Below are 224,484 nucleotides of genomic sequence, written 5' to 3' on the forward strand. Positions count from 1 at the left end.
TCGAGCATGGCTCGACTCTACAGGGGGCGGCGCATGCGCACCGATGCCAGCGCGACGCCGCTGGGGTGCGCATAGTCTTCCTGCCGTTCAGCGATGAAGCCCTGGCGCTGGTAGAACGGCACCGCATTGAGCGAGGCGGACAGCACCACATCGCGGGCAGGGTCGGCCATCGCCAGCAACCGCTGCATCAGGGCCTGGCCAATCCCCTGGCCACCACGATCCGGATCAACGAACAAGGCGTCGACTTCATTACCCTCGCTGTCGAACACGCCAAACCCCAGCAGTGCGCCCTGCGCATCCTCGGCCACCACGCAACCGCCCTGCCCCAGCAGCCGCGCGTACTGCGACGGTGGTGGCGAGGCCGACCACGGTGCGATCACCTCGGGCGGATAATGGCTGCTGCAGGTTTCGCGCACGCAACGGGTTCGCAGTGCCCACAGCAACGCAACATCGTCGATGGTGCCCGTCCTGAACTGCATGGCGTGTCCTTGTAGAGTCGAGCCATGCTCGACTGCATTGGGATCAATAAAAGCAGTCGAGCATGGCTCGACTCTACAACGGCAGTTACCGCGATTTGCTGGCGCGCAGCGCCTGGATGCGTGCCGGCGGCTGGAACGAATCGCTGCGTGCATCGGCCCAGAACGCGTGGAAGACCGCGTGGTCGGGCACCTTGTGCAGCAGCTCGCCCGGTTCCAGGTAGCGGTACAGCGTGGCCAGCGAACGGATCTCCACCGGCGACACGCGGCGCAGGATGTGCTCCGGTCCCAGTTCGGCGGGATCGTTCAGCCCGGCCGCGCACAACAGTTCCTTCAAGGCATGCAGGGTGTGTTCGTGGTAGCTGTAGACGCGCGTGGCCTTGTCCGGTGCATCCAGGTGCTTCCAGCGCGCCGGGTCCTGGGTGGCGATGCCGGTGGGGCATTTGTCGGTGTGGCAGCTGAGCGACTGGATGCAGCCCAGCGCGAACATGAAGCCACGCCCGGCGTTGCACCAGTCCGCGCCCAGCGCGATGGTGCGGGCGATATCAAACGCACTGGTGATCTTGCCCGCCGCACCGATGCGGATGCGGTCGCGCAGGTCCAGCCCGACCAGGGTGTTGTGCACCAGCAGCAGGGCCTCATGCATGGGCACGCCCACGTGATCGACGAACTCGGCCGGTGCCGCGCCGGTACCACCCTCGGCACCATCCACCACGATGAAATCGGGCAGCAGGCCGGTCTCGTGCATGGCCTTGGCAATGCCAAACCATTCCCACGGATGACCGATGGCCAGCTTGAAGCCCACCGGCTTGCCGCCTGAGAGTTCGCGCAGGCGTGCAACGAACTGCAGCAGCTCCACCGGCGTGGAGAACGCCGAATGACGCGACGGCGATATGCAGTCCACGCCCATCGGTACGCCACGGGTGGCGGAGATTTCGGCGGTGACCTTCGGCGCCGGCAGCACGCCGCCGTGACCGGGCTTGGCGCCCTGGGACAGCTTGATCTCGATCATCTTCACCTGATCGTGGGTGGCGTTGGCAACGAACCGCTCTTCGCTGAAGCCGCCCTTCTCATCGCGGCAACCGAAGTAGCCCGAGCCGATCTCCCACACCAGGTCGCCCCCCATCTCACGGTGGTAGGGCGAAATCGAGCCTTCGCCGGTGTCGTGATAGAAGCCGCCGCGGCGGGCACCGTCGTTCAACGCGCGGATCGCATTGGCCGACAGCGAACCGAAACTCATCGCCGAAATATTGAACACACTGGCCGAATAGGGCTTCGCACACGTCGGCCCGATCAGCACACGGAAGTCATGCTTGCCGATGGCGGTCGGCGCCAACGAGTGGTTGATCCACTCGTAGTCCACGGCATAGGTACTGCGCAGGGTCCCGAACGGTACGGTGTCCATCTCGTTCTTGGCGCGCTGGTAGATCAACGCGCGCTGCTGGCGCGAGAACGGCACGTCCTCCAGGTCGCTCTGCACGAAGTACTGGCGGATCTCCGGGCCAATCGATTCCAGGCCGTAACGGAAATGGGCCATCACCGGGTAGTTGCGGCGCAGGGTGCTGCGCTTCTGCAGCAGATCCCAGCAGCCCAGCGCCACCATCGCCGCGGACAGGCCCACGCCCCAGTACCAGGCAGGCCAGAGCGCGGCCAGCCACAGGCTGACCGGCAGCATCAGGATGGCGAGCACGAAGACAATGTAACGGTGCATGGCGTTCCTCGGTTGCAACTGCCCCGAGTCTACCGCGTGGCAGGTGTACGCCCGCTAGAGGCGATCATCCACCACGCTGCGCGGCCATGCCGACTTCACGTCGTACACCAGCCCACCCGGTGCCAGCAGTGCGCGGATCTGATCTTCGTCCAGCGCGGTGAAGGCAGCGTGCGCCACCGCCAGCACCACGGCGTCGTAGGCGCCCGCCTGCGGTTGCTGCAGCCACTGCACGCCGGTATCGGCCAGCGCTGCGGGCCCCACCCACGGATCGCTTACATCGACCTGCGCGCCGCTTTCGCGTAACCGCTGCGCCAGCTCCAGCGCGCGGCTGTTGCGCAGATCGGGGCACTCTTCCTTGAAGGTCACGCCCAGCACCAGGATGCGCGACTGCGCCGGGCTGCGCCCGCGCTCGTCCAGCATCGCCAGCACCCGCGCCGCCACATGCTCGCCCACGCGATTGTTGACCTGGCGCGCGGTGTGGATCAGATCGGGGTGGTAGCCCACGCTCTCGGATTTGTGCAGCAGGTAGTACGGGTCCACGCCAATGCAATGGCCACCGACCAGACCCGGCCGGAACGGCAGGAAGTTCCACTTGCTGCCTGCGGCATCCAGCACGTCCTGGGTGTCGATGCCCAGCCGGTCAAAGATCAGGGCCAGCTCGTTCACCAGGGCAATGTTGACGTCGCGCTGGATGTTCTCCACGACCTTGGCCGCTTCGGCCACGCGCATCGAGGGCGCCGGGAACGTGCCGGCACGGATGATCTGCCGGTACAGGCCATCGATCACCGCAGCGACCTCGGGCGTAGAGCCGGAGGTGATCTTGCGGATGTCCGACAGGCGCCGCGCGCGATCACCCGGACTGACCCGCTCCGGGCTGTAGCCGCAGTAGAAATCCTGGTTGAAGCGCAGGCCCGAGCCCTGCTCCAGCAACGGCACGCACACTTCCTCGGTGGTACCCGGATAGACCGTGGATTCGTAGACCACCACATCCCCCGGCCGCAGGTGGCCGGCAATCAACCGGCTGGCCGAACGCAGCGGCTCCAGGTCCGGCTGCTCGTAGGCGTCGATCGGGGTGGGCACCGTGACGATGTAGACATTGCACGCATCAAGGTCAGCCGGGGCGCTGCTATAGCGCAACTGCGTGGCAGAGGCCAGTTCGTCCGGCTCCATTTCCAGGGTGTGGTCCTGGCCACCACGAAGCTCGGCGATCCGCGCCTGGTCGATGTCAAAGCCCAGCGTTGCCAGCTGCTGGCCGAAGGCCACGGCCAGCGGCAGACCGACATAACCCAGGCCGATCACGGCCGGCGCCGGCGCCAGCGCTGCACTGATCGCCACGCTCATGCGCGCAGCCCCAGGGGCATCGAAAAGGGGCAAGGGCTCATCCGGGCATCCGCAGGCGGTCAATCATGCCTGCAAGAGTAACGGCCCGGGGCGTCGCAGGTCACGCCCGCGCGCACTAGCCCAGGCTGACTGCTGCCGGTTCCAGCTCGCCATGCCCGCCCATCCACGAACGCAGCAGCAGCGCGAAGCCGGTACCCGGCCGATGCGGGTCGTTGTCGAAGCCCTGCCAGGGCGCTGCCACGATACTGGCCAGTGCCCCCGGTTCGATCATCCGGTTGGCCATGGTCCAGCGCGGAAACCATCGCGCCCGCAACGGGCCTGCGGCCAGTTCGGTCAGACAGCTGTGCCGACGCGCATTGACGATGCGGGCGTGCACCGAAGCCAGGCCATCGCGCGGGCCCTCGGCGTACTGCAGGAACCGGGTGCCGTCGTACATCAGCACGCCGGTGACCCCGGCCATGCGATTGAAAGCGGTGGCATCGGCCAGCAACGCGTCCAGCGCAGGCACGTCCAGCCCTTCCGTGGCCGTACTGACGTAGGCAAACGCGTGCAACGACATGGCCCCATCCCCCTGGTGGATGAATGGGACTATGACACGAACCTGACGCGCTGCCTACGCGGGCTACTCCGGCGGTGCTTCAACCACGTAGCCGCGCTGCTGCAATGCCTGCAGATAGCCTTCTCCCAGCAGCAGACTGACCGGCACGGTGGCGAAGGTGGCCGCGTGCTGCTGCAGCGCGCGGTCCACCCCCTGCAACCAGCGCTGGCGCACCTGCTCGGGCAGATCGCTCCAGCCGCGACGGCGCACGAAGGCCGACTCCTGCAGCACTTCGCGGCAGGTCTGCGCCATGGTCGAGCCGGACAGACGCCGCAGCGCAGCCACATCGCCCAGCGCCCACGCGTTGGCCCGTTCGCGCAGCACCGGTGCCTGGAACTCGACGGTATCCAGCGTGCGCTCGAAGCACGCGCGGTCGTCGACCTCGGTCACCTGCAGTTCCTTCAGCGTGGCGCGCGCATCATCGATCTTCAGCGTGACCTTCAGCACCTCGGGCTGCAGGCCACGCGCCTTGTAGAGCCGCTGCAGCGCCTTGTCCACCTGCTTGCCATCGCGCAGCCCGTTGCGTTTCAGGAAGGCCTGGTACAGGCGCCCGGACGCCACCAGCGGACGCTCCTTCTCGACGCTGCGATCAGTGCCGAGGTACATCTGCTTGAGCTGCAGCCAGCGTGCGTAGGTCGGCGCCGACAGCACCTGCTGCAGCGTGCGCCCCTGGGGGTCGCGTGCGGTCCTGCGGGCCAGCGGCAGCAGGGTCAGGCCCTTCAGCAGACCCACCTGCGGATCGACCTTGAAGCCCGGCTCGCCCAGCACGTGGTCAACCCCGGCGATCGTGCGCTCGACCTCGTCGGGACGCCACTCCACGCCCGCCGGCAACGGCGAAACGATGCCGAGGATCCACACCACATGCCCCTGCGGCGCGGTCACTTTCCACAAACCCGGGCCCGGCTGTTCGCCGGTCACCTGCACGGTCGCCATGTCCACCACGCCATCGGGTGGTGTCGGCCCCTGCTGTGCCGCCAGCGGCCCCGCCGCCAGCAGCATCGACAGCCCGCAGACGATCCTTCGTATGCACTGCATCGCCATGTCGCCCTTCCCGTGTGCGTTGGCGGACTGTAGCGGGCAGCGGCGCTGCGCGCGTAAAACCTGCGTTAGCCGGTGCCGGAGCGGCCGATTCCGCTACAATCTGCGCGCGCTGCAGGCCCGGATGGCGAAACTGGTAGACGCATCGGACTTAAAATCTGTTTTGTCAAGTCCTTTCTGCTAGAACTACCGAGCCAGAAGGTCAATAGTGACAACGGTTTGCGGGCATCCGAGTTGTAGCTTTGCAGCTAGGCTTGACGACCAGGGGCCAGCTAGGCGCCAGTAGATGGAGGTAGGTGTTTTCAGTGCGTTGAGCACTACGCCCGAGTGGTGAAATCGGTAGACACAAGGGACTTGAACAATTTGAGCCTTCGGGGGGAAACGCCCGAAGTGAAGCCCGTCAAAGTCGGCGAACGCCCTGGATGCTGTTGCATCCGAGCCAACGCCGAGCCAAGCCCAAGCTACAGCTTGGGAAGGTGTAGAGAGCAGACGGCGGGCACCTACGGCCGCAAGGCTATGGTGAAGGCGTGCTCCAGACCACGAACGCCCTGCGTTGAGCAGGGCGGCGGCGAAAGTCGAAGTGGTAAGAAAATCCCTCGCCGAAAGGCGTGCCGGTTCGATTCCGGCCTCGGGCACCAATCCAGAGCCGCCCCTGTTCACGCAGGGGCGGCTTTTCCGTTCTTGGGCTGTGTGCGCTTGAATCCCCGATCCCCCGCCATGAACGCCTCCAGCATGTGCGGAATCAGCGTCACGGCATCGACCGCCTCGCCATACGCCTGCGCGTGCAGCGCGGCGTAGCGGTCGAGGTCGGCTTTCAGGCTGGCCGGGCAAGCGAAGGTCAGCTTGACGCTCTCGGTCTTGGGCAGCGGCCCGAGCCGCAGCTTCTTGGTCGTGCTCATTGCGAAGCTCCCCGGTTGAAGAACAGCGGCTGGTACGGCCGCAGCACAAGATCCCGGTTGACGATGATCCGCACCGGCAGGCCGGGCCGGCTGGTCAGCGTGGGCTGGATGTTCATGTTGCGCCGGGTGATCTCCTGGCCGACCTGATTGATGCTGTCCTGTGCGCTGTCGCGCCCGGCGATGACGATGCGGTTGCCGTCCTGGCGGTTCTCCGGCGCGGCCAGCTCGGCGCCTACGCCCAGCAGCGTCGTCAGCACAGCGCCCGCGACGATGCGATCCCAATGCCAGTCCACGTCGTCTTCCAGGCCGGCGTAGCCGGCCGGGTCGGTGCCCACGAGGTTGTCGAGCGTCAGCGATGACGTGTCGGGCAGGATGACCCGATTCCATACCACCTGCACGCGGCTCTGCCCGTAGCTGACCTGGCTGTTGTAACGCCCGAGGATGCGCGATCCCTGCGGGATCAGCAGGAACTTGCCCGTGGCCGTGTCAAAGACCGGCTCCGTCACCGTGGCGATCACGTCGCCGGGCAAGTCCGACTTGATACCTGTCACAAGCGCGCCGGCGATCACCGTGCCCGCCATCACCTGATAAGGCGATGCCGGCAGCGCCAGGTTGCCGGAATTGCGGGTTTCCGTAGAGCCGCCTTTCAGGAATGCCTCTTTCTGGTCTTGCCGGTTCTGCACGGCGGTCGGGTCGGCTGGCTGCGCAGCCACCGAGGCCGGCCCAGGAGCGAGTGGGTCGAAGGCCGCGAGCGCGCTGGCAGCACCAGGCGCCCCCGGCGCCACCGTGGCGGCGGCCTGGCCCTGGCCGCCCGAGCGGAAGAACACCGACGAGGCCGCCGCCGCATCAGCCTCCTTGCGCAAGGCATCCTCGGGATCGTGACCCGGCGGCGTATAGGCCGGCGTCACCGGCTGCTGCGAGTTCACGATGGCCGGGCCAAGATCGCCCGGTAGTGGCGGCCCCAGCTCGGGTGCGGCGGGCGGCAAGGCCGGCAGCTTCGAGTAATCGGTTGGCAGCGCGTCCAGCCCTTCGGACTTCGACACGCGATCGACGTTGTAAAGCTCGGCCTGCTCGCTGGCTCCGCGCCGCTGTGGCTGCAATGACCAGATCGTGGCCCCGAGCACGGCGACCGACAGGCCGCCGGCGAGGATGGCCAGCGTGCGCCGATTCAGGCGCGTGACCGGGCGCGGCTGGGCGCGCAGCGCCACCGCCTCGGGCGCTACCTTGCCCGCCTGCGGCGTGGCGAGGTCGGGGGTGTCGTCCTGGCTCATGGTCAGTTCCTCCGCGCAACGCCGTCCGTGCGCTCGATTCGCACCACGTCGCCCTTGTCGCCGCCGAGGCGCAGTTCGGCCGCGCCGAACAGCCGATCCACGATGTAGTACGGCGAGCGGAAGCGGTAGTTCACCAGTTGCCCATCGCCCTGCGCGCCGATGACGAACAGGGGCGGCAGCTCGCCTTGCGCGATGCCCGCCGGAAACTGGATATAGACCTTCTCGCCGTCATCGAAGGCGCGCAGCGGCTTCCACGGCGGATTGCTGCCGCTGATTGCGTAGCGGAAGCGCAGGTTCTCCAGCGCCAGCCCGGTATCGACCGGCGCGGCGGCGCTGGCCGCCTGCGCCTGGCGCTGCAAGGCCAGCATCCGGTCGCGCGGGTACTCCCAGGACGCCGACGCCATCCACGTCTTTTCCGTCGAGGTCAGCTCCAGCAGATAGGTGCGGCGGCTGGTCGTGATGACGAGATTGGTCTTGAGTCCCGAGCGAATCGGCTTGACCAGCACGTTCACGCGCAGGTCGGCGCCGCTGCCGCTGGACGTGTCGCCCACGATCCAGCGCACGGTATCGCCGGCGGCCACCGTCACCAGTTCCTCGCCCGGCTGGAGCGAAATCACGGTCACGCGGCCCACGGCCGCATAGACCTGATAGAGCGCGCCATCCGTGAAGGGCCACACCTGAATCGCGTTGACGTAGCCCTCGCGCGTGGGCGCGACGCGGGCCTCGGCATTGGCGCGCGAGACGCGCACCTTCTCGTCTGTCGGTTCCGGCGCGGGCTTGGCGTCTTCGGCTTCGGGCACCGGCTTCAACTGCGCCGGCATCGGCAGCACCTCGGGCACGGCCACCACCTCCACCGGCGCGGGCAGTTCGGGCAGCGGCTGCGCCTGCACCGGCTCATCGAGCGAGATGACTGGAGGCGGCTTGCCTTGCGTGGCGCAGCCCGTGAACAAGACAGTCGAAGCCAGCAGGATCACCGGCAAGGCGGATATACGGGAAAGTGCATTCATGGTTTGGCTCCTTCGGAAGAATCCAGCTCGCGGCTCCACGACAAGCCGTTGACGTAGATGCCCAGGGGGTTCTTGCGCAGGCGTTCCTCGGTGCGCGGCGGCTGGAGCACGATGGACACCACGGCCGTCCACCGCTCCAGGCCGGCCGCGGCGCCGTTGACGTAGCGGCGTTCCGTCCAGCGCACGTTGAAAGACGTGTCGCTTGCGCGCACGACGCTGGTGATCTGCACCGTCACCGATTCCTTGCCGATGCGCGCGAACGGGTCGTTGACCCGCGCGTAGTCGTTGAGCACGGCCGCGCCCTTGTCGGTCGTGTAGTCGTAGGCATCGAGCCAGTTCTGCCGCACGACGATCGGGTCGATGGACAGTGAGCGCACCAGCGTCACGAAGCGCGCGATGTGGTGCGCCGTCTGCGCATCGTTGGGCCGGTACGGCGTGGCGGCTTCGCCGACGGCACGTACCTGGCCCGCGTTGTCCACCTCCACCACGTAGGGCGTCACGATGGATTGCGCCGAGCGCCACACCAGGCCGCCGGCCATCAGCAGCGCGAGCGTGAGGCAGCCGAAGGCCATCAGGCGCCAGTTCTTCGCCTGCACGCGCGGCGAGCCGATGCGCTCGTCCCACACCTGGCCGGCAGCTTGGTACGGCGTGGCAGGCTGCGGCGTGTCGGCGTAGCGCACCTGTGGTCGCTTGAATCGCATGGTCAGTTCTCCTTGTGAATCGCTTTAGTCGTCGGAGCCGCGCAGGCTTGGGCCTTGGCCCGAGCCGCCGCCATCGCCGCCGCGCAGCGTGTGCGCGGTGGTGGTCGCGGCATGTGTGAGTTGCTGGCGGCGGTGCAGCCGCTTGGCCCAAGCGGGTTGCGCATTGGCTGCGCCGGAAGTGGCCTCGCCTGCGGCGGCCTGGCCGGATGTCCCGGCTCCACCGGCCGCCGCGCCATCGTCAGCAGCAGAGCCGTTCCAGCCGGAGCGGAAGGGAGCTGCCATGCGTTGCCCAGCAGCGGAAGCGCGAGCTGCGATGCCGCGCCCGGCAGACTGCGCGCCGGTCTTGGCGACGTTGCCCAAGCCGGCCATCGCGCCCTTCGCGCCACCGCCGGCGGCGGCGGAACCGGCCTGGAACGCCGACCGTGCGCTGCTGGCCGTCGAGGCGGCGGCACGCGCGCCGCTGCCGGCGAGCTTGGCGGCGGCCGGCGCCATGCGTGCCCCGGCCATGACAGCGCCACCTACGCCCGTCGCGGCAGCGCCAACGGCCACCGCTGTCCCGGCTGCGCCGATGGCGGCGCCAGCCATCGCACCGGCGCCGAGCTGCGGCGCACCGGACACAAGGCCCGTGGCGATGCCAGGGCCGAAGATCCCCAGCGCCAGCAAGGTGAGCGAGGCCAGCATGATGACCAGCGCGTGGTCGATGGAAGGCTCGTTGGGATGAACTTGGAACTCGGCGAACAGGCCGGAACCGATGCCGACAATCACAGCCAAGACCAAGACCTTGATGCCGGCCGACACCACGTTGCCCAGCACCTTTTCGGCGAGGAAGCTGGTCTTGTTCCACAAGGCGAACGGCACCAGCACGAAGCCGGCGAGCGTGGTCAGCTTGAACTCGATCAGCGTGATGAAAAGCTGGATCGCCAGCACGAAGAAGCACAAGACCACGACCAGCCAAGCGAGGAACATCACTGTGATGGCGTCGAGGTTCACGAACACCTCGGGGAAACCGGCCATCTCGCCGACTTGCTCCAGAATCGGCGCTCCGGCGTCGATGCCGGTTTTCGCCAGCCGGCCCGGCTGCAAGAAGTTCTCCATCGTGATCGCCGAGCCGGTGGCCGTCAGGCCCAGGCCGGCGAAGGAGCGGAACACGATGCCGGCCAGCCAGTTGAAGTTGCCGATGATGTAAGCGAACGCCCCGACGTAGAGCACTTTGCGCAGCAGCTTGGCGATCACGTCCTCGCCTTGGCCGGTGGCGTGGCTCATCGCCCAATACAGCCCGGCGATGGTCATGTCGATGACGATCAGCGTCGCGGTCAGGAACGCCACTTCGCCCTGCAACAGCCCGAAACCCGAGTCGATATAAGTGGAGAAGATGTTGAGGAAGCGGTCGATGATGGTCACGTCATTCATGGCGCGTCCTCTTGATCGGATGAAGCCGGCGATTCGCCATCGGCCGGTTCATCGAAGCTCGGTGGGATCGGCGGCAGGTCGGCCAGCGTTTGGTATTCGTCCGGCCCGGCCTCGCCGGAGAAGAAGCGTCGTCGGAAGGCTTCGGCGGCTGCGCGGCAGGCGTCCTCGCCCGTGGCCTGCCGGTCGGCTGCGCATTGCGCGCGCAATGCCTTGAGCCGCACGGGATCGTCGGCCAGGGCATCGGCAAGGTGGTCTGCGGGCTGCTCGCTGCAAGCGACCAGCAACGCGGCACACAGGACGAGGACGCATCGCATGGCGGCCTCCCGTCAGTTACCGTAGAAGTCCACGCGCTGCGGCGTGTACGGCGTGCCTTCGCCCAGGAAGCGCCGCCGCACTTCGCGGGCGCGCTCCGTCGCTGCCGCCTGCCGCGCCAGTTCCAGCGAGGCGGCCCGGTCTTGAGTGATCTGGAGCCGCTGCGACTGGATCGACTGCTTGGCCTGCAAGGCGAGCAACTGGTTCATGGCCTGCATGGCCTGCAACGCACCTTCGGCCGACTGGCTTCTGCCCACGAGGTCGGCCAGCACGCTTTCGTCTTCGCCCAGGTTCTGCGACACCTGCGCCTGCATCTGCATGGTGGTCTGCAAGCCGTGGAGCGTGTTCCTCCAACGCTCCTGCGCGTCGCGGTACATCTGGTCGCCGCTGACGGTGGCGGCGTACTGCTCGGGATACAGGCGCGCGAACTCTCGATCGAAGTTCGTCACGTCGTAGGCCAAGCCTCGGGCCTGGGCGATCAGCCGCTCGGTCGTCGCCAGGTTGGCGCGCAACTGGTTCACCACGCTGGACGGCAGGCTGGCAAGGTTGCGCGCCTGGTTCATCAGCATCTGCGCTTCGTTCTGGAGCTGCTGGATCTGGTTGTTGATCTGCTCCAGCGTGCGGATCGCGGTCAGCGTGTTCTGCACGAGGTTCGTGGGATCGACCACGACCCATTGCGCATGGGCGGTGGCGGTGCAAAGCATGGCCGCGACGGCGGCGGCGATAAGGCGCTTCTTCATGACTGGCTCTCCAGTGGGTGGTCGGTGGTACGGAGGGAACCCGGCGCAATGCCGGGGAACGAGGGCAGCAGGTCGGCCGCCCAATCGAGGCCGCGATGGCGCAGCCAGGCGCCCGCGAAGCCGGGCACGCCGGCGTCCAGCAGCACGCGGTCTATGTCGCGCTGGTCTTGCGGCGTGGAAGCACCGGCGAAGGCCAGCGTCGCCGTCCCCAGGTCGAGGTCGAACAGGCGGTTGCCGAGGCGGGATTGGTAGTAGTAGTCGCGCTTGGGCTGCGCGGTGGCGACGATCTCGATCTGCCGGCTGTTGAGGCCGAAGCCCTCGTAGATCGTGCGAATCTGCGGCTCGGTCGCCTGCGGGTTGGGCAGGAAGACGCGGATGGCGCAGCTCTCGATGATCGCGGACGCGATGCTGGAGTTCTGGATATCCGCAAGGCTCTGCGTGGCGAAGATGACGCTGACGTTCTTCTTGCGCAGCGTCTTGAGCCACTGGCGGATGCGCGCGGCGAACATCGGGTCGTCCAGGAACAGCCAGGACTCATCGAGAATCAGCAGGGTCGGTGCGCCGTCGAACCGCTCATCGAAGCGCGCGAACAGGTAGCCCAGCACCGACCGCACGGCGGCCGGGCTGCCCATCAGTTCCTCCATCTCGAAACACTGCACGTCGGCCGTGCCCAGCCGGTCGTGGTCGGCGTCCAGCAGCTTGCCGTGGGCACCACCGAGCACGTAGGGCGCGAGCGCCTGGCGCAGCGCGTTCGATTGCAGCAGCACGGAAAGCCCGGTCATCGTGCGCTGCTCCACCGGCGCACCGGCAAGGCTGCCGATTGCCGACCAGATGGCCGCCTTCTCGTCGGGGCCAACCGTCACGCCTTCGTGCAGCAGGCGGCCCTCGATCCATTCGGCCGCCCAAGTGCGGTAGCCGTCGCGGTCGATGCGCGCGAGCGGCTGGAACGCGATGCCGCCATCGACGCCCAGGTCGTAGTGCTCGCCGCCAAGCCCAAGAATGGTGGCGCGCATCGAGCGCCCCATGTCGAACGCGAAGATGCGCGAGCGCGGATAGCGGCGGAACTGCATCGCCAGCACGGCCAGAAATGCGGACTTGCCCATGCCAGTCGGGCCGACCACCGCCATGTGCCCCACGTCGCCGATGTGCGTGACGAAGCGGAACGGCGTCGCGCCATCGGTGCGGGTGACGATGGCCGGCGGCCCGTCGAGGTGCGCGTTCTTCTCTGGCCCGGCCCACACCGCCGACACCGGCATCATGTGCGCCAGGTTCAGCGTCGAGACGATGGGCTGGCGCACGTTCGCGTAGGCGTTGCCGGGGATCGAGGACAGCCACGCATCCACGGCGTTGAGCGTTTCGGGGATGGTGACGAAGCCGCGTCCCTGGATGACGCGCTCCACCATGCGCAGCTTCTCGTCGGCCACGGCCGGGTCGGCATCGAGCACCGTCACCGTAGCGGTGAGGTAGCCGAAGGCGACTTGATCGCTGCCCAGCTCCTGCAAGGCGGCATCGGCGTCGGCCGCCTTGTTGCTCGCGTCGGTATCGACCAGCGGGCTTTCCTGCTGGAAGATGGTTTCGCGCAGCAGCGCCACCACGTTCTTGCGCTTGGCAAACCACTGCCGGCGCAGGCGGGCGAGTTCCTTTTCCGCCTCGGCTTTGTCCAGGCAGAGAAAGCGCGTACTCCAGCGGTAGGCAAAACCGAGGCGGTTGAGGTCGTCCAGAATCCCCGGCCAGGTCGAGGTCGGGAAGCCCCGCACCGACACCACGCGCAGGTGCTGGTCGCCCAGCATGGGCGCCAGGCCGCCGACGAGCGCGGAGTCGGTCAGCAGCGCGTCGATGTGGAACGGCACTTCGGGCACGCCGACGCGGTAGCGCCGCGTCGAGATGGTGGCGTGCAGGTAGATCAGCGTCTGGCTGTCATCGAGCCAGGCGATTTCCGGCATCACGCCATCGAGCAGGTCAAAGACGCGATCCGTCTCCGCGATGAAGGCTTGCAGCCGCTCGCGCCAGTCCACGCCATTCGTCGGCGTGTTCTCGTAGAGCATCTTGGCTGCACGGGCGCGGGATTCCTCCGGCGGCAGGTACGCGAGCGTCAGGTGATAGGCGCTCTCGAAGTGGTTGCCCGAGTCCTCGAAGGTGGCGCGGCGCTCCTCGTCCACCAGCCACGACAGCGGCTCGGGAAACTCCGAGTGCGGATAGTCGGCGGCTGCGCAGCGTTCGGCTTCGATGAACAGCGCCCAACCCGATCCCATGCGACGCAGCGCGTTGTTCAATCGCGCCGACGTGGCGATCAGCTCGCCTTGCGTCGCACTGTCGAGGTCAGGCCCGCGAAACCGGGCCGTGCGCTGAAAACTGCCGTCCTTGTTCAAGACGACGCCCGGCGCGACCAGCCCGGCCCACGGCAACCAGTCGGCGAGCAAGGCCGGGCGCTGGCGGTATTCGGCGAGGTTCAGCATCGCGGCGTCCTCCCCTCACACGTCCAGCAGCGGACGATGCTTGATGTGTCGCGCGAAGACCTGCATGAACTGCGGATCGACGCGCGCACCCCATACCGCCAGCGAATGGCCGAAGATCCAGAGCACCACACCGGGAATCCACAGTTGCAGGCCCAGCCCGACGGCGGCGGCCAGCGTGCCGTTCGCAATGGCGACCGTTCGCGGTGCCCCGCCCAGCAGGATCGGCTCCGTGAGCGACCGATGCAGCGGCACCTCGAAGCCGGCCGCGAAGGTGTCCGGGGCACTCATACGACGGCCCCGCCGGAGAAGCTGAAGAACGACAGGAAGAAGCTCGAAGCCGCGAAGGCGATGGACAGACCGAACACGATCTGGATCAGCTTGCGGAATCCGCCCGACGTGTCGCCGAAGGCGAGCGCGAGGCCCGTGGCGATGATGATGATGACGGCCACGATGCGCGCCACCGGCCCCTGGATGGATTCGAGGATGGATTGCAGCGGCCCCTCCCACGGCATCGAGGAACCGGCGGCCTGCGCGGTGCCGGCCAGGAACAGCAGCAGCGCGGCCAGCAGCAGCCCTTGCTCCGCAGGGCGGGCCAGGCTGCGCAGCCGTGCCAAGCCGGACGGGCGCGGAAGCGGATTTGAGGAAACACGGAAAGCAGGAACGTGCATCTGCGTCATGGCAGTTCTCCAGGGTGGTTGAGGGACGGGGAAGGAAGGTCGGACGGCGGTGGCGGCTCGGGAAACGGCACATCCATCGCGTCCGCCAGTTGATAGCCCACGCCGTCGAAGCCGATTACGCGGGCGATGTTCTCGATGCGGCGCTTGCGACCGCGCCCGGCGATGTGGATCACCACGTTGACCGCCTCTGCGATCAGCGCACGCGGCGGGTTCACCGCCACTTCGAGAATCAGTTGCTCCAAGCGCAGGAGCGCGCCCAGCGCGGAGCCGGCGTGGATCGTGGCGATGCCGCCGGGGTGGCCCGTGCCCCACACCTTGATGAGATCCAGCGCCTCGGCGCCGCGCACCTCGCCGACGACGACGCGATCCGGGCGCAGGCGCATGGACGAGCGCACCAGCTCGGTCATGGACACCACGCCTGCGCGCGTGCGCAGCGGAACGTGGTCGCGGGCCGCGCATTGCAGCTCCACCGTGTCTTCGAGCACCAGCACGCGGTCGCCGGTGGCGGCGATCTCGGCCAGCAGCGCATTGGCGAGCGTCGTCTTGCCGCTGCTGGTGGCGCCGGCGATCAAGACGTTCTGCCGCTCGCGCACCGCGCGAACGAGAAAGCCCGCCTGGGCGCTGGTCATCATCCCGTCGATGACGTACCGCTCCAGCGGGATCACGCCGATGGCCCGCTTGCGCAACGCGAAGGCCGGCCCCGGTGCGGCCGGCGGCAAGATGCCCTCGAAGCGTTCGCCCGTTTCGGGCAATTCAGCCGACAGCAGCGGTTGGCCGCAATGCACCTCCGCGCCGACATGGGCGGCCACGAGGCGGATGATTCGCTCGCCGTCCGCTTCGGACAGCTCCACGCCCATCGGCGCGCGCCCGCTGGAAAGCCGATCCACCCAAAGGGTGCGATCGGGATTCAGCATCACCTCCACCACGTCGGGGTCTTCGAGCGCCGCGGCGATCAGCGGCCCCATCGCCGTGCGCAGCATCTGGATGCGGCGGTCGAGCGAGGTGACGGTCATGGACTGCGGAACGGCGCTCATGACGTACGCTCCTGCGCTTGCGCGGCTGCCGCCGCGTCCTCCATCCGCATCGGGTCGGGATGCAGCTCCTCCACCACGTCGCGCACCAGGCTTCGACCGCGCAGCAGGTGGCGACCCAACTGTTCAACGAACTGCTCGAAGCGCGCTTTGCCCTGGGCGCGGGCGGCCTCTTGGTGCGCCTCGGGGACTGGTGTGCTGACCGTGAGGTAGTAGCGAATGAACAGCGCCAGCGTCTCGATCTGGATGTTCTGATCGCGCTCCTTGCGCTCGGCTTGCCGCGACAGACGATCCAGCCGCTTGCCGATGGCCGCCTCGCGCTGGTCGGCGGCATCGGGTGAGAGCCACGATGCGAGCGCCGCCGCAACGATGGATGACTTGGACACGCCTTTCTTGGCGGCCAGCTCATCAAGGCGTTTGGCGTGCTCCGGCTGGATGAACAGGTTGAGGCGGTAGTGGCTCATAGCTCGATTCCGTCGTTGGGGTTCAGCGACGCCAGCCGCGCCGTGCGCTGCATGGCCGGGTCAAGCTGGCGAGGAAGGGGGAGCAGCAGGTCGTCGTCGTCATCGAGCAGCGCGAGGTCGGCCGCAGGCGCGGCCAGCTCGGGGGCGTAGGTGACGGTTTCGGAAAGCTCGGGCTGACGGCGTGGGCCACCGTCATCGGCAGAGGCAGCGAAGCCCTCGGCGGTATCGGACGCAGGCGCGACGGGCACAGCGGGAATCGCCAGGCCGCTCCAGTCGTCCAAGCGCGACGGCGGCACGTCCGCGTACTGCCCGTCCGCCAGCGCAGGCGGCGGCAGCACCCGCCGCTTGAAATTGGCGTCCGCGTAATAGCGCAGCTTCTTCGCCTTGATCGGCGCCACGCTCGACACCATCACCACCGCCTCGTCGGGCGGAAGCTGCATGACTTCGCCGGGCGTCAGCAGCGGGCGGGCTGTCTCCTGGCGCGACACCATGAGGTGGCCCAGCCACGGAGCCAGCCGGTGGCCTGCGTAATTGCGCTGGGCGCGCAGCTCGGTCGCGGTGCCCAACGTCTCGGAAATGCGCTTGGCGGTGCGCTCGTCGTTGGTGGCGAACGTCACGCGCACGTGGCAGTTGTCCAGAATCGAATGGTTCTGGCCGTAGGCTTTGTCGATCTGGTTGAGCGACTGCGCGATGAGGAAGCTGCGGATGCCGTAGCCGGCCATGAAGGCCAGTGCCGTCTCGAAGAAGTCCAGGCGCCCCAGCGCCGGAAACTCATCGAGCATCAGCAGCAGCTTGTGGCGGCGCTCGATGCCGTCGGAGCCGTCGAGCGATTCGGTGAGGCGCCGACCGATCTGGTTCAGGATGAGCCGGATCAGCGGCTTGGTGCGGCTAATGTCCGAAGGCGGCACCACCAGATACAGCGATACCGGATGCTCGGCCGCGATCAGGTCGGCGATGCGCCAGTCGCAGCGCGAGGTGACTTCGGCCACCGTCGGGTCGCGGTACAGGCCGAGGAACGACATGGCCGTGGACAGCACGCCCGAACGTTCGTTGTCGCTCTTGTTGAGGACTTCGCGTGCGGCGGATGCCACCACGGGATGCGGGCCATCGCCGAGGTGCGGCGTGGTCATCATCCGGTGCAGGGTCAGCTCGAACGGGCTGGCCGGGTCGGAAAGGAAGTTCGCAACGCCCCGCAGCGTCTTGTCCTTGCCGGCGTAGAGCACATGCAGGATCGCGCCGACCAACAGCGCGTGGCTGGTTTTCTCCCAATGGTTCCTGCGCTCCAACGCGCCTTCGGGATCGACCAAAATGTCCGCGATGTTCTGAACGTCGCGCACTTCATGCGCGCCGCGCCGAACTTCCAGCAGCGGGTTGTAGGCGGCCGACTTCGCATCGGTGGGGTTGAACAGCAGGCAATGCGAGAAGCGCGAGCGCCAGCCGGCGGTGATCTGCCAGTTCTCGCCCTTGATGTCGTGGATGACGGCCGATGCCGACCAGCTCAACAAGGTGGGCACCACCAGGCCCACACCCTTGCCCGAGCGCGTGGGCGCGAAGGTCAGGACGTGTTCCGGGCCTTCATGCCGCAGGTACTGGCGATCGTGCAGGCCCAGGAACACGCCGGCAGGCTGTGTGAGGCCGGCCTTGCGAATGTCCTGCGCGTTCGCCCAGCGCGCAGAGCCGTAGGTCGTGACCAAGCGCGCTTGGCGCGAGCGCCAGACCGACATGGCGATGGCAACGCCCACGGCGACCATGCCGCTGGCGCCGGCAATGGCGCCGCCGGTGTCGAAGACTTCCGGGGCATAGGCGCCGAAGAAGAACCACCACTCAAACAGCTTCCACGGGTGGTAGATCGACGTGCCAAGAAAGTCGAACCAGGGCGAGCCAAGGCGTACTTGATAGCCAAGGGCCGCTGCTGTCCATTGTGTGGCGCCCCACACTCCGGCGATCACGATGCCGAATACCACGGCAATCTGACCGAACAGCACGTTCGTCCCTTGCATGACCTGGCCTCCGATTTCTCCTGCGCTGATTCCTTTTGGAAGAAGCGGCACAAGGGCGTGCCGCAGGCGTCAGGGTCGGTGCCGGGTCAGTGCTGGTCAAAGACCGTTTTCAGCAGAAAGGTCGAGCAAAAAGACAGAATGAGTGCGACGGCGAGCCAAAGAAAAACGCCGCAAGCGAAGGCGCATTGCGGCGTGTCGGGCAGAAAAATGAAGGCGATGCGGCGATTCGCCAACGATCAGAACTTGGGCGGTTCCTTCGGCGGCGTGTACGGCGTTTCGCCGTCGCCATAGAAGCGCTTGCGCGTGGCCTCGGCCACCCGGTTGCACAGCACGTCGCCGAGCTTGGGGCGGTCGGTCTTGCATTGCTGGCGCAACTCTTTGAGCCGTTCGGGGTTGGCAGCCAGTTCTTCCACTGTCGGGATGTTCGCCTCCGGGGTGTTGGCCTTCTGCGGTGTTTCGGACTGGCCGCAGGCAGTCAATGCGGCCACCAGCAAGAACGGGATGATCTTCTTCATGGAGCAGGTTCCTCTGATGGGTCAGGGTGATGGCATGGTACGGGCCTATGGGATTCTGGCGACTCGATGGTCTCAGCTCGCTCAATGAACCGCATCAGCACATCGGATGGCTCTCCTTCGGGGCGCAGGAGGTATGTTGTCAGCGGAGGCACTCGCGATGCCAGCGGTCGGGCAACGACGCCTGGCTCACGGCTAGTGGAGATATGTGCGGCTCCTGTTAATCCAAGCGCAATGCCGCCTGATACCAAAACCATCATCAGGTCGTACGTCGCAACCCTTTCTGCGATCAACGGTTCCATATCTACTCGGCGAAGTACCCGCTCAACATGTCTGGCATGGCCTTCGCAAACTTGCGGGTCGCACAAAACCAGTGGATAGCGCAGCAACTCTTCCAAAGGAATGCGCTTATGGGCGAGCAAGGGATGCCGCGCCGGAACCGCCACCATGAGCGCATCGCTCCAAACTGGTAGTGTGACGATTCCGTCGCCCACCTCGTCTGAAAGGGCAAAACCAACGTCATAAAGATCGTCATTGAGCCCTTTTATCTGTTGAGACAGCGACACCTCGAAGAATCGGATTTCGACCTCCGGTTCTTCCTGCCGACAAAGCGCCAGTAGAGCCGGCAAGCGTGAGGGGGTGATCCCGTCAGACAAGGCGATGCGCAACTGGCTATGAAAGCCGTTGGCAGCCGCTTTCACGCTGTCGCGGGCTTGCTGTAAGGCCATGAAAACTCGTGGCACATGTTCCAAAAACCGTTTGCCGGCGTGAGTCAGGCGGGTGCTGCGCGTAGTCCTCAAAAACAGCACAACTCCAAGTTCCTCCTCGAGTTCCTTGATATTCCGCGAAAGCGGAGATTGCTCGATGTGCAACTTCTCAGCCGCACGGACGAAGCTCAGTTCTTCGGCAACTGCCAGAAAACAGCGTAAATGGCGAAACTCCATGTTCATGTCTCATGCTGATGCTGATGCTGGTGCTGGATTCAGTTCCCTACGGCTGCCAACATTCAGAAATGAGCATTGCCGTTAAGGCGCGCTCACAGGCCTTTCCGATTAGTCAAGGTTCCCGGGCCAGTGCCGAATGCCGCAAGAAACGTAGTCACGGCCACCCGAACCCAGCGGTCCAATTGCTCAGTCGATGGGTGCGCACCCGGATGCGTCAAACACTCCAACTGCCCTTCGCCGCGTAACAGGCTGACGAATAAGACGGCCGCACCCTCTATACCTACAGCTTGGACGTTAATCTCACCCGCACGCGCAGCTACTTCGATCCGATCAGCAAGCATCTTGGCGATGACTTTGGGGCCAGCCAGATAGAACTTGCGCGCTAGGTCGGGAAAGCGCAACGCATCGGCCACAACCACTCGGAAGAGCGCCAAGCCCGTGGGCGAGAGAACGATCTTCAGATAGGAAAGCCCTAGATCGGTCAGCGTCTTGGAAATGTCCCCCGGTACCGTCTCTATGGCCCGGACTGTCTCGGTCATGACCGTACATTCCTGTTCGATCACGGCCGCGAACATCGCCTCCTTCGTCGGAAAGCAGGCGTACAACGTAGCCTTAGAAACCTTTGCCTCGCGCTGGATCATGTCTGTCGTGGCGGCACTGAAGCCATGTGCCAGGAAGACGGTAGCCGCTGCCTGGAGAACAGGTAGCGACTTGTCGATGCGATCGGCTGAACAGGGCTGGCTCATAGGTGACTCATATGTGCTATTCGTCAAGTGTACCGATTAGTTTTTTCAAGGTCAATGAAAAGTAGAAAAAGTTGTATGATTGGGCTGTTTCCCCACTAAGAATTGACTCTGTAGCGCAAAATTATTATTGTACCGATCGGTTCAATGTGTCCGAAATGACCGACCTGAGGACCTGCGTCAGACTTGACCCGCCTGCTTCGCATAGCGATATCCGACTGCGACCCACTGGCGCGTCGAGCGTCGGAGATCAGGCGAGCCGCGTTGCCGCGGCTGCGCGTGAGGATGGGCGTGGCCCCGCAGGCCAATGTGGTTGCGTTGCCTGAGCCAAACCGTCGTTCGATTGCACTGCCATGCCAGATCGCCTTCAAAAGGAACCTAGTTACATGTCCTCTCCATCTGCTATCAAGCACACCGTCCCCCGACTGCACATCACTCTTACGGGTGCCCGGCACGTCATCGCCGCCGCGCGCGAGCGTGCTCTGTACCAAAGCCTGAACATCAGCGTGGCCGTTGTTGACCGCGCGGGTGAGCTCGTCGCCTTCGAGCGCGACGATGACGCCGCGCCGGTGACCCCGCAAGTCGCCCTGGCTAAGGCTCGCAGCGCTGCACTGCTGCGTGCTCCGTCCAAGGTTTTCGAGGATTTCGTCAACGACGGACTGCCGAGCTTCCTGGCAACTCCCGGGATCACGCCTTTGCAGGGTGGTGTACCGCTGGTCGTCGGGGACGAGGTAATCGGTGCTATCGGCGTGAGTGGCGGCAGCGGTGAGCAGGATGCTGGCATCGCCGCCGCCGCCGCTGCTGCATTCGGCTCCATTGCAAGCTGAGGAGATCAGAGCATGAGCAATTCCCTGGAAGGCAAAACCTTGGTGGTGATTGGCGGCAGTTCAGGCATCGGCCTGTGTATTGCCCAACTTGCTGCCGATATCGGTGCGCAACTGGTCATCGTCGGTCGCAATGCCGAACGGCTGGAATCGGCACGCTCCGAACTGGCTACTCGCGGGGCTGCCGTGCAGACCCACCAAGCCGACGCCCACGATCATACGGCGCTGGAAGCGCTGTTCGATAGCCTGCCGCCGTTCGATCATCTTGTCTCGATGGTGGGCGACGTCAACGCCGGTGGCTTCCTTGTCAACGACATCGCCTCGATCCGCCGTGTGATCGAATCCAAATTCCTAGCCAACGTGCGCATCGGCCAACTCGCCGCCGGAAAAATTCGCGAGGGCGGTAGTCTGGTGTTTACCTCCGGCACTGGCGGTCGGGCGCAGGACGCCAGCGGCAGCTACGTGGGCAATCTGGGAGTCAATGCGTTGGTCGAAGGGATGGCGGTCGAATTGGCGCCGAAGGCGCGGGTCAATGCAGTGTCGCCAACATGGACAGCGACGCCATTCTGGCGCGATGTTCCACCGGCGCAGCTCGATGCAACGCGCGCGCATTTCCAACAAGTTATCCCACTCAAGCGGACAGCCAGCATCGGCGATTTGGCGTCAGCCTACATTTTTCTGATGCAGAACCGCTTCATCACAGGTCAACATGTTGCCGTCGATGGCGGCATCATGCTGGGCAGTTGAGCGCGGCGGCTTGGTGCTGACGGCACCAGAATGCCGTCGTCAGTCGGGGTTGCGAGTCGGTGCTTTGTCGTTGCTCTCTTCTTCACTGCGGGAAGGCGCTCTACCGACAAACCAGAGCGCAAGCGCGACAATGGCGGGGAGCAATATTCCGAGTGCCAAAGGCCGGGCGCTTGAGGAAATCGCTGAAGCCACAATCGCTGAGCACACGAAGGCAACGCCGAACTGCATCGCTCCGACCAGAGCGGACCCTACGCCTGACTTCCCACGCGCCGCCTCCATGGCGATTGAGGTGCCGTTGGCGCTCAGCAAGCCTACCATGGCGATCGAGAACCAGAGCGGGATGATCAGCATCCAGAGTTGGTGCGTGCCCGAGACCAGTAGCAGCACGAAGCTGATGGCAACGAACAGCGGCAGGACGGTGCTGACCACCGTCTTAACCTCCAGCTTCAGGAGTAGCCGATTGTTGACGAATGAAGCGACGACCAGGCCGAGCGCGACAAAGCCGAACGCAAGGCCGTATTCGATCTTACTGAGGCCAAACACGCCTTGGAACACGCTCGATGAGGCCGTGATAAAAGAGAACATTGCGGCCTGGACGAACGAGCTGACCAGCGCGGGAACGACAAACTGCCTTGAGGTCAGAAGTTTCCAGTAGTCGCCGAAGACGCCCAGTAATGGGGTCTTCAGCCGTTTCGAAACTGGCAACGTCTCAGGCAGCAGCGTGAGCGCCAGCACGAGCGCGAGCACACCAATCGCCAGCATGGTGACGAACACCGACTTCCAGCCAAATTGCGTGACAAGAATGCCGCCGAGCAGCGGTGATACGACCGGCCCGAGCGTCATCAGCATCACCAGCAGGGTCATGGTCCGCGCCGCCGCAGTGCCCTTATAGAGGTCCGATACGACCGCGCGGCCGACCACCATACCGCCGCAGGCGCCGAGCGCCTGGATGAAACGAAGACCGATGAACATCGAGGTTGAATGGGTCAGTAGCAACAGCACTGTCGCAACGCAGAACAACCCCGCACCAAGCAACAGCGGCCCCTTGCGGCCATACCGGTCGATCAAGGGGCCAAACACCAATTGGCCCACGCAGAGCCCGAGGAAGAAGACCGATAGCGATAGCTCCAGCGCTCCGTCCGGGGCATTCAAATAGCTCTGGATATCGCCGAAGGCCGATAGGTACATGTCGGTGGCGAGTGGCGGAAAGATCGAAAGCACAGAGAGCACAATGACGATCGTCAGTGCGTTCGATCCAGATTGCGACGCAGCTGTGTTCATTCGCTCTTTCCCGTAAGTCTCCAACACATTCCGAAGGCGCGGATTCGATGCGTACCAATTCACGAGCCCCGCTGGAATGGCGGGGCTGCGCCACTACTTCGTCGTGAACGAATAGACGCCGAACAGATCACTTCCCGGCCAGTCGCGCAGGCGCACCATTTCCGCAGGTTCGCCCTTCTCCCAATTCGCCGCGTCGTAGATGTCGCCCGTGCCCTTGTAGCGGGCGATCGCCGGATAGGGATACACCGGCCGGGTCATGTCGGGCAGCGTGGATTGGGACGTTGCCGACTGGGTGGAAGCCTGCTTCGAAGCATCGGCGCCGCCGAAGTTGGGCGCGCCGAAACTGCTCGCGGTCTTGGCGGTGCGGGTCATGACAGCATCCGGCGCCACGCCGCCCTCCACCCATGCCATCATTGCCGTCAACAGGTCCAAGTTGCTCGGCCCCTGCCCGTTGCCGCAGTGGGCCACGCCAGGCAGCAGGTACAGGCGCTCGAATCCATCGACGGCCTGCTGTCCCATATGGGCGATCATTGCCTTGTGCAGCGAAACGGTGTTGGCCGGCGAGATGTGCGGGTCGGCCAGACCGTGCCAGAGGATCAGCTTGCCGCCGGCCCGTCGGAAAGCCGACAGGTCGGCATTGGTGGCGTCGTAAAAGGGGTGAAGCTGCCGCAGGGCATGCAGCGTCGATTCGGTGAACTGGAATGAGGCCAGCGTCGCGTTCGGGTTTGTCTTCTCGAATGCCAGGTAGCGGATCGCCGCCAGGGCCGCCGACGTGCTCATCAACTGCCCGTCGGCCTTGTCCGCCACGTAGATCCCGGCCCAGTCGAGTTCTGACCCGTATTGCGGTTGACCGGCGGTCAAGTGCGCGCCGGTTTTCGAATCTCGTGGGCCATCGTAGAATTTGTGGACAACCGCAGCCTCCGCCGGTGTCAGGCAGGTCGAGGTGTCCGTAGCGTTTGCGGCGCAGGTGATCGTCGCCGGGTCAAAGTTGCAGGCGGCCGGGTTGGAGAGCAGGCCGTCCTTCACCCCATCGAGGGTGTCGCAAGCAGCAATGACGGCCTTGTGCAGGATGGCGAGCCGATCGTTGAGCAGGATGATCTTGCCGTTGGCATCGGTGTTCGCGGCCGCCTGCCAGCCATGATAAAGCGTGTTTTGCACTTGGAAAAGCATGGCCGGCGCACCGGCGATCACGCCATCGAAATCGTCAGGAAAGCGCATCGCTTCCATCAGCGCCTCGCGCCCACCGTCCGAGCAGCCGTTGAAGTAAGCGTATTTCTGTGGCTGTCCGTAGAAGCTCCTGATCAGCTTCTTGACGGCCTCGGCCGTCAGGTGATGGGCACGATAGGCGAAGTCGATCCGCTTCTGCGGGTCGGTGCCCCAACTGCCGTCATTGCCCATGCCGCCGCCATGGCCCATGTCGGTGGCGGCCATGACGAAGCCACCGTCGTTATAGACCTTGCAGCCGTCCGCCGCGCCCACGGTCAGGCTGATCTGGCCGCACAAGCCACCGCAGCCGAGCTGCATGTAGCGCTGGGTCCATGTCTCGGTCGGTAGCAACACCTGGAAATTGATCGCCGGGGCAAGCGTCGCCTTGACCGAGCAGACCTTGATGCCGTCGCTAGTGGTCTCCGCGGCCTCGGTGATCTTGCTGCCCTTGCCGCCGATCGCCGTGAGGTCGACATTGGCCAAGGTCGTACAACTCACTGCCGGTTTCACCACAGCCAGATTGGCTGGTCCTTTGGAAGCGGCCCAAGCGCCGCCGGGTATGACGGCAAGCGCCATCAACAGGTTGCCAAACGAAATGCGGAACCACGATTTCATGTCACGCCTCCTTTGCCGGGGTCTTGGTTGCGAGGGTATCATCCAGATAGACAGTGCGCGTCGCAGGCAGGCCGGCCAGCAGGGCCAGCGCGCCGATCGATGCCAGAAGCCAGCATGGCGCCACCCAACCGCCGGTGGCCGTATGCAGCGTGCCCATGGCAAGCGGAGCGATCGCTGCGATCAAATAACCACCGCTCTGGACAAAGCTGCTGAGCGAGGTGACGCCAGCCTCGGTCTTGCAGCGCATGGTGACAAGCGTCAGGCCGACATTCATCAGCATGGCCGATAGCCCGGTGATCAGAATCCACGGCCACGCAGAGCCGGTCGCATAAGCAAGCCCAAGCGGGCCGACGATGGCGCATAGCGCAGCGAACACAACTACCAAATAGGGATATTTCATCCGATCGAGGATGTTTGGCACCACGAAGCTGTGAAACAACCCGATCGCATTGAAGATCGACAGCATGGTCGCTGCCGTCTCGGCCGAAACCCCGCGCGTGTCGATGACAAGCGTTGGCAGCCAGGCAATCAGCGCATAAAGCATCATCGGGCCTGTACTGAACACTAGCAAAACTGCCCACGCGGTCGAGTTCCCCATCAGGTTGACGGAAGCTGTTTGCTTGGTCGGCGCTGTGTCAATACTGGCATTGCGGAGCATGAGCCAAGGTAGCGCCGCCGCCACACCTAGCAGGCCCCAGCTTCCGATGAATGTTCGCCACCCCACAGCTTCGGTCGCCTGCACCGCGATCAATGAGGGCACCGAGGCGCTGACGACGATCAGCACTTGGAAGATCCCGCTGACCAGTCCAATCCGATCGGGGAAATAGTGCTTCACCGCCGCCGGCACAAGCACGTTCGCCATGCCCATGCCCCCGAAGCAGAATATCGACAGCAATATGAAACTGGTTGCCGATTGGCTCAGGCCGGCGCGGGCGAACTCGCCCAGCGCGACCAAGGCCGCCGCCACGATCATTGATTTCTCCAGGCCCAGCCGGCGCGTCAGCCGCGGGGTAACAATCCCAAACACCGCGAAGCAAAGCAGCGGCAAGGTGCCGAGCAGGCTCTGTGCCGTCGCGCCGACGACGAAGCTCTCGCCGATCACCTTCAAAATCGGCGGTACAGAGGTGACTGCTGCCCGCAGGTTAAGTGAGATCAGGATGATCCCGAGCAGCGCGACGACTCCGCCTGAGCGGTGATGCGCCTGACGCTGCGGCAAGTCCAGCGGATGTTCGCCTGCGATCGCTGCTAGCTTGCTCGCGGCGGACCGGCGCGGTGAACTGGCTTGGGCCGCGCTATCGGTCGACATGGCGGGCCACCCAAGCGCCGAACGCGGCCATGAAGTTGATCAGGAAGGTCTTCGTCTCCGGCTTGGCGATATTGCCGTCGGTACCGAAGAGATCAGCGATCCCGCCGACGTAAGCCTCCGGCTGCTGCATCGCCGGCACGTTCAGGAACACCAGCGACTGGCGCAGGATGTGGTTGGCGCCGAAGCCGCCGATCCCTCCAGGCGACCCGGAGACGATCGCCGCCGGCTTGCCGTTCCAGACGCTCTTGCCCATCGGGCGCGAGCCGACGTCAAGCGCGTTCTTTAGGGAGGCCGGGATCGAGCGGTTGTATTCGGGGGTGACGAACAGGATCGCGTCGGCGGCCCGGATGCTCTCACGGAACTGCCGCCAGCCGTCAGGAAGCTCGTCGCCGTCTCGGTCCGGGTTGTACAGCGGCAGGTCGATATCGACGAAATCGAAAGCCAGATTGTCAGGTGCGAGCCCGACCAACGTCTTGGCTAACTTGAGGTTGAAGGACTCCTTACGCAAACTGCCGACCAGCACGGCCACATTGAATTTCACAGTCATCATCGTCTCCGGTAGCGTGATGTCGGTCGCTTCGACGGCCGACGCCGAAACAATCACGGCTCAGGCTTTAAGTGGTGTGACCTTGGGCGAATCGGTGTCAGGTCGCCGCCGCTGGACACCCTCCCAGCGCGGCATGTCGGGCATGTCGATGCCGAAGCAATCCAGCGCCCGGCCCAGCGAATGATCGACAATGTCGGCCACGTTCTCCGGGTGGGTGTAGAAGGCCGGCACCGGCGGATGGATGATCCCGCCCATTTCCGTCACCGTCAGCATGTTGCGGATATGTCCCGCGTGCAGCGGCGCTTCGCGGACCATCAGCACCAGCCGGCGCCGCTCCTTCAGCGCCACGTCGGCGGCCCGAGTCAGCAGCGTGGTGGTCACGCCGCTGGCCACCTCGGCCAGCGTTCGCACCGAGCACGGGGCCACCAGCATCCCCATGGTCTTGAACGAACCGCTGGCGATCGAAGCGCCGACATCGCCGATCGGGTGCACGACATCGGCCAAGGCGTGCAGTTGCTGCCGGCTGAGATCGGTCTCGTAGTCGCGGGTCATTTCCCCCGCCTTGGAGACCACCAGGTGACTCTCAATGCCGAGTTCCCGCAGCACCTGCAACGCGCGGATGCCATAGACGATCCCGGTGGCGCCCGTGATGCCGACAATCAACCGCCTTCCGTCATGGGGGCTCATGCGCCAGTCCAGTCGGGCAGAAAGCGCTTCACATCAACTTCCTGGAACGGAGCGCGGATGAATTTTTCACGCAACGCCCACGGCACGGTGCAATCGAAGATGACCTTGGTGGAGATGCCGTGATCGAAATTCGTCCAGAGAAATGCTGGGTCCGCGGAGGGGTCGAGCGGATGGCACCGGACACCGGGAATCGGAACCACCGAGCGTTCCGCCTGGAATCGGGTCGTCATCGCCCAAAGCACATCGTCGGTGTCAAAGATATCAACATCGTCGTCCACGAGGATGATGTGTTTCATCTCCGGAAACGCGCCGAACGCAACGATGGCGGCTTGCCGTTCGCGGCCCTGGTCATTGTGATCGCGCTTGTGGACCTGCAGGATGCCGAGGTACTTCCCGCCACCGGCCGGATGCGAGTACACGTTCTTGACGAACCCGGGCAGTGCATCTTCGAGGGCCTGCACCAGTGATCCCTCGGTCGGAATGCCTGCAAGGCTGACATGCTCTTCGCCGGGGCCGACCAGGGTCTGCAGGATCGGGTTTGTGCGGGTCGTGACCGCCTTGACCTTCAGGATCGGCAGCGAGGGGTTCGCCGTGCCGTCGTAGCCGGGGAACTCGGGCATCGCGAACCCGGTCTTGGTGTGCTGGTCCTCGGCCACGCGTCGTTTGGGCAGCAACTCGCCTTCGATGACGATTTCGGCCGTCGCCATCGCATACTCTTCCACCGTCTTGGCCTTCACCAGTTCCACGGGCGAGCCGGTCAGGCCGCCGGCGAACTCCAGTTCGTCGAAGCCGTATGGCGTGGAGGGCGGCTCGAAGGAGATCGCCATGTACTCCACCGGCGAGATGCCCATCGAGACCGTGATCGGCATCGGCTTGTCCAATGCCTCGTATTTCTCGTACATCATTCCGATGTGCCGACCGGTCTGTATGAACACCGAGATCTCGTCGCGGTCCTGCACGCACAGCCGGTGAATCGTGACATCGTGCTGCCCAGTCTCCGGATCGGTGCCGCGCAACACGGCCATGCAGAAGTACGGACCGGCATCCTCGGGCGTGTTGGTCGGCGCTGGCAGTAGCTTGCGGATGTCGAAGTCCGGATCGCTCGCTAGATAGACCTTTTCCTGACACGGCGCCGAATCGGCGATCACGGGATCCTTCGCGTGATGCATCGCGTTGAGCATGTGACGGCCTAGATGCTTCTCGTCGGCGCCCATGAAAGCTGCCAGCCGCTTGCGGGAAGCAAGCACGCCGACGATGACCGGAATGTCGTATCCCTTGACCTTCTCGAACAGCATGGCCGGCCCCACCTGCGTCGGCCGCTGCACGGTGCCGCCGGCGCCGACCTTGCGATACACGCCGGCAAGTTCTGCCTTCGGGTCCACCTCCACGCTCGTCGAGACGAACTGCCCGTCCATCTTCTTGAGCAATTCGATGCCTTCGCGCAGATCCTTCACCGCCGCTTTCGGCGCGGCTGCGACCTCCTGGTTCTTGGATGTTGCAACGGCCATCATTCACCTACCTTTGTTCTTGGAGCCAGCGGCAACGTCGAACGCCGCGAAATGGAACGATTCAGTGGCATGCAGTCGTTCTCAGGTCTTCTCGACATGGGACTTGAGGCGGTACAGCACTTCGCCCCAGTGGGTGTTGCAGAACGGGAGGTGGCCGTCGCCCTCGCGCCATTCGCCATGTGTCAGATCAACCTGGGTGCGGCCGTCATCCAGATCGGAAAGCGTGAAGGTCAGGGTCTTGCCAACCGAGCTGCCCGGCCCTTCCACCTCGGTCTGGACGACCGAGACGTCCGGTTCCAGCCTGTCGGTCCGCCAACTGAAACGCTGGCCCGGCTTCGGCGTCAGCGTCATCACCTGGCCCGGCACAATCGCACCTTCGACGGCACCCACATGCCAGCCCCGCATGGCTTCCAAATCGGTCAGGGCTTGGTAGACCGCGCCCCTCGGAGCAGAAATCTTGACGGCATGCTTCAACGTAACCATGTGTCGCTCCTTCACTTTTGTGGAAAAGGTTGTGCTCCCACAACGGGCTGATAGCACCGCATCTCAGCATGGAAAATCTTAGGATACCCGCAAAATCAAATGTGACCTATTATTGATTTTTGACCATCCAATAATAAATTGCTTATCGGAGCCTCTTGATGATGGACATCGCTACGCTGCACTACTTCCTCGTCGCAGCCCGGCATCTGCACTTCGGCCAGGCCGCCGAGGAACTTGGGATTGCGCAACCTGCGCTGAGTCAGCGCATCAAGGGCTTGGAAGCCCGTCTGACTGTCAAGCTCTTTGACCGCTCTAAACGGGCAATCAGTCTCACCGAAGCCGGGAGTGTTTTTGTTGTCGAGGCGGAGCGCCTGATCAACCAAGCTCATTTGGCAATGCGGATCACCAAAGGGGCCGATGAAGGCACAGCCGGTGAGCTTCACATTGGGTACGGCGGCTCAGTAATCTTTGAACCCAAGCTCTGCACTCTGTTGCATGCGTTTCAAGAGGCCTACCCCGATGTTTCTGTGCTGATGCACGAATGCAAGGTCGAGGAACAGCTTGAGGGGCTGAAGGCTGGGCGTCTCGACGTCTCCTTTCTGTGGGGACCGCTTGGGCCCGGCTTTCCGGAATTGCGGGGAGAAGTCTTCTCCTGCGCGTCGATGTCGGTCGCACTGGCAAGAGACCATCCGCTGGCGGCAAAATCCTCCATTCGCCTAGATGAGCTACGTGATGAAGCCTTCATCGCACTAATGGACCCGCCTGGTCGAGGAATTGCCCACGTAGTGGACGAGATATTCGCCGCATCGGACCTGTCGCCAAGAATCGTGCTGCGCGTTAATAGCATGATTAGCGTCCTCGGACTGGCGGGCGCTGGAATCGGGTTGGGGATTGTTCCGTCGCTGCCCATTGAGATCATCTCCCCCGCTTTCGTGCAACGCCCGCTGGCGGATGTAGCCGATTGCAATGAAATTCTGGTTGTGACAAGCCGGCTTCACACTTCCAAGGTCACCCAAAATTTCATCGAGATGGCGAAATCTAATCGTATCTCGGACTCCAAGTTTTCGTCGATCTCAACTGCGTAGCTAGCTGATTGAAAAATTTCGCTGCCGACCGATCTCCCAGGACACCCCGCCACCCCGCATCGTCGCCGCAAGCTGCTGGCCCATCCGCTGCTCGATCACGGGCTTCCACGGCACCAGGCTGAACCCCATGCCGTCATCGAGCATCGCGTAGCGCCCGCTGGCGAGCATGACAGTGCGCCGGTAGATGCCGGCCACGCGCTGCCCGTCGCCTACATGACGATGCTCCAGCCCGGTTTCTGCGGCGATGTCCTTTGCGACCTGAGTCAGCTCCCGATTGCGCAGGGTCGCCAGCAGATTGCGCGCCAGGATCACACGTGGGCCGCGCTTCTCGGCCAGCCCTTGTTCGGCGAGGAATTCGGCGCGCTGTTGCAGCGCCTGTCGGGCTTCACCGCCGAAGCCCAGCTCGCCCAGGCCCTTGCCGCCGCCGATCAACTGCTGATCCAGCCAGGTCGCGCCGATGACGCGGGCCTGCCGTTCGATGGGCAGGTGCGATTTCAACTCCACCGCCACACCGCCCAGGCGCTGCGCGTCGTACCGGCGACCGCGCTCTGCCAGGTCGTCCGGCACCTTCCATAGCCCCTCGGCCACGCGCTCCACGATGCCGGCCCGGCGCAGGGCTTCGAGCCGGCGGACGTGGGCCGCGACGACTTCCTGCGGATCGCGGCCGGGCACGGCCTGACCTTGCGCGATGGCGAGGTGGTGGTCGGTGCGGTACAGGCCGTCGTTCGCCAGCGCGGCGATGTTGCGGTCGGCCGCGCGCACGTCGGCCGATCCCTTCACTTCCACCACGGCGCCGGTCGGATAGTTCGCCAGCTCGTCGCGGGCGTTGAGCGCCACGTAGTGGGCCTTGCCGTCCACGCCGTCGATGACCAGATATCCCCGGTCGTGCAGCTCGTCGGCCAGCCCCTTCGCGGCCACGCGGCCGACGATGGTGCAGCCGTCGTCGCCCGGCTCGAACACCGCCAGCTCGCGCGGCTCGCCGCGCATGGCCCGCTGCATGGTGCGGATGATGTCGCCGCGCTCGCCCAGGGCGCGCAAGGTCTTCTCCGCATCGGCATGAATGGCCCAGGTGCCGGGCTGCATCTCGTCGGCCAGGCCCAGGCGCTGCAAGCGTTGCAGGCGGCCGATCAGCAGCAGGCGTTGGCGTTGCAGCTTCGGTTCGTTGAAGCGTTCGATCTGCACCCGGCCGTCGTCGCCGGCCTCGCGTTGCAGCGTGCGATCCAGGCTCGTCCACCGCTCCTGTTCCACCTCGCGCTGCAAGGTCTGCTGGATCTCCAGCTCGGTGCGCGGCCCCAGCCATTCGGTCGCCAGCTCGGCGGCGCGATGGCGGAAGCCGTGCGCGATGTAGTCGCCGGCGATGATGAGGTCTTTGCCGGTGTCGTCGCGCCCGCGCACGATCAAATGCGTGTGGGGGTTGTCGGTGTTCCAGTGATCCACCGCCACCCAATCCAGGCGCGTGCCCAAGTCAGCTTCCATGCGGTTCATCAGATGCCGCGTGTAGGTGCGCAGGTCGTCCAGCTCGGCCCCGTCCTGGGGTGAGACGATGAAGCGGAAATGGTGCCGGTCGTCGGCACAGCGTTCCTTGAAGGCTTCGAGGTCGGCGTCGTCGGTCTGCGGCCCGTAGGCCCGGCCCGGCTCGCCATCGCGGCCGGCGCCGTCGCGTTCGATGTAGCGCAAATGCTTGGCGAGCGATTGCGGGCTGGCCTGGCGCCGATTGACCAGCAGCGTCTTGATGGTCACGCGCCGCGACATGGGCGTCAGCTTCTCGCCCGCGAAGCGTGCCGCCGTATGCCCGCGCCCCAGGCGCGAGCCGGGCCGCTGACCAGCGCGTGCGCTGCCGCCGCCGGCTGCGGTACGGCGCACCGAAGACTTGCCACCGCTGGCCTTGCCCGCCTGCTTGAGCACCTTGGAGACGAAGCCGTGGCCCCGGTTCTTCGGGGCGCTGGGGCGGATGCGGAAATCGTCGTCGCGGCGGTCGCTCATGGCCGCGCTTCCTGCAAACTCTGGCGTGTCCGGTCGTGCGAAGCACGCGGACATGCCTGCATTGGCGCGGGCCTCGCGCCCCACGCGGCACGGCGGCGAAGCCGCTCCGTGCCGCGCCACACCCACGTGCAGACAGGCTTTCGACGCGGCCCCGTGCCGCGTCCTTTTGTCTTGCCTTCCGCCTTTGCCCCTCGCTGACGCTCCGGGCAGCGGCGGCCCGGCGGCGCTGCTGCGCGAGCAGCCAGCGCGCCGGCGAACGCGGCGACGGCCGCAGGCCGGGCGCGTTCGAGGCAAGACGCCTGCACGTGGGAGGGCGGCGCCGAAGGCAGCGCGAAGTGCGGTGCCCAATGCGTAGGATTGGCACCCGCACTGCACGCGCGACGACACGGCGACGGCCAGCAGAACGACCCGCCCGATGGCACGACAAGATGCACGGCAACGTGCAGCGAGTCGGCGGCCATCATGGGCGGGACTCCAGCCAGACCGGATGCGCGATGCCGATCACGGCGGATGTGCTGACCGGCCCGAAATACCGGCTGTCGAACGACGCCGGGTTGGTCACACTGAGCAGGAACAGTTCGCCGGGTTCGAGGCGACGGCATTGCTGCCAGGATGGCAGCGGCCGGCCCCAGCGGTCGGCGGGCCGCACGGCGGCCGAAGGCACGCCGTCGATGCGGACGATGCGGCCGGCGATGCACACCTCCTGCGGCGCGACGGCGCCTACGCGCTTGAGCAGCGGCACGCGCGCCGGCAGGTAGCCGCGCTGCGCAGCCAGCGCGGCGGCGTCTGGCGGCAGCGTGGTCAGGACGATGCTGCCCACGGACAAGGGACGTGGCAGCGAGCCGGTGCCGTGGCCCAGCGGATCGACGCGATACCAGCCGACCGCCACGCTGTCGGACGGGTTGTAGATCAGGCGCGGCAGCGGCTGCACGAAGGACGCCCAGGCCAGCGCAGCGAGGCCGCAGGCGGACAGGCCCGCCAGCACGAGGCGAGCGCGCAGGCGCGAGCGAGGACGCGGCGGAATGCCCGCTGCACCGGCAACGGCGGATGGAAGCGTCATGGCAGCGCCCTCCCGGTCAGCCAGGCGGCGTGCCGCTCGGCGGTGTATTCGGGCAGCGGCAAGCGTGCGGCGAGTCGGTTGGCGAGCGTGGGCCAGTACGCGGGCGAGGCGCCGACGGGCGCGATGCCCAGCGCCTCGATGGCGTCGATGCGCTCCAGCACGGCGCGCACCTGGTTCTCCCCTTCGGCGTGGAGTAGCAGGCGCGCGCCCGGCTGCACGCCGGGGATGCGCTGCGCTGCATCGAGCGGCGTGCAAGCCTGCATCACCATGAGCTGCCAGCGCACGGTGCCGTAGTCGTTGGCCTGCCAGCGGATGCGGCACAACATGGCGCCCGGCAGGAACACCGCGCAGCGCCGCCAGCGGTCGAGCTGGAGCGTGCGCGCGGGTTCACCGAAGCGCAGGTAGAGCTTGAAGCGCGGTTCGATGTAGGCCAGCGCCACGCGCGTCAGCGGCGCGCTGGCAGGCTGGCCGGAAGGTGCTGCGAGCGCAGCCGTGGCCGCGCCAGCGGCAGGCGAAGCGGATGCGGTCATGGGGCGTTCTCCCTGCGGTGTTCTGGAAACTCGCGCTCCAGCAGGCCGCGCAGCAGGTCGGCCACGGTCACGCCCTGCGTGAAGGCCGATACCTTGATGCGCGCCCGCATCGCGGGCGTGATGTCGAGGGTCAGGCGGGCGGTGTAGAGGTCGCCCTTGTTGAGCGCATCGGCGTCGCCCTGGCGAATCCACGCCTCGGCGTGCGGATTCGCAGGCGGACGCGCGCCGATGCCGACGCGCTTTGCCGTGCGTTTGCTGTTCGGTGGCGGCTTCGCTGTCATGTCGGCCACCGCAGCAGTTCGTCCACCAGCGCGGTGATTTCGCGGGCGGCGGCGCTGTCCGGCGCCGTCTCGCGTGCAAGCCGGCCAGCGGCCACGCTGTCGGCGAACACGATGCGCTGATGCACTTCCGCGCGCAGCGCAGGAAGCGGTTGGTCGGCCAGCGCCTGGCGCGCTTCGCGCCCGATCACGGTGGTACTGACGCGCCGGTTGATGACGAAGGCCGCGCGCAGCGCAGGCCGAAACACCTGCGCCTCGCGGATCAGCGCCACCATCTCGGCGCTGGCCCACAGGTCGTAGGGGCTGGGCTGCACGGGGATCAGCACGCGCTCGGCCGCCAGCAGCGCGGAGCGCGCCAAGGCGGCGATCCTGGGCGGGCCGTCGATGATGACGTGATCGGCCCGCCTGGCGAGTTCTGGCGCCTCTTGGTGCAGCGTTTCGCGTGCGAGGCCCACGGCGCTGAACAGCCGTGGCAAGCCTTGCTGGCTTCTGCGCTGTGTCCAGTCCAGCGATGAACCCTGCGGGTCGGCGTCCAGCAGGACGACGTGCTGGCCGCGCATCGCCAGCTCGCCGGCAATGTGCGTGGCGAGCGTGGTCTTGCCCACGCCGCCTTTCTGGTTGAGCAGTGCGACGATCATGGTGCGGCCCTCCGTGTTGGAAAGCCGGGCTTTTGCTGCTGCGCTTGTGGACGCGTGGTGGTTATCCACCGCAGCGGCGTTTCCCTACTAAAAGTTAGAGAAATTAAGTTAGGGAAGTTAGAGGGCGCGCAAACCCAATGCTGGCGCGGGTTTGCGGTCGATCGGCACGCCTGATAGCACGATAGTCCCACGCCTGATAGCACGATACCCCGCACGCCTGATAGCACGACATCATTCACAGGCTGTCCCGGAGTTATCCCCGTGCCGTATGCGGCACGGGCCGGAACGTCAGCAGTTCCATGCCGTTGTCCGGCATGCGCTCGATGCCCAGGACGTAGCCGGGCAGCGACTGCCGCGCGACCAGCGCGCGCAGGTCGCAGGCGAAGTCGTAGGGCTTGGCGGTGCTGCCGGATTTCCGGTGCAGGTAGCGGAAGTCGAATTGCCAGCCGTATGCCTGTTTGCCGCCATGCTTGCGCACCAGGCGGTACAGCCACCGCTCGATGCCGCCAGTGAGCCGGAAGTACGCCGGGTCGATGGTCAGCACCAGGGCGGCGTCGAGCACGCCCGCATAGAACCAGTCCGGCAGGATCAGCTCGATGCCCAGCGGGGTGCCGCGGGCATCGGCCAGTTCCTTCCATTCGTTGATCCACGAGAAACGGTGCAAGCGCCGCCCGGTCGTCTCGCGGATGGACGTGGCCACCGTGGTCGATTGCAGCCGGTCGAGCGCGGCCTTGAGGCGCTGGTAGTCGCGCAGCGACTTGCCGCGCCCGATGAAGCGCAGGATCTCGTAGGGCGTCGCGCGCATCAGCCGCGACGGGCGCAAGCCCGCATCCTTCGCCTCCACGATCTGCGAGGCCGCCCATATCAGCACGTCCGCATCCCAAATCGTGGCGATACCGTGCTCCTGCGTGCCTTCCACGCGAATCGTCACGTTGCCCGCCCGGAAGTCGATGGGCTTGACCCGCTTGGACTTGCCGAGCGAGAAGAACGGATAGGCCATCAAGTCCTGGCTGTCGCGCGGCGCCATGTCGCCGGGCAAGGCGCGGAATAGGTCGAGCTGTTCGCGCTCCTGCAACGGCCGCTGCCGGGACGGCAGCGCGGTGCTGGACATAGCGATGGCCTGCCGCGCGCCGCCGATCAGCGCGCACGGCTGTCGGCCGAGTGATGCTCGGCGTATTCGGGATCGGAAGTCGTCTCGAAGCTGCGGTCGGCAGCCCAGGCATCGAGGTCGGCCACGGCGTACATGACGCGGCGACCGAACTTGCGAAAGCGCGGGCCGCCGCCGATCACGCGCTGCTTTTCCAGCGTGCGCGGCGACAGGCGCAGGTACTCGGCGGCTTCGTCGTTGGTGAGATAGCGTTGGGGCTGCGCGGCAGCGGTCGAGACAGTGGCGGCAGGCCGCAAGGGAGCGGGACGCATGGTGTGAACCTCCATCGGTTGAAAGCGCCCGGCCACACAGCGCGACCGGATGGAGGCAGTCTCAGAAAACGCGGCCCTTCTACTCAGGGTCGTTTTGCGTCCACATCAAAACGACCCTTCTCAAGCGGCGGAAGCTGTGCTAGGTGGCGATAGCCGCCGCGCATCAGCGCATCGCCGCGCCGCACCAGGCGGCGCACCTTCGAGCGCAGGCCGCCGTCGCTGTACCAGTCGGCCACGGCGTCGGCACCGAACAGTCCTTCGCCCACATCGCGCAAGGACGCGCCCGCCAGGGTCGCGTCGAGCGCCTGCAAGGTGTGCAGTTCCAGCAGCGCGGAAGGTGTTGGCCTGGGCGTGGTGGCAGCGAAGGTCGCGCCGCGTGCATGGCCGCGCACAGGCGCGGCGGTGCCGCTCCGTTGGGCATAGGCCACGGCCATGCCGTCTTCCAGGCCGGGCGCCAGCGCAAAGCGCAGGCAATGGCCTGGGCTGCGCGCGATCAGCGCCAGCTTCTTGCCGTCGTGGAACAGTTGCTTGTGGCCGGGGATGCGCCAGAACGCGAAGGCGGTGGCATCCTGCGGCGGATCAGCGTCGGGGTAGAGCTGCACCACGGCAGCATGACCAGGCAGCCAAGCTGGATGCGCGTCACGCGCATCCAGTGCCGGGTCTTCCAGCAGGCGCAAACCCCAGCGATGCGCTTCATCAGGCCGGCGATGATGGCGCAGCCAGTCGAGCCGATAGTCGGGATGCCTGCGCAGGTACTCCCAAGCGAGCGCGAGCGCATCCAGCCAAAAGACATACAGGTATGCGGCAGTGGGATACCAATGCGCGAGGTGGTGAGGATTGACCATGACGCCTCCTCCTGCGAACAGGAATCGCCGCCACGGAAGAACTACGCGCTACATCGCCCTCGTCGGAACGTCATGGGTTAAAAAGGCGGATGGGGCTGTCAAGACCGATTGGCTCCGATGCTTTGCGGTATTCGTCTCAATGCTGCGGCGGCAGCGCCCCGACCGGGGACACTGCACAAGCCAGCCTGCCGCAATCCGCGCCAAGCATCCTGTCTATTTGGGTCAGACTGGTGGGGCTACGCCGCAAGAATCTCGATTGAGACTTACCCGGTATGACACCAGACTGAAAAAGTCACAGTAGGCCGTATTCAGTCCGGGATCGCTCCGTCGCGCTCGGCCAGCCGGGTGTACTCCGACAGCGTGCGCGTGGGGCGGAAATAGAGGTCGCGCATCACGGGCTGCCGGCGCGGCCCGACGATGCCGGCCAGCTCGGACAGCTTGACGGTTCCTTGCGCCGGCATTCCGATTCCCAGGTCGATGAGGCCCCAGGCGGTGTCGCCATCGGCGGGATCGAGTGCGGCCAGCAGCCAGGTCACATGCGCGTCCGGCGTGAACAGCCGCACCACGGGCACCGGGTCGATGGCCCGGCCAGCGGCGCGGGCCTCGCCGTTGGCGAGCAGTTGCGCGCGCTCCGGGGCGGTGGCGAGTGGCTGGGGCATGGTCGGCAATCCCACAAATCCAATGATGCACGGATGCGGTTTCACGTTGAAGCGCAGAACCGCCAAACCGGATTTACGCCTTCGTGCGCAAGCACGGATGCGCCTGCGTGGCTTTGCTGGAATCCGCCGATGCGGATTTCCGTAAAGGCACAAAAACGTAGAACACCAAATGAACACTATAGATTGTAGCCCTATAGGGCGCAATGGGCTGTCATCTTGGTTTTTCGAGGGAAACCATAGGTGGCGGCTGGGAACTCATTGGCGAAGGCGTTGAAGACAGTTAGAAAGGCGCGTGGCTTGAGCCAGGAAGCCTTCTCTGACGTGTCCAGTCGCACCTATATGAGCACCCTCGAACGCGACCTTAAAAGCCCGACCCTGCATAAGCTGGCCGACTTGTGCGAGGTGATGGAGATCCACCCGCTCACGCTGCTGACGCTGGCCTACGCGGGCGACAGCCCGCAGAAGGCCGACGAGCTGCTGGCGCAGGTGCGCCAGGAGCTGGAGGCGGTGTTGAAGGAACGCGACGCGGCGAAGCCGCGCGCGTGACGTGGTGATGTGCTGCGAACAGCAGCACAGCGCCCCGCCGCGATGGGCGGGGCGCTGCGGCGGTCACGCCGCCTGGGGCTTGCTGCGCGACCAGATCAGGTCGTGCGTGCCATCCTCGCCTTCGATCAGGCGGGCATAGACCGGAGCCGGGAACGAAGGATCGTCGAGGGTCACGGATTTGTATTCCCGCCCGGCCTCGCTGGTCTTGTTCCACGCCGCGCCGATGTCGTGGCCGGCGGCCTGGAGGCGGAAGTCGGGGGCGTTCTCGCTGCTGCCCTTGTCGTTGGGAACCAGCTTGACCTTGACGTTGAGCGTCAGGGTGCGAAGCGTGCCGGCGAAGCCGTCTTTGTCTGCGGTGAAGGTGCCGATGTTGGCCATGATGTTTTCTCCTTTCGGTTGAACAAGGTTCGCGCCCATCGCGTCCTTGTTGTGATCCGACCGGCGGGGGACGGGCTGGCTGCACCGCTTGCGGTCGAAACGCAGTGGAGAGCCGGGAGGCGAAAAGAATTTGCTGCGCGAGGAAGCCGCGTAGCGGCGGGGAAATTGTTTTCGCCGGACGGTTGCAGCCATGAAGCCCGAGGCGCAGCCGTGCCACCGCCAGGATTCACAACGAGACAAGGACGCCTTGGGCCGAACCGCTCCGAAAGGAGATGGGGCCGACTCGGCATCCCCGCCCGAAGGCTTCTCCGGCTCGCCCGCTGACGCGGGCCAGGTCAACCATCCGACGACAAGTGAGAACGTCCCCGCCGCACCTTGCGGCGCCGGTCTTGAGGCGTGGCGTGGAAGCTCCATAGCGATGCCGGGCGGGTTGTCCGTGAACTGTCCTTCGTGACGTGATGGGCAGGAACCGCCAGCGTTGAGGACGGCACGCACCTGCACAACCTGCCGCAGCGAGCGCCAGCGTGTTCGCCAGCGCCCCGTCCATTGCGGCGGGGCGCTGGCCGGGCCGATCCGGCGCAGCCGGTTCGGCTGCATCGAGGGGCGCCAAGCATCGCGCGGCGGGGATAGCCCGCGGGGCTTTCCCCTGGAGGCAAGCGCAGCGCGCAGCGCCGCAGGCGCGAAGGCGTGAGGGATTGAAGCCGAATGGCCGTGACAGCGAAGTCGGCACGGGGCGCAGCCCGAAAGCCCGGCGGCGCTGTGCGCCGACACGCCCAGGCCGTTCCAGATTTCCAAACAGGAAACGCGGACATGCCTCTGATGAAATGGGCGCGGCCTACGCTGCGGGCTATGCACTCGGCAAGCCGAAAACTGCTGGTGATTCCTGCGCACTGCGGGCGCTTCGGCTTGCAGTCCCATGCGGGCCTGCTATTGCCGGGCGGGAAGCCCGGTCACGTCAACGCCGCCGCCTGAACTGCCGTGATGGCGGCGGCGTTCTGATTCGGCTGTTGGCCTTGAACACCGGGCGCGGCCACTGCCGCGCCCGGATTTTGCGTCCACCGCGCCCAGGACGGAACGGCCTGGGCGCGGTGCTGATCGCGGTTATTCCTTCGTCTCGATGAGCCACCACAGGGCACGCGGCAAGACGCGGCCCGTGATGGGATGAATGTCGGTGAGGTCGGCGCGAGCCGACCAGCCCGAGGGCGGGCGGTAGCCGCGCACGTCGCCTTCGCCGTGCCAGCGGCGGGCGCGTACCGTGCCGGGGGCGTAGATCGCCGCCATGCGCGGGCGGCTGGTGGTGGTGCGGGTCATGGGGGCTTCTCCTTGCAGCGAAGCGCCCCGGTCGAGGCCGGGGCGCTTGCCTTCGGCGCGGGTCAAGCGGCCAGCGCCTCGGCGGGTTCATCCGCCATTGCTTCGGCATCCTCCGGGGCGTCCTGCTCCGGGTTTGCCTCCTGCGCGGCATCCTGCGGGCCTGCGGCCGTGAAGATGGCGGGCATCCAGCCCGTACCATCGGCCAGCCGCTCGGCTTCGCTGGCAATGTCGGCCTTCTTGAGTTTCGCCAGCCGGGTGACGGATTCCGGTGCAAACGCGCCCACGGCATCCAGAATCACAGCCTTGGAAACGTGCTTGAAGTAGCCTTCTGCGGTCGGCTTCCACCATGCGGCCATGTCGAGGCCCACGGCTTGCGCCAGTTCCTCGCCGGGCCGGTGCGCCGTGGCGCGAGGCGTCACCACGTCCACCGTGGAAGCCACGCACACGGCCAGCAGCCGCACCAGCTCGTCTTGCGGCTTCGCCAGCAGCGCGGCGAACAGTTCGGCGCCGTCCTCCGGCAAGGCTTCACCGGCTACCTGTTGCAGTTCGCGCAGCGCCACGGCGGCAGGCGATTCCGGCCAGTCCGGGGCCATGCCTTCCAGTCGGTCTTGCGCCGTGAGGCGCACGCCCAGCGGCAGGTCGTGGCCGTAGTGGCTTTCCTGCAAGACGGTCTGCACCATGCCATGCACCAGCGCGGCCAGCGCAACATGCGGATGCCGGGCGACTTCGATTTGCAGCGCCGCCGTGCGGTGGGCGCTCAACCGCTGCGCCAGCCGGTCGGACAGGCTCGCGGCTTTGGGTGCGTCGTCGTCCTCGTGCTCGTCGTTGGCGGCTTCGCCTTCGGTGTTGCCGAAACCGCGCCGCAGCTTTTCCAGCGTGCGCAGCGCCTTGGCCTCGGCTTCGCGCAGCAGGCCGCGATGAATGACGGCCTCGCCGTTGCGGTCAATGGTGACGATCGCACCGGCCACCTCGCGCACCTCGGGGGCATAGCCTTGTAAGGCGTCCTCCGCGTCTTGCAGTTCCCCGACTACCTGATCGCGCCGCTGTTCCAGCTTCTCGGCCTTGGCTTCGTCCTCGGCGTCGCAGGCGTCTTCCAGTTCGGCGTCGATCTTTTCGAGGCGGGTTTCCAGCGAGGCGATGCGGCGGGCCTCGCGGGTGGTCGGCTCGCGGCGATGGCGCGGGGCGTTCTGGAACGCCTGCCGTTCCTCGTAGGCCAGATGCGGCACGGCCTCCACCCATGCCCAGCCCTCGGCACGCACGTCCTCGGCCAGCGTTGCCAGCTTGTCGCGCACCAGCGTTTCCAGCACTGCGGTATCGGTGAGGTAGGTTCCGGCATCGCCTTCTGCGAACAGGTCGCGGCGGATGCCGCCGCCTGCCTGCCGGTAGGTGTCCAGCCCGACGAAGCGCACCAGCGCGTGCGTGGCGTCGATTTCGCGCTCGGTCAGGCGCTCGCGCAGCTTGGACGGGCTGCGCTGCCATTCCGGCGCACCATAGAACGCGGCCTCCTGCGCGGCGTGGTCGTCGGTGATGGTCAAGGCCATCAACTGTTCCAGCGTCACGCCACCGGCCCGGTAGTCGGCCATCAGGCGCGGCGAGACATTCGCCAGCTTCAAGCGGCGCTGCACCACCAGCGGGGACACGCCGAAGTCGGCGGCAATGTCTTCGACGGGCCGGCCTTCCTTGACCAGTGCGGCGAAGGCTGCGAACTGGTCGGCGGGGTGCATGTTCTCGCGCTGCACGTTCTCCGCAAGGCTGACGGTGCGGGCGGACGCATCGGCCACCAGCAGGCACGGCACTTCGTAGTCGGCGGGGATGCGCTTCTTCTTCGCCAGCAGCTTCAAGGCGGTCAGGCGGCGGTCGCCTGCCACCACCTCGTAAGCCTCGCCATCGGCGGAAAGGATGACGATCAGGTTTTGCAGCAGGCCGATGCGGGCAATGCTCGCGGCCAGTTCGGGGATGGACTGGCGCGGGGTCGTCCGCACGTTGCGCTTGGAACGGCGCGGGAGCAACTGCGAGAGGGGAACCAAGATCAGGTTCTTGGTCGGGTCGGCCACTTCCAGCGGTGCGGCGGCTTCGATGGCGACGGCTTCGGTTTTGAGTACGGCGTTCATGGTGATAACTCCTATCGGTTCAGGGATGCAGCAGCGAGAGAAGCGGCAAGGGCTGCTGCCTGCCCCTGCCGCGTGGGGATTCAGGCTTTCAACTGGCGCAGGCCATCGGCCAGCAGCCACAGGGCGCGATTCAGGCGCACGCTTTGGTCGATGCCCTGCACGGGCCGGGTGGTTTGGCGGCGGCCATTCGCGGCGCGGGCGGACAGGCCGCCTTTGGTCAAGTTCTCCTGCGTGCGGTTGAACACGCTCCACAGGTCGCGGCGGTCGTCGTCATGGCGGCGCGGCATCAGGATTTGCGATTCCGTGATGGGCGCGGGCTTGTCCTCGTCGTACTTCAACGCCAGCGCAGCGCGGGCGAACACTTCCGATTCCCCGGCGTCCAGCGTGATTGCGCGCATGGCATCGCGCGATTCCTGCGCCCGGTCGAAGCCGTGCAGGACTTCGTAAGCGCCTTCGATCACATGCGCCGCCACGTCGCCCTTGTGAGGCACGCGCACGTCGGCCACGGTGTCGCCGCAGACAAGGCCATTGCTGCACACGAAGCGGAACATCCCGGCCAGCATCTGATAGCTGCTGGTGCCGTCATGGGAGTTCAGCAGGATGATTTCGTTGGCCTCGCGGCCGTTGATCTGGCTAGCGTGGCGCAGCCGGATCATGTGCTTGGTGTAGTCGCGGCGGTCGTCGTGACGCACGCGGGTTTGCGTCACCATGAAAGGCTCGAAGCCTTCCCCGCGCAGTTCTTGCAGCACGGTGGCGGTGGGGATGTAGCTATACCGCTCGGAGCGGCTTTCGTGCGGGGCTTCCGCGTAGATGGACGGGGCCACGGCCCGGATTTGGTCATCGGACAAGGGACGTTCCGAACGCAGCACCGGGGAACGGGAAGCGAAGCGGGATGCGAGTTGCATGGTCTTTCTCCTGACAAAGAAGGGTTTGCTGTTCACACCGCACACCGGATTCCTAGATTCGGAGCCCAGCCTTTCGGCTGTTTGGTGCGGTCGGCACGAGGAACCCGGTTGGCCCTGTTGCCACCGTCTTTCCTGAGTTCATCGCCCGCGACGGTCAGGAGCGCGCGAACGGGTGCCGTCAAGGAGGCAAGCGCAGGGTTGGTGCGGCCCGCAGCGAAGCGAGGACACGGCCCTGCGCGCCTTGACGGCACACGGGCGCGGGCTACAGTCGCGGTGAAGGTGATGAAGTCAGGGGAGACGGCTGGACAAGGCAACGGCCATCCCACACGCCGACCGCACGGCAAGCGAAGCGCGCAGGCCCGAAGCTGGAAGCCGGGCCGGAGACGTCAGCCGAGCGGAGCGAGGGAACGATGGAAGCCCAAAGGGGCGAGACGCTGCAGGCGGCTCGATGCGCAACGCGCACGACAGCGCGACCGGCCATGTTTCTTGGCCGGGGACGCACAGCATTCAATGCTCGATGCACAAGCTCATGCGCCAGTCATCGGGAAATAGGTTCGACAGCGACTGCTGTGGTCTGGCCGATCCGGCGCAGCCGGTTCGGCGGTCTTTGAGGGGCGCCAAGCACCGCGCGGCGGGGATAGCCCGCAGGGCTTTCCCCTGGAGGCAAGCGAAGCGCGCAGCGCCCCGCAAGGGGCGTGTAGGCATCACGCCGAGTCGTCAGGGCGCAGGCTGGATTCCGATACCGGCATCCACGGCGATGACGAGTCCAGCAGGTAGCGCGCACCGCGCGCGTACAGACCCGACAGCCCGGTGGGCTGGTAGAACCCGGTGACGCGGCGGCGGAACTGTGCGCCGTACTCGTTGGTGTAGATCACCGCGTCGCCGATCTTGAAGCGCAAGGGCTGGCCGTTCTCCGGCGAGAACGGTTTGAGCGCATCGTGCTGCGCGGTGATTTCGATGATGTAGTCGTGATGGCTGCTCATGGCATTGATCTCCTTCGATGGTCGAGAAAGCACAAGGAGCGCCTTGCGGCGCTCCCAAGGCCAGGTCAGACAGCGATCCGACCGGCCAGCCGCGCATCGCGCGCATAGACGCTCAACCGCTTCTCGGCGCGGAAAGACAGGTCGCGCTCGATCGGCAAGCCCAGCCGCCCGCGCACCGTCGTCAGTTCGCCCAGGCTGACCCAGCCGATTTCCGGCGCCCCCAGGCCCAGGTCGCAAAGACCAAAGGCGTGGTCGTGGTCATCGGGATCAATCTCGGTCAGCAGCCAGGTTGCGCCGGCGTCCGGCGTGAACAGCTTGACCACGGGGGCCGGATCGAAGTCCGGGTTCTCCAAGGATTCGCGGCCGTTGGCCAGCAGCACGATGCGCTGCTCGTCAGTGATGAGTGCGTTGTTCATGGTGAACTCCTGAAAGGATGCCGGGCGGAATTGCCCGACCCTTCCGGGGCACGGCGCAGCGCAAGCAGTCAGGGGTCAACGACGGCCGCCAGGACGCAAGCGCCATCGGCGCGCAGCCCTTGACGGCGAGAACGCCGTGGCACGATGAAGGGAACAGCAAGACCGCCTCCCTCACACCTCCACGCACCCCGGTTTTCAGCAAGTGCGCAGCACTCGCAGGCCCGCCGGAGTTGCGCCGCCGGGCGCAGCAAAAAGGGGGCCGAAGCCCCCCCAAGGTCAAAGCAGGCCGCATTCGGCGAATGACGTGGTACGGCTCCCGGCGACGATGATGTGATCCAACGTGCGAACGTCCACCAGCGCGAGCGCCTGCCGAAGCTGCGAGGTCATCGCCTTGTCGGCCGCGCTCGGCTCGGGGTTCCCGCTCGGATGGTTGTGCGAAACGATGACCGCCGCCGCATTGAGCCGCAGCGCCTGCTTCACCACCTCGCGCGGATGCACCTCGGCGGCGTCGATCGTGCCGTGAAACATCTCCACGTAGTCGATCAGCCGATGGCGCGTGTCGAGGAACAACACCGCGAAGACTTCGTGCTCGAAGCCGGCCAGCTTGGCGCGCAGGTAGTCCTTCACCGCCACAGGCGAAGTGAACGCCTCGCCGCGCTGCATCTTCTGTTCGATGACCTGGCGCGCGGCTTCCAGAATCTGGTCGGCGTCCGCCGGCCGATAGCGCCCACGGCCATCGCGCACCATCAGCGGAGTATCGAGAGAGAGGGAAAGTTGCGACATGATCGTGCTCCGGTTGCTCGGGCGGAATTGCCCGGAACCGGCGCCAGCACGGCGCAGCGCAAGCAGTCAGGGGTCAACGACGGCCGCCAGGACGCAAGCGCGCATGGCGCGCGCCGCCCTTGACGGCGAGAACGCCGTGATACGGTGAAGGGAACAGCAAGACCGCCCACACCCGCCCACTGCACGCATGTCGGCTTTTGGGGCAAGCGGAGCGCGCAGGCCCGAGAGGGCCGGAGGCGTCAGGGGTCAAAGCCGAATGGCCGCGATTCGGCACGAAGCGCGGGGCGCAGCCCGCGAACCCGACGGCGGCACGCCGGGACGCCCAGCTATTGCGGCAGCTTCCTGGGCTGCTTCGCCACACGCGACTCCAGCAGGCGCCGCGTGGTTTCCAGCTCCTTCTGCAACAGCTCGGCATCCGGCAGCACGGTGCGGTAGTTCGCCGCCATCACTTTCGTCGGCAAGCCTTCCAAGGCATACCGTGCCAGCGCGTGGCCCTTGTCGGCGCAGAGGATCAACCCCACGGGCGGGTTTTCATCGGGATAGGCCCAATGCTCCTTGGCGTAGTTGCAATACATGTGCATCTGGCCCACGTCCGCATGGGTCAGGCTGCCCAGCTTCAAGTCGATGATGACCAGGCAGCGCAGCCGCCGGTGGAAGAACAGCAGATCCACCCGATACCACGTCTGGTCGATGCGCAAGCGCCGCTGCCGACCGACGAAGGTGAACCCTTCGCCCAGCTCCAGCAGAAAATCCTCCAGCCGCTGGATCAGGGCTACTTCCAGATCGGATTCCGAATACTCGTCCTTGAGATTCAGGAACTCCAGCACATACGGGTCTTTGATCGCATCATCCGGCCTGACGGCATCCTCCGGCTTCGGCGCCGCGCCCTTGACCAGCATCGCAGCCTTGTCCTTCGACAAGGCGGTGCGCTCGTAGAACTGGCTGCCGATCTGCCGGTCAAGCTGGCGCACGCTCCAGCCGCCGCGCAGCGCCTCGGCCTCGTAGAACCGGCGGGCGTGCTCGTCCTTGACCGACAGCAGCCGCACGTAGGCCGACCACGGCAGCGTGAACACCTGCGCCAGCTCGCCCAAGGCCAATTTCCGAGACACTGTCTCGGATTTCTCGGCGGGCAGCCCGTCCCCCGATTTCCGAGACAGCGCCTCGGAAATCACCGGCCGGGGATAGGCGGCGAAGAACCGCCGCATGTTCTCCAGGTTGTCCGGGCTGAACCCGCGCCCGAAGCGCGCGGTCAGGTCGGCGGACAGCCGGGCAATCAACTGTTCGCCGTACCCTGCGCGCCGCTTGCCCTTTTGCTCGGCCTCCACGATGCGGCGGCCAATCTCCCAATAGCTGGCCGTCATCAGCGCATTGACGCTGCGCGCCGCCGCCTGGCGGGCGGCATCGAGCAGTTCCACGATGCCGCCGTGGATGCCGGCGTAGCCGGCAGGCACGGCAGCGCCTTTTACTGCTTTCGGCGTCCGGGCGCTCATGCCGTGGCCTCCTGGGGCTGGCGTTGCCGCGCCTTCGTGATGGTCTGGCGCCGGGTCGCCACCAGCTCGGCCGCCTGGCGCACAGGATCGTCCTCGGTGTGGACATAGCGCATGAACATCGCCACGGTCTTGTGCGCTGTCAGCGCCATGCCGACCTTGAGCGGCACGCCCGAATTGGCAATGTCCGTCGCCGAGCGATGGCGGATGCCGTGGGTGCCCACCTTCGGCACACCGGCACGGTCAAGGATGCGCCGCCACGCCTGATAGTAGGAGTGGGGGCTTAGCGGCTTCTTGTGATCGAGGATTGCGGGGCAAACATAGGGCGAATCGCCATAGTGGGGGGCACTCTCCAACAGGCGGCGAGCCTCCGCGCTCAGGGGCTTGGACATATCGCCGGTCTTGCTGTCCGGCCAGACCACCCGGCCGTTGGGGAGGTCGAGCCAATCCCATTGCAACAGCAGGATTTCCGACATGCGCGCCGCGAACTCGAATTGCAGCCGGACGGCCAGCAGGTGGATGGGATGTTCCAAGCCCTCGGCCTCGGCCTTCTCCAGATAGGCGAACAGCTTGGTCATCTGGTCGTCGGTAATGAGCCGGGTCGAACCCTTTTCCGGGTACTTGGGCACATGGCGGCAGGGATTGGAGCCATCGGGCCGGTAGCCCCACAGTTCGGCCAGGTTGAACATCTTGCGGACGAGCGACAGCACGCGGTTCGCCTGGGTGGGCGACTTCTCCATGCGCTTCATCAGCGCGGTGATGTCGTGGCGCGTGACCTCGTGAACCTTCTTGCTGCCGAAGCCGGGGATGACGAAGCTGTCGATCTGGTACTGGTAGCCGGCCTGCGTGCTGGGCTTGTTGTGCGGCTTGGAGTGGTCGTCCATGAACCGGCCGCACAGCTCCTTGACCGTCGGCGCCTTGCGGGCCTCGGCCTTGTCGAGTCCGGGGTCGCCGCCGCGCCGGACTTCGGCCAGCCAGTCTTGGGCCAGCGACCGGGCCTGTTCGACCGTCAGCTCGCCGAACTGGCCGAGGGCGGGCTTGCGCCGCACGCCGGAGTTCGTGCGGTACTGAACCATAAAGACCTTGCGCCCGGTTGGTGTAACCTTGCACAAGAAGCCCGGAACGAGCGTATCCCGGAGTTCCACGTCGCAAGTTTGTGCCTGCGCCGTGTCAACGACGGACTTGGTGAGTTTGATTTTCGCCATGAGGTGCTCCTGATAGGCCCCGATTCCAGGGGCCGGCTAGGAGCCAGGCGGAAGGGAACCGGAGCGGTTTGCATCGCGCACCGGGATATGATCGAAGGCATTGGCCTGGGGGAAAACCTGCTACAGCAAGCCTCATCCAAGCCCATCGTTAGCCCGGTGCGGATGCCATGCTCTGGCTTAAAATCCGCCGGGGGCAACCCCATGCCGGTTCGATTCCGGCTCCGGGCACCATTGCAGGACGTGGAAGCGCCGCGCGCGCCACGCATTGCCTCAGTTCAGCCAATGCTGCGCCTTGGCCATTTCAACCGTCTGCACCGTCACGCCGATCACGCACGGCCCTGACTCCGTGGCCATTCTGAATCTGACCAGGGCACCTGCGATCGTGGTGCCGAGGACCGGATTGGCCCGCGGGTCCAGCGGAACGTGAAGCACGAGCAGACCGGGATACTGCGACAGCAGCGTTCGCGTCGAGATACAGCCGCCGCGCAGGTCGAACGACACCGCCTCCAGCGTTCCCGCCGGGTCCAGCTGCACGTCGACATTCGTGCCCCTCAGTCCGGCACCGATGGCCAGCTCGGATGCACCGGCACCCGGCAGATGCTCCTGATGCCGTGCAACGGCGCGGGTGACACTGTCCGCCCCTGCCACGGTGGCAAATGACAACGCTTCAACCGTTTTCCACAGCGCGCCCTGGTCCTCGCGGGAGGCCGGTTGCGAGGCGTTCGGAAGAGAAGGATCCCTGCCCGCTGCATGCCCCTGCACGGGCATCAGGTGAAGGAACACCCCCGCCGACAACAGGGTGAGCATGCGCATCTTCATGGTTCAGACCTCCGTGTCGTCAAGGAACGGTGCACCCAGCGCATCTTCCCACCCTTTTCCCTGCAAGGTGCGATGGTGTGCGCCCGTCAGCAACTGCCAGGGACTATGATTCCGGCTCCGCCCCGATTGAAGAAATGATGCCCATGCACAGGATGTGCCTGCTGCTGTTGCTGGCCCTTGCACCTGCGGCCCACGCCGCCACCCCGGTGTACAGCGAACTGGGCGACTGGCAACTGACCTGCGACAACCGCAACGACTGCATCGCCGTGGCACGCGCAGAGGGCTACGCCGGCCACCTGCAGATCCGCCGCGCCGCCGGGGTGGGCAGCGCGCCGACGCTTGAGCTGTTCGCGCCCGGCGATTCCGCACCTCATTGGCAGGTGGACGGCGAGACACCCGCCTTCACCCACGCCGGCCAGGTTGCAGCCGCCGGGCCGCAGCACTGGACCGGCATGGCCGCCGTGCGTGAGCGCCTGCAGAGCCTGCTGGGCGGCCGCGTGCTGATCTACGGCAACGAGGCCACCGATGCGCTGTCCCTGTCCGGCGTGGATGAACTGCTGCAGGCCTTCGACCAGGCGCAGGGGCGCAGCGGAACGGCCGATGCGCTACTGCCCGGCACAGCGCGGGCGCAGGCCTTTGCCCGCGGCCCCCTGCCCGTACTGCCGACGCCCACGCCCAGCCTACGGGTGCTGGATCCCGACCTGCGCGCGCAATGGATTGCCCAGCTGCGCAGCGCGCGCGCCGACGCCCTGGCCGAGCTGCACTGCGAACTGGACGATGACAGTCTGGTCCGTGCGCAGGACGGCGGCTGGGCGATCGATGCCACCCATGACCTGCTGTTCATCGGCTGCCAGGCCGGCATGTACAACGCCAACGCGGTGGCCTTCGTGGTGAGCAACGGCCAGTGGCCGCAGGCACGGCAGCTGGTCATGGAGGTTACGGACGCGCCGGCGGTCAGCGAGGACGAACGCAGCTTCGTGCTGTCCCGACTGGGCTGGCCGCGCTTCGATGCCCGCCATGGCCGCCTGGCCGAAACCACCTTGTTCCGTGGCGCCGCCGATTGCGGCCATGCGGCCAGCTGGCGCTGGGATGGACAGGCCTTCCAGATCGAGACCCTGCAACTGCAGCGCAGCTGCGTGGGCGGCGAGGCCGGCGACTGGCCGGTCATCTGGCGCAGCGCGGGCGGCCCGGCCAATGTTGCCCGCGAGTACGGCCCGCTGCGCGCCGAGTAGGCCGGCGGTTCAGATCGCCTGCGAATAGCGCGGCTGCTGCTGCGCGCGCAGGTAGGGATCGAAGCACATTGCCAGCAGCCGCAGCAGCGGCCTGCCCGGCTCGCTGGCGCGCACAACGCCGTCGCGGTATTCGGCCAGACCATCCGCCTGCAGACGCTGCACGGCCTGCAGGTCGTCGGCGAAATAGCGATCGAAATCCACGCCGTGGCGCTGGCCGAGCGCGGCGCCGTCCACTTCCCCCTGGCACATCAGCTGCTGGATCAGTTCCGCGCGCAGCTGGTCATCGGCGGTCAGCGCTACGCCGCGCCAGACCGGCAGCTGGCCCTGGTCCACGGCCGCCTCCCAGGCGGGCAGATCGCGCGGGTTCTGGCTGTAAGTGGCGCCCACGTGACTGATCGCACTCACCCCCAGGCCCAGCAGATCGGTATCGGCATGGGTGGTGTAGCCCATGAAATTACGATGCAGCTGTCCGGCGCGCTGGGCGCGCGACAGGTCTTCTTCGGGCAGGGCGAAATGGTCCATGCCGATGTACTGGTAGCCCGCAGCGGACAGCCGCTCGACGGCCAGGCCCAGCAGGGCCAGCTTGTCTTCCGGCGACGGCAGGCGGGTTTGGTCGATCTGCCGCTGCGCGCGGAACAGGTGCGGCAGATGGGCATAGCCATACACGGCCAGCCGATCAGGGCGCAGCGCCAGCACCAGTTCCAGCGTGCGCCCGAAGCCTTCCAGCGTCTGCCCGGGCAGGCCATAGATCAGGTCCACGTTCACCGACCGCATGCCGCTGTCACGGCAGGCACGCAGGATGTCCAGGGTCTGCCGCACGCCCTGCACGCGGTTGATCGACTGCTGCACCTGCGGGTCGAAATCCTGCACGCCCAGACTGGCCCGGTTGAAGCCCAGCCGCGCCAGCAGCGCAACGTCGCCCACGTCGATGAAGCGTGGATCGAGTTCGATGGAGAAATCACGCTGCGCCGAACCGCTGAAGTCGAAGCGGCGGCGCAGCCCTTCCACCAGCGTGGTCATCGCCTCGGCATCGAGGAAGTTCGGCGTGCCGCCGCCCAGGTGCAGCTGGATGACCTCGCGACCATCGGCAAACTGCGGCGCCAGCAGATCGGCTTCGGCCAGCACACGCGCCACGTAACTGTGGCCGCGGCTGCGGTCACGGGTGATCACGCGGTTGCAGCCGCAGTAGAAGCACGGGCTGCTGCAGTACGGCACGTGCACGTACAGCGACAGCGCGCGCGCCAGCGGATTGCTGTCGGCGATGGCCTGGCGCAGTGCAGAGGCATCAAAGCCGTCGTGGAAATGCGGCGCGGTCGGGTACGAGGTATAGCGCGGCCCGGGCCGGTCATGCCGGCGCAGCAGTTCAGGGTCGAAGGTCCAGGCCAGGCCACCGGCGGCGGGAGAGAACGTATCCATGGCGCCAGCATCGCGCCGCGCCGGACCGCCCGCCTTGACCCAGATCAATCGCGGGCGGGAACACCCAGCACGGGCAGGCCGACCTGGGGCCAGCGCAGCATCTGATAGCGGCGCCAGAAGGTGTCGGCAATGCGGGCGGCCACATCGTCGGCCAGCGCCTGCATGGGAGGGTTGTTGCACTCGGCCGTGGTCTGCCGGAACAGCACCAGCCAGCGGTCAAACAGGTCCTTGTCCAGGGCGATGGCCATGTGCTTGGACATGGGGGAGCCCTTGAAGCGGCGGGTGCCGCGCAGCATGGCCGACCAGAAATCGACCAGTTGCTGCAGATGCTCGGGCCAGTCGTGCACGTGACCACCGAACACCGGCCCCAGCCGCGCTTCCTGCCGCACCCGCGCGTAGAAATCGTGGACCAGCCGGGTCACCTCCGCCTCGCTGCACAGATCCAGCGACGCGACGGGAATTTCAGGTGGGGAAGTTGCGTTCATGCAGGGGCACCAGCAGCGTGACAGCAGTGTGGCGCGCATCGGCACCGCCACCGTTGATCCAGATCAATGTCGGCGCGAGGCACCGCGCATAGGCTGACGCGCTTGCAGGAACCATGCCCCGCGCATGCCGCGCCCGCCAGGGCGAAGTATACGCGCCGCCCACCACTCCGAGCCCGCACCCACATGAACACACCGCATTCCAGCCGCCGCCAGCGGTTGATCCAGCACTGGGGCGCGATCCTGTGGCCCAGCTTCGTCGCCGCCGGCCTGGCCAGCGTGATCTTCTTCGCCTTCGTTGATCCGCTACGCCTGCAGGCCATCAGCTTCCCCGGCACCGCCATCAGCCGCGAGCTCGGCTACAGCGTCGGTTTCTTCATGTTCTGGTCGGTCACCGCCCTGTCCAGCGCCGTGACCGGCTACCTGCTGCGCCCGATGAGCGAGGACGACGACGAGCTGCCGCTGGGATGAGCATGCCTGGCTTCCCTCCCCGCTGGCGCTGGCGCGGCCCGTTGCGCGCAGGCCTGCTGGCGCTGTTCTACGCACTGCCATGGCTGCAGTGGAACGGCCGGCAGGCGCTGCTGCTGGACCTGGCGGCGCGCCGCTTCGATCTGTTCGGCTGGACCCTGTGGCCCGATGACGTGGGCGTACTGCTGGGGCTGCTGGCCGTGGCGGCCGTTGCCCTGGCGCTGCTCACCCACCTGGCCGGGCGCATCTGGTGTGGCTACGCCTGCCCGCAGACGCTGTGGACAGCGGCCTTCGACGGGCTGGCCCGCATGCTGGCGCGTGTCCTGCCCGCCTCGGCCGTCCGTCCCGCCACGCAGGCCGCGTGGCTGCTGCTGTCACTGTGGACCGGGCTGACCTTCGTCGGTCTGTTCAGCCCGATCCGCGCGCTGCTGGCCGCGGCACCGCACGCAGGCTGGAGCGGCTGGGAGACCTTCTGGGTGCTGTTCTATGCCGCCGCCACCTGGGGCAATGCAGGCTCCCTGCGCGAGCAGGTCTGCCGCTCGCTCTGCCCCTTTGCACGGCTGCAGCCACTGCTGACCGATCCCCATACCCCGCGCATGCTGTACGACGCGCCGCGCGGTGAACCCCGCGGCCCGCGCCCGCCCGGCCTGGGGGGCGTGAGGGACCGCGGTCGCGGCCTGCTGGACCCCACCACGGCACAGGACTACGTGTTCCGCGCCGCGCACCCGCTGCTGGCCGGACCGCTGCCACGCTTCCCGGCCGATCGCCTGGGCGATTGCGTGGACTGCGCCGCGTGTGTGCGCGCCTGCCCCATGCACCTGGATATCCGCCACGGCCCCCAAGCCGACTGCCTGGCCTGCGGCGCCTGCGTGGACGCCTGCGCTGAGCAGCAGCGGCAGGCCGGTTTCGGCACGCCCCTGGTGCGCTACTGCAGCCCACAGGCCATGGCCGACCAGCCACGACGCTGGTGGCGACCGCGCACCCTCGGGCTGCTGGCGATGCTGGTGGTACTGCTGGGGTGCGGTGCCTGGCGACTGCTGTGAATCAGCGCGTACGATCCGCGTCCGGCGGGACCAGCTGTGCCCGGCGGACGATGCCGAGCTGCTCGATGATCAGCGCCATTTCGTTGGTGACTTCGGTGCGGGTATTACCCTGCGGAACCAGCCGGTTCAGCACCTGCTGGTAGGTATCCCAGAACGCGGGGCCGCAGCCGTGTCTGTGGTAGCTGGCTTCCAGTTCGCGGCGTACCCGTTCAGCCAAGCCATGCATGCCGTATTCCATACGACCTCCGTTGGACTTGTTCTGCATCAGTGACGGACGACCACTCACAACCCTGCTGCTGCCACTCCCGGCCTTCACAACCGGTTGATGCCAATTAGTCACAATTTTCACGACAGGTCAATTACAGGCTGCACGTTTTTCGATTGAAATTATTAATCGTTCATGCTTGCGCCCTGCGATCGGGTTTGGGCCAGTGGCGACATATGCGCGCGGCACCCAGGCGTCCCGCCCATCGAACACCCGCCCCCGATTGAAATTTCCTATTTTGTTAAGCGTACTTAGCATTTTCTGCGTACCTGGGCATATCCGACATCCGGTGTCGTTAATCAGACCGTTTCGCCCTCAGGGCACCGATTTGCCGGGAACAGATTCGGATAGCGCTGCTGCAGGATGTACCGCCGCAGGGGCGGAATCGGGTAGTCCCGTGGCCATTGGGACACCGCAGAACGGCTGACACCAAAGAATCTGGCCAGTTCCGCGTCGGTGCGGAACCCCAGGCGTAGCCGTACCTGTCGCTTGTTCCAGAAGTCGGGCATGTGCTGCTCCATTTCATCAATCGGCCCGATGGTGCGCCAAGGATTCTTCTGCAACCACGCGTTAAGCTGGCTTGCATAGATGAACACTCTCGGACAACGACTCGCCGCCGCCATGAAGGATGCCGGGCACCCCCGCCCGGCCGATCTGGCCCGCGCCGCAGATACCACCACGGCCACGATCAGCAACTGGCTCAACGACCACGTCAAACCCGGCCATGTGAAAGCCGAGCAGCTGTTCCGCATCGCCGATGCGGTGAAGCTGGACCCCCGCGAGCTGCTGCTGGGCCCGGAAGGGCGCGGCGTGGGCGAGCACGGCTCGGCGTACATGTACATGCCCAGCGAGGCCTATCTGGATGTCTGGCAGACGGCCTGCGAAATCGTGGCGCGCCTGCTGGAGCAGCGCGGCCTGACCGTTGACTACCGCCGCCGCGCCGCACTGGAACTGATGGCGCACGACCTGCTGATGGAAGGCCTGCACCGCACGAAGGTGGCGCGGGTGGTGATGACCTCGCTGCCCTGACGTCATCGGCGCTGGTAGCATGCGCCGATCATGCAGACATTGAACAACTATTTCCTGGTGTTCCTGGGTGGCGGCGCCGGCGCCTGCCTGCGCCATGCCTGCAACCTTCTGGGCGCGCGTGTGGCGGGCAGCAGCGGATGGCCCTGGTCCACCTTCCTGGTGAACCTGAGCGGCGCGCTGCTGATGGGCGTGGTGGTGGAAGCCTTCGCCCTGCGCCAGGGGGCCTCGCCGCAGCTCAGGCTGCTGCTGGCCACCGGCGTGCTGGGCGGCTACACGACGTTTTCGACCTATGCGCTGGAAATCGGCCTGCTGCTGCAGCGCGGGCAGCACGGTCTGGCCGCCCTGTACGCCGGCGGCTCGATAGCGCTGGGCGTGGCCGGGCTGTTTGCCGGCATGAAGCTGTGCCGCATGGTGCTGGGCTGAGGCCTAGGCCGCCCGCGCCTGCCCGCGCCACTGCCGTGGCGACTGCCCGGTGTGCGCCTTGAAGGCGCGTGACAGCGCGGCCTCGCTGCCGTAGCCGACTTCGTCGGCAATGATCTTCAATGGCCGCCCCTGGCGCAGGGCCTGCTGGGCCAGGCCCACCCGCCAGCCCTGCAGGTAGTGCCCGGGCGTGGTGCCCATCGCCTGGCGGAAACTGGCGGCGAACACGCTGCGCGACATGCCGGCCACGTCGGCCAGGGTTTCCAGCGTCCAGGCCTGGGCGGGCGCCTCATGCATCGCCACCAGGGCCAGCCGCAGCCGCGGGTGGCCCAGCCCGGCGAACAGGCCGCCGCGCATGTCGCCACTCTCCATCAACTGGCGCAGCACCTGGATCATCACCACTTCGAACAAGCGGTTGACCATCGCCGCGCGACCGCACCGCTGCTCGAAGGCTTCCTCGAACAGCAGTTCCAGCGCGGTGCCGCCGCCGTGCAGCTCGGCCAGGGGCATGCACAGGACATCCGGCAATGCGGCGCTGATGGGGTTCAAGCGGCCGCCCTCGAACGACAGGTTGGCGCAGGCCATGTCCGCGCCGTGCTGGGGATCGGTGTGGAAGCGGTGCGGCATCGGCCGCGGGTACAGCAGCAGGCTGGGCTCGTCGATCTGCAGCGTCTGCTGGCCGTGGCTGACCTGCAGCGGTCCACGCCGGACCAGATGCAACTGACCGACCTCGTCCTCGCCCTGCAGGCTGTTGATGCCACACAGCGCACCGGCGTGGAAGACCGACGCGGTGACCGCAAAACGGTCGAGCAGGATGGCAAGGCGGTCGACCATGGACAGACTCCGGATCAAGCAGGACAACAATCTATACGACAAATCGTATCGGAATCGGCCGGCGCGCGCAGGGCACTGGCTCCTGCTTCGGCGCGGGGCTATACAGGCTCCACCTCATCACGCAGGGAAGCGCCCATGTCGATCCGGACTCTGCTGGCCAGCCTGCCGTTGCTGCTGGCTGCCACCACGGCAGCGGCCGCCGATCCGGCCCCGATCACGCACCTGCAATGGCTCAGTGGCTGCTGGCAGCTGCAGGGCGCGCCCAGTGGGTCCGGCGAGCAGTGGTCGAGTCTGGCCGGCGGCACCCTGCTGGGCAGCAGCCGCACCCTGCGCGACGGGCAGACGGTGGGATTCGAATTCATGCAGCTGCGCCAGCACGCCGATGGGCGCCTGGTGTTCACCGCCCTGCCCAACGGCCGTGACCCTACCGACTTCAGCGCGACCCGGGTGGACGCGGACAACGCGGTGTTCGAGAACAAGGCGAACGATTTCCCACAGCGCATCCACTACCGGCGGGTGGATGACCAGCACCTGCTGGCCCGCATCGATATCGCCCGCGACGATCCGCGCCAGGCCATCGACTTCCCGATGCAGCGTGTGGCCTGCGCCGACGGCGCAACCGGGTCCGCTGCGCGCAGTCTGCACGGCGTGCTGCAGGGAGCGCCGTGGCGACTGGACATGCCCGCCGCCTGGAATGGCGAACTGGTGATGCTCGCCCACGGCTACGAGCCCAAGGGAGCGCCGCGGCAGGTGCCGATGGCAGCCAATGACGCCACCGCCGCCCTGACCGCTGCTGGCTTTGCCGTCGCCCAGAGCGCCTATTCCACGCAGGGGTGGGCCGTCGCCGATGCAATCACCGACACTGAGCGCCTGCGTCAGCACGTGCTGGCGCAGCTGCCGGGGCTGCGGCGTAGCTGGCTGCTGGGCTTTTCCATGGGCGGTGCGGTGACGCTGGCCACCCTGGAACGCGCCCCGCAGGGCTACGACGGCGGCGTCGCGCTGTGTGGTGCCAACCTGCCGGGCGAACGGCTGGCGACTGATTTGCTGACCACTCTGGTCGCTTTCGACTACTTCTTCGGCAAGGGAAACAACCTGCCGCGCGGCGGATTGCTCGCCGCCGAAACCGCCGCCCTGCCGCAGGCGGCGTTGTACCAGGGCATCGCCACGGCCCTGCAGACCGACGCCGACGCGGCTGCGCTGCTGGCGACGCGCCTGCAGGTGGCGCCGGACGCGCTGGCGGGCACGATCAGCCTGCACGCGCTGGTGCTGCACGAACTGATCGAACGCGCTGGCGGCATGCCCGTGGGCAATGCCGGCGTGACCTACAGCGGTTTCGGCAATGATGCCGCGTTCAATGCCGGGGTAGCGCGGGTGCATGCGGCGCCTGCCGCGCAGCGCTATGTGCGCGGACCGCTGGCCCTGACCGGTACGCCGCAACGGCCGGTGGCACTGCAGTTCAACAATGACGATCCCACCGTCGTGCCGCGCATGCAGGCGGTGTATCCACAGTTGGCGGCACGCGCCGGGGCCGCTGCACAGCTGCAGTTGCTGCCCACCGTGGGCGAAGGCCATTGCGGCTTCACCAACGCGCAGGTACTGCAGGCCCTGCAGTCGGTGCGCGGGAACGCGACGCCTGCACCTCTGCAGCGCGCGCGTGCAGCGCTACGATAGAGAGGATTTCCCTTTCTGTTGCTGCGATGGCCTTTTTCGAACGACTGAGCGATAGCCGCTATCTGCCGACTGCGCATACCAGCGGCGCCTGGAACATCAACGAACAGCACATTGCGCCGGCCATCGGCCTGCTGGCGCACCATCTTGAGCGTGATGCTGCGGCACGCGGGCACGGCTTCCTGATCGGGCGTCTGTCCTACGACATCCTGGGCACCATTCCGATCGAGGCGATGGACGCAACAGTCGACGTCCTGCGCGGCGGCCGCACCATCGAACTGGTGGAGGGCACGCTGCTGCACAACGGCCGCCCCGCGCTGCGTGCACGCGCGTGGTTGCTGCGTCTGAACCAGACCGGCGTGATCGCCGGAACCCCCATTGCGCCCCTGCCCGCCGCAGAGGCCATGCCCGCCTGGGATCCCGCCAGCGTGTGGCCGGGCGGGTTCATCCAGAACGTGCAGGTGCGCCGCCTCGATCATGGGCCGGGCCGCGCGCAGTACTGGGCGCGGGCGTTGCAGCCCTTGCTGGCCGACGAGCCGGTCAGTGCACTGGCGCGCGCGGCGACCCTGTTTGATCTGTCCAACGGCATGGCCGTGCGTGCCGACCCGAAGCAGATCGCCTTCCCCAACCTGGACCTGACCGCGCATCTGTTCGCCATGCCGCAGGGCGAGTGGCTGGGCTTTGACACCTCGGTGTCGTTCGGCGCCCAGGGCCTGGGCCTGACCAGCACCGTACTGCACGATGCCAGCGGCCCGATCGGCAGCATCGGCCAGGTACTGACCGTACGCCCGTGATGTCGCGCGCGATCAACCGCCCAGCGTGCCCATGGTGAAGATGTAGCCCGAACGCATCAGGAAATCGCGCATGCGCAGTTCAGCGGTGCGCGGTGATGCCAGATCGGCAGGCGCGTACAGCGCGTAGACGGTGCCATGGCCCTCGTGGCGTTCGCGGCGAACCCCGCAGTGGCGGGTTCCAGCGGCGGTGACCCAGCCATCCTTCAACTGCTCGGGCCCGATCGACTGCCCGTTCTTCAGTCTGAAAGTGAGCCAGCGCACATCGGCAATCGGCTGCTTCATGCGCCGTCCCTCGTGCCGCGCCCTTCCCTGTTCGTGTGCTTGCCTGCCATCGCCGCTCCCGAAAACCTGGACCCCGACCATAGCGCCTTGCCATGTCGTGGCGGTTTGAGACGGGCGTGACGCTACGATGGCTCAGTACGCCGCTGCGGCCGGCTGGTTGTACTTGTCGTGGACTTCCTTCTCGCGGTCACGTCGCGCCGCCGAACAACGGTCGCGTGCGGACGACATCTGGCTGTCGGCGGCGCTGCGCTCGGCGCTGAGCGACTGCTGCAGGCTGGAAATCTGCGCGCGGATGCCGGCATCGGCGGTGGCACCGGCCAGGCTGCCGCTGGCGGCGGCCAACTGTCGGTTCAGATCGGCGACCTGGCGGCTGGTCGCCTGCGCGCGCGCGTCCAGCGGCCCATAGATGCGTGACTGCTCGCTCTGCAGACAGTTGCGTTCGGCAATGCCGGCATCACTGAGCTCAGTGGTGCGATAGACCGCCGAGCGATTGGCCGCTTCGCCCGCGGTTTCGGTGGCCGCGCGGTTCGAGCGCAGCTTCACCGCCTCGGCACCCTTGCCGCACGGGTCCTGGGAATAGACGGTTTCGCCGGACGCGCCCTTGCACTTGTACACCTGCGCCGACGCCCACGGCGCGGCTGCCAGCAATGCGACGCCCAGAACGAACTTCAACTTCGTGTGCACGGCAGACCTCCTGTCCAGGGACCGCAGGGTCCAGTGCCATTACGCTACGCCCAGGGCGGGCGCTCCGCAAATGTGAACATCCCGCCCGATCATACCGTTGCGGCACGTGCCACGACGTTGCGCTGGAACAAGCCATCGGCCAGCGCCTGGATCTGCGGGCGCAGCGCCAACCACTGCAGCCACTGCGGTGGGATACCCGCCATGCCGTGGAAGGCACCGGCCAGTTGTCCGGCCACGGCGGCCGTGGTGTCTGCGTCATCGCCCAGATTGGCCGCCTCCAGCACCACGGCGTGGAAAGCGTCGTGGCGCTGGAAGCACCACAAGGCCGCTTCCAGACCATCCACCACGTAACCGCTGCCGCGAATCTGCTCACGACTGCGCTGGCAGTAGCCACCGGCGGCGATATCGCGCAAGCGCTCACTGTCTACGGCCACATCGCGCAGGTCGAGCACCTGCGCCTTGCTGGCGCCCGCCAGTGCGCGCTGCAGCGCGGTAGCCAGCAGCCGGCAGGCATCCAGACATTCGCGCGCGGCGTGGGTGGTCCGCGAGCTCTGTTCGGCCATCTCATGCAGCTCCGGCAGGCCCGCATAGCGCAGCACCACCGGCGCCAGGCGCATGATCGAGCCGTTGCCAGCGCTGCGCGGATCATCGCTGCCGGCCAGCGGCTGCCCGCTCAGCAGGAACTGGTCAAGCGCCGAACGCGTGGCCATGCCGATATCGAAGCATTCACCGGTGGCGCTCCAATAGCCATGCCGATACCAGTTCGCGTAGCGGTTCATCTGGTCGCGCGCATCGAAGTCATCACAGCGCAACAGGCTTTCGGCCAGGCACATGGCCATCGAGGTGTCGTCGGTCCATTGCCCGCGCTGCAGGTTGAACGGGCCGCCACCGACCATGTCGGTGAGCGGCGTGAAGCTGCCGCGCGGCTTGAATTCCACCGTGGTGCCTACGGCATCGCCGCAGGCAAGGCCCAGCAGCGCGCCGCGGAAGTTGTCGATCGGGTTCATCGGTTGAGTTTACGCCGGGGGTGGCGCGGCGAACTGTGCGCTGGAGCGAGGACTAGCGCCTGCGCCGCCCCTTTCGACGTGCCCGGGTGCCGGCGGACGCCGGCGGGCGACCATAACGCCATGCCACGTGCAGCAACGCCGCCGCCGTCATGAAGCACATCAGCGCGACACTGTGGTCATACGCCAGCTGCCCGAAATACTGGCGGACGGCAAAGCCCATGCCGCAGATCTTGTAGCAGCGGCCAGTGCTGTCATTGATGCCGTGCACCAGCACCATCACCCCCATCAGCGCGACAAGCGCACACAGCGTGAGACTGGTGAAGACAACGAAGGGCCGCCGCGTTGCACTGGACTTGGACACACTTCCCTCCTTGGACGCACTGACGGCTGCTCCTGCGGGGTAAGCGTAGATCAAAAAAAAGCCCTGACGGGAGTCAGGGCTTTTGATCTGGAGGCCTCAAGCGGAATCGAACCGCTGTAAACGGATTTGCAATCCGGTGCATAGCCACTCTGCCATGAGGCCAACGTACCGCTACCAGGGGGTGGCCCTGATATGACAAAACCCCGTGATGGGGCTCTGTCGGAACATGGAGCGGGAAACGAGACTCGAACTCGCGACCTCAACCTTGGCAAGGTTGCGCTCTACCAACTGAGCTATTCCCGCGTAAGCCGTGATGATACCGGAAGACCGGGAACCACACCAGCGATTTGACGCTTGATTTCACTTTTCTGACTGCGCGAAAAGCCTTGCGGCCCAACGCGCCCCGCCCTGCCAGGGTGGGAGAAAAACAAGGCCCCTTGTGGGGGCCTCGTCGAATCTGGAGCGGGAAACGAGACTCGAACTCGCGACCTCAACCTTGGCAAGGTTGCGCTCTACCAACTGAGCTATTCCCGCAGATTCCGTTCGACCTACGTCGAAGGAGCGCTATTGTGTCCAAATTCCTTCACGCCGTCAACAGTCTTCACGCGCACATATTCACTCGCCCCGTCCTGCTCACCTCACTGCTGGCCAGCCTGCTCTGGCTGGTCCTGCTGGCCCTGCTGATCTCGGCCGGCTACACGCCCGACTACTGGCAGCTGCGACACCTGGAAGACGGTGCCACCCTGCCCTATCCCGCCGCGTCGGTTGCCTGGTTCGCGCTGTCCGGCGCGGGCGTACTGGCGCTGCTTGTCGTGATCGCCCGCCCCTGGGTGTTTCGTGGCCTGTGGTGGCGGTTGCTGATCGCCCTGTTGCCGGTACTGGCCTGGTCACTGCTGTGGGCAGCCGGCGCCATGCATCAACCGCCCGTGCAGGGCGCGCACCTGCTGTGGTTGCTGCTGCTGGATCTGGCGTTGCTGCTGGCACTGCTGGGCATCTGCGTGGTCGCGCTGTGCAAGGCCGTGGGCAGACGCCGGGCGCAAACGAAAAACGCCCCCGTCAGGGAGCGTTCTTCTTGAATCTGGAGCGGGAAACGAGACTCGAACTCGCGACCTCAACCTTGGCAAGGTTGCGCTCTACCAACTGAGCTATTCCCGCAGATTCCGTTCGACCTGCGTCGAAGGAGCGCCATTCTGCCGAGATTGGCCGGGACCGTCAACCTCTTTTTTGCCAAGCCTGGGTCTGGACGCGTACAGGCGGGCTCGCCAGTGCGAAAGGCGGCCAACGCTCATGACGTGAACTGGGTCGCACGCCTGCCATCACCGGCGATGTTACGGTACGGCCCCGGCGGGCGAGGCGCGGTGATGCCCTCCCCTGTCATCACTGACCCCTGCCAAGGAGGCCACGGTCATGCGACCCGATTTCGAGATGTACCAGATGCTGCCCGACGGCGGCGCCGCATTGCAGGCGCTGGAGGAAGCCGCTGAAGCCCACTATTTCCGCGGCCGTCTCGACGAGGCGCGTACGGCGTTCCTGGCGGTATGGGAACAGTTCCCTGAGAACTGGCAGCAATGGCAGATGCCCGGGCTGTTCGTCACCGATCGCCTGCGCGCCATCGCGTTCAAGCAGGGCGACTACCCACTGGCGCTGGCGTGGAGCGAGCAGGTGCTCAAAGTCGGCTCGCCACGTTCGCACAAGGTGCTCAGCGATGTTGGCGAGGCCCATTACGAGATGGGCGATCTGGAACAGGCGTTCGAGTGGTTCGCGCGCGCGGAAGCACGGGGCGGGAACCGGACGTTCAAGGAGATGGAACGCCGCTATGTGACGTTCTACAAGGAAGAAAAGGCACGGCGCAGCGAGCCATGACGTTGAGCGGCCGCAGGATCCCGATGATGCCCCTCATCAGACACGCCTCCCCTGCGAAGAATGGCGCCCATCGCTCGAGCGCCATTCCCGACGGTGCCAACGGTCAGGCAACCACGATCCGCAGCGGGCAGGTCACGTACTTGGGCCGCGCATAGGCAATCATCGCTTCCCCAAGCAGGTCAGCAGCGGCGTTATGGCTCCAGCCTGGCCTCGATGGCCGAGGGCGTGCAGGGCAAGGGGCCCGACGATCGCAGATTTCGGACAATGTGCATGGCCGATGCCACTCCGGAGTCCGATAGTCCCATGGTCTCCTCCCTGCCCTGCCCCGGTCATGACCCTACCCGCTGATCAGATCCTTTTTCTTCTGGCATCGGACTGCTTCAGGACAGCCCTGCTTCCCACATTCCCACAGAGGGATCTGGACGAGGCCGGCGCCATCGCGCAAGCACTGATTGAGGACATGCTGGGCGGTGGTGACAACTATTACCTGCATGCCAGCTTCAGCGAGAACAGGGCAAGGCGAACCCGCGACCTGCTCTTCAAGCGACTTGAAGGACGGAGGGTGAGCGGACGCCTGCGCAACCGAATCGCCCTGCTGATCCGGGCCATGCCGCAGGCGAGCAGGGACATGACCAACGCCTGCGACGTGATTTCCTCGATCTGTGGCTACCTGTTCTGGCTGGAATCCAGCGCGCTGCATACCCCGTTGGCACCCGATCTTGTTGCAGTCATCGCGGATGTTGAGCCGCTGGGGCTTGAACGAGCACTGCCATGCGTGGACTGGGGTGAGAAATGGCTGGGTTCAACGTCGGCACGCGACCGCTACATCATGTCGTTGATGGACGGGATCGATGACGCACAGGTGCATGTGTTCGAGCACCTGCAGGCATTCAGCGCCCGATTCGACTTTCTGTCGCTCTGGATGGCCGAGCTCGGCGAAGCGCGCTTCGCACAGATCAGGCGTTTCATAGAAACCGAGGCACATCTACGACCGGATGCGCGCGACCCCGACACAGCCGCACGGATCAGAATGATCCTGGCGGCGATCTAGCGCGCCGACTGCAGACGGTCAGCCATAATAAAAAACGCCCCCTTCCGGGAGCGTTTTTCTTGAATCTGGAGCGGGAAACGAGACTCGAACTCGCGACCTCAACCTTGGCAAGGTTGCGCTCTACCAACTGAGCTATTCCCGCTTGGGAGGCGAAATTCTACCTGTTCTGGGAATGGCGTCAAGGGATTTTTTCAGGTGGATTTCGAGGGGATTCGGCATCGCGTATCCACGCATGGCGTGGATGGAGGCACGCTTGGGGTCAGAGCCCTTTCCTGCGGGAAGGGATCTGACCCCGGGGCTCAGTTGCCCAGCTTCTTCTGCCGGGAACGCTCGCGTGCGGCGCGTTCGTCTTCGCGCAGGCTGGGCCATGCGGCATGCAGGTACTGCAGGCCGGACCACAGGGTCAGCACGGCGGCAATGGCCAAGGTCCAGTCACCAATATGGAACACCGGCGGCCCCATCCAGATGTCTTCCACCGGCACGTTCGGCGCCACCGAATACAGCAGGCACAGCAGCGCGACCATCTGCGCGGTGGTCTTGACCTTGCCGATCATCGCCACCCGCACCTTGGCACGCTGCCCCAGTTCGGCCATCCACTCGCGCAGTGCCGACACCGCGATCTCGCGACCGACGATCACCGCTGCCCAGAACGCCATCCACGGCGTGGGGTGGCCCTGCACGATCAGGAACAGCGCCACGGCCACCATCAGCTTGTCTGCCACCGGATCGAGGAAGGCGCCGAAAGCCGATTCCAACTGGTAGCGGCGGGCAATCCAGCCGTCCAGCCAGTCGGTGATCGCGGCCAGCCCGAAGATCGCCGCCGACGCGAAGTTGGTCCAGGTGTAGGGCAGGTAGAACACCAGCACCAGCACCGGGATCATCACGATCCGCAACAACGTCAGCCAGGTGGGCAGGGTCAACTTCATGCGGCTTGCTTCTCTCTCTATTCGGCCGCGTCCGGCGTGGCCAACCCGTGCAGGTTAGCGTAGATGCGCGCTGCGAGGGCGTCATTGATGCCTTCAACCTTGGCAATTTCCGCTTCACCGGCCGCTTTCAGCCCTACCAGCCCACCGAAATGCTTGAGCAGGCTGGCACGGCGGCGCGGGCCGATGCCGGGGATGTCTTCCAGCTTGCTGGTCATGCGCGCCTTCTGCCGCCGCCCGCGGTGGCCGGTGATGGCGAACCGGTGGGCTTCGTCGCGCACCTGCTGGATGAACTGCAGGGCCGGATTGGCCGCGCCAGGGCGCAGTTCGCGGCCGTCGGGCATCACCAGCGCCTCATGGCCGGCGCGACGCTCCACGCCCTTGGCCACGCCCACCAGCAGCACGCCTTCCACCCCCAGATCGGCCAGCGCGGCCTGCGCCTGCGCCAACTGGCCGGCGCCACCGTCGATCAACAGCACATCCGGCAACACCCCCTGCTCTTCCACCGCGAGGCGGAAACGGCGGTCGATGGCCTGGCGCATGGCGGCATAGTCATCGCCCGGCTCGATGCCGCTGATGTTGTAGCGGCGGTACTGCGCACGCACCGGGCCGGCGGCATCGAACACCACGCACGAGGCCACGGTGGCCTCGCCCATGGTGTGGCTGATGTCGAAGCATTCCACCCGCTTCACCGGCTCTGCCAGGCCCAGCATCTCGCGCAGGGCATCGCTGCGGGCGTGCTGTGCAGTGCGGCTGTTGAGCTCGGTGGCCAGGGTCAGCTGCGCATTGCGGCTGGCCAGTTCCACATAACCGGCACGCTCGCCGCGCACGTTCCATCTCAATTGCACCTTGCGCTCGGCCGAGGCGGACAAGGCCGCCACCAGCAGATCGGCATCGGGAATCTCGCGGTCGAGCAGGATCTCCCGCGGCGGCTCGAACTCGATGTAGTACTGCGACACGAAGGCGGCCAGCACTTCTTCGGGGCTCTCTTCACCATTGGTGCGCGGGAAGAACGGGCGCGTGCCCAGGTTGCGACCGTCACGGAACGCCAGCAGCAGCACGCAGGCCTGCGAGCCCTGCATGGCCACGGCCAGCACGTCCAGATCGGCAGCACGCCCGTCCACGTACTGGCGGGTCTGCATGCTGCGCAGCGAGGCGATGAGATCACGCAGGCGCGCGGCCTGCTCGAACTCCAGCGCCTCGCTGGCCTGCTGCATCTGTTCGCCCAGTTCGCGCGTCAGCTCATCGCTCTTGCCTTCCAGGAACAACGCAGCACGGCGCACCGATTCGGCATATTCGCTGGCCGGCACCAGGTCCACGCACGGCGCGCTGCAACGACCGATCTGGTACTGCAGGCACGGGCGCGAACGGTTGCGGAACACGCTGTCTTCGCAGCTGCGCAGCTTGAACAGCTTGTGCATCAGGTTCAGCGTTTCGCGCACGGCGGTGACGCCGGGATACGGACCGAAGTAGCGACCGGGAATGGCGCGCGGGCCGCGGTGCAGCGCGATGCGCGGCCAGTCCTCGCGGGTCAGCAGTACGTGCGGATAGGTCTTGTCGTCGCGCAGAGAGACGTTGTAGCGCGGCGACAGCGATTTGATCAGCTGGTTTTCCAGCAGCAGCGCTTCGGCTTCCGAGCGGGTGACCGTCACGTCCATGCGCGCGATCTGCGACAGCATAGACATGATGCGCGCGTTCTTCGGGCTGCCGTTGAAGTAGCTGCCCACGCGGTTGCGCAGCGCGCGCGCCTTGCCGACGTACAGCAGCGTGTCGTCGGCGGCATACATGCGATAGACGCCGGGCGCAGTACTCAACTGGCCCGCGAAGGCCTTGCCGTCGAAGGCCGGGGCAGAAGCAGAACTCATTCGCTGATCGGCACTTCGCTCAGCACGCCACTGTCGGGGTCGAAGCGCAGCACGGCATGGCCATCGGTTTCGGCAATCCACACCGCACCGGCACCCACCGCCAGCCCGGCCGGGCCCTGCAGGCGCCGCGGCAGCGGCTGGGTCACCAGTTCACCTCCGCCCAGGCGCAGGGTGCGCAGGCGACCGTTGCCGGTGTCGGCAATCCACAGCAGCGGCGCATCGGGACTGAGTGCGATGGCCTGCGGGAACTGCAGGCTGGCCTGCGCGCGCGGGCCGTCGTCGTCGCCGAAGCGCCAGGCGCCCTGCCCGATCAGGGTCTGTACCAGATCGCCGCGCAACTGCAGCGCACGGATCGAGGACCCCAGCGCGTCAGCCACGTACAGCACCTGCTGGACCACCGCCACGGCGGTGGGCTGGGCAAACGCGGCCAGGTGACCGCTGCCATCGCGCTCGTCGAGCGCCCCACTGCCGGCGCGCCACTGCAGGCTGCGCAGGCCCAGGTGGAAGCTCCACAGGCGGTTGTCACCGGCCATGGCGATATGCAGCTGGTTGTCGGCAATGGCCAGACTGACCGGATGGTCCAGCGAGACCTGGCGCGCCTGCGCCACCGGCCCCTCGACCGGGGCACCGGGGCGGCCGTTGCCGCATACCGTGTCGACCTGGCCGGTCATCAGGTTGATGCGGCGCACGGCGTGGTTGCCGGTGTCGGCCACGTACAGCGACTCGCGCTCCAGTGCCAGGCCCTGCGGACGGTGGAACGCAGCCTCGGCCAGGTTGCCGTCCATGAAATCGGCGGTGCCCAGCCCGAACTGGCGCAGCACGCGCCCGCCGTGGCTGCATTCCAGGATGCGGTGGTGGCCACTGTCGGCGATGTACAGCCGTTCCTGGCTGACCGCCAGGCCCAGCGGGAAGCGCAGCGGGTGGCGTGGCTCGGGCTGCAGTTCACTGCCGCCACGCGGGGGCGCCGCCGGGGCGCCTTCGCACAGGGCATTGAGCGCCCGCTCCAGTTCACCCGCAGCGCCCAGGCCCACCAGCCGTTGCTGTTCGCGCCCTTGCGCGTCCAGCAGCACCAGGGTCGGCCAGGCCGTCACGCCAAAGCGCCGCCAACCGTCCCAGTCGGCGTCCAGCAGGGCCGGCATCACCAGCCCCTGCCGACGCAGCAGCTTCAGTGCGGCAGGCGCTTCACGCTCGAAATCGAAACGCGGCACCTGCAACACCAGCGGTTGCAGCTTGCCGGGGTTGCGCGACAGCCACTGGCCGAACTCGGCCAGACGCTGCGCACTCCACGCCGATGCGGCATTGACAAACAGCAGCGCGACCGGCCGCCCGCGCAGTTCGGTCAGGGTGCAGGGCGCGGCGTTGAGCCACGTGGCGAATTCCGGCAGGTCCGGGACGGGCTGGACGTTCATGGCTCGATTATGCCGGAGTCAGCGTCATGCAACAGTCGTGCCACCACAGATTTCGCGGCGTCATCCACCAGGGTCCAGACCTGCTCGAAATGGTCCTGGCCACCGGTGTAAGGGTCGGCAATGGCAGACCCGTGCAGCCCGGCCCACGGCAGGTACAGCGCGAGCCGGTTGTCAGCGCCGGTACCGGCCAGGCGACGGGCGTCGCGCAGATTGGCCTGGTCCGCGCACAGGACCCAGTCGAAGTGGTCGAAGTCGGCAGCCTGCAACTGCCGCGCGCGCAGGCCGCTGATGTCCACGCCATGCCCGGCGGCACAGGCGATGGCGCGCCGGTCTGGCGGTTCGCCCACATGCCAGTCGCCGGTGCCTGCCGAGTCCACCTGCAACCGCCCGGCCAGGGGCGAGGCCTGCAGGCGCGCACGCAGGGCGCCTTCGGCCATCGGTGAGCGGCAGATGTTGCCCAGGCAGACCAGCAGCAGCTTCATCGGCCGCCCATGGCCTGCAGGCGCGCTTCGGCGCGCTCCAGGTCTTCGGGCGTGTCGATGCCCGGCGGGAAGGCTTCGGGCGAGATCGCCACGCTGATCGCGTGGCCCGCCTCCAGCACCCGCAGCTGCTCCAGCGCTTCCACCTGTTCAAGCTGGCCCGGCGGCATCGCGGCGAACTGCTGCAGGAAACCGGCGCGGTAGCCGTAGATGCCGATATGGCGCAGCCAGCGATGACCTTCCGGCAGCACATCGCGGCTGCGCGCGAAGCCGTCGCGGTGCCAGGCGATCGGCGCGCGGCTGAAATACAGCGCCTCGTTGCGCACGTTGCGCACCAGCTTGACCACGTTCGGATCGAACAGGGTGTGGGCGTCTTCCACGGCCGTGGCCAGGGTCGACATCGGCGCGGTGCCGTCCACCAGCGCGCGGGCGACGGCCTGGATGCCGGAGGCGGGGGCGAACGGTTCATCGCCCTGCAGGTTGACCACCACGGTTTCATCGGACCAACCGGCAATGCGCGCGCACTCGGCCAGACGGTCGGTGCCCGAGGCGTGGCTGACGGAGGTCATCGCCACCTTCACCTCGGCCAGGCCATCGAGCGCATCGGCGATGCGCGCGTCATCGGTCGCCACCCAGACCTCGCGGGCACCGGCCTGCAACGCGCGATGCGCCACATGCAGCACCAGCGGCTCTCCCCCCAGCAGCCGCAGCGGCTTGCCGGGCAGCCGCGAGGCGGCGTAGCGGGCGGGAATGGCAACGACGAAATCATTCATGCGGGCGGTACTCGGCAGGCGCGATACAGCAGGAATGCGGCCGGCGGCAGGCAGATGCAAGCGCCGCGCGGCCACTCAGTTCGGGCGCAGCTTGTCCAGGCGGTCGGTCAGGGCTACCCAGAACGCGGCAGGCAGATCGGCGCGCAGCGGCACCGCAAAGTGCCAGTCATTGCCGAAGGCGCGGCACTTCACCGCGTCCTTTTCGGTCATCAGCACCGGCAGCTGGCTGCCAAAGGACAGATCCTGCGGCTGGTACACCTGATGGTCGGCAAACGCGTGCGGCACCACCCCGATGCCACGCGCGCGCAGCATGTCGAAGAAGCGCTGCGGATGGGCGATACCGGCCACCGCGTGCACGCGCTGCCCGGCAAACGAGGACAGCGGTCGGCTGCGACCGCCCGGCAGCGGTTGTGCGCTGTCGATCTGCAGGGCCATCGGCCACTGCCCGAAACCACAGGCCTGCGCGGCTGCCGCGGGGTCGGACTGGCCCAGGTTGACCACGCGGAAATCGCAGTGCTCGGCCCGACTGACCGGTTCGCGCAGCGGCCCGGCGGGGATCATCCGGCCGTTGCCGTAGCGGCGTTGCGCATCCACCACTTCGATCTCGATGTCACGCGCCAGGCGGTAGTGCTGCAGGCCATCGTCACAGACGATCACGTTGCAGCCGGCATCGACCAGCGCCTTGCCGGCCGCCACCCGATCGCTGTCCACGCGCACCGGAACGCCGGTCTTCCAGGCAATCAGCACCGGCTCGTCACCGCCCAGTGCGGTGGCCGTATCGGCCTCCACCCAGCGTGCGGTGCCGGCGTCATCGCGGCCGTAACCACGGCTGGCGACGCCGGGCTTCCAGCCGGCCTCGCGCAGACGGTTCACCAGTTCGATGGTCAGCGGGGTCTTGCCGGTGCCACCTGCGGTGATGTTGCCGACCACGATGACCGGGACCGGCAACGCATGGCGCTTGCGCCAACCGCGGCGGTACAGCTGCCGGCGCAGGCCGGCAATGCCGGCGTACACCGGTGCCAGCAGGCGCATCGCCCACGGCACCGGGCTGCCGTCATACCAGTAGGCGGGGGTCTGGGTGCCCTTCGCAGCCATCAGTCCTGCCTGTCGCGGAACTGCATGCTGTGCAGGTGCTGGTACAACCCGCCCATGGCCAGCAGTTCCTGGTGGGTGCCGCGTTCGACGATACGGCCGTGGTCCATCACCAGCACCTGGTCGGCGTGTTCGATGGTGGACAGGCGGTGCGCGATCACCAGCGTGGTGCGTTCGGGCATCAGGCGTTGCAGCGCATCCTGCACCAGGCGCTCGGATTCGTTGTCCAGCGCCGCAGTGGCCTCGTCCAGGATCAGGATGGGGGCATCGCGCAGGATCGCGCGGGCGATGGCCAGGCGCTGGCGCTGGCCACCGGACAACAGCGCGCCATTCTCGCCCACCGGCGTCTGCAGCTGCTGCGGCATGCGCGCGATGAACTCCCAGGCATTGGCCGCTTCGGCCGCCGCGCGGATCTGTTCGTCGGTCGCGTCCATGCCATAGGCGATGTTGGCCGCGATGGTGTCATCGAACAGCATGACCTTCTGCCCGACCATGGCGACCTGGCGGCGCAGATCGGCCAGCGGGTACTCGTCCAGCGGTACGCCGTCCAGTGCGATGACGCCGCCGCTGGGCTCGTAGAAGCGCGGCACCAGCCGGATCAGGCTGGTCTTGCCGCTGCCGGAACGACCGACGATGGCGGTGACGGTACCGGGCCTGGCCACGAAACTGATGTCGTCCAGGGCGATGCCACTGTCCTCGCGGTAGCGCAGCATGACGTGGTCGAAGGACAGTTCGCCGCGCACGCGCTGCACGCGGGTGGTGCCGGTATCACGCTCGACCGGCATGTCGATGATGCCGAACAGGCGTTCGGCGGCGGCCACGCCGCGCGAGATCGACGTCTGCACGCTGGTCAAGCGCCGCAGCGACGGAATGATGGCCATCATCGAGGTCATCAGGCCCATGAACTGGCCCGCGTTGAGCTTGCCGGCCAGCGCTTCGCGGGTGGACACCCAGACGATCACCGCCAGCGCCAGCGCCGCCAGGAACTGCACCACGCTGGAGGCGGCCGCACGGGTGACTTCCACCTTCATGTTCAGCGCCAGCATGCGGTTGGCCAGCCGCGAATAGCGGGTCATCTCGTGCTGCTGGGTGCCGTGCACCTTCACTTCCTGCTGCGCGGCCAGCGATTGTTCGGCGGTCTGGGCCATGGTACCCATGCCGTCCTGGATGCCGCGGCTGATGCGCCGGTAGCGCTTGCCGACATAGGACACGATGGCGCCGATCAGGGGCACCACCAGCAGCATGGCCAGGGTCACCTTCACGCTCATCTGCAGCATCACCACCAGCATGGCGATGATGGTGAGGGTGTCGGCCACCACGGTCTTCAGCGCATCGGCACTGGCCTGGGTGACCTGCTCGGTGTCGAAGTTCAGGCGGCTGACCATCACCGGCGTGGCTTCGTTGTCGAAGTGCGAGGACGGCAGGTGCAGGTACTTGTGCAGCACCTGCTCACGCAGGTCGCGCACCACGCTGCGGCCGGTCTTGGCCAGCGTGTAGTCGCTGACCCAGGTGGCCAGGCTGCGCATCAGGAACAGACCGAGGATGGTCAGCGGCAGGATGACCGCCATGCGCGGTTCGGGATTGACGAAGCCGCGGTTGACCAGCGGCTCCATCAGCTTGGTGAAGTGGTAGCCGGCCAAGGCCTCGACCACCATGGCGATGACCGCCGCCACCATGAACACCCAGTAGGCACGGGTATAGCCCAGCAGGCGTTTGTAGATCGGCCACACCGGCGCGTGTTTGGAACTCATGGACGCACCTCTGGCGCTGTGGCAATGGCAATACGACGGAAACCGAGCTGGCCCAGCGCATCCTGCGCGGTGACCACGGCCTGGTAGGGAGTGCGGGCATCGGCGCGCAGCAGCACGGTCTGGCTGCGGTCGCTGCCGGCTACGGCGGCGAGGGTCTGCTTGACCGATTCGACGTCGCTGCGCAGCACTTCCTGGTCGTTGATGAAGTAACGGCCTTCGGCGTTGATCAGCACGCTGAGCGAACGCGGTGGCTCCGGATTCTGCTGGTCGCTGGCGGTCGGCAGCTGCACCTGCAGCGTGGAGCGCGCATCGAAGGTGGTGGTGACCACGAAGAAGATGATCAGCACCAGGATGACGTCGATCAGCGGCACCAGGTCGATGTGCGGCTCATCCTGGGATCGGTCGTTGCCGATGCGCATCGATCAGGCCTTGGCCGGGGCGGGCGCAGCGGCGCGCGCGACCGGCGCCGGGTTCATCACCCCGGGACGGCCGTCCAGGGTATCCAGCAGCGCGCTGGCCTCCTGCTCCATGTCCACCACGTAGCCATGGATGCGGCCCTTGAAGTAGCGATGGAACATCAGCGCCGGAATCGCCACGATCATGCCGGTGGCGGTGCACACCAGCGCCTTGCCGATGCCGCCGGCCAGCTGGTTCACATCCCCCACGCCATGGTCGAGGATGCCCAGGAACATCTGGATCATGCCGATGACGGTCCCCAGCAGGCCCAGCAGCGGGCCCGCCGAAGCGATGGTGCCCAGCGCATTGAGAAAGCGCTCCATGCGATGCACCAGGTGGCGGCCGGTATCTTCGATGCGCTCGCGGATCTGGTCGCGCGGGCGGTTGCGCGCTTCCAGCGCAGCGGCCAGCAGCGCACCCAGCGGCGAGTTGGCGCGCAGGGTCTGCAGGTGGGCCGGGTCCAGCTTGCCGCGGGCAGCCCAGTTGCGGACCTCCTGACCCAGGCCCGGCGGCAGCACCTCGTTACGCCGCAGGGACCAGAAACGCTCCAGGACGATCGCCAAAGCCAGTACGCCCAACAGCAGCAGCGGCACCATCGGCCAGCCACCGGCCTTGACCAGTTCCCACACGTTTCAACCCTCCGGCCCAACGGCCGCTTGTTCGATCGACGATAGGATAGCAGCCGACCGCGCCTGCCCAGCGGCATCCCACCACCGGGCCGCATGGACCCGCTGCTCGCGCACCCGCAGCCCTTGTGCGCCAAGCCATACGCGGATCGCCCCGGATTCGGCGGTGAGCAGTACTTCGGCGCCGACCGCGCGCCAGCGCTGCACCACGTCACGTTTTGGATGGCCGAAGCGGTTCTGGTGGCCGGCCGACACCACCGCCAACCGGGGCTGTACCGCTGACACCCAGGCCGGGCTGGAGCTGCCGCCACTGCCGTGGTGGGGCACCAGCACCACTTCGGCCCGCAGCCGGTCGGCGCCCTCCCGCAGCAGTTCCTGCTCGGCAGCGCGTCCAATGTCCCCGGGCAGCAGCACGGCACCGTGGGCACCGGCGATGCGCAGCACGCAACTGGCCTCGTTGCCGGCTGCAGTCGTGTTCGGCGCGGGGTGCAGCACCTGGAAATCAACGCCGTCCCACTGCCAGCGCAGGCCTTGCCGGCAGACGGCCGAGGCGCCGGGCGGCGCCTGCCCGGGCGGCGCCAGCACCTGCAACCCCGGCAACTGCCGACGCAGTGCCGGCAGCCCACCGGCATGGTCCAGGTGATCGTGGCTGAGCAGCAGGTGCTGGGGCGGCGCCTGCCCCAGTGCGCGCACGGCCGGCAGCAGCACCCGCTCCGATGCCGCGGCGCCGCCGGGCGGCCCCGCGTCGTACCACAGCGCATGGGTGGCCGTTCGCACCAGCACCGCAGCGCCCTGCCCCACATCGTGCACCAGCAGTTCGACCTCGCCGTGGCGCGGGGCCGGTGCCGCAGGCCAGAGCAGGGGCAGGCACAGCAGTCCGCCTGCCAGCAGACCGCCGCTGCCGCGTGGCAGCAACCACCAGAACACCCCCAGCACGGCCACCGGCAGCGCCCAGCGCGGCGCCTCGGCCAGCCACCACATGGCCTGCGGGTGCGCTGCCACAGGCTGCAGCGCCTGCCAGCTGCGCTCGAACAGCCAGGCGGCGGCACGCCACGGCCACTGCCCGGCACCATCGTGCAGGGCGTGCAGCGCCGTACCGGCCAGCGCCACCGGCACCACCACCAGGCTCCACCAGGGAATGACCGGCAGGTTCAGCAGCGGCCCCCAGCGCGCGGTGCCGCCGAACAGCGCCACCGCCAGCGGCAGCAGCGCAACGCTGGCCACGCCCTGCCCCGCCAGCGCAGCGTGCACGTGCTGCCACGGGCCGTGCGGACGCTGCTGCGGCAGACACCAGACCAGCCACAGCACGCCGCCAAAGCTGAGCCAGAAGCCCGCCGACAGCACCGACAGCGGCGCCGGCAGCAGCATCAGCAGCGCGGCCAGTGCCAGGCATTGGGGCACCGGGACTGGCCGGCGCAGGGCCCGCGCCAACGCCACCACCGCGATCATCAGGGCGGTGCGTACCGTAGGCAGCTCGGCGCCGGCCAGCAGGGTGTAGCCCGCCGCCGCCAGCGCCGCCGCAAGGGCGGCGGCCTGCGCGCGCGGCCAGGCGATCGCCAGCGGCGGCCACAGCCGCCACAGCACGCTGCACAACAGGGCCCCGCAACCGGCGACCAGGCCGACGTGGAAGCCGGATATGGCGATCAGATGGGTCAGCCCCAGGGCGCGCAGCTGCTCCCAGTCGACATCGCTGAGCCCACGCGTGTCGCCCAGCGCCAGCGCCTGCACGAAGCGCGCCGAGGGATGCCCGACCTGGGTGGCGATGGCATCGCTGCAGGCCTCGCGCCAGGCCTGCAGGCCATGCGCTGCACGCAGCTGCCGTGCAGGGGCCTGCGCGCGCACGTTGGCGTTGCCTGCCAGACCCTGCAGCAGTGCGTGGCGTTCGCCGTCGAAGCCGCCAGGATTGATGCGCGAACGCGGCGCACGCAGCCGCAACGGCAACCGCCAGTGTGCACCCGCGCGCACGCGGTGCCGCTGCGCCGGGACCGCGGATGGCGTGGCGTGCAGATCATGCCAGCGCACCAGCAGGCGGCGCCCGCGCAGTGCGGGCAGACCGTCGGCCTGCTCCACCTGCAGCACGAAGCGTGTGTGGTCGGGGCCATGGCTCGGCAGATCGACCACCCGCCCGCGCACCTGCAGGTTCTGCGCGGCGGCGTCGGCAGGCCATTGCTGCTGCAGCGCCCAGTGGCCGTGGCAGGCCGTCCACGCCAAGCCGAACACGGCGGCTGCCACGACCCGGCCGCGCCAGCGCAGCAGCCACCCCGGCAACGCCAGCGCCGCCAGCACCATGCCCAGCCACCGTGGTGGCAGCACCGGCGCGGCAATGCAGGCCAGCGCCCCCAGCACCAGCGCGGCCGCGCAGGCGGGGCCCAGACAGGGGGACGGGGGCACGGTCGCGGCCATGTCCCCAGCATGCAGACCCGCGACGCGCACCTGCCATCAGGCGACGCCGTGACGGGCGGTCAGCGTTCGCTTCGGCGCGCGGCGCCACGATGGAAGTTGACGCGGAAACGTGCACCACCGCCGGGCGCCTCGCCCACACTCACACTGCCGCCGTGGTGCTGCACGATCTCCTTCACCAGGTGCAGGCCCAGACCACTGCCACTGCCGGCCGCGCGCAGCCGGTGGAAGGGCTCGAAGATGGCCTCGCGATCGCCCACCGGCACACCGGCGCCCTGATCGCTGACATCCAGCAGTCCCTGCGGGTCCACCCGCACGCAGATGGTGCCGCGCCCGCCGCCGTGCACGATGGCGTTGTGCACCAGATTGGCAATCACCCGCCCCAACGCCAGGCCGTCGCCCTGGATCCACACCGGGGCATCGGGCGCATCCACTTCGAAGCCATAGCCGGCGCCGACCACCAGCGGCGCCAGCTCGGCCGCCGCTTCGCGCACCAGCTGGGCCAGGTCCAGGCGCTGCAGTGCGGTGGTATTGCGGTCCAGGCGCTGCAGGTCGAGCAGGTGCTCGGCCACGTTGCCCAGCCGTGCCACGTCGGTCAGCAGCTGCGACTTCAGTTCGCCCTGCGGCAGCTGCGACAGGCGCGCCTGCACCACCGCGATCGGCACCCGCAGCTCGTGCGCGGCATCGGCCAGGAACTTGTCGCGTGCCGCATAACCCTGCTGCACCTTGTCGATCGCATCGTTGAAGGCTTCCACCAGCGGCGCGACTTCGGTGGAGACCAGCTGCGCATCCAGGCGCGCACCGGGTTGGCCGACATCCAGTTCCTTGGCCTGCTGCGCAGAGCGGCGCACGCCGCGCATGGCGCGGTGGATGACCGTGGGCATTACCAGCAGAGTGACCACGATCAGCGGCAGGAAGAACCACAGGCCGATCAGGCGCAGCACCATCAGCGCGCCATCGACCAGTCCGCCTTTCGGCGCGCCGCCCACCATCACCGTGATACGCCGGCCTTCGTCGTAACGGATCATCACCCGCGCCACATCCAGATAGGGCGGCACCAGCGACCCCAGCTCGGTCGCGCCCAGCGTCGGCAGGCGCGCCAGCAACGGCGCATGCACGGTCGGAACCTTGCCGCGTTCCAGCCACGCCCCCTGGTCGTCCACGGCGGCGAACCACAGGTTGCCGCCCGCGCGTGCGTCCAGCTTCTGCCAGCGGGCCTGGTCCAGCTGCAGGCGGCCATCCACGCTGCGCAGCGCATCGGCCACGTCTTCGGCCATGAACATGTCCATGCCCCAGGTGTCCTTGTCACCCCAGGTCAGGATCAGCGCGGCCACCGCGAACAGCACAGTGAATGCCTGCGCCAGGAACAGACGCCAGGCCAGGCCAAGGGTGATCGAACGGATCGGGCGGGCCACCTCAGACCTCCGCCAGCAGGTAGCCGACGCCACGGATGACGTGGATTTCCACGCCCGCCCCGGCCTGCTGCAGCGCCTTGCGCAGCTTGGAGATATGCGCGTCCAGCGCATTCGACTGGATCTCGTCATCGAAGCCGTACACCGCCGCCTCCAGCGCGCTGCGGGTGACCGTGCGCCCCTGGCGCATGGCCAGCGCCTGCAACACCAGCACCTGGCGCCGCGGCAGCGCCAGCAGTTGGCCATCGACTTCGGCCTGCAGCGATTCGAAGTCGAACGCCAGCCGGCCCAGCACCAGGCGCGGCGTCACCATGGCCGTCGGCCGCCGCGACACCGCGCGGATGCGTGCCATCAGCTCTTCGATGGCGACCGGCTTGACCAGGTAGTCATCGGCGCCCACATCCAGCCCTTCCACCTTGTCCGACAGCGCCCCTTTGGCCGTCAGCATGATCACCGGCAGGTTCGGGCGCAGCGCGCGCGGTGGCAACGAAGGCCACGCCATCGCCGTCGGGCAACTGGCGATCGAGCAGCAGCAGCTGGTGCACCGGCTCGCGCAGGGCGACGGTGGCCTCGGCCAGGCTGGCGACCACGTCGGCAACCACTCCTTGCCGCTCCAGCCCGCTCTGCAGGGCACGGGACAGATCGGGATCGTCTTCGACCAGGAGGATGCGCATCGGAGGCTCGGTGGCGGAAATCGCTGCCGATGATAGTGCCTGCGAGGGCAAGGCGACGTGCCGGCCGTGCCTGTCGGCCGCGCAATGTTCCGACAATGTTGGGGGCGCAGCATGGGCGCTTGTTCACTGCCCAGTCGCCCTTCAATGTCCCTGCGTTCCCCTGCCCTGCTGCGCCCCCTGCTGTGCACCGTCGCTCTCTCCACGCCGCTGCTGGCAACCGCCCAGGACCAGGAGGCCGCACCGGGCGTGCAGGCCGGCATCACCGTCGGTGCGACCACCGGTGCGTATGCACACTACGATGACAAGCCGCTGGTGGTGCCTGCCCTGGCATGGCAGGGCAAGCGTTTCTTCGCCAGTCCCGGTTCGCTGGGCATGCACCTGTACAAGGCTGACGGCCTGCGGGTATCGGCCGTGGCAACGCCCTACACGCTGCGGTTCAAGACCGACGATGTGAACGATCCGCAGCTGCGCCGCCTGCACAGTCGGCAGATGTCGGCCATGGCCGGCGTCAACGCCGAATACAAGGCAGATTGGGGCGTGGTCGCGGCCAGCGTGCAGCGCGAGGTCAGTGGCCACGGGGGTGGCATGGAATCGAGCCTGCATTACAGCTACCCGATCCAGGCCGGCCGCTTCACCTGGGTGCCGCGCGTGGGCGTGGTGCATTCCAGCGCGCGCCTGCTCGACTACTACTACGGCATCAGCAACGAGGAAGCCCTGCGTTCCGGGTTGGCCGCCTACACGCCTGGCAGCGCCACCTCGCCGAGCCTGCAGATCGCGGTCAGCACGCCATTGGGCACGAAGTGGCGCGCCACCGGCGTGGTGGCCAACCAATGGTTCGGCGACGCGGTGAAGGACAGCCCGATGACCCGCGACGGCAGCCAGACCTCCGCCTTCCTTTCACTGATGCGCGCCTTCTAGCGTCGCGCCTTTCCCGCCCAGAAGGACCTCACATGGCCGCCGCCAGCCCGCTCCACGACGCACACGCGATCCTGCACGCCCCTGATCTGGACAGCGCCGAACGCGTGTACCTGGGGTTGCTGCCGGACCTGGCCCATGTGGATGCGCTCACCCGCCATGCGCTGGGTTCGTCGCGCGCCGCCGATGCCGCGCGCGGTTACGTGCTGTCAATGACGCTGGTGGGTCTGCGCCTGCAGGAACTGGAGATGGACGAGCCGTGTGCCAGCGCGCACCGGCAGGCGTCGCTGCGCAGCCTGCGGCAGGCCTTCACGGCTGCCTGAGCACAGCGCGGCCACGCAGGGTGGCGTCCGCTGATCTGGCAGCCGCGTCACCGAAGATAAGAAAGCTTGACATTCCTGCTGTCATTTCAGGTATGGTCGATGCAACGCGGCGTTCAAGGATGATCGATGCTCAAGCGTGCACTGTTTCCCGTTGTCGCCCTGCTGTTGGCCGCACTGGTCATCATGCTCTCCTGGCAGAACCGCCAGTTGCGGCAGGTCAACGAGCAGATGGCGGCCCAACTGCAGCAGACCCAGCTGGATGCGCACGGCCTCGCAACCGGCACCCGACCTGAACTGTTGACGCTGCGGACGACGCAGCAGGCTCATGTCGATATCGGCGGCACACGCGCCGCTCCGCAGATCCTCTACTTCTTCTCTACCGCCTGCCGCTACTGCCTGGCCTCGCTGCCACAGCTGCAGCAGATCGCGGCGGCGCGTGGCAGTGCCGAACTGGTGGGCGTCGGCCTGCCACCGTATGACCATCTTGCCGCGTACGCCGGCACGCACGCGCTGGCGTTCCCGATCGCGATTGACGATCAGGGCGAAGTCTCCAAGCGCTATCGCGCCACGCTGACGCCGATGCTGATGGTGCTGGCCGCAGATGGCAGCGTCGCCTACAAGCATGTCGGCCAGCTCCACACAGGGACGGTACAGGCCGTCGCCAATGCACTGAATCCGGGAAGCCACACCAACTGAAGGAGATACACATGATCGGGAAGAAAAAGCTGTTCTCGTCTGTCGCCGGTATCGTCATCGTTGCTGCAATGTCATTCGGTGGCGCACAGGCCTTCGCCACCCCGGTGAAGACGGGCTTTGCACCGGGTTGCGTGGACACCCCCGGGTGCATGTTCGGCGGCAACGGCCGCGCCGGCGGCACGCGCATCTGCTGCGTCGCCAACTGATTCTGCTTCGACACCGCCCCGCAAGCGGTGACTTCATGTTCCATCGCCATTCCAAGGAGATACACATGATCGGAAAGAAGAAACTGTTCTCGTCCATTGCCGGCATCGTCGTGGTGGCCGCCATGTCGTTCGGTGCCGCGCAGGCCTTCGCCACGCCGGCCAAGGCCGGGTTCGCACCGGGCTGTGAGTACACCCCGGGTTGCCCGTACGGCGGTTCGGGGCACTGGTCCGGCCCGCGCCTCTGCTGCGATCCGGTCTGAGCCTGCCTGAAGGTTCCAGCCATGTCGTGACCTGAGCCCAGGCTTCCCGGCCAACGGGGTCACTTCCGGGCAAACGGGCCGGACTGCCTTCATCGGTCGTCCGGCCTTTTTCATGGCCGTGCGCTGCCGCTACGCCCGACCCACCCCGGATTCATCCTTGCTGGCTCCCCTTGGCGGGCGCTTTTCCAGCCTTCGTCGCATACCGGTTTCACGCCGCAGGCCACGGTGCAACGCTGGACTCCCTTCTCCGGAGCACCGTGCCATGCCGATGCTTGCCCTGCTTCTGCTGTACGCCACCGTGCTCGGTGGCGACGAAACGCTGCCAGTGGCGCACGTGCAGGTTCGACTGGGCCAGGACAGCGTACTGTGCTGGGAGCGCGACAGCGCTGAGCGCACACGCACGCTGGGCCTGTGGCGGCAGGCTGGCGGCAGTTGGCAACTGCAGCATCGCCTGCGCGTGAGCAGCGGGCACCTGCTTCCGGCATCGCGGTGAGGGTGATCGTTCATCCGCCGCTGGATCCTTGATGCCAGCATGGGCACCTGTCGAAAGGATGCGCCATGCCCCCTGTTTCCATCATCCGCACTGGCCTGATTCTGGCCTGCCTGCTGCTTGCAGGCTGCTGCCCGTTCGGAAGCGAGATCCGTTCTCGCCCCACGTTCGTCAATCCACAGGTGTCGCCGGCAGCATCGCGCGCGCTGGTGGCAGAGTGCGATCGCCAGGGCGCCCGGCTGCGCAGCGAGCGCGAGCGGGCGTTCGTCGCCACCACGCGCGCGCAATGTGCGCTGCCGGCCCCCTTCGCCGACTACGCGATGGTCAACGCCCAGGGCCAGACACTGCCGCCGGCAGAAGCCGCCGAGCGGCGCGCCAGCCATGTGCAGCGCGTCTGCGCGGGCGCCCCGCGCAGGGACAAGGACCTGGCGGCCCTGTGCCCGGACTGCCGGGCAAGGGCGGACGATCAGGTGGCGCAGTGCCGCGCGGAAAAGGGCATCGTGCGCAGCTCAAGACCGGTGCGCATGTGCAGCATGATCCAGTTCTAGCCAACCGGCAGAAACGAAAACGCCGGCCCAAGGCCGGCGTTCTGGACTCCACCGCTGCACCGGCAATGCCGGGAGCCAGGTGGTGGGCGGTACAGGGTTCGAACCTGTGACCCCTACCATGTCAAGGTAGTGCTCTACCGCTGAGCTAACCGCCCAATGAATCTGCATGTCTGGACTGAAAAACCCGGCTTGCTGGCCGGGTTTGTCTTCCTCACGACAGCCCCTTGCCAGGGACTTCGTGGTGGGCGGTACAGGGTTCGAACCTGTGACCCCTACCATGTCAAGGTAGTGCTCTACCGCTGAGCTAACCGCCCGTTTTTCCTGCATTTCCGCGATTGCGTCGGTGCAGGCCGCGTATATTACGGATGCAGGCGCGCCAGCGCAATACTTTTGTGAAGGCAACCGACCTCGGCCTGTTCAGCCAAGGCTGGCCTCCTTCAGCTGGCGGATCTGGTCGCGCACGCGCGCCGCGTCCTCGAACTCCAGATCCTTGGCGTGCTGGTACATCTGCTGTTCCAGCGCTTTCAGGCGCGAAGCGAGCTGCGCCGGGCTGAGCGACCGGTAATCGGCGGCAGACTCGGCCACGCCGCCACGGGCCTTGCCCTTGCCCTTGCGCGCCTCTTTCTCCGCCGCATCCGAGCGTGCGCCTTCCAGCACATCGACGATGGGACGGGCCACCGAGCGCGGCACGATGCCATGTGCTTCGTTGTACTCGACCTGCTTGGCGCGGCGGCGGTCGGTCTCGTCGATCGCCGCCTGCATGGAACGGGTGATCTTGTCGGCGTACAGGATCGCCTTGCCGCGCACGTTGCGCGCGGCACGGCCGATGGTCTGGATCAGCGAGCCGGTGGAACGCAGGAAGCCTTCCTTGTCCGCGTCCAGGATCGCCACCAGCGACACTTCGGGCATATCCAGGCCTTCGCGCAGCAGATTGATGCCGACCAGCACATCGAACTTGCCCAGGCGCAGGTCGCGAATGATCTCCACGCGCTCGACCGTATCCACGTCCGAATGCAGGTAGCGCACGCGGATGCCATGTTCGGTCAGGTACTCGGTCAGGTTCTCGGCCATGCGCTTGGTCAGCGTGGTGACCAGCACGCGATCGCCGGCCTTGATGCGCTCGTTGGCCTCGCTCATCAGGTCGTCCACCTGGGTACCGACCGGGCGGATCTCCACCACCGGATCGATCAGACCGGTCGGACGCACCACCAGTTCGGTGATCTCGTCACCGGCCTCGCGGTACTCGTAAGGGCCCGGGGTGGCCGAGACATAGATCGCGCGCGGGCAGCGCGCCTCCCATTCCTCGAACCGCAGTGGCCGGTTGTCCAGCGCCGACGGCAGGCGGAAGCCGAACTCGACCAGGGTCTCCTTGCGCGAACGGTCGCCCTTGAACATCGCACCGATCTGCGGAATGGTCACGTGCGATTCGTCGATGACCAGCAGCGCATCGGGCGGCAGGTAGTCGAACAGGGTCGGCGGCGGTTCGCCGGCGTTCTTGCCGGTCAGGTGCCGCGAGTAGTTCTCGATGCCGTTGCAGAAGCCCACCTCGGCCATCATCTCGATGTCGAACTGGGTGCGCTGCGCAAGGCGCTGCGCCTCGACCAGCTTGTTCTGCGCATACAACTGCTCCAGCCGCTCCTTCAGCTCGACCTTGATGGTTTCCACCGCCGCCAGCACGCGCTCGCGGGTGGTCGCGTAGTGGGTCTTGGGGTAGACGGTGAAGCGCTGCAGGTTGCGCATCGTCTCGCCGGTCAACGGGTCGAACATCGTGATCTTCTCGACCTCGCCATCGAACAGCTCGATGCGCAGGGCTTCACTGTCCGACTCGGCCGGGAACACGTCGATCACTTCACCGCGCACGCGGAACGTACCGCGCTGCAGCTCGTACTCGTTGCGGGTGTACTGCAGCTGGGTCAGGTGATTGATCAGATCACGCTGGTCGATGCGCTCGCCCCTGGACAGGATCAAGCGCAGCGACAGGTAGTCTTCCGGCGCGCCCAGGCCGTAGATGGCCGACACCGTGGCGACCACGATCGCATCGGGGCGCGACAACAGCGTCTTGGTCGCAGCCAGGCGCATCTGCTCGATGTGCTCGTTGATCGAACTGTCCTTCTCGATGAAGGTGTCCGATGACGGCACGTAGGCCTCGGGCTGGTAGTAGTCGTAATAGCTGACGAAATACTCCACCGCGTTGTGCGGGAAGAACGCCTTGAACTCACCGTACAGCTGCGCCGCCAGCGTCTTGTTCGGCGCCATGATCAGCGTCGGCTTCTGCACGTTCTGGATGACGTTGGCGATGGTGTAGGTCTTGCCCGAACCGGTGACGCCCAGCAGGGTCTGCTTGGCGATGCCGGCCTGGAAATTGTCGGTCAGCTTCGCAATCGCGTTGGGCTGGTCGCCGGCCGGCGAATAGGGCGAAACGAGTTGAAAGCTGTCGCTCATGGTGCTGCCAGATCCCGGGAACCCGAAGTATACCGGGCACTCCGGTGACGACCGGTTGAACCCTAACCCGATTCAGGCAGCGGCAAAGCCCGATGGTGCGGCAACAGTGGCGGGCGGAGGCTGGTGGCCCATCCTGCTGCTGGAGCCCGCGCCATGCACTCCCCTGCCCCCGGCCACACCCTGGCCGAACTGCTGCTGGCCGTTGCGGTGCTGGCGATCCTGGCCTGCCTGGCGACCCTGCCGCTGGGCGGGCTGCTGGATCGACTACGCGCCGATCAGCTGCGCCTGCAGCTGCACGCGGCGCTGAACCAGGCCCGCAGCACGGCGCTGTCGCAACGCCGCCCGGTGGTGATCTGCCCCAGCAACGATGGGCTGCACTGCACGCAGGACTGGAGCCAGGGCTGGATGCTGCGCGCCGAACAGCCACGGCCGGATGAGCGCGACGCGGCACCCCTGGCAGCACGCCAGCTGGAAAGCCATGCCTCGCTGCAGGCCACCAGTACACAGGGGCGTCCACGCATCGTGTTCCGCGCCAGCGGGCGCAGCGCCGGCAGCAACGCGCGCATCCGCATCTGCCTGCGCGGCCAGGCGCGGGCCGAGGTCGTGGTCAGCAACACCGGGCGCGTGCGTTCGCTGCGCAGCGCGTCGCAGGACCCGTGCTGAGACACGCAGACAGCGGACGCAGAAAAGCAGAAGCCGCGATTTCTCGCGGCTTCTGCAGGATCTGGCGCCCGAAGTTGGACTCGAACCAACGACCCCCTGATTAACAGTCAAGTGCTCTAACCGGCTGAGCTATTCGGGCGGGGAGGCGCATTCTAGTAGCTGCTGCGCGCCGATGCAACACCCCTGCGCGAAATCACCAGCAACCGGCCACCGAACTGGCGTTCGGCGTCTTCACATTGGCCTGGTTGACCGTCATCGTGCCGCACTTGTCCTTGGCCTGCGCGCCCTGCGGCGCGGCCGTCAGGGTGAACGTGCCCTGCGCGGCCTGGATGCTGATCGTGTACTGCGCGGTGCCGCCCTCGCGCGGCGACTGGATGCTGGTGGTGCCGTTGCTGAAACGGAAATTGGCGTAGGTGTTGTTGGTGGTGTGCGAGCGCTCGGCCAGCTGCGCGTACTCCACCATGTCCGCCTTGGCCTGCGCACGCCGCGACTTGCGGATCTGGTCGGTGTAGGCGGGATACGCCACCGCCGACAGGATCGCCACGACGGCCACCGTGATCATCAGTTCGATCAGGGTGAAACCACGGATCTGGCCCATGGCGCGGATTGCTTTGAGTGACATCGCAGGAATCTCCGTTACTGGATCTGGCGCCAGGACTGGCGGCCACAGGGATACGGCACGTACAGCGGCTGTGCGCCGGACACATTGACCACCATCCAGCAGCCGGCACCGGCCGGTACTGTCGGCACACCGGTGCCGTCGTTCGGATTGGTCGGCGGCTGCAGGCGCGGCACCACCGACACGCCCACGTCCTTGATCGGCGCGGTGCCCGGCGAGTTCAGTGCCATTGCAGCCGTACCGGCGGCGGCCGACGTACCGGTGGGCGACCCGACCCGCACGCCGGACAGCGCGCCCGCACCGCTGCGCGGATTCAGGCCGAACAGCCAGTTCGCACCGGACGTGCTGCAGCCACTGGTCACTTCCACCGGGGCGTAGGTGGGGATGAACAGGATGCCCGAGGCCAGCTCCGGGTAACCCACCGCACGTTCGCCGGCAGGCAGGTCCACGTACCAGCCCAGCGACGAGGTGGGCGCCGTACCCACCTGCAGCGTACGCGAGCCGCTGGTGGTGACCACCGCGTTCGGGGTCAGGTTGGCGCGGGTGAGCGTGGTGGTCACCGCACCGTTCACCACATCGTTGAAGCCGTACAGGCTCTGGATCTGGGTGGCCGAGATCGGCAGGGTGTCGTCGTTGAACGAGAAGCTGCCGGTACCGAACATCACCAGCACGCCGCCGCGCTCACCCGAGGCCACCTGCAGGCCACCGGTGATCGGCTGCCGGTAGGTCTGCCCGTTCTGCACGAAGGTGCCGGTGGTGAACACAGGCACGGTGACCGAGGTGTCGGTCGAGGTCAGGTCGAACTTCCACACCGCGCCCTTCAGGTCGGCGGCGTAGACGGTATCGGCGTAGCCGTCGCGTACGCGGGTGGGCTTGTTGGTCACCGGATCGATGGTCAGGTTGTTGACCCGGTCCACCACCACGATGTTGCCCAGGCCGTTACGGCCGGCGATGGTGGAATTGGGCTCGCCCGCTTCGATCATGCGGATGGTCGGCGTAGTGCTGCCGATATCGACCACGAACAGCACGGCCTTGCCACTGGCACTGGAATAGCCGTTGCCGAAGATCGCCTTCCAGCTGACGCTGCCATCGGCCGCGCGCACCGGCACGATGACCGGCTTGCCCAGCACGTGGCCGATGTTGGCACGCACGGTGGCGTCACCGGCCAGGTCGTTGATTTCCCACAGGCGATTGGCCGCGGCGAAACTGCCCGGCGTGGTCACGTCCAGCGCGAACACGCCGCGCCCGCCCGCACCGGTGGTGCCGACCAGGGTGGTGTGCCAGGCCGCACCGTAGTAGGTATCGCCCACGGTCAGCGGACCATCGACGAAGTACTTGTGCACGAACGGCTGGGCGTTCTTCTTGGTCGGGTCATACGGCAGCAGCAGGTTGCCCATGTGCCCGTACGAGGTGGCCGGAATGTAGCCGAACAGTTCACGGCCACCGTTGCCGCCGATCGTGCCGGCCGCATCCATGCCGCCATCGAACGCATGCAGCATGCCGTCATTGGCGCCGGCATAGACCACGTAGCGGTTGTTGTTGCGCTTGCTGGTCAGGTAGTTGGTGTAGCTGGTGCCCAGGGTGCCGCCGAGCGCGCGGTAGCCGAAGTCGTCCACCGGCGCACTGATCACCGGCGTGGAGTTGACGATGTCGCCCAGCACCGTGGTGCGGTCGCGCAGCGTGCCGCCGCTGCGCACTTCACCGCTGGTTTCGCCCAGCAGATAGTTGGCCGCACTGTTGGCATCGGCACCCAGCGCCGCCAGGTTGGCAGCGGTGCAGATCGACTGCGCCGGATACAGCGCGCTGGACAGGTTGCAGAGCCCGGCCAGGGTGACCGTGGTGCCGCTGAACTTGCGCACGCTGCTGCCGTCGTTGAAGAAGACGTTGCGCGCGGCCGCTGCCGGCATCTGCGCACTGGCTTCCCAGCGGGTGGTGTACTGCGCTTCGCGGGTGGTGGGGTTCACCGACACGCTGCTGGCGGTCAGCTTGCTGTACCAGTCGGTGCCATTGTTCTGCACGTCGTACATGGGAGTGACGGTGAGCGAACCGGTACCGATGCGCGCGCCACTGAGCGCGAACGTACCGGACGGCGTCTGCCCCGAGCCCACCGCCGACAGCACGCGGCGCATGGCCTCGGTCACGTCCGACGGGGTCTTGGCGTTGATGAACTCGCCACGGGTGTTGATGGCGGCATGCCACAGCTCGTCGATCACGCGGCCGTCGTCGTCGGTGAGCGGATCGCCATTGGCGTTCCAGTTCGGCGGGTTGGCGTACGGATCGTCGGTGGCGGCCTGGTTGACCTCGTAGATCAGGCCCTGCGCGCCCAGGGTGACGCCGTAGAAGTTCATGTGCAGGTTGGTCTGGCAATCCAGCCGCTTCCAGTCCGGCGAGGACTGGCTGAGCGTACTGCACTGGTCCGGCACCGGCACCAGGCCGGCGGGGAAGCTGGCACCGCTGCGCAGCGGGGTGGAGCCACCGGCGTAGTACGACGCCGCGATGTCGGCGATGGTATTGCTGTAGTTATCGGCGAACGGCTGGGCCGGGAAGAAGGTGCCGCCGGCGCTGTCGGCATTGCCATAGCCGCTGGCCGAGTTGCCCACGTTGGTGTAGCCGTCGGTGAACAGCATGCCGCCGTTCTTCTGGCAGGCGCGGATGACCGGCGCACCCGCATCGGTGCGGCGGAACTGCTCACCCAGGTAAGCCACCGCCTGCCGGTTCGGGGTACCGCCATTGGGCTTGAGCCGGTAGATCTGGCCGAACAGGTCCGGGCGCTGGGTGGCCACGTCGTACATGGTCACGTTGTTGCGGGCGTTGATGGTGAAATAGCCCACGCGCATGTTCTCCACGCCCACCATGGCGTGCGAGGACGAGCCGACCATCGACAGGATGCGGTTGCGGTGGTACTGGAACCAGTTGGCGAAGTTGCGCTGCGCGTTGACCAGATCGGGACTGTTGGCGGGGTAGTTCTCCGGCAGGATCTGGTAGCGGCGCATGTCGCAGCCCGGGCCACAGGCATTGCTGATCAGCGGACGGTTGGCGTCGCCGGTGAGGTAGCCGGCCGGTGCGGCCTGGTCCGCCGGCAGGTAGAACGTTGCCGGCACGTAGGCGATCTGCACCGTGCAGTCGGCACGCACCAGCACGTCGCTGCCCAGGTTGGTCCAGACGTTGCCGGAACTGGCCAGGCCATTGCCGTTGTTGTTGTTGCTGTTGCAGGTACGGCCATTGGAGCGGTAGCGGGTACCGGCCGGGATGGTCATGCCGGTAACGAACTGGAACGCCTCGCCGTTGACCTGGCGCGAGGACAGGTCGTACACGGTGTTGTAACCGGTATTGAAATCGCTGCCGTAGACGGTTGGATCGCGCGGATCAACGCGCGCGGCGCTGAACGAGGCATTCGGCCAGAGGATGTTCTGCGCGCTGTCACGCGCCGGCAGGCTCCACGGTTCGTAGGTCACGGCCGGGTTGTAGTAGCTGGCGTTGTAGGTGGGCGAACGGGCAAAGCCGAACGCATCGATCGGCGGGATCGCGCGGCCCGGCGAATAGGACGTGTTGAAGTTCGAGTGCGGGAACAGGTACAGGTAGCAGTCGGTGGAATTGTTGCCGCACGCTTCGCCCACGTTGTAGAACACGCCGGCAGAGCTGAAGAAACTGCTGCCGTTCCACTGCATGCGACCATCGCCACCGCGGAAGATCCGCTCGAAGGTCATCGAGTTGGAATCGTCCACCGCCATGATGAAAGCGGGCTGGATCGAGGTGGTGTTGTTCAGCGGCGCCTGCGCGAGATCGCCCTGCCCCTGCGCGGCAAACAGGCTGTAGGCGAAGTAACCGCCCACGCCCAGTACGGCGAGGGCGGACGCGGCGATGATCCGGGATTTGCGACGGGACATGCCGGCGGCCTCAGAGCTTGAAGATGGAATCGACCGACGCCGTGGACGAGGAGTCCGTGGCGGTATCGGTGGCAAAAGTGGTGATCTGGTAGATCGGCGTGACCGGATCCAGCGGCTTGCCCATCGACAGCGAGCCGCCGCCGATCACGCAGGTATCGATGCGGCGCACGTTCACCGCCTGCACGGTGGTCAGCGCGCGGTCACGGCCCCAGCCCACCGGATCGAAGGCGATATCGCAGTTGTCCTGGATGTCGCTGGCCACCAGCGGTGCATCGGCCGCGGCGGCGGTGCGGTTGGCGATGGCCTCGACCGCGCGTTCACTGCGGCGGGTCACGCCTTCGGCATTCTGGAAGGCGATGTTGGTTGCCAGGTAGTTGGACGCCATCTTTTCCTGCATGCCCGCCACCTGCATGCCGGCGATGCCGATCAGCGCCAGCAGGATCAGCATGATCAGCGCGACGTACAGCACGGCACCGCGCTGCTGGCGGGGCATCCGACGGATGCGGGCTCGAGCGTTCATGGCATCAGTTCCCGAAGAGGCGGTTGCGCAGGGCAATGGTGGATTCGTACGCAGAGCGGTAGCGCGTGTCGTTCGGCGTGGACGGCGCAAAGCCGACGCCCAGCATGCGCGGATAGCGCAGCGCGTCGGTGGGCGCTGCGGCCTGCGACGGCTGCGGGCTGCGCGCCAGGATGCCGACCTGCACCTGCCCGACCCGCCGCCACTCTGCCGCTGCCGCCGCATTGGTGCCGGTGGACACGCCGCTGGCAATGGCCACGGTGGTGATGTTGCCGGTGGGCGGGGTGGTGCTGGTGATCGCCGTGGTGCTGTCCAGGCCGAACAGCAGCTGCATGTTCTCGATGCCTTCGACCAGTTCTTCGGCGGCGGCATAGCCGTCGACGCCATCGGAGCGGGCGCGCATCAGCGCCGGCTCGCCGGTGGTGGCCGAAGTGCCCACGAAATACACCACCGATTCGGCACGGTAGATCATGGTCTGGCCGGTGGGCTGCACGGTGTAGCGGTCCAGGTTGGCGCCACTGGCGGTGACCTGGCCGGCAGCGTAGGTGCCCTTGAACACGTTCACATGGCTGCAGTCGGCCACACCGAACAGCGTGGGCGTGGCAACGCCGCCTTCCAGCAGGCGCCGACCGGCCGTGCTGTCGAAGCCGACCACGCTGTTGGCACTGGGCGCCAGCGCGGTGACCGGCACGCCTTCGGCGGCCAGGTAGCGCAGCACCAGGATATCGCTGCCATCGCGCGGCTTGAGCGCGCTGATGGAGGCCGGCAGGCCGGTCACGGCCGGCCAGCTGCCGCCGACAGTCAGGCTGGTACCCGGCCCGGTGCCGGGGGCTTCATAGCCCTGGATGCTGACGCTGAAATCCAGCGGATGGCCCGAGCCCGTGGCGACGCCGGTGTTGATGGTCGGATCGCCCTCGCCCTTGACGAAGTGCGCCTGGTCATTCACGCAGCCGAAGTGGCCGGCCATGCGGATGTCGCGCTGCAGGAACTCCAGCGCGAAGCGGCCGTTCTCCTGCGCGCGCGCATTGCCTTCGGCCAGCCGCGACGCGGTGCGCGAGGCGATGAACACCTGCACCACGCCCAGCATCAGCACCAGGCCGATGACCATGGCCACCATCATTTCGATCAGCGACAGACCGGCGGCCAGGCGACGGGAAGAAATACGCGCGCTCACAGCTGCGATACCAGGGTGAAGGTGGTACGGGCATTGGGATTCTGCGGATCCCAGCGCTGGTCGCCCCAGGCGATGCCGACGGTGACCCGGCCATTGGCGTTGAGCACGGTGGCGCTGGCGCCCTCGCCCAGCGACTGCACCACCTGGCACTGCCAGCGGGTGATGTTGGCGGCCACGCCCTGGTCGACGCCCAGCACGCGGGTGCAGGAGCTGATGTTGATCGAGTTGGCCGCAAAGCTGGCGCCGGTGTACCAGCCCGCCTGGTAGCGGTTGCTGCGCATCTGGTCCAGCAGGTCGTAGGCCAGGTTGGTGGCCTGGGTGCGGTAATTGGCGCTCTGCACGAAGCGCACGTTCATGGTCTGCAGCAGGGCGAAACCCAGCAGGCCGAAGCCGAGGATCAGGATGGCGATCAGCACTTCCAGCAGGCTGAAACCGGCCTGGCGCCGCGAGAACGAGGGAAGACGACGGCTCATTGGCAGGCGGCCTTGGTGGAGGTGATCTGGCCTGCCGCGTTGACGGTCAGGGTACGGCGCTGCGGATCGCTGCCGCACTTCACCGGCTGCAGGGTGATCTGCTGGGCGGCGGCCGCCTTGCGGCGACCGCGGGCATCGAAGGCGACTTCGGCGGCCGGTCCGGTCACGGTGACCGAATCGGAGGTAACGGCAACGAAGCGCAGCACGGCCTCGCTGGCGCCCTTGCTGCCATTGCCGTCCACGTCGGCCCAGGCCAGCATGCCCGAGCGCCAGGCGCCGTCGCAGCTGCTGCCATCGGAACTGCCGCAGACGCCGCCGCCACGCTTGTTGCGCACGGCCTCGCTGCGGGCCAACGACAGCAGGCCGGTCATTTCATTGCCGGCCGTGGCGATTCGATTGGAACGGATGGTGCTCTGGAAACTCGGAAACGCAATGGTGCCGAGAATGGCGACCACCGCGACGGTGACCATCAACTCGACCAGCGTGAAGCCGTTGGACCGGCGCAGTTTCATTGGACGCTCCCCAGCGTGTTGGTGGCCACGATGGCGCAGCCGCCGGCCGCCGGCAAGCGGCGGCAGGATGAACGGTCAGTTCCGGGCGATGGGCGTCAAAGGGTTGACACGCCAGCGCGCCGGTCGGGGGTCAGAGCCCCTGCGGGGATCCGACCCCTGGGTCGGAGCGTTGGGGTCAGAGCCCCTGCGGGGATCCGACCCCTGGGTCGGAGCGTTGGGGTCAGAGCCCCTGCGGGGATCCGACCCCTGGGCCGGGCGTTGGGGTCGGAGCCCCTGCGGGGATCCGACCCCTGGGTCGGAGCGTTGGGGTCGGATCCCCGAAGGGGCTCCGACCCCGGCCGGTCAGGCCAGCACCTGGTAGCAGGGCTGGTACTCGCCGGAAATCTTCATCCGGCGCTGGTCCACGAAGGCGCGCAGCAGCGCGTCCAGGGCCTGCATCATGTCCGCGTCGCCATGGATCTGGAACGGGCCGAACTGCTCGATGCGGCGCATGCCGTCTTCCTTCACGTTGCCGGCCACGATGCCGGAGAAGGCCCGGCGCAGGTCGGCCGCCAGCGCGTGCGGGGCACGGCCGTGGTGCAGGTCCAGCGCGGCCATCGCCTCGTGGGTCGGCACGAACGGCTGCTGGTACTCCCACGGAATCTCGATGGACCAGTTGAAGAAGAACGAATCCTTCTGCGCCAGGCGGTACTCGCGCACCTGCTTGATGCCGCTGGCCATCTTCTTGGCCACGGCCACCGGGTCGCCAATGATGATCTCGTAGCGTTCGGCCGCCGCATCGCCCAGGGTCAGGCGGATGAACCGGTCGATCTGCTCGAAGTACGGCGCTGCCACGGTCGGGCCGGTCAGGATCAGCGGGAACGGCAGGTCCTTGTTTTCCTCGCGCAGCAGGATGCCCAGCAGGTACAGGATCTCTTCGGCGGTACCCACGCCACCGGCGAACACGATGATGCCGTGGCCGATGCGGACGAAGGCCTCCAGGCGCTTCTCGATGTCCGGCATGATGACCAGGTGGTTCACGATCGGGTTCGGCGACTCGGCCGCGATGATGCCCGGCTCGGTCAGGCCGATGTAGCGGGTGACCGTCCTGCGCTGCTTGGCATGGGCGATGGTGGCGCCCTTCATCGGGCCCTTCATGGCGCCGGGGCCGCAGCCGGTACAGATGTCCAGGCCGCGCAGGCCCAGCTCGTAGCCCACCTGCTTGGTGTACAGGTATTCGTCGCGGCCGATCGAATGGCCGCCCCAGCAGACCACCAGGTTCGGGTCGCCCGGGTTGAGGATGCGCGCGTTGCGCAGCAGGCCGAACACCGCGTTGGTGATGCCTTCGGACGATTCCAGCTCGGCCGCATAGGCCGGGCCCATCTCGATGGCCATGTAGGCGAGGTCGCGCACCACCGCGAACAGCAGTTCGGCCACGCCGCGGATGATATCGCCATCGACGAAGGCCATCGCCGGGGCGTTCACCAGGTCGATGCGCACGCCGCGATCCTGCTGCGCCACCTGGATGTCGAAATCGGGGTAGAGATCACGCGCAGCGCGCGGATCGTCCGAGGCACTGCCACTGGTCAGCACGGCCAGTGCGCAGCGGCGCAACAGCTCGTGCATGCCGCCACCGGAGGCATCGCGCAGGCGCGCCACTTCGGCGCGCGACAACACATCCAGCCCACCACGCGGGTAGATCCGCGCATCCTGCACCGGCAGCGCACGGGCTGCCTTTTCGTTCGTCGTCATATCCAACTTTTCGCTTCCTTCAAGGTTTCCGACTGTACTGCCGCCCCCTTAAAAAGCAAAACGGCCGGGAAACCCGACCGTTGGATACGTGCTGACCGCGTTCGCCGTTGCTGGGACCGCCGTTGCGGCGAAGGCGCCGCGCACGTGTCTGGATGCTACGCCGAAGGCAAACGCCCCGCAAGCACTTTCGCCTGAACGGAAAACGGCCGGGTTTCCCCGGCCGTTTCCGTGTGCAGCAACTACGTCAGTTCATCAGAACTGGTAGCGGAAGCCCAGCTGCAGCGACCACTGCGAAACACCGATATCGAAACCGTCGGCGTCTGCGTTGGCCACGGTCGGGGTGTCCGCGCCGCGGTAGTTGTACACGTACTTGCCCTGGTACATGCCCTGCAGGGTGGCCACACGGCTGTCGGCGAAGAAGCCGTAGTCGTAGATGTTGCCCCACTTCTTGTTCAGCATGTTGCCGACGTTCTGGATATCCAGCCAGATTTCCGACTTGTGGCCCTTCATGAAGCCCGGCAGCTGCTGGCTGATACGGATGTCGAAGGTGTTGATCCAGCCGGTACGGAACTGGTTGGCACCCGGCGTGCTGCCGGCGTACTTGGCCAGATCCGGGTTGGCGGCCAGCCATGCGAAGAAGTTCTTCTCCATGGCCGCGTCGGCGGTGAACTGGCCATTGGCTGCCAGCGTACCGAACAGCACGTCGCCCGGGCCCTTCGGCACGTAGAACAGGTCGTTGGCGCTGCGGCCGTCGCCGTTGGCGTCGTTGACGAACACGTAGCTGTACGGACGGCCGCTACGGCCTTCGTACACCAGGCCAACGCGGGTTTCGTAGTCACCGAAGAACTTGTGCTTCCAGTTCAGCGCACCCGACAGGCGGTCACGGATCTGGTAGCGCGAGGTGTTCTCGACCGGGGTGTTGGCGTCGAAGGCGTACTGGTAGTTCCAACCCGAGCTGGCGGTGGAGCTGGTCAGCGAGCCGACTTCGGTGGCATCGGTGTAGGTGTAGCCGATGTTCCAGGACCAGTCACTGGTATCCGACCACGGCTTGCTCAGCGACGCGGTGAACTGCGAGGTGCGGCCCTTGTCGGTGTTGTTGATCAGGTAGACGTTGCTGTAGGCACGGTTGCGCTGCACGCGCGAATCGTTGTCGGTCCAGGCGCCGACCTTCGAAGCGCTGTAGAACATGTCGCGACCATCCGGACCCTGGTACTGGACCGGGCCCAGGTTCAGGTTCTGGTAGAACAGGCCGTCCTTGACCTTGGTGACCAGCAGTTCGGCCGATGCCACGATGCCGTACCACGGGGTTTCATGGTCGAAGGCCAGGTTGGCCTTGTAGGTCGACGGCATGCGGAAGTCATTGCCGACGAAGTTGACGTTCTGGGTGGTCGCCCCCGGACCGGTCGGGACCGGCTGGGTGTCCTTGTCCGGGTTGAACTTCAGCGCATCGGTGTAGTCGGCCGGACGCAGGGTGTAGACGTTGTTGTTGAAACCGGTCGCCGAGTAGCTGTTGCTCAGCCACACCTGCGGGGATTCACCCTGGAACAGGCCCACGCCGCCGCGCAGCTGGGTCGGGCGCTCGGTGTCGAAGGTGTAGTTGAAGCCGAAGCGCGGCTGCACCAGGAACTTGGCGTTCAGGACCTTGCTGTTGTTGTAGCCGAACAGGGTCGAGGCCGGTGCGTTGTAGGCCGGTGCCGGGCTGGTGTCCGGACGGTCAGCGCGCAGACCCAGGGTCAGGGTCAGGTTGCTGTTGACGTACCAGGTGTCCTGCACGAACAGCGCCAGGTTGCTGTACTTGTAGTCAGCGGGGATCGAACCCGGGGTGCGTTCCGGGTTGTAGTTGTAGTTGCTCCAGATGCCGTTGGCGAAGTTGTCCAGGCCGTAGAACACATACGTGCCGTACGAGTTGGCACCGAAGTAGTTGTAGATGTCGTTGGTGTCGTAGGAGGCACCGAACTTGACGTCGTGGTCACCCAGGGTCCAGGTACCGGCGGCGTAGTAGTTCCACGCCTTGGTTTCCAGCACGTTGTTCTGCGAGTTGGCTTCGGTACCCAGGTACAGCGAGTCGCCGCTCGGCGCAGCCTGCGTGCCACCGAAGTAGATACGCACGCTCGGGGCGTCCGTGCTCACGTTACGGATGGCCGAGTACTCGCGGTACGAGGCCTTCAGTTCGGTCGAGAAGGTGTCGGTCCAGTCGCTGAACAGCTGGGCGACGTAGCTCTCGTTGGTCTTGTCGTGCTGGTACCAGTACGAGCTCAGCGAGGCCGAGCTGGTGGTCATGCCGTTGATGCGCAGCTTGCTCTGGTCGATCTTGCTGTAACGGATGCTGGCACGGTGGTTGTCGCTGATGTTCCAGTCCAGCTTCAGCGCGTACTCTTCCATGCTGGTGTCGCCGTTGCTTTCCAGGCCACCGGCGTCGATGCCGTAGCCCTGCGCGATTTCCTGCGCACGGGTCACGTCAGCCAGGGTGAACTGGCCATTGGCCTTGCCCAGCGGCGTGGTGGCGATGTCGGCACCCGGTGCAGCCTGCTCGAACTTCTCGTAGTTGGCGAAGAAGAACAGCTTGTCCTTGACGATCGGGCCGCCCAGGGTCATGCCGTAGGTCTTTTCCTTGGTGAAACCGTTGAAGGGCTGGCCTTCCGGGTTGTCACCGAACCAGTCGCCGTCACGGTAGGTACCGTAGACCGAACCGTGGAATTCATTGGTACCGGACTTGGTCACCGCGTTGACGGTGGCACCGGACGCGGCAGCGATGCTGACGTCGTAGTTGGACAGGTTGATGTCCAGCGCTTCGATGGCTTCCATCGCGACCGGCTGGCGGCGGGTCGGCATGTTGTTGCCTTCCAGACCGAAGGTGTCGCTGGCCGACACGCCGTCGATGTTGATCGAGTTGTAGCGCGGGTTCTGGCCACCGGCCGAGATCGAGCCCGAGGCGCGGTCGATGAAGGTGACGCGCGGGTCAAGGCGCATCAGATCCTGGATGTTGCCGCCGATGGACGGCGCAACTTCGATCTGCTGCTGGCTGATGTTGGTGCCCGAGCCCATCTTGGTGGCGCTGAACACTTCCGAGCCGCCGCCGACAGCGGTGACCTGCACGGTGTCCAGGTTGGTGGCGCCGGCCAGGTCACCGGTCAGGGTGGCGTTGATGGTGCCGGTCTGGTTCACGCCCAGGTAGACGCCATCTTCGGTCTTGGTGCCTTCACCCGGCTTGGTGATGGTGATGGTGTACGGACCGCCCACGCGCAGGCCGCGCGCGTTGTAGCGACCGGCCGCGTCGGTGGTCGCACGCGAGACGGTGCCCGACTCACTGTGGGTGATGGTGACTTCAGCGCCGGCAACGGGCTGGCCGCTGCGGGACACGACCTGGCCGCCGACACCGGCAGAGGTGCTCTGGGCGAAGGCGGGGGCGGCGGCAAGTGCAGCCACGAGACCAAGGGTGAGCTTGGACATCCGGAGTGGGTGGGTCATTTTTCGGTAGCCTCGATGCGAGTTGGCGATGGCGGAAAAAAAGCGCATCCAAACAGCCTTGCGGGCGGCTGCTCGGAGATTTATCTGGGGTTCCCTACCGTGAACGGCAGCTGCCGCAACGGTTAACACTAGATTAACACGCTATCCCATCAATGTGACGGTTGTGCGACAAACGGCACCGGATCGCAACGCTATCGTGACGGAATCTTCATTCCGGACTATCGAGCGCTTAACGGGAGACAGGGTCCCGGCAGGCGTCAAGTACCTGGCCGCGCCAGCGCTGGCCGGCGGCGGACAGCAGTGCGACAGCGGCCTCTGCTGCCGTTTCCGGCCCGGCGGCCGTCGCGTCCTCGTCGATCGAATAGGCGCGTGCACGCAGGGCGGTGCGCAACGGGCCGGGGTACAGTCCCGACACCCGCACCGGTCCATTGGCCAGTTCGTCATGCAGGCTGGCGATCAGCCCGCGCAACCCATGCTGGGCCACGCCATAACCGCCCCAATAGGCCTGCCCCACCCGTTCGGGCGCGTCCACGGCGAATACCAGGGCGGCATCCTCGCGCTGGCGCAGCAGGGGCAGGCAGGCCTGGGCCAACCACGCCGGCGCGGTCAGGGTGACATGCACGGCGCGGGCGAAGCTGGCCGGGTCGGCCAGTTCAAACGGGGTCAGGCCGGGGAAATGTGCGGCACAGACCAGCACGCCATCCAGGCGGCCCAGCTCGCGGCCGATGGCCTGGACCAGATCGGCGTAGTCGTCGGGGCCGGCCCCTTCCAGATCCAGCGGATACAGCAGCGGCTCGGGGCCGACGGCCTGCACCTGGGCGTAGACCCGGTCCAGGCGGCGCGGTTTGCGCCCCAGCAGGACGACCGTTGCGCCGGCCCGCGCGACAGCAACCGCAGCAGCACTGCCCAGCCCCCCGCCGGCGCCGGCCACCAGCACCACGCGGTCCCGCAGGGGACGGCCATCGAGCGCCGTATCGGTCGACGTCGACGGCCAGGCACTCATCCCTGGGTGGCCTCTTCGACGATGCGCTTGAGCTCGCCGGCCTCGAACAGTTCCATGATGATGTCGCAGCCCCCGATCAGCTCGCCGTTGATGAACAACTGCGGGAAGGTGGGCAGGTTGGAGAAGCGCGGCAGGTTGGCGCGGATCTCCGGCTCTTCCAGCACGTTGACGGTACGCAGGGACACCGCGCCCGCGGCCATCAGGGCCTGCACGGCGCGGCTGGAGAAGCCGCACATCGGGTATTGCGGGGTGCCCTTCATGAACAGCACGAGCGGGTAACGATCCACCTCGGCCTGGATTTGCTGCATTACCGCCACACCTCACTCCTTGCTTCGCCGGACAAACCGACCGCGGTGGTCGGCTAGACTGCCCACGGTAGCCGCCATTGTAAGCCGATGGTACCGGCTGCCGCCGCCCCCTGGCCACGAACCTGTCCATGTCTGTCGAACTGCCTGCCCTGCCCTACCTTCCCGGCTCCCTGCAGCCGCACCTGTCGGCCGCCACCGTGGAGCTGCACCACGGCCGCCATCATCGCGCCTATGTGGACGCGGTCAATGCGGCCATTGCCGACACCGAATGGGAAGAGGCCACGCTGGAAGACATCGTGCGCCAGACCCAGGGCGCGTTGTTCGACGCCGCCGCCCAGGCATGGAACCACGGCTTCTACTGGCAATGCCTGCGCCCGCGCGGCGGCGGCGATCCGCAGGGCCGCCTGGGCGAACTGGTGAAGCGCCAGTTCGGTGATGCACAGCGCCTGCGCGAGGAGTTCAACCGCGCCGCGCTGGGCCTGTTCGGTTCGGGCTGGGCCTGGCTGGTGCAGCACCCCGGCGGGCAGCTGGGCATCCAGGTCACCCGCAACGCCGGCACGCCGCTGACCGGCGACAGCACGCCACTGCTGGGCTGCGACCTGTGGGAGCACGCCTACTACACCGACTACCAGAACGAGCGCGCGCGCTATCTGGACGGGTTCTGGCAGCTGGTGAACTGGGAATTCGCCGAAAGCCAGCTGCGCTGAGGCGACCCGCCGGGCATGGCCCGGCGCTCCCCCGCCCTGGCGCTGCTGCGCCTCACGCGTTCTCGTGCGCGGCCACCGCATCCATCACCCGCGCCGAGTACACCAGCGCCGCGCCGGCATTGAGCGACACCGCCACACCCAGCGCCTCGGCAATCTCTTCGCGGCTGGCGCCCTGCTTCAGCGCCGCATCCACGTGCACGGTGATGCAGCCATCGCAGCGGGTGGTGACCGCCACGGCCAGCGCGATCAGTTCGCGGGTTTTGGCATCCAGGTGGTTGGTCTGCGCGCCGGCATTGGCCAGCGTCGCATAGCCTTTCAGGGTATCGGGCGAGAGCTTGCCGATCTCGCCGATGCGGCCCTTCAGTTCCTTGCGGTAAGCGTTCCAGTCGAGCATGGCGGTGACTCCGGGGAAAGGAGCCCCACGCTACCACCGCAGGGGCTGCGCCGATGCGTGCACCGGCGCGCCACAATGTTGCAGCGCTGCGCCTGCCTCAGCGGTTGCGCAGCGCGTGTACCGCCGGGGCGACCTGCGCCTGGCGGTCCAGTTCCAGCCCGACCTGCTCCAGCGCATCGGCCAGGGCATCGGCCTGGTCGTCGCGCAGCGTGGCATGGCCCACCTTGCGGCCCTCGCGCGGCTGCTTGCCGTAGTCGTGCCAATGGCCGCTGGCCTGGCCCAGCACCGGCGCCGGATCGGGCATGGCGCCCAGCCAGTTCAGCATGCAGGCATGGCCGAGCATGCGGGTGCTGCCCAGCGGCAGGCCCAGCACGGCACGCAGATGGTTCTCGAACTGCGAGGTCTCGCTGCCTTCAATGGTCCAGTGGCCGGAGTTGTGCACGCGCGGCGCCATCTCGTTGGCCAGCAGTTCGCCATCGCGGCAGAACAGTTCCAGCGCGAACACCCCCACGTACTGCAGGTGGTCGGCCACGCGGCGCGCGTAGCCAATGGCGGCTTCGTGCTCGGCCGCCGACAGCACGGCCGGGGCGACGCTGGCCGACAGCACGCCATCGACATGCCAGTTGCCGGTGACCGGCCAGGCCTGGAAGCTGCCATCGCGACCACGCACGGCCACCACGCTCACCTCGCGCTGGAACGCCACAAAGCCTTCCAGGATCAGCCCGGTGCGCTCGACCTGCGCGCCCAGCGCGTCCCATGCGGCGTCGATGTCGGCGACGCTGCGCAGGCGGAACTGGCCCTTGCCGTCGTAGCCCAGGCGGCGGGTCTTGAGGATGCACGGCAGCCCGAACTCGGCGGCTTTCGCGGCCAGTTCGTCACGGCTGCGGATATCGGCAAAGGCCGGCAGCGGAATGCCCAACTGCTGGAACAGGGTCTTTTCGCTCAATCGGTCCTGGGCCACCGCCAGCGCGGCCGGCGGCGGATAGACCGGCACGCGGTCGGCCAGGAACTGCGCGCTGTCGGCCGGCACGTTCTCGAAGTCGAAGGTGACCACGTCCACCTTGGCGGCGAAATCCGCCAGCGCCTGGCGGTCGTCGAAGGCGGCGACGGTGAGCGGCGCCAGCGGCCCGCTGCAGGCATCGGCGGCCGGGTCGAACAGTTCAAAGCGCAGGCCCAGCGGCGCACCGGCCAGGACCATCATGCGGGCGAGCTGACCGCCGCCAAGGATGCCGACAGTCTGGTTCATTGGCGCGGGTCGTCGTGGGCCATCACGTCTTCGGTCTGGCGCGTGCGGAAGGCATCCAGCGCCTGGCCGATGGCCGGCTGGTCGCTGGCCAGCATGGCCGCGGCGAACAGCGCGGCATTGGAGGCGCCTGCGTTGCCGATGGCGAAGGTGGCCACCGGAATGCCAGCGGGCATCTGCACGATCGACAGCAGCGAATCCATGCCGTTCAAGGCCTTGGACTGCACCGGCACGCCCAGCACCGGCACCGCGGTCTTGGCCGCGATCATGCCCGGCAGGTGGGCCGCACCGCCGGCACCGGCGATGATGGCGCGCAGCCCGCGCGCGCCCGCCTCTTCGGCATAGCTGAACAACACATCCGGCGTGCGGTGGGCCGAGACCACCTTCACTTCGAACGGAACACCCAGGGCTTCAAGCTTCTGGGCCGCGTGCTGCATGGTTTCCCAGTCGGAGCGGGAACCCATGACGATGCCGACGAGCGGCGCGATCGGGTTGGGGGTCATTGGCCGTCACCTACCTTAAAGACGTATTCTAGCCGTCTTCCACGCAAGACGAAGAACCATGGATCGCAAGCTGCTTGACCTGCTGGTGTCGCCCGATACCCGCCAGCCCCTGTCCCTGCTGGATGGCAAGGGCCTGGAAGCCCTCAACAAGGCCATTTCTGCCGGCGCAGTGAACAAGGCCGATGGCAACCCGCTGGCCCAGCCGCTGCGCGAGGCCCTGGTGACCCGTGACCGCAAGCAGGTGTTCCGGGTGGACGACGGCATTCCGGTGCTGCTGGCCGAGGAGGCCATCCCGACCGCACAGATCGCCGATTTCCCTACCGCATGAGTGCCCTGCCGACGCCGGATGCGGCCCAGGTTGCGGCCGATGTCGCCCGCGCGTTGGCCGAGGACCTGGGCAGCGGTGATGTCACCGCCGCCCTGCTGCCGGACCAGCCCGACAGCGCCTACCTGTTGTGCAAGCAGGATGCGGTGATCTGCGGCCGCCCCTGGTTCGACGCCACCCATCGCGCGCTCGACCCGCAGGTGCGGATCGACTGGCAGGTGGACGAAGGCGCGGCGGTCGTGGCCGGCACGGTGCTGGCCCTGCTGCAGGGCCGCAGCCGCAGCCTGGTCAGCGCCGAGCGCACCTCGCTGAATTTCCTGCAGACCCTGTCCGGCACCGCCACCACCACGGCGCGCTACGTGGCGGCCGTGGCCGGCACCGGCACACGCATCCTGGACACCCGCAAGACCCTGCCCGGCCTGCGCCTGGCGCAGAAGTACGCGGTGCGCTGCGGTGGCGGTGACAACCATCGCTTCGGCCTGTACGACACGGTGATGCTGAAGGAAAACCACATCCGCGCCGCCGGCTCGCTGCCGGCTGCGGTGGACGCCGCACGCCAGCACTGGCCGCAGTTGCCGCTGGTGGTGGAAGTGGAAGACCTGGAACAGCTGCAGCAGGCCCTGCAGGTGGGCTGCGAGCGCATCCTGCTGGATGATTTCAGTGCCGAGCTGCGGCGCGAAGCGGTGCGCATCACCGCCCGCCGCATTCCGCTGGAAGTATCCGGCAGCGTGGGCCTGGACGGCCTGCGCGCGATTGCCGAGGACGGCGTGGACTGCATTTCCATTGGCGGCCTGACCAAGCATGTGCAGGCCATCGATCTGTCGCTGAAGCTGGGCCCGCCGCCGGGTTGAGGCCTTGCATGGGGTCAGATCCCTTTCCACGGGAAAGGGATCTGACCCCGTTCTCACACCCTGCGTTCACGACGGCACTGCGACGCTGCGGCCATCCCCCACAGGAGCCGCGCATGCGCCGGATGCTGTTGCCTGCCTGCCTGCTGCTGGCCGCTGCACCGCTGTCGGCCGCTGCCGCCGAAGCCTGCGACGTGCCACCCCGCTACGGCCTGAGCCCTCTGGCGATCTCCATCCGCAACGCGGCCTGCAACGAGCACCGGCTGTGGTACCGCGCCTTCATCGATCGCGATGGCCGTGCGGCCAGCCTCACCGTCACCGAGGCCGAAAGCGGCCACCTGGCCGACAACGGCCTGGTCGCCTGGCGCCGCGTGGCCGCCTACTGGCGCGACAGCGGCACCTTGAACGCGATGGGCAGCATCGACGGCGCCAGCAGCTGCCTGGCGCCCCTGGGGGTGCGCTACACCGACAGCGACTGCCGCGCCTTCCTGGTCGACAATCCGTGGTCGGCCGCCTTCATTTCCTGGGTGATGGTGCGCGCCGGGGTACCTGGGTTCACCACCTCGCCGCGCCACATCGACTACATCCGTGCCGCCTACCAGGCCGGACCGGCCGGCAGTCCGTACCGGCTGCTGGACCCGGCCACGGCCAAGCCCGCACCCGGCGACATGCTGTGCTTCCTGCGCGACCGCAGCAGCACGCTCAGCTACAGCGGGCTGGTGCAGGCACTGGGCAACGGCTCGGTGGGCCACTGGAAATCGCATTGCGAAGTCGTGGTCGCGGCCAACCTGGGCGGCGACCAGACCCTGTACCTGGTGGGCGGCAACGTGATGAACACCGTGGCCATGCGCCTGCTGCAACTCGATCGCAGCGGGCGCATCCAATTGCCGCCGGCACGTTCGCGCGACACCACCGGCATCGACCTCAGCTGCACGCCGGGGCGCGAAGACGAGTGCAGCTTCAATCGACAGGACTGGGCCGCGCTGCTGCAGCTCAATGTCGCGGCGCCGAGCGCACCCGCCTACCCCACCGCCCCTGCCCCGGCGCCTGACAGTCGCTGACGATCACGCTTGATCCTGGGCCGCTTCGCCGCCATCTTGGCTGCATCGACTCCAGACACTCCACGCCATGCCCACCCTGCTGTTGTTGCTGATCGTTGGCGGTATCGTCTATTTCTTCTGGAACGCGGCGCGTTCGGCCGCCGAGCGCGCGGTGGAGCTGGGCCGCAATGCCTGCCGTGCCGCCGATGTGCAGTGGTTGGACCAGGCGGTGCACGCCACCGGCCTGCGCCTGTCGCGCGGCGAAGATGGCCGGCTCGGTTTCGAGCGCACCTTCAAGTTCGAGTATTCCTACGACGGCATCGATCGCCACGTCGGGCGCATGGTGCTGCGCGGTGACCAGCTCATTTCGTTCACCGGGCCGGGCGCGGCGCGGATCAGCCGGATCCGCGCGGATGTGGACGAGGCCGAGGATATCTAGCCGGTAGCGCCGGGCCATGCCCGGCGAGCGCAGCGGCTGCAGCGTGCCGACCAACGGTCGGCACCCACATTTACTTGACCACGCGCAGGGTCGGCCGACCCTTCGGCGGCGGGCTGGACGGCGGCGTGTCATCCGGCGGGGTGTCACCCTCGTGCATCGGCTCATCGCTGGCCGTGGTCGCTTCGGCACCGGGAATATCGTCCGGCAGCGCCATGCCCTGCCCCGTTTCACGCGCGTACACGGCCAGCACCGCGCTGATCGGCACCTGCACCGGATAGCTGGTGCCGGAGAAGCGCGCCGAGAAGCTCACCATCTCGTTGTCGATCATCAGCCGCACCACCGCACGCTCGGCGATGTTGAGCACCACGCGCCCATCCTTCACGGCCGAAGGCGGCACCTGCACGCCAGGCACGCCGGCGTCGACCAGGATATGCGGGGTCAGCTGGTTGTCGTTGATCCATTCCACCAGGGCCCGCAGCAGGTACGGGCGGTGGCTGGTCATGTGGAAGAAGTCGTCGGTCATGCGTGAAGTGTACGCGCACGACGCCCCTGTCGGGGCGCATCACGGCACGCCGGTGGGCGTGCAGTCGGAAAGTACCGCGGTCTAGACCGGCAGGTCGCGCAGCTTCTTTTCCTGATCGGTCAGGCTGCGCACGAACCCCGGGTGGCGGAAGATGCGGTTGCCGTAGTCTTCGATGGCCTTGCCATCCTTGGGCAGCGGCACGTCCAGCGACTGCAGGCGCCAGATGATCGGCGCCATCGCGCAGTCGGCCAGGCTCATTTCCGGGTTCAGGAAGAACTTGCTGGCCTTGAACAGCGGCAGCGATGCGGTCAGCAGTTCCTTCAGGCGCTTGCGGCCGGCCTCGGCCTGGGTCTTGTTGCCCAGCTGGATGGCCTGCACCTGCGGCACCCAGTCGTGCTCGATGCGCAGCATGGCCAGGCGGATGCGCGCGCGCGACAGCGGATCGACCGGCATCAGCGGCGGGTGCGGGTAGCGCTCATCCAGGTATTCGCTGACCACCGAGGCGGCGTACAGCACCAGCTCGCGCTCCACCAGGGTGGGCACCGAGTGGTAGGGATTGAGATCGATCAGGTCTTCCGGCGGGTTCTGCGGATCGACCGGCACGAAATCATAGGTCACGCCCTTGGCCGCAAGAACCAGGCGCACCCGGTGGCACAGGACATCGTCGTTCGAGGAAAACAGCGTCAATGTGTTGCGCATGCGTACGCTCGCCGCCATCAAAGGCTCTCCCACGACAGGAGACCGCCTGCCGTACCGGCGCCACCAGCCCCTTGCCAGTGGTCGACTCCTGCCCGAGTGTGCAACCGGGCATCACAAAAGCCAATAGGCCTGAGGCAATGCCCGGGCCGGCTCAATGCACGTCCTTCCAGTATTCCTTCTTCAGCAGATACAGCAGGAAGGTGAGCAGGGCCAGGAACAGGATCACCCACACGCCCAGCTGCTGGCGCTTCAGCGCGGCCGGTTCGCCGGCATATTCCAGGAAGTTGGTGATGTCCCGCACGGCCTGGTCGTACTGCCCGGCATCCACGCTGCCCGGGGTGTCGATGCGCAGGCCGGTGACCGGCGGGTCCATGCCCGGCGCTTCGGCCTTGCCATGCACCGCATGCTGCAGCCCCTGCATTTCCCACAGTGGGTTGGGCATGGAGGCGTTGGGAAACACGGTGTTGTTCCAGCCCAGCGGACGGCTGCTGTCCAGGTAGAAGGACTTCAGGTAGGTGTAGATCCAGTCGCTGCCCCGCACGCGGGCGATCAGGCTGAGATCGGGCGGCATCTTGCCGAACCATTTCTCGGCCTGCTCCTTGGGCATCGCCACTGGAACGGGATCGCCGATGGCCGAGCCGGTGAAGTTGAGGTTGTTCATCACCTCCTCCTCACTCAGGCCCAGATCCTGGCCCATGCGCGAATAGCGCAGGTACTTCAGCGCATGGCAGCCGGAGCAGTAGTTCATGTACAACTGCGCGCCGCGCTGCAGCGACGCGCGGTCACCCAGATCATTGCCGGCCTGCAGCAGCTTGGCGCCGCCCTCGGCGGCGTGGGCCAGGCCGCTGCCCAGCACCAGGGCGGCCACCAGGGCCAACCGGACCATCCAGCGCTCAGTCATGCGTGGTCACCCTTTCCGGTACCGGCTTGGTCTTGTCCAGCCTTGTCCAAAGCGGCATGGTGATGAAGAACGCGAAATACAGGAAGGTCAGCACGCGGCCGATGTAGGTTTCGTGCACATCGGTGCCCGGGCCGGAGCCGATCACCCCCAGCCACACGAAGCACACCGCAAACACGCCCAGCAGCACCTTCGACAGCAGGCCGCGGTAGCGGTAGGACTTGACCCGCGCGCGGTCCAGCCACGGCACCAGGAACAGGATCGCGATGGCCGAGAACATCACCAGCACGCCGCCCAGCTTGTTGGGCACCACGCGCAACATGGCGTAGTACGGCGTGTAGTACCAGACCGGCTTGATGTGTTCGGGCGTGACCAGCCGGTTGGCCTCGGTGAAGTTGTCGTGTTCCAGGAACAGCCCCCCGAAGGCCGGGGCGAAGAAGATGATGAAGGCGGCGATGACCAGCAGGAAGCCGACGCCGACGCCGTCTTTCAGCGTGTAGTACGGGTGGAACGGAATGCCATCGGCCGGCGCGTTCGGCGACCAGCGGTTGCCCTTGGGCCCCTTCTTGATCTCCACGCCGTCAGGGTTGTTCGAGCCCACTTCGTGCAGCGCGCCCAGGTGCAGCACCACCAGCAGCAGCAGGACCAGCGGCAGGGCGATCACGTGCAGGGCGAAGAAGCGGTTCAGCGTGGCATCGCTGGGCAGGTAATCGCCCATGATCCATTCGGTCAGGCCGTTGCCGATGACGGGAATGGCGCCGAACAGCGAGATGATGACCTTGGCGCCCCAGAACGACATCTGGCCCCACGGCAGCACGTAGCCCATGAAGGCTTCGGCCATCAGCACCAGGTAGATCAGCATGCCCAGGATCCACACCAGCTCGCGCGGCTTCTGGTAACTGCCGTACAGCAGGCCGCGGAACATGTGCAGGTAGACCACGATGAAGAACAGCGAGGCCCCGGTGGAATGCATGTAGCGGATCAGCCAGCCCCATTCCACATCACGCATGATGTATTCGATGGAGGCGAACGCTTCGGCGGCGTTCGTCTTGTAGTGCATGGTCAGGAAGATGCCGGTGACGATCTGGTTGACCAGGATCAGCAGCGCCAGCGAACCGAAGTAGTACCAGATGTTGAAGTTCTTCGGCGCGTAGTACTCGCTGACATGCTTGCGGTAGACCGGCATCAGGCCGGGCGCTCGCGCATTGACCCAGTCGGCCACGCCGCTGGCGGTACGGCTGAGGATGTTGCTCATCAGGCAGCCCCCTGCGGATCGACACCGATGATGACGGTGTTGTCGTCCTGGTAGTGGTGCGGTGGCACCAGCAGGTTGATCGGTGCCGGCACGTCCTTGAACACGCGGCCGGACATGTCGAAGCGCGACTTGTGGCAGGGGCAGAAGTAGCCGCCCTTCCACTGCGGATCGTAGGGCTCCGGGCGGATTTCGGCGACCATTTCCGGCGAACAGCCCAGATGCGTGCACAGCCCGACCAGCACCGAGATCTCCGGTTTGATCGAGCGCAGCTCAGGGTTCTGCTTCAGCACGTACTCGGGCTGCTGGTCCTTCTCGCCGGATTCGGGATCCTTCAGGCGGCCATCGAGCCCATGCAGCGCATCCAGGATGGCCTTGGAGCGCTTGACGATCCAGATCGGCTGGCCACGCCATTCCACGATCAGGCGTTGGCCTTCCTGCAGCGCGCTGATGTCAGCCACTACCGGTGCGCCGGCAAGCTTGGCACGGGCACTGGGGTTCCAGGACTTGATGAAAGGAACAGCGGTGAAGCCGACGCCGACGGCGCCCACCACGGCCGTGGTGGCAGTAAGAAAACGCCGACGTCCGGTGTTGACTGGATCGTATACCCCATCGTTGGCCATCCGGCACTCCGATATTGATTAGGTAGCTTTAAGGCTGCCAGCGGATCCGGTGGGGGCCAGAGCCGCATTGAATCGTGGTCGAGTGTAGCGGAACCGTCGCGCGCCACACAACGCGGTGCAACAATATTTTGGAGCGCGTGCCGACCAACAGTCGGCACCTACTGGTGGCTTAGTGCCGTGCGGTAGCGATCAGCCAGCTGGCCGACCCGGCGCACGTAGTACTGGGTTTCACTGTACGGGGGCACGCCACCATGGCGGTCGACCGCGCCCTCGCCGGCGTTGTAACCGGCGGCGGCCAGGGTCAGGTCGCCGTTGAAGCGCTTCAGCAGCCACGCCAGATACTGCACGCCGCCGCGGATGTTCTGGCTGGCATCGTAGGAATCGGCGACGCCGAAGCGTGCCGCGGTGGGCGGCATCAGCTGCATCAGTCCCTGCGCACCGGCGCGGCTGAGCGCGGTGGGGTTGTAGGCCGATTCGGCATGGATGATCGCGCGTACCACCGCCTCTTCCACGCCGAACTCGCGCGCGGCCGACGCGATCTCGGTCTGGAAGGAGGTGGTGTTGAGCCGCACGCTGCCGAAATCGACGCGCGGATTGACCCCGCAGGCGTAGCAGCGTTCGATGAAGCTGTAGCGGATGGTGCGTACCGGCCCCAGGTTGGCCACCTGCGCCGGCCGCGCACTGGTGTAGTGGCGAACCCCATCCTTCATGTACGAATAGACCTGGCCACTGACCGTGCGGCCCGCTCGCGGTGCGGCAGCCGGTGTCGTTGCAGATGCTGTCGTGGCGGCCACCGCCGGGCTGGCGGCACTGGCGGCCACGGCGACCGGATTGCGCTCGGCGCTGGCCACGCTGACTGCCGCGGCGGGCGGCACCGGTGCTGGCGCCGCTGGCGTGATCGGGCGCGTCGGCCGGTTGGGCTGGCGGGTATAGCTGATGGTGGTGCAGCGCGCGCCGGCCACCCGCTTGCTGACATAGCTGGTGACCCCGTCGGCGCCTTCACACTTGTACAGGGTGCCGGCGCTGGCCGGCGCAGCGGTCAGCGCAGCGATGATGATCGCCGTTGTCCCCAGTCTCCCCTTCATGGGCGCGAGTGTCCCAGCTTCGCCGGGCCTTGCCAAGCGCCGCGCTTCAGTCCGTGACCGGCGGCACAGACAGAACCCCGCCCAACCCGGCCAGGCGTTCGGCCAGTTCCTGCCGCAGGGTCTCGGGCGTGGTCCACAGCGCCAGCGGCAGCTGGTCCAGGCTGAGGATCTGCGCCAGCATCATGCCGCGGCTCTCGGCGCCCATGCGCAGCAGGCAGTGCTGCGGGCCATCGGCCTCCAGCACCCCGCACCACGGCGGAATGCGACCTTCCAGTTCGGCCTGGCTGCCGGCCAGGCGCAGGATGGCCTGCAGGGCAAACGGCGCCTGGCTGACGGCCTGCCGCACCATCACGTCCGGCGGGGCCGGGGTCCGTCGATGCAGGCCGGGTTCGGCCAGCGCCTGCACCGCCCCCATCCGGTCCACCCGCAGGGTGCGCCAGTCCTGCCGCCCCAGATCCCACGCCAGCAGGTACCAGCGCCGCCCGTAGTTGACCAGGTGCTGGGCCTCGACCTGGCGCTGGGTGACCACGTCCTGCGCACTGCGGTACTCAAAGGCCAGCCGCGAGGCCTGCCGGCAGTGCTGGGCCAGCCGGCCGAGCAGACGCGCATCGGTCGCGGGCAGCTCGTTCAGCGTGGCGGTGGCGGCATGCACTTCCCCGGCCTGTTGGCGGCGCCGGGTCGGCACCAGCGGATCGAGCTTGGACAGCAGGCCACGCGCGGTGTCGTCGATACCGGACACCGTGGCCGAGGCCGCGCGCAGGGCAATGGCCAGGGTGGTCGCTTCCTCTTCGTCCAGCAGCATCGGCAGTACCGGCGCACCGGACCCCAGGCGGTAGCCGCCGCCGACGCCGGACGACGCCTGCACCGGGTAGCCGAGTTCGCGCAGGCGCTCGATGTCGCGGCGGACGCTGCGCCGGTCCACGCCCATGCGCTCGGCCAACTCGGTGCCCGACCAGTGGCGGCGGGCCTGCAGCAGGGCGATCAGGCGCAGCAGTCGATGGGCGGTATGGCGCATGAAGGATCGAGGACAAAAGTCGTCCGCGATTGTGCCCCAGCATGGCCCTGCGGTTCACCCCTCTCACTGCAAGGAGCACCACCATGTCATCGCGCCTGATCACCCTCTACCACGCCGCCCGGTCCCGCTCGAGCGGTGCCGTGGCCCTGCTGGAAGCGCTGGGGGCCGACTACCGCCTGCACGTGCTGGACCTGAAGGCCGGCGCCAACCTGGCCCCGGCCTACCTGGCCATCAACCCGATGGGCAAGGTGCCGGCCATCGTTCATGACGGGGCGCTGGTGACCGAACAGGTAGCGATCTATCTGTACCTGGCCGACCTGTACCCCGAAGCCGGGCTGGCGCCGCCGATCGGCGATGCCCTGCGTGGCCCCTACCTGCGCTGGATGGCCTTCTACGGGGCCTGCTTCGAACCGGCGATGATCGACCGCGCCATGCATCGCGACCCGCCGCCGCATGCGTTCTCGCCCTACAACGATGCCGATACCGTGCTGCAGGTGATCGAGGCCCAGTTGGCGCAGGGGCCGTACCTGCTGGGTGAAACCATGAGTGCCGCCGACGTGCTGTGGGGCAACGCCCTGCAGTGGACGACCGCGTTTGGCCTGGTGAAGCCGGCACCGGCCACGGCCGCGTTCATCGCCCGCATGGCGGAACTGACCGCGTTCGACCGCTCGCGGCAGATCGACGCGGAGCTGGTGGCGGCCTGACGGAGGGGGCGGTAGATCCACGCCATGCGTGGATGAATTCCGCCGGGCTTGGCCCGGCGCTACCGGCGGGCGGCGCGGGATGCGGGTAGAATTGCCGCCTTTCCCGCCACCCGAATGGATTAAGCGCCATGACCGGGACGCCAGACGTCTTTCCGCCCGCCACGCCGGGCGGCACCCCGCTCGTTGCCCTGCCCACTGGTCCGCGCAAGCCCGACCAGGTGAAAGGCAAGCTGTACATCAAGACCCACGGTTGCCAGATGAACGAGTACGACTCGGCCAAAATGGCCGACGTGCTCGCCGCCAGCGATGGCCTGGAACTGACCGACCGCCCGGAAGACGCCGACGTCATCCTGGTCAACACCTGCTCCATCCGCGAAAAGGCGCAGGAGAAGGTGTTCAGCCAGCTGGGCGTGTGGAAGGGCCTGAAGAACCAGGGCCGCGAGGTCATCATCGGCGTGGGCGGCTGCGTGGCCTCGCAGGAAGGCGAAGCCATCATCAAGCGCGCGCCGTTCGTCGATCTGGTGTTCGGCCCGCAGACCCTGCACCGCCTGCCCGAGCTGATCCGCGCCCGCCGCGAACAGAAGCGCCCGCAGGTGGACATCAGCTTCCCGGAAATCGAGAAGTTCGACCGCATGCCGGAGCCGCGCGCCGAGGGTGCCTCGGCCTTCGTGTCGATCATGGAAGGCTGTTCCAAGTACTGCTCGTTCTGCGTGGTGCCCTACACCCGCGGCACCGAGGTCAGCCGCCCGTTCGAGGACGTGGTGGTGGAAGTGGCCCAGCTGGCCGCGCAGGGCGTGCGTGAGATCAACCTGCTCGGCCAGAACGTCAATGCCTACCGTGGCCCCTATGGCGATGGTGAGTTCGCCGACCTGGGCCTGCTGATCCGCACCATTGCCGAGATCGATGGCGTCGGCCGCATCCGCTTCACCACCTCGCACCCGCTGGAGTTCAGCGATTCGCTGGTCGATGCATTCCGCGACGTACCGCAGCTGGCCAACTTCCTGCACCTGCCGGTGCAGGCCGGCAGCGACCGGGTGCTGTCGGCGATGAAGCGTGGCTACACCGCACTGGAATTCAAATCGAAGATCCGCAAGCTGCGCGCGGTGCGCCCGGACATCTCGATCAGCTCGGACTTCATCGTCGGCTTCCCCGGCGAAACCGATGCCGATTTCGAGAAGACCATGAAGCTGATCGAGGACATCGGCTTCGATCACAGCTTCTCCTTCATCTATTCGCGGCGCCCGGGTACCCCGGCGGCCGATCTGGAAGACACGATCAGCGATGCCGAAAAGCATGCGCGCCTGTCGCGTCTGCAGGAACGCATCAATGCGCACGCGGCCAGCATTTCGGAAAAAATGGTCGGCACCGTGCAGACCGTGCTGGTGGAAGGCCCGTCGCGCAAGAACCCGAACGAGTTGACCGGCAAGACCGAGAACATGCGGTCGGTGAATTTCCCGGCGCCGGCGCGCCTGATCGGCCAGTTCGTGGATGTGGTGATCACTGAAGCGCTGACCAATTCGCTGCGCGCGCGGGTGGTGGCGGAGTAAGCCCCGGGGGCGGAGCCCCTGCGGGGATCCGACCCCGGCCTGCTGGGTTCAATCCAGGCGCTTGCGGAAGCGGGCGATGGCCAGTGCCATCATCACCACGATGAAGCCCAGCAGGGCCAGCGCGTCGGGCCACAGCTCCCACAGGCTGGCCCCGCGCAGCATGATGCCGCGCACCAGGCGCAGGAAATGGGTCAGCGGCAGGATTTCGGCCAGCCACTGCACCAGCACCGGCATGCCCGCGAACGGGAACATGAAGCCGGACAGCAGGATCGACGGCAGGAACAGGAACAGGGTCATCTGCATGGCCTGGAACTGCGACCGCGCGCGCGTGGAAATGAGCAGGCCCAGCGCCAGGTTGGCCAGCACCAGCAACACTGCGGCCAGGTAGACATCCAGCAGGCTGCCCCGGATCGGCACCTGGAACAGCCAGGTACCCAGCACCAGCACCAGGGTGGTCTGTACCAGGCCGATGACCGCATACGGCAGCACCTTGCCCACCATCAGTTCGGTGCGCGATACCGGCGTGGCGATCAGCAGTTCCATGTTGCCGCGCTCGCGCTCTCGCACCACCGCAACTGCCGTGAACATCACCAGGGTCATGGTCAGGATCACGCCGATGAGCCCCGGCACGATGTTCACCGCCGAGCGCCGCTGCGGGTTGTAGAAACTGACCACGCTCACCTGCCCGCCGGCGATGCTGCCTTCGCGCAGTGGCCGGGTGTTGGTAGTCGGCCGCGGATCCAGCGGCACCTGCGCCAGCTGCATCGCCGCGCTCTGCACCACGGTGTCACTGCCGTCGACCAGCACTTGCACCGCCTCGCGCCCCTCGAAACGCCGCCGTTCGAAGTCGGCCGGCACCACGATACCCACGCTGATTTCGCCACGCCGCAGCGCCTGCATCAACTGCTGCCCGGTGTAGGCCTGCGCACGCGGTGTGATCACCCCGGTGGCGACCATGTCCTGTACCAGCGCGCGCGAGGCCGCGCTGCTGGCGTGGTCGGCGATGCCTGCCTGCAGGTGTCTCAGGTTCAGATTGATCGCATAGCCGAACAGCAGCAGCTGCATGACCGGAATGCCGACGATCATCGCCAGGGTGATGCGATCCCGGCGCAGCTGGCGCAGCTCCTTGAGCATGATCGCCCACAGCCGCTGCAGGTTCATGCCGCCGGCTCGCGGCCACGGCCGCGGGTGGCGGCAACGAAGACGTCTTCCAGGTTGGGGGCCACCGCTTCGATGTGCGACTGTGGGTCGGCCACGGCCAGCGCCTGCGACAACGCGTTGGCATCCACGTTGCCATCGGCACACAGCACGCGCAGCTGTGTGCCGATCTGCGCCACGCTGAGTACGCCGTCCTGGGCGGACAGCGCGCGACTGGCCTGGCGCGGCTGCGAGGCGGTGACCTGAAGCGTGCGGCCTTGCAACTGCGCGCACAGCTGCTCGGGCGTGCCATCGGCCACCAGCGCGCCGCGGTCCAGGATGGCCAGCCGGTGGCAGCGCTCGGCCTCGTCCATGTAGTGGGTGGACACCAGCACGGTGGTGCCGGCGTCGGCCAGCTCGAACAGCGATTCCCAGAAGTCGCGGCGCGATTCGGGATCGACGGCACTGGTGGGCTCGTCCAGGAACAGCAGTTCGGGCTGGTGCAACACGGCGCCGGCCAGCGCCAGGCGCTGCTTCTGGCCGCCACTGAGTGTGCCGGCCAATTGGCGCTGGCGATCCTGCAGGCGGTACTGCAGCAGCAGGGCTTCGATGCGCGGGCGCTGCTGCGCGCGCGGCACGTCCTGGATTGCCGCCAGGAATTCCAGGTTCTCGCGCACCGACAGGTCTTCGTACAGGGAAAAGCGCTGGGTCATGTAACCGATGCGTCGGCGCAGCGCTTCGGCCTGTGCCGGCACGTCCAGGCCCAGCACGTCGATCTGCCCGGCACTGGGCTGCAGCAGGCCGCAGAGCATGCGGATGGTGGTGGACTTGCCCGAGCCGTTCGGGCCCAGAAAGCCATACACCTGGCCACGCGGCACCTGCAGATCGACGTTGTCCACGGCCAGCAGATCGCCGAAGCGGCGGCTGAGCCCGCGTGCCTGCACGGCCAGGTCAAGCGGCGTGTTCAGAAACGCACCTGCACCGGCACGCCGGCCGGCAGCGCCTGCAGCTGCGGGCCCGCATCCAGCTCTATTTCCGCCAGGTAGCTCAGGCGCTCGACGTCATCGCCGGTCAACGCATAGTACGGGGTGAAGATCGGTTCGCTGCGGATCATGCGCACCTTGCCGGGCAGCAGATCCTCGCGCCCCTGCAGTTGCACCTGCACGGCCTGCCCCACTTTCACCTGCAGGCGCAGTGGCTGCGGCAGGTAGACCCGCGCATAGGGGTGCGCACCCACCAGCAGTACTGCCAGCGGCGCGCCCACCGGCGCCTGGTCGCCCTGGCGGTAGGGCAGCGCATCGACCACGCCGTCGCGTGGCGCACGCAGCTGCAGCTTGTCCAGGGTGACCGCCTGCAGCGCCTGCTGGGCCTGTGCCGCATCGCGCGCGGCCGCGCCCTGTGCGATGTCCTCGCGGCGGTTGCCGCGTTGCAGTTCCTGCCAGGCCTGTTCGGCGGCGCGGGCGATGGCTGCGCTGTTGTCGGCGGCGGCGCGGGCGCGATCCAGATCGGCCGCTGCGACCAGTTGCTGCCGCTCCAATGGCTGCAGCCGCCGGTAATAGGCGGCCGCCTCACGGGCCTGCGCGTGCAGCGCCGCCAGCTGGGCCCGCGCCTGGGCAATCTGTTCCTGCCGCGGGCCGCTCTGCAGTTCATCCAGTTGCGCCTGCGCGCGCACGGTTTCGGCCTGCGCAGATGCGAACTGGGCCGCGCCGCGATCCTGTTCCAGCGTCATCAGCAGCGCGCCGGCCTTGACCGCCTGGCCTTCGCGCACCTCCACCCGCGCGATTACTTCGGCGGCCGGTGCCGGCACACTGATCCGGTCCCACTCCAGCGTGCCCAGCGCGCTGCGCGGTGCGGGCGAGCAGGCCGTCAGCACGGCAGCTGCAGCCATGGCCACGCAATGCACCCCGATGCCGACCTTCATGGTCCACCTCCTGCGGTAGCGCCACGGTGCCATGCACGCAGGGCACCCGCAAGCGACCCACTGGCACATTTTTCACCAGCGCTTCACGCGCCTTGCCCGGTGGGCGCCGCACCCACTTACCCACAGCTTTCTTCGGCGCCGATCCACACCCGGTGTGGAGAACTGTCGCCCCGCCCGTCCGCGCGCTACCCTTGTCTTCCCTGACCCACCACGGTGGACGGCGAACCCGCCCCACCCTCTGCAATGAAAAGCATCGAGCATCGAGATTTCACCCTGTCGCCGGAAGATACCGAGCGACTGGCCAACCTGTCCGGCCCCTTCGATGGGCACCTGCGCCAGATCGAGCTGAAGCTCGGCGTGGAGATCGCCAACCGTGGCTTCGTGTTCCGCATCAGCGGGCGCGACGAGGCCACCGCCGAAGCGCAGAAGCTGATTGAAGCGCTGTACGCCGAGACCGCCGAAACCACCTTCGACAACCACGCCATCCATCTGCGCCTGGCCAAGGCCAACCTGGACCAGATCGCCGAGCGCGCGTATGAAGCGCAGGAGGTTGCGATCAAGGTCAAGCGTGGCACCGTGCGCGGACGCGGCGCCAACCAGGCCCGCTACCTGCACCAGATCACCACCCACGACATCAACTTCGGCATCGGCCCGGCCGGTACCGGCAAGACCTTCCTGGCCGTGGCCAGTGCGGTGGAAGCGCTGAACGAGTCGCGCGTGCAGCGGCTGATCCTGGTGCGCCCGGCGGTGGAAGCGGGCGAGAAGCTGGGCTTCCTGCCCGGCGACCTGTCACAGAAAGTCGACCCCTACCTGCGCCCGCTGTACGACGCCCTGTATGAAATGCTGGGCGTTGAGAAAGTGGTCAAGCTGCTGGAAAAGAACGTGATCGAGATCGCGCCGCTGGCCTACATGCGCGGGCGCACGCTGAACGATGCGTTCGTGATCCTGGACGAGGCACAGAACACCACCATCGAACAGATGAAGATGTTCCTGACCCGCCTGGGCTTCGGTTCCACCGCGGTGGTGACCGGCGACCTGACCCAGACCGACCTGCCCAAGCACGTGAAGTCGGGCCTGCGCGATGCCATCGACGTGCTGCGTGATGTGGACGGGGTCAGCTTCACCTTCTTCGAAGCGCGCGACGTGGTGCGCCACCCGCTGGTGGCCCGCATCGTCAGTGCCTACGACCGCCGCGACCTGCACCAGATCCAACCCGGAGCCACCCCATGACCAAAGGTCCCGTGCGACTGGATGTCGCCATCAGCTATGCGCTGCCCCGCACCGGCCTGCCGGCCGCCGTCAGTTTCCGCAAATGGGTGGCGGCGGCATTGAAGGGCCGCATCCGCGAAGCCGACCTGGCCATCCGCGTGGTCGACGCGAAGGAAGGCCAGTCGCTGAACCGCCATTACCGTGGCAAGGATTACGCCACCAACGTGCTCAGCTTCCCCGCCGAGCTGCCCGAGGGCCTGCCCAAGGGAGTGAAGTTCCCGCTGCTGGGCGACCTGGTGATCTGCGCGCCAGTGGTGGCACGCGAAGCCGACGAACAGGGCAAGGCGTTGAACGCACACTACGCGCATCTGACCGTGCACGGCGTGCTGCACCTGCTGGGCTGGGACCACGAGGACGACAAGGAAGCCGAGGCGATGGAGCAGCTGGAGCGCGAAATCCTGGCCGAGCTGGGCATCGACGATCCTTACGCCGGCGAGCGCTGAGCCGACGACCGCGCGACCCTGCGCGGCACCCTCCCCGGAGACATGGATGATGATGGGCGACATAGGGCCGTTCCTGGCCGGAAGTGCGATCTTTTCCCTGCTGCTGGTCGTGGCCGCCAACCTGCTGCGCCGGGTGAGCACATGCCACCCTGATGGGCAGCACTGGCTGCTGCGCACGCTGGCCCTGTTGTCCCCGGCCAGTCTGCTGGCGGCGGTGGTGCTGGGCAATGTGGGGCCGCACCTGCTGGGCGGCCCGGGCCCTGCCAGCAGTACCGCCACGCTGTGGGCCACGTCGATGGTGCTGGTGCTGATCGGTGCGTTCTCCGCGCCAGTCTGCTGGCGGGTCGCGCTGCAACACCGCCTGGGCCGGGCCAGCAGCAGCCTGCCGTTCTTCCATGCCACGCGTACGCAACTGTGCGCGCTGTTCGTGCTTGCCGCGGTGTACGTGAGCGCGGTCAACAGGATCGATACGGCGGAAGCACCGGCGTGGCTGCTGCAACCGGGTGTGCTGCAGATCGCACTGCGCGGGATGATGCAACTGCTCCACGTGGTGATGCTCGCGGTCCTGCTCACCCTGCCGGTGATGGCGCTGCGCGCCATGGCGCGCCGCTTGCTGCGGCGCGGGCAGACGCTGCGGGGCCGCGCGCGGCCGCGCTGATCCGGGCGGACATGACGGGGGTCCCGCCGCTACCATGGCCGGGCACCCTTCACCGCGGACCCTCTGCCTGTGCTGCTGCGTACTGCCCTGCCCCTGCTGCTTGCCTCTCTTGCCGCCACCGCCTCGGCGGCCCCGCTGGACCTGCCGGCCCTGATCGAATGCCGCCAGGGCGTGGCCGACCATGCCGCGCTGGCGCCGCTGCTGGCCGACCCGTTGAAGGCGGTGGCCAACGGCCTGCAGCCACTGCCGCAGGCCAACCAGTTCATGACCGAATTCCGCCTGGCCAATCCGATCACCGTGTTCGGCCAACAGACCGACCATATCGCGGTGGCCGGCGCCAGCGTGATGGCCGTGCTGGACCAGGCCGACCCGCACCCGCTGGCCAGCCGCCTGGCGCTGGAAACGGGGTACGACCAGGGCGGCAAATTCATGGCCGGCCGCGAGGTAGTCAGCCGCGATGTGACCGACCCGAAGACCGGCGAGGCGCAGATCGAGTCGGTCATCCTGAGCGTGTCCACGGTGGCCAGCCACCCGGGCCGGACCCTGGCCGGCTGCACCTACAGCCTGGACCTGCCGGCCGAGGACGAGGCCCCGGCCGCGGCCGGCAGCGGTCACTGAAAGGCCCCCACATCCTGCTAGACTGGGGTCAACGCCCGGGTTTCCGGGTGCCCTTTTTCCAGAGATGTCTGAAGACGACAGTAGTAGCTCCCCGCAGGAGCCCAATGAAAAGAAGCGCGGCTGGCTGGAACGCCTGACGGCCGCCTTCTCCGGCGAACCCCATACCCGCGACGAGCTGGTCGCCGTACTGCACACCGCGCAGGACGAAGGGCTGATTGCCGCCGATACCCTGAAAATGATGGAAGGTGCCATTTCGGTCGCCGAGCTGACCGTGGGCGACGTGATGATTTCGCGTTCGCAGATGGTCTCGCTGCCGGTGGAAGCGCCCTTCCTGGAACTGATGAAGCAGGTGGTCGAATCCGGCCATTCGCGCTTCCCGGTGCACGGCGAGAACAAGGACGACATCCTTGGCATCCTGCTGGCCAAGGACCTGCTGCGCGGTGTGGTGGCCGACAACGGCCCGGCCAACGTGCGCGAGCTGCTGCGGCCTGCGGTGCTGATTCCCGAGGCCAAGAAGCTCAACGTGCTGCTGAAGGAATTCCGCCTGTCGCGCAACCACATGGCGATGGTGGTGGACGAATACGGCGGCGTCGCCGGCCTGGTCACCATCGAGGACGTGCTGGAACAGATCGTCGGCGAGATCGACGACGAGCACGACGAGGCCGAAGACCCGTCGGCGCAGATCGCCATCCAGGCCGATGGCCAGTATGTGGTGGACGCACTGACCCCGATCGGCGATTTCAACGAACGCTTTGGTGCCACTTTCTCCGATGAGGACTACGACACCATCGGCGGCCTGGTGACCGAGGCCGTGGGCCACCTGCCGGAAGTGGGCGACGAGCTGGCGTTGGACCGCTTCATGTTCCGCGTGGCCCGCGCCGACGCGCGCCGGGTGCAGGCCTTCCATGTGACCGTCCTGCCGCCGGACGCGCAGGACGACGCTTGAAGCGCCGCGGCCTGTTGATGCTGGCATGGCTGGCGCTGTGCACGCTGGCCCTGGTGCTGCCGGCGGCAGCCTTCGCGCAGGCCGCAGCGGCTGCCGAGGCAGCGCCACCGCGCATCGGCGTGGTGACCATGCAGCCGGGCACGGTGTTCTTCGAGCGCTTCGGCCACGATGCCATCGTGGTGCTGGACCCGGTCAGCGGCGCCGCCACGTCCTACAACTTCGGCTACTTCGATCCGTCGGAACAGGATTTCATCAGCCGCTTCGTGCGCGGCGAGATGATGTACTACCTGGTGGCGCTGCCGCTGCAGCAGGACCTGTCCTACTACGACGAGACCGGACGCGGGGCCAGCGTGCAGTGGCTGGACCTGCGCCCCGACCAGGCGCGGGCCCTGGCCGACGGCCTGGCTGAGCGGGCCAAGCCGGAAAACGCGCGTTACCACTACGATTACTACACCGCCAACTGCGCCACCATGGTGCGCGACACCCTGGACAAGGCCCTGGGCGGCGGCCTGCATGCGCAGTTGTCGGGGCGCTCGCGCGGCAATACCTACCGCAGCGAGTCGGTGCGCCTGGCCTCGCCGGCACCGTGGATGTGGCTGGGCTTCGACGTCGGCCTCGGCCCGTTTGCCGACCAGCCGCTGTCGCGCTGGCAGGAAGCGTTCGTGCCGATGCGCCTGGCCGATGCCCTGCGCCAGGTGCGCAACAGCGATGGCCGACCGCTGGTGCAGAGCGAGCAGGAACTGCTGCCGCACCGCATCGCCACCGAACCGAAGGAGTTCCCGCGACGCTGGTGGCCGTGGCTGCTGTGCGGCCTGCTGGCCGCCGCAGGCATCGTGGCCCTGCGCCAGCGCCCGCGCGTGCTGGCCGGGCTGGCCCTGCCGCTGTGGCTGCTGTGCACGATCGCCGGCGGCCTGCTGGTGTTCCTGTGGGGCTTCAGCATCCACTACGCCGCGTGGGCCAACCGCAACCTGCTGCTGCTGTCACCGCTGGCGGTACTGCTGCTGCCCGGCGCCATCGCGCTGCTGCGCGGGCGCGTGCCGGGGCGCGTGTTCAGCATCGTGCTGTGGTTGCTGGCGTTGCAGTCGGTGGCCGCACTGGTACTGCACTGGCTGAGCCTGCAGGCGCAGTACAACGTGCAGTGGATCGTGCTGCTGCTGCCGGTGCATGTGGCCCTGGCGTGGGTGCTGGCGCACCGTCCTCACTTGTCCCACACGGCGCAGTGACGCACGATGGCGGGCATGTCATTGCCCGCCCCTGCTTCCACGGCCGCTTCGGCCAACCCCGCCTGTGTCATCAACTGCGTTCACTACGATGACCAGGGCAAACGCCACGACATCAGCCTGGATGCCATCAGCGATGTGATCGCCAGTGGCAACGGCTTTGTCTGGGTCGGCCTGTACGATCCGGCCGACGCCGTGCTGCTGAAACTGCAGGAAGAATTCTGCCTGCATGACCTGGCCATCGAGGATGCGCGCAACGCGCACCAGCGGCCCAAGGTCGAGGCCTACGGCAATTCCCTGTTCGTGGTGGTGACCACCGCGCAGATGGTGGACGAGCGCATCCAGTACGGTGAAACCCACGCGTTCCTGGGCCCGCGCTTCCTGGTGACCGTGCGCCACGGCGCTTCGCTGTCCTACGCACCGGTACGCACCCGGGTGGAACGCGAGCCGCAACTGCTGAAGATGGGCCCCTCGTACTGCCTGTACGCGGTGACCGATTTCGTGGTCGACAACTACCTGCCCATCACCAATCGCTTCCGCGACACGCTGGAGCTGCTGGAGAAGGACATCTTCGCCGAGAGCTACAAGCGCAGCACGGTGGTGCGGCTGTATGAGCTGAAGCGCGAACTGAACAAGATGCGCATGGCCGTGGCACCTCTGCAGGATGTGCTGGCCCAGCTGCGCCGCTACCAGGGCGATCTGATTCCCGACGAAGTGAAGCTGTATGTGCGCGACGTGCACGACCACGCCGTGCGCATCAGCGATGTGATCGACACCCTGCGCGAGATGCTGGGCACCGCGCTGAGCGTGAACCTGTCGCTGGTGACGCTGGCGCAGGGCGAGACGGTGAAGCGCCTGGGTGCGTGGGCGGCGTTGCTGGCCGCGCCGACCTTGATCACCAGCTGGTACGGCATGAACTTCAGCCACATGCCCGAGTTGAACCAGCCGTGGGCCTACCCGTTGATGATTGTGGGCGTGGGCGCGGTGTGCGTGGGGTTGTACCGGTTGTTCAAGCGCGCCAAATGGCTGTAAGGCGCGGTCTGTAGAGTCGAGCCATGCTCGACTGGCCGTCCAGGCATTCCGTAGAGTCGAGCTTGCTCGACTGCTGTTCGCAAAGCAGTCGAGCAAGCTCGACTCTACAAGGGCGCAACAGCAGTCGAGCAAGCTCGACTCTACAGTGCGGGTATCAGGCTACGTAGACGGTCTTGATGTTCATGAACTCATGGATGCCGTGGTCGGCCAGTTCGCGGCCGAAGCCGGACTGCTTGCTGCCGCCGAACGGCAGACGCGCATCGCTCTTGACGATGGCATTGACGAAGGCGGCGCCACACTCCATGCGCTGGGCAAAGGACTCGCCGCGCACCGGATCGCGCGTCCACACGCTGCCGCCCAGGCCGAAACGGGTGTCGTTGGCCACGCGCAGGGCCTGCGCCTCGTCGGCCACGCGGATCACCGCGGCCACCGGCCCGAACAGTTCCTCGTCGTAGGCCGGCATGCCCGGGCCCACCTGGTCCAGCACGGTGGCCGGGTAGCCTGCGTGGGTACCGGCAATCGGCTCGCCGCCCAGTAGAACGCGCGCGCCCTTGGCCACGCTGGCCTGCACCTGCGTGTGCAGCTCATCGCGCAGGTCGGCACGGGCCATCGGTGCCAGCGTGGTGCCGCGCGCATCGGGATCGCCGTATTGCCGCTCCCCTGCTGCTTCCACGAAGCGGCGGGTGAATTCATCGGCCACGGCATCCACCACGATGAAGCGCTTGGCTGCGATGCAGGTCTGGCCGCTGTTGTCGAAGCGCGACTTCACTGCCGCCGCCACCGCCTTGTCCAGGTCGGCATCGTCGAGCACCACGAAGGCATCGCTGCCACCCAGTTCCATCACCGACTTCTTCAGCTGGCTGCCGGCGTTGGAGGCGATGGAGCGCCCTGCCCGCTCGCTGCCGGTGAGGGTAACGGCCTTGACCCGTGCATCGCGCAGCACCTCGGCGGCCTGGTCGTTGTCGATGTGCAGCACGTCGAACACACCGTCCGGCAGGCCACCATCGCGGCACACCGCCAGGATCAGGTCGGCGCACTGCGGCACGTTGCTGGCGTGCTTGAGCAGGGCCACGTTGCCGGCCATGAACGCCGGCGCCAGGAAGCGGAACACCTGCCAGATCGGGAAATTCCAGGGCATGACAGCGAACACGCAGCCGATCGGCTCGTAGCGCACGTAACTGCGCTGGGCCTCGGTGTCGATCAGTTGCGGCTTCAGGTAGTCGGCTGCGTGGTCGGCGTAGAACTCGCAGGCCGCCGCGCACTTGTCCACTTCGGCCAGCGCCTCGGCCTTGAGCTTGCCCATCTCGTGGGTCATCGCCTGCTGCAGGTCGTCGCGACGGCTGCGCAGCTGCGCGGCGATCTGGCGCAGGATGGCGCCGCGTTCCTGCAGCGACCGTTCGGCCCAGGCCGGGAAGGCGTCAGCCGCCGCCTGCAGGCGCTGCTCGATGTCGGCAGCGCCGATCAGTTCATGGCGGTAGGTCACCTGGCCGGTGGCCGGATCGATGATCTCGACGGTCATGGGGGGTCTCCATCAGGGTGACCCCCATTGTGCGCCGCTGGCCGTGAGCCGGGCGTGGCTGCGGCGTCAGCCGTTGTCCTGGCGGGCCAGCTGCAGGTCGCGCTGGCGGCGTTTTTCCGCACGCGCATTGATGTACCAGCCGATCACTGCGGCGATCGACACCGCCGACACCAGCAGGGTGGCCAGGGCATTGATCTTCGGGCTGATGCCCATGCGCACCGAGGCAAACACCTTCATCGGCAGCGTGGTTGAACCGGGCGTGGCCACGAAGCTTGCCACCACCACGTCATCCAGCGACAGGGTGAAGGCCAGCAGCCAACCCGCCACCAATGCCGGGGCGATGATCGGCAGGGTAATGCGGGTGAACACAGTCAGCCGGCTGGCGCCCAGGTCCATCGCCGCTTCTTCCAGCGACAGATCCATTTCCTGCAGGCGCGAGGACACCACCACGGTGACGAAGCACAGGGTGAAGGTGACATGCGCGATCCAGATCGTGGCCAGCCCACGCGCCGGGAAGCCGGGAATGGCGCCCATCGAGGCCAGCAGGGCCATCAGCGAGAAGCCCAGGATGACATCGGGCATGACCAGCGGCGCGGTCACCAGCGCACCGAATACCGGCTTGCCGCGGAAGCGCTTGAAGCGGGTCATCACCATCGCCGCCAGTGTGCCCAGCACGGTGGCGGTACAGGCGGTCCAGAAGGCCACCACCAGGCTGGTCCACATCGCCTCCATCAGCGCGCGGTCGGCAAACAGATCGCCGTAGGCGCGGGTGGAGAACCCGGCCCAGACCATCGCCAGCCGCGAACTGTTGAACGAATAGAACATCAACAGCAGGATCGGCAGGTACAGGAACGCGAAGCCGAGCACCAGCACGCCCAGCCCCAGACCCTTGGCGGTGCGCGGGCTCATGCCTGCTTCCCTTCCAGCAGACGCTGCTGGGACCGGTTGAACCACAGGATCGGCACCAGCAGCAGCACGATCATCGCCACCGCCATGGCCGAAGCGCCGGGCCAGTTGCGGTTGTTGAAGAACTCGTTCCACAGCTGGCGGCCCACCATCAGCGTTTCCGAGCCGCCCAGCATTTCCGGAATCACGAATTCACCCACCGCCGGAATCATCACCAGCATGCAGCCGGCGATGATGCCCGCCTTGGACAATGGCAGGGTGATGCGCAGGAACGCCTGCCAGGGCTTGGCACCGAGGTCGTAGGCCGCTTCCAGCAGGCGGTGGTCATGCTTGACCAGGTTGGCGTACAGCGGCAGCACCATGAACGGCAGGTAGCAGTACACGATGCCGATGTAGGCCGCCGTGGGCGTATCGATCAGCTGCAGCTTGGGCAGCCCCAGGCTGCTCATCAGCGACTGCAGGCCGGTGAACTGCAGGAACTGGTCGAGCAGACCGTTGCGGTCCAGGATCGCCTTCCACGCGTACACGCGGATCAGGAACGAGGTCCACGACGGCAGCACCACCAGCATCATCGCCACGTTGCGCGCGGCCGGCGACAGGCGCGCGATGGCATAGGCCATCGGGTAGCCGATCAGCAGGGTCAGGAAGGTCGAGATCGCCGCGATCTTGATCGAACTGAGGAAGGCCTGGGCATAGATCGAATCGCGGAACAGCGCCAGGTAGTTTTCCAGGTTCAGCTTCAGCGAGAACGCGCCGTCGACGTACTGCAGCAGCCAGGTGTACGGCGGCGAGCCGACCCGGCTGTGCGAGAAACTGATCATCAGCACGATCAGGAACGGCACGGCGAAGAACAGCAGCAGCCACAGGTAAGGGATGCCAATGACCGTGGCACGCGTGCCCGGCAGCCAGCGCTTCAGGCCCGCCGCGCTCATGAGGTCAGCACCACGCCGTCGTTGTCGCGCCAGTGCACCCACACTTCGTCGCCCCAGGTCAGGCCATCGCTGGCCCAGCGCTGCGAGTTGGCGAAGTTGGCCAGCACCTTGGCACCACTGGGCAGACGCACGTGGTAGACCGAGTGACTGCCGAAGTAGGCGATGTCCTCGATCACGCCCTGCGCCTTGTTGGTGTGCCCTTCCGGCTCGTCCTTGCCGATCATCACCTTTTCCGGGCGCAGCGCGAACGCCACCGGCTGCCCTTCGTAGCAGGTGATGCCGTGGGCGATGTAGACCGGCGCCGGGAACAGCGGCGAGCGCACGGTCACGTACTCGGGCAGGTCTTCGTCGATCACCCCGTCGAACAGGTTGACCGAGCCGATGAAGCCGGCCACGAAGCGGTTGGCCGGCTGTTCGTAGACCTCGTCGGGCTTGCCGACCTGCTGGATCCAGCCGGCATCCATCACCGCGATGCGGGTGGCCATGGTCATGGCCTCTTCCTGGTCGTGGGTGACCATCACGCAGGTCACGCCGGAGGATTCGATGATGCTGACCAGCTCCAGCTGCATCTGCGAGCGCAGCTTCTTGTCCAGCGCGCCCATCGGTTCGTCCAGCAGCAGCAGTTTCGGGCCCTTGGCCAGCGACCGCGCCAGCGCCACGCGCTGCTGCTGGCCGCCGGACAGCTGGTGCGGCTTGCGCTTGCCCAGGTGGCCCATCTGCACCAGTTCCAGCATCTCGCCCACGCGCCTGGCGATGGCGGCCTTGTCCAGGCCGTCCTGCTTCAGGCCGAAGGCGATGTTCTGTTCGACCGTCATGTGCGGGAACAGCGCATAGGACTGGAACATCATGTTGACCGGCCGCTGGTACGGCGGCAGCGCGTCCAGGCGCTGGCCATCCAGGGTGATGCTGCCCTTGGTGGGGGTCTCGAAGCCGCCCAGGCAGCGCAGCAGGGTCGATTTGCCACTGCCCGATCCGCCGAGCAGGGCGAAGATCTCGCCCTTGCGCACGTCCAGGTTGACGTCATCGACGGCGACGAAGCCATCGAATTCCTTGCGCAGATCACGAATGGACAGGTAGCCGGGCGCACTCGCCGTATCGACGGCGGCGGCTTCCGGCTGGGCTTCAACGGGCATGGGGGCTCCGGGAGCGGGCGGTGGACAGCGGCGGCCATTCTACCGGCCGGGGGGCGATGGCGGTATGACGGGGTGTGGCGGGCGGCGGGTGGGTCCGCCGGGCAGGGTCAACGCGCGGCCACCGGCGGCGCATCCTGCCAGCCCAGCCCCAGGCTCTTCTGCAGCGCGACGTAGCGCACCAGCAGCTGCAGGCGCGCCTGTGCGGCACCGTCCTGGGCCTGCAGGCGTTGGCGCTGCACGTCCAGCAGGTCAATCTGCGAGGTCGCCCCGGCCTGGCGGCGCTGCGTCATCAGCGCCAGCGACCGCTCGGCCGAGGCCTGCGCCCGTTCGCTGGCCTGCAGCTGCTCGCGCGCCGCGCCGAACCGTGCCAGGGCGGTGTTGGCGTCCTGCAGGGCCGCCAGCACGCTGCTTTCGTAGGCCGCCAGGCGCGCCTGGTTGCCCGCCCGGGCCTGCGCCACCCGCGCCTTGTTGACCCCGAAATCGAACAGCGACCAGCGCAGGAACGGGGCCACGATCGTGGCCGCCGAATCCGGGCCCAGGTCGGACGCCGAGGTCGCCCCGGCACCGATGGTGCCCAGCAGGGTGACCTGCGGGAAATAGGCGGACAGGGCCTGGCCGATCTGCGCCGACGAGGCTGCCAGTTCGCGCTCGGCCTTGCGCACGTCGGGCCGGCGCTGGATCAGCGCGCCGGCATCGTCCACCGGCACGCTGGCTGGCAGCTGTGGCAGCGGCTGGTCGACGGCCAGGCGCGCATCCAGCGCGCCGGGCTCGCGGCCTACCATCAGCGCCAGCACATCACGCGCTTCGTCGGCCTGCGCGCGCAGCGGCGGCAGCGCGGCCTGCTGCTGTTGCAGCTGCGCCTGCGCGCGCTCGACCTGCAGGTCCGAATCGGCGCCACGCTGGCGACGCTGCCGGGTCAACTGCAGGCTGTCTGCGGCCGCACGCAGGTTGTCTTCGGCCAGGGCGATGCGTTCGCGGCTGCTGCGGTAGCCCAGGTACACCTGGGCCAGCTCGGCGGCCAGCTGCACCTGTGCATCGGCCAGCGCGGCCGCATTGGCCTCGGCCTCGGCCGTGGCCTGCTCGGCTGCACGGCGGCGGCGGCCGAACAGGTCCAGTTCCCAGCTGGCATCGAAGCCGGCCACGTACAGCTCGGTGTCCAGATCGAGGTCGGCGAACTGCTGGCGCAGCTGCGCGGCCTCCTGCGGCCGGCCGTTGGCCTCGGCCACGCTGGCGATGTTGTCGCCCAGGCCACGCACGCTGTTTCCCAGCGAATCGGGCGCCTTGATGTTGGCGTAGCCGGCGGCAGCGCCCACCGATGGCAGCTGCTCGGCACGGCGCTGGCGCTGCAGTGCGCGCGAGGCGAGCAGCTTGGCCTGCGCGGCACGCAGGTCGGGGCTGTTGCGCAGCGCTTCGTCCACCAGCTGGTCCAGCAGCGGATCATTCAGCGCGCGCCACCATTGGCTGGGCGGCGTGGCCGGCTGCACGCCGGCCTGGGCGGCGCGGTGCAGCTGTGCCTGCGCGGTGGCGTTGCCGGCCAGCTCCGGCTTCACGTAATCGGGCCCCAGCATGCAACCGGCCAGCAGCAGCGGCAGCAGGGCCGGGCACAGGCGGCGCAGGCGGAAGGGAACGGGCAAGGAAGTCGAAGTCATCAGTGCATCGCCAGGGGAACGCCCTTGGGCAGGGGCTTGAGCAGGAACACCAGGGGAAAGGTGAGCACCACGATCAGGCCGAAGATCCAGAACAGATCGTTGTAGGCCATCACCATCGCCTGCATCTGTACGGTCTGCGCCAGCACGGCCACGGCCTGGCCGGCATCGCCCAGCTGCTGGCCATAGGCATGCAGTGCGTCCTGCGCCACGGTGGAATTGGCGGTGACGCTGCTGCCGATCGCATCCACGTGCAGGGTGGTACGCCGTTCCTGGAACGTGGAAATGATCGCCAGTCCGATCGAGCCGCCCAGGTTGCGCGCGGCGTTGAACAGCCCGGACGCATCGCTGGTGTACTCACGCGGCACCGAAGTGATGGCGGCCTGGTTCAGCGCCATCATCGCCAGCGCCAGCCCGCAGCCCTGCAGCAGCTGGCCGATCACGAAGTGCGGGCCGATGCTGTCCGGGCTCAGGCCCAGGTTCACGAAGCACGCCGCGGCAAAGCACAGCATGCCGCCGAACACCATGATGCGCACGTCCACCGTTTCCAGCATCTTCGGCATCAACGGCATCAGCAGGATGGTCGGCAAGCCCGCCAGCAGCAGCACGTAACCGGCCTGTTCGGTGTTGTAGCCGGCGATGATCGCCAGGAACTGCGGGATCATGTACATCACCCCGAACAGGATCATGCCGACCGCCATCACCATCACGAACACCGCGCCGAAGCTGCGCTGGAACAGGATGTTCAGGCGGATGACCGGTGCCTTGCTGGTGAACTGCGAGACCGCCAGCAGGGCAAAGCCCAGCAGCGAGACGATGCTGAGCACCACGATCATCGTGGATTCGAACCAGCGCTCGCGCTGGCCATCTTCCAGTACCACGGTCAGTGCGGACAGACCGGCGGTCATGCCGACGATGCCCAGCCAATCGGCACGCAGCAGCCCGCCCCAGTCCGATTTCTCGTGCGGCAGGCCCAGCAGCAGCAGCGCGACCAGCCCGGCGCAGATCGGCACGTTGATGAAGAACGCGTAGTGCCAGCTGACGTTCTCGGTCAGCCAGCCGCCCAGCAGCGGGCCGATCACCGGGCCGAGGATGACGGTCATGCCGAACAACGCGGTGCCCAGCGGCTGCTGTTTCGGCGGCAGGCGCGTACCGACGATGGTCAGCGCAGTGGGAATCAGGGCGCCGCCGGCAAAGCCCTGCCCTACCCGTCCGGCAATCATCATCGGCAATGAATCGGCCAGCCCGCACATCACCGAAAACGCCGTGAACAGCGTGGCGCAGATCAGCAGGAAGGTGCGCAGGCCCAGCGTGCGCACGAACCAGCCGGTCAGCGGAATCATCACGATTTCCGAGACCAGGAACGCGGTGGAGATCCAGGTGCCTTCGGTGCCACTGGCGCCGACCTCACCCTGGATGGTGGGCAGTGCGGCGTTGACGATGGAAATATCCAGCGTGGCCATGAACGAGCCGATGGTGCCGGCGGCCACCGCCAGCCACGCTGCGGCATCGGCCTTGCCTTGCGCGGCGGGCGCAGCAGGTGCGGTTGCTGCGTTCATCGCGCGCCGCGGGCCTCGGCCTCGTCGTGGCTGCGCTCGGCGTCGTCCTTCGCGCTGCGGGTGTCCACGGTCACTTCCACCGACATGCCCGGCACCAGCACCTTGCGCGCCTCGGTGCCGGCATCCACGCGGATGCGCACCGGCACGCGCTGCACGACCTTGGTGAAGTTGCCCGTGGCGTTCTGCGGCGGCAGCAATGCGAACTGCGAACCGGTGCCCGGCGAGATGCTTTCCACCGTGCCCTTCAACGTGGTGCCCGGCAGTGCGTCGACCTTGATTTCGGCCGGTTGCCCGGCGCGCATCAGGCCGACCTGGGTTTCCTTGAAGTTGGCGCTGAGATACAGCGCGGCGACCGGCACCACGGTCATGGTGCGGGTACCGGCGGCCACGAACTGGCCCACCTGCACGGTCTTGTTGCCGATGCGGCCGTCGATGCGCGCGCGCAGTTCGGTGTCTTCGAAGGCCACGCGGGCCTGGGCGGCGTCGGCCTGGGCCTGCTTCAGCCCGGCTTCGGCCTGTTCGCGCTGGGCCTGGCTGGCTTCGATCTGGCTCTGTGCGCCGGCAATCTGCGCCTTGGCCGCATCGTGCTGCGCCTGTGCGCGTTCCAGGTCGTGGCGCAGGCTTTCCACGTGTTCATGGGTGTCGGCACCACTGGCGGCCAGCGGGGTGAAGCGGGCCAGTTCGGCGCGGGCGAAGCGTAGCGAGGCGCTGGCGGCCACCAGTTGCGTACGCGCCTGCAGCAGGCTGGACTGCTGGCCCTGCACGCCGGCGGTGGCCGCGGCGATATCGGCCTGGCGCACGGCGATCACGGCTTCGGCCTGGTCCAGGGTGGCGCGGTAGGTGCGCGGGTCGATGCGCAGCAGCGGTTGCCCGGCCTTCACCCATTGGTTGTCCTGCACCAGGACGTCGGTGACGTAGCCGTTGATGCGCGGGGCGACGGCGACGGCGTCGGCCTGCAGGTAGGCGTTGTTGGTGTCCTGCAGGTAGCGGCCTACGCGCAGGTGGTAGACCAGCCAGACGATCAGTGCGATGGCCACCACGATGCCGATGATCGCCAGGGTCCAGCGGACCTTGGGGTTTTTCAGCGGCGAGGGCTTGTCCTCGTTGGTGGAGGCGTCTTCGTCAGTGGGGGCGTCTGTGCGCTGGGGCTGGTCGGTCATCGTCTCGTCGTGGCGGTGGTCAGTGCCATACGGGACGGTAGGGGAAGGAGTGCGGAGGTGAGGTGAAAGCGTTTGTCGCTTGCCGGTGTTGGGTTCCCGTGTGGCAGGGGCCAACGCCGGGGGCTTGGCCAGGACACGCGGTGAACCCATCCATGGGGCTCGTAGGCGCCATCCCTGGCGCCTGCGGTCCTGGCCAAGCCCCCGGCGTTGGCCCCTGCCCTCACACATCCCGGCGGCGGACAGAAGGTCAACGGCAGGGCAAAAGCAGGTAAACGGCAGCATCAAATCCCTGCCAGGACAGGACCGGAATTGCATCACCTTTTTCAACAATCTGTTAGTCACAACGAATGGCTCTTTGGGCTCTGCGCTGGACCCGCCTAGCTGCCAGACAGAAACCGAGATGAGGCCACCTCTTCGCGCAGGGTGCTACCGCATCCTCGCGGCCACCGAAGGCCCGCCCTCTTCGCTCAACCGTGATATACGATTCCGAGCTTATGTGCATGGATTAAGCGCGAGTGTAGAGGTGTTGCGGGCCGCCGCCGATGACATGACCATACGGGTAAGGACATCCAGCGGACGTCAGGGGGCGTGAAACCATGGAAGGACAGTCAATCGACTCTCCGATGAGAAAGGGCTCCGCCGAGTTCGGGTACTACCCAGAACCCTGCAACATCGACATAGACCACTTTTCGGTCCGAACGCTTACCAGTCTCCAGGAATCCATTGCGGCGGTGACGGATGATTCCGGCACCGTGGACGACCGTAATTATCCGATTGCGCAACGTCCTCGCGAATTATTCAGCGGGAAAGCCCACCGGCTGCCCTGTTCCGCGTGCGTCTTTGGGCTGCGCGAAACCAATGTCCCGCCCTTCATCAAAGAACCAACTCACTCAACCTTGCCTTCTTTCTGTGCATGCGATCGACCACGACCGATGCCGGCCTGCTTGATGCGGCGCCGACCAGGCCCGACGTCCAGTCGGCAGTCACCACGCGTCATCTCAACGCCCTCAGTCTCCATGACTGAACTCACGGATAGGAAAGACCAATGACCGGTCACATCAATACTAAACCCGCACTGTCTGAACCAGAGCACGGTCCATCTGCGCCGTCCAAAGCGAGCATGGATTCCGGGAATGAAGCGATAGATCGCAATGTTCACGTAAAAGAGTACCTGCGCTACTACCTTTCGCTGTCCACGCCGCCAGGCTTCGCTGTTCTTCTCGATGGTCCCTGGGGCATCGGCAAGACCTTCGTCATCAAGAAATTCATGGACACGTTGGATAAGGAAACGTCGCCGTACATCTATGTCAGCCTCTACGGCATCCGATCGGTAGACGACATCGACGACGCCATCCTTCAAGGCATGTATCCCGTACTGGCGAAGAAGGGTGTTGAAATAGGAGGCAGAGCGCTCAAGTCAATCGGGAAGTATTTCAACGTAGAGCTGGACCTGAAAGCAAAGGACTTCCTCAATAAGTCCAAGGCCAACGTCTACGTCTTTGATGACCTAGAGCGAAGTGAGATGCCCATCAACACAGTGATGGGTTACATCAACGTATTTGTGGAGCACGAGGGGCGCAAGGTCATCCTGATCGCAAACGAGAAGGAGATCGACGAGAAAATAAAGTACAAACGAATTCGCGAGAAACTTGTTGGCAAGGCATTCGAAGTACAGTCGTCGCTCGAGGAGGCATTGCAAGGATTCTTCTTCGCGGTCAAGGACGAGGCCTCGAGGCATTTCATCTGCTCCAATTCCTCCATAATCTCGGAGGTCTACTATCAGTCTGAGATGGACAATCTGCGAGTTCTACAGCAAACCATCCTGGACTTCGAACGACTCTACATCGTCTTGAAAGAGAGGCATCGGAAGAACGATCAAGCGATGAGGGCCCTGCTGGCCATTCTGTTCGCGCTCTCATTCGAGGTCAAAGCGGGACGACTTGTCGCGGACGACATGAAAAATCGCCGGTCCCAACTTATGTCTTCGTACATCCGGAACGAGAAGGAAAACTACGTTCCACCCAAGATTGTCGCAGTCAACGGCCGATATCCCCTTGCGCGGGTCGATTCAGACCTTCTATCGGACGCCACGTTGATCGACCTGATCGTGAGGGGGATCGTTGATTGGAAGAAGATCCACGATGAGCTGGATGAAAGTTCATTCTTCTTTGCGCCTGAGCAAGAGCCAGCTTGGCGGACCGTATGGAACTATCATTCGCGCACGGAAGAAGAGTTCAATGCAGCGCTTACCGAGATGACGCGGGCCTTTGCCGCGCATGAGTACACGGTCCTAGGCGAGATTCGGCATATTTTCGGCATTCAGCTCCGATTGTCGTCAATCGGCGTTACGACCGTCAGTCGCGCACAGGTGGTCGCCGACGCAAAGGCCTATGTGGACTACCTGTACGACGAGAGATTGATTGAGCCTATTGAGCGGAACAGAGACAGTTTCGATATCAACTTCGATAGCTATAGTGGCTTGGGCTACATGGAAGCTTCTTCAGTAGAGTTTAGGGACATCTCCGAGTACTTGAACCAGAAACGCCATGCGGCTGCGGTCGATAGTCGACCCGCCATTGGCAGAAACCTTCTCGCGCTGATGGTGGAAGATCCCACCCAATTCCTCCGCCGGATCTGCTTGACCAATCATGAGGAAAATGAGTTCCACAACATCCCTGTTCTGGCCACCGTGGACGTGCGTAGATTCGTAGACGCGTTCCTCAAGCTTCACCCGGAGAAGCAGCGAACGGTGATGCTGGCGCTCAAGATGCGCTACCAACATGACATGATCGACCGTTATCTGGCGGATGAACGGGCTTGGGCAATCCAGGTCAGGGACCAGCTGCTGGCCGCGAGTGCGGCGATGTCCCCCATTTCGAAGGATAGATTGCTATGGCTCGTCGCCTACGGCTTTGAAGAAGCCCTGGCGTCCGCTGAAGGACCGTAGGGCCGCTCGGGCGAGGCCTATTTACCTCGCCAGAACTCTCAAGCCCCGACCATGAAGGCTTCGAGCACAAGCCAGTTGAAGGCCGCTGCCTCAAGGTTGGTCTTCTTAATCTTCGCCAGACGCCCTGCTCCGTCGCGAACTCACCGACCGCGTGTACGATCTCAATTTTAGGAACTAGCTGGAAATAGCCTCTCGCACTCGGCTGAAACCACGCAGCTATATCCAGTTCCACCGCCTGCGCCAGCCCTTCGCCGCACGGATAGGTGGTGGCCCGCCATCACATTCAACTTGAGGCAAAAAAACGGAGGCCGTTGGCCTCCGTTTTTCTTTACGACATCAACCGATGCTTACTTGCCGGTCTTCACTTCGGTCCACAGGCGGGTGTAGAGCTTGTCGGTTTCCGGGGTGTTGATCGAGTAGGTGAACATCTTCGCGGCGACGTCGGCCGGCGGGTAGATGGTCGGGTCGGTGCGGATCGCTTCGTCCACCAGCGGGGTGGCGGCGGTCACCGGGTTGGCGTAGTGGATGAAGTTGGTGTTGGCTGCGGCGACCTTCGGTTCCAGCAGGTAGTTGATGAAGGCGTACGCGGCTTCGGGGTGCTTGGCGTCCTTGGGGATGGCCAGCATGTCGAACCATTGCGGGGCGCCTTCCTTCGGAATGGAATAAGCCACGTGCACGCCGTTGCTGGCTTCTTCGGCGCGGTCGCGGGCCTGGATGATGTCACCCGACCAGCCCACTACCAGGCAGGTGCCGCCGTTGGCCAGCGATCCCACGTACTGCGAGGAGTGGAAGTTCTGCACGTACGGACGGATCGACTTCAGCAGGTCGGCTGCCTTCTGCAGCTCGGCCGGGTCGCCGCTGTGCGGGTCCAGGCCCAGGTAATGAAGGGCGATCGGGATCATGTCGGCCGGCGTGTCCAGGATGGTCACGCCGCAGTCCTTCATCTTGGCGATGTTTTCCGGCTTGAACACCAGGTCCCAGCTGTTGGCGATGTCGGCGCTGCCGCCGAAGCGCTCCTTCAGCATGTCCACGTTGTAGCCGATGCCGGTGGTGCCGATCATGTACGGCACGCCGTACTTGTTGTCCGGGTCCTGGGTGGCGATGCGCTGCATCACCGACGGGTCCAGGTTGGCCAGGTTCGGGATCTTGCTCTTGTCCAGCGGCAGGAACACGCCGGCCTGGATCTGGCGGCCAAAGAAGTTCAGCGTGGGCACCACCACGTCGTAGCCGCTGTTGCCGGCCAGCAGCTTGGTTTCGACCATCTCGTCGCTGTCGAACACATCGTAGGTGACCTTGGTCCCGCTCTGCTTCTCGAAGTTCGGGATGGTGTCTTCGGCGATGTAGTCGCTGTAGTTGTAGACGTTCAGGACCTTGCTGTCCTGCGCGCCACCGTTGCCACCGCCGCCACAGGCGGCGAGCAAGGCGGAGGCCAGGCCGAGCGTGAGGATACGCAGCTTCATCGGGTGCTCCAGAATGCGGGTGGGGGGCCGGCCGGGCCGGCGACGGGTGCCAGCCTACCCCCCGGCGGCTCATTCATCAATTGCGGGTCTTCACACGTTCAACAGCAGGAACTCACGCTCCCAGGAGCTGATCACCCGGAAAAAGGTCTCGTATTCCTTGCGCTTGACCGAGATGTAGGCGCGGCAGAAGCGCTCGCCCAGCAGGGCCTGCAGTTCGGCGCACTGTTCCAGCCCATCCAGTGCCTCGCCCAGCGAGCGCGGCAGGTTGTAGCCCAGTTCCTTGGCGCTGCCGGTCACCGGCGCGTCCGGGGCCAGCCGCTCGCGGATGCCCAGCAGGCCGCAGGCCAGGGTCGCGGCCATCGCCAGGTACGGGTTGGCATCGGACCCGGCGAAGCGGCTTTCCACACGCATGTTTTCCGGTGTATCCAGCGGCACGCGCAGGCCGCAGGTGCGGTTGTCATAGCCCCAGTGCACGTTGCTGGGCGAGACTTCACCGAACACCAGGCGACGGTACGAGTTGACGTTGGGGGCGAAGAAGGCCATCGCCTGCGGCACGTATTTCTGCAGGCCGCCCAGGTAGTGGCCGAACACCGGGCTGAATTCACCTTCGGCATGGGTCTCGCCGGCGAACACGTTGCTGCCGTCGCTCACCCGCACCAGGCTCTGGTGGATGTGCATGGCACTGCCCGGCTCGTTCTCCATCGGCTTGGCCAGGAAGGTGGCGTACACGCCGTGGCGCATCGCCGCCTCACGCATGGTGCGCTTGAACAGGAACACCTGGTCGGCCAGGTCCATCGCATCGGCATGGGTGAAATTCACTTCCAGCTGCGCCGCACCGGATTCGTGGATCAAGGTGTCCACGTCCAGCTTCATCGCATCGGCGTAGTCGTACATCAGGTCGAGGATGGGATCGAATTCGTTCACCGCATCGATCGAGTACGACTGCCGCGCGGTTTCCGGGCGCCCGGAACGGCCGGCCGGTGGCAGCAGCGGGAAATCCGGGTCGGTGTTCTTCTGCACCAGGAAGAATTCCAGTTCCGGTGCCACCACCGGGCGCAGGCCCAGTTCGGCGTAGGCGGCCAGCACGCGGCGCAGCACGTTGCGCGGGGCCAGCTCGTGCGGCTCGCCGCTCTTGGTGTAGCAGTCATGGATGACCTGCGCGGTGGCATCGGCCGCCCACGGCACCATGCGCACGGTGTCCGGGTCCGGGCGCAGCATCATGTCCGAATCCGAGGGCGAGGTCAGGTCGTAGTAGTCATCGGGGAACTCGCCGGTGACCGTGGTGGCGAAGATGCCTTCAGGCAGGCGCGTGCCGTAGTCGTGCGAGAACTTGTCGGCGGGAATGATCTTGCCGCGCGCGTTGCCGGTGATGTCCGGCACCAGGCATTCCACTTCGGTGATGCGCCGTTCCTTCAGCCAGCGCAGCAGGCTGCTTTCCTGCGGCTCGGGGGGCGTGGCCGTCTTGCGCGGGCGCGGTCGGGAACTCATCGGGCATCCAGTCGATTCTGTTGGTACTGACGGCAAGCTTGGCCGAAAGCATGGAAAATAGCGTGATAGAACGGCGTCTGCGTGACACGCCATTCCGGGTGCCACTGTACGCCCAGCACGAAGCGGTGGTGGCCACTGCGTGCGGCTTCGACCAGGCCGTCGTTGGCGGTGGCCTCGACCTGCAGCGCGGGCGCCAGCCGTGCGATGCCCTGGCCGTGCACCGAATTGACCTGCACCGTGTCGCCACCCTGCCACTGTGAAAGCCATCCGCCGGCGGCCAGTTGCACGCTGTGCGCCGGCCCGTACTGCACCTCGACCGCGGCCTGCGGATCTTCGCGATGGTCGGCCAGGCCCGGCACCGCGTGCACCTGCGGGTGCAGGCTGCCACCCAGGCTGACATTCAGTTCCTGGAAGCCGCGACAGATCGCCAGCACGGGCAGGTCGAGTGCAAGCGCGGCCTGCAGCAGCGCGAACGCGTTGGCATCGCGCGCCGGGTCATGCGGATTTCCCGCCCAGGTGCGCCCGCCTTCGTAGTGCTGCGGTTCGATGTTGCTGACCGCGCCGGTCAGCAGCAGCCCGTCCAGGTCCTGCAGCCAGTCGGCCGCAGGCAGTGGCGGTTGCAGGCTGGGCAGCAGCCAGGGTGTCACGGTGGCGGCATCCACCAGCGCGCGGACATACTTCTCGCCGGCCATCGCGAAACGGTGATGGCCCATCACGGTGCTGTCGGTGGGCAGGCCCACCGCGGGCAGGCGGCGCATGCGGGACTCCTTGGCGTGCCTGCACGGTACCTGTGTGCCGGCACGGGCGGCAAGTCGCCACCATCACGCCGCTGGGCGCGCCGCTGGGCGAAACTACCCGCGTGACGACCGCCTGCCCTGCCCCTTCCCAACCGCCGCCATCGCACCTGCGAGGACGCGCGTGAGTGCCGCTTTCCCGCCCAGCTGGTATGCCGCCAGCCTGCCAGAACCGCCGCCGTTGCCGCCCCTGCAGGGCCAGGTACAGGCGGACGTGGCGGTGCTGGGCGCCGGCTACACCGGACTGACCGCCGCGCTGGAACTGGCCGCGCGCGGCTACCGCGTGGTGGTGCTGGAGGCGCAGCGGATCGGCTGGGGGGCGTCGGGCCGCAACGGCGGCCAGGCCCTGGTGGGCTACGGCTGCGAAGTGGACACGCTGGAGCGCGAGATTGGCCGTGCCGATGCGCGCCTGCTGTTTGACTGGTCACGCGATGCGGTGCAGGCCATGCGCGGGCGCATCGAGCGCCACGCCATCGCGTGCCACTGGGTGGAAGGCCATGCCAGCGTGGCCATCCGCGCGCGCCACGAGCGCGACCTGCAGTGGCACTGCGACCACCTGCAGCGCCACTACGACTACCCCATGCAGTGGTGGGACCGCTCTGCCCTGGCCGCCCAGCTGGACAGCCCACGCTACCGGGCCGCCATGTTCGACCCGCTCAGCGCGCACCTGCATCCGCTGGCCTATGCGCGCGGTCTGGCCGACGCCGCGCGCGCGGCCGGGGTGGTCATCCACGAACAGTCCCCCGTGGTGCGGGTACAGCGCGGTCCGGCGCCGGCCCTGCATACCGCCGCGGGCAGCGTGCACGCCCACCATCTGGTGGTGGCCGGCAACGCGTTGCTGCAGGGCCTGCTGCCCGAGCTGGAGCGGCGCATCATGCCGGTCGGCACCTACGTGGGCGCCAGCGCGCCGCTGGGCGCCGAGCGCGCGCGCGCGCTGATCGCCAACAACATGGCCGTGGCCGATACCGCCTGGGCGCTGGACTATTTCCGCCTGAGCCATGACCACCGCCTGCTGTTCGGCGGGCGCGCCAGCTATTCGGCGCTGCCGCCGCCGGGCCTGCGCGGGGTGATGCAGCGGCGCATGCACCAGGTCTTCCCGCAGTTGGCCGATGTGCCCCTGGAACAGGTCTGGGGCGGCTTCGTCGACATCACCCGCAACCGCGCCCCGCACTGGGGACGGCTGGACTCCAACCTGTACTTCGCGCACGGCTTTTCCGGCCACGGGGTCGCCGCCGCGGGCCTGGCCGGCGAGGTGATCGCCGCCGCGATCGCCGGCCAGAGCGAGCGCCTGGACGTGTACCAGCGCCTGCACCATGCCCCGTTCCCGGGCGGCCGCCTGTTGCGCACGCCGCTGCTGGTGGCGGCCATGTCCTGGTACAAGCTGCGCGACGCGCTCTGGTGAGACCCGGTGTGAAAGTGTGAACTCGGTCAGAGGCCGCGCGTGCCGGTTGGCAGGGGCGGCGTGGCACGACGGTTGCAGGCAATTGCAAGCGTCCGCCGCAGCCGATACTGTCGCGGATTGGGGCCAGGCGCGATGCCTGGAGTGCGCTGGCGCGCAGCAGCAAGGGAGACTTGCGATTGAACTGGTGGACGAATGGAATTCGCCTGGATGTACGTATCCGACCGGCGGGGCTTGCTCTGGCGGCGCTGTATGCGCTTGCCTGCTGGGCCACCCGGCAGATTTCGCTGGACCAGTTCTACCTGCCCGCCGGCATCCGCGTGGCCGCACTGCTGCTGTGCCCGCCGCGGCTGTGGGGCTATCTGATCCTGGGCGAGTACGCCTACTTCGCGCAGATGCGCTACCCGATGATCGACCGCTACGGGCTGCCGTGGGTGGTGCTGGCATCGGCCTGCCTGATACCGGCCGTGGCCCTGGTGGTGGGTCTGCACCGCCGGCGCCTGGCCACGTCCGGTGAAGCCTGGGTCCTGTCCATTGCCGCGTGGGCGGCGCTGGCCACCGCGGTCCTGAAGCTGGCCCTGGCCCATCTGCTGTGGCCGACCCCGCCGTCCGATCCGGTGCTGGGCAGCGCCATCCGCTACCTGCTGGGCGACTACATCGCCATCATCACCGTGGTCCCGCTGGCCCTGTTGTGGTCGCAGCGCAGCGCCGGCCACGACTGGTCCAGCTGGCGGCAATGGCCGACCGTGGCCTCGCTGGCGGCCCTGCTGCTGCTGGGCGGCGCAGCGATCTGGGCCGGCGCCAGTTCCGACCCGGCCAAGACCAGCCTGCAGCTGCTGATGGCCCTGCCCGCGGTGGCGCTGACCTGCATGCATGGCTGGCGTGGCGCGGCCGTGGCGGTGCCGCTGCTGAACATGCTGATCAGCGTGGGCACGCCCAGCAGCGGCCTGCCCGGCTCGTTCGATGAGCGCACCTTCATGACCCTGCAGATCGTGGCCGTGGCCGGCACCGCCCTGCTGGCGCTGGGCTCGCGGATCAGCCAGCACTACCACCAGTACGCGCACCACGACCAGGCCGGTCGACAGGCCGCCGATTTTTCCCGCAATGCGCATATCGCCAATGAAATGGACCTGCGCCAGCGTGCGTTGGCACTGCGGCGCATTGCCGATGACATCGAAGCCTCGCTGGGCGAGACCGCCGAACTGCTGAAGCTGCATGGCCACCATGAGCCCGCGCGGCAGTTGCTGGGCACCGCCACCAGCCATTCACGACAGTTCCGCGAGCTGACCAGCATGGTCTACCCCGCAGAACTGGAACAGCTGGGCCTGTATCTGGCCCTGCAGGCCAGCGGCATCCACCAGGCCTGGGACGCGACAGATCGGCTGGGGCGCCACCAGCTGCAGGGCGATCCCTGCCAGTTGAACCTGGGCCTGCAGCTGGCGACTTACCGCACCCTGGCCGAGGCGGTGTCGCTGCTGCTGAATGGCGAACGCGGGCAGATCCAGGTGCGCGCACGCTGCGGCCGCCGCGGTCTGCAGCGCGGCATCGTGGTCACGGTGGGCCTGCTGGACCGCCACCGCGTTCTGTCCGACGAAACCATGGCACTGGCACGGCGCCGCCTGAGTGCGCGGGCCATCGCCTACGGTGGTCGCGTGGACTGCCGCGGCAATCGCATCCGCATGCTGCTGCTCGATTCACCGGCGCAGGTAGAACAGGACATCGCGCTGCCGGCACGGCTGGCCCCGCACGGCCTGCGCTGAGCACAGCCACGACCGGCCCCGCGCGCAGCAGGGCCGGTCATGCAGCGCTGTTACTGGCCTTCGCCCGGCAGTTCCACCGACCAGATCGCGTCGGCGCCCTTGCCGTACACCACCAGCGAGAACTCGGCGCGGCGATACACCACCTGGCGCGACGCATTGGCCGGAATCACCAGGCGCTGCGAGGGCAGCGAGGTCTTGGCCGGCGACTTGCCCGCCGGCAGCGTCCAGAACACGTTGTCGAGCGTGCCGACGATCAGCTTCACCTGACCCGTCAGGTCATTGACCTGGAAATAGGTGATGCCATCGCGCTGGAAGCCATACACCTGCCAGGCCGGGTCCTGGCTCAGGTTCAGTGCGGCGGGCAGCGCCTCGCCCAGGCCACTCTTGGCCAGCTGGATGCCGTTGCCGTCGCTGGGGCAGCAAGCGGCGGCGGCGATCATCGGCATGGACAGCAGCGCAGCCGCTGCAATGGCAGTACGCATACGGGAAAAACGCACGGGCAACCCCCTTGTGGAATGAATGTTGATGAGCGGCCAGGCAGTGCCGCGTTCGCCTGGCACAGCCGCTGTGCATCGGCGCGGGCACCGGCGGTGCCCGTGAACTCCGAGCGCCCCCGGCCAGCACGGCCGGGTAGCGGCACCGAGCATACCGGTCCCGGGCCACGGCAGCATGTGCCGCCCGCCACGCTGACGGCCACGATGGACTAAAGTTTCGCCTGCAACGGCCGCTACCCCGGCCAAGCCCTCCGACGTGAGCCACCGCACCATGCCCGTCCTGCCGCAGGTCGTTGTCGATGGCGACCTGGCCGATCCCCTGCCGCAGCGGATCCTGCTGGTGGAAAATTCACGTGCGTTCACCGGCATGCTGCGCGAAGCGATCGAACAGCGTCTGGAGCTGCCGGTAGTCGTAGCGTCCACGCTGGCCGAAGCGGGTCGGCTGCTGAGTGAAGAAGGCGGCTGGTTCCTGGTACTGACCGGACTGGTCCTGGCCGACGGTGACCGTGATGCGGTGGTCGAGTTCTTCCTGAAGCGCGATCTGCCCACCGTGGTGGTCAGTGGCGTGTATGACGAAGACCTGCGCAAGCGCGTGCTGCAGCAGCAGATCATCGATTACGTGCTGAAGAACACCCCCGGCAGCATCGATTACCTGGTCTGGCTGGTACAGCGGCTGGAGCGCAACCGTCGCATCGCCGCGCTGGTAGTGGACGATTCACCGTCGGCGCGTGGCTACGCGGCGGCACTGCTGCGCATGTATGGCCACGAAGTGTACGAAGCGGCCGATGGCAGCGAGGGCCTGGCGGCGATCGAGGCGCACCCGGCCATCCGCCTGGCGGTGGTGGACCAGGAAATGCCGGGCATGCAGGGCGTGGAATTCACCCGTCGCCTGCGCACCCTGCGCTCGCGCGACAAGGTGGCGGTGATCGGCATTTCCGGCAATACCGATGCCTCGTTGATCCCCCGCTTCCTGAAGAACGGTGCCAACGATTTCCTGCGCAAGCCATTCTCGCGCGAAGAATTCTTCTGCCGCGTTTCGCAGAACGTGGACCAGCTGGAACTGATCGGCACACTGCAGGATCTGGCCACCCGCGATTTCCTCACCGGCCTGCCCAATCGCCGCTGTTTCCTGGAACAGAGCCAGCGCCAGCTGCCGCAGCTGCAGCTGCATGGCCAGAGCGTGGCGGTGGCAATGATCGACATCGACCACTTCAAGCACATCAACGACACCTACGGCCACGAAGCCGGCGATGATGCGCTGCGTGCCGTCGCCCGTGCAGTGGGCGACCACGCGCGCAGCCAGGACCTGATCGCGCGCTTTGGCGGCGAGGAATTCTGCCTGCTGGTACCGGACATGGAGCAGGACGAGGCGCTGCAGTACTTCGAAGACCTGCGCCAGCGCATCGCCGCGCTGGAGGTGGACATCGGCACGGCCACCCTGCGCATGACAGTGAGCATTGGCCTGTGCTGCCTGCAGCCGCAGCGCGATTCGCTGCACCGGCTGATTTCCGAGGCGGATCGGCAGCTGTACCTGGCCAAGGCCGGCGGCCGCAACCGGGTCAGCAGCACCACCGTGGCCGCGCCGCAGCGCGCGCGTGAGCCTGCTTTATCCTGACAAGCATGCTTTGATCCAGATCAACGCCGCCTGCCGGGCGCGCGCCTACAGTCGCACCCGACATCAGCATGAAGGGGCGCCGGGATGGCACTACTGCTCTGGCAGGACGATCTGAACACGGGCATCGATGTGATCGACCAGCAGCATCGTCGCATCGTGGAAATGCTCAACCACCTGCACGTGGCGCAGTCCAGCCTGCAGCGCGTGGCGGTGGCCGAGGTGATCGACGAAGTGGTGGACTACACAATGTCGCACTTCGCGTTCGAAGAGGAGTTGATGGAGGAAGCGGGCTATCCGTTCTGCGCCGCGCACAAGCGCGTGCATGAAATCTTCATCAAGCGCGTGGCCGAGTACCGGCTGCGCTTCCAGGCCGGCGAAGATGTCAGCGACGAGCTGCGCACCATGCTGTCACGCTGGTTGTTCAACCACATCCGTGGCGACGACCAGGCCTATGCCGAGCAGGTGAAAGCGCACTTGAACCAGTTCGCCCGCGAGCACCAGAGCGGCGGCTGGCTGGGCCGCACGCTCAAGCGCATCTTCGGCTGAGGTCACCCACCGCGCCGGTGCAGCGCCACCAGCGCGCACAGGGTGGCCACCGCGGTCAGGCACAGGTAGTAGCCGACCGCCACCAGACCGAAGCGTTCGGCCAGCCAGGTGGCCAGGTACGGAGCCGGTGCGGCACCGAGGATGCCGGCCAGGTTGAACGACAGCGAGGCGCCGGTGTAGCGCACCTCCACCGGGTAGATTTCGGCCAGGAAGGTGCCACAGGGGCCGTAGGTCAGGCCCATCAGGAACAGGCCCAGGCACAGGAAGACCAGCACCAGCCACGGGCTGTTGGCCTGGAACAGGGGCGCGAAGAGTACGCCGAAGCCGAGGATCAGCACGCTGGCGATGATCATCGTGCGCCGCGTGCCCCAACGATCGCCGTAGCGGGCCGACAACGGAATGCCCACGGCGAAGAACAGCATCGCCACCATCTGCATCAGCAGGAACTGCTCGCGGCTGTAACCCAGCACCGCAGTGCCATGGCCCAGGCTGAATACCGTCATCAGGTAGAACAGCACGAAGGTGGCGAAGGCGCCCAGCGTGCCCAGCAGCATGGGCAGCGCATGGTGGCGCAGCACCGTCCACATCGGCAGGCGCACCGGCGCCTTGCGGTCCAGCGCTTTCTGGAAATCCGGCGTTTCGTGGATGTTCAAGCGCACCCACAGGCCGAGGGTGACCAGCAGCGCACTGGCCACGAACGGAATGCGCCAGCCCCACTGCAGGAAATCCTGCTGGCTGAGCCAGCGGCCGAGCAGCAGGAAGATGCCGGCCGACAACAGGAAGCCCAAGGGCGCCCCCAGCTGCGGGAACATGCCATACCAGGCGCGCTTGCCCGGCGGTGCGTTCTCGGTGGCCAGCAGCACCGCCCCGCCCCATTCGCCGCCCAGCCCCAGCCCTTGCCCGAAACGGCACAGGGCCAGCAGCGCCGGCGCCCACAGGCCGATCTGCGCATGGGTCGGCAGCAGGCCGATCGCGACAGTGGACAGGCCCATGGTGAGCAGGGCCGCCACCAGCGTGGCCTTGCGACCGATGCGGTCACCGAAGTGGCCAAACACCGCCGAGCCCACCGGGCGCGCGATGAAGGCCACCGCGAAGGTCGCCAGGGATTGCAGCAGGGCCGCCTGGTCGCTGCTTTCCGGGAAGAACAGGTGCGGGAACACCAGTACTGCCGCGGTGGCATAGATGTAGAAATCGAAGAATTCGATGGTGGTGCCGATCAGGCTGGCCAGCAGCACACGGCGGGGCGAATTCACGGGGGCAGCGGCAGCGGAGAGCGTGGACATCGGCGAGGCGTGGAAGGTGGATCGACCGATTCTGCCACGCGCGGACGGCCTGACGGGACGATGGTTTCAGCCGAGACCGATGGCAGCCGGTCTGGCGTCGAGCTTGCTCGACTGCCATTCGCGAAGAGCAGTCGAGCATGGCTCGACTCTACAGAAAGCGAAGAGCAGTCGAGCATGGCTCGACTCTACAGAAAGCGAAGAGCAGTCGAGCAAGCTCGACTCTACAGCTGGATCCAGGTGGCCTTGATTTCGCTGTACTTGTCGAAGGCATGCAGCGATTTGTCGCGGCCATTGCCCGATTGCTTGTAGCCACCAAACGGTGCGGTCATGTCGCCGCCATCCCAGCCGTTCACCCACACACTGCCCGCGCGCAGCTGGCGGGCTACGCGATGGGCGCGGCCCAGGTCGCGCGTCCACAGTCCTGCGGCCAGTCCATAACGGCTGTCATTGGCCAGGCGCACGGCCTCGGCTTCGCTGTCGAAACCCAGCACCGCCAGCACCGGACCGAACACCTCCTCCTGGGCCAGCGCCTGTTCCGGGCGCACCTGGTCGAACACGGTGGGCTGCACATAGCACCCGCCCGCCTCGACCTGCGCACGTTGCCCGCCCAGCAGCAGGCGCGCGCCGTCGGCCTCGGCGCGGGCGATGTCGGCCAGTACCTTGCCCACGTGTGCCGCATCGACCAGCGCCCCCATCGGCGCGTCCGGGTCCAGCGGGTGCCGCGGCTGCATGTGCCGTGCATAGGCCAGCACCTGGTGCACGAAATCGTCACGGATCGAGCGCTCCACCAGCAGGCGCGAACCGGCCGTGCAGACCTCGCCCTGGTTGAAGAAGATGCCCTGCGCCACCCCCTTGGCCGCCGCATCCAGATCCGGCGCGTCGGCGAACACCAGGTGCGGACTCTTGCCACCGCACTCCAGCCAGACCGGCTTCAGGTTGGAACGCCCGGCGTACTGCAGCAAGCGGGCCCCGGTCGCGGTGGAACCGGTAAACGCCAACACGTCCACGTCCATGTGCAGGGCCAGCGGCTCGCCTACGCGTTCGCCATGGCCCGGCAGTACGTTCAGCACACCGTCCGGCAACCCGGCTTCGGCGGCCAGCGCGGCCAGCCGCAGCGCGCTCAGCGGTGAGCGCTCGGACGGCTTCAGCACCACCGAATTGCCCATCGCCAGTGCCGGCGCGATCTTCCAGCAGGCCATCAGCAGCGGGAAATTCCACGGCACGATGGCGCCCACCACACCGGCCGGCTCGCGGCTGACCAGGCCCAGCTCGTGTGGCCCGGTCGGCGCGATGTCGCCGTACAGTTTGTCCACCGCCTCCGCAGTCCAGGCCAGGCAGCGCACCACGCCGGGCAGATCAATGCGCCGCGCATCGCGCACCGGCTTGCCCATGTCCAGGGTTTCCAGCAGGGCCAGCTCGTCGGCATGCTGTTCCACCAGCGCCGCAAGCGCCTGCAGCACGCGCTTGCGCTGGGACGGGCGGGTCTGCGACCAGTGGCCGGCCTCGAACGCGCGGCGCGCGGACGCCACTGCGCGATCCACATCACGTGCATCGCAGTCGGCCACCTGGCCCAGCACGCGCCCATCGATGGGGCTGATGCAGTCGAAGCGGGCGCCACTGGCTGCGTCCACGTAGCGGCCGTCGATGAAGGCCTGCGTCGGAAGGGCCACCTGGCCGGCCAGTGCCTGCCAGTGGCTGCGATCAGGGAAGTCGGCCATGTCGGGTTCCGGGCGAAGATCTGCCCCGGTTATACCGCCACGCCCGCATTGCGCCCGTGAGCGGGCATCACGCCCATCGGCTGCGCTACAGTCAGCGCAACGGACCCGACGGAGGCGGCATGAAGAATCCCGCGATCGACCCGCACGCGCTGGCCACCCAGCGCCCCGAATCGCTCGATGCGTACTGGATGCCGTTCACCGCCAACCGCCAATACAAGGGGGCACCGCGCATGCTGGTGCGCGCGGCCGGCATGCACTACGAAGATATCGACGGCCGCAGCATCCTCGATGGCACCGCCGGCCTGTGGTGCTGCAATGCCGGCCACGCCCGTCCCGGCATCGTCAAGGCCATCGCCGACCAGGCCGCCACGCTGGACTACGCGCCCGGCTTCCAGATGGGGTCACCGCCGGCCTTCGCGCTGGCCCAACGCCTGGCCGCACTGGCCCCGGCCAGCCTGAACCATGTGTTCCTGACCAGTTCCGGCTCGGAAGCGGTGGATACCGCGATGAAGATCGTGCTGGCCCACCATCGCCTGCGCGGCGAAGGCCAGCGCACCCGCTTCATCAGCCGCGAGAAGGGCTACCACGGGGTCGGCTTCGGTGGCATGGCGCTGGGCGGGCTGCCCAACAACCGCAAGCAGTTCGGCCTGCAACTGGGCGGCGTGGACTACCTGCGGCACACCCTGGACCTGGAGCGCAACGCCTTCAGCAAAGGCCTGCCGCGGCAGGGTGCCGAGCTGGCCGATGACCTGGAACGGCTGCTCGCCCTGCACGATCCGTCCACCATTGCCGCGGTGTTCGTCGAACCGGTGGCCGGCTCGGCCGGGGTGATCCTGCCCGCCCCCGGCTACCTGCAGCGGCTGCGCGAAATCTGCGACCAGCACGGCATCCTGCTGGTGTTCGACGAAGTGATCACCGGCTTCGGCCGGGTCGGCATGCCCTTCGCCGCCCAGCGCTTCGGGGTCACCCCGGACCTGCTGACGTTTGCCAAGGGCGCCAGCAACGGCGCCGTGCCGCTGGGCGGGGTGCTGGTCAGCGACAGCGTGCATGCCAGCTTCATGCAGGGCCCGGCGCAGGCCATCGAACTGTTCCATGGCTATACGTATTCCGGCCACCCGCTGGCCTGCGCCGCGGCCCTGGCCACACTGGACATCTACGCCGAAGAACGGCTGTTCGAGCGCGCCATCGAGCTGGGCGAGTACTGGCAGGAAAGCCTGCATGCGCTGCAGGGCCTGCCCAACGTGATCGACATCCGCAACTTCGGGCTGGTGGGTGCGGTGGAGCTCGCGCCGCGCCGCGATGCCCCCGGCAGCCGTGGCTACGAGGTGTTCCGGCGCTGCTTCCACGACGGCCGGCTGCTGGTGCGCTGCACCGGCGACATCATCGCGCTGTCGCCGCCGCTGATCGTGGACAAGCCGCAGATCGACCAGATCACCGCCATTCTGGGCGAGATGATCCGGGCCACCGCCTGAGCCGGGGCCGGACCGGGCGAGCGGGTACAATGGTCGGTTCCGCTCCTGCCTGTTGCCGTGCCCATGGATATCGTCGTCAAAGAAGAATTGAAGGCCTACATCGACCCGCTGACCGCCGACGAGCATGACGCGCTGGAGCGCAGCATCCTGGCCGAAGGCTGCCGCGATGCGCTGGTGCTGTGGGGCGACGTGCTGGTGGACGGCCATAACCGCTTCGGCATCTGCCAGAAGCACGGCCTGCCCTTCAACACCGTGCAGAACACCCGCTTCCAGAGCATGGAAGACGTGCACCTGTGGATGATCGAGCAGCACCTGGGCCGCCGCAGCGTGTCCGACTTCCAGCGCGGCGTGCTGGCCCTGCGCAAGCGCGACATCCTGTCCGCGCGCAAGCAGGTGGAACAGGCGCAGCTGCAGCGCGAAAGCGATGGCACCGCCGAACCGGCCGACGACGCCGGTGAAGACAGCCCGCCGTGGGAACCGGCACCGAAGGTCAGCCGCGCCGAGCTGGCCCGCGAAGCCAAGCTGAGCACCAGCCAGGTGGGCATGATCGAGCGTATCCACGCCCAGGCCGCGGCCGAAGTGGTGGAAGCGGTGAAGGCCGGGGTGATTTCGATCAGCGCGGCGGCCGCCGTGGCCGACCTGCCGGAAGAAGAACAGCGCGCTGCGGCCGCCGGTGGCAAGGACGAGCTGAAGCAGGCGGCCAAGCGCGTGCGCGAATCCAAGCGCAAGCCGCGTGCGCCGAAGCCCGAACCGGCCGAGATGGATTTCGAGGAGCCGAGCGACGACGAGGTGGCCAGCCGCGGTGCCGAGGTGCTGTCGGCGCTGGAACAGCTGGGTGAGGATGCGCCGGCCCTGCGCCGCCGCGTGGTCGCCCTGACCCGCGAGAACGACACCCTGCGCGCGCAGCTGGCCGCGCTGCGAAAGCAGCTGGAAGCCCTGTAAGGGATGGGTAGCGCCGGGCCATGCCCGGCGAGCGCAGCAGGCTCTGACAAGCCGCCGGGCATGGCCCGGCGCTACCGATGCGTCGGCATCATCCGGTGGCGGTTAGACTTCCGGCATGACGCTTGCCAATGATCCGCGCCGCGCCCAGCTGCGGCGCCTGAAAGCCCTGGCCCTGGGCCTGCTGGTGCTGATGCTGGCCGGATTCGCGGTCAGCCACTGGCAGGGCGAACGGGGCATCTGGGCCTGGGTCTCGGCCTTCTGTGAAGCCGCCGCGGTGGGCGCGCTGGCCGACTGGTTCGCGGTGGTCGCGCTGTTCCGGCGGCCGATGGGGCTGCCCATTCCGCATACCGCCATCATTCCGCGCAGCAAGGAACGCATCGGCGACAGCCTGGCCCTGTTCGTGCGCGATCAGTTCCTGGAACCGGGCGTGCTGCTGGCCCGTCTGCAGGTGTTCGATCCGGCCAGCCGCCTGGGCAGTTGGCTGGCCGAACCCGAACGCGCGCGCATGTTGGCCGACATGGCCCGCGGCTGGGCGCTGCAGGCGCTGGATTTCTTCGATGAGGGCGCGGTGCGCCGGCAGCTGCACGGCTTCGTGGTGCAGCAGCTGCGGCAGTGGAACGCGGCGGCCACCGCCGGCGAACTGCTGGCCCTGCTGACCGCCGATGGCCGCCACCAGCGCGTGCTGGACGAAGGTCTGCAGCGGTTGGGCCGCTGGCTGGAGCAGCCGGAGGTGAAAGAACGCGCCTCGCAGCTGATCGTGCGTTACATCCAGCGCGAGTGGCCCACGCTGTCCAGCACGGTGAACTGGGTGAAGCCGATCGACGAGATCGGTGACAGCCTGGCCGAGCGCCTGGCGCGTGCGGTACTGGAGGAACTGCAGCAGGTGCTGGCCGAGCCGCAGCATCCGCTGCGCCAGGATTACGAGACCTGGCTGCAGAACTACGTGCAGCGCCTGCGCGATGATCCGGCGCTGGCCGAGCGCATCGAACAGCTGAAGCAGGAAATGATCGACCACCCTGCCCTGCAGGAGTACGTGCAGGGCCTGTGGTCGCGCATCCACGCCACGCTGCGCGCCGACCTGCAGCGCGAGGATTCGGCGCTGGTGGGGCATCTGCAGCGCAGCCTGGCCTCGCTGGGGCAGACCCTGCAGGCCGACCCGGCCCTGCGCGAGGCCTTGAACCAGCATCTGCTGGAAGGCGCGCAGCGCCTGACCGGGCGCCTGCGCGAAGGGGTGACCAGCCACATCGCGCAGACGGTGAAGGGCTGGGACGAGCGCCACCTGGTGGAACAGCTGGAACTGAGCGTGGGCCGCGACCTGCAGTTCATCCGTTTCAACGGCACGCTGGTGGGTGGGCTGATCGGGCTGCTGCTGCATGCCGCAACGGTGGTATTCCGGTTCTGAGGGCGGCGACAGGGCGGCGCCCTGTACCCGCTCAATGCAACGGCAACATCAACGTCAAAGGCAGGCTCTCCCGGGGATACGGGGCGGTGTGGGTGGGCAGGACACGCCGTAAACCCGTCCATGGGGGCTCGTAGGCGCCTTGCTCGCGCGCGTAATCCCGCGCGCGCGGCAAGACCGGGGTTGGGCGTCCTGCCCAACCCGCCCGAGGCATGCCTCGGGCCCATGGCGCCTGCGGTCCTGCCCACCCACACCGCCCCGCCTCTGACCGTTTCCTGGGGCCTGACGGGGTCGGATCCCGTTGCGCAGCAACGGGCTCCGACCCCGGCTGTGGTGGATGGCGCAGGCGTATTGCGCGACGGGGGTCACACTCCGTATGCTCCCGCGCCATGTGGGCCAGGGTGGCCCACGGGGGGATCCATGCAACGGATGTTGGTTCTGCTGCCGCTGCTGCTGGCGGCCGGTGAAGCGTGCGCGCAGCGCGTCTACAAGTGCAACGATGGTGGTCGCACCATCTACCAGAGCACGCCCTGCCCGGCCGGGCAGGATACCGGGGTGACCCGCCCGATCGTGCGTGACCCGAAACTGAGCTGGCAGGAGGCCGAGCGCGTGGACCGCGAACTGCGCGTCGCCCGCCGCGAGCTGCAGGCCAACGCCGGCCGTGGCGCAGCGCCGGTAACCGGCACGGTGATCGAGGCGGCCAGCAATGCCGAAGCCTGCGACAAGGCCCGCACGCGCCGCGAACTGGCCGAGTGGTTTGGTTCGCGCACGCCCGCGCGACAGCTGAACGACGAGGTGACCCGCAGCTGCGCTTCGCGCTGACGCGCGGTCGCGTTACAGCGCGGTTGTGCACACTTGATTAACGAAATGCGAATGCCTATCATTTACTGATCGGTTGTACGCTCAGCCACCTGGCGCCCCCACCGCGCTTCCGCCCGTGTACATCCCCGGCTCCTCGTGCGCCGACGGCCCTGGCCGTCAGCGCGTGGCGATGGGAGATGCCTCGGGTTGCGCGATTCCGCGCAGGCGCCCGCACGCATGGATTCCATCGCTGATGTTTTTCTCCTGCATGGAATCGCACTGTATGTCCCGACCCAACATTCCCGTGGTTTCACCGTTGGCGCTGGCGCTGGCCACGCTGTTCTGCGCGCCGCTGGCGCATGCCGATGTGCCGGCCGATGCCGATGCGCGCACGCTGGACACGGTGAAGGTGACCGCCGATGGCGAAATCCAGAACAGCTATACGGTGAAGAACACCCGCAGTGCGACCAAGCTGGACCTGTCGCTGCGCGAGACGCCGCAGTCGGTCACGGTCATCACCCGCCAGCGCCTGGACGACATGGGCCTGTTCTCGCTGTCCGATGTAATGGGCCAGGTCACCGGGGTCACCGTGTCGGTCACCGACAGCGAGCGCATCAACTATGTCTCGCGCGGTTACACCATCGAGAACTTCCAGATCGATGGCATGCTCAACACCTTCGGTGGTTCGATCAAGACCAACACCGACAACGTGATCTACGAGCGCATCGAAGTGATCCGCGGCGCCACCGGCCTGACCACCGGCGCCGGCGATCCGTCGGGCACCATCAGCATGGTGCGCAAGCGCCCGACCGATACGGTGCAGATGGGCGCCAACCTGATCCTGGGCCGTTGGGGCAACCAGCGCATGGAAGTCGACCTGGGCGGCCCGATCGCCTGGGACGGCCGCATCCGCGCACGCGTAGTCGCGGCCAAGCAGCAGAGCGATTCGTTCCGCGATGTCTACAAGCTCGACAAGGACGTGTTCTACGGGATCGTGCAGGCCGACCTGACCGACAGCACCCTGTTTGAACTGGGCTACGAGTACCAGTCGCCGCGCACCACCGGTGTGACCTGGGGCGTGGTGCCGTACTGGGGCGCCGATGGCAACCCGGCCAACCTGCCGCGCTCGACCAACCTGTCGGCGTCGTGGAGCAGCTGGCCGATGGTGGAAAAGACCACCTTCGCCCGCCTGGAACAGCAGCTGGGCAATGGCTGGTCGCTGAAGGGCAACGTCACCCATGCCGTGCGCGATACCGACGGCAGCGTCTGGTACGGCGCAGCCGGCAATCCGCGTCCGGATGGTACCGGCGTGACCGCCTATGTCTCGCACTTCAACGAACACAGCACCATGGACGTGTTCGACGTGAATGTCGGCGGGCCGTTCCAGCTGCTCGGCCGCGAGCATGAACTGGTGTTCGGCCTGGGCCAGGCGGTGCGCAAGGGTGAATCGGAGGCGACTTCATTCGATACCAGCGCGCCGGGCTACATGCAGGTCGCCGACTGGCGCCACTGGACCGGCGACGTGCCGGTGCTGCCGGTGACCCGTTATGGCCGCCTGGCCTCGGAAAACGAGCTGCGCCAGCGCGCCGCTTACGTGGCCGCGCGCCTGCGCCTGGCCGACCCGCTGCTGGCCGTGCTCGGCGCCCGCTACGGCAGCTGGGAAACGCGCCAGTGGGCCTACGGCTACGATGCCAACGGCAACCGCAACCGCACCACCCGCACCGGCTACAAGCCCGATGACACCCTGACCCCGTACGCCGGCCTGGTCTACGACTTCAACGACATCTTCAGCGGCTATGTCAGCTACACCGACATCTTCAAGCCGCAGAACTATCGCGACCGCAACGGCAACTACCTGGAGCCGGTGGTCGGCGACATGTACGAAGCCGGCGTGAAGGCCGAGTTCTTCGGCGGCCTGCTCAATGCTTCGGCAGCGGTGTTTGAAGGCAAGCAGGACAACGTGGCCGAGATCGATGATTCGGTGCCGCTGAACTCGCTGCCCGATGGTGGCCAGGCCTACCGCTCCACCGGCCAGGGCAACAAGGTGAAGGGCTGGGAGATCGAAACCCAGGGCAGCATCGGCGAGCAGTGGAACGTATCGGCGGGCTTCGCCCATACCAAGATCCGCAATGCCGCCGGCGTGCTGCAGCGGACCACCACCCCGCAGGACACCTTCCGCCTCAACGCCAGCTGGCGCCCCGGCGGTGCCGACAGCCGCTTCTGGCTGGGCGGCGGCGTGACCTGGCAGAGCAGCATCTGGAACAACAGCACCCGGCCGGTCGCCACCGGTGGTACGCAGAGCGCACGCATCACCCAGGACGCGTTCTACCTGCTGAACCTGGGCGGCGGCTACCGCTTCAACGAAAACTTCAGTGCGCAGGTGAACGTCAACAACCTGCTGGACAAGAAGTATTACAACAACGTCGGTTTCTACAACGGCGTGTACTGGGGCGAACCGCGCAACGTCACCATGACCCTGCGCTGGAAGCTCTGATGACCTGATGGATGGTGCCGGTTCTGCGACCGGCACCCGGCCAGGGATGGCCCCCCGGCGCACTTCGGTGCGCCGGCCTTCTTTCAACCAACCTGCAGGATTGCCGTGGATCGCTCGCGCGCTATTGCCAGCTCCCGCCTCAGCACCTTCTTCGCCAGCCCCCGCTGGGGCGTGCTGTCCCGTTCGCTGGCGGCCATCTTCGGTGGCTACGCGCTGGCCTCGGTCACCAGTGTGTTCTGCGTGGTCGCCCTGCCCGGCGCGCGCGGCCAGACCGTGTTGACCGGCATGCTGCTGGCCATCCTGGTCGCGGCCTGCGCCGCATTGTGGGCATTTGCCACGCGCAGTGCGCTGCGCGCCTGGGTCGGCATCCTGTTGCCTACCCTGTTGATGGCCGCGATTGCGCGCCTGCTGGGGGCCTGGGCATGAAGAACGGATTCCGCCAATCGATGGCCTGGCTGCACACCTGGACCGGCCTGCTGGTGGGCTGGCTGCTGCTGCTGATCTTCATGGCCGGCACCGCCAGCTACTACCGCGGAGAAATCAGCCGCTGGATGCGCCCGGAACTGCCCAGCGCGCGGGTCAGCACCGACGTGGCCGCGCAGCGCGCCGTCGACTACCTGCAGGCCAACGCCGGCAATGCCGAGATGTGGTACGTGACGCTGCCGCAGCCGCGCAACCCGGCCATGAGCACCTTCTGGCGCGTGCGTGCCGACCAGGCCGACCCGGCCAAGGGCCGTCGCGGTGCGTTCGGTGATGCCACCCTGGACCCGAATACCGGCAACGAACTGAAGGCCCGCGATACGCGCGGTGGTGATTTCTTCTACCGCCTGCATTTCGACCTGCACTACATCCCGGTGTACTGGGCGCGCTACCTGGTGGGGTTCTGCGCCATGTTCATGCTGGTGGCGATCATCACCGGGGTGATCACCCACAAGAAAATCTTCAAGGACTTCTTCACCTTCCGCAAGGACAAGGGCCTGCGCTCGTGGCTGGATTTCCATAACGTGAGCGCGGTGATGGCGCTGCCGTACCACGCCATGATCACCTACACCGGCATCGTCACGCTGATGATCATGTACCTGCCGTGGGGGGTGAAGGTGGCCTACCCGCAGGATGAAGACAAGTTCTTCGCAGAAGCCTTCGGCGGCATGCCCGAGGTGAGCGAGCCGGCCCAGGGCAAGGCGCCGCCGGTTGCCATCGCGCGCCTGCTCGACAGCGCGCGTGCGCATTGGCACGGCGTGGAAGTGGCCGGCTTCACCATCTCCAACCCCGGTGCGGGCAACGCGGTGATCGACATCCGCCAGCGCGATGGCAAGCGCCTGTCGATCGACACCCCGTCGCTGCGCTATGACATGGTCAACGGCACGCTGCTGCAGGAGAGCCCGCCGTCCGGTGGTGCCACCGCCACCCGTGGCGTGCTGTACGGCCTGCACCTGGCACGCTTCGCCGACTGGGGCCTGCGCGCCCTGTTCTTCCTGTCCGGCCTGACCGGCTGCCTGATGGTGGCCAGCGGCGTGGTGCTGTGGGCGGTGAAGGAACGGCCCAAGCATGCCAAGAGTGGCCGCATCGGCTTCGGCCTGCGCCTGGTGGACGCGCTGAACATCGGCGCGGTGGCCGGCCTGCCGATCGCCTTTGCAGCGTATTTCTGGGGCAACCGCGTGCTGCCGCTGGACCTGGCCGAACGCTCCAGCGCCGAAGCCAACGTGTTCTTCTACGCTTGGGGCGCTGCGCTGCTGGCGGCCTTCATCTGGCCCAAGCGGATGATGTGGGCGTGGCAGCTGTACCTGGGTGCGGCCCTGTTCGCACTGGTGCCGGTGGTCAATGCACTGACCACCCACGCGCACCTGGGCGTGACGCTGCGCAACGGTGACTGGGTGCTGGCTGGCTTCGATCTGGCGATGCTCGCCTTCGGCGCGATGCTGGCCCTGTGCGGCTGGCGCATGCAGCGCTGGACGCCGCCGCTGAGTGCGGCTGAAAAGAAGAAGCGCGCGGCGGCGGCGGCCAAGGCGCCGGTCGCGACGACCGCAGAAGCGGAGGCCGGCGCATGATGCTGCTGGCCCTGACCCTGTCCTTCTCTGCGTTCACCGCGCTGTCGCTGGCGATGGAAAAGCACCAGCAGGACCTGCACGGCAAGGCCGCGGCGGCCCCGGCACGGCGCACGCAATGGCGCGTGCTGGGCTGGGCACTGCTGGTGGTGGCGTTCGTGCTGTGCGTGGTCGACCACGGCTGGGCGATGGGCCCGGTGCTGTGGCTGGGTGCGCTCACCCTGGCCGGCGTGCCGTTGGCCTTCGGCCTGTACCCGTACCGCCCGCGGTGGATCGCACCGCTGGCCATCGCCCTGCCGCTGCTGGGCCTGCTGATCGCGCTGCTGTAACCGCGCAAGGGGTCGGATCCCGTGCGCGCAGCGCAGGGGCTCTGACCCCAGAGATACAATGGCGGCATGCAAAGCGTGCTGCACCGGATGGCTGGAATCGGCTTCTTTTCCCGACTGGGCGAAGCACTGCCCGCAATGGCAGGTGTGGTTGCCGTTGCGTCGCTGGATCAAGCGTTCCAGACCATCGATGCCGATGGCTTCGAATGGATGCCCGGCACGCTCGGCGATCCCGATCCATTCCATGGCGCCCTGCCCCGCCCGGCCGAACTGGCCGAGGCCCGGCGCGAGCTCAACCGCACGCTGATGCGGGCGCTTTCGGCAGTGGAGCAACCGGCACTGCGCTGCGGTGCGCACGACCTGCACCTGGTGGCGCGCGATGCGGCGATGTTCGCCTGCCGGCAGCGGCTGCTGGAAATGCACCTTGGCCTGCCGGCGTACTGGGAACCCATGCTTGCGCTGTACGAACAGGGCCATTGGCCGCTGGCCTACGCGCCGGGGCGGTTGCTGGTGCTGTAGGGCCATCCACGCGTGGCGTGGATCTACTGGGGTCGGGTGCCCTGCGCGGCGCAGTCGAGCAAGGCTCGACTCTACAGAGGCCGGTCCCGTTCGGCTCCGCGATCATCCTGGGGCCGGATCCCGTGCGCGCAGCGCAGGGGCTCCGACCCCAGGCGGGGGTTCAACCCACCCGCTTCAGTTCCCACGCGCGGTGGATGCGCGCGTTGCGCTCGAAATCCGGACCAATCGTGCGTGCGGTGATCTCGCGGCACTGGGCGAATTCGGCGATGGCGTTCTCTTCCAGCTTGAAGCGGCGGAAGTTGTTGGAGAAATACAGCACGCCACCGGGCGCCAGCCGCGCCACGGCCGCGCGCAGCAGCTTCAACTGCTCGCGCTGCACGTCGAAGTCATCGGCACGCGCGGAGTTGGAGAACGTCGGCGGGTCACAGAAGATCACGTCGTACTGGCCGCGATCGCCTTCCAGCCAGGCCATCGCATCGGCCTGCACCAGCAGGTGCTGGTTGCCGCCCTGCCCGTTCAGCGCCAGGTTGTCGTAGCACCACTGCAGGTAGGTGGCCGACAGGTCCACGCTGGTGGTGCTGGCCGCACCGGCCACCGCCGCCTGCACGCTGGCCACGCCGGTGTAGCAGAACAGGTTGAGGAAGCGCTTGCCACGCACCTGCTCGGCCATCATGCGGCGCAGCGGACGGTGGTCCAGGAACAGGCCGGTATCGAGGTAATCGAACAGGTTCACCTGCAGCAGTGCGTTGTTCTCGCGCACCACGATGAACTCGTCGCGCTGCTCGAAACGACCGTACTTGCTGCCGCCCTTGCCGCGCTCGCGCGACTTCATCGACACCTGTTCGGGCGGCACGCCGAACACCTCGCGGGCCGCGGCCAGCAGTTCGTTGCGGCGACGGCGCACATCGTTTTCCGGAATCGCCGCCGGTGCCGCGTATTCCTGCACATGCAGGAAGGTGCGGCGCTGGCCACCGTCTTCTTCGTACACATCGATGGCCGCTGCATATTCCGGCAGGTCGGCATCGTAGGCACGGAAGCAGGTGATGTCCTCGCGCGCGCGCCAGCTCTTGAACTTCTTCAGGTTCTTGCGCAGGCGGTTGGCCACCATCTGCGCGCCTTCGCTCAGCTCGCGCGGTTGTGCCGGATCGCGGCCGGGCACCGCAATCGGGTCGCAGACGATCAGCGCGCATTCCAGCGCACCATTGAACATCTGGTACTTCTTGGACGCACGCAGGCCGGTGGCGAAGGCCAGTTCGTCGTTGCCACACAGCAGGCTGGCGCGCCACTGCGGCACCGCCTTCTGCAGGGCGTTGCCCAGCGCGCGGTACAGGGCCGGGTCGGCCGCCAGGCGCTCGTCGTACGGCGGGTTGCAGACCACCGCGCCGATCTCCTGTTCCGGCGCGGCCAGGTCGGCCACGTCGGCGCGGGTGAAGCGGATCGCGTGGGCCACGCCTGCCACTTCGGCATTCTCGCGCGCGGCCTGGATCGCCACCGGGTCGATGTCGCTGCCGTGGATGACCGGCTTCAGGGCCGCCAGACCGGCCGCTTCGCGGTCGCGTGCGTCGGTCTGGATCGCCTTCCAGGCCGCCTTGTCGAAGCCCAGCCAACGGCTGGGCGGCAGGCTGCCGTGGCGCATCAGGCCGGGGGCGACGTCGGCGGCCATCAGCGCACCTTCAATCAGCAGCGTGCCGCTGCCGCACATCGGGTCCAGCAGGCCACCACCGGCGGCATGCAGGCGCGGCCACTGCGCGCGCAGCAGCAGCGCGGCGGCCAGGTTTTCCTTCAGCGGCGCCTCGTGGGCGGCACCGCGCCAACCACGGCGGTGCAGCGGGCCACCGCCCAGGTCGATCGACAGCGAGGCACGGCCCTTGCGCAGCGACAGGTTCACGCGCACATCGGGCAGATCGGTGTTCACCGACGGCCGTTCCAGGCCTTCGTCGCGCATGCGGTCGACGATGGCGTCCTTGATCCGCTGCGCGGCAAAGCGCGCGTGGGTGATCTTGTCGCCGGAAACGTGGGCGTCCACCGCCAGGGTCATCTCCGGCTTGATGTGCTCGTGCCACGGCAGGGCGCGCACGCCGTCATACAGGGCCTGCTCGTCCGGGCAGTCGAACTCGTCGATCGGCCACAGCACGCGGCTGGCAAGGCGCGACCACATCACGATGCGCAGGGCCTGCGCCAGTTCGCCCTCGGCATTGACGCCGGCGATGGTGGCGGTGGCCTTGCCAAGGCCCAGGGCCGACAGTTCGTCGGCAAGCAGGTATTCCAGGCCCTTGGCGCAGGAGACGAAGAATTTCACGGGATCGATTCGCAGGTGACGGGCACGGCGCGAGCGCCAGGCCTTTCGGAAGGGAGGGCCGCGGAAACGGCCAGCAGCCCCGCGCCGGGGGCGGCGGGGCTGCCATTGTAGTCAATGCGGGCGGGCGCGCCGTGCGCCCGGGCTTCACAGCTGCTGCAGCAGCCGCTCGAAGGCCTGCGCGGAGGCCGCCACGTGGTGTTCCAGGCGGTGGCCATCGTCCACCAGCAGCAGCTGCGCCGAGCGCGCCTGCGCCCAGGCGATCACCCCGGCGGCGGGCACCACGTCATCGTGCCAGGCCTGGACCACGCTGATCGGCACGGCGGCCGCGTCCAGGGCCGGCATCGGGCCCATGGTGGTGGGCGGCACCATCAGGAACAGGCCGGCCACCGGCACCTGCAGCGAGGCAATCGCGGAGATGTAGGCGCCCAGGCTGGAGCCGGCCAGCACCACCGGCCCCTGCGCGGCGGCCGCGGCGGCCCGTTCCACCAGACGCTGCAGGCGGGTACGCACGTCGCCCACGCGGCTGACCTGGCTCATCGCGTCCAGGTCGGTGTAGTCGGGGCGCTCGTGGGTCCAGCCCAGGCGCTGGGCCACTTCGGCCAGCGCGGTGACCTTGGTCGCCTCGGGGCCACTCTCGAAACCATGGGACAGGATGCAGTGGCCGCGGCTCATGCGCGCGCACCTGCACGGGGGTTCGACGACAATCGGGAAGGCAGGTTCATCGCGCAATGCTAGCATCGCCGCATGCCCAACCCGCTCCTGCCCGGCCTGCAGCTGCAGCCGCTGCCCTACCACGACCGCCTGCCCCTGCGTGACCCGGCCAGCCTGCGCATGGTGGTCATCCACTGCACCGAACTGCCCGACCTGGCCATGGCCCGCGAGTACGGCGAGCGCGTGCTGTATGACAGCGGCGCGGGCAACAGCGGGCATTTCTACATCGACCGCGACGGCCGCGTGGTGCAGTACGTGGCGCCGGAGCGGATCGCCCACCACGTGCGCGGCATGAACGCGGACACGGTGGGCATCGAACTGGTCAATACCGGGCGTTACCCGCACTGGTTCGACAGCCGCCACCAGGCGATGGACGAGCCGTACACCGAGGCGCAGCTGGACGCGCTGGAGACCCTGCTGCAGGCGCTGGTGGCGCGCTATCCGTCGCTGCAGCAGATTGCCGGGCATGACCAGCTGGACCTGGAACAGGTACCGGCCAGCGATGATCCAACACTGACGGTGGCGCGTAAGCGCGATCCCGGCCCCTTGTTCCCCTGGGCACGCGTGCTGGCAAAGGTGCCGCTGCAGGGGTTGGGGGAGTAACTGGCAGGGCTGCGCCCTGCACCTGCCGAGGCAACGGCAACGGCAACGGCAACGTCAAAAGCGGGCTTTCCGTGGGAGGCGAGGTGGGTCCGGTTGCGGGGGACGCTGCAAGTACGTCCATGTAAGCTCGGTCGCCGCATCCATGCGGCTCACGCCCCCGCAACCGGACCCACCTCGCCTTCGACAGTTTCCCGGTGGCCATGGATCTGGGGTCAGATCCCGTTGCGGCGCAACGGGCTCTGACCCCTGATTGGGGGTCGAATCGATCGGAACGTGCTCTTGTAGAGTCGAGCCATGCTCGACTGCGTTGCTGCGCTGGGGTCAGAGCCGTTTCCCGTTGGGAAACGGATCCGACCCCGATGCGGTTACGCGCCGGTGGCGACCGGGCGGCTGCTGTCGCTTACCCAGCCGCTCCAGGAATCGGCGTAGATGCGTGCGCCGCTCAGGCCGGCGCTTTCCATGGCCAGCAGCAGGTGGCAGGCGGTTACGCCCGAGCCACACATCAGCACCACCCGCTGCGGGTCCTGGCTGCCGATCACGCTCTGCAGTTCGGCACGCAGTTCCTGCGCATCGCGCAGGCGACCGTCGGCCACGTTAAGCGCGAACGGGCGGTTGACCGCGCCGGGCACGTGCCCGGCCACCGGGTCCAACGGCTCCACCTCGCCCCGGAAGCGCTCGCCGGCGCGGGCGTCCACCAGCCAGCCGGGGGCGTGCTTCAAACGGGCGGCGATCTCATCGGCGCTGGCCACCTGGGTGGTGTCGAAACGGCCCGGATACGGCGGCTGCGCAGGCACGTCACTGCGCCCGGTGGCCAGCGGCTGGCCGGCGGCCTGCCAGGCGGCCAGTCCGCCGTCGAGCACGGCCACGCGGGTGTGGCCGATCAGGCGCAGCAGCCACCACAGGCGCGCGGCGGCCATGCTGCCATCGCTGCCGTCGTAGACCACCACCTGGGTATCGGGGGCGATGCCCCACTGCCCCAGCCTGGCCGCAAACGCATCGCTGTCCGGCAAGGGGTGGCGACCGTGGCCGCTGCGGCCCAGGTCGGACAGATCCTGGTTCAGATCGGCATGCACGGCGCCGGGGATATGCCCGGCGGCGTACTGCGCTGCCCCGGCCTGCGGATCGGCCAGCGATGCGCGCGCATCGACCACGCACACGGCCGTGCTGGCGGTGGCGCGGGCATCGACCACCCGTACCGATTGGCCCAGCGCGGCGGCCAGACGGGGCACATCGACCAGGGTGGTCCACGTCGTATCGTTCTGCGTCATGTCACTTGCTCCAGGCGGCGGCGCAGGTTGTAGAGGATGGCCGCGGTGGCGCCCCAGATCCGCTGGCCGGGCCAGCCGTATTCCAGCACGTGGCGCACGCGCCCACGGTGGTTGATTTCGACCTGGTGCAGGTTGTCCGGCGCCATCAGGTAATCCAGCGGCACTTCGAAGACTTCGGCCACTTCGCTGGGCTGGGCAACGGGTACGAAGTCGGGATCGATCACCGCCACCACCGGCGTGACCCGGTAACCGGTAATGGTCACGAAGGGGTCCAGATAGCCCAGCGCCTGCACCTGCGAGGGCGCCAACGCGATTTCTTCCTGGCTTTCGCGCAGCGCCGCCGCCAGTGCGTCGCGGTCGTCCGGCTCGGTGCGCCCGCCGGGAAAACCGACCTGGCCACCATGCTGGCGCAGGGTTTCGGTGCGGCGGGTCAGGATGACCTGGGCGCCGTTGGCACGCGGCACGATGCCGGCCAGCACGGCTGCCTCCACCGCAGGGCCGGGCGGCAACAGGTCGATCAGTTCGCTGCGGTTCCAGCCATCGCCCTGCGGCGGCTCGGCCAGCGGGTGCAGCGCGCGCAGCAGGCGTTCGTGATCGGCCAGCGAGCCACGCAGCGCGTGCTGCAGTTGTTCGCGCAGGGGCAGCACCCGGTGCAGCACGTGGTCGCGTTCGCCGTCGCTCATCGACGACCACCGTGCGATTTCGTCGAGGCTGCGCCCGCAGCCGGAACACAGACGGGCCAGGTCCAGCTTGCACACGCCGATGCAGGGGCTTGCGACAACACGCGCCGTTTCTTCCATAGTTTGCACCCCTGCAACAGTAGCGCGAATGGCAGCGCTTGGGGCAGTGGTGGCCACCGCGTGGCGTTCCAATAAAAAACGCGCCGGTGGAAGCCACCGGCGCGTTCGTTTCACAACTTCGATTTACTTGACGCTGACCAGCTTCACTTCGAACTGCACCGCCACGTTCGGCGGGAAGCCGGTACGCGGGTCGGCACCGTACGCCTGGTCCGGCGGCAGGGTGATTTCCCACTTCGAGCCTGCCGGCATCTGCAGCAGGGTCTCGCGCATGGCCTTCATTTCGACTTCGCTGACCTTGATCGACGGAATCTGCTGGGCCGGGCGGGCTTCGGTCGGACGCTGGCCGAACGGGTACGGGCCGGCCACTTCCAGCTGCACGGTGCTGGCCTGGGTCGGCTTGGCACCCTTGCCGGCTTCGATCACGCGGTACTGCACACCGCTCGGCAGCGACTGCACGCCCGCCTTGGCCTTGTTGGCCGCAACGAACTGGTCGCTCTTGGTCTTGTTTTCGGCAGCAGCCTTTTCGTACTCGGCCTTGGCAGCCTGGGCACGGCTCTGCTCGCGCTTCTGGAACGCTTCAACGGCCGGCTTCAGCTGCTCGGCAGTGATGGCCGGCTGCTTCTTGGCGTAGGCGTCCTGCAGACCCTTCACCACCGAGTTGATGTCCAGCTGCTCACCGCGGGCGGTCAGCTCTGCCAGGTTGTTGCCGTAGTCGTAACCGAAGTAGTAGCTCAGCTTGCCCTTTTCGGACGAGACGTCCTGGGCGAAGGCATTGCCCGTCAGGGCCAGGGCCGCGACGGCGACCGCGATAGAACGCAACTTCATCAAACAGTTCTCCAGGGGTGGTAACTCAGGGACGTTCTGCGCCGCCCTGAGGCGACGGGTTAGGATAGCGGCCATAAGGTGGAACCGCCACTGACCACGCAGGCTATGACCTGTCTGCGTTTCAAGAGTTCAATCTCACTTTTTTTTAACGTTTCAGGAGTTTTCCGTGGCCCCAGCCCCCGCCGATCACCCCGTTACCGTGGCCGATGAGGGCGCCATCCGCACGATCACCGTGCAGCGCCCGGAAAAGCTCAACGCCCTCAACGCCGCCACCCTGCAGGCGCTGGCCCAGGCGTTCAGCGCTGCGGCGGCCGAGCCTGCGGTGCGGGTGGTGGTGCTGACCGGGGCCGGCCCCAAGGCCTTCGTGGCCGGGGCCGATATCGGGGAAATGAACACCCTCAGTGCGGTTCAGGGACGTGACTTCTCGCTGTTGGGCCAGCAGCTGATGCGCCAGATCGAGCGCATGCCCAAGCCGGTGATCGCCCGGGTGAACGGATTCGCACTGGGCGGCGGGCTGGAACTGGCCATGGCCTGCCACCTGCGCATCGCCGCCGATACGGCCAAGGTGGGCCAGCCAGAGATCAACCTGGGGCTGATTCCCGGCTTCGGCGGCAGCCAGCGCCTGCTGCGCCTGTGCGGGCGCGCCGCCACCCTGGAGCTGTGCCTGCTGGGCACCCCGATTGACGCCGCCCGTGCGCTGGCGCTGGGCATCGTCAATGAAGTGGTGCCCGCCGATGCGCTGGACGCGCGCGTGCAGGCCGTGGCGCAGCAGCTTGCGCAATCGGCGCCGCTGGCCCTGCGCGGTCTGCTGGACGCGGTGCACGTAGGCGGCGAATGCAGCCTGGAATCCGGTCTGGAATACGAGAGCGCGCAGTTCGGCCTGCTGTTCGCCACCGAGGACATGCGCGAAGGCACCAGCGCGTTCCTGCAGCGCCGCCCGCCGGCCTTCCAGAACCGCTGACGCCATGGCATCCCGACCCAATCCCGTGCAACTGTTTGCCCGGGTCCAGGCAGACGATCTCGATGGCGCGCTGCAGGCAGGGCTGATGGACTACGTGGCCGGCGCCGACGATGCGCGCCTGCTGCCCGAGCACCCCGACCTTCCGCAACGCCTGCTGCAGGCGCAGCAGCAGCTGCAGCGGGCGTGGGCCGCGCGCGAACGCTATCGCGACCGTGCGGTGCGCCTGGCCCGGCGCGAGGCCGAACGCGATGCCCGCCGCATGCCGGCCCCGGCGCCGGATGTGAAACCCGCCCTGCCCTCCGCCGCGGCCGCGATCCTGGCCCGGGCCAAGGCCCGCGCGGCAGGCAAGGAACAGTAATGGCCACCGCGAAGAAGACCCCGCGCGCACCGGCGCGCCGCGGCAGCGTGATGCCGCGCGCCGACGTGGTGGAAATGTTCACCCGCCTGCGCGAACTCAACCCGCACCCGAAGACCGAACTGGAATACAGCACACCGTTCGAGCTGCTGGTGGCAGTGGCGCTGTCCGCGCAGGCCACCGACGTGGGCGTGAACAAGGCCACCCGCCGCCTGTTTCCGGTGGCCAATACGCCGGCGGCGATCCTGGCGCTGGGCGAAGAAGGCCTGAAGAAGTACATCGCCACGATCGGCCTGTTCAACGCCAAGGCGAAGAACGTGATCGCCACCTGCGCGATCCTGCTGGAGAAGCATGGCGGTGAGGTGCCGCGCGACCGCGACGCGCTGGAAGCACTGCCCGGCGTGGGCCGCAAGACCGCCAACGTAGTGCTGAACACCGCGTTTGGCGAACCGGTGATGGCAGTGGACACGCACATCTTCCGCGTGGCCAACCGCACCGGGCTGGCACCGGGCAAGAACGTGCGCGAGGTCGAAGACCGGCTGGTGAAGGCCATTCCGGCCGAGTTCCTGCTCGATGCGCACCACTGGCTGATCCTGCACGGACGGTATGTGTGCAAGGCACGCAAGCCGGATTGCCCGGGCTGCGTGATTGCCGATCTGTGCCGGTTCAAGGAGAAAACCGCGGCGTAGGCGTGCATCGCCAGGGTCGGATCCCTTTCGCAGAAAGGGCTCTGACCCGCCACCGAAAGGCATCCACGCGTGGCGTGGATCTACTGCAATCGGGGCGTGCACCCAGGGTCGGATCCCTTTCGCAGAAAGGGCTCTGACCCGCCACAGAAAAGCATCCACGCGTGGCGTGGATCTACTGCAATCGGGGCGCAACCGCAGCGTCACATGCAAGCGTTTACATCGGCAGGCCCTGCCGCGGCGGGGCGTGCACTTGTGCGTGAACTGTCACATTTACGCAATCTTCACCTTCTAGCCTGCGCGCATCTTCCCACCTGCCTGCAAGGCTCCTTCCCATGAAACTGCATCACCAACTCCTGACGGTGGCCGTGGCTGCTGCGCTGTATGTGCCGGCTGCCCACGCTGAAGTCGCCATCGATGTGATCGGCGGTTCGGAAATCACCTTCGAAGGCCTGGTCCAGGCCGACGGCAACTGGTTCGACAATGATGTCGTGGACCTCAACGGCGGTGACGCCGGCAACGGCAAGGACAGCGAATTCGAACTGCGCCGCGCCGAGCTGGTGCTGAAGGGCAAGGGCCCGGGCAACGTGGAATGGGTGGTGGGCTACGACGCCAAGGCCGACAAGTTCCTGGACACCAACGTGAAGTACAAGCTGGCCGGCAACAGCAGCCACTTCCTGCAGCTGGGCCAGTTCAAGCAGCCCAACAGCCTGGAAGAACTGTCCAGCACCAAGAACAACGACTTCATTTCCAAGGCCGCGGTAACCAACACCTACGCCGTCGCCCGTCGCCTGGGCGGTGCCTACAGCTACGGCCAGGACAACTGGTCGGTGACCGCCAGCGCCTTCGGCCGCGAGCTGACCCGCAACCTGGCCCACGGCAGCGGCTACGGTGCACGCGGTACCTGGGCGCCGATCAACGACAAGGGCCAGGTGCTGCACTTCGGCCTGAGCTATGTGGACTACGACGCCGACGCCGACACCCTGCGCGTGCGTGCCCGCCCCAACGCCGACCTGGCCACCGCGCGCCTGGTCGACAGCGGCAACATGACCGACACCGACCGCGTCAGCACCGTCGGCGCCGAAGCCATGTACTTCCAGGGCCCGTTCAAGGCCCAGGCCGAGTACTACAGCAGCAAGGCCAAGCGCTATGACCACGACAACTACACCAGCGACGGCTACTACGTCAGCGGCGTGTGGAACGTGACCGGCGAAACCTGGAGCTACAAGGGCGGCACCCCGGGCACCGGCCTGCCGGACAACCCGGCCAGCGGCCAGTGGCAGCTGGGCGTGCGCTACGACCACATGGATCTGAACGACGGCAACCTGAGCGCCAACCCGGTGGCCGGTCGTCCGCCGATCGTCGATGGCGTGCTGGGCGGCAAGATGGACATCTGGACCGTCGGCGCCAACTGGTACTGGCGTTCGAACTTCAAGCTGATGCTGAACTACGTGATGGTGGACAGCAAGAAGTACAGCTCCAGCGCCCGCGGCTTCGTCAACGACGATCCGAACATCCTGGAAGCACGCGCCCAGTTCTTCTGGTAAGCGGCAAGCGTTGCGGCGCCCCGCGCTGCGCGTACCCAAGGCACGGCTTCGGCCGTGCCTTTTTTTGTTGCCGCCACGGCCACACGCGCTGTCACGGATGCGTCATGTGACAGACGCCGGGGTGTCACGCAACCGTTATGGAATGTGCACCGAAACGTCGGGCAGCCGCCCTTCGACCACCCCAGGAGTCTCTCCCGTGATCCACGCCTTCAAGTCGCGCGCCGCTGTCGCCATCCTGGCCGCATCGTCCGTGTTTGCCGCCAATGCCGCCGATGTGACCGGCGCGGGCGCATCGTTCATCTACCCGGTCATGTCCAAGTGGTCGGCCGACTACAGCGGCGCCACCGGCAAGAAGGTGAACTACCAGTCGATCGGTTCGGGCGGCGGCATTGCCCAGATCAAGGCGGCCACCGTGGACTTCGGCTCCTCCGACGCCCCGCTGAAGCCGGAAGAACTGGCGGCCGCCGGCCTGGCCCAGTTCCCGTCGGTGATCGGCGGCGTGGTGCCGGTGATCAACGTGGCCGGCGTTGCCCCGGGCGCGCTGAAGCTGGACGGCCCGACCCTGGCCAACATCTTCCTGGGCAAGATCAAGACCTGGAACGACCCGGCCATTGCTGCCCTGAACAGCGGCCTGACCCTGCCCAACGCCAAGATCACCATCGTCCACCGTTCGGACGGCTCGGGCACCACCTTCAACTTCGTCAACTACCTGTCCAAGGTCAGCCCGGAGTGGAAGAGCAAGGTCGGTGAAGGCACCTCGGTGCAGTGGCCGGCCGGCATCGGCGGCAAGGGCAACGAAGGCGTGGCCGCCTACGTGAAGCAGATCAAGGGCGGCATCGGTTATGTCGAACTGTCCTACGCGCTGCAGAACAAGATGTCCTACGCGGCGATGAAGAACGCTGCCGGCAAGATCGTGCAGCCGTCCGACGCCTCGTTCTCGGCCGCTGCCGCCAGCGCCGACTGGGCCAGCGCCAAGGACTTCTACCTGGTCATGACCAACGCCCCGGGCGCCGAGGCGTGGCCGATCACCGCCACCAACTTCATCCTGGTGCGCAAGCAGCCCAAGAACGTGGCCGGCGCCAAGGCCACCCAGGAATTCTTCCGCTGGGTCTACAAGAACGGTGACGCACAGGCCAAGCAGCTGGACTACGTGCCGCTGCCGGACACCCTGGTCAAGCAGATCGAAACCTACTGGACCCAGAACCTGAAGTACTGAGTGGCGTAGCAAGGCGTTCCCCCGCAGGAACGGGGGCCGGCGGGTCCTCTCTCCCCCGCCGGCCCCAACGGGCGCTGGACCTTCGGGTCTGGCGCCTTTCTGTTTGGTAGAGTCGAGCTTGCTCGACTGCCGTGCGCTTTTCGCCTCTGTAGAGTCGAGCCATGCTCGACTGCCGTGCTTTCAGTCGAGCATGGCTCGACTCTACAAAAGCCAAGCCGCGCAATCCGGGGGCCGCCGGGCCTCCCACGGCGGTCGCCCACCCCGTGAAACCCCCGTCAGAACGTGATGTCCGACACCTCTGTCATGGACGTCATACGGCTGTAACAAAAACATCATTTCATAGCCGCATCCGCCGACGGTGTCGGCTCTACCCCGCTATGGAGTGACCATGAAACTGCACTCGGCCGGCCTCGCCGCCCTTTCCCTGGCCATCGCCCTGGGCCTGTCGGCCTGCGGTGGCGACAAGCAGGCCGCGCAGCAGCCGGCCGCCGACGCAGCCGCCGCCCCGGCCGCTGCCGGCGACAAGGTGACCGCTGAAGTGTCCGGCGCCGGCGCCTCGTTCATCTTCCCGCTGGTGTCCAAGTGGTCGGCTGACTACAACACCGCCACCGGCGCCAAGATCAACTACCAGTCCATCGGTTCGGGCGGCGGCATCGCCCAGATCAAGGCCGGTACCGTCGACTTCGGTTCGTCGGACAAGCCGCTGGCCAGCGACGAACTGGCCCAGGCCGGTCTGGCCCAGTTCCCCTCGGCCATCGGCGGCGTGGTGCCGGTGGTGAACATCGAAGGTCTGGAGGCGGGCAAGCTGCGCCTGACTGGCGCCCTGCTGGCCGACATCTTCCTGGGCAAGGTGAAGACCTGGAACGACCCGGCCATCGTCGCCGCCAACCCGGGCGTGACCCTGCCGGACGGCAAGATCACCCTGGTGCACCGTTCGGACGGTTCGGGCACCACCTTCAACTTCTCCAACTACCTGTCCAAGGTCAGCCCGGAGTGGAAGACCAAGGTCGGCGAAGGCACCTCGGTGCAGTGGCCGGACGGCGTGGGTGGCAAGGGCAACGAAGGCGTGGCCTCGTACGTGAAGCAGATCAAGGGTTCGATCGGCTACGTCGAACTGGCCTATGCGCTGCAGAACGCCATGCCCTACACCGCCCTGCAGAACGCGGCCGGCACCTGGGTGCAGCCGAACGCTGAAACCTTTGCCGCGGCTGCCGCCAGCGCCGACTGGGCCAGCGCCAAGGACTTCAACCTGGTCATCACCAATGCCCCGGGTGAGCAGGCCTGGCCGATCACCGCCACCAACTTCATGCTGATGCAGAAGCAGCCCAAGGATGCCAAGCGCAACCAGGACGCCCTGGCGTTCTTCAAGTGGGCCTTCGAAAACGGCCAGGCCCAGGCCAACGAGCTGCACTACGTGCCGCTGCCGGCCGAGCTGGTCAAGCAGATCGAGGCCTACTGGGGCACCGAGCTGAAGTGATGGACCCGACGGTGCCCGCCCTGCGCGGGCACCGTCTCTACCACGCCGTGCCGCCCCGCCCTTTCCTGGCCCTGCCGTCCCCATGAATGCCATCGCCCAGCCTGTAGCCGCCCCGTCCACGCGTGACACGCGTGATGCCCGCAACGACAAACTGTTCCGATGGGTGCTGGTCGGCACCGTCATCTTCGTCCTGATCGCCCTGGCCTGCGCCGCACTGTCGATGCTGTGGGGTGGTCGCCACGCCCTGCAGATGCAGGGCCTGAGCTTCTTCTTCTCTTCCGACTGGAACCCGGTCGAAAACAAGTTCGGTGCGCTGGCCCCGATCTACGGCACCCTGGTCACCGCGCTCATCGCGATGGTCATCGCCGTACCGGTCAGCTTCGGCATCGCCTTCTTCCTCACCGAGGTCGCCCCGCGCTGGCTGCGCGGCCCGGTCGGCACCGCCATCGAACTGCTGGCGGGCATTCCCTCGATCATCTACGGCATGTGGGGCCTGTTCGTGCTGGTGCCGGTGATGACCGAGTACGTGACCCCGTTCCTCAATGAAACCCTGGGCGAGTGGCCGATCATCGGCCCGGTGTTCCAGGGCCCGCCGCTGGGCATCGGCATGCTCACCGCCGGTTTCGTGCTGGCCATCATGGTCATTCCGTTCATTTCCTCGGTGATGCGCGAAGTGTTCCTGACCGTGCCCACCCGCCTGAAGGAATCGGCCTATGCGCTGGGTTCCACCAAGTGGGAAGTCAGCTGGGACATCGTGCTGCCCTACACCCGCTCTGCGGTGATCGGCGGCATATTCCTGGGCCTGGGCCGTGCGCTGGGCGAAACCATGGCCGTGGCCTTCGTGATCGGCAACAGCGTGCGCCTGTCGCCGTCGCTGCTGGAACCGGGCACCACCATCGCCGCGCTGATCGCCAATGACTTCGGCGAAGCCACCGAAACCTACCGCTCGGCGCTGCTGCTGCTCGGCTTCGTCCTGTTCATCGTCACCTTCGTGGTGCTGGCCATCGCCCGCCTGATGCTGATGCGCCTGTCCCGCAAGGAGGGCAACTGATGTCCACTGCCGCTGATTCGCTGTACCTGCGCCGCCGCATCGGCAATGTCGTTGCCATCGCGCTGTCCTGCGCCACCGCACTGTTCGGCCTGTTCTTCCTGGGCTGGATCCTGTTCACCCTGGCCGCCAAGGGCCTGGCCGGCATCAACTGGGACCTGTTCACCAAGATGACCCCGCCGCCCATGCAGGAAGGCGGCCTGGCCAACGCCTTCTTCGGCAGCGCGGTGATGTGCGCGCTGGCGATCGGCATCGGCACCCCGCTGGGCGTGCTGGCCGGCACCTGGCTGGCCGAGTACGGCAACGCCCGCAAGGCCGGCACCGTGGTCCGCTTCGTCAACGACATCCTGCTGTCGGCACCGTCCATCGTTCTCGGTCTGTTCGTCTACACCCTGTACGTGATGCAGACCGGCGGCAGCTTCTCCGCCTTCGCCGGTGCGCTGTCGCTGGCCTTCATCGTGCTGCCGGTGGTGGTGCGCACCACCGACGAAATGCTGCGGCTGGTGCCTTCGCAGATGCGTGAAGCGGCCCTGTCGCTGGGCATCCCGCAGTGGAAGGTGATCGTGCAGGTGCTGTACCGCAGTGCCTCGGCCGGCATCATCACCGGCATCCTGCTGGCCCTGGCCCGCATTTCCGGCGAAACCGCACCGCTGCTGTTCACCGCCTTCGGCAACCAGTACTGGAACAGCAACGTGTTCCAACCGATGGCCTCGGTGCCGGTGGTGATGAACCAGTTCGCCGGCAGCCCGTATGAATCCTGGCAGGTGCTGGCCTGGGCCGGCGCCCTGGTGCTGACCGTCTTCGTGCTGCTGGTCAGCCTTGCCGCCCGCGGCATCCTGCTGCGCAACCGTATCTCCCATGACTGACCTTTCCGTGGATACCGCCATGAACGACCTTTCCAACGCCGTGCCGATGCAGCGCATCGCCGTGCCGTCCTCGCACGAGAGCCTGCACACGCCGGCTCCGGTCAAGCTTGCCGCGCGCGGACTGGACTTCTACTACGACAAGTTCCACGCCCTGAAGGGCATCAACCTGGAAATTCCGGAAAAGCGCGTGACCGCGCTGATCGGTCCTTCCGGTTGCGGCAAGTCGACCCTGCTGCGCATCTTCAACCGTATCTACGCGCTGTACCCGAAGCTGGAAGCGCGCGGTGAAGTGCTGCTGGACGGCGAGAACATCCTCTCGCCGAAGTACCCGATGAACCGCCTGCGCAGCAAGGTCGGCATGGTGTTCCAGAAGCCGGTGCCGTTCCCGATGACCATCTTCGAGAACGTGGCCTACGGCATCCGACACCACGAGAAGCTGAGCAAGGCCGACATGGCCGACCGGGTGGAACAGGCCCTGCGCCAGGGCGCGCTGTGGGACGAAGTGAAGGACAAGCTCAACCAGAGCGCGCTGGGTCTGTCCGGCGGCCAGCAGCAGCGCCTGTGCATCGCCCGTGCCGTGGCCCTGCGCCCGTCGGTGCTGCTGCTGGACGAGCCGACCTCGGCGCTGGACCCGATCTCCACCAGCCGCATTGAACAGCTGGTGGAAGAGCTGAAGCACGAGTACACCATCGTCATCGTCACCCACAACATGCAGCAGGCCGCGCGTGTGTCCGACTACACCGCCTTCATGTACCTGGGCGACCTGATCGAACACGACCGCACCGAAGTGATCTTCTCGCAGCCCTCGCAGCGGCAGACCGAGGACTACATCACCGGTCGTTTTGGCTGATACGGCAGTCGAGCATGGCTCGACTCTACGGATAACGTCAGTCGAGCATGGCTCGACTCTACAGAGCGGAACAACCATGAATCTTCCCAACGACCATATCGTCAAGAGCTACGACGAAGAACAGCAGCGTCTGGTGGCCGAAATCGTGCGCATGGGCGAGATGGCCGTCGCCCAGCTCGAAGCGTCGATGGACGTGATCGAGAAGCGCGATGAGAACGCCGCCCATCGCATCATCGCCAACGATGAAGCCATCGATGCGCTGGAACAGCAGATCAGCCACGACGTGATGCGCCTGGCGCTGCGTGGCCCGATGGCCCGCGACCTGCGCGAGATCCTCGCGGGCCTGCGCATTCCGGCCGACATCGAGCGCATTGGCGACTACGCCGCCAACGTGGCCAAGCGTTCCATCGCGCTGGGCAAGGTGCCGCCGCTGCCGCAGATCCAGGGCCTGCGTGCGCTGGGGCGGCTGGCCGCGCAGCAGGTGCGCCGCGCCATCGCCGCCTACCGCGATAACGATGCCGACGCCGCGCTGGAACTGCGCCAGGACGACGCACGCCTGGACGCGCAGTACACCGCGCTGTTCCGCGAACTGCTGACCTACATGATGGAAGACCCGCGCAACATCACCCCGTGCACGCACCTGCTGTTCATGGCCAAGAACCTGGAACGCGTGGGCGACCACGCCACCAACATCGCCGAGAACGTGTGGTTCCTGGTGCACGGCGAGCAGCCGCTGCCGCCGCGTGAAAAGCGCGACGAAACGTCCAGCACCGACGCCATCTGATCCCGCGCTGCAACACTGAAGTGGGGTCCAAGGGGCCGCTGTCGATATGACAGCGGCCTTTTTTTTGGGGGCTTCTACGGGCGGCCATCCACCGCCCGGTAGATCCCACGCCATGCGTGGATGAGGGGTCAGAGCCCTTTCCTGCGGAAAGGGATCCGACCCCGACCGCACGCACGGGTGGATACACGCCACTGTTCACCAAAATTTTAGCTTTCGGCGAAGATTCCTTGAGTAGGATCGCTGCACTGTTGTTCCACCCCGGGCGCCCGCCCACCACCCAAGGAGTACGACCGATGAGCAGTTCCAACAAGACCCTGTCCCTGCTGACCGCCACTGCACTGGCCGCAGGCCTGGGCGTGGCTGCCAGTGCTTCGGCCCTGAGCATGACCGACCTTGCCCAGGGCTACATGGTGGCCGGCCAGGCCGCCAAATCGGGCGATGCCAAGGCCACCGACGCCAAGGCCGCCGATGCTGCCAAGCACGCCGAAGGCAAGTGCGGCGCGGACGGCAAGAGCGCCGAAGGCAAGTGTGGCGGTGACAAGGGCAAGGCCGCTGCCGGTACCGCTGCCGACGGCAAGGCCAAGACCGAGGCCGGCAAGAAGGCGGCCGAAGGCAAGTGCGGCGAAGGCAAGTGCGGTGGCAAGCACTGACGCTGCGGCCAGCATCGTCCGCCCGCGGTTGCCGCTGCCCGCGGCAGCCGTGGGGTTGGGCCTGCGGCGGGCGCTGCTGCAGGACCTGCGCGATGCCCCGGCCGGCGATTTTGATTTCCTGGAGTGCGCGCCGGAGAACTGGATCAACGTCGGCGGCCCTGCCGGCGAGGCGTTGGATGAACTGGCCCGGCGCCATCCGCTGAGCTGCCATGGGCTGTCGTTATCGCTGGGTGGCAGTGCGGCGCTGGATACCCAGCTGCTGCAGCAGGTCGGTCGTTTCCTCGAGCGCCACCGCGTGCCGCTGTACAGCGAGCACCTGAGCTACTGCAGCGACGCGGGCCAGTTGTACGACCTGCTGCCGATACCCTTCACCGATGAAGCGGTGCGCCACACCGCAGCACGCATCGCCCGCGTGCAGGACCTGCTTGGGCGCCGCATTGCGGTGGAGAACGTGTCCTACTACCTGGCCCCGCAGCCGGAGATGGATGAACTGGCCTTCACCAACGCAGTACTTGCCGAGGCCGACTGCGACCTGCTGCTGGACGTCAACAACGTCTACGTCAATGCCTGCAACCATGGCTACGATGCCGATGCGTTCATCGCCGGCCTGCCGGCCCAGCGCATCGTCTGCCTGCACGTGGCCGGGCACCTGGACGAGGCACCGGACCTGAAGATCGATACCCACGGCAGCCCGGTGATCGATCCGGTGTGGGCACTGCTGGAGCGCAGCTACACCCGCTTCGGCCCGCGCCCGACCCTGCTGGAGCGCGACTTCAACTTCCCGCCCTATGCCGAACTGCAGGGCGAACTGCAGACCATCCGCCGCCTGCAGACCACCCACGCCGGAGGCGCACATGGCTGACGCGCCCGAACGCCTGCGCGCGCAGCAGCACGCGTTCACCGCACATCTGCGCGACCCGCAGCGCGTACCCGCGCCGGCCGATCTCGACCCGCGCCGGGTCGCGGTGTACCAGCGCCTGCTGTTCAACAACCTGCTGGGCCTGTTGAGCAACGGCTTCCCGGTCTGCGTGCGCCTGCTCGGCGAACCGGCCTGGGCCGGGCTGGTCCGCCACTACTTCGCCCGTCACCCCGCGCGCACCCCACTGTTCACTGCGGTGGCGGCCGAGTTCGTGCAATGGCTGCAGGCGCAACCGGACCTGCCCCACCCTGCGCTGGCCGAGCTGGCGCACTACGAATGGGTGGAAACCGAGCTGTACCAGCGCGCGGCAGACCCGCTGCCAGCAGCATCCGGCATCGACCCGATGCAGGAAGCCCTGCGCTGCTCTGCGCTGGCCTGGCCGCTGCTGTACGCATGGCCGGTACACCGGCTCGGCACCGATGATGCCCCCGCCGACGTGCCCGCCGAGCCCACCGGCCTGCTGGTCCGCCGCGATGCCGACGGCGCGGTGCGCTTCGCACAGCTCAGCCCCTTGGCCGCCCATCTGTTGATGCTGATCGCCGAGGCGCCCGGCAGCACCGGCCAGCAGTACCTGCAACAACTGGCCGGCCTGTACCAGCTTGATGCCGATGCGTTGACCGCAGCCGGCACCGCGTTGCTGCAACAGTTCCTGCAGGCCGGTGTGATCGGCCCGCTTCCCACCGTGGCCTGATCGGCCCAAGGAGAGTTCCCGATGAATACCCCATCCCTGGCCGCCCTGCGCGGCCAGCTGGACCGCTGCGGCCCGTGGTTGGCCCCGCTCGGCATCCGCGTGCTGCTGGCCTGGGAGTACTTCGAATCCGGCCGCGAGAAACTGCAGAGCCAGAACTGGTTCGCCGAGCTGCAACACGCCTTCCCGTTTCCCTTCGACCAGTTGCCGGCCAGCGTGAACTGGCAGCTGGCCACCTGGTTCGAACTGGTCGGCGCGGCCTGCCTGCTGTTCGGCCTGGGCACCCGCTTCGCCGCCGCCAGCCTGCTGGTGCTGACCGCGGTTGCCACCTACGCCGTGCATTGGCCGATGCACTGGCAATCGCTGGGGGAACTGGCGATGGGCTATGCGATCAGTGACCAGGGGTTTGGCAATTTCAAACTGCCTCTGCTGTTCATGGCGATGCTGCTGCCGCTGCTGTTCAACGGTGCTGGACGATTGAGCCTGGATGCGTGGCTGGAGCGCTGGCCGGTTACACGCCGATACGCACCGAAACCGCAGAATCGGTCGATTTAATCGCCTATTCATGAAAAAAATCCGATGCTGGATCCGTGGCCTCGATGACCACGTCCTCCCCGGAGTTGCCCCATGAAGCGCCTGATTGCCGCCACCCTTTCGCTGACCCTGCTGGCCACCGCCGTCTCGCCTGCACTGGCCGGTCCCTATGCCGCCGGTGGCCGCGACGACCATCACGGGCACAAGGATCACCACGACGACCGCCGCGATCCGCCGCGCCGTGGCCACAAGCTCGCCCACGATCATCGCGGCGAGTACGTGCGCGACTACCGCCACCATGGCCTGCGCGCCCCGGCGCGCGGCCAGGAATGGCGCAAGGTCGACGGCCGCTACGTGCTGATTGCGGTGGCCACCGGCGTGATCGCCGATGTGGTGCTGGCGCGTCGCTGATTCCGGCGCAATGCCCGGCCATGCGATGCGTGGCCGGGCGCTCAGGGTCGCTCTGCTAGAATCCGCCCATGAATGACCCCACCCCCGCAGCTGACGCCGCCTCCGTTCCCGTAGCACCCCCGGCGCAGCGCGCGATGTCGCAACGCTTCCGCGGCTTCCTGCCGGTGGTGGTCGATGTGGAAACCGGCGGCTTCGACAGCCAGCGCAATGCGCTGCTGGAAATCGCCGCCGTGCCGATCGAGATGGACGAGAACGGCCTGCTCTACCCCGGCCAGACCGCCAGCGCGCACGTGGTTCCCGCCGAAGGCCTGGAAATCGATCCGAAGTCGCTGGAAGTGACCGGCATCATCCTGGACCACCCCTTCCGGCTGGCCAAGGAAGAAAAAGCGGCGCTGGACCACATCTTCACCCCGGTGCGCGCGGCCATGAAAAAGTACGGCTGCCAGCGCGCCATCCTGGTCGGCCACAACGCGCATTTCGATCTGGGCTTCGTCAATGCGGCCGTGGCCCGCACTGGCCACAAGCGCAATCCGTTCCATCCCTTCAGCGTGTTCGACACCGTCACCCTGGCCGGCATCGCCTACGGGCAGACCGTGCTGGCACGCGCGGCCAACGCCGCCGGGCTGGGCTGGGATGCCAACGAAGCGCACAGCGCGGTGTATGACACCGAACAGACCGCGCGGCTGTTCTGCACCATCGCCAACGCCTGGCCGCGATGAACGGCCAACGGCGGAGCCCCTCGCGGCGCGCCCGGCAGCGCTTGGGCTGGGCCGGGCGGGTGGACTGCGCAGGGGACGCTGCAAGTACGTCCCTGTAAGCTCGGTCGCCGCATCCATGCGGCTCACGCCCCTGCGCAGCCCACCCGCCCGGCCACGGACAGTTTCCTGTGCCCGCCACGGAAAGATCAGAAAAGCAAAGTGCAGTAGATCCACGCCATGCGTGGAGGGCCATCAGCCGATGCTGGTGCGGTCGCGGCCGTCGCTCTTGGCGCGGTACAGCGCGCGGTCGGCGCGCTGGTACAACAGGGCGGGCGTACGATCGTCCGCGGCCAGTTCCACCAGACCGGCACTGAAGGTCACCCGCAATGCGGCCACGCCGGCCCAGTCCGCGTGATCGTGGAACAGGCCACGCAGGCGTGCACACAGCTGTGCGGCTTCTTCAAGCCGGGTGTCGTTGAGCAACAGCGCGAACTCTTCGCCGCCGGTACGCGCCGGCAGGTCCGAATCACGGCTGGCCGCGGCAATCAACTGCGCCACTTCCACCAGCACGGCATCGCCGATGCTGTGGCTGTAGGTGTCATTCACATCCTTGAAGTGGTCGATATCCAGCACCACCAGGCACATCGGGTGGCCGCTGCGCTGCGCACGGGCGAAGTCACGGGCCAGGGTTTCATCGAAACCACGGCGGTTGGCCAGGCCGGTCAGCGCATCTTCGCGTGCCTGCCGTTCGAATGCTTCGGCCTGCCGGGCCAGGCGCTCGGCCAGCTCGGTCTTTTCCTGGTTCAGTGCCTGCAGATGCACCGTCTGCGCCTGCAGGTCGAAGGTGGCTTCATCCACGCGCTGGGCCAGGCGCAGGTTGCTGGTGCGGTAGCGCTGCAGCAGGAACCGGTACAGCGCCACCAGCCCGGCGATCAGCAGCAGCGCGATCAACGCCTGCACGCTGTGCCGCTGCCACCAGAACGGCTGCACGCTGAAGCTCCACACCGCTTCCTGCTGGCCCCAGGCACCGCCTGGATGCGCGGCCGACACATGCAGCGTGTAATCCCCCGGCGGCAGGCCGATGAATTCCACGCTGCGCTGGGCGCCGCGTTCGACCCAGCCATGGTCCAGCCCTTCCAGCCGCGTGCGATAGCGGATGCGGTCGGACATCAGGTAGCTCAGGCCAACGAAGCTGACCGCCAGACGGCGGCCACCGGGAATGGAATTGTGGTCGGTGCCTTCCCAGTGCACCGGCGCCCCATCAACCTGCACGCTCTCGATCGCCGCCGGCGGCGCCGGGCGCTCACGGAAGCGTTGCAGGCGCTGCGGATCGACCGTGCTCAGGCCGCCGGCGGTCACTACCCAGAAGGTGCCGTCCTGGCGCAGGATCGCCGACGGGCCGGAACTGCCATTGGCCTGCGCGTTGGCCATGCCGTCGATTTCGTTGTAGCGCTCCACCGACACCCGCGGCGCACGGCCATCGGCCACGGCATTCAACGTGGCCATGTCGGTACGCAGCACGCCACGGTTGCTGCTGACCCAGACATTGCCCAGGCGGTCGGGTACCAGCTGGAACACCGTATCCACCGGCATGCCCTGCTCCAGGCCCACGCGCGACAGCCTTTCGCCCTGCCACCGGTACAGGCCACGGTCGCTGCTGATCCACATGGCGTCGCCGATCTGGCGGAAACCGAACACGCTGCGGCCGCCGCCCAGCGCGGTCAGGTCGATGCGCTGCACCTTGTCGCCGCGCAGCACATGGATGCCTTCGATCGTGCCGATCCACAGGTTGCCCTGGTGGTCGTGTTCGAGCGCCGTGATCAGGCCGCTGGGCATGCCCGGCACGCGTGACACCTGCACGCGGTCGCCTTCGATGGAGACCACGCCCTTCTGCGTACCCGCCCACACCATGCCGTCGGCACCCACGCTGATCGCGCGGATGTTGCCGCCGGGCATGCCATCGGCGGCGTCGTAGTTGTGCCGCAGCTGCCCGTGCGCATCCAGGCGGTAGACGCCGTCGCCGAAGGTGCCCACCCACAGATCGCCGTCCGGGCTCTGCGCCAGACTGAGTACCGACGGTGCTTTGCCGCCCTTGTTGTGCAGCGGCATCGCGCGGAACCGCCCATCTGCCGTCTGCACGTCCAGGCCGCTGGCGCTGCCGACCCACAGCTGCCGGTCACGGTCCTCGAACACGGTGCGCACGTAGTCGCCACTGAGGCCATCGCGCTCGGTGTAGCTGCTGAACAGGGTCTCGCGCAGCCGGTACAGGCCGCTGTTGGCGCCCACCCAGATGCTGCCTTCGGCATCCTCGCGCAGGCTGACCACCCGCCCGCCCGGCAGGTTCAGGCCGGCCGGCAGGCGCTCCATGCCGTGCGCGGAAATGCGCAGCAGGCCCTGGTTTTCGGTGCCCAGCCAGATATCCCCATGACGGTCCTGCAGCATGGCCGTCATGTGCAGTTGCCCGGGCAGGCGGTGCACCAGCACCAGCCGGTCGTCTTCCACCCGGTACAGGCGCTCACCGGCCACGATCCACAATGCCCCGTCCGGCGCACGGTACGGCCAGGACAAGCCACTGCCCACGCCCCAGCCCGGCGGCGCACGCTTCATCTCGCCATCGGTATCGCGCAGCAGCAGGCCATCCAGCGTGCCGATCCAGACCCGGTCCTGGGCATCCACCACCAGCTTGGTGAAGCTCATCGCCACCGGCAGGCCCGGCGGCGGGGTCTCGAACACCATGCCGCCTTCCGGGGTCAGGTAGCCCAGGCCCTTGCCCTCATAGAGCAGCCACAGGCGGCCCTGGCTGTCCATCTGCATGGCCTGGATCAGCACCTGCGGACTGTTGGCACCGTGTTCCCAGACCCGCCAGCGGCCATCGCCGGCCCGGTAGCTGACGTTGCCGCGCGAATCGCTGATCCACAGGCCGCCCTGCCGGTCCACGTAGAGCGCGCCGACCCCGTTGTCGGGCAGCCCCGGCCGGGTACTGCGGTCGAATACGGTGAAATCCAGCCCGTTGTAGCGCACCAGGCCTTCCCAGGTGGCGAACCACAGGTGGCCTTCCGGGGTCTGGGCAATGTCGCGCAGCGAGTTGTGCGGCAGCCCGTTGCGCGAGGTCCAGACGTCGATGGCGTAGTCACGCAGCGGCGGCGCGCCTTCGGTTGCGGCCGCCAGCGGCGGCGCCACGGCCAGCAGCAGGCACAGCAGCACCCACCGCGCCAGCGGCCCGATCCAGGTTCCCGGGTGGCGCCCCGCCAGGCGCCTGCCAGCCCCCTTGCCACCCATTACCGCAGGGGCAGTGGCCAGGTGCGGTTGCCCGGCGGGGCAACAGGCAGGAAGGGGGACAGCCGGGCGGCACGGGGCCGCACGCCGGCACGAACAGGCTGGCTCATCGGTCAAACGCTGGGAAGTTGACGCGAATGATAGGGCAAACACCCCCCTCGGCGTCACCGCAGCCCCGGCGCGGGACGCCAGCCGTCATCCACGCATGGCGTGGATCTACGAGCGGGCCTGGGCGCTGGCCGGCCAGTGCACCACGGCCTCCAGCCCTTCGGCCGGCCGGTTGCGCAGCCACAGACGGCCGCCATCCTTTTCGGCCAGGGCACGGGCGATGGTCAGCCCCAGCCCGGCCCCGCCGGTTTCGCGGGAACGGGACGTCTCCACCCGCACGAACGGGTCGAACACGGCTTCCAGCTGGTCTTCCGACAATCCGGGGCCATCATCGGCCACCACCACGGTAATGCCGTCCTGGCTGCGCTCCACCCGCACCCGCACCCGGTGCGCATACATCACCGCGTTATCCACCAGGTTGGAGAACAGGCGGTGCATGGCCAGCGGGCGCAGCATCAGCACGGCGCCGCTGCGGCCTTCGAACGCCACATCCGCGCCGCCTTCGGCGGTGTCCTCGACAATGCTTTCCAGCAGCGAATCCAGGTCCAGCGCCGCACGCTGCTCGGAACTCTCGGCGCTGCGCGCCAGTTCCAGGCCCTCGCGCACCAGCGCCTGCATCGCCGCCAGGTCACCGATCAGGCGTTCGCGCAATGCTTCGTCGTTCACGTTTTCCAGGCGCAGGCGCAGCCGCGTCAACGGCGTCTGCAGATCATGGGTGATCGCCGCCAGCATCTGCGTACGCTCGGCCAGGTGCCGCTGCAGGCGCTGCTGCATGGCATTGAAGGCCTCGGCGGCGCGCTGCACCTCGCGCGGGCCGCGCAGCGGCAGCGGCGCCCGCTGCAGATCATCGCCCAGTTCTTCGGCGGCCGACGCCAGGTCCTGCAGCGGCTTGCTGGACATGCGCGCGACGATGTACGCCAGCACGCCGATGGCCAGCACCAGCAGGGTCATGAACAGCGGATCGACCGCCAGCACACCGTTGTGTGCAACCGCTGGCGAATCCAGCGCCAGCTTCAGCAGGGTGCCGTCGCTGAGGGTGACATCCACCGCCCGGCACTTGGGCGGAATGAAGGACGGATCGCGCTCGCGCGGCGGGCGGCGATGGCCATTGGGCGGTGGCGGCGGCGGCAGGAATTCCTGCAGCCGGGGAATGCAGGAGCGGAACGAGGTGAAATGCACATGTGCCCGCGCCACTGGGCCGGCACGGTCATCCAGCACCTGCATCAGCGCGGTGTCCGCGCGCCCCAGCCGCGCATCGGGGGGCAACGAGCGCACGCTCGGCCCGCCGGTTTCCAGCAGGCGTTCGCGCAGCTCCGGGTTGCCGTCCAGCATGTTGACGTAGCCCTGCAGGCGGTCGGCCACGCGGTTCAGGTTCTGCCGCTCGAACTCCTGCTGGCGCTTGGACGAGGCCAGCATGGTCGCGCCGATCGCCGCCACCGCCACGCCCACCAGCAGGATCACGAACAGCCGTCCGACCATCGAGGACAGGAAATGGCGCAGGCGCTGCATCGTGGTTATTCCATCTGCACCGAGGACGCCAGCACGTAACCTTCGTTGCGCACGGTCTTGATCAGGCCATCCGGGCCGCCGTCGTCGGCCAGCTTGTTGCGCAGCCGGCTGACCTGCAGGTCGATCGCACGATCCTGCGCTTCATAGTTGCGGCCGCTGCTCAGCGCCACCAGTTGTTCGCGCGACAGCACCTTGTTGGCATGGGCGATGAAGACCCGCAGCAGGCGGAACTCGGCACCGGACAGCACCACCACCCGGCCATCGGGGTCGACCAGGTGGCGATGCTCCAGGTCGAATACCCAACGCGAGAAACGCGCGCGGCGCACTGCCAGCGGCTCCAGGTTGGCCGGCAGCGCTTCGGTCCGGCGCAGCACGTTGCGGATGCGCGCCAGCAGCTCGCGCGGTTCGAACGGCTTGGCCAGGTAATCGTCGGCGCCCATTTCCAGGCCCAGCACGCGGTCGATCGGTTCGGCGCGGGCGGTCAGCATGATCACCGGCGTGTTGGAACGCGCACGCAGGTCGCGGCACAGGGTCAGCCCATCTTCGCGCGGCAGGTTCAGATCGAGCACGATCAGGTCCACGTGCTCGCGTTCCAGCAGCTGGCGCATGCTGGCGCCGTCGGCGGCGGTGCTGACCAGATAGCCTGCCCGCCCCAGCTGCTCGGCCAGCAGGGTACGGATGTCGTTGTCGTCGTCGACGATCAGCAGTCGATGCATCGGGGTTTCGGTCTCCATGGGGCGATTTTCCCGTGTCGGGAGCTGAACCGCATCCTGTCCATTGCGTAGCACTGTATCGCCGCCGGGACGGGATACCTGTGGTTACGCGCGCTACCCGACAGTGTTACATACAGACACACCCCGAGGATTGAGCGCGGCCTCGCCCGCTCTTCACAATGCCTGCCAACGCCGCGCTGCGGCCCCCAGAGTGAAGCCCCTGACGTGATCTCCCGCCTGTTGCCCGCGACCCGACGAGGTCGCCTGATGCTGATCGCCACGCTTGTGCTGGTTGTTGCCGTGGCGGCCTGGTGGCTGCTGCGCAAGCCCGCCGCCCCCGCCCTGGCCACCACCGCAGTCAGCCGCGGCGATATCGAACAGACCGTGGAAGCCACCGGCGTGATCGATGCCTACAAGCTGGTCAGCGTGGGCGCCCAGGCGTCCGGCCAGATCAAGTCGCTGAAGGTGCAGCTGGGCGACACGGTGAAGGAAGGCGACCTGATCGCCGAGATCGACGCCACCACCCAGCAGAACCAGGTGCTCAACGCGCAGGCATCGCTGGACCAGGTGATCGCCCAGCGCGCCGTGCAGCAGGCCACCCTGCGCCAGGCCGAGCTGGATTTCGCCCGGCAGCAGCAGATGCTGGCCGCCGAAGCCACCTCGCGCCAGGAATACGATGCCGCCGAAGCCACGCTGAAGACCGCACGCGCGCAGCTGCAATCCTATGAAGCGCAGATCAAGGGGCGCGAAACCGAACTGGGCACCGCCCGCGCCAACCTGGCCTACACCCGCATCACCGCCCCGATGGACGGCACCGTGGTGGCCGTGGTGGCCGAGGAAGGCCGCACGGTGAATGCCAACCAGACCGCACCGACCATCGTGATGCTGGCGCGGCTGGACGTGGTCACGGTGAATGCCGAGGTGTCCGAGGCCGACGTGGTGAAGATCAAGGCCGGCATGCCGGTGTACTTCACCACCCTGGGCGACCCGGACCGCAAGTACCACGCCACGCTGCGGCAGATCAATCCGGCGCCGTCGTCCATCGCCAATGAAAGCTCGTCCAGCTCCAGCAGCTCGTCCAGTTCCAGCTCCAGCAGTGCGGTGTACTACAACGCGCTGTTCGACGTGGAAAATCCGGACGGCACCCTGCGCATCGACATGACCGCACAGGTATCGGTGCTGTTGAACCAGGCCAAGGGCACGCTGCTGGTGCCGGCCGTGGCGCTGGGCCCGAAGACCCGCGACGGCCAGCGCATGGTGCGCGTGGTCGGTGAGAACGGCCAGCCGCAGCCGCGCAAGGTGAAGGTGGGCATCAGCAACGGCGCCAGCGCGCAGATCCTGTCCGGCCTGGAAGAAGGCGAGCGCGTGGTGGTGGGTGAAGCCAGCGCTGCGGCGTCCAGCAGCGGCAGCAACAACCGCAGCGGCAGCATGCGCATGGGCCCGCCGGGCGGCATGGGGCCGCGCCGATGAGCCCTGGCGCCCCCCTGCTGCGCCTGCGGGACCTGCGCCGCGAGTTTCCCGCCGGCGACGAAACCATCGCCGTGCTGCGCGATGTCAACCTGGATATCCATGCCGGCGAAATGGTCGCCATCGTCGGCCAGTCCGGTTCGGGCAAATCCACCCTGATGAACATCCTGGGCTGCCTGGACCGGCCCACCCGTGGCAGTTACCAGGTGGCTGGCCGCGAGACCGGCAACATGGAACCGGACGCACTGGCCGAACTGCGCCGCGAACATTTCGGTTTCATTTTCCAGCGCTACCACCTGCTGGGCGATCTGGACGCGCGCGGCAACGTGGAAGTGCCGGCCGTGTACGCTGGCAGCCCGGGCCCGGTGCGCAACGCCCGTGCCGAGCAGCTGCTGCAACGGTTGGGGCTGGGCGACCGCATGCACCACAAGCCCGGCCAGTTGTCCGGCGGCCAGCAGCAGCGCGTGTCGATCGCCCGCGCCCTGATGAACGGCGGCGAGGTGATCCTGGCCGACGAGCCGACCGGCGCACTGGACACGAAATCCGGCGAAGAGGTGATGACCATCCTCGGCGAGCTGCATGCCGAAGGCCACACCATCATCATCGTCACCCACGACATGAGCGTGGCCGAACACGCCCAGCGCATCATCGAGATCCGTGACGGCGAAATCATTGCCGACCGTGCCAACCCGAAGGCGCCCAGCCAGCGTGCGCAGCGTGAAGCCAGCATCGGCGTGGCCCACGGCAGCAGCTGGCGCGCGGCGCGTGACCGCTTCACCGAAGCGTTCCGGATGGCCCTGCTGGCCATGAATGCACACCGCCTGCGCACCTTCCTGACCATGCTCGGCATCATCATCGGCATCGCCTCGGTGGTCTCGGTCGTGGCCCTGGGCAACGGTTCGCAGCAGCAGATCCTGCAGAACATCAGCGCGCTGGGTACCAACACCATCGACGTCTATCCCGGCCGCGGGTTTGGTGACATGCGCTCGGCACGGGTGCAGACCCTGAAGGCCACCGACGCCGATGCACTGGCCACCCAGAGCTACGTGGACAGCGCCACGCCCAGCGTGTCCACCTCGGTCACCGCCCGCTACCGCAACCAGTCGGCCACCGCACAGATCAGCGGCGTGGGCGACCAGTACTTCCGGGTGAAGGGCATCACCCTGCTCAGCGGCAGCTTCTTCGACACCGACCCGGTGAAGGGCCTGGCGCAGGAAGCGGTGATCGACGAGAACACCAAAACCCAGTTCTTCCCCGACAGCGACCCGGTCGGCCAGGTGATCCTGCTCGGCAACGTGCCGGTGCGCGTGGTGGGCGTGGCCAAGAAGCAGAGTTTCGGCTTCGGCGGCAGCACCAGCCTGGGCGTGTTCGTGCCTTACACCACGGTGATGTCGCGCATGCTGGGGCAGAGCCACGTGTCCAGCATCACCGTGCGCGTGAATGACGAAACGCCGATGGATGCGGCGCAGGAAGCGATCACCCGCCTGCTGACCCTGCGCCATGGCACCGAGGATTTCTTCCTGAGCAACAGTGCGGAGATCCGCGAGACCATCGAACAGACCACCCGCACCATGACCCTGCTGATCGGCGCCATCGCCGCCATCGCCCTGCTGGTGGGCGGCATCGGGGTGATGAACATCATGCTGGTGTCGGTGACCGAGCGCACCCGCGAGATCGGCGTGCGCATGGCCGTGGGCGCGCGGCAGAGCGACATCCGCCAGCAGTTCCTGATCGAAGCGGTGCTGGTCTGCCTGCTGGGCGGCCTGCTCGGCGTGGGCCTGGCGCTGCTGCTGGGCGCGCTGATCGGGCGCTTTTCCAGTGATTTCCAGGTCCTGTTCTCCATCGCCTCGATCGTGGCCGCATTCGCCTGCTCCACCCTGATCGGCGTGGCCTTTGGTTTCCTGCCGGCACGCAGTGCCGCCCAGCTCGACCCGGTGGAGGCACTGGCCCGCGAATGAAGATGATGATGACCCGACTGCCTTTCCCCGCTCCTCCCCGCCTGCTGCTGGTCGGCGCCGTGCTGCTGGCGCTGTCCGGCTGCGCATCGGTGGGCCGCTACCCGACCCAGGATCCCGAAGTGGCGGCCACCTGGGGGCGCGGCGACGCGACCCTCAACGCGCCCGCCGACGACCCGCGCAGCAGCCTGGATACGCCCGGCCGTGATATCCGCCAGGACACCTGGTGGCAGGGGTTCGGCGATGATCGCCTGGACCGGCTGGTCGCCCGTGCACTGGCCGCCAACAGCGACCTGGGCGCCGCGGGGCTGGCGGTGCAGCGCGCGCGCCTGCAGGCCGGGCTGGCCAGCAATGCGCTGTGGCCACAGCCCTCCTCGTCGGGCGTCAGTGGCAGCGGCAGCCGCGCCACCGACCAGGGCGACGACTGGAGCCGCAGCTACTCCACTGGCGTGTCGCTGGGCTGGGAAATCGACCTGTGGGGACGCCTGCGCACGCAGCACGACATTGCCCGCTGGGAAGCCCAGGCCAGCGAGGAAGACCGGCAGAACACCGCCCTGCTGGTGATCGGCGACACCATCACCCAGTACTGGGCGTTGGCCTATCTGAACCAGTCCATTGCCAGCGGCCAGGCCAACCTGGAGCGCCTGCAGCGCACCCGCGACCTGGTGCAGGCGCGCTTCGACGCCGGTGCGGTATCACGGCTGGAAGTGCGCCAGGCAGAGCAGAACCTGCAGTCGCAGCGCTCGGCGCAGAGCGCGCTGGAACAGCAGCGGGTGGAAGTTCGCAATGCGCTGACCGTGCTGCTGGACGGCACGCCGTGGCCGCAGCAGGACGAGCCGCAGAACCTGGACGATGCGCGCAGCCCGGCCATTGCCGAGGGCCTGCCGGCCGATCTGCTGGGCCGCCGCCCGGACCTGCGCGCGGCGGAGCTGCGCCTGCGCAACAGCCTGAAGACCATCAAGGTCACCGCCACCCAGTACTACCCGGCGCTCAGCCTGACCGGCAGCGTGGGTTCCAGTGCCAGCTCGCTGGGCGATGTGCTGCGCAACCCGGTGGCCACGTTGGGCGCCGGCCTGTCCTTGCCCTTCCTGAACCTGCAACGGGCGCAGCTGGACACCGACATTGCCGGCACCGCCTACCAGATCGATGCCACCAACTTCCGCAAGACGCTGTACACGGCGCTGTCCGAAGTGGACAACGCACTGTCGGCGCGCGAACAGCTGGCGCGCCAGGTCGAGGCTTCGCAGGCGTCGTATGACCAGGCGGTGGAAGTGGAACGCGCGCAGGAAGTGCGCTACCGGGTGGGCGCCACCGATCTGCGCACCTGGCTGGAAGCACAGCAGACCCGGCGCGATGCCGAACTGTCGCTGGCCCGCGTGCGGCAGAGCCAGTTGAACAACGACGTCACCCTGTTCAAGGCGCTGGGCGGCAGCACGGGGTAACGGGGTCGGATCCCTCTCGCAGAGAGGGCTCTGACCCCACTCTGCCGAGGGGTCAGAGCCCTTTTCCATGGAAAAGGGATCCGACCCCGCCGTTCAACCGCGCTGGCGCACGGCCTCGAACAGGCTGACGCCGGCGGCGACCGAGACGTTCAGGCTCTCGATCTCGCCCGGCATCGGAATCTTCACCAGGCCATCGCAGTTTTCGCGGGTCAGGCGACGCAGGCCGTCGGCCTCACCGCCCAGCACCAGCGCGATGTTGCCCTTCAGGTCCAGGCCGTACAGCGAGGCGGTGGCCTCGCCGGCCAGGCCGTAGATCCACACGCCCTGCTTCTGCAGGTCCTTCAGGCAGCGCGACAGGTTGGTCACCGCCACCACCGGAATACGGTCGGCGGCGCCGGCCGAGGTCTTGCGCACGGTGGCGTTCACCGTGGCCGACTTGTCCTTGGGAATGATCACCGCGGTGGCACCGGAGGCTGCCGCCGAGCGCAGGCAGGCGCCCAGGTTGTGCGGGTCCTGCACCTCGTCCAGCACCAGCAGCAGGGCCTTGCCCTCGGCGGCGGTCACCAGCCCTTCCAGCTCGTTCTCGCTGTAGGTGCGCGCAGCGGCGTAGCGCGCGGCCACGCCCTGGTGGCGCACCGAACCGCCCACGCCGTCCAGCGCCTGGCTGTTGACCTTGCGCACGTCGATGCCCTTGCGGCGGGCGTTTTCTTCGATTTCGGTCAGGCGCGGGTTCTTCGCACCGGCCTCGACCAGCACCTCGCGGACGTTGTCGGCGTCGTTCTCGATGGAGGAGGCGACGGCGTTGACGCCGACGATCCACTGGCTGTTCTTGCTCATGCGGGCGGGGACCGGAAAGGGGGTGGCTATGGTAGAGCATCGGCGGCGGCCGCGCTGCGCGCTCGCCGGGCATGGCCCGGCGCTACCCGCCGTTCATCCTTCGGATGGACGGCTGCGCGCTGGCCAGTGCGGGGTGTCGTGGTCGGGGTGCTGGTGGGACACGATCGTGGCCAGGAACTCCAGCGCTGCCACATCCTCCTCGGTGCGGCGGGCCGGCAGCCGGGCCAGCTCATCGACGAAGGGCAGCTTGCGCTCAGCCCCGTACTGGATGCTGGGCGGCAACAGCTCTGGCTGGTCGAACGCCCCTGCTGCCACGGCCATGCCATCGGGTGCTTCGTAGGTCAGCGGCGTGCCGCAGTCGGCGCAGAAGCCCCGCTGCACGACATTGGATGACTGGAAATGGCGCGGCTGACCGCGGGTCCAGGTGAACTGCGCGCCGCGCACCGACACCAGCGGGGCGTAGTACGCACCGAAGGCTTTCTGGCACATGCGGCAATGGCAGATCGAGCTGTCGGTCAGCTGGCCGCGCACCTGGAAGCGGATCGCGCCGCACTGGCAGCCGCCGCTGTACTCGGGATGGCCTTGCATGGTGGGTTCCTCGGAAACGTCGTGCCAACCAAGGTTGGCACCTACCGGGTGAGGAACGTGCCAACCAAGGTTGGCACCTGCCGGGTGGGGATGTGCCAACCAAGGTTGGCACCTACCGGGTGGGATGTGCCAACCAAGGTTGGCACCTACCGGGTGGGATGTGCCAACCAAGGTTGGCACCTACCGGGTGTGGTGGGTGCCGACCGTTGGTCGGCACACCCTTCAATATTGCTTCTTGGTCCGCTTGGCCGGCTTGCCGCGCTCCGGCAACGGCGGCAGGCCGTCACCTTCGTCTTCGCCCTTGTGCTCGACCAGGCGGAAGTCGATCTTGCGTTCTTCCATGCTGGCCTTCAGCACCAGGATGCGCACGCGGTCGCCCAGCCGGTAGCTGGCACCACGGCGCTCGCCGCTCAGCGTTTTCCGGGTCGCGTCGAACTTGTAGTAGTCCTGCGGCAGCTGGGTCACGTGGACCAGGCCCTGCACCTTGGAATCGTCCAGCTCCACGAACAGGCCGAAACTGGTCACGCCGCTGATCACGCCGTCGAACTGGCCACCGACGTGCTTCTCCATCCACGCGGCACGGTAACGCTCGTCCACTTCGCGCTCGGCCTCGTCGGCACGGCGTTCGCGTTCGGAACATTGCAGGGCCAGCGCGGCCATCTCGCGCGCGTTGTAGGTGAAGGTGTCCAGCGGCTTGCCGGACAGCGCGTGCTTGATCGCCCGGTGCACCAGCAGATCGGGGTAGCGGCGAATCGGCGAGGTGAAGTGCGCGTACGCCTCCAGTGCCAGGCCGAAGTGACCGTGATTGTCCGGGCTGTAGATGGCCAGGCTCTGGCTGCGCAGCAGCACCGATTCCAGCAGCGTGGCATCGGGGCGGTCACGGATCTTCTTCAGCAGCTTGGTGTAGTCGCCCGGGCGCACCTTCGACCACGGCGGCAGGCTCAGCTTGAACTCCTTGAGGAATTCCAGCAGATCGGCGTACTTGGTTTCCGGCGGCTTCTCGTGGATGCGGTACGGCGCCGGTACGTGGCGCGACAGCAGGTACTTGGCCGCCTCCACGTTGGCGGCGATCATGCATTCTTCGATCAGCTTGTGCGCATCGTTGCGCACCAGCATGCCGGCCTGGGTCACTTCGCCGCGGTTGTCCAGCACGAAGCGCACTTCGCTGCTTTCAAATTCGATGGCACCGCGCTTGGCGCGTGCCTTGGCCAGCACCTTGTACAGCTGGTGCAGGCGCTGCACCTGCGGCAGCAGATCGCCGATGAAGGCCTTGGTATCGGCATCGTCCTCGCCCACCGCCTTCCACACCTGGGTGTAGGTCAGCCGCGCGTGCGAGTTCATCACGGCTTCGTAGAAGCGCGAATGGCTGACCACGCCGTCACGGTCGATCTGCATGTCGCAGACAAAGCACATGCGGTCGACCTTGGGCATCAGCGAGCAGATGCCGTTGGACAGCGTCTCCGGCAGCATCGGCACCACGAAGCCGGGGAAATAGACCGACGTGGCGCGCTTCTGCGCTTCCTCGTCCAGCGGCGTGCCGGGACGCACGTAGTTGGACACATCGGCAATGGCCACCACCAGACGGAACCCGTCGGCGTTCGGCTCGCAGTACACCGCGTCGTCGAAGTCCTTGGCGTCCTCGCCATCGATGGTGACCAGCGGCGTACTGCGCAGGTCGACGCGGTTGCCGATCATCGCCGGCTCGACCACCAGCGGCACCGAGGCGGCTTCGTCCAGCACGTCCTGCGGGAACTCGAACGGCAGTTCATGGCCGTGGATGGCCGTTTCCACCACCAGCGAAGCGGTCAGCTTGTCACCCAGCACCGCAATGATGCGGCCGATCGGCGGACGACGGCTGTCCGGTGCCTGGGTCAGTTCGCAGACCACCAGCTGGCCATCGCGCGCGCCACCGGTCTGGTCCGGCGGTACCTGCACGTTGCGCTGGATGCGCTTGTCATCGGGCACCACGTAATTGATGCCCATTTCAATGCTGAAGCGACCGATCAGGCGGGTCATGCCGCGCTCAAGCACGCGGGCAATGCTGCCTTCGCGGCGGCCGCGATGATCGATGCCGGTCACCCGCGCCAGCACCTTGTCACCGTGCATGACCTTGCGCATCTCATAAGGCGGCAGGAACAGATCGTCGCCGCCCTCGACCGGGCGCAGGAAACCGAACCCTTCCGAATTGGCGATCACCACGCCGGTGACCAGGTTCAGGGTCTGGATGGGGGCAAAGCCGCCGCGGCGGTTCTGCACCAGCTGTCCGTCGCGCACCATCGCGCCCAGCCGGCGCGACAGCGCCTCGGCACGATCGGCAGCGGTCAGGCCCAGGCGCGCGCCCAGCTCTTCGGCGGTCTGTGGCCCTTCGCAACGTTCCAGCAGCGCCAGAATCGCCTCGCGGCTGGCGATGGGTTGTTCGTACTTTTCTGCTTCGCGGGCTGCATAGGGATCATCGATCACCTTGCCGGCTGGCGGCAGCTTGCGGCCCGGGGCCGGGCCTGGCGCGGCGGCATCGGCGCTGCGGCCCTTGCGGCCGCGCGGCGCTGCACCGCCTTCATTCAATTCCGGGAACCAGCCCGGCAACGGCTTGCCCGGCTTGGTGGTGCGGGCAGCGCCCGCCTTGGCGCCCTTCTTCGGGGCCTGGCTGCGGGACTTGCTCCCGCCCTTGCTTGGTTTTTTGGTAGTCATCGCCCTACATGGTAGCCGTTGCAGGCGTGCACGGCGGGTCAGCGGCCCGGTTTGCACGCGGGCGTGAATTTTTTGCGCGAAAGCGTTGACAGCCTGCCGATTCATCTTCACAATTGCGCCTCTGGAACGCCCAGGTGGCGGAATTGGTAGACGCACTAGTTTCAGGTACTAGCGGGTAAAACCGTGGAGGTTCGAGTCCTCTCCTGGGCACCAACGAAAAAACTCCTCGCTTCGGCGGGGATTTTTTTTGCCTGTCCTCCAGCAGCGGGGTCGGATCCCTTTCCACAGGAAAGGGCTCTGACCCCAAGCAAGTGGGATGGGGTCAGAGCCCCTTTCGCAGGTGAAACGGGATCCGACCCCGGTTCTGCAAAAGGTGTTGACACCCCCGTAACAACACCCCATAATCTCGCTCCTCGACGCCCAGGTGGCGGAATTGGTAGACGCACTAGTTTCAGGTACTAGCGGGTAAAACCGTGGAGGTTCGAGTCCTCTCCTGGGCACCACGTCGAGAATGAAAAAGACCCGCGAAAGCGGGTTTTTTCATGCCCGTCATCCGGGCCACACCGCTCTGTAGAGTCGAGCCATGCTCGACTGATGGTCAGAGCAGTCGAGCAAGCTCGACTCTACAAATCGGTGCAGTCGAGCATGGCTCGACTCTACAAAGACATCAGAACAACGGTCGCAGCACCAGCTCCAGCCCCAGCAGCAGCAGGAACCCCAGGAAGCACGCGCGGAACACCCGTGCGCTGATGCGCTGCCGGATCACCTGCCCCAGCCACATGCCCGCCAGCGCCGGCAGCACGGCCAACGCACTCATGCCCAGCTGCTGTACGCCAAAGGCGCCATGCAGCACCAGGCCCGTGGTCAGCGAAATCGTCGATACGGTGAACGCCAGGCCCAGCGCCTGCACCAGCTCGTCGCGCTGCAGGCCCAGCGACTGCAGGTAGGGCACGGCCGGCATCACGAATACGCCGGTGGCGCCGGTCACCACGCCGGAAATCGCCCCGACCAGCGGCCCCAGCCAGCGCTCACGCCGCTGCGGTACATGGAACACCGGCGCGACCAGGGCGTACAGCGCATACACCACCAATGCCACGCCCAGCGCCATGCGCGAGAGATCACGGTCCACCCGCACCAGCAGCGCCGCCGAGCCCAGCGTCACCACCACCACCGCCAGCATCATCGGCCACAACCGCCGCACGGTATGGCCCAGCGATGGACCGGACAACAGCTGCCAGGCATTGGTCACGAAGGTCGGAATGAACAGCATCGATGCGGCCGCCACCGGCGACAAGGCACCGCCCAGCAAGCCCATCGCTACCGTCGGCAGGCCCATGCCGGTCACACCCTTGACCACGCCGGCCAGCACGAACACCACCACCAGCAACCCATAGAAGTACATCGTCTCGTTCATGCCGCCATTGGATCGGCCCTGGCAACGGCGCACAATGCGGCTTTGCGGTCGAAGCCTTCGGACCACCCGAAGGCAAGCCCGCGCCGAGGCTCTCCCCATGCGACTGGACATTGCCGATCTGCGCCTGTTCCTGGCCGTAGCCGATGCAGGCAGCATCACCTCCGGCGCGGCACAGGCGAACCTGGCCCTGGCCTCGGCCAGCGAACGCCTGCGCGCGATCGAAGCCGATGCCGGCAGCTCCCTGCTGACGCGCCATCCACGCGGTGTCAGCCTGACCGAAGCCGGCGCCGCCCTCGCCCACCATGCGCGCCTGATCCTGCAGCAGCAGGCGCAGCTGCGCGGCGAACTGCAGGCGTTCGCACACGGTGCGCGCGGCACCCTGCACCTGTACGCCAACACCGCTGCGCTGACCAACTACCTGCCCTCGCGCCTGGCACCCTGGCTGGCCCAGCGGCCGCGGCTGCGGGTGGAACTGCACGAACGCACCAGCACCGATATCGTGCGCGCGCTCGGCGCCGGCCAGGCCGAAGCCGGCATCATCAGCGACGCGGTGCCGGCCGAAGGACTACAACGCCATGTGGTAGCCGAAGATCCGCTGGTGATGCTGCTGCCCGGCCACCACCGCTTCGCCCAGCGTCGCAGCGTGTCCTTCGCCGATGTGCTGGGTGAAACCTTCGTCGCGCTGGCCGACGGCAATGCCCTGCAGACCTATGTGGAAGAACTGGCGGCCGAGGCTGGTCGCGTGCTGGATGTGCGCATCCGCATGAAAACCTTCGAAGGGCTGTGCACGATGGTGGGCCATGGCATCGGCGTGGGCATCATGCCGCGCACGCTGGCCCAGCAGCACCGACGCCGCACGGGCACCGTTGCCGTTCCACTCGACGATGCCTGGGCACAGCGTCGCCTGTGCGCGTGCTTCGCCGACGCGCAGGCACTGTCGGCGCCGATGCGCAGCCTGCTGCAGCACCTGGGCGTTCGCACTGAAAAATAAGTGTGAAATTGTGTTGACACATTGGCGTGCGTACCGCACAATTTCTCTCCTGAGTCGCCCAGGTGGCGGAATTGGTAGACGCACTAGTTTCAGGTACTAGCGGGTAAAACCGTGGAGGTTCGAGTCCTCTCCTGGGCACCATGACTCAAGATGATCAAACCCGCGAAAGCGGGTTTTTTCGTTTCCGGGGTTTGCAGAGTGCACGGCCTCTGGATCCATCCACGCATGGCGTGGATGCGGGGCAAACAAAAACCCCGCCTTGCGGCGGGGTTTTTGCATTTCAACGGCAATGAACGATCAATGCCCGCCGGCGGACGCGGCACCGGCGCCGGCACCGAACGGCGGCTTGGCCAGCCACAGGAAGGCGATGATCGCCAGGAACGTCCAGCCCAACAGGTAGAAGATGTCGTTGAACGCCATCTGCGACGCCTGGTGGTTGATCATGTTGTTGAGCACCGCTGCGCCATGCTGCAGGTCGCCCTGCCCCATCGCGGTCACCTGGTCCTGCATGCCCGGCTGGTAGGCCGAGATGTGTTCGGTCAGGTCGGCATGGTGCACCTGGGTCCGTCGCGCCCACAGCCAGGTGGTCAGCGACGCAGCGAAACTGCCGCCCAACGTACGCAGGAACGTCGCCAGGCCGGAACCCGCCGCAATCTCGCGACCGTCCAGGTCCGACAGCAGGATCTGCAGCACCGGCATGAAGAACAGCGCCACGCCCACACCCATGATCAACTGCACGCCGGCCACGTGCGCGTAGTCCACCTGCAGGTTGAAGTTGGACCGCAGGAAGCTGGTGAACGACAGGAACACGAACGCGAACGAAGCGATCATGCGCATGTCGAAGCGCGAGGCGTACTTGCCGACGAACGGGGTCATGATCACCGGCAGGATGCCGATCGGCGCCGTGGCCAGGCCCGCCCAGATGGCGGTGTAGCCCATGTCACGCTGCAGCCATTGCGGGATCAGCAGCGACACGCTGAAGAACGCCGCATAGGCCACCACCATCGCCAGCGTGCCGGCGCGGAAGTTGCGGTGGCGGAACAGCTTCAGGTCGACGATCGGGTCCTTGTCGGTCAGTTCCCAGATCAGGAACACCGCCAGCGCCACCACGGCCACGCAAGCCAGCACCACGATCTTGGTCGACGCGAACCAGTCTTCGTCGTTGCCCAGATCGAGCACCAGCTGCAGCGCGCCCACGCCGATCACCAGGGTGACCAGGCCGACGTAGTCCATCTTCGGCTTTTCAATCTGCTCCGGGCGCCCCTTCAACTGGTTGCCCACCACCAGCGCGGCGAAGATACCCAGCGGCACGTTGATCAGGAAGATCCATTCCCAGCTGTAGTTGTCGGTGATCCAGCCGCCCAGGATCGGGCCGCAGATCGGCGCGACCACGGTGATCATCGCCAGCAGGGCAAGCGCCTGCCCGCGTTTCTCGCGTGGATAGATCGACACCAGCAGTGACTGGGTGATCGGGTACATCGGGCCGGCCACGAAGCCCTGCAGCGCACGCGAGACCACCAGCATGCCCATGCTCTGCGCCAGGCCGCACAGCAGCGAGGTGATGACGAAGGCCAGCGTGGCCCAGATGAACAGCTTGCGCTCGCCGAAGCGGCGGCTGAGCCAACCGGTCAGCGGCAGCGCGATGGCCGTGCTGACCGCGAACGAGGTGATGACCCAGGTGGCCTGCTGCGAACTGGCGCCGAGGTTACCGGCGATGGTGGGCAGCGAGACGTTGGCGATGGTGGTGTCGAGCACCTGCATGAACGAGGCCATCGCCAGGCCCACGGTGCACAGGGCCACGCTGGGCGGCAGGAATCCGGCGGCCGCACCCGGCGCCGCCGGTGCGCCCGGCGTTCCGGGCGCGGCTGGAGCTTGTGCGGACATGGCCGACCTCAGCTCGCCTTGGCCTGCTGCGGCAGGTTGCCCTGGATGATCGTGTGGATCACCTCATCGGCATCGTGCAACTGCTTGGCGTACACATCGGTGTCGAACACGGTGCCCTTGGCGGCAGCGGTCGGCAGCACTTCACCCTTCTGGTCGCGCAGGCTCACTTCGGCCTTCATCGACAGGCCAATGCGCAGCGGGTGTTCGGCCAGCTGCTTGGCATCGATGGCGATGCGCACCGGCACGCGCTGCACGATCTTGATCCAGTTGCCGCTGGCATTCTGCGCCGGCAGCAGCGAGAACGCCGAACCGGTGCCCAGGCCCAGGCTCTGGATACGGCCGGTGTACTTCACATCACCGGCGTACAGGTCCGACTTCAGCTCCACTTCCTGGCCCAGGCGCATGTGGCGCAGCTGGGTTTCCTTGAAGTTGGCTTCCACCCACATCTGTTCGGTCGGCACCACGGCCATCAGGGCGTTGCCCGGCTGCACGCGCTGGCCCACCTGCACCGAACGGCGGGCAACGTAGCCGGTGACCGGCGCGACGATGCCGGCGCGGGCGTTGTTGAGGAAGGCCTGGCGCAACTGGGCGGCAGCGGCCTGCACGTCCGGCTGGGTGGCGATCACGGTGTCATCGACCAGCGCGCGGTTGCGCTCGACGGTCTCGCGCGAACCGGCCACGGCCGCTTCGGCGGCCGCCAGCTCGTCGCGGGCGTGGGCCAGTTCTTCATTGGAAATGGCGCCGGTGGCGGCCAGGTCCTTGCGGCGGGCGAAGTCTTCGCGCACGCGCTTCAGGGTCACCTGGCGGGCGTTCAAGTCCGCCTGGGCACCTTCCACGCTGCGGTACAGGCCACGGGTCTGGCGCACGGTCTTGGCCAGGTTGGCTTCGGCCTGCTGCAGCGCCACCGAGGTGTCGGCCGGGTCCAGCTGCACCAGCAGCTGGCCGCGCTCCACGCGCATGCCGTCATCGGCATTGATGGCGACCACGGTGCCCGGCACCAGCGGGGTGATCTGCACCAGGTTGCCCTGCACGTAGGCGTCGTCGGTTTCTTCGAACCAGCGGCCGAACATGAAGTACCACAGCGCCAGTGCGGCAAGCAGCAGCACGACGATCACGAACAGGCCGCGCAGCAGGTTGCCGCGGCGGTTGGGGGCGGCGGGTGCCGCAGGAGTCTGGGTCTGGCTCATGGCAGGAATCTTCAGGAATGCGAGGAATCGGAATGGGAGGCGATCGGTGCGCGGTCGGCGTCGCTGGGCTGGAAACCACCACCCAGCGCCTTGCTCAGGCGCACCGAGGTCTGCACCTGCTGCGACTGCAGGCCGGCCAGCTGCTGCTGCGACTGCAGCAGGATGGACTGCGCGCTCAGCACGTCCAGGTAGCTGCCGATGCCGGCGCGGTAGCGCTGCTGGGCGATATCGAAGGCAGCACGCGCGGTATCCACCGCCTGCTGCTGCGACTGCGCCTGCTGGCCCAGCGAGCGCACCGCGTTGACCTGGTCGGCCACGTCGCGCAGCGCGTCCAGCACCGCCTGGTTGTAGTTGGCCACGGCCAGGTCGTACTGCGCGTCGGTGTTGGCCAGGTTCGCGCGCAGCTTGCCGCCTTCGAAGATCGGCATGCTCAGCGCCGGGCCGATGTAGGCGAAGGTGGAGCTGCTCTGCAGCAGGTCACCCACGTTGGGCGCGACCACGCCGGCCAGCGCGGTCAGGTTGAAGCTCGGGTAGAACTTGGTCTTGGCCACCTTGATCTGCTTGTCGGCCGCTTCCACGCGCCAGCGCGCGGCAACGATGTCCGGGCGACGGCCCAGCAGTTCGCTGGGCAGCACGCCCGGCAACTGCAGGGCGAGCGGGTTCAGCGGCTGCGGGCGTTCGATCGACAGGCCGCGGTCCGGGCCCTTGCCGACCAGCGCGGCCAGTGCGGTGCGGCCGGCGTCGATGCGCTGCTGGGCGGCCTGCAGCTGCTGCTGCGCGGCCGGTACGCGGGCCTCGGCCTGGCGCACCTGCAGGTCGCTGTCGATGCCGGCGCGGCGGCGCTGGCGGGTCAGTTCCAGCGACTTCTGCGAACGCGCCAGTTCTTCCTCGGCCACATCATTGAGCTGCCACGCATAGGCCAGTTCGGCGTAGGCCTGGGCAATGCCGGTGGACAGGTTCAGGCGCGCGGCCTGCGCGTCGACGGTGGCCGCGTGTGCGCCATCCACGGCCGCTTCCCAGGCGGCGCGCTTGCCGCCCCACAGGTCGATGCCGTAGCTGAAATCGAAGGCAACCTGGCCGCTGCCACCGTAATGGCCGCCCACCTCATCGCCCACCATCGATTCGGGCAGGCGCACGCCGGTGTAGCCACCGGACACGGACAGACTGGGCAGGCGATCAGCGCGTGCGGTGCCGACCTGCGACTGGGCCTGGCGCAGGCGCGCATCGGCGGCGTCCAGGCTGGGGTGGCTGGCCAGCCCTTCGGCAATCAGCGCGTCCAGCTGCGCGTCACCGAAGGCCTTCCACCAGTCCTGGGCGGGGAAGCCGGCCGCGCTCAGGTCGCTGTCGGCCAGGGTGCGTTCGCTGTGCAGGCTGTCCACGTCCAGGACGTGGCCCTGCGGGGTCAGGCCGCGGCTGCTGGCGCAGGCGGCCAGGGCCAGGGCCAGCGCGGATACCAGCAGCGCACGCCCGGACCGGCGGAGAGTAAGGGACGGGATCGGGTTCATGGGGTCGTCAGGGAATCGCGGATACGGGTCAGGAGGGACAACAACAGCGCGCGCTCGTCGGCGGACAGATCGCGCAGGGCGAAATCCATCACCGCGTCGCCGCGCTTCTGCAGCCGTGCCCACAGGGCGCGGCCTTCATCGGTCAGCACGATCTGCAGGGCCCGGCGGTCCTGCGCGTGCGGCTCGCGGCGCACGCAGCCCAGCGCTTCCAGCTTGTCCAGCAGGCGGGTCACCGCGCTGGGCACCTGGTCGATGGCCTGGGCCAGTTCGTTGGCCGTGCACGGCGCCATGCGGGCCAGCAGCTTCAGGCCGATGTAATGGGTGAAGCCGATGCCCAGGTCTTCTTCGGCCATGGACGCGTCGAGCTGGCGGACCAGGCCGTCGCGCACCTGGCGCAGCAGCAGGCCAAAGCTGGGGGGGCCGAAGCCGGCAGGGGTCGAGGGAGGACAGATCATGGGAGAGCATTTTCTTCCAAAAAAAATATTTCTCAATGGAAATATTCGACCTGGCATCAAATGCTGTGTTGCAGCAATGGGCTGGATTCGACGAAGGCGCACACCTTAATGGGGCTCCGGACTGGCCCGGTAGTACAATCCAGCCAATGAATGTCACTTTCCAGCCACCACCGTCCCGCGTGAACGCCGGTGAACCGGGCCCGCCGACCCTGCTGCGCGAGGTGGCGCTGGACTGGTTCGAGCGCAACGACGGCCCGCCGATCATCGCGTTCCGCTTCGACAGCCCGCAGGGCCTGGCCCGTGAAGTGGACTGGCACCACCACGCGCGGGCGCAGCTGATCTGCGTGGAACGCGGCCTGCTGACCACCCGCACCTCGCACGGCACCTGGTCGCTGGCACCGGGCTCGGCCGGCTGGATGCCGCCGCTGGAAGCGCATACGGTCAGCCTGGACGGGCCGATGCGTGGCTGGGGCATGGCCCTGGCCGCGCCCCTGTGCGCAGACCTGCCGGCCGACCCGTGCGTGCTGGGCCTGTCCCGTCTGGCCCAGGCGGTGGCCGAGCGGATCTGTGAATGGCCGCTGGAATACGAAGGCAGCGAGGACCGTCGCCACATCATCCAGGTGATGCTGGACGAGATCCGCAACGCGCCCCGCCAGCGCATGCACCTGCCGATGCCGCGCGACCGGCGCCTGCTGAAGATCGCCTCGCAGCTGCTGGCCGAACCGTCCGATGAGCGCAGCCTGGCCGACTGGGCGCACTGGGCCGGGCTGTCGCCGCGCAGCCTGACCCGCCACTTCCGCGACGAGACCACCCTCAGCTTCGCCCAATGGCGGCAGCAGGCGCGCCTTGCCGAAGCCCTGCGCCGCCTGAGCGAAGGCCACAGCGTGGCCGACATCGCCCACGCACTGGGCTTCAGCAGCGCCAGCGCCTTCGTCACCGTGTTCCGCCGCCACTTCGGCCTGCCCCCCGGCCGCTACCTGGCCCGGGTCGGCAACGGCCTGGAATCGACCCTGGACCCTGCGCGTGGCTTGGCATCCCCCGCCGCATCCGGATAATCAGCGTATTGAGAGCGCCGACCGCCGTCTTCGCCTCCCGACATAGGTAACAACGCCGCATGACCGAACTTGCCCGCCCCGTGTTCCACGGTTTCGAACAACTGCCGCTGCGCGAGTACGCCGAACGCGCTTACCTCGACTACTCCATGTACGTGGTCCTGGACCGCGCCCTGCCGTTCATCGGCGACGGCCTGAAGCCGGTGCAGCGCCGCATCATCTATTCGATGAGCGAGCTGGGCCTGAATGCCGCGTCCAAGCCGAAGAAGTCCGCGCGCACCGTCGGTGACGTCATCGGTAAGTACCACCCGCACGGCGACAGCGCCTGCTACGAAGCACTGGTGCTGATGGCCCAGCCGTTCTCGTACCGCTACCCGCTGATCGAAGGCCAGGGCAACTTCGGTTCCAGCGACGACCCGAAGTCGTTCGCGGCCATGCGCTACACCGAATCCAAGCTGACCCCGATCGCCGAAGTGCTGCTGGGCGAACTGGGCCAGGGCACCACCGACTGGGCGCCGAACTTCGACGGCACCCTGCAGGAACCGACCTGGATGCCGGCGCGGCTGCCGCACCTGCTGCTGAACGGCACCACCGGCATTGCCGTGGGCATGGCCACCGACGTGCCGCCGCACAACCTCAACGAGATCGTCAGCGCCCTGCTGCACCTGCTCGATGACCCCGACGCCAGCGTGCGCGACCTGTGCGAACACGTGAAGGGCCCGGACTATCCGTCCAACGCCGAGATCATCACCGCGGCCAACGACCTTCGCAACATGTACGAAACCGGCAACGGCAGCGTGCGTGCGCGTGCGACCTTCACCAAGGAAGCCAACAACATCGTGGTGACCGCGCTGCCGTTCCAGGTGTCGCCGTCGAAGGTGATCGAACAGATCGCCGCACAGATGCGCGCCAAGAAGCTGCCGTGGCTGGAAGACATCCGCGATGAATCCGACCACGCCAACCCGGTGCGCGTGGTGCTGGTGCCGCGCTCGAACCGCGTGGACGCCGAACAGCTGATGGGCCATCTGTTCGCCACCACCGACATGGAGCGCAGCTACCGCGTCAACCTCAACGTGATCGGCCTGGACGGGCGTCCGCAGGTGAAGAACCTGAAGACCCTGCTGAGCGAGTGGCTGGCATTCCGCAGCAGCACCGTCACCCGCCGCCTGCAGCACCGCCTGCAGAAGGTCGAGCGCCGCCTGCACCTGTTGGAAGGCCTGCTGGTGGCGTTCCTGAACCTGGACGAGGTGATCCACATCATCCGTACCGAGGACGAACCGAAGGCGGCGCTGATCGCGCGCTTCGGCCTGTCCGAAGACCAGGCCGAGTACATCCTGGAAACCAAGCTGAAGCAGCTGGCCCGCCTGGAAGAAATGAAGATCCGCGGCGAGCAGGACGAGCTGGCCAAGGAGCGCGAGAAGATCCTTGCCATCCTGGACAGCAAGGCCAAGCTGAAGAAGCTGATCCGCGACGAGCTGCAGGCCGACGCGAAGAAGTTCGGCGATGCACGCCGTTCGCCGCTGGTGCAGCGCCAGGCCGCGCAGGCCATCGACGAAACCGAGTTGGTGCCCAGCGAGCCGATGACCGTGGTGCTGTCGGAGAAGGGCTGGATCCGTGCCGCCAAGGGCCACGACGTCGATGCGTCCGCCCTGTCCTACCGCGATGGCGACGCCCTGCAGGGCGCGGTGCGCGCGCGCAGCACCCAGCAGGTCGCCTTCCTCGACAGCGAAGGCCGCGCCTATTCCACGCCGGTGCATACCCTGCCCTCGGCGCGCGGCAACGGTGAACCGCTCACCGGCCGCTTCTCGCCGGCGCCGGGCACCAGCTTCGTCACCCTGGCCAGCGCCGAGCCGGACACCCGCTTCGTGCTGGCGTCCACCCACGGCTATGGCTTCGTTACCCGCTTCGAGAACCTGATCGGCCGCAACAAGGCCGGCAAGGCCATGCTGAACCTGTCGGCCGGCTCGTCGGTACTGACCCCGGCGGTGGTGGCCAACGTGGCCACCGACCGCATCGTGGCGGTCACCAGCTCGGGCAACCTGCTGGCGATCACCGCCAGCGACCTGCCGGAACTGGACAAGGGCAAGGGCAACAAGATCATCGAGATCCCCAAGGCCAAGCTCGCCACCGAGCGCGTGGTGGCCGTGGTGGCCATCAGCCCGGGCCAGACCCTGCAGGTGCGCAGCGGCCAGCGCACCATGGGCCTGAAGTTCAACGAACTGGAAGCCTACCTGGGCGCCCGCGCCACCCGCGGCCACCTGCTGCCGCGCGGCTGGCAGAAGGTGGAAGGCTTGTCGGTGGAATGACGCAGCGGGGTCGGATCCCTTTCCCACGGAAAGGGCTCTGACCCCAGGCCCCCGGCCTCCCGCTTCGGTAGGTGTCAACCTTGGTTGACACGCCCCGGCGGCCAGCAGACACGAAAAAGCCGGGGCAATCCCCGGCTTTTTCGTGTCTGCTGGCGGGCGGTGGAGCGGCTGGCTGGCGAGAGCTGGCGCGCGGTGCTCCGGTGCTGGCGGGCGACAGAACGTTGTAGAGTCGAGCCATGCTCGACTCGGATCCAACAGCAGCCGAGCATGGCTCGGCTCTACATGAAGCGAGGCAGCCGGGCATCGCCCGGCGCCACCTGCGGATCAATGCGCCGGGGCGCCGCCGCTTTCGATCTTGCTCAGCTGGTACAGCTCCAGGCCGATGCGCTTGATCAGGCCCAGCTGCTGTTCCAGCCACCAGGCGTGGTCTTCTTCGGTGTCCTTCAGCTGCGCCAGCAGGATGTCGCGGCTGACGTAGTCGCCGTTTTCCTCGCACAGCTTCATGCCGGCCGCCAGGTTGTTGCGCACGGCGTACTCGGTATCCAGATCCTTCTGCAGCATCTCTTCCACGGTCTTGCCCGGCTCGCTGGCGTGCGGACGCATGTCCGGGTCGCCGCCCAGGAACAGGATGCGACGCAGCAGGGCATCGGCGTGCTGGGTTTCCTCTTCCATCTCGTGGTTCAGGCGTTCGTACAGCGCGAACAGGCCCTGGTCCTCGTAGCGGCGGGAATGGATGAAGTACTGGTCGCGGGCAGCAAGTTCGCCGCGCAGTAGTTCCTTCAGGCAGGCGATGACGTCCGGATTGCCTTTCATGGGGGGAGCTCCTGTGAATCGATGGCGCCCATGGTGCCCCATCTGCAATCACGGTGATCTAATCAGAATCAGTCGCAGTTGCGCTCGCGATGCGCCCGGACACCGGCGGTGGCTAGAATCGGGGTTCACCTGCTCACAGGCCCCTGTCCATGCGTCGTTGGCTGCTGCGGTTGTTGTGGTGTGTGCTGGCTCTGGCGGTACTGTCCAGCCTGGCGATCTGGCTGCTGCTGCGCGGCAGCCTGGCCGACCTGGATGGCGAACGCGCCCTGCCCGGCCTGTCCGCGGCGGTCAGCGTGGACCGTGACGCGCGGGGCGTGGTCACCATCACTGCGGCCAACCAGGCCGACGCCATGCGCGCACTGGGCCGCGTGCACGCGCAGGAGCGTTACTTCGAAATGGACCTGATGCGGCGCAGTGCCGCCGGCGAACTGGCGGCGCTGTTCGGCCCAGCCGCGATCGAGGCCGACAAGCGCATGCGCGTGCATCGCCTGCGCGCACGCACCGACGCCCATCGTGCGCAGGCGCTGGGCAGCCAACCGGCGGTGGTGCAGGCCTACGTGGCCGGCGTGAACGAAGGGCTGGCCGCGCTGCCGGTGCGGCCTTGGGCCTACCTGCTGCTGCGCCAGGCGCCACAGCCGTGGCAGGCCAGCGACAGCGTGCTGGCCGGGCTGGCCATGTATGCCGACCTGCAGGACCCGGCCAACCAGAACGAACTGGCGCTGGCGCGCATCCGCACGGTGGTGCCGCCGGCGCTGTACGCGCTGCTGGCCCACGATGGCAGCCAGTGGGATGCGCCGCTGCTGGGCGAACCGCGCGGCAACGCGGCACTGCCTGACGCCACCCAGCTGGACCTGCGCAGCCTGCAGGCGGCACCGGCTGCCGCTGCGGCCGACGCCGATGCGGTGGGCAGCAACAACTTCGCCGTCGATGGCACCCTCACCGCTGATGGCCGCGCCATCGTGGCCGACGACATGCATCTGGGTCTGCGCGCGCCGGCGCTCTGGTTCCGCGTGCGACTGCGCTATCCCGATCCCGACGCGCCCGGTGGCCAGGTCGATATCAGCGGCTTCTCGCTGCCCGGCGTACCGGCCGTCATCGTCGGCAGCAATGGGCACGTGGCCTGGGGCTTCACCAACAGCTACATCGATACGGCCGACTTCCGCCGCGAACCGGCCGATGCCACGGTGACCGTGCACGAGGAACGCATCGACGTGGCCGGCCAAGCGGCCGTGCGCTTCCCGGTGCGCGAAACCGCCTGGGGACCGATCGTGCACACGCATGCAGACGGCAGCGGCGACGCCCTGCGCTGGGTCGCGCAGCTACCCGGTGCGGTGCGCATGGATTTCGCCGACATGGCCCGCGCCGGTGACCTGGACCAGGCGTTGAAGGTGGCCGACCACGCCGGCATCCCGGCGCAGAACCTGGTCATTGCCGATCGCAGCGGGCGGATCGCCTGGCGCCTGGTGGGCGCACGTCCTGACCGTGGCCTGGGCTGCCTGCCGCAGGGCTTCAACGACAACCCGGACACGCCCGACTGCGCGCCCTGGGGCATCCGCAGCGATGCGGCACCGGCGCTGCTCGACCCGCCCAACCACCGGCTGTGGACCGCCAACAGCCGGGTCGTGGATGAGCAACGACTGGCCACCGTCGGCAACGGTGGCTACGACCTCGGCGCACGGGGCCAGCAGATCCGTGACCTGCTGGTCGCGCGCGATCGCTTCGACGAACACGCGCTGCTGGCCATCCAGCTGGATGATCGCGCGGTGTTCCTGCAGCGCTGGTGGGCGCTGCTGCAGGCGGTCACCGCCAACAGCAGTGACCCCGCGCTGCAGCGGCTGCATGCAGCCAACGCGCACTGGGATGGACGCGCGTCGGTGGATTCGGTCAGCTACCGCATCACCCGCGGCTTCCGCGGCAATGTGTTGGATGCCGTGGAGGGCGCCCTGCTGGCCCCGGCCAAGGCGCGCCTGGGCGATGACTTCCTGCCGCCGCGGCTGGCGCAGCTGGAAGGCGTGGTCTGGCCGATGCTGGAACAGCGCCCGGCGAATCTGCTGCCAGCGGGCGTGGCCAGCTGGGACGACCTGCTGGCCACGGCCGCGCGCGACCTGGAGGCCGACCTGTCGCGGCAAGGGCCGCTGCAGCAGCGCACCTGGGGCGAACGCAACACCGCGGCCATCTGCCAGCCAGTGGCACGTGCCCTGCCCGCCTTCGCCCAGCGTTGGCTGTGCATGCCGGCCGATCCGCTGCCCGGCGACCGCGACATGCCGCGTGTGCAGGGGCCGAACTTCGGCGCATCGCAGCGCATGGTGGTGTCGCCCGGCCACGAGGCCGACGGCATCGTGCACATGCCCGGCGGGCAGAGCGGGCACCCGCTGTCGCCGTACTGGGGCGCCGGCCACGAAGACTGGGTACACGGCCGCCCGACCCCGTTCCTGCCCGGCCCCGCGCAACACACGATGACCCTGCTGCCGGCGCGGCAACCGTAGCGTCGAGCTTGCTCGACCACCTTCTACGTAGAGTCGAGCTTGCTCGACTGCTTTGAACGTAGAGTCGAGCTTGCTCGACTGCTTTTGTTGCTGGACCTGGTTCAGTCGAGCAAGCTCGACTCTACAACTGCGGAAGTCGAGCAAGCTCGACGCTACCGGGGCGCGCGGCGGCGCTCGATCAGGTTCAACAGCGGTCCGGTCATCGCGGTGGTCACCAGCGCCATGATCACCAGCACCGCGAACAGACGATCGCCCAGCAGGCCCAGTTCGTAGCCCAGGTTCAGCACGATCAGCTCCATCAAACCGCGGGTGTTCATCAGTGCGCCAAGACGCCAGGCCTCACGGCTGGGCATGCCGGTGCTGCGCGCGGCACTGAAGGTGCCCAGCAGCTTGCCCACCGTGGCCACCGCAATCACCACCAGGCACAACACGATGTCCTGGGTCTGCAGCGCGTCGGCGCGCATGCGCAGGCCGGTCATGGCAAAGAACAGCGGCAGCAGCAGGGTCACCGCGAACGGTTCCACCCGCGCCATCAGCAGGTGCCGCAGCTGCTCGTTGGACGACACCGCCACACCCGCGGCGAACGCACCGAACAACGCGTGGATGCCCAGCACTTCGGTCACCAGCGCGCTGGCCAGGGCCAGCAGCAGGATGCCCAGCAGCCAGCGTCCCTCGCGCCCCGCGGTGACTTGCTGGCGGGCGAACCAGGGCTTGACCACGCCCAGCATGATCGCCACGAACAGCACCACGCAGACCAGGTTCAGGCTGGCCGTCAGCCAGCCGGTGGCCTGCGCGGCGGCCACGATCAGCGCCAGCAGGCACCACGCGGTGGCATCGCCCAGTGCGGCGCAGGCAATGGCGGTCTGCCCCAACGGGCTGTGGGTGATGCCACGGTCGGCCAGGATGCGCAGCAGCACCGGGAAGGCGGTAATGCTCATCGACACGCCCACGAACAGCGCGAACGCGGTGAATCCCACGCCCTGCGGCCCATGCTGCGGGTACAGCCACACCGCCAGCAGCACGCCCAGCACGAACGGCACGGCAATGCCGGCATGGCTGACGGTGAAGGCGAACCGGCGGCGCCCGCGCAGCGCGCCCAGGTCCAGTTCGGCACCGGCCACCAGCAGGAACATCAGCACGCCCAACTGGCTGAGCATACCCAGCGGCCCCAGCGAGGCGGCCGGAAACAGCAGGCCATGGACCTGCGGAAGCAGACTGCCCAGCACCAGCGGCCCCATCATCAGGCCGGCGGCCATTTCACCGATCACCGCCGGCTGCCCCAGGCGCTTGAGCAGCGCGCCCGCGCCCTTGGCCACCAGCAGCAGCACCAGCAGCTGCAGCAGGAACAGCCCCAGCGGGGAGGTCAGGTGATGGGCCCAGTCGGCCCCGACCACGGCTTCGGCCTTGGCCGCCGCCGCAGGCACGCCCGGGCCGGCATAGCGCGCCAGCAGCAGGCCGGCCAGCAGCGGCAGACCGGCCCAGGCCAGGTAGCGCCAACCCCATTTCATCGGCGGCGCGTGGCCTCCGTCCTGTACGTCCATGAACATTCCCCAATGCGCAGAGGGCCGATGATACGTGCTTGCGCCGGGCATGGCCCGGCGCTACCGGTCATCGATCAGGCCAGGGCCTGTTCGTGCACGCCGGCGATGGCGCGGCCGGACGGATCGGCGGCGGCGGCGAAGCTGGCATCCCAGGCGATGGCCGCTGGCGAAGAGCAGGCAATGGACTTGCCGCCCGGCACGGTTTCCGCCGCCGCGTGGCTGGGGAAGAACTGCTCGAACAGATGCCGGTAGTAGTACGCCTCCTTGGTCTGCGGCGGGTTGTGCGGGAAGCGCTTGTCGGCCGCCGCCAGCACGCGGTCACTCACCTGCGCTTCGGCATGCGCCTTCAGTCCATCGATCCAGCCGTAGCCCACGCCGTCACTGAACTGCTCCTTCTGCCGCCACAGGATGCTGTCGGGCAGGTAGCCATCGAAGGCCTCGCGCAGCACCGCCTTCTCGATGCGGCGGCCACCGAAACCGGCGCCGACCATCTTGTGCGCGGCGTCGAAACGCATCGCCACGTCCAGGAACTGGCGGTCCAGGAACGGCACGCGCGGCTCCACGCCCCAGGCCATCATCGACTTGTTGGCACGCAGGCAATCGTAGTTGTGCAGGGCATCGAGCTTGCGCACCAGTTCCTGGTGGAATTCGCGCGCATCGGGTGCCTTGTGGAAGTACAGGTAGCCGCCGAAGATTTCATCGCTGCCTTCACCGGACAGCACCATCTTCACCCCCATCGCCTTGATCCGCCGTGCCAGCAGGAACATCGGGGTGGACGCGCGGATGGTGGTCACATCGTAGGTTTCGATGTGGCGGATCACTTCCGGCAGCACGTCCAGGCCTTCTTCGAAGGTGTATTCGAAACCATGGTGCACGGTGCCCAGCGCTTCGGCGGCCACCGCCGCGGCGGCCAGGTCCGGCGATCCCTGCAGGCCGATGGCGAAGGAGTGCAGGCGCGGCCACCAGGCTTCACTCTGGCCGCCATCTTCGATGCGGCGGCGGGCAAAGCGTGCGGCCACCGCCGCCACCAGCGATGAATCCAGGCCACCGGACAGCAGCACGCCGTAGGGCACGTCGCTCATCAGCTGGCGTTCCACCGCCTGTTCGAAGGCCTGGCGCAGCTCGGCCAGGTCGGCCTGGCGCCCTTCCACATCGGCGTAGTCGCGCCACGGTTGCTGGTAATAGCGGACCAGTTCGCCGCTGGCGCTGTCGTAGTAATGGCCCGGCGGGAACTGCGCCACGTCGGCACAGGTGTCCACCAGCGCCTTCATTTCCGAGGCCACGCGCAAGCGGCCCTGCGCATCGTGGCCCCAATACAGCGGCACCACGCCGATCGGATCGCGGGCAACCAGCACGCGGCCGGCATCGCGGTCCCACAGGGCGAAGGCAAAGATGCCGTTGATCTGCTCCAGCCACTGCGCCGGCGCGCCACCCTGCCGGTACAGCGCGTTGATCACTTCGCAGTCCGAACCGGTCTGGAAATCGTAGGGCTGGGTCAGGCCCGCCTTCAGCGCCTGGTGGTTGTAGATTTCGCCGTTCACTGCCAGCGCCAGCTGCCCGTCGGCCGACAGCAGCGGCTGCGAACCGCCGGCCGGGTCGACGATGGCCAGGCGCTCGTGCACCAGCAGTGCGCCGTCGTCCAGGTATACCCCGCTCCAGTCCGGGCCGCGGTGGCGCTGCCGCTGCGACAGTTCCAGCGCGTGGCGGCGCAGGGCGGGAAGATCGTCACCGGCCTGCAGGCCGAAGATGCCGAAGATCGAACACATGGGAGGGCTCCTGTTGTGGGGGATTACACGGGGGGAAGGTGTTCGACCGGCCAACCAGGCCCGGGCAGGCGGCGCCCGGGCACAAAAAAACCCGCATCGACCGATGCGGGTTTTCTGGTGTCCGGGCGTATGAAGCTGTCTATCTACCCAGGGCGCAGTCCCGCATCGGCCGCGCACGATTATTCGCGCGCAGATTATTGCGGTTGGTATTGACGGCGGTGGCCAGGCGGATCGACATGGGATTGAAGCTACCCGGCTTTTCCGACGGGCGCAACAGTTGCGTCGGCAACCAGTGCAGGCCGCAGACAGCAGCGCAACGGCATACTGCGCCCCCGCCATGGATCGACCACTGGAATGCAGCACCGCACTGGATGCCCCCTGCCCCACCTGTTCGCCCTGGCCTGCGTGCTCGCCCTGGGCGCCTGCAGCAGTTCAGCGCCGCGCACGCCGCCCGCACTGGCCGCGACCTGGGAACGCGAGGCCGGCGATGGTCGCTTCGAGAGCGCCTTCAGCGCCGCCGAGTACTTCGAGGTGCGCAATGACCCACGTGCGCTGGACCTGTACGCCCGGGCGGCCGCCGCACAGCCGTGGACGTTCCACAACACCCGGGCCGAAGTGGCGCTGGGGCGGATCTGGAGCGCGGGCACGCTGCGCCACGGCACGGCGCCCGACGTGGTCACCGCACCGGCAATCCGTGCGTCGTGGCGGCGGGGCGAGCGCTGGTATCTGGCCGCCGCCCGCCATGGCAATCCCTATGCGTTCGCTGAGCTGGCCCAGGCCTACCGGCAGCGTGGCGACGCCGCACAGGCACTGCGCTGGGACCTGCGGCAGATGGTCTACAAGCGCCTGCCGTCCCGCGCGTCCGGCCTGCCGGCCGCACTGGCAACGCAGGACGGCACGCCGCACGCGCAGGTCGTGAAGCTGCAGCAGCGCGCCGCCCGTGGCGATGCCGATGCCCAGGTGGATCTGGGCGCCGTGCTGGAACGTGGCGTGGGCCTGCCGCGTGATCCGGCGCAGGCGCTGCGGCTGTACCAGCAGGCCGGCGAGCACGGCCATGTCTTTGGCCAGTACTTCGCCGGGCTGCTGCTGGGCCGCGGCGCGCCGGGCGTGCCGCGCGACCGCGATGCCGCCGCGGCCTGGTTCGCGCGCGCCGAAGCACAGCGCTTCTACATGGCCGCACCGTCGTACTGGCAGCGTGCGGTGGAGCCGCCGATGTTCAATTTCTCGGAATAGCCGCCACGCTGTACACACCCGCGCGGGCACCGCAAGACTGCCCCTGCGGCGCCGGGTTGGCGAGAATGGACGTTGCTCTGAACCAACGGCAGTACACATGGCCCCGGCGCGTTTCCATGGCGAAACCATCGATCGCGCGCGCATGCAGGCGATCGTCGCCGCGCATCCGCGCGCAGCACGCTTCGACGAATGTTCGTTCGAGCATGGCGATTTCTCACGGCTGGACATGGACGGGTTCCAGTTCGACCAATGCGCGCTGGGCGGTTCGCAGTGGCTGGCGGCCTCGCTGGAGGAAACGCAGTGGAGCCGCTGCCGTGGCGCGGCTGCGGATTTCACCTCGGCCCTGCTCAGCGATTCGCGCTTTGAACACTGCGATCTGAACAACAGTCACTGGCGGCGCGCGACGCTGTCGTCGGTGCAGTTCCTGGGGTGCAAGCTGACCGGTGCGCAGCTGCAGGAGGCCGGTGGCTGGCTGCTGTCGTTCCGCGAGTGCCTGCTGGTCAGCGCCGACCTGCGCGGGCTGTCATTCCGCAAGGCGCAGTTGTGCGGCAATGATTTTTCCGAAGCCGATGTCTCCGGCTGCGACTTCCGCGATGCGGTGTTCGAGGGCGGCAGCCTGCGCAACGTGCAGGCACGGCTGGCCCGCTTCGATGGCGCCGACCTGCGTGATACCGATATCAGCGGCCTGAACGTGATGGACGCCAAGCACTTCCGCAAGGCGCGCATCTCGCATGCGCAGGCGGCTGCAGCCATGGCCGCGTTTGGTTTGATCGTGGGCTGACGTGATCGGGGAATGAAGCACGGCCGGCGCCCGGCAACGGGCACCGGCCAGTGCAGGCGCAGGATCAGGCCAGCAGGCGTTCCAGCAGGCGCTGGTACAGCCCGGGCAACGCGTCCAGCTCGTCCACGCGCACGTTCTCGTCCACCTGGTGGATGCTGGCATTCACCGGCCCCACTTCGATGCACTGTGCGCCCAGCGGCGCGATGAAACGTGCATCGGAGGTACCGCCACCGGTGCTTTCTTCCGGCGCCCGGCCGATGTGCTCTGCCAGCACCGCACGCGCGGTGGCACGCAGGGTGCCTTCCGGGGTGTAGAACGGTTCACCGCTGCGGTGCCACTTCAGGCTGTACTGCAGGCCGTGGCGGTCGAGCAGCGCGCCGATCTCCGCTTCCAGTTTCGGGGCGTCCCAGTGCGGGTTGTAGCGGATGTTGAAATCCACCTCCAGCACGCCGGGAATCACGTTGTTGGCACCGGTACCGGCGTGGATGTTGGAGATCTGCAGGCTGGTCGGCGGGAAGCTCTCATAGCCCTCGTCCCAGCGCCGCGCGCTCAGTTCGGCCAGCGCCGGCGCCGCCTGGTGGATCGGGTTGCGCGCCTTGTCCGGGTAGGCCACGTGGCCCTGCACGCCCTGCACCTGCAGCTTCGCCGACAGGCTGCCACGACGGCCAACGCGCAGCAGGTCGCCCAGCGTTGCGGTGGACGACGGCTCGCCGGTGATGCACCAGTCGATGCGCTGCCCGCGTTCGGCGAACAGACGCGCGACGTGGCGCACGCCATCGATGGCATCGCCTTCTTCGTCACTGGTCAGCAGCACGGCCAGCGTGCCGGGGTGGTCGGGATGGGCGGCAACGAACTGCTCGGCGGCCACCACGAACGCAGCCACGCTGCCCTTCATGTCGGCCGCGCCACGCCCGTACAGCACGCCCTCACGGATCTGCGGCACGAACGGATCGCTCTGCCACGCCTCGCGCGGGCCCGGCGGCACCACGTCGGTGTGGCCCAGCAGCACCAGCACCGGCGCGCCGCTGCCGTGCGTGGCCCACAGGTTGTCGACCTCGCCCAGGCGCAGGTGCTCGCAGTGGAAGCCGGCGGCGGCCAGGCGATCGCCCAGCAGCGCCTGGCAACCGGCATCGTCGGGGGTGACCGACGGCCGCGCGATCAGCTCGCAGGCCAGGTCAAGGACGGCGCTCACGCGCCGCCCACGCCGAAGCGCGCCTTGAAGCCGTTGTCGCTGAAGCCCTGGCTGACCATGCCATCGGCGGTCACCACCAGCGGCCGTTTGATCAGCTGCGGGTACTCGCGCAGCAGCAGCTTCCACTCTGCTTCCGAATCGGCCGCCTTGCGGTTGTCCGGCAGCTGCCGCCAGGTGGTGGACGACTTGTTGACCATTGCGGCCAGGCCGCCCAGCTGCGCGGCCCATTCCAGCAGGGTTTCCGGGCTGGGCTTGTGGTCGCGGTAGTCAACGAAGGTGTACGCCACGCCGAAGCGGTCCAGCCACTTGGTGGCCTTCTTGCAGGTGTCGCAGTTCTTCAGGCCGTAGACGGTGGTGGTCATGCAGGCGCCCCGCTCAGTCGGCCAGGCCGCGCAGCAGATCGTTCACGCTGGTCTTGCTGCGGGTCTTGGCATCGACCTGCTTGACGATCACCGCGCAGTACAGCGAGTGGGTGCCGTCCTTGCTGGGCAGCGAACCGGACACCACCACGCTGTACGGCGGAATGTAGCCGTAGCTGATCTCGCCGGTAGCGCGGTTGTAGATGCGGGTGCTCTGGCTGAGGAACACGCCCATGCCGATCACGCTGTGGTGGCCGACCACCACGCCTTCCACCACTTCCGAACGCGCACCGATGAAGCAGTGGTCTTCGATGATGGTCGGGCTGGCCTGCAGCGGTTCCAGCACGCCGCCGATACCGGCACCGCCGGACAGGTGGCAGTGCTGGCCGATCTGCGCGCAGGAGCCCACGGTGGCCCAGGTGTCGACCATGGTGCCTTCGCCCACGTAGGCGCCGATGTTGGTGAAGCTCGGCATCAGCACCACGTCCTTGCCGAAGTACGTGCCACGGCGGGCGATCGCACCGGGCACCACGCGCACGCCGGCGCGGCGGAACTTCGCCTCGTCATAGCCGGCAAAGCGCGATTCCACCTTGTCCCAGAACGGCGCCGGGCGCGCATCGACCACGGCCATGTCGTTGACACGGAAGTACAGCAGCACGGCCTTCTTCAGCCATTCGTTGACCTTCCAGCCGCCCTGCCCGTCGGGCTCGGCCACACGGAATTCGCCCGTTTCCAGGCCGTCGATCACGCGGTTCACCAGCGGCCGGGTCGAGCCTTCCAGCTCGTGCAGGGTCAGCGTGGCGCGGCGCTCGAAGGCGCTCTCGATGCCGAACTTCAGCTCTTCCACGCCCGGCACCTGCGGCTTGCGCAGCGACTTGCGGGCGATGGTTTCGGCACGGGCAACCTCGGCGCTCTTGGCCGCAGCCTTCTTCACCGCCGGCTTCTTTGCCGCCGGCGTTTTCACCACCGCCGCCTTCTTCGCCGGTGCAGCAGTCTTCTTGGCGGCCGTCGCGGCGGCAGCGGTTTTCTTCGGCGCTGCGCCCTTGGCGGTGGCGGCGGTCTTCTTGGCGGGCTTGGTGGCCATCAGGCGGTGTCTCCGGCGTTTCGATCAGGGTCCAGGCAGGCCAGCATCGCGTCATGCAGCTGCTGCCGGGCAGGTTCAGTCAGGGGGAGGTCGTGTTCGTCACTGATCACGAAGGTGTCTTCGGCGCGTTCGCCGAACGTGGCAATGCGTGCGTCATGCACACGCAGACCCTGGTTGCGCAGCACGAACGCCACGTCGGCCAGCAGGCCGGGGCGGTCGGGGGCAACCAGGGCGAAACGGGTGGCGCCGGGCTCGTCGCGGAACTCGATGCGCGGGGCGAAACGGAAGTGGCGCAGCTGCCGCGGCACGGCCCGGCGCGACGGCCGCAGGCGTGCCAGATCGCCGCCCAGCGCCTCGCGCAGTGCCACTTCCAGATTGGCGCTGCTGCCATCGGCAAAGCTGTCGGCCGGGCTCACTTCAAAGGTATCGAAGATGGTGTCGGACGGCCCGTCCAGCACGCGCGCGCGGTGGATGCCGTAGCCCTTGCGGTCCAGGGTCATCACGATGGCGGCGAACAGGCCATCCCGGTCCGGCGAATGCACGAACACTTCCAGCGCGGGGTCATCGACACTGATCCGGCGCACCTTCACCAGGGTGTGGCCCTGCTTGATCGGCACCAGTGCCGCCGCCTGCCAGGCCAGCTGTTCCGGGCGCAGGCGCATGAAGCCTTCATCGGGCATCACCGCGAACTGGCGATCGATGGTGGCATCGTCGTAGCCCTGTTCGCGCACCAGCGCGCGCACGCTGTCGCGCGCTTCGGCCACGCGTTCGGCGGCCGGCATCGGGTGCTCCAGGCCATCACGCAGCGCGCGCCGGGTAGCGAAGTAGAGATCGGCCAGCAGCCGATCCTTCCACGCGTTCCACAGCTTGGGGCTGGTGCCGGCAATGTCGGCGCAGGTCAGCAGGTACAGATAGTCCAGGCGGTCGCGGCTGCCCACCAGGGTGGCGAAGCGATGGATCACCACCGGATCGGCGATGTCCTGCTTCTGCGCGGTCACCGACATGCGCAGGTGCTGTTCCACCAGCCAGGCCACCAGTTCGGTATCGCTGCCGCTCAGCGCATGGGCATGGCAGAACGCACGCGCATCGACCGCGCCCAGTTCGGAATGGTCGCCGCCGCGGCCCTTGGCGATGTCATGGAACAGGCCGGCCAACAGCAGCAGCTCCGGCTTGCGCAGGCGCGGCCACACTTCATGGGCGATGGAGAAACGCTCATCGGCGCGGCTGCTGGCAAACAGGCCGATGTTGCGCAGGACCATCAGCGTGTGCTGGTCGACGGTGTAGACATGGAACAGGTCGAACTGCATGCGCCCGCTGACCTGGGCGAAGGCCGGGATCCACTGGCCGAGCACGCCCAGCCGGGCCATGCGCGAAAGTGTGTCGACCGGGCGCTGTCCACGCAGCAGGGCCATGAACTGTTCGCGTGCATCGGCGTCGGCCTGGTCGTAGGCCGGCAGCACCGGCAGCGATTCGGCCAGCGCGCGCGCGGTCAACGAATGCAGGCCACGCACCTGCGGGTTGTTGGCCCAGCCGGCAAACAGGGCGAACACCTGGCCGATATCGCCGCACGGCCAGTCGGCCTCGTTGGCGGCCAGATAGCCACGGCGCAGGGAAAAACCAACGGTCAGCGGTTCCGGCTGCGCTTCGCCATCGAACTGTTCCTCAAAGCGCTGCAGCAGGCGGTCACTGATACGCCGCACCACCGATGCGGCGCGGTAGAAGCCCTGCATCATCTTCTCGACGCCCAGGTTCTCGGCGTCGTCTTCGAAGCCCAGGCGCGCGGCCAGGGTCTTCTGGTAATCGAAGCGCAGGCGCTCTTCGGGGCGTCGTGCGACCAGATGCAGGCCGAACCGCAGCCGCGCCAGCACCGCACGTTCGCGCTTCAGCGCAGCGGCTTCATCGGCCCCCAGGTGGCCCAGACCGACCAGCGCTTCCAGGTCACGCACGCCGAACGCGCGCAGCGCCATCCAGCCCAGCGTGTTCAGATCGCGCAGGCCGCCGGGGCCATCCTTCAGATCCGGCTCCAGGTTGTCGGCGGTGTCGCCGAAGCGCTCGTGGCGCCCCCGCAGTTCGTCCAGCTTGGCCAGGAAGAAGGCCCGCGCCGGCCACAGCTCACGGTCGTCCACGGCCGCACGCAGCGCGCGGCGCGCGCCCTCGTCGGCCAGGATCGGACGTGCTTCGATCAACGCAGTCAGCACGGTCTGGTCGGCCGCCGCCTCGCGGCACTGGGCGGCCGAGCGCACCGCGTGGCTGACTGCCAGGCCGCAATCCCACAACAAGGCGAACAGCCGCGACAACGCCGCTTCGTGCGCCATCTGCGCGGACGATTCACCGAACACCAGCAGATCGATGTCCGAGCGCGGGAACAGTTCGCCGCGCCCGTAGCCGCCCACTGCAAAGAGGGACAGGCCACTGTCGGTCGGCACGCAGCGCTGCCAGGCCAGGCGGATCAGGTGATCGGCAGCGCGTGCGCGCAGCGCGATCAACCGCTCGATGTTGTCGCCCTGGTCGAAGCGCCGGTACAGCCGCGCATCGGCCTGCTGCAGCGCCTGCCGTGCGGCAGACGCCCATTCGGGATCGTCAAGCGAATCGGCCGGCGCGTCCAGCAGAGAACCCGCCGGCAGCATGGTCAGGCGACCTGCGATTCGCCGGGCGACAGGGTCAGCACGTCCACGCCGGTCTCGGTGACCGCGATCATGTGCTCCCACTGTGCCGACAGCTTGCGGTCCTTGGTCACCACGGTCCAGCCATCGGGCAGCACCTTGTTGTAGCGGGTGCCCTCGTTGATCATCGGCTCGATGGTGAAGGTCATGCCCGGCTGCAGCACCAGGCCCTGGCCCGGGCGGCCGTAATGCACCACCTGCGGTTCATCGTGGTAGACCTTGCCGATGCCATGGCCGCAGTACTCGCGCACCACGCTGAAACGCTCGCCTTCGGCATAGCTCTGGATGGCATGGCCGATATCGCCCAGGGTGGCGCCCGGTCGCACGGCACGGATGCCGCGCCACATGGCTTCGTAGGTGGCTTCCACCAGGCGGCGGGCCATCACCGACGGCGTGCCGACGAAGTACATGCGGCTGGTATCGCCGTGCCAGCCATCCTTGATGACGGTGACGTCGATGTTGATGATGTCGCCGTCCTTCAGCACCTTCCCTTCGCTGGGGATGCCGTGGCAGATGACATTGTTGACCGAGGTGCACACGGTCTTGGGGAAGCCGCGGTAGCCGACGTTGGCCGGAGTAGCGCCCTGCACGTTCACGATGTGATCGTGGCAGATGCGGTCCAGCTCCTCGGTGGTGACACCGGGCTTGACGTGGGGGGTGACGATGTCCAGCACTTCGCTGGCCAGGCGGCCGGCGATGCGCATCATCTCGATTTCCTGCGGGGTTTTCAGATTCACGCTCATGGCACCCATTATCGCCGATCCGGCCGCAATCTGAACGAACGCCACCCAACTGGCCGTCACGGCAATGCACGGTTCCGGCAAGGAATGTGAAAACGTGATGCGATTGGCCTTTTGCCACGCATTTTTCTCACGGAATACAGACACTTACTGGCTCGACTCTGGGGATACTGACGTCAGCGCGGTGCCCCCGCACCGCCCTCGCCCTGTTCAACAGACCTTCGGGTCAGGGAGGTTGTCCATGCGATCCGCAGTCCGCTCCACCCTGCCATGGGCCTTGGCCCTGCTGCTGGCCGGCCCCGCCGCCGCCGCCGATACCACCACCTTCAACGTGACCCTGATCGTCACCAAGGCCTGCACCATCACCGCCGCCGCGGCCACCAACGTGGACTTCGGTACGGCCGCTTCGACCACGGCCACGCCGACCAATGGCCAGGGCACGGTCACCGCCCAGTGTTCGGCCCTGACCCCGTACACCATCTCGCTGAACGCTGGCGCCAACGCGGGCACGGCCAACGATGTGACCACCCGGCGCATGAAGAACACCGACGCCACGGTGACCGCCAACAACTACGTGGGATACCAGCTCTACCGCGATGCGGCGCACACACTGGTCTGGGGTGCCACCTCGGGCACCAACACCCAGGCCGGCATTGGCACCGGCCTGGCGCAGCCGTACACGGTGTATGGCCAGATCGGCAACCTGAGCACCAACAACGCCTCCGCCGGTAACTACCTGGATACCGTCACCGCCACCATCACCTACTGACCGGTGGTGCCGATGAACCCGATCCGCCCGTGGTGCGCCACCGGCGCGGCGCTGCTGCTCGCCCTTGCGCTGCTGGCACCGGCCCGCGCCGCCACCAGCCTGCAGGTGGCGCCGACCACCCTGCAGCTGGATGCACGCCAGCGCGCCGGCGAACTGTGGCTGACCAACAGCGGCACCGCGCCGGTGAAGCTGCAGGTGCGTGTGTTCCGCTGGGTACAGCAGGACGGCCACGAACAGCTGCTGCCGACCGAAGACCTGCTGGCCACCCCGCCCATGCAGGAACTGGCCGCCGGCCAGCAGCAACTGGTGCGGGTGATGCGCCCGGACAACCAGCCGCCCGATGCCCCGCAGTATTTCCGCCTGATCGTGGACGAAGTGCCCGATCTGGCCAGCCGTGCCACTGGCATGCAGTTCGTCCTGCGCTATTCCATTCCGGTGTTCATCCAGCCGCCATCGCCCGGCCGGCTGAAGCCGCAGCTGCAGGCCCGCCTGGTGCGCCTGGAGGACGGCCGCGACGGGGTGGAGGTGCGCAACAGCGGCGATGCCCACGCCCAGATCGCCGATCTTGCCCTGGGCAGCGCCGAGCGCCCGCGCATCGTGCACCCAGGGCTGCTGGGCTATGTCCTGCCCGGGCAGGTAATGCGCTGGCCGCTGGAACGCACGGCGATCGACCGCGAAAACGACCAGATTTCGGCCAAGCTCAATGGCGCGCCCAAGCAGACGCTGCTGCCACCCGCACCGGCTTACTGAGGCGCTGGTGAGCGCGCTGCTGGGCATGGCACTGGTTCCCACGGCCGCCTCGGCGGCCGACGTCTCCGGTGTTGCCGCCGATGCCCTGCTGCCTCCGCCCACGCCACTCACTGCACAGCAGACGCTGTATCTGGCGGTCGTGCTCAACAGCACGCCGCGCGGCCTGCTGCCCTTCAGCGAAACCGCCGGCCGCCTGCAGGCCAGTCCCGAAGTCCTGCGCCAGCTCGGCTTCAGTGCACCCGGGCAGACACCGGTCTTCCTGGACCAGATCAGCGGCGTGGTGGTGCGCTATGACGCCCAGCAGCAGACCCTGACGCTGGACGTGCCACTGGAGCAGCTGACCCTGCCCACCACCGTCCTCAGCCGGCCGCAGGCGCGCCCGGCGGTCAGCGCCGCCTCGCCGGGGGTGCTGCTGAACTACGACCTGTATGGCAGCCAGGTGGACGGGCGCGGCAATCTGACGCTCACCTCGGAACTGCGGGTGTTCGGCATCGGCGCCGGCAGCCTTGCCAACACCGCGGTGACCCGGCGTTACCAACAGGGCGAGGACCGGCGCTGGCGCAGCGAAAGCGTGCGCCTGGACACGCGCTGGACCCTGGACTTTCCCGATCAGGCGCTGAGCCTGGAGGTAGGCGACTTCTACAGTGGCTTCGTCGACTGGTCGCGGCAGGTGCGCCTGGGCGGCATCCAGATCGGCCGCAACTACGGCCTGCAGCCCTACCGCGTGCTGACCCCCACGCCGTCCTTCCTTGGCCAGGCGGTGGTGCCCTCGACCGTTGAGCTGTACGTGGATGGCCTGCGCCAGTACAGCGGCCAGGTGCCGGTGGGCCCGTTCCAGCTGGCGGCACAGCCGGGCATCAGCGGCAATGGCAATGCGCAGGTGGTGCTGACCGATGCCTTCGGCCGCATGCAGACCCTGGATTTCAGTTTCTACGGCACCCAGCAGCTGTTGGCCAAAGGCCTTTCCGACTGGTCGCTGGGGGTGGGCCGGCTGCGCGAGAACTTCGGCGAGGAATCGTTCGCCTACGACGACCGTACCGTGGCCAGTGCCAGCTGGCGCGGGGGCCTGAGTGACCGTTTCACCGCCGAAGCACACGCCGAGGGCGGCGGCGGCCTGGCCCAGGCCGGGCTGGGCGGCTGGTGGCAGATCGGCAGCGTGGGCGTGGTCAACGCCGCCTATGCACGCAGCCGCTACCAGGGCCTGGGCGGCGGCCAGTGGGCCGTGGGCTACAGCTGGAACAACCGGCGGTTCAACCTGAACCTGCGCAGCGTACGCAGCCACGGCGACTACCGTGACCTGGGCGCACTGCAGGGCAGCCTGCCGCCCAGCATCAGCGAACAGGCCACCGCCGGCATCGACCTGGCCCGGCTTGGCACCCTCAGCGCCAGCTACCTGCGGCTGCGCTATTCCGACGGCGACGACAACCGTTACGCCAGCCTGTTCTGGTCGCGCAGCTGGAGCCCGCGCTGGTCGGCCTACCTGTCGGTGAACCAGAACCTGGACCGCAGCAACGACCGCAGCGTGTATCTGTCATTGACCGCCAGCCTGGGCAACAACCGCCAGGCCAGCCTGTCCACCCAGCGCAACGGCGGCGCGCAGGCGTGGGTGGCCGACATCACCCAACCGGTGCCGGGCGATGGCAGCGCCGGCGGCATGGGCTGGCGCGCACAGCTGCGGCAGGGCGACGACGGGCTGGGCGGGCTGGCCGAGGTGGGCCTGCTGAACAACGTGGGCCGCTACGCGCTGGGCGCCTCGCGCCAGAGCGGCATCAACTTCGCCTACGGCAGCGCCAGTGGCAGCGTGGTGTGGATGGATGGCCACAGCTTTGCCACCCGCGAAGTGGCCGATGCCTTTGCGGTGGTCAGCACGAATGGCGTGGGCGGGGTGCCGGTGCGGCTGGAGAACCGCCTGATCGGGGTGACCGATGCGCGCGGGCTGCTGCTGGTCAGCCCCCTGCTGTCGTGGCAGCGCAACCGGGTCTCGATCGATACGCTGGACCTGCCGCAGGACATGCGCGCCGACCGCATCGAGGACTGGATCACGCCCCCCCAGGGCGCGGGCACCGGGGTGACCTTCAACCTGCGCGCGCGCCCCTCGCTGCGGCTGACCCTGCAGGACGCGGCGGGACAGCCGCTGGAGGCGGGCAGCGAGGCGCGCCTGCCGGATGGGCGCCAGGCCACGGTGGGCTACGACGGCCTGCTGTATCTGGAAGACGTGGCCGCCGGCAGCGTGCTGCAGGTCATCACCAACGAGGGCGCCTGCAGCGTGCGGCTACCCGCTGCCCCGAACGTGCAGGCCGCCGGCGCCACGCCGCGCCCCACGCCCCTGCGCTGCCTGCCAGGCGGGGCACCATGAAGGGGCTGCTGGCGCTGCTGCTGCTCGCCAGCCTGTGCCTGGCCGCCCCGGCCTGGGCCACGGCCACCTGCACGGCCACCGCCAACCCCACCCTGCCGTTCAACAACGTCAACAGCGGCGCGGCCGCGCCCAGCACCGGCACCCTCAACATCACCGTGAACTGCACCACGGCCGCACTGAGCCTGTTGGCCACCACCGGGGTGCGGGTCTGCGTCGGCATCGGCGCCGGCAGTGGCGGCGGCCCCCCGGCCAGCGGCCGTACCATGACCACCAGCAGCGGCGACAGCCTGAACTTCCAGCTCTACAACAACGCCAGCTACAGCCAGGTCACCGGCCTGCTGCCGCGGGGCACGCCGCCGGCGCAGGAACTGACCATGACCTACAACGTGCCGCTGCTGACCGGCGGCAGCGGCGCGCAGACCACCCAGCTGTTCGCCCAGATACCGGCCAACCAGACCCTGGCATCGGGCAATTACAGCAGCACGTTCAGTGGCGCCAACGTGGTGCTGACCTGGGCCTGGAACGAGGTCCTGCTGGGCACCGCCACCGTACCGGCCACCTGCAACGGCGGCGCCACCGGCACCAACAGCGCCAGCGCGGCCTTCAGCTTCACGGCTACGGCCACGGTGCTGCCGCAGTGCGGCAGCTATGTCACCACGGCCATGAACTTCGGCAATGTCAGCGGCAGCATCGCCGCCAACATCGACCAGACCGCCCAGCTGACCCTGACCTGCCTGAAGAACACCGCCTACCAGGTCAGCCTGAACAACGGGCAGAACAACCCCACCGGCACCAGCACCCGGCGCATGCGCACCACCGTGGCCGGCAGCAGCTACTATCTGGGCTACGAGCTGTACCGCGACGCCGCCCGCAGCCAGCGCTGGGGCAACACCCTCACCGTCGATACCGTGGGCGGCGTGGGCACCGGCGCGGCCCAGCAGCTGACCATCTACGGGCGCGTGCCGCCGGTGGCCGGGCAGCCGCCGGCAGGGACCTACAGCGATGTGATCAACGTGACCATCACCTACTGATCCCGCCCGATCCCTGCCCGGCCCGGCCATTTGCCCCGCGCCCCTGGATCTGGCTATAATCCTCGGGATGCCCTGCCGCCCTGTGCGCGGGGCGCCGTCCACACCGGACGTCACCGGTGAATCCACACCTGCTGCCCCCATCCGTGCCGGGGTGCTCCGCAAGGAGTTCGGCCACGGAGGCAACAGGGAAGCCCAACCCCGGAACCACTCGCGTTTCCACGCGTCCCGCATACCTATTCCCGCGGGCGGAAATGCAGGTTCCCCATCAGGAGTATTGCAATGCCCCAGGTCACCATGCGTCAGATGCTGGAAGCCGGCGTCCACTTCGGCCACCAGACCCGCTACTGGAACCCCAAGATGGCTCCGTACATCTTCGGCGCCCGCGGCAAGATCCACATCATCAACCTGGAAAAGACCGTCCCGCTGTTCAACGACGCGATGAACTTCATCTCGTCGGTGGCCCAGAAGCGCGGCACCGTCCTGTTCCTGGGCACCAAGCGCAGCGCCCGCGAAACCATCCGTGAAGAAGCCGAGCGTTGCGGCATGCCGTTCATGAACCAGCGTTGGCTGGGCGGCACCCTGACCAACTTCCGTACCGTCAAGCAGTCGGTTGCCCGCCTGAAGGAACTGGAAGCCGGCGAAACCGACGGCACCTTCGAAAAGCTGGTCAAGCACGAAGTGCTGGGCCTGCGTCGCGAGCGTGACAAGCTGGAAGCCTCGCTGGGCGGCATCAAGGACATGAACCGTCTGCCGGACGCCATCTTCGTGATCGACATCGGCCACGAAGACATCGCGATCAAGGAAGCCAAGAAGCTGGGCATCCCGGTCATCGCCGTGGTCGACACCAACTACAACCCGGAACTGGTCGACTACGCCATCCCGGGCAACGACGACGCCATCCGCGCTGTGCAGCTGTACGCCCGCGCCGCTGCCGACGCCGTGCTGGAAGGCAAGGCTGCTGCTCCGCACGCTGCTTCGGTGCGTGAAGAAGAGTTCGCCGACGCTGCTGCTGAAGGCGAAGACAAGGCCGCCCGCCGCGCTCCGGCGAAGAAGGCTGCCAAGAAGGGCGACGACGCCCAGGCCTGATCCAGGCCCCGGGGTGGACGCCCGGCGTCCACCCTCCCTGCGCGCAGCCTTGGGCGCGTGAGAGGACCGTGTCATACGGGCCGGCCACCATGCCGGCCCAACCCCTTTCTTTCGTGAGGAAATCCCGTGGAAATCACTGCTTCCCTGGTCAAGGAACTGCGCGAGCGCACCGGCGCCGGCATGATGGAATGCAAGAAGGCGCTGACCGAAGCCGGCGGCGACATCGACGCCGCTGCTGAAGCCCTGCGCAAGTCGGGCGCTGCCAAGGCCGACAAGAAGGCTGACCGCGTGGCTGCCGAAGGTCGCCTGGGCCTGGCCCAGGACGGCGGCAAGGCCATCCTGGTCGAAGTCAACTCGGAAACCGACTTCGTCGCCAACGACATCAACTTCAAGAACTTCGTCGACTCCGTCGCTGCTGCCGCCCTGGCCGCTGGCGCCACCGACGTCGAAGCCGTGAAGGCTGCCAAGCTGGCCGATGGCCGCACCGTGGAAGAAGCCCGCGCCACCGCCGTGCAGACCCTGGGTGAAAACATCCAGATCCGCCGCCTGGTGAAGGTCGACACCACCGGCAACGTCGGTGCCTACGTGCACACCAACGGCAAGGTCGGCGTGCTGGTCGATCTGATCGGCGGCGACGTCGAGCTGGCCCGTGGCCTGGCCATGCACGTGGCTGCGCTGAAGCCGCCGCACAACAAGGCAGCCGATGTTCCGGCCGACTTCGTTGAGAAGGAAAAGGAAATCGAACTGGCGAAGATGTCCGAGAAGGACAAGTCCAAGCCGGCCGACATCCTGGAAAAGATCATCAGCGGCAAGATCAACAAGATCGTCAGCGAAGTGACCCTGTACGGCCAGACCTACGTGCTGGGCGAAACCACCGTCGAGCAGGTGGTCAAGGCCGCCGGCGCCGACGTGGCAGGCTTCCAGCTGCTGATCGTGGGCGAAGGCATCGAGAAGGTGGTGGAAGACTACGCCGCCGAAGTCGCCAAGGCCATGCAGGTCTGATTCCAGCCCACCGGCTGTGAGCTGACCAGAAGGAGCCGCGGGAAACCGCGGCTCTTTTTTTGTGCCCGTGGCAGCTGTGAAGCGCTGGCTGCACACCGTCGGCGCGCACTCACGTGCCAGATACCTTTGCGTTGTTTGCGATTCAAGCCGATACTCGGCACAGGGGAATTCGCAGTCACATAGCAGGAACGAAAAACGCAAACTGTGATGCATTCCTAAGTATTCTTGTCCTAATGGAATTTGACGATCCGACATGCCTCCTGAGCTGACTGCTGCCCTGGCGTTGTGCCGCAACCTGCCCTCGCCTCCCGGTATTGCCCTGCGCATCATCGAACTGGCGCAGGACCCGGAAGCGGATATCGCCACCGCCGCCGACATCATCGCCATCGACATGGCGCTGAGTGCTCGCATGCTGCGCATTGCCAACTCTCCCCTGTACGCCAGCCGCCGCCGCATCGAGAACCTCGGCCAGGCGCTGACCATGCTGGGGTTGAACGCCACCATCAGCCTGGCGCTGGGCTTCACCGTGACCCAGGGCCTGACCGCCGGCGGCGGTGCCGACCACGACCTGCGCCAGCGCGCGTGGAAGCGCAGCATCCTCAGCGCACTGGCCGCCAGCCAGCTGGGCCAAGCGCGCGGCCTGCGCCGCCTGGAAGAACTGATGCTGGCCGGCCTGCTGCAGGACATGGGCGTGCTGTGCCTGGCCCAGGCCGAATCCGAACGCTACCTGCCGCTGCTGCGCGAAGCAGATGACAACCCCGACCTGGTCGCCCGTGAGCGCCAGGCGCTGGGCTGCAGCCACGCCGACGTGGGCGCGTGGGTGGCCGAGGAATGGGGCCTGCCGCGCTACCTGGTGGACAGCATCCGCCACAGCGAGGATGCCGAACCGGCCACCACCCCGTTCCAGGCCTGCGTGCAGCTGTCTGGCGCGGTCGCCGATATCTGGCTGGACAGCGACGCCGATGCCGCGCGCGAACGCGCCCTGCACCAGGTACACGACCAGCTGCAGCTGGACAGCGCCCGCTTCGACCAGGTGCTGGCGCGCATGAGCGACGCCCTGCCCGATATCGCCAGCCTGTTCGAAACCGGCCTGAGCTCGCCGCAGCGCGTGCGCGAACTGATCGACCACGCCCAGGAACTGACCACGCTGCGCAACCTGCGCGAAATGCAGGATGCCGAGCAGGCCCGGCGCCGTGCCGACGAATTCGAGGCCCGGGCCAAACGCCTGGCCGACCAGGCCCACCGCGATGCGCTGACCGGCGTGCTCAACCGCCGCCAGCTGGAAGCCGTGCTCGAGCAGGAGTTCCTGCGCGCCGGGCGCCATGGCTGGCCACTGTCAGTGGCCTTCATCGACCTGGACGATTTCAAGAAGATCAACGACGCCCACGGCCACCTGACCGGCGACGAAGTGCTGCGCGCCTTCGCCGCCAAGCTGCAGGGCCAGCTGCGCAACAGCGACACGGTCGCCCGCTTCGGCGGCGAGGAATTCGTGGCCCTGCTGCCCAACACCAGCGAAGCCATGGCCCTGGACGTGATCCGCCGGGTGCTGGCGAACATCGTCGCCACGCCGATGACCGAGGCCGAAAACGGGCCGCTGTTCGTCACCTTCTCCGCCGGCGTGGCCACCCAGGGCGGCTACGAGCGCTTCGCCACCGTGCAGGACCTGCTGCGCGCGGCCGATGACGTGCTGTACCGCTCCAAGAACCTGGGCCGCAACCGGGTCATCGCCCGCTCGCCCGGCGAACTGGGGCATGATGAGCTGTCGGCGACTGCGGGCCTCGAGCTTGGCTGAATGGATCCCCTGGCCCAGGCCGGGGGATCACGCCAAATCGCGCCGCAGCGC

Annotated in this window: 211 protein-coding genes, 11 tRNA genes and 2 pseudogenes; 87 read left to right on the plus strand and 137 right to left on the minus strand. The window is 67.2% G+C overall.

The features are described from left to right. Positions 1 to 17 precede the first annotated feature (17 nt). From AC06FA_RS01735 to AC06FA_RS01835, 21 genes are all read right to left on the minus strand, one after another. Positions 18 to 479: a GNAT family N-acetyltransferase gene (locus tag AC06FA_RS01735; protein ID WP_478066857.1), complete on the minus strand. Its 462-nt coding sequence runs from the start codon at positions 477 to 479 to the stop codon at positions 18 to 20. 85 nt (positions 480 to 564) lie between these two features. Beyond that, positions 565 to 2,187, minus strand: coding sequence for an FMN-binding glutamate synthase family protein (locus AC06FA_RS01740; protein ID WP_478066858.1), 1,623 nt, complete (start codon positions 2,185 to 2,187; stop codon positions 565 to 567). Between the two features lie 54 nt (positions 2,188 to 2,241). Continuing rightward, complete coding sequence (locus tag AC06FA_RS01745) at positions 2,242 to 3,528, minus strand: nucleotide sugar dehydrogenase (RefSeq protein ID WP_478066859.1); 1,287 nt, start codon at positions 3,526 to 3,528, stop codon at positions 2,242 to 2,244. A 115-nt stretch (positions 3,529 to 3,643) separates the two neighbouring features. Beyond that, on the minus strand, positions 3,644 to 4,087 hold the full coding sequence (locus tag AC06FA_RS01750) for a BLUF domain-containing protein (protein ID WP_478066860.1): 444 nt from the start codon (positions 4,085 to 4,087) through the stop codon (positions 3,644 to 3,646). A gap of 63 nt (positions 4,088 to 4,150) precedes the next feature. After that, entirely contained in the window at positions 4,151 to 5,167 is a 1,017-nt protein-coding gene (locus tag AC06FA_RS01755; protein ID WP_478066861.1) for a TraB/GumN family protein, read from the minus strand. 653 nt (positions 5,168 to 5,820) lie between these two features. Then, positions 5,821 to 6,063: a DUF2274 domain-containing protein gene (locus AC06FA_RS01760; protein WP_478066862.1), complete on the minus strand. Its 243-nt coding sequence runs from the start codon at positions 6,061 to 6,063 to the stop codon at positions 5,821 to 5,823. Continuing rightward, positions 6,060 to 7,334 (minus strand): TraB/TrbI/VirB10 family type IV secretion system protein, encoded by a 1,275-nt coding sequence (locus AC06FA_RS01765; RefSeq protein ID WP_478066863.1) that lies wholly within the window; start codon positions 7,332 to 7,334, stop codon positions 6,060 to 6,062. Before AC06FA_RS01765 ends, AC06FA_RS01760 begins: the two co-directional genes overlap by 4 nt. 2 nt (positions 7,335 to 7,336) lie before the next feature. Further along, a complete protein-coding gene (gene trbG, locus AC06FA_RS01770) occupies positions 7,337 to 8,341 on the minus strand; it encodes a P-type conjugative transfer protein TrbG (RefSeq protein WP_478066864.1) in 1,005 nt (334 codons plus the stop codon). Next, positions 8,338 to 9,042, minus strand: a complete 705-nt coding sequence (trbF, locus tag AC06FA_RS01775; RefSeq protein ID WP_128622484.1) for a conjugal transfer protein TrbF — start codon at positions 9,040 to 9,042, stop codon at positions 8,338 to 8,340. Before trbF ends, trbG begins: the two co-directional genes overlap by 4 nt. A gap of 24 nt (positions 9,043 to 9,066) precedes the next feature. After that, positions 9,067 to 10,452 (minus strand): P-type conjugative transfer protein TrbL, encoded by a 1,386-nt coding sequence (gene trbL / locus AC06FA_RS01780; RefSeq protein ID WP_478066865.1) that lies wholly within the window; start codon positions 10,450 to 10,452, stop codon positions 9,067 to 9,069. Next, positions 10,449 to 10,766, minus strand: coding sequence for a hypothetical protein (locus AC06FA_RS01785; RefSeq protein ID WP_478066866.1), 318 nt, complete (start codon positions 10,764 to 10,766; stop codon positions 10,449 to 10,451). Before AC06FA_RS01785 ends, trbL begins: the two co-directional genes overlap by 4 nt. 12 nt (positions 10,767 to 10,778) lie before the next feature. After that, positions 10,779 to 11,504, minus strand: coding sequence for a P-type conjugative transfer protein TrbJ (trbJ, locus tag AC06FA_RS01790; protein ID WP_073646908.1), 726 nt, complete (start codon positions 11,502 to 11,504; stop codon positions 10,779 to 10,781). Continuing rightward, positions 11,501 to 13,960: a conjugal transfer protein TrbE gene (trbE, locus tag AC06FA_RS01795; RefSeq protein WP_478066867.1), complete on the minus strand. Its 2,460-nt coding sequence runs from the start codon at positions 13,958 to 13,960 to the stop codon at positions 11,501 to 11,503. The genes trbJ and trbE overlap by 4 nt, the downstream gene beginning before the upstream one ends. A gap of 15 nt (positions 13,961 to 13,975) precedes the next feature. Beyond that, the gene (locus AC06FA_RS01800; protein ID WP_478066868.1) at positions 13,976 to 14,248 is read right to left on the minus strand and encodes a VirB3 family type IV secretion system protein; all 273 of its coding nucleotides are present in this window, start codon (positions 14,246 to 14,248) and stop codon (positions 13,976 to 13,978) included. Beyond that, positions 14,245 to 14,637 (minus strand): TrbC/VirB2 family type IV secretion system protein, encoded by a 393-nt coding sequence (locus AC06FA_RS01805; protein ID WP_478066869.1) that lies wholly within the window; start codon positions 14,635 to 14,637, stop codon positions 14,245 to 14,247. The genes AC06FA_RS01800 and AC06FA_RS01805 overlap by 4 nt, the downstream gene beginning before the upstream one ends. After that, positions 14,634 to 15,671 carry a P-type conjugative transfer ATPase TrbB gene (trbB, locus tag AC06FA_RS01810; protein WP_478066870.1) on the minus strand — a complete coding sequence of 346 codons (1,038 nt, stop codon included), beginning with the start codon at positions 15,669 to 15,671 and terminating at the stop codon, positions 14,634 to 14,636. The genes AC06FA_RS01805 and trbB overlap by 4 nt, the downstream gene beginning before the upstream one ends. Then, positions 15,668 to 16,132 (minus strand): CopG family transcriptional regulator, encoded by a 465-nt coding sequence (locus AC06FA_RS01815; protein WP_478066871.1) that lies wholly within the window; start codon positions 16,130 to 16,132, stop codon positions 15,668 to 15,670. Before AC06FA_RS01815 ends, trbB begins: the two co-directional genes overlap by 4 nt. Next, positions 16,129 to 18,132 carry a conjugal transfer protein TraG gene (locus tag AC06FA_RS01820; protein WP_478066872.1) on the minus strand — a complete coding sequence of 668 codons (2,004 nt, stop codon included), beginning with the start codon at positions 18,130 to 18,132 and terminating at the stop codon, positions 16,129 to 16,131. The genes AC06FA_RS01815 and AC06FA_RS01820 overlap by 4 nt, the downstream gene beginning before the upstream one ends. A gap of 236 nt (positions 18,133 to 18,368) precedes the next feature. Further along, positions 18,369 to 18,647 carry an EexN family lipoprotein gene (locus tag AC06FA_RS01825; RefSeq protein WP_478066873.1) on the minus strand — a complete coding sequence of 93 codons (279 nt, stop codon included), beginning with the start codon at positions 18,645 to 18,647 and terminating at the stop codon, positions 18,369 to 18,371. Continuing rightward, positions 18,644 to 19,588, minus strand: a complete 945-nt coding sequence (locus AC06FA_RS01830; RefSeq protein WP_478067103.1) for a LysR family transcriptional regulator — start codon at positions 19,586 to 19,588, stop codon at positions 18,644 to 18,646. Before AC06FA_RS01830 ends, AC06FA_RS01825 begins: the two co-directional genes overlap by 4 nt. A 92-nt stretch (positions 19,589 to 19,680) precedes the next feature. Then, positions 19,681 to 20,334, minus strand: coding sequence for a TetR/AcrR family transcriptional regulator (locus AC06FA_RS01835; RefSeq protein ID WP_478066874.1), 654 nt, complete (start codon positions 20,332 to 20,334; stop codon positions 19,681 to 19,683). A gap of 383 nt (positions 20,335 to 20,717) precedes the next feature. On the opposite strand from AC06FA_RS01835, the gene AC06FA_RS01840 reads away from it, so the two are divergent. Beyond that, the gene (locus AC06FA_RS01840; protein ID WP_478066875.1) at positions 20,718 to 21,158 is read left to right on the plus strand and encodes a GlcG/HbpS family heme-binding protein; all 441 of its coding nucleotides are present in this window, start codon (positions 20,718 to 20,720) and stop codon (positions 21,156 to 21,158) included. Positions 21,159 to 21,170: 12 nt separating this feature from the next. Further along, the gene (locus tag AC06FA_RS01845) at positions 21,171 to 21,902 is read left to right on the plus strand and encodes an SDR family oxidoreductase (protein ID WP_478066876.1); all 732 of its coding nucleotides are present in this window, start codon (positions 21,171 to 21,173) and stop codon (positions 21,900 to 21,902) included. 39 nt (positions 21,903 to 21,941) lie between these two features. Here the strand turns inward: AC06FA_RS01845 and AC06FA_RS01850 are convergent, their stop codons facing one another. From AC06FA_RS01850 to AC06FA_RS01880, 7 genes are all read right to left on the minus strand, one after another. After that, positions 21,942 to 23,183: a multidrug effflux MFS transporter gene (locus tag AC06FA_RS01850; RefSeq protein WP_478066877.1), complete on the minus strand. Its 1,242-nt coding sequence runs from the start codon at positions 23,181 to 23,183 to the stop codon at positions 21,942 to 21,944. 93 nt (positions 23,184 to 23,276) lie between these two features. Then, positions 23,277 to 25,004, minus strand: coding sequence for a tannase/feruloyl esterase family alpha/beta hydrolase (locus AC06FA_RS01855; RefSeq protein WP_478066878.1), 1,728 nt, complete (start codon positions 25,002 to 25,004; stop codon positions 23,277 to 23,279). A 1-nt stretch (position 25,005) separates the two neighbouring features. Beyond that, entirely contained in the window at positions 25,006 to 26,310 is a 1,305-nt protein-coding gene (locus AC06FA_RS01860) for an MFS transporter (RefSeq protein ID WP_478066879.1), read from the minus strand. Then, entirely contained in the window at positions 26,297 to 26,857 is a 561-nt protein-coding gene (locus AC06FA_RS01865) for an NADPH-dependent FMN reductase (RefSeq protein ID WP_478066880.1), read from the minus strand. The genes AC06FA_RS01860 and AC06FA_RS01865 overlap by 14 nt, the downstream gene beginning before the upstream one ends. A gap of 60 nt (positions 26,858 to 26,917) precedes the next feature. Beyond that, positions 26,918 to 27,544 (minus strand): UbiX family flavin prenyltransferase, encoded by a 627-nt coding sequence (locus tag AC06FA_RS01870; RefSeq protein WP_478066881.1) that lies wholly within the window; start codon positions 27,542 to 27,544, stop codon positions 26,918 to 26,920. Further along, positions 27,541 to 29,055, minus strand: a complete 1,515-nt coding sequence (locus tag AC06FA_RS01875) for a UbiD family decarboxylase (protein WP_478066882.1) — start codon at positions 29,053 to 29,055, stop codon at positions 27,541 to 27,543. The genes AC06FA_RS01870 and AC06FA_RS01875 overlap by 4 nt, the downstream gene beginning before the upstream one ends. 78 nt (positions 29,056 to 29,133) lie before the next feature. Beyond that, entirely contained in the window at positions 29,134 to 29,535 is a 402-nt protein-coding gene (locus tag AC06FA_RS01880) for an SRPBCC family protein (RefSeq protein WP_478066883.1), read from the minus strand. Positions 29,536 to 29,693: 158 nt separating this feature from the next. Between AC06FA_RS01880 and AC06FA_RS01885 the strand changes: the two genes are divergently transcribed. After that, positions 29,694 to 30,620 carry a LysR family transcriptional regulator gene (locus AC06FA_RS01885; RefSeq protein WP_478066884.1) on the plus strand — a complete coding sequence of 309 codons (927 nt, stop codon included), beginning with the start codon at positions 29,694 to 29,696 and terminating at the stop codon, positions 30,618 to 30,620. Here AC06FA_RS01885 and AC06FA_RS01890 read toward each other — a convergent pair whose 3' ends face one another. The 9 genes from AC06FA_RS01890 to AC06FA_RS01930 all read right to left on the minus strand — a co-directional run bounded on the left by AC06FA_RS01890 (position 30,621) and on the right by AC06FA_RS01930 (position 38,098). After that, positions 30,621 to 32,603 (minus strand): DUF3363 domain-containing protein, encoded by a 1,983-nt coding sequence (locus AC06FA_RS01890; RefSeq protein WP_478066886.1) that lies wholly within the window; start codon positions 32,601 to 32,603, stop codon positions 30,621 to 30,623. Positions 32,604 to 33,063: 460 nt separating this feature from the next. Continuing rightward, positions 33,064 to 33,663 carry a S26 family signal peptidase gene (locus AC06FA_RS01895; protein WP_478066887.1) on the minus strand — a complete coding sequence of 200 codons (600 nt, stop codon included), beginning with the start codon at positions 33,661 to 33,663 and terminating at the stop codon, positions 33,064 to 33,066. Continuing rightward, entirely contained in the window at positions 33,660 to 34,193 is a 534-nt protein-coding gene (locus AC06FA_RS01900; RefSeq protein WP_478066888.1) for a DUF2840 domain-containing protein, read from the minus strand. The genes AC06FA_RS01895 and AC06FA_RS01900 overlap by 4 nt, the downstream gene beginning before the upstream one ends. After that, complete coding sequence (locus AC06FA_RS01905) at positions 34,190 to 34,474, minus strand: chromosome partitioning protein ParB (RefSeq protein ID WP_478066889.1); 285 nt, start codon at positions 34,472 to 34,474, stop codon at positions 34,190 to 34,192. Before AC06FA_RS01905 ends, AC06FA_RS01900 begins: the two co-directional genes overlap by 4 nt. Continuing rightward, positions 34,471 to 35,109: a ParA family partition ATPase gene (gene parA, locus AC06FA_RS01910; RefSeq protein ID WP_033834762.1), complete on the minus strand. Its 639-nt coding sequence runs from the start codon at positions 35,107 to 35,109 to the stop codon at positions 34,471 to 34,473. Before parA ends, AC06FA_RS01905 begins: the two co-directional genes overlap by 4 nt. 253 nt (positions 35,110 to 35,362) lie before the next feature. Then, on the minus strand, positions 35,363 to 36,220 hold the full coding sequence (locus AC06FA_RS01915) for a replication initiator protein A (protein ID WP_478066890.1): 858 nt from the start codon (positions 36,218 to 36,220) through the stop codon (positions 35,363 to 35,365). Between the two features lie 26 nt (positions 36,221 to 36,246). Continuing rightward, positions 36,247 to 36,528, minus strand: coding sequence for a helix-turn-helix transcriptional regulator (locus AC06FA_RS01920; protein WP_003107109.1), 282 nt, complete (start codon positions 36,526 to 36,528; stop codon positions 36,247 to 36,249). An 83-nt stretch (positions 36,529 to 36,611) separates the two neighbouring features. Beyond that, positions 36,612 to 37,373 carry a DUF2285 domain-containing protein gene (locus tag AC06FA_RS01925; protein ID WP_478066891.1) on the minus strand — a complete coding sequence of 254 codons (762 nt, stop codon included), beginning with the start codon at positions 37,371 to 37,373 and terminating at the stop codon, positions 36,612 to 36,614. Positions 37,374 to 37,681: 308 nt separating this feature from the next. After that, positions 37,682 to 38,098 (minus strand): DUF2958 domain-containing protein, encoded by a 417-nt coding sequence (locus AC06FA_RS01930; RefSeq protein ID WP_478066892.1) that lies wholly within the window; start codon positions 38,096 to 38,098, stop codon positions 37,682 to 37,684. A gap of 174 nt (positions 38,099 to 38,272) precedes the next feature. Between AC06FA_RS01930 and AC06FA_RS01935 the strand changes: the two genes are divergently transcribed. Further along, entirely contained in the window at positions 38,273 to 38,578 is a 306-nt protein-coding gene (locus tag AC06FA_RS01935; protein ID WP_395566929.1) for a helix-turn-helix domain-containing protein, read from the plus strand. A 63-nt stretch (positions 38,579 to 38,641) separates the two neighbouring features. Here the strand turns inward: AC06FA_RS01935 and AC06FA_RS01940 are convergent, their stop codons facing one another. The 10 genes from AC06FA_RS01940 to AC06FA_RS01985 form a co-directional block, all read right to left on the minus strand. Continuing rightward, positions 38,642 to 38,956 carry a DUF736 domain-containing protein gene (locus AC06FA_RS01940; RefSeq protein WP_395566928.1) on the minus strand — a complete coding sequence of 105 codons (315 nt, stop codon included), beginning with the start codon at positions 38,954 to 38,956 and terminating at the stop codon, positions 38,642 to 38,644. A 1,101-nt stretch (positions 38,957 to 40,057) separates the two neighbouring features. Then, positions 40,058 to 40,267, minus strand: coding sequence for a hypothetical protein (locus tag AC06FA_RS01945; RefSeq protein ID WP_180704782.1), 210 nt, complete (start codon positions 40,265 to 40,267; stop codon positions 40,058 to 40,060). Positions 40,268 to 40,329: 62 nt separating this feature from the next. Then, positions 40,330 to 42,378: a ParB/RepB/Spo0J family partition protein gene (locus AC06FA_RS01950; protein ID WP_478066893.1), complete on the minus strand. Its 2,049-nt coding sequence runs from the start codon at positions 42,376 to 42,378 to the stop codon at positions 40,330 to 40,332. A gap of 80 nt (positions 42,379 to 42,458) precedes the next feature. After that, positions 42,459 to 43,283: a DUF932 domain-containing protein gene (locus tag AC06FA_RS01955; protein ID WP_105845262.1), complete on the minus strand. Its 825-nt coding sequence runs from the start codon at positions 43,281 to 43,283 to the stop codon at positions 42,459 to 42,461. Positions 43,284 to 43,987: 704 nt separating this feature from the next. After that, positions 43,988 to 44,266 (minus strand): hypothetical protein, encoded by a 279-nt coding sequence (locus tag AC06FA_RS01960; RefSeq protein ID WP_478066894.1) that lies wholly within the window; start codon positions 44,264 to 44,266, stop codon positions 43,988 to 43,990. A gap of 65 nt (positions 44,267 to 44,331) precedes the next feature. After that, the gene (locus tag AC06FA_RS01965) at positions 44,332 to 44,682 is read right to left on the minus strand and encodes a DUF2958 domain-containing protein (RefSeq protein WP_478066895.1); all 351 of its coding nucleotides are present in this window, start codon (positions 44,680 to 44,682) and stop codon (positions 44,332 to 44,334) included. 276 nt (positions 44,683 to 44,958) lie between these two features. Next, positions 44,959 to 45,465, minus strand: a complete 507-nt coding sequence (radC, locus tag AC06FA_RS01970) for a RadC family protein (protein WP_478066896.1) — start codon at positions 45,463 to 45,465, stop codon at positions 44,959 to 44,961. A 326-nt stretch (positions 45,466 to 45,791) separates the two neighbouring features. Then, on the minus strand, positions 45,792 to 46,955 hold the full coding sequence (locus AC06FA_RS01975; protein ID WP_478066897.1) for a PDDEXK nuclease domain-containing protein: 1,164 nt from the start codon (positions 46,953 to 46,955) through the stop codon (positions 45,792 to 45,794). After that, entirely contained in the window at positions 46,952 to 48,157 is a 1,206-nt protein-coding gene (locus tag AC06FA_RS01980; protein WP_478066898.1) for a tyrosine-type recombinase/integrase, read from the minus strand. Before AC06FA_RS01980 ends, AC06FA_RS01975 begins: the two co-directional genes overlap by 4 nt. 270 nt (positions 48,158 to 48,427) lie before the next feature. Beyond that, a complete protein-coding gene (locus AC06FA_RS01985) occupies positions 48,428 to 48,976 on the minus strand; it encodes a hypothetical protein (protein WP_478066899.1) in 549 nt (182 codons plus the stop codon). 143 nt (positions 48,977 to 49,119) lie between these two features. Here AC06FA_RS01985 and AC06FA_RS01990 point away from each other — a divergent pair, with 143 nt between their 5' ends. Continuing rightward, entirely contained in the window at positions 49,120 to 50,208 is a 1,089-nt protein-coding gene (locus AC06FA_RS01990) for a DUF1176 domain-containing protein (protein WP_478066900.1), read from the plus strand. Between the two features lie 9 nt (positions 50,209 to 50,217). Here the strand turns inward: AC06FA_RS01990 and hemN are convergent, their stop codons facing one another. Both hemN and AC06FA_RS02000 read right to left on the minus strand, forming a co-directional pair. After that, positions 50,218 to 51,624: an oxygen-independent coproporphyrinogen III oxidase gene (gene hemN / locus AC06FA_RS01995; RefSeq protein ID WP_478066901.1), complete on the minus strand. Its 1,407-nt coding sequence runs from the start codon at positions 51,622 to 51,624 to the stop codon at positions 50,218 to 50,220. Positions 51,625 to 51,668: 44 nt separating this feature from the next. Beyond that, positions 51,669 to 52,109, minus strand: coding sequence for a group III truncated hemoglobin (locus tag AC06FA_RS02000; protein WP_478066902.1), 441 nt, complete (start codon positions 52,107 to 52,109; stop codon positions 51,669 to 51,671). 183 nt (positions 52,110 to 52,292) lie between these two features. Here AC06FA_RS02000 and AC06FA_RS02005 point away from each other — a divergent pair, with 183 nt between their 5' ends. Both AC06FA_RS02005 and AC06FA_RS02010 read left to right on the plus strand, forming a co-directional pair. Continuing rightward, positions 52,293 to 52,577: a hypothetical protein gene (locus tag AC06FA_RS02005; RefSeq protein ID WP_478066903.1), complete on the plus strand. Its 285-nt coding sequence runs from the start codon at positions 52,293 to 52,295 to the stop codon at positions 52,575 to 52,577. A gap of 2 nt (positions 52,578 to 52,579) precedes the next feature. After that, positions 52,580 to 53,617 (plus strand): 4Fe-4S dicluster domain-containing protein, encoded by a 1,038-nt coding sequence (locus AC06FA_RS02010; protein WP_478066904.1) that lies wholly within the window; start codon positions 52,580 to 52,582, stop codon positions 53,615 to 53,617. Between the two features lies 1 nt (position 53,618). On the opposite strand, the gene AC06FA_RS02015 is transcribed toward AC06FA_RS02010, so the two are convergent. Both AC06FA_RS02015 and AC06FA_RS02020 read right to left on the minus strand, forming a co-directional pair. After that, the gene (locus AC06FA_RS02015; protein ID WP_478066905.1) at positions 53,619 to 53,855 is read right to left on the minus strand and encodes a hypothetical protein; all 237 of its coding nucleotides are present in this window, start codon (positions 53,853 to 53,855) and stop codon (positions 53,619 to 53,621) included. Between the two features lie 326 nt (positions 53,856 to 54,181). Next, complete coding sequence (locus AC06FA_RS02020) at positions 54,182 to 54,391, minus strand: helix-turn-helix domain-containing protein (protein WP_478067104.1); 210 nt, start codon at positions 54,389 to 54,391, stop codon at positions 54,182 to 54,184. 79 nt (positions 54,392 to 54,470) lie between these two features. On the opposite strand from AC06FA_RS02020, the gene AC06FA_RS02025 reads away from it, so the two are divergent. Further along, positions 54,471 to 54,911 (plus strand): helix-turn-helix domain-containing protein, encoded by a 441-nt coding sequence (locus AC06FA_RS02025; RefSeq protein WP_478066906.1) that lies wholly within the window; start codon positions 54,471 to 54,473, stop codon positions 54,909 to 54,911. 30 nt (positions 54,912 to 54,941) lie between these two features. Further along, complete coding sequence (crcB, locus tag AC06FA_RS02030; RefSeq protein WP_478066908.1) at positions 54,942 to 55,334, plus strand: fluoride efflux transporter CrcB; 393 nt, start codon at positions 54,942 to 54,944, stop codon at positions 55,332 to 55,334. Between the two features lie 3 nt (positions 55,335 to 55,337). Here crcB and AC06FA_RS02035 read toward each other — a convergent pair whose 3' ends face one another. Next, positions 55,338 to 56,165, minus strand: a complete 828-nt coding sequence (locus AC06FA_RS02035) for an AraC family transcriptional regulator (RefSeq protein WP_478066909.1) — start codon at positions 56,163 to 56,165, stop codon at positions 55,338 to 55,340. A gap of 135 nt (positions 56,166 to 56,300) precedes the next feature. Between AC06FA_RS02035 and AC06FA_RS02040 the strand changes: the two are divergent. From AC06FA_RS02040 to AC06FA_RS02050, 3 genes and pseudogenes are all read left to right on the plus strand, one after another. Next, positions 56,301 to 56,702 (plus strand): annotated as a pseudogene (locus AC06FA_RS02040) (DUF6265 family protein); the annotation flags it as partial. A gap of 51 nt (positions 56,703 to 56,753) precedes the next feature. Further along, positions 56,754 to 57,836, plus strand: coding sequence for an alpha/beta hydrolase family protein (locus AC06FA_RS02045; protein WP_478067105.1), 1,083 nt, complete (start codon positions 56,754 to 56,756; stop codon positions 57,834 to 57,836). A 26-nt stretch (positions 57,837 to 57,862) separates the two neighbouring features. Next, positions 57,863 to 58,627, plus strand: a complete 765-nt coding sequence (locus AC06FA_RS02050; protein ID WP_478066910.1) for a thioesterase family protein — start codon at positions 57,863 to 57,865, stop codon at positions 58,625 to 58,627. Between the two features lie 12 nt (positions 58,628 to 58,639). Here AC06FA_RS02050 and AC06FA_RS02055 read toward each other — a convergent pair whose 3' ends face one another. From AC06FA_RS02055 to AC06FA_RS02085, 7 genes are all read right to left on the minus strand, one after another. Further along, entirely contained in the window at positions 58,640 to 58,909 is a 270-nt protein-coding gene (locus tag AC06FA_RS02055) for a hypothetical protein (protein ID WP_478066911.1), read from the minus strand. A 132-nt stretch (positions 58,910 to 59,041) separates the two neighbouring features. Continuing rightward, entirely contained in the window at positions 59,042 to 59,593 is a 552-nt protein-coding gene (locus AC06FA_RS02060; RefSeq protein ID WP_478066912.1) for a DUF4124 domain-containing protein, read from the minus strand. 89 nt (positions 59,594 to 59,682) lie between these two features. Then, entirely contained in the window at positions 59,683 to 60,600 is a 918-nt protein-coding gene (locus AC06FA_RS02065) for an ADP-ribosylglycohydrolase family protein (RefSeq protein ID WP_478066913.1), read from the minus strand. A gap of 52 nt (positions 60,601 to 60,652) precedes the next feature. Beyond that, positions 60,653 to 60,961, minus strand: a complete 309-nt coding sequence (locus AC06FA_RS02070) for a hypothetical protein (RefSeq protein ID WP_478066914.1) — start codon at positions 60,959 to 60,961, stop codon at positions 60,653 to 60,655. 88 nt (positions 60,962 to 61,049) lie between these two features. Further along, positions 61,050 to 61,123 (minus strand) — tRNA-Cys (locus AC06FA_RS02075). Between the two features lie 65 nt (positions 61,124 to 61,188). After that, positions 61,189 to 61,264 (minus strand) — tRNA-Gly (locus AC06FA_RS02080). 155 nt (positions 61,265 to 61,419) lie between these two features. Next, positions 61,420 to 61,495 (minus strand) — tRNA-Gly (locus tag AC06FA_RS02085). 35 nt (positions 61,496 to 61,530) lie between these two features. On the opposite strand from AC06FA_RS02085, the gene AC06FA_RS02090 reads away from it, so the two are divergent. After that, complete coding sequence (locus AC06FA_RS02090) at positions 61,531 to 62,037, plus strand: hypothetical protein (RefSeq protein WP_478066915.1); 507 nt, start codon at positions 61,531 to 61,533, stop codon at positions 62,035 to 62,037. Between the two features lie 3 nt (positions 62,038 to 62,040). Here AC06FA_RS02090 and AC06FA_RS02095 read toward each other — a convergent pair. Next, positions 62,041 to 62,116, minus strand: a tRNA-Gly gene (locus AC06FA_RS02095). A gap of 252 nt (positions 62,117 to 62,368) precedes the next feature. Here AC06FA_RS02095 and AC06FA_RS02100 point away from each other — a divergent pair. Together AC06FA_RS02100 and AC06FA_RS02105 are read left to right on the plus strand one after the other, a co-directional pair. After that, on the plus strand, positions 62,369 to 62,824 hold the full coding sequence (locus AC06FA_RS02100) for a tetratricopeptide repeat protein (RefSeq protein ID WP_478066916.1): 456 nt from the start codon (positions 62,369 to 62,371) through the stop codon (positions 62,822 to 62,824). 331 nt (positions 62,825 to 63,155) lie between these two features. Continuing rightward, positions 63,156 to 63,875, plus strand: a complete 720-nt coding sequence (locus AC06FA_RS02105) for a hypothetical protein (RefSeq protein WP_478066917.1) — start codon at positions 63,156 to 63,158, stop codon at positions 63,873 to 63,875. Positions 63,876 to 63,941: 66 nt separating this feature from the next. Here AC06FA_RS02105 and AC06FA_RS02110 read toward each other — a convergent pair. The 13 genes and pseudogenes from AC06FA_RS02110 to AC06FA_RS02170 all read right to left on the minus strand — a co-directional run bounded on the left by AC06FA_RS02110 (position 63,942) and on the right by AC06FA_RS02170 (position 77,735). Beyond that, positions 63,942 to 64,017 (minus strand) — tRNA-Gly (locus AC06FA_RS02110). A 157-nt stretch (positions 64,018 to 64,174) separates the two neighbouring features. Beyond that, positions 64,175 to 64,801: a CDP-diacylglycerol--glycerol-3-phosphate 3-phosphatidyltransferase gene (gene pgsA / locus AC06FA_RS02115; protein ID WP_478066918.1), complete on the minus strand. Its 627-nt coding sequence runs from the start codon at positions 64,799 to 64,801 to the stop codon at positions 64,175 to 64,177. A gap of 17 nt (positions 64,802 to 64,818) precedes the next feature. Next, on the minus strand, positions 64,819 to 66,663 hold the full coding sequence (gene uvrC / locus AC06FA_RS02120; RefSeq protein WP_478066919.1) for an excinuclease ABC subunit UvrC: 1,845 nt from the start codon (positions 66,661 to 66,663) through the stop codon (positions 64,819 to 64,821). Further along, on the minus strand, positions 66,660 to 68,072 hold the full coding sequence (locus AC06FA_RS02125; RefSeq protein ID WP_478066920.1) for a hypothetical protein: 1,413 nt from the start codon (positions 68,070 to 68,072) through the stop codon (positions 66,660 to 66,662). The genes uvrC and AC06FA_RS02125 overlap by 4 nt, the downstream gene beginning before the upstream one ends. After that, on the minus strand, positions 68,069 to 68,554 hold the full coding sequence (locus AC06FA_RS02130; protein WP_478066921.1) for a low molecular weight protein-tyrosine-phosphatase: 486 nt from the start codon (positions 68,552 to 68,554) through the stop codon (positions 68,069 to 68,071). Before AC06FA_RS02130 ends, AC06FA_RS02125 begins: the two co-directional genes overlap by 4 nt. After that, positions 68,551 to 69,324 carry a 3-deoxy-manno-octulosonate cytidylyltransferase gene (gene kdsB / locus AC06FA_RS02135; protein WP_478066922.1) on the minus strand — a complete coding sequence of 258 codons (774 nt, stop codon included), beginning with the start codon at positions 69,322 to 69,324 and terminating at the stop codon, positions 68,551 to 68,553. Before kdsB ends, AC06FA_RS02130 begins: the two co-directional genes overlap by 4 nt. 75 nt (positions 69,325 to 69,399) lie before the next feature. Beyond that, positions 69,400 to 70,419 carry a tetraacyldisaccharide 4'-kinase gene (gene lpxK / locus AC06FA_RS02140; protein WP_478066923.1) on the minus strand — a complete coding sequence of 340 codons (1,020 nt, stop codon included), beginning with the start codon at positions 70,417 to 70,419 and terminating at the stop codon, positions 69,400 to 69,402. Continuing rightward, positions 70,419 to 72,167: a lipid A export permease/ATP-binding protein MsbA gene (gene msbA / locus AC06FA_RS02145; RefSeq protein WP_478066924.1), complete on the minus strand. Its 1,749-nt coding sequence runs from the start codon at positions 72,165 to 72,167 to the stop codon at positions 70,419 to 70,421. Before msbA ends, lpxK begins: the two co-directional genes overlap by 1 nt. Next, a complete protein-coding gene (locus AC06FA_RS02150; RefSeq protein WP_312707147.1) occupies positions 72,164 to 72,586 on the minus strand; it encodes an ExbD/TolR family protein in 423 nt (140 codons plus the stop codon). The genes msbA and AC06FA_RS02150 overlap by 4 nt, the downstream gene beginning before the upstream one ends. A 3-nt stretch (positions 72,587 to 72,589) precedes the next feature. Next, on the minus strand, positions 72,590 to 73,252 hold the full coding sequence (locus tag AC06FA_RS02155) for a MotA/TolQ/ExbB proton channel family protein (RefSeq protein WP_478066925.1): 663 nt from the start codon (positions 73,250 to 73,252) through the stop codon (positions 72,590 to 72,592). Positions 73,253 to 73,255: 3 nt separating this feature from the next. Further along, positions 73,256 to 75,652, minus strand: a complete 2,397-nt coding sequence (locus AC06FA_RS02160) for a DNA internalization-related competence protein ComEC/Rec2 (RefSeq protein WP_478066926.1) — start codon at positions 75,650 to 75,652, stop codon at positions 73,256 to 73,258. A 59-nt stretch (positions 75,653 to 75,711) separates the two neighbouring features. Continuing rightward, on the minus strand, positions 75,712 to 77,064 hold the full coding sequence (locus AC06FA_RS02165; protein WP_478066927.1) for a sensor histidine kinase: 1,353 nt from the start codon (positions 77,062 to 77,064) through the stop codon (positions 75,712 to 75,714). A gap of 1 nt (position 77,065) precedes the next feature. Further along, positions 77,066 to 77,735, minus strand: a pseudogene (locus tag AC06FA_RS02170) (response regulator transcription factor). 144 nt (positions 77,736 to 77,879) lie between these two features. On the opposite strand from AC06FA_RS02170, the gene AC06FA_RS02175 reads away from it, so the two are divergent. The 7 genes from AC06FA_RS02175 to AC06FA_RS02205 all read left to right on the plus strand — a co-directional run bounded on the left by AC06FA_RS02175 (position 77,880) and on the right by AC06FA_RS02205 (position 81,173). Continuing rightward, positions 77,880 to 78,653: a MipA/OmpV family protein gene (locus AC06FA_RS02175; protein ID WP_478066928.1), complete on the plus strand. Its 774-nt coding sequence runs from the start codon at positions 77,880 to 77,882 to the stop codon at positions 78,651 to 78,653. A 32-nt stretch (positions 78,654 to 78,685) separates the two neighbouring features. Continuing rightward, positions 78,686 to 78,973, plus strand: a complete 288-nt coding sequence (locus AC06FA_RS02180) for a hypothetical protein (protein ID WP_478066929.1) — start codon at positions 78,686 to 78,688, stop codon at positions 78,971 to 78,973. Between the two features lie 126 nt (positions 78,974 to 79,099). Next, positions 79,100 to 79,669 (plus strand): peroxiredoxin family protein, encoded by a 570-nt coding sequence (locus AC06FA_RS02185; RefSeq protein WP_478066930.1) that lies wholly within the window; start codon positions 79,100 to 79,102, stop codon positions 79,667 to 79,669. Between the two features lie 11 nt (positions 79,670 to 79,680). Further along, positions 79,681 to 79,875, plus strand: a complete 195-nt coding sequence (locus AC06FA_RS02190) for a hypothetical protein (RefSeq protein WP_478066931.1) — start codon at positions 79,681 to 79,683, stop codon at positions 79,873 to 79,875. 65 nt (positions 79,876 to 79,940) lie between these two features. After that, a complete protein-coding gene (locus AC06FA_RS02195) occupies positions 79,941 to 80,135 on the plus strand; it encodes a hypothetical protein (RefSeq protein WP_478066932.1) in 195 nt (64 codons plus the stop codon). Positions 80,136 to 80,397: 262 nt separating this feature from the next. Next, complete coding sequence (locus AC06FA_RS02200) at positions 80,398 to 80,628, plus strand: hypothetical protein (protein ID WP_478066933.1); 231 nt, start codon at positions 80,398 to 80,400, stop codon at positions 80,626 to 80,628. Between the two features lie 65 nt (positions 80,629 to 80,693). Further along, positions 80,694 to 81,173, plus strand: a complete 480-nt coding sequence (locus tag AC06FA_RS02205; protein ID WP_478066934.1) for a hypothetical protein — start codon at positions 80,694 to 80,696, stop codon at positions 81,171 to 81,173. 80 nt (positions 81,174 to 81,253) lie between these two features. Here AC06FA_RS02205 and AC06FA_RS02210 read toward each other — a convergent pair. From AC06FA_RS02210 to uvrB, 3 genes are all read right to left on the minus strand, one after another. Next, positions 81,254 to 81,328, minus strand: a tRNA-Val gene (locus AC06FA_RS02210). Between the two features lie 84 nt (positions 81,329 to 81,412). Continuing rightward, positions 81,413 to 81,487: transfer RNA gene (locus AC06FA_RS02215), tRNA-Val, on the minus strand. Positions 81,488 to 81,590: 103 nt separating this feature from the next. Then, entirely contained in the window at positions 81,591 to 83,615 is a 2,025-nt protein-coding gene (gene uvrB, locus AC06FA_RS02220) for an excinuclease ABC subunit UvrB (protein WP_478066935.1), read from the minus strand. Positions 83,616 to 83,768: 153 nt separating this feature from the next. On the opposite strand from uvrB, the gene AC06FA_RS02225 reads away from it, so the two are divergent. Further along, positions 83,769 to 84,278, plus strand: coding sequence for a GspH/FimT family pseudopilin (locus AC06FA_RS02225; RefSeq protein ID WP_478066936.1), 510 nt, complete (start codon positions 83,769 to 83,771; stop codon positions 84,276 to 84,278). Between the two features lie 62 nt (positions 84,279 to 84,340). Here the strand turns inward: AC06FA_RS02225 and AC06FA_RS02230 are convergent. The 11 genes from AC06FA_RS02230 to grxD all read right to left on the minus strand — a co-directional run bounded on the left by AC06FA_RS02230 (position 84,341) and on the right by grxD (position 97,979). Continuing rightward, positions 84,341 to 84,417, minus strand: a tRNA-Asn gene (locus AC06FA_RS02230). 54 nt (positions 84,418 to 84,471) lie between these two features. Further along, the gene (locus AC06FA_RS02235) at positions 84,472 to 84,900 is read right to left on the minus strand and encodes a type IV pilin protein (protein WP_478066937.1); all 429 of its coding nucleotides are present in this window, start codon (positions 84,898 to 84,900) and stop codon (positions 84,472 to 84,474) included. 14 nt (positions 84,901 to 84,914) lie between these two features. Beyond that, positions 84,915 to 88,784, minus strand: coding sequence for a pilus assembly protein (locus AC06FA_RS02240; RefSeq protein ID WP_478066938.1), 3,870 nt, complete (start codon positions 88,782 to 88,784; stop codon positions 84,915 to 84,917). Positions 88,785 to 88,794: 10 nt separating this feature from the next. Next, positions 88,795 to 89,304 carry a pilus assembly PilX family protein gene (locus AC06FA_RS02245; protein WP_478066939.1) on the minus strand — a complete coding sequence of 170 codons (510 nt, stop codon included), beginning with the start codon at positions 89,302 to 89,304 and terminating at the stop codon, positions 88,795 to 88,797. A gap of 4 nt (positions 89,305 to 89,308) precedes the next feature. Beyond that, positions 89,309 to 90,463, minus strand: a complete 1,155-nt coding sequence (locus AC06FA_RS02250; RefSeq protein WP_478067106.1) for a PilW family protein — start codon at positions 90,461 to 90,463, stop codon at positions 89,309 to 89,311. 8 nt (positions 90,464 to 90,471) lie between these two features. After that, positions 90,472 to 90,948, minus strand: coding sequence for a type IV pilus modification protein PilV (pilV, locus tag AC06FA_RS02255; RefSeq protein WP_478066940.1), 477 nt, complete (start codon positions 90,946 to 90,948; stop codon positions 90,472 to 90,474). Then, positions 90,945 to 91,460 carry a GspH/FimT family pseudopilin gene (locus tag AC06FA_RS02260; RefSeq protein WP_478066941.1) on the minus strand — a complete coding sequence of 172 codons (516 nt, stop codon included), beginning with the start codon at positions 91,458 to 91,460 and terminating at the stop codon, positions 90,945 to 90,947. The genes pilV and AC06FA_RS02260 overlap by 4 nt, the downstream gene beginning before the upstream one ends. 342 nt (positions 91,461 to 91,802) lie before the next feature. Further along, the gene (ppnN, locus tag AC06FA_RS02265) at positions 91,803 to 93,191 is read right to left on the minus strand and encodes a nucleotide 5'-monophosphate nucleosidase PpnN (RefSeq protein WP_478067107.1); all 1,389 of its coding nucleotides are present in this window, start codon (positions 93,189 to 93,191) and stop codon (positions 91,803 to 91,805) included. A gap of 252 nt (positions 93,192 to 93,443) precedes the next feature. Then, positions 93,444 to 96,641, minus strand: a complete 3,198-nt coding sequence (locus tag AC06FA_RS02270; protein WP_478067109.1) for a TonB-dependent receptor — start codon at positions 96,639 to 96,641, stop codon at positions 93,444 to 93,446. A gap of 247 nt (positions 96,642 to 96,888) precedes the next feature. Beyond that, positions 96,889 to 97,662, minus strand: a complete 774-nt coding sequence (locus AC06FA_RS02275) for an SDR family NAD(P)-dependent oxidoreductase (protein ID WP_478066942.1) — start codon at positions 97,660 to 97,662, stop codon at positions 96,889 to 96,891. After that, positions 97,659 to 97,979 carry a Grx4 family monothiol glutaredoxin gene (gene grxD / locus AC06FA_RS02280; protein ID WP_108749163.1) on the minus strand — a complete coding sequence of 107 codons (321 nt, stop codon included), beginning with the start codon at positions 97,977 to 97,979 and terminating at the stop codon, positions 97,659 to 97,661. Before grxD ends, AC06FA_RS02275 begins: the two co-directional genes overlap by 4 nt. A 119-nt stretch (positions 97,980 to 98,098) precedes the next feature. On the opposite strand from grxD, the gene AC06FA_RS02285 reads away from it, so the two are divergent. Beyond that, positions 98,099 to 98,677 carry a superoxide dismutase gene (locus tag AC06FA_RS02285; RefSeq protein WP_478066943.1) on the plus strand — a complete coding sequence of 193 codons (579 nt, stop codon included), beginning with the start codon at positions 98,099 to 98,101 and terminating at the stop codon, positions 98,675 to 98,677. Positions 98,678 to 98,729: 52 nt separating this feature from the next. Here the strand turns inward: AC06FA_RS02285 and AC06FA_RS02290 are convergent, their stop codons facing one another. From AC06FA_RS02290 to purE, 3 genes are all read right to left on the minus strand, one after another. After that, the gene (locus AC06FA_RS02290; RefSeq protein ID WP_108752682.1) at positions 98,730 to 99,071 is read right to left on the minus strand and encodes a carboxymuconolactone decarboxylase family protein; all 342 of its coding nucleotides are present in this window, start codon (positions 99,069 to 99,071) and stop codon (positions 98,730 to 98,732) included. A gap of 97 nt (positions 99,072 to 99,168) precedes the next feature. Further along, positions 99,169 to 100,317 carry a 5-(carboxyamino)imidazole ribonucleotide synthase gene (locus tag AC06FA_RS02295; protein WP_478066944.1) on the minus strand — a complete coding sequence of 383 codons (1,149 nt, stop codon included), beginning with the start codon at positions 100,315 to 100,317 and terminating at the stop codon, positions 99,169 to 99,171. Beyond that, the gene (gene purE / locus AC06FA_RS02300; protein ID WP_478066945.1) at positions 100,314 to 100,817 is read right to left on the minus strand and encodes a 5-(carboxyamino)imidazole ribonucleotide mutase; all 504 of its coding nucleotides are present in this window, start codon (positions 100,815 to 100,817) and stop codon (positions 100,314 to 100,316) included. The genes AC06FA_RS02295 and purE overlap by 4 nt, the downstream gene beginning before the upstream one ends. Before the next feature lie 58 nt (positions 100,818 to 100,875). Between purE and AC06FA_RS02305 the strand changes: the two genes are divergently transcribed. The 4 genes from AC06FA_RS02305 (at position 100,876) to AC06FA_RS02320 (ending at position 103,469) form a co-directional block, all read left to right on the plus strand. Then, a complete protein-coding gene (locus tag AC06FA_RS02305) occupies positions 100,876 to 101,145 on the plus strand; it encodes a Trm112 family protein (protein WP_014036599.1) in 270 nt (89 codons plus the stop codon). Then, positions 101,142 to 101,993, plus strand: coding sequence for a carboxylating nicotinate-nucleotide diphosphorylase (gene nadC / locus AC06FA_RS02310; protein WP_478066946.1), 852 nt, complete (start codon positions 101,142 to 101,144; stop codon positions 101,991 to 101,993). The genes AC06FA_RS02305 and nadC overlap by 4 nt, the downstream gene beginning before the upstream one ends. A 113-nt stretch (positions 101,994 to 102,106) precedes the next feature. Further along, positions 102,107 to 103,051, plus strand: coding sequence for a DUF2272 domain-containing protein (locus tag AC06FA_RS02315; protein WP_478066947.1), 945 nt, complete (start codon positions 102,107 to 102,109; stop codon positions 103,049 to 103,051). A gap of 67 nt (positions 103,052 to 103,118) precedes the next feature. After that, the gene (locus tag AC06FA_RS02320) at positions 103,119 to 103,469 is read left to right on the plus strand and encodes a DUF3301 domain-containing protein (RefSeq protein WP_478066948.1); all 351 of its coding nucleotides are present in this window, start codon (positions 103,119 to 103,121) and stop codon (positions 103,467 to 103,469) included. A 70-nt stretch (positions 103,470 to 103,539) separates the two neighbouring features. On the opposite strand, the gene AC06FA_RS02325 is transcribed toward AC06FA_RS02320, so the two are convergent. The 7 genes from AC06FA_RS02325 to AC06FA_RS02355 form a co-directional block, all read right to left on the minus strand. After that, positions 103,540 to 103,992 carry a ClpXP protease specificity-enhancing factor gene (locus AC06FA_RS02325; RefSeq protein WP_478066949.1) on the minus strand — a complete coding sequence of 151 codons (453 nt, stop codon included), beginning with the start codon at positions 103,990 to 103,992 and terminating at the stop codon, positions 103,540 to 103,542. A gap of 81 nt (positions 103,993 to 104,073) precedes the next feature. Next, positions 104,074 to 104,709 (minus strand): glutathione S-transferase N-terminal domain-containing protein, encoded by a 636-nt coding sequence (locus AC06FA_RS02330; protein WP_075674863.1) that lies wholly within the window; start codon positions 104,707 to 104,709, stop codon positions 104,074 to 104,076. 133 nt (positions 104,710 to 104,842) lie between these two features. Further along, entirely contained in the window at positions 104,843 to 105,592 is a 750-nt protein-coding gene (locus tag AC06FA_RS02335; protein WP_478066950.1) for a cytochrome c1, read from the minus strand. Next, on the minus strand, positions 105,585 to 106,844 hold the full coding sequence (locus AC06FA_RS02340) for a cytochrome b (RefSeq protein ID WP_478066951.1): 1,260 nt from the start codon (positions 106,842 to 106,844) through the stop codon (positions 105,585 to 105,587). Before AC06FA_RS02340 ends, AC06FA_RS02335 begins: the two co-directional genes overlap by 8 nt. Continuing rightward, positions 106,844 to 107,464, minus strand: a complete 621-nt coding sequence (gene petA, locus AC06FA_RS02345) for a ubiquinol-cytochrome c reductase iron-sulfur subunit (RefSeq protein ID WP_108749154.1) — start codon at positions 107,462 to 107,464, stop codon at positions 106,844 to 106,846. Before petA ends, AC06FA_RS02340 begins: the two co-directional genes overlap by 1 nt. A 158-nt stretch (positions 107,465 to 107,622) precedes the next feature. Then, a complete protein-coding gene (locus AC06FA_RS02350; protein WP_478066952.1) occupies positions 107,623 to 108,549 on the minus strand; it encodes a lytic transglycosylase domain-containing protein in 927 nt (308 codons plus the stop codon). Between the two features lie 46 nt (positions 108,550 to 108,595). Then, on the minus strand, positions 108,596 to 109,564 hold the full coding sequence (locus tag AC06FA_RS02355) for a helix-turn-helix transcriptional regulator (RefSeq protein WP_478066953.1): 969 nt from the start codon (positions 109,562 to 109,564) through the stop codon (positions 108,596 to 108,598). An 83-nt stretch (positions 109,565 to 109,647) separates the two neighbouring features. On the opposite strand from AC06FA_RS02355, the gene AC06FA_RS02360 reads away from it, so the two are divergent. Together AC06FA_RS02360 and miaB are read left to right on the plus strand one after the other, a co-directional pair. Further along, the gene (locus AC06FA_RS02360) at positions 109,648 to 110,268 is read left to right on the plus strand and encodes a glutathione S-transferase family protein (RefSeq protein WP_478066954.1); all 621 of its coding nucleotides are present in this window, start codon (positions 109,648 to 109,650) and stop codon (positions 110,266 to 110,268) included. Between the two features lie 128 nt (positions 110,269 to 110,396). After that, complete coding sequence (gene miaB / locus AC06FA_RS02365; protein ID WP_312707182.1) at positions 110,397 to 111,815, plus strand: tRNA (N6-isopentenyl adenosine(37)-C2)-methylthiotransferase MiaB; 1,419 nt, start codon at positions 110,397 to 110,399, stop codon at positions 111,813 to 111,815. A gap of 48 nt (positions 111,816 to 111,863) precedes the next feature. On the opposite strand, the gene AC06FA_RS02370 is transcribed toward miaB, so the two are convergent. From AC06FA_RS02370 to AC06FA_RS02380, 3 genes are read right to left on the minus strand one after another with little or no spacing between them, the layout of a single operon-like run. After that, on the minus strand, positions 111,864 to 112,976 hold the full coding sequence (locus tag AC06FA_RS02370; RefSeq protein WP_478066955.1) for an ABC transporter permease: 1,113 nt from the start codon (positions 112,974 to 112,976) through the stop codon (positions 111,864 to 111,866). Further along, a complete protein-coding gene (locus AC06FA_RS02375; protein WP_478066956.1) occupies positions 112,973 to 113,896 on the minus strand; it encodes an ABC transporter ATP-binding protein in 924 nt (307 codons plus the stop codon). Before AC06FA_RS02375 ends, AC06FA_RS02370 begins: the two co-directional genes overlap by 4 nt. 20 nt (positions 113,897 to 113,916) lie before the next feature. Beyond that, positions 113,917 to 114,840 (minus strand): HlyD family secretion protein, encoded by a 924-nt coding sequence (locus tag AC06FA_RS02380; protein WP_478067110.1) that lies wholly within the window; start codon positions 114,838 to 114,840, stop codon positions 113,917 to 113,919. Between the two features lie 276 nt (positions 114,841 to 115,116). On the opposite strand from AC06FA_RS02380, the gene AC06FA_RS02385 reads away from it, so the two are divergent. From AC06FA_RS02385 to AC06FA_RS02415, 7 genes are all read left to right on the plus strand, one after another. After that, positions 115,117 to 116,103: a PhoH family protein gene (locus AC06FA_RS02385; RefSeq protein ID WP_108752669.1), complete on the plus strand. Its 987-nt coding sequence runs from the start codon at positions 115,117 to 115,119 to the stop codon at positions 116,101 to 116,103. Then, positions 116,100 to 116,585 carry an rRNA maturation RNase YbeY gene (ybeY, locus tag AC06FA_RS02390; protein ID WP_108749149.1) on the plus strand — a complete coding sequence of 162 codons (486 nt, stop codon included), beginning with the start codon at positions 116,100 to 116,102 and terminating at the stop codon, positions 116,583 to 116,585. Before AC06FA_RS02385 ends, ybeY begins: the two co-directional genes overlap by 4 nt. Positions 116,586 to 116,634: 49 nt before the next feature. Beyond that, the gene (locus tag AC06FA_RS02395; protein ID WP_478066957.1) at positions 116,635 to 117,243 is read left to right on the plus strand and encodes a hypothetical protein; all 609 of its coding nucleotides are present in this window, start codon (positions 116,635 to 116,637) and stop codon (positions 117,241 to 117,243) included. Positions 117,244 to 117,315: 72 nt separating this feature from the next. Then, positions 117,316 to 117,861, plus strand: a complete 546-nt coding sequence (locus AC06FA_RS02400) for a hypothetical protein (RefSeq protein ID WP_478067111.1) — start codon at positions 117,316 to 117,318, stop codon at positions 117,859 to 117,861. A 64-nt stretch (positions 117,862 to 117,925) separates the two neighbouring features. Continuing rightward, positions 117,926 to 118,807 carry an HlyC/CorC family transporter gene (locus tag AC06FA_RS02405; RefSeq protein WP_108749147.1) on the plus strand — a complete coding sequence of 294 codons (882 nt, stop codon included), beginning with the start codon at positions 117,926 to 117,928 and terminating at the stop codon, positions 118,805 to 118,807. Beyond that, the gene (locus AC06FA_RS02410; RefSeq protein WP_478066958.1) at positions 118,804 to 120,030 is read left to right on the plus strand and encodes a lipoprotein N-acyltransferase Lnb domain-containing protein; all 1,227 of its coding nucleotides are present in this window, start codon (positions 118,804 to 118,806) and stop codon (positions 120,028 to 120,030) included. The genes AC06FA_RS02405 and AC06FA_RS02410 overlap by 4 nt, the downstream gene beginning before the upstream one ends. A gap of 6 nt (positions 120,031 to 120,036) precedes the next feature. Continuing rightward, the gene (locus AC06FA_RS02415; RefSeq protein WP_312707187.1) at positions 120,037 to 121,059 is read left to right on the plus strand and encodes a magnesium and cobalt transport protein CorA; all 1,023 of its coding nucleotides are present in this window, start codon (positions 120,037 to 120,039) and stop codon (positions 121,057 to 121,059) included. A 154-nt stretch (positions 121,060 to 121,213) separates the two neighbouring features. On the opposite strand, the gene AC06FA_RS02420 is transcribed toward AC06FA_RS02415, so the two are convergent. From AC06FA_RS02420 to AC06FA_RS02450, 7 genes are all read right to left on the minus strand, one after another. After that, positions 121,214 to 122,578: an NAD-dependent succinate-semialdehyde dehydrogenase gene (locus AC06FA_RS02420; RefSeq protein ID WP_478066959.1), complete on the minus strand. Its 1,365-nt coding sequence runs from the start codon at positions 122,576 to 122,578 to the stop codon at positions 121,214 to 121,216. A 66-nt stretch (positions 122,579 to 122,644) separates the two neighbouring features. Continuing rightward, positions 122,645 to 123,487, minus strand: a complete 843-nt coding sequence (locus AC06FA_RS02425; RefSeq protein WP_312707189.1) for an ABC transporter permease subunit — start codon at positions 123,485 to 123,487, stop codon at positions 122,645 to 122,647. After that, positions 123,484 to 124,416, minus strand: coding sequence for an ABC transporter permease subunit (locus AC06FA_RS02430; protein ID WP_478066960.1), 933 nt, complete (start codon positions 124,414 to 124,416; stop codon positions 123,484 to 123,486). The genes AC06FA_RS02425 and AC06FA_RS02430 overlap by 4 nt, the downstream gene beginning before the upstream one ends. Beyond that, positions 124,413 to 125,549, minus strand: a complete 1,137-nt coding sequence (locus AC06FA_RS02435) for an ABC transporter ATP-binding protein (RefSeq protein WP_478066961.1) — start codon at positions 125,547 to 125,549, stop codon at positions 124,413 to 124,415. Before AC06FA_RS02435 ends, AC06FA_RS02430 begins: the two co-directional genes overlap by 4 nt. Before the next feature lie 107 nt (positions 125,550 to 125,656). Continuing rightward, the gene (locus tag AC06FA_RS02440) at positions 125,657 to 127,198 is read right to left on the minus strand and encodes an efflux transporter outer membrane subunit (protein ID WP_478066962.1); all 1,542 of its coding nucleotides are present in this window, start codon (positions 127,196 to 127,198) and stop codon (positions 125,657 to 125,659) included. Continuing rightward, positions 127,198 to 128,754: a DHA2 family efflux MFS transporter permease subunit gene (locus AC06FA_RS02445; protein WP_478066963.1), complete on the minus strand. Its 1,557-nt coding sequence runs from the start codon at positions 128,752 to 128,754 to the stop codon at positions 127,198 to 127,200. The genes AC06FA_RS02440 and AC06FA_RS02445 overlap by 1 nt, the downstream gene beginning before the upstream one ends. Further along, a complete protein-coding gene (locus AC06FA_RS02450) occupies positions 128,751 to 129,914 on the minus strand; it encodes an HlyD family secretion protein (RefSeq protein WP_478066964.1) in 1,164 nt (387 codons plus the stop codon). The genes AC06FA_RS02445 and AC06FA_RS02450 overlap by 4 nt, the downstream gene beginning before the upstream one ends. A gap of 1,045 nt (positions 129,915 to 130,959) precedes the next feature. Between AC06FA_RS02450 and AC06FA_RS02455 the strand changes: the two genes are divergently transcribed. Further along, a complete protein-coding gene (locus tag AC06FA_RS02455) occupies positions 130,960 to 132,861 on the plus strand; it encodes a P-loop NTPase fold protein (RefSeq protein ID WP_478066965.1) in 1,902 nt (633 codons plus the stop codon). A gap of 347 nt (positions 132,862 to 133,208) precedes the next feature. Here AC06FA_RS02455 and AC06FA_RS02460 read toward each other — a convergent pair whose 3' ends face one another. The 3 genes from AC06FA_RS02460 to AC06FA_RS02470 form a co-directional block, all read right to left on the minus strand. Next, complete coding sequence (locus AC06FA_RS02460) at positions 133,209 to 134,321, minus strand: polyamine ABC transporter substrate-binding protein (RefSeq protein ID WP_478066966.1); 1,113 nt, start codon at positions 134,319 to 134,321, stop codon at positions 133,209 to 133,211. Between the two features lie 90 nt (positions 134,322 to 134,411). Beyond that, entirely contained in the window at positions 134,412 to 135,809 is a 1,398-nt protein-coding gene (locus tag AC06FA_RS02465; RefSeq protein ID WP_312707197.1) for a glutamine synthetase family protein, read from the minus strand. Further along, positions 135,806 to 136,567, minus strand: coding sequence for a gamma-glutamyl-gamma-aminobutyrate hydrolase family protein (locus AC06FA_RS02470; protein ID WP_478066967.1), 762 nt, complete (start codon positions 136,565 to 136,567; stop codon positions 135,806 to 135,808). Before AC06FA_RS02470 ends, AC06FA_RS02465 begins: the two co-directional genes overlap by 4 nt. A 199-nt stretch (positions 136,568 to 136,766) precedes the next feature. On the opposite strand from AC06FA_RS02470, the gene AC06FA_RS02475 reads away from it, so the two are divergent. Both AC06FA_RS02475 and AC06FA_RS02480 read left to right on the plus strand, forming a co-directional pair. Next, the gene (locus AC06FA_RS02475) at positions 136,767 to 138,005 is read left to right on the plus strand and encodes an NAD(P)/FAD-dependent oxidoreductase (protein ID WP_478067112.1); all 1,239 of its coding nucleotides are present in this window, start codon (positions 136,767 to 136,769) and stop codon (positions 138,003 to 138,005) included. Between the two features lie 176 nt (positions 138,006 to 138,181). Then, positions 138,182 to 139,762 carry an MASE1 domain-containing protein gene (locus AC06FA_RS02480; protein ID WP_478066968.1) on the plus strand — a complete coding sequence of 527 codons (1,581 nt, stop codon included), beginning with the start codon at positions 138,182 to 138,184 and terminating at the stop codon, positions 139,760 to 139,762. A gap of 50 nt (positions 139,763 to 139,812) precedes the next feature. Here the strand turns inward: AC06FA_RS02480 and AC06FA_RS02485 are convergent, their stop codons facing one another. After that, on the minus strand, positions 139,813 to 140,244 hold the full coding sequence (locus tag AC06FA_RS02485; protein WP_478066969.1) for a hypothetical protein: 432 nt from the start codon (positions 140,242 to 140,244) through the stop codon (positions 139,813 to 139,815). A gap of 283 nt (positions 140,245 to 140,527) precedes the next feature. On the opposite strand from AC06FA_RS02485, the gene AC06FA_RS02490 reads away from it, so the two are divergent. Continuing rightward, complete coding sequence (locus tag AC06FA_RS02490) at positions 140,528 to 141,871, plus strand: diguanylate cyclase (protein WP_478066971.1); 1,344 nt, start codon at positions 140,528 to 140,530, stop codon at positions 141,869 to 141,871. An 84-nt stretch (positions 141,872 to 141,955) separates the two neighbouring features. Continuing rightward, the gene (locus tag AC06FA_RS02495; protein ID WP_108755823.1) at positions 141,956 to 142,417 is read left to right on the plus strand and encodes a bacteriohemerythrin; all 462 of its coding nucleotides are present in this window, start codon (positions 141,956 to 141,958) and stop codon (positions 142,415 to 142,417) included. Between the two features lie 2 nt (positions 142,418 to 142,419). On the opposite strand, the gene AC06FA_RS02500 is transcribed toward AC06FA_RS02495, so the two are convergent. Then, positions 142,420 to 143,700: an MFS transporter gene (locus AC06FA_RS02500; RefSeq protein WP_312707205.1), complete on the minus strand. Its 1,281-nt coding sequence runs from the start codon at positions 143,698 to 143,700 to the stop codon at positions 142,420 to 142,422. Positions 143,701 to 143,921: 221 nt separating this feature from the next. After that, positions 143,922 to 145,418, minus strand: coding sequence for an aldehyde dehydrogenase (locus AC06FA_RS02505; RefSeq protein WP_478066972.1), 1,497 nt, complete (start codon positions 145,416 to 145,418; stop codon positions 143,922 to 143,924). Positions 145,419 to 145,537: 119 nt separating this feature from the next. On the opposite strand from AC06FA_RS02505, the gene aptA reads away from it, so the two are divergent. The 9 genes from aptA to AC06FA_RS02550 all read left to right on the plus strand — a co-directional run bounded on the left by aptA (position 145,538) and on the right by AC06FA_RS02550 (position 155,416). After that, the gene (aptA, locus tag AC06FA_RS02510) at positions 145,538 to 146,890 is read left to right on the plus strand and encodes an omega-aminotransferase AptA (protein ID WP_478066973.1); all 1,353 of its coding nucleotides are present in this window, start codon (positions 145,538 to 145,540) and stop codon (positions 146,888 to 146,890) included. A 63-nt stretch (positions 146,891 to 146,953) separates the two neighbouring features. Next, entirely contained in the window at positions 146,954 to 147,832 is an 879-nt protein-coding gene (locus AC06FA_RS02515) for a ParB N-terminal domain-containing protein (protein WP_478066974.1), read from the plus strand. Between the two features lie 115 nt (positions 147,833 to 147,947). Beyond that, positions 147,948 to 149,234: a DUF445 domain-containing protein gene (locus AC06FA_RS02520; RefSeq protein ID WP_478066975.1), complete on the plus strand. Its 1,287-nt coding sequence runs from the start codon at positions 147,948 to 147,950 to the stop codon at positions 149,232 to 149,234. A gap of 417 nt (positions 149,235 to 149,651) precedes the next feature. After that, on the plus strand, positions 149,652 to 150,053 hold the full coding sequence (locus tag AC06FA_RS02525; protein WP_478066976.1) for a DUF4124 domain-containing protein: 402 nt from the start codon (positions 149,652 to 149,654) through the stop codon (positions 150,051 to 150,053). 262 nt (positions 150,054 to 150,315) lie between these two features. Continuing rightward, positions 150,316 to 152,526, plus strand: a complete 2,211-nt coding sequence (locus tag AC06FA_RS02530) for a TonB-dependent siderophore receptor (protein ID WP_478066977.1) — start codon at positions 150,316 to 150,318, stop codon at positions 152,524 to 152,526. Between the two features lie 105 nt (positions 152,527 to 152,631). Continuing rightward, complete coding sequence (locus AC06FA_RS02535; protein ID WP_478066978.1) at positions 152,632 to 152,952, plus strand: DUF3649 domain-containing protein; 321 nt, start codon at positions 152,632 to 152,634, stop codon at positions 152,950 to 152,952. Next, the gene (locus AC06FA_RS02540) at positions 152,949 to 154,574 is read left to right on the plus strand and encodes a PepSY-associated TM helix domain-containing protein (RefSeq protein WP_478066979.1); all 1,626 of its coding nucleotides are present in this window, start codon (positions 152,949 to 152,951) and stop codon (positions 154,572 to 154,574) included. The genes AC06FA_RS02535 and AC06FA_RS02540 overlap by 4 nt, the downstream gene beginning before the upstream one ends. Continuing rightward, positions 154,571 to 154,900: a DUF3325 domain-containing protein gene (locus AC06FA_RS02545; protein WP_478066980.1), complete on the plus strand. Its 330-nt coding sequence runs from the start codon at positions 154,571 to 154,573 to the stop codon at positions 154,898 to 154,900. The genes AC06FA_RS02540 and AC06FA_RS02545 overlap by 4 nt, the downstream gene beginning before the upstream one ends. A gap of 135 nt (positions 154,901 to 155,035) precedes the next feature. Next, positions 155,036 to 155,416, plus strand: coding sequence for a hypothetical protein (locus AC06FA_RS02550; protein ID WP_478066981.1), 381 nt, complete (start codon positions 155,036 to 155,038; stop codon positions 155,414 to 155,416). Between the two features lie 160 nt (positions 155,417 to 155,576). Here AC06FA_RS02550 and rlmKL read toward each other — a convergent pair whose 3' ends face one another. Continuing rightward, positions 155,577 to 157,715, minus strand: coding sequence for a bifunctional 23S rRNA (guanine(2069)-N(7))-methyltransferase RlmK/23S rRNA (guanine(2445)-N(2))-methyltransferase RlmL (gene rlmKL / locus AC06FA_RS02555; protein ID WP_478066982.1), 2,139 nt, complete (start codon positions 157,713 to 157,715; stop codon positions 155,577 to 155,579). 144 nt (positions 157,716 to 157,859) lie between these two features. Further along, on the minus strand, positions 157,860 to 158,387 hold the full coding sequence (locus AC06FA_RS02560; RefSeq protein WP_478066983.1) for an alpha/beta hydrolase: 528 nt from the start codon (positions 158,385 to 158,387) through the stop codon (positions 157,860 to 157,862). Between the two features lie 72 nt (positions 158,388 to 158,459). Between AC06FA_RS02560 and AC06FA_RS02565 the strand changes: the two genes are divergently transcribed. Then, the gene (locus tag AC06FA_RS02565) at positions 158,460 to 159,029 is read left to right on the plus strand and encodes an N-acetylmuramoyl-L-alanine amidase (RefSeq protein WP_478066984.1); all 570 of its coding nucleotides are present in this window, start codon (positions 158,460 to 158,462) and stop codon (positions 159,027 to 159,029) included. Positions 159,030 to 159,394: 365 nt separating this feature from the next. Here the strand turns inward: AC06FA_RS02565 and AC06FA_RS02570 are convergent, their stop codons facing one another. From AC06FA_RS02570 to AC06FA_RS02580, 3 genes are all read right to left on the minus strand, one after another. Next, positions 159,395 to 160,297 (minus strand): sulfurtransferase, encoded by a 903-nt coding sequence (locus tag AC06FA_RS02570; RefSeq protein WP_478066985.1) that lies wholly within the window; start codon positions 160,295 to 160,297, stop codon positions 159,395 to 159,397. After that, positions 160,294 to 161,097, minus strand: coding sequence for a CoA pyrophosphatase (locus AC06FA_RS02575; RefSeq protein ID WP_478066986.1), 804 nt, complete (start codon positions 161,095 to 161,097; stop codon positions 160,294 to 160,296). The genes AC06FA_RS02570 and AC06FA_RS02575 overlap by 4 nt, the downstream gene beginning before the upstream one ends. A 123-nt stretch (positions 161,098 to 161,220) precedes the next feature. Beyond that, entirely contained in the window at positions 161,221 to 161,922 is a 702-nt protein-coding gene (locus tag AC06FA_RS02580; RefSeq protein WP_478066987.1) for an FKBP-type peptidyl-prolyl cis-trans isomerase N-terminal domain-containing protein, read from the minus strand. A gap of 199 nt (positions 161,923 to 162,121) precedes the next feature. Here AC06FA_RS02580 and AC06FA_RS02585 point away from each other — a divergent pair, with 199 nt between their 5' ends. The 16 genes from AC06FA_RS02585 (at position 162,122) to rnt (ending at position 175,633) form a co-directional block, all read left to right on the plus strand. After that, on the plus strand, positions 162,122 to 162,883 hold the full coding sequence (locus AC06FA_RS02585; RefSeq protein ID WP_478067113.1) for an enoyl-CoA hydratase/isomerase family protein: 762 nt from the start codon (positions 162,122 to 162,124) through the stop codon (positions 162,881 to 162,883). Positions 162,884 to 162,887: 4 nt separating this feature from the next. Then, positions 162,888 to 163,241: a hypothetical protein gene (locus AC06FA_RS02590; protein WP_478066988.1), complete on the plus strand. Its 354-nt coding sequence runs from the start codon at positions 162,888 to 162,890 to the stop codon at positions 163,239 to 163,241. Further along, positions 163,241 to 163,927 (plus strand): endonuclease III, encoded by a 687-nt coding sequence (nth, locus tag AC06FA_RS02595; protein WP_312707224.1) that lies wholly within the window; start codon positions 163,241 to 163,243, stop codon positions 163,925 to 163,927. The genes AC06FA_RS02590 and nth overlap by 1 nt, the downstream gene beginning before the upstream one ends. Positions 163,928 to 164,259: 332 nt before the next feature. Continuing rightward, on the plus strand, positions 164,260 to 165,471 hold the full coding sequence (locus AC06FA_RS02600; protein WP_108755804.1) for an OprO/OprP family phosphate-selective porin: 1,212 nt from the start codon (positions 164,260 to 164,262) through the stop codon (positions 165,469 to 165,471). A 196-nt stretch (positions 165,472 to 165,667) separates the two neighbouring features. Further along, on the plus strand, positions 165,668 to 166,687 hold the full coding sequence (pstS, locus tag AC06FA_RS02605; protein WP_108749108.1) for a phosphate ABC transporter substrate-binding protein PstS: 1,020 nt from the start codon (positions 165,668 to 165,670) through the stop codon (positions 166,685 to 166,687). Between the two features lie 388 nt (positions 166,688 to 167,075). Next, positions 167,076 to 168,164 carry a phosphate ABC transporter substrate-binding protein PstS gene (gene pstS / locus AC06FA_RS02610; RefSeq protein ID WP_312707228.1) on the plus strand — a complete coding sequence of 363 codons (1,089 nt, stop codon included), beginning with the start codon at positions 167,076 to 167,078 and terminating at the stop codon, positions 168,162 to 168,164. 82 nt (positions 168,165 to 168,246) lie between these two features. Next, positions 168,247 to 169,215, plus strand: a complete 969-nt coding sequence (pstC, locus tag AC06FA_RS02615) for a phosphate ABC transporter permease subunit PstC (protein WP_108749106.1) — start codon at positions 168,247 to 168,249, stop codon at positions 169,213 to 169,215. Next, a complete protein-coding gene (gene pstA / locus AC06FA_RS02620; protein ID WP_478066989.1) occupies positions 169,215 to 170,078 on the plus strand; it encodes a phosphate ABC transporter permease PstA in 864 nt (287 codons plus the stop codon). Before pstC ends, pstA begins: the two co-directional genes overlap by 1 nt. A gap of 19 nt (positions 170,079 to 170,097) precedes the next feature. After that, positions 170,098 to 170,928 carry a phosphate ABC transporter ATP-binding protein PstB gene (pstB, locus tag AC06FA_RS02625; RefSeq protein ID WP_108757682.1) on the plus strand — a complete coding sequence of 277 codons (831 nt, stop codon included), beginning with the start codon at positions 170,098 to 170,100 and terminating at the stop codon, positions 170,926 to 170,928. Between the two features lie 76 nt (positions 170,929 to 171,004). After that, the gene (gene phoU / locus AC06FA_RS02630) at positions 171,005 to 171,712 is read left to right on the plus strand and encodes a phosphate signaling complex protein PhoU (protein ID WP_108752631.1); all 708 of its coding nucleotides are present in this window, start codon (positions 171,005 to 171,007) and stop codon (positions 171,710 to 171,712) included. A gap of 293 nt (positions 171,713 to 172,005) precedes the next feature. Then, complete coding sequence (locus tag AC06FA_RS02635; protein ID WP_478066990.1) at positions 172,006 to 172,362, plus strand: hypothetical protein; 357 nt, start codon at positions 172,006 to 172,008, stop codon at positions 172,360 to 172,362. Further along, the gene (locus AC06FA_RS02640; RefSeq protein WP_478066991.1) at positions 172,349 to 173,224 is read left to right on the plus strand and encodes an HvfB family MNIO-type RiPP peptide maturase; all 876 of its coding nucleotides are present in this window, start codon (positions 172,349 to 172,351) and stop codon (positions 173,222 to 173,224) included. Before AC06FA_RS02635 ends, AC06FA_RS02640 begins: the two co-directional genes overlap by 14 nt. Then, the gene (locus tag AC06FA_RS02645) at positions 173,217 to 173,972 is read left to right on the plus strand and encodes an HvfC family RiPP maturation protein (protein WP_478066992.1); all 756 of its coding nucleotides are present in this window, start codon (positions 173,217 to 173,219) and stop codon (positions 173,970 to 173,972) included. Before AC06FA_RS02640 ends, AC06FA_RS02645 begins: the two co-directional genes overlap by 8 nt. 21 nt (positions 173,973 to 173,993) lie before the next feature. Beyond that, entirely contained in the window at positions 173,994 to 174,524 is a 531-nt protein-coding gene (locus tag AC06FA_RS02650; RefSeq protein WP_478066993.1) for an HvfX family Cu-binding RiPP maturation protein, read from the plus strand. Between the two features lie 72 nt (positions 174,525 to 174,596). Then, positions 174,597 to 174,914, plus strand: coding sequence for an RcnB family protein (locus AC06FA_RS02655; protein WP_478066994.1), 318 nt, complete (start codon positions 174,597 to 174,599; stop codon positions 174,912 to 174,914). 68 nt (positions 174,915 to 174,982) lie between these two features. Then, entirely contained in the window at positions 174,983 to 175,633 is a 651-nt protein-coding gene (rnt, locus tag AC06FA_RS02660; RefSeq protein WP_478066995.1) for a ribonuclease T, read from the plus strand. 231 nt (positions 175,634 to 175,864) lie between these two features. On the opposite strand, the gene AC06FA_RS02665 is transcribed toward rnt, so the two are convergent. The 3 genes from AC06FA_RS02665 to AC06FA_RS02675 all read right to left on the minus strand — a co-directional run bounded on the left by AC06FA_RS02665 (position 175,865) and on the right by AC06FA_RS02675 (position 181,239). Further along, positions 175,865 to 178,891 carry a two-component regulator propeller domain-containing protein gene (locus AC06FA_RS02665; protein WP_478066996.1) on the minus strand — a complete coding sequence of 1,009 codons (3,027 nt, stop codon included), beginning with the start codon at positions 178,889 to 178,891 and terminating at the stop codon, positions 175,865 to 175,867. A 213-nt stretch (positions 178,892 to 179,104) separates the two neighbouring features. Next, on the minus strand, positions 179,105 to 180,505 hold the full coding sequence (locus AC06FA_RS02670) for a sensor histidine kinase (RefSeq protein ID WP_478066997.1): 1,401 nt from the start codon (positions 180,503 to 180,505) through the stop codon (positions 179,105 to 179,107). A 5-nt stretch (positions 180,506 to 180,510) separates the two neighbouring features. Next, on the minus strand, positions 180,511 to 181,239 hold the full coding sequence (locus AC06FA_RS02675) for a response regulator (protein ID WP_312710269.1): 729 nt from the start codon (positions 181,237 to 181,239) through the stop codon (positions 180,511 to 180,513). Between the two features lie 204 nt (positions 181,240 to 181,443). On the opposite strand from AC06FA_RS02675, the gene AC06FA_RS02680 reads away from it, so the two are divergent. Genes AC06FA_RS02680 through AC06FA_RS02690 form a run of 3 tightly spaced genes read left to right on the plus strand, consistent with a single transcriptional unit; the run spans position 181,444 to position 186,082 of the window. Beyond that, positions 181,444 to 182,688, plus strand: coding sequence for an efflux RND transporter periplasmic adaptor subunit (locus tag AC06FA_RS02680; RefSeq protein ID WP_478066998.1), 1,245 nt, complete (start codon positions 181,444 to 181,446; stop codon positions 182,686 to 182,688). Next, positions 182,685 to 184,643, plus strand: a complete 1,959-nt coding sequence (locus AC06FA_RS02685; RefSeq protein ID WP_478066999.1) for a MacB family efflux pump subunit — start codon at positions 182,685 to 182,687, stop codon at positions 184,641 to 184,643. Before AC06FA_RS02680 ends, AC06FA_RS02685 begins: the two co-directional genes overlap by 4 nt. A 2-nt stretch (positions 184,644 to 184,645) precedes the next feature. Beyond that, the gene (locus AC06FA_RS02690) at positions 184,646 to 186,082 is read left to right on the plus strand and encodes a TolC family protein (RefSeq protein ID WP_478067000.1); all 1,437 of its coding nucleotides are present in this window, start codon (positions 184,646 to 184,648) and stop codon (positions 186,080 to 186,082) included. Positions 186,083 to 186,175: 93 nt separating this feature from the next. Here AC06FA_RS02690 and rlmB read toward each other — a convergent pair whose 3' ends face one another. From rlmB to rnr, 3 genes are all read right to left on the minus strand, one after another. After that, positions 186,176 to 186,919 (minus strand): 23S rRNA (guanosine(2251)-2'-O)-methyltransferase RlmB, encoded by a 744-nt coding sequence (rlmB, locus tag AC06FA_RS02695; protein WP_478067001.1) that lies wholly within the window; start codon positions 186,917 to 186,919, stop codon positions 186,176 to 186,178. Positions 186,920 to 187,012: 93 nt separating this feature from the next. Next, complete coding sequence (locus AC06FA_RS02700) at positions 187,013 to 187,507, minus strand: GFA family protein (RefSeq protein WP_478067002.1); 495 nt, start codon at positions 187,505 to 187,507, stop codon at positions 187,013 to 187,015. A 222-nt stretch (positions 187,508 to 187,729) separates the two neighbouring features. Continuing rightward, complete coding sequence (gene rnr / locus AC06FA_RS02705; RefSeq protein WP_478067003.1) at positions 187,730 to 190,195, minus strand: ribonuclease R; 2,466 nt, start codon at positions 190,193 to 190,195, stop codon at positions 187,730 to 187,732. A 128-nt stretch (positions 190,196 to 190,323) separates the two neighbouring features. Between rnr and AC06FA_RS02710 the strand changes: the two genes are divergently transcribed. Beyond that, positions 190,324 to 190,408, plus strand: a tRNA-Leu gene (locus AC06FA_RS02710). Between the two features lie 205 nt (positions 190,409 to 190,613). Further along, positions 190,614 to 190,698, plus strand: a tRNA-Leu gene (locus tag AC06FA_RS02715). A 164-nt stretch (positions 190,699 to 190,862) separates the two neighbouring features. Here the strand turns inward: AC06FA_RS02715 and AC06FA_RS02720 are convergent. After that, positions 190,863 to 191,609 (minus strand): sulfite exporter TauE/SafE family protein, encoded by a 747-nt coding sequence (locus tag AC06FA_RS02720; RefSeq protein ID WP_478067004.1) that lies wholly within the window; start codon positions 191,607 to 191,609, stop codon positions 190,863 to 190,865. A 97-nt stretch (positions 191,610 to 191,706) separates the two neighbouring features. Here AC06FA_RS02720 and AC06FA_RS02725 point away from each other — a divergent pair, with 97 nt between their 5' ends. Both AC06FA_RS02725 and AC06FA_RS02730 read left to right on the plus strand, forming a co-directional pair. Further along, positions 191,707 to 192,600: a LysR substrate-binding domain-containing protein gene (locus AC06FA_RS02725; RefSeq protein WP_478067005.1), complete on the plus strand. Its 894-nt coding sequence runs from the start codon at positions 191,707 to 191,709 to the stop codon at positions 192,598 to 192,600. A 56-nt stretch (positions 192,601 to 192,656) separates the two neighbouring features. Further along, positions 192,657 to 192,741, plus strand: a tRNA-Leu gene (locus AC06FA_RS02730). A 156-nt stretch (positions 192,742 to 192,897) separates the two neighbouring features. On the opposite strand, the gene emrB is transcribed toward AC06FA_RS02730, so the two are convergent. Genes emrB through AC06FA_RS02750 form a run of 4 tightly spaced genes read right to left on the minus strand, consistent with a single transcriptional unit; the run spans position 192,898 to position 197,631 of the window. Beyond that, positions 192,898 to 194,484 carry a multidrug efflux MFS transporter permease subunit EmrB gene (gene emrB / locus AC06FA_RS02735; RefSeq protein ID WP_478067006.1) on the minus strand — a complete coding sequence of 529 codons (1,587 nt, stop codon included), beginning with the start codon at positions 194,482 to 194,484 and terminating at the stop codon, positions 192,898 to 192,900. A gap of 8 nt (positions 194,485 to 194,492) precedes the next feature. After that, complete coding sequence (emrA, locus tag AC06FA_RS02740; protein ID WP_108749086.1) at positions 194,493 to 195,671, minus strand: multidrug efflux MFS transporter periplasmic adaptor subunit EmrA; 1,179 nt, start codon at positions 195,669 to 195,671, stop codon at positions 194,493 to 194,495. Positions 195,672 to 195,682: 11 nt separating this feature from the next. After that, entirely contained in the window at positions 195,683 to 197,176 is a 1,494-nt protein-coding gene (gene emrC, locus AC06FA_RS02745; protein WP_478067007.1) for a multidrug efflux transporter outer membrane subunit EmrC, read from the minus strand. Then, positions 197,173 to 197,631 carry a MarR family winged helix-turn-helix transcriptional regulator gene (locus AC06FA_RS02750; RefSeq protein ID WP_312706083.1) on the minus strand — a complete coding sequence of 153 codons (459 nt, stop codon included), beginning with the start codon at positions 197,629 to 197,631 and terminating at the stop codon, positions 197,173 to 197,175. Before AC06FA_RS02750 ends, emrC begins: the two co-directional genes overlap by 4 nt. 146 nt (positions 197,632 to 197,777) lie before the next feature. Between AC06FA_RS02750 and AC06FA_RS02755 the strand changes: the two genes are divergently transcribed. Beyond that, positions 197,778 to 198,686: a helix-turn-helix domain-containing protein gene (locus tag AC06FA_RS02755; RefSeq protein WP_478067008.1), complete on the plus strand. Its 909-nt coding sequence runs from the start codon at positions 197,778 to 197,780 to the stop codon at positions 198,684 to 198,686. 59 nt (positions 198,687 to 198,745) lie between these two features. Beyond that, entirely contained in the window at positions 198,746 to 200,989 is a 2,244-nt protein-coding gene (gene parC, locus AC06FA_RS02760) for a DNA topoisomerase IV subunit A (protein WP_312706085.1), read from the plus strand. Between the two features lie 324 nt (positions 200,990 to 201,313). Here the strand turns inward: parC and bfr are convergent, their stop codons facing one another. Next, a complete protein-coding gene (bfr, locus tag AC06FA_RS02765) occupies positions 201,314 to 201,802 on the minus strand; it encodes a bacterioferritin (protein WP_108749081.1) in 489 nt (162 codons plus the stop codon). A gap of 149 nt (positions 201,803 to 201,951) precedes the next feature. Here bfr and AC06FA_RS02770 point away from each other — a divergent pair, with 149 nt between their 5' ends. Further along, complete coding sequence (locus tag AC06FA_RS02770) at positions 201,952 to 204,288, plus strand: penicillin acylase family protein (protein WP_478067009.1); 2,337 nt, start codon at positions 201,952 to 201,954, stop codon at positions 204,286 to 204,288. Positions 204,289 to 204,440: 152 nt separating this feature from the next. Here AC06FA_RS02770 and AC06FA_RS02775 read toward each other — a convergent pair whose 3' ends face one another. Both AC06FA_RS02775 and asnB read right to left on the minus strand, forming a co-directional pair. Continuing rightward, the gene (locus AC06FA_RS02775) at positions 204,441 to 205,835 is read right to left on the minus strand and encodes a cation:proton antiporter (protein WP_478067010.1); all 1,395 of its coding nucleotides are present in this window, start codon (positions 205,833 to 205,835) and stop codon (positions 204,441 to 204,443) included. 68 nt (positions 205,836 to 205,903) lie between these two features. Beyond that, on the minus strand, positions 205,904 to 207,595 hold the full coding sequence (asnB, locus tag AC06FA_RS02780; protein ID WP_478067011.1) for an asparagine synthase B: 1,692 nt from the start codon (positions 207,593 to 207,595) through the stop codon (positions 205,904 to 205,906). Positions 207,596 to 207,949: 354 nt separating this feature from the next. On the opposite strand from asnB, the gene AC06FA_RS02785 reads away from it, so the two are divergent. Further along, positions 207,950 to 208,828, plus strand: coding sequence for a tetratricopeptide repeat protein (locus tag AC06FA_RS02785; protein ID WP_478067012.1), 879 nt, complete (start codon positions 207,950 to 207,952; stop codon positions 208,826 to 208,828). Positions 208,829 to 208,925: 97 nt separating this feature from the next. Beyond that, positions 208,926 to 209,609, plus strand: a complete 684-nt coding sequence (locus AC06FA_RS02790; RefSeq protein WP_478067013.1) for a pentapeptide repeat-containing protein — start codon at positions 208,926 to 208,928, stop codon at positions 209,607 to 209,609. A gap of 64 nt (positions 209,610 to 209,673) precedes the next feature. Here the strand turns inward: AC06FA_RS02790 and dapE are convergent, their stop codons facing one another. The 5 genes from dapE to map are packed head-to-tail and all read right to left on the minus strand — an operon-like array spanning position 209,674 to position 215,659. Then, positions 209,674 to 210,801, minus strand: coding sequence for a succinyl-diaminopimelate desuccinylase (gene dapE / locus AC06FA_RS02795; protein WP_478067014.1), 1,128 nt, complete (start codon positions 210,799 to 210,801; stop codon positions 209,674 to 209,676). Continuing rightward, on the minus strand, positions 210,798 to 211,163 hold the full coding sequence (locus AC06FA_RS02800; protein ID WP_478067015.1) for an arsenate reductase: 366 nt from the start codon (positions 211,161 to 211,163) through the stop codon (positions 210,798 to 210,800). Before AC06FA_RS02800 ends, dapE begins: the two co-directional genes overlap by 4 nt. Before the next feature lie 13 nt (positions 211,164 to 211,176). Next, positions 211,177 to 212,244: a 2,3,4,5-tetrahydropyridine-2,6-dicarboxylate N-succinyltransferase gene (dapD, locus tag AC06FA_RS02805; RefSeq protein ID WP_478067016.1), complete on the minus strand. Its 1,068-nt coding sequence runs from the start codon at positions 212,242 to 212,244 to the stop codon at positions 211,177 to 211,179. After that, positions 212,244 to 214,871, minus strand: coding sequence for a [protein-PII] uridylyltransferase (locus tag AC06FA_RS02810; protein ID WP_478067017.1), 2,628 nt, complete (start codon positions 214,869 to 214,871; stop codon positions 212,244 to 212,246). The genes dapD and AC06FA_RS02810 overlap by 1 nt, the downstream gene beginning before the upstream one ends. A 2-nt stretch (positions 214,872 to 214,873) precedes the next feature. Beyond that, the gene (gene map, locus AC06FA_RS02815) at positions 214,874 to 215,659 is read right to left on the minus strand and encodes a type I methionyl aminopeptidase (RefSeq protein WP_478067018.1); all 786 of its coding nucleotides are present in this window, start codon (positions 215,657 to 215,659) and stop codon (positions 214,874 to 214,876) included. Between the two features lie 229 nt (positions 215,660 to 215,888). Between map and AC06FA_RS02820 the strand changes: the two genes are divergently transcribed. The 7 genes from AC06FA_RS02820 (at position 215,889) to AC06FA_RS02850 (ending at position 224,433) form a co-directional block, all read left to right on the plus strand. Continuing rightward, positions 215,889 to 216,416, plus strand: a complete 528-nt coding sequence (locus AC06FA_RS02820) for a Csu type fimbrial protein (RefSeq protein WP_199933378.1) — start codon at positions 215,889 to 215,891, stop codon at positions 216,414 to 216,416. Between the two features lie 12 nt (positions 216,417 to 216,428). Continuing rightward, on the plus strand, positions 216,429 to 217,166 hold the full coding sequence (locus AC06FA_RS02825) for a fimbrial biogenesis chaperone (RefSeq protein ID WP_478067019.1): 738 nt from the start codon (positions 216,429 to 216,431) through the stop codon (positions 217,164 to 217,166). After that, positions 217,120 to 219,522 (plus strand): fimbria/pilus outer membrane usher protein, encoded by a 2,403-nt coding sequence (locus tag AC06FA_RS02830; RefSeq protein WP_478067020.1) that lies wholly within the window; start codon positions 217,120 to 217,122, stop codon positions 219,520 to 219,522. The genes AC06FA_RS02825 and AC06FA_RS02830 overlap by 47 nt, the downstream gene beginning before the upstream one ends. Then, positions 219,519 to 220,553 carry a Csu type fimbrial protein gene (locus tag AC06FA_RS02835; protein ID WP_478067021.1) on the plus strand — a complete coding sequence of 345 codons (1,035 nt, stop codon included), beginning with the start codon at positions 219,519 to 219,521 and terminating at the stop codon, positions 220,551 to 220,553. The genes AC06FA_RS02830 and AC06FA_RS02835 overlap by 4 nt, the downstream gene beginning before the upstream one ends. 279 nt (positions 220,554 to 220,832) lie before the next feature. Beyond that, entirely contained in the window at positions 220,833 to 221,639 is an 807-nt protein-coding gene (gene rpsB, locus AC06FA_RS02840) for a 30S ribosomal protein S2 (protein WP_108764568.1), read from the plus strand. Positions 221,640 to 221,765: 126 nt separating this feature from the next. Beyond that, complete coding sequence (tsf, locus tag AC06FA_RS02845; RefSeq protein ID WP_478067022.1) at positions 221,766 to 222,641, plus strand: translation elongation factor Ts; 876 nt, start codon at positions 221,766 to 221,768, stop codon at positions 222,639 to 222,641. Between the two features lie 253 nt (positions 222,642 to 222,894). Next, complete coding sequence (locus tag AC06FA_RS02850; protein WP_478067023.1) at positions 222,895 to 224,433, plus strand: sensor domain-containing diguanylate cyclase; 1,539 nt, start codon at positions 222,895 to 222,897, stop codon at positions 224,431 to 224,433. Positions 224,434 to 224,484: the final 51 nt, after the last annotated feature.

It is taken from the genome of Stenotrophomonas sp. Steno-C17, from assembly GCF_056393165.1.

Coding starts and splice junctions, on each gene's coding strand:
- AC06FA_RS01735 (WP_478066857.1), bottom strand. CDS start 479: ATGCAGTTCAGGACGGGCACCATCGACGATGTTGCGTTGCTGTGGGCA.
- AC06FA_RS01740 (WP_478066858.1), bottom strand. CDS start 2,187: ATGCACCGTTACATTGTCTTCGTGCTCGCCATCCTGATGCTGCCGGTC.
- AC06FA_RS01745 (WP_478066859.1), bottom strand. CDS start 3,528: ATGAGCGTGGCGATCAGTGCAGCGCTGGCGCCGGCGCCGGCCGTGATC.
- AC06FA_RS01750 (WP_478066860.1), bottom strand. CDS start 4,087: ATGTCGTTGCACGCGTTTGCCTACGTCAGTACGGCCACGGAAGGGCTG.
- AC06FA_RS01755 (WP_478066861.1), bottom strand. CDS start 5,167: ATGGCGATGCAGTGCATACGAAGGATCGTCTGCGGGCTGTCGATGCTG.
- AC06FA_RS01760 (WP_478066862.1), bottom strand. CDS start 6,063: ATGAGCACGACCAAGAAGCTGCGGCTCGGGCCGCTGCCCAAGACCGAG.
- AC06FA_RS01765 (WP_478066863.1), bottom strand. CDS start 7,334: ATGAGCCAGGACGACACCCCCGACCTCGCCACGCCGCAGGCGGGCAAG.
- trbG (WP_478066864.1), bottom strand. CDS start 8,341: ATGAATGCACTTTCCCGTATATCCGCCTTGCCGGTGATCCTGCTGGCT.
- trbF (WP_128622484.1), bottom strand. CDS start 9,042: ATGCGATTCAAGCGACCACAGGTGCGCTACGCCGACACGCCGCAGCCT.
- trbL (WP_478066865.1), bottom strand. CDS start 10,452: ATGAATGACGTGACCATCATCGACCGCTTCCTCAACATCTTCTCCACT.
- AC06FA_RS01785 (WP_478066866.1), bottom strand. CDS start 10,766: ATGCGATGCGTCCTCGTCCTGTGTGCCGCGTTGCTGGTCGCTTGCAGC.
- trbJ (WP_073646908.1), bottom strand. CDS start 11,504: ATGAAGAAGCGCCTTATCGCCGCCGCCGTCGCGGCCATGCTTTGCACC.
- trbE (WP_478066867.1), bottom strand. CDS start 13,960: ATGCTGAACCTCGCCGAATACCGCCAGCGCCCGGCCTTGCTCGCCGAC.
- AC06FA_RS01800 (WP_478066868.1), bottom strand. CDS start 14,248: ATGAGTGCCCCGGACACCTTCGCGGCCGGCTTCGAGGTGCCGCTGCAT.
- AC06FA_RS01805 (WP_478066869.1), bottom strand. CDS start 14,637: ATGACGCAGATGCACGTTCCTGCTTTCCGTGTTTCCTCAAATCCGCTT.
- trbB (WP_478066870.1), bottom strand. CDS start 15,671: ATGAGCGCCGTTCCGCAGTCCATGACCGTCACCTCGCTCGACCGCCGC.
- AC06FA_RS01815 (WP_478066871.1), bottom strand. CDS start 16,132: ATGAGCCACTACCGCCTCAACCTGTTCATCCAGCCGGAGCACGCCAAA.
- AC06FA_RS01820 (WP_478066872.1), bottom strand. CDS start 18,132: ATGCAAGGGACGAACGTGCTGTTCGGTCAGATTGCCGTGGTATTCGGC.
- AC06FA_RS01825 (WP_478066873.1), bottom strand. CDS start 18,647: ATGAAGAAGATCATCCCGTTCTTGCTGGTGGCCGCATTGACTGCCTGC.
- AC06FA_RS01830 (WP_478067103.1), bottom strand. CDS start 19,588: ATGGAGTTTCGCCATTTACGCTGTTTTCTGGCAGTTGCCGAAGAACTG.
- AC06FA_RS01835 (WP_478066874.1), bottom strand. CDS start 20,334: ATGAGCCAGCCCTGTTCAGCCGATCGCATCGACAAGTCGCTACCTGTT.
- AC06FA_RS01840 (WP_478066875.1), top strand. CDS start 20,718: ATGTCCTCTCCATCTGCTATCAAGCACACCGTCCCCCGACTGCACATC.
- AC06FA_RS01845 (WP_478066876.1), top strand. CDS start 21,171: ATGAGCAATTCCCTGGAAGGCAAAACCTTGGTGGTGATTGGCGGCAGT.
- AC06FA_RS01850 (WP_478066877.1), bottom strand. CDS start 23,183: ATGAACACAGCTGCGTCGCAATCTGGATCGAACGCACTGACGATCGTC.
- AC06FA_RS01855 (WP_478066878.1), bottom strand. CDS start 25,004: ATGAAATCGTGGTTCCGCATTTCGTTTGGCAACCTGTTGATGGCGCTT.
- AC06FA_RS01860 (WP_478066879.1), bottom strand. CDS start 26,310: ATGTCGACCGATAGCGCGGCCCAAGCCAGTTCACCGCGCCGGTCCGCC.
- AC06FA_RS01865 (WP_478066880.1), bottom strand. CDS start 26,857: ATGACTGTGAAATTCAATGTGGCCGTGCTGGTCGGCAGTTTGCGTAAG.
- AC06FA_RS01870 (WP_478066881.1), bottom strand. CDS start 27,544: ATGAGCCCCCATGACGGAAGGCGGTTGATTGTCGGCATCACGGGCGCC.
- AC06FA_RS01875 (WP_478066882.1), bottom strand. CDS start 29,055: ATGATGGCCGTTGCAACATCCAAGAACCAGGAGGTCGCAGCCGCGCCG.
- AC06FA_RS01880 (WP_478066883.1), bottom strand. CDS start 29,535: ATGGTTACGTTGAAGCATGCCGTCAAGATTTCTGCTCCGAGGGGCGCG.
- AC06FA_RS01885 (WP_478066884.1), top strand. CDS start 29,694: ATGATGGACATCGCTACGCTGCACTACTTCCTCGTCGCAGCCCGGCAT.
- AC06FA_RS01890 (WP_478066886.1), bottom strand. CDS start 32,603: ATGAGCGACCGCCGCGACGACGATTTCCGCATCCGCCCCAGCGCCCCG.
- AC06FA_RS01895 (WP_478066887.1), bottom strand. CDS start 33,663: ATGACGCTTCCATCCGCCGTTGCCGGTGCAGCGGGCATTCCGCCGCGT.
- AC06FA_RS01900 (WP_478066888.1), bottom strand. CDS start 34,193: ATGACCGCATCCGCTTCGCCTGCCGCTGGCGCGGCCACGGCTGCGCTC.
- AC06FA_RS01905 (WP_478066889.1), bottom strand. CDS start 34,474: ATGACAGCGAAGCCGCCACCGAACAGCAAACGCACGGCAAAGCGCGTC.
- parA (WP_033834762.1), bottom strand. CDS start 35,109: ATGATCGTCGCACTGCTCAACCAGAAAGGCGGCGTGGGCAAGACCACG.
- AC06FA_RS01915 (WP_478066890.1), bottom strand. CDS start 36,220: ATGTCCAGCACCGCGCTGCCGTCCCGGCAGCGGCCGTTGCAGGAGCGC.
- AC06FA_RS01920 (WP_003107109.1), bottom strand. CDS start 36,528: ATGCGTCCCGCTCCCTTGCGGCCTGCCGCCACTGTCTCGACCGCTGCC.
- AC06FA_RS01925 (WP_478066891.1), bottom strand. CDS start 37,373: ATGGTCAATCCTCACCACCTCGCGCATTGGTATCCCACTGCCGCATAC.
- AC06FA_RS01940 (WP_395566928.1), bottom strand. CDS start 38,956: ATGGCCAACATCGGCACCTTCACCGCAGACAAAGACGGCTTCGCCGGC.
- AC06FA_RS01945 (WP_180704782.1), bottom strand. CDS start 40,267: ATGACCCGCACCACCACCAGCCGCCCGCGCATGGCGGCGATCTACGCC.
- AC06FA_RS01950 (WP_478066893.1), bottom strand. CDS start 42,378: ATGAACGCCGTACTCAAAACCGAAGCCGTCGCCATCGAAGCCGCCGCA.
- AC06FA_RS01955 (WP_105845262.1), bottom strand. CDS start 43,283: ATGCAACTCGCATCCCGCTTCGCTTCCCGTTCCCCGGTGCTGCGTTCG.
- AC06FA_RS01960 (WP_478066894.1), bottom strand. CDS start 44,266: ATGAGCAGCCATCACGACTACATCATCGAAATCACCGCGCAGCACGAT.
- AC06FA_RS01965 (WP_478066895.1), bottom strand. CDS start 44,682: ATGAACAACGCACTCATCACTGACGAGCAGCGCATCGTGCTGCTGGCC.
- radC (WP_478066896.1), bottom strand. CDS start 45,465: ATGTCGCAACTTTCCCTCTCTCTCGATACTCCGCTGATGGTGCGCGAT.
- AC06FA_RS01975 (WP_478066897.1), bottom strand. CDS start 46,955: ATGAGCGCCCGGACGCCGAAAGCAGTAAAAGGCGCTGCCGTGCCTGCC.
- AC06FA_RS01980 (WP_478066898.1), bottom strand. CDS start 48,157: ATGGCGAAAATCAAACTCACCAAGTCCGTCGTTGACACGGCGCAGGCA.
- AC06FA_RS01985 (WP_478066899.1), bottom strand. CDS start 48,976: ATGAAGATGCGCATGCTCACCCTGTTGTCGGCGGGGGTGTTCCTTCAC.
- AC06FA_RS01990 (WP_478066900.1), top strand. CDS start 49,120: ATGCACAGGATGTGCCTGCTGCTGTTGCTGGCCCTTGCACCTGCGGCC.
- hemN (WP_478066901.1), bottom strand. CDS start 51,624: ATGGATACGTTCTCTCCCGCCGCCGGTGGCCTGGCCTGGACCTTCGAC.
- AC06FA_RS02000 (WP_478066902.1), bottom strand. CDS start 52,109: ATGAACGCAACTTCCCCACCTGAAATTCCCGTCGCGTCGCTGGATCTG.
- AC06FA_RS02005 (WP_478066903.1), top strand. CDS start 52,293: ATGAACACACCGCATTCCAGCCGCCGCCAGCGGTTGATCCAGCACTGG.
- AC06FA_RS02010 (WP_478066904.1), top strand. CDS start 52,580: ATGCCTGGCTTCCCTCCCCGCTGGCGCTGGCGCGGCCCGTTGCGCGCA.
- AC06FA_RS02015 (WP_478066905.1), bottom strand. CDS start 53,855: ATGGAATACGGCATGCATGGCTTGGCTGAACGGGTACGCCGCGAACTG.
- AC06FA_RS02020 (WP_478067104.1), bottom strand. CDS start 54,391: ATGCCCGACTTCTGGAACAAGCGACAGGTACGGCTACGCCTGGGGTTC.
- AC06FA_RS02025 (WP_478066906.1), top strand. CDS start 54,471: ATGAACACTCTCGGACAACGACTCGCCGCCGCCATGAAGGATGCCGGG.
- crcB (WP_478066908.1), top strand. CDS start 54,942: ATGCAGACATTGAACAACTATTTCCTGGTGTTCCTGGGTGGCGGCGCC.
- AC06FA_RS02035 (WP_478066909.1), bottom strand. CDS start 56,165: ATGGTCGACCGCCTTGCCATCCTGCTCGACCGTTTTGCGGTCACCGCG.
- AC06FA_RS02045 (WP_478067105.1), top strand. CDS start 56,754: ATGCAGCGTGTGGCCTGCGCCGACGGCGCAACCGGGTCCGCTGCGCGC.
- AC06FA_RS02050 (WP_478066910.1), top strand. CDS start 57,863: ATGGCCTTTTTCGAACGACTGAGCGATAGCCGCTATCTGCCGACTGCG.
- AC06FA_RS02055 (WP_478066911.1), bottom strand. CDS start 58,909: ATGAAGCAGCCGATTGCCGATGTGCGCTGGCTCACTTTCAGACTGAAG.
- AC06FA_RS02065 (WP_478066913.1), bottom strand. CDS start 60,600: ATGAACCCGATCGACAACTTCCGCGGCGCGCTGCTGGGCCTTGCCTGC.
- AC06FA_RS02100 (WP_478066916.1), top strand. CDS start 62,369: ATGCGACCCGATTTCGAGATGTACCAGATGCTGCCCGACGGCGGCGCC.
- AC06FA_RS02105 (WP_478066917.1), top strand. CDS start 63,156: ATGACCCTACCCGCTGATCAGATCCTTTTTCTTCTGGCATCGGACTGC.
- pgsA (WP_478066918.1), bottom strand. CDS start 64,801: ATGAAGTTGACCCTGCCCACCTGGCTGACGTTGTTGCGGATCGTGATG.
- uvrC (WP_478066919.1), bottom strand. CDS start 66,663: ATGAGTTCTGCTTCTGCCCCGGCCTTCGACGGCAAGGCCTTCGCGGGC.
- AC06FA_RS02125 (WP_478066920.1), bottom strand. CDS start 68,072: ATGAACGTCCAGCCCGTCCCGGACCTGCCGGAATTCGCCACGTGGCTC.
- AC06FA_RS02130 (WP_478066921.1), bottom strand. CDS start 68,554: ATGAAGCTGCTGCTGGTCTGCCTGGGCAACATCTGCCGCTCACCGATG.
- kdsB (WP_478066922.1), bottom strand. CDS start 69,324: ATGAATGATTTCGTCGTTGCCATTCCCGCCCGCTACGCCGCCTCGCGG.
- lpxK (WP_478066923.1), bottom strand. CDS start 70,419: ATGGCTGCGAAGGGCACCCAGACCCCCGCCTACTGGTATGACGGCAGC.
- msbA (WP_478066924.1), bottom strand. CDS start 72,167: ATGAGTTCCAAACACGCGCCGGTGTGGCCGATCTACAAACGCCTGCTG.
- AC06FA_RS02150 (WP_312707147.1), bottom strand. CDS start 72,586: ATGCGCATCGGCAACGACCGATCCCAGGATGAGCCGCACATCGACCTG.
- AC06FA_RS02160 (WP_478066926.1), bottom strand. CDS start 75,652: ATGGCCGCGACCGTGCCCCCGTCCCCCTGTCTGGGCCCCGCCTGCGCG.
- AC06FA_RS02175 (WP_478066928.1), top strand. CDS start 77,880: ATGTCCCTGCGTTCCCCTGCCCTGCTGCGCCCCCTGCTGTGCACCGTC.
- AC06FA_RS02180 (WP_478066929.1), top strand. CDS start 78,686: ATGGCCGCCGCCAGCCCGCTCCACGACGCACACGCGATCCTGCACGCC.
- AC06FA_RS02185 (WP_478066930.1), top strand. CDS start 79,100: ATGCTCAAGCGTGCACTGTTTCCCGTTGTCGCCCTGCTGTTGGCCGCA.
- AC06FA_RS02190 (WP_478066931.1), top strand. CDS start 79,681: ATGATCGGGAAGAAAAAGCTGTTCTCGTCTGTCGCCGGTATCGTCATC.
- AC06FA_RS02195 (WP_478066932.1), top strand. CDS start 79,941: ATGATCGGAAAGAAGAAACTGTTCTCGTCCATTGCCGGCATCGTCGTG.
- AC06FA_RS02200 (WP_478066933.1), top strand. CDS start 80,398: ATGCCGATGCTTGCCCTGCTTCTGCTGTACGCCACCGTGCTCGGTGGC.
- AC06FA_RS02205 (WP_478066934.1), top strand. CDS start 80,694: ATGCCCCCTGTTTCCATCATCCGCACTGGCCTGATTCTGGCCTGCCTG.
- uvrB (WP_478066935.1), bottom strand. CDS start 83,615: ATGAGCGACAGCTTTCAACTCGTTTCGCCCTATTCGCCGGCCGGCGAC.
- AC06FA_RS02225 (WP_478066936.1), top strand. CDS start 83,769: ATGCACTCCCCTGCCCCCGGCCACACCCTGGCCGAACTGCTGCTGGCC.
- AC06FA_RS02235 (WP_478066937.1), bottom strand. CDS start 84,900: ATGTCACTCAAAGCAATCCGCGCCATGGGCCAGATCCGTGGTTTCACC.
- AC06FA_RS02240 (WP_478066938.1), bottom strand. CDS start 88,784: ATGTCCCGTCGCAAATCCCGGATCATCGCCGCGTCCGCCCTCGCCGTA.
- AC06FA_RS02245 (WP_478066939.1), bottom strand. CDS start 89,304: ATGAACGCTCGAGCCCGCATCCGTCGGATGCCCCGCCAGCAGCGCGGT.
- pilV (WP_478066940.1), bottom strand. CDS start 90,948: ATGAGCCGTCGTCTTCCCTCGTTCTCGCGGCGCCAGGCCGGTTTCAGC.
- AC06FA_RS02260 (WP_478066941.1), bottom strand. CDS start 91,460: ATGAAACTGCGCCGGTCCAACGGCTTCACGCTGGTCGAGTTGATGGTC.
- ppnN (WP_478067107.1), bottom strand. CDS start 93,191: ATGACGACGAACGAAAAGGCAGCCCGTGCGCTGCCGGTGCAGGATGCG.
- AC06FA_RS02270 (WP_478067109.1), bottom strand. CDS start 96,641: ATGTCCAAGCTCACCCTTGGTCTCGTGGCTGCACTTGCCGCCGCCCCC.
- AC06FA_RS02275 (WP_478066942.1), bottom strand. CDS start 97,662: ATGAGTGCCTGGCCGTCGACGTCGACCGATACGGCGCTCGATGGCCGT.
- AC06FA_RS02285 (WP_478066943.1), top strand. CDS start 98,099: ATGTCTGTCGAACTGCCTGCCCTGCCCTACCTTCCCGGCTCCCTGCAG.
- AC06FA_RS02290 (WP_108752682.1), bottom strand. CDS start 99,071: ATGCTCGACTGGAACGCTTACCGCAAGGAACTGAAGGGCCGCATCGGC.
- AC06FA_RS02295 (WP_478066944.1), bottom strand. CDS start 100,317: ATGAACCAGACTGTCGGCATCCTTGGCGGCGGTCAGCTCGCCCGCATG.
- purE (WP_478066945.1), bottom strand. CDS start 100,817: ATGACCCCCAACCCGATCGCGCCGCTCGTCGGCATCGTCATGGGTTCC.
- AC06FA_RS02305 (WP_014036599.1), top strand. CDS start 100,876: ATGGATCGCAAGCTGCTTGACCTGCTGGTGTCGCCCGATACCCGCCAG.
- nadC (WP_478066946.1), top strand. CDS start 101,142: ATGAGTGCCCTGCCGACGCCGGATGCGGCCCAGGTTGCGGCCGATGTC.
- AC06FA_RS02315 (WP_478066947.1), top strand. CDS start 102,107: ATGCGCCGGATGCTGTTGCCTGCCTGCCTGCTGCTGGCCGCTGCACCG.
- AC06FA_RS02320 (WP_478066948.1), top strand. CDS start 103,119: ATGCCCACCCTGCTGTTGTTGCTGATCGTTGGCGGTATCGTCTATTTC.
- AC06FA_RS02325 (WP_478066949.1), bottom strand. CDS start 103,992: ATGACCGACGACTTCTTCCACATGACCAGCCACCGCCCGTACCTGCTG.
- AC06FA_RS02330 (WP_075674863.1), bottom strand. CDS start 104,709: ATGGCGGCGAGCGTACGCATGCGCAACACATTGACGCTGTTTTCCTCG.
- AC06FA_RS02335 (WP_478066950.1), bottom strand. CDS start 105,592: ATGACTGAGCGCTGGATGGTCCGGTTGGCCCTGGTGGCCGCCCTGGTG.
- AC06FA_RS02340 (WP_478066951.1), bottom strand. CDS start 106,844: ATGAGCAACATCCTCAGCCGTACCGCCAGCGGCGTGGCCGACTGGGTC.
- petA (WP_108749154.1), bottom strand. CDS start 107,464: ATGGCCAACGATGGGGTATACGATCCAGTCAACACCGGACGTCGGCGT.
- AC06FA_RS02350 (WP_478066952.1), bottom strand. CDS start 108,549: ATGAAGGGGAGACTGGGGACAACGGCGATCATCATCGCTGCGCTGACC.
- AC06FA_RS02355 (WP_478066953.1), bottom strand. CDS start 109,564: ATGCGCCATACCGCCCATCGACTGCTGCGCCTGATCGCCCTGCTGCAG.
- AC06FA_RS02360 (WP_478066954.1), top strand. CDS start 109,648: ATGTCATCGCGCCTGATCACCCTCTACCACGCCGCCCGGTCCCGCTCG.
- miaB (WP_312707182.1), top strand. CDS start 110,397: ATGACCGGGACGCCAGACGTCTTTCCGCCCGCCACGCCGGGCGGCACC.
- AC06FA_RS02370 (WP_478066955.1), bottom strand. CDS start 112,976: ATGAACCTGCAGCGGCTGTGGGCGATCATGCTCAAGGAGCTGCGCCAG.
- AC06FA_RS02380 (WP_478067110.1), bottom strand. CDS start 114,840: ATGGCTGCAGCTGCCGTGCTGACGGCCTGCTCGCCCGCACCGCGCAGC.
- AC06FA_RS02385 (WP_108752669.1), top strand. CDS start 115,117: ATGAAAAGCATCGAGCATCGAGATTTCACCCTGTCGCCGGAAGATACC.
- ybeY (WP_108749149.1), top strand. CDS start 116,100: ATGACCAAAGGTCCCGTGCGACTGGATGTCGCCATCAGCTATGCGCTG.
- AC06FA_RS02395 (WP_478066957.1), top strand. CDS start 116,635: ATGATGGGCGACATAGGGCCGTTCCTGGCCGGAAGTGCGATCTTTTCC.
- AC06FA_RS02405 (WP_108749147.1), top strand. CDS start 117,926: ATGTCTGAAGACGACAGTAGTAGCTCCCCGCAGGAGCCCAATGAAAAG.
- AC06FA_RS02415 (WP_312707187.1), top strand. CDS start 120,037: ATGGCGGGCATGTCATTGCCCGCCCCTGCTTCCACGGCCGCTTCGGCC.
- AC06FA_RS02420 (WP_478066959.1), bottom strand. CDS start 122,578: ATGACCGTCGAGATCATCGATCCGGCCACCGGCCAGGTGACCTACCGC.
- AC06FA_RS02425 (WP_312707189.1), bottom strand. CDS start 123,487: ATGAGCCCGCGCACCGCCAAGGGTCTGGGGCTGGGCGTGCTGGTGCTC.
- AC06FA_RS02430 (WP_478066960.1), bottom strand. CDS start 124,416: ATGAGCGCGGCGGGCCTGAAGCGCTGGCTGCCGGGCACGCGTGCCACG.
- AC06FA_RS02435 (WP_478066961.1), bottom strand. CDS start 125,549: ATGCCCGTTGAAGCCCAGCCGGAAGCCGCCGCCGTCGATACGGCGAGT.
- AC06FA_RS02440 (WP_478066962.1), bottom strand. CDS start 127,198: ATGACTTCGACTTCCTTGCCCGTTCCCTTCCGCCTGCGCCGCCTGTGC.
- AC06FA_RS02445 (WP_478066963.1), bottom strand. CDS start 128,754: ATGAACGCAGCAACCGCACCTGCTGCGCCCGCCGCGCAAGGCAAGGCC.
- AC06FA_RS02450 (WP_478066964.1), bottom strand. CDS start 129,914: ATGACCGACCAGCCCCAGCGCACAGACGCCCCCACTGACGAAGACGCC.
- AC06FA_RS02455 (WP_478066965.1), top strand. CDS start 130,960: ATGACCGGTCACATCAATACTAAACCCGCACTGTCTGAACCAGAGCAC.
- AC06FA_RS02460 (WP_478066966.1), bottom strand. CDS start 134,321: ATGAAGCTGCGTATCCTCACGCTCGGCCTGGCCTCCGCCTTGCTCGCC.
- AC06FA_RS02465 (WP_312707197.1), bottom strand. CDS start 135,809: ATGAGTTCCCGACCGCGCCCGCGCAAGACGGCCACGCCCCCCGAGCCG.
- AC06FA_RS02470 (WP_478066967.1), bottom strand. CDS start 136,567: ATGCGCCGCCTGCCCGCGGTGGGCCTGCCCACCGACAGCACCGTGATG.
- AC06FA_RS02485 (WP_478066969.1), bottom strand. CDS start 140,244: ATGCGTACTGCCATTGCAGCGGCTGCGCTGCTGTCCATGCCGATGATC.
- AC06FA_RS02490 (WP_478066971.1), top strand. CDS start 140,528: ATGCCCGTCCTGCCGCAGGTCGTTGTCGATGGCGACCTGGCCGATCCC.
- AC06FA_RS02495 (WP_108755823.1), top strand. CDS start 141,956: ATGGCACTACTGCTCTGGCAGGACGATCTGAACACGGGCATCGATGTG.
- AC06FA_RS02500 (WP_312707205.1), bottom strand. CDS start 143,700: ATGTCCACGCTCTCCGCTGCCGCTGCCCCCGTGAATTCGCCCCGCCGT.
- AC06FA_RS02505 (WP_478066972.1), bottom strand. CDS start 145,418: ATGGCCGACTTCCCTGATCGCAGCCACTGGCAGGCACTGGCCGGCCAG.
- aptA (WP_478066973.1), top strand. CDS start 145,538: ATGAAGAATCCCGCGATCGACCCGCACGCGCTGGCCACCCAGCGCCCC.
- AC06FA_RS02515 (WP_478066974.1), top strand. CDS start 146,954: ATGGATATCGTCGTCAAAGAAGAATTGAAGGCCTACATCGACCCGCTG.
- AC06FA_RS02520 (WP_478066975.1), top strand. CDS start 147,948: ATGACGCTTGCCAATGATCCGCGCCGCGCCCAGCTGCGGCGCCTGAAA.
- AC06FA_RS02525 (WP_478066976.1), top strand. CDS start 149,652: ATGCAACGGATGTTGGTTCTGCTGCCGCTGCTGCTGGCGGCCGGTGAA.
- AC06FA_RS02530 (WP_478066977.1), top strand. CDS start 150,316: ATGTCCCGACCCAACATTCCCGTGGTTTCACCGTTGGCGCTGGCGCTG.
- AC06FA_RS02540 (WP_478066979.1), top strand. CDS start 152,949: ATGAAGAACGGATTCCGCCAATCGATGGCCTGGCTGCACACCTGGACC.
- AC06FA_RS02545 (WP_478066980.1), top strand. CDS start 154,571: ATGATGCTGCTGGCCCTGACCCTGTCCTTCTCTGCGTTCACCGCGCTG.
- AC06FA_RS02550 (WP_478066981.1), top strand. CDS start 155,036: ATGGCAGGTGTGGTTGCCGTTGCGTCGCTGGATCAAGCGTTCCAGACC.
- AC06FA_RS02560 (WP_478066983.1), bottom strand. CDS start 158,387: ATGAGCCGCGGCCACTGCATCCTGTCCCATGGTTTCGAGAGTGGCCCC.
- AC06FA_RS02565 (WP_478066984.1), top strand. CDS start 158,460: ATGCCCAACCCGCTCCTGCCCGGCCTGCAGCTGCAGCCGCTGCCCTAC.
- AC06FA_RS02570 (WP_478066985.1), bottom strand. CDS start 160,297: ATGACGCAGAACGATACGACGTGGACCACCCTGGTCGATGTGCCCCGT.
- AC06FA_RS02575 (WP_478066986.1), bottom strand. CDS start 161,097: ATGGAAGAAACGGCGCGTGTTGTCGCAAGCCCCTGCATCGGCGTGTGC.
- AC06FA_RS02580 (WP_478066987.1), bottom strand. CDS start 161,922: ATGAAGTTGCGTTCTATCGCGGTCGCCGTCGCGGCCCTGGCCCTGACG.
- AC06FA_RS02590 (WP_478066988.1), top strand. CDS start 162,888: ATGGCATCCCGACCCAATCCCGTGCAACTGTTTGCCCGGGTCCAGGCA.
- nth (WP_312707224.1), top strand. CDS start 163,241: ATGGCCACCGCGAAGAAGACCCCGCGCGCACCGGCGCGCCGCGGCAGC.
- AC06FA_RS02600 (WP_108755804.1), top strand. CDS start 164,260: ATGAAACTGCATCACCAACTCCTGACGGTGGCCGTGGCTGCTGCGCTG.
- pstS (WP_312707228.1), top strand. CDS start 167,076: ATGAAACTGCACTCGGCCGGCCTCGCCGCCCTTTCCCTGGCCATCGCC.
- pstC (WP_108749106.1), top strand. CDS start 168,247: ATGAATGCCATCGCCCAGCCTGTAGCCGCCCCGTCCACGCGTGACACG.
- pstA (WP_478066989.1), top strand. CDS start 169,215: ATGTCCACTGCCGCTGATTCGCTGTACCTGCGCCGCCGCATCGGCAAT.
- pstB (WP_108757682.1), top strand. CDS start 170,098: ATGAACGACCTTTCCAACGCCGTGCCGATGCAGCGCATCGCCGTGCCG.
- phoU (WP_108752631.1), top strand. CDS start 171,005: ATGAATCTTCCCAACGACCATATCGTCAAGAGCTACGACGAAGAACAG.
- AC06FA_RS02635 (WP_478066990.1), top strand. CDS start 172,006: ATGAGCAGTTCCAACAAGACCCTGTCCCTGCTGACCGCCACTGCACTG.
- AC06FA_RS02645 (WP_478066992.1), top strand. CDS start 173,217: ATGGCTGACGCGCCCGAACGCCTGCGCGCGCAGCAGCACGCGTTCACC.
- AC06FA_RS02650 (WP_478066993.1), top strand. CDS start 173,994: ATGAATACCCCATCCCTGGCCGCCCTGCGCGGCCAGCTGGACCGCTGC.
- AC06FA_RS02655 (WP_478066994.1), top strand. CDS start 174,597: ATGAAGCGCCTGATTGCCGCCACCCTTTCGCTGACCCTGCTGGCCACC.
- rnt (WP_478066995.1), top strand. CDS start 174,983: ATGAATGACCCCACCCCCGCAGCTGACGCCGCCTCCGTTCCCGTAGCA.
- AC06FA_RS02665 (WP_478066996.1), bottom strand. CDS start 178,891: ATGGGTGGCAAGGGGGCTGGCAGGCGCCTGGCGGGGCGCCACCCGGGA.
- AC06FA_RS02670 (WP_478066997.1), bottom strand. CDS start 180,505: ATGCAGCGCCTGCGCCATTTCCTGTCCTCGATGGTCGGACGGCTGTTC.
- AC06FA_RS02675 (WP_312710269.1), bottom strand. CDS start 181,239: ATGGAGACCGAAACCCCGATGCATCGACTGCTGATCGTCGACGACGAC.
- AC06FA_RS02685 (WP_478066999.1), top strand. CDS start 182,685: ATGAGCCCTGGCGCCCCCCTGCTGCGCCTGCGGGACCTGCGCCGCGAG.
- AC06FA_RS02690 (WP_478067000.1), top strand. CDS start 184,646: ATGATGATGACCCGACTGCCTTTCCCCGCTCCTCCCCGCCTGCTGCTG.
- rlmB (WP_478067001.1), bottom strand. CDS start 186,919: ATGAGCAAGAACAGCCAGTGGATCGTCGGCGTCAACGCCGTCGCCTCC.
- AC06FA_RS02700 (WP_478067002.1), bottom strand. CDS start 187,507: ATGCAAGGCCATCCCGAGTACAGCGGCGGCTGCCAGTGCGGCGCGATC.
- rnr (WP_478067003.1), bottom strand. CDS start 190,195: ATGACTACCAAAAAACCAAGCAAGGGCGGGAGCAAGTCCCGCAGCCAG.
- AC06FA_RS02720 (WP_478067004.1), bottom strand. CDS start 191,609: ATGAACGAGACGATGTACTTCTATGGGTTGCTGGTGGTGGTGTTCGTG.
- AC06FA_RS02725 (WP_478067005.1), top strand. CDS start 191,707: ATGCGACTGGACATTGCCGATCTGCGCCTGTTCCTGGCCGTAGCCGAT.
- emrB (WP_478067006.1), bottom strand. CDS start 194,484: ATGTCCGCACAAGCTCCAGCCGCGCCCGGAACGCCGGGCGCACCGGCG.
- emrA (WP_108749086.1), bottom strand. CDS start 195,671: ATGAGCCAGACCCAGACTCCTGCGGCACCCGCCGCCCCCAACCGCCGC.
- emrC (WP_478067007.1), bottom strand. CDS start 197,176: ATGAACCCGATCCCGTCCCTTACTCTCCGCCGGTCCGGGCGTGCGCTG.
- AC06FA_RS02750 (WP_312706083.1), bottom strand. CDS start 197,631: ATGATCTGTCCTCCCTCGACCCCTGCCGGCTTCGGCCCCCCCAGCTTT.
- AC06FA_RS02755 (WP_478067008.1), top strand. CDS start 197,778: ATGAATGTCACTTTCCAGCCACCACCGTCCCGCGTGAACGCCGGTGAA.
- parC (WP_312706085.1), top strand. CDS start 198,746: ATGACCGAACTTGCCCGCCCCGTGTTCCACGGTTTCGAACAACTGCCG.
- bfr (WP_108749081.1), bottom strand. CDS start 201,802: ATGAAAGGCAATCCGGACGTCATCGCCTGCCTGAAGGAACTACTGCGC.
- AC06FA_RS02770 (WP_478067009.1), top strand. CDS start 201,952: ATGCGTCGTTGGCTGCTGCGGTTGTTGTGGTGTGTGCTGGCTCTGGCG.
- AC06FA_RS02775 (WP_478067010.1), bottom strand. CDS start 205,835: ATGTTCATGGACGTACAGGACGGAGGCCACGCGCCGCCGATGAAATGG.
- asnB (WP_478067011.1), bottom strand. CDS start 207,595: ATGTGTTCGATCTTCGGCATCTTCGGCCTGCAGGCCGGTGACGATCTT.
- AC06FA_RS02785 (WP_478067012.1), top strand. CDS start 207,950: ATGCAGCACCGCACTGGATGCCCCCTGCCCCACCTGTTCGCCCTGGCC.
- AC06FA_RS02790 (WP_478067013.1), top strand. CDS start 208,926: ATGGCCCCGGCGCGTTTCCATGGCGAAACCATCGATCGCGCGCGCATG.
- AC06FA_RS02800 (WP_478067015.1), bottom strand. CDS start 211,163: ATGACCACCACCGTCTACGGCCTGAAGAACTGCGACACCTGCAAGAAG.
- dapD (WP_478067016.1), bottom strand. CDS start 212,244: ATGGCCACCAAGCCCGCCAAGAAGACCGCCGCCACCGCCAAGGGCGCA.
- AC06FA_RS02810 (WP_478067017.1), bottom strand. CDS start 214,871: ATGCTGCCGGCGGGTTCTCTGCTGGACGCGCCGGCCGATTCGCTTGAC.
- map (WP_478067018.1), bottom strand. CDS start 215,659: ATGGGTGCCATGAGCGTGAATCTGAAAACCCCGCAGGAAATCGAGATG.
- AC06FA_RS02820 (WP_199933378.1), top strand. CDS start 215,889: ATGCGATCCGCAGTCCGCTCCACCCTGCCATGGGCCTTGGCCCTGCTG.
- AC06FA_RS02825 (WP_478067019.1), top strand. CDS start 216,429: ATGAACCCGATCCGCCCGTGGTGCGCCACCGGCGCGGCGCTGCTGCTC.
- AC06FA_RS02830 (WP_478067020.1), top strand. CDS start 217,120: ATGGCGCGCCCAAGCAGACGCTGCTGCCACCCGCACCGGCTTACTGAG.
- AC06FA_RS02835 (WP_478067021.1), top strand. CDS start 219,519: ATGAAGGGGCTGCTGGCGCTGCTGCTGCTCGCCAGCCTGTGCCTGGCC.
- rpsB (WP_108764568.1), top strand. CDS start 220,833: ATGCCCCAGGTCACCATGCGTCAGATGCTGGAAGCCGGCGTCCACTTC.
- AC06FA_RS02850 (WP_478067023.1), top strand. CDS start 222,895: ATGCCTCCTGAGCTGACTGCTGCCCTGGCGTTGTGCCGCAACCTGCCC.